Raw genomic sequence first — 217,903 nt, forward strand, 5'->3', positions numbered from 1 at the left:
GTCGCCCGTGCGAGCTCGCCGACGGTCCAGCCGTGCGCCGGGTCCGCGTGCATCAGGGCCACCGCCTGACCGACCACAGGGTCGCGCAGGGCAGCGAGCCATCCGGTGAGGTCGGCGTCGGTGCTCGTGGCCAGGTAGAGCCGCAGCACCTCGGTGAACAGCAGCTCGGGAAGCCGACCGCGCATCAGTGACGGGACCGGACTGGCCGACTGCGAGGCGTGCAGGGCGTAGTCGGCGCTGGCCCGCACCCACGCAGCGGCGGGTCCGTGCGGTGGGCGTACGACGAACAGCGACGGGAGTGCGCGCAGCACCGGGTCGAAGAGCACGGCGTCGCCGCGCAGGTAGCCGCACACCACCTGCGTGCGCTCACCACCGCCGCCGTGGTCGATGAACGGGAACGCGGTCCAGGGGCGTGGCGGCAGCAGCGAGGTGATCGGCACCGGGTCAGCGGCCTCGCGCGAGCCGAACCCGTGGGCATCGCCGTACGGCATCACCACGACGTCGCCGGGGGAGAACTCGTGCCGGCCGCCGTTCTCGAGGGCCACCCACCCGTGCCCCTCGGCGATGATGTGGAACATCACCAGGCTCCCGGCCCCCGGTGGCAGGGCGCCGGCCAGCTCCGTCGTCGGCGGCGACGTGTAGGCCCAGGGCGCCCGGAAGTCGGCGCGGAAGAAGATCGCCCCGGTCAGCCGCACGAGGTCGAGCACGCGAGGGACGACCTCGAACGGATCGCGGATCTCCTTGCGGGAGAGCAGGTCCGGACTCCCGGTCAAGGGCTGCGGCGTCTGGGTCATGGCCTGCTGCATCCCGTCGGCTGACAGTGGGACGAGACCGCCGAAGCGGCGGGTCCTGACGGCTTCACCGCCGTCAGCAACCACGGTAAGGAGCACCAATGCCCAGGTACATGGACATCCACGAGGGGTTCGTCGGGGCCACGCAGGAGCAGTTCGACGAGGCACACCGGCGCGACCTCGAGATCCAGGCGCAGGAAGGAGTGAGCTTCGACCAGGCGTGGCTGGACCCGGTCAGCGGCAAGGCCTTCTGCCTGTCGACCGGGCCGAGCCGGGAGGCCGTGATGCGGATCCACGAGCGGGCCGGCCACCCCACGCCGCAGGTCTACGAGCTGCCCGTCGAGGCCAGCTGAGGCCATCGCGGCCACCCTCGCGGCAGGAGCCCGACCGCCGACGGCGGGCGGGCTCCTGCCGCCCGTCGACGGTGTGCCCTGGTCCCGCGCAGGCGACCGGTCGAATCCGCGGCCACCGACCGCGGATACTCGGTGTGGGGAATCGTTGGGGGACAACGTCATTCGGCCAGGAGCATCCCCAGGGGCCCGAGGTCCAGGTTGAGGTCGGCGGCGGAGAGGCCGTACCGGCCGCGCAGCTCGGTCATCGCCTGCTCGAGGCGCATCAACCCCAACCCGAGGGACTCCACCTGCTCCTCGGTGAGGTCGCCGTCGGCCACCCGCCGCAGCGCCTGGCGCTCCATCAGCTGCCGGACCAGCTCGACCACGGTCAGCACCAGCCGCAGCAGGTCGCGTTCCACGGACCCGGCGTCGGTCTCCAGGCGCTGGGCGATCGTCGCGCGTTCCTGCGTCACGGTTGTTCCGGCAGCATCGCCCCGGCCGACGCCAGGAGGGCGTGCAGCCGGATGTGGACGAGGTCCACGCCGGACAGGGAGATGGTGATGTCGCCGGACAGCATCACGCCGGCCCCGAGCAGCCGGTCGAGCAGGTCCACCAGGGCGACGCGCTGGGTGGTGGACACCGAACCGGCGGGAGCGGGAGGGGCCTGTGTCGCCGCGGTCATGCCGGGTCCAGGGTGACGAAGGAGTACGGCGGCCAGGGTCCGGTCAGCTCGACCTCGACGCCGGGCCACCGTGCCGCCGCCTCGTGGACGAGTCGCGCGAAGTCCTCGAGCGCAACGTCGTCAACGAGGTAGGCACCGTTGAGCAGCATGTCGGGGCGCCCGGTCAGGCGCGGGTCCTGCGGGGGGTGCCGCCGGCTCGCGGCGCTTTGGCCGGCCAGCTCGGTGTGCAGCGTCGCCGCGACCTCGGCCGCGCGCTCGGACAGCGCGCGGCTGCGGTCGGTCTCGGCCTGCCGGCGGCGCAGGTATGCCGCGCCGGCACCTTCGCCGCCCGCGGCGGCAGGTGCCACGCGGGCTGGTTCGTCCGCCGGGAGCGCGGGGGTACCGAAGGCCTTGACACCCACCTCGCTGCGGCCGTGGACGCGCTCCAGGACCTGGTCGACCTCGTCGTGCCAGCGTCGGATCCGTGACCTCACCGAGGCGTCGTCGAAGCACACCGTGGCGAGGCTGACCGGGGCGATCGCTCCGGCGGGGAAGCAGCGCTCGACGACGGCGTTGTGCGCCCTGGCCACCGTCTCCACCCAGCGCAGGTCCTCGAGGTGGCGGCGCAGGCCCTCCTCGCCGAAGTCGCTGAGGGGGACGGTGCTGACCACGCCGGTGAGGCCCTCCTCGTCGAGCAGCCGGACCGGGCTGCCGGCCACGCCCGAGACGTCCGCGAGGACCTCGGGGTCCAGCCCCCGGCCGATGCCGTAGAGGTAGACGCCCGTGCCGGTCACTGCTCCGACTCCAGGGCCTCGAGGCGTCGACGCAGCTCGGCGTTCTCCTGCTGGAGCTCCGAGGCGTGGGAGCTCAGGGTGGGGTCGGTGCGCCACCAGTCGATGCCCATCTCGGCGGCCTTGTCGACCGACACCACCAGCAGCCGGATCTTGACGGTCAGCAGCTCGATGTCGAGCAGGTTCACGCGGATGTCGCCGGCGATGACGATGCCCTTGTCGAGGACGCGCTCGAGGATGTCGGCCAGGTTCGCCGGTTGGGGGGCCGGCGTGGTGCCGCCGTTGGGCGCCGCCCGGCCGATGCCGGCGCCCGTCAGGGGGTAGGCGACGCGGGTGTCATTCATCGCCGGTCCTGCCCCGGGCGTAGCGGCGGATGCGGCGGTAGCCGGTCAGCTCACCGTCCGGGTCCACCTCGACCTCGTACGTGGCGAGGATGTCGGTGGAGTCCGGGATGCGGCGTGACTCGACGACCTCGACCTCGACGGTCCAGCCGTCCTCCGTCTTCGCCACCCCCGTGACGCCTTCCGGCGGCTTCCCGGTCAGCTCGGACAGCTGCTCCATGGCGCGGCGGGCGACCGAGGCGGGGGAGGGGCGGCCGGAGGAGGTGCCGGACGGCTCACGAGGGGTCCGGGTCTCCTCGGACTGCGACCGCCGGACCGAGGCGTCACGGGGGGCGCTGCGGGCGCCGGTACTCCTCGCGGCGGTCTTCTTTGCCGTCGTCCGTTTTGCCGCCGTCTTCTTCGTCGCCGTGCGTGACGAGTCCTGCGAGCTGGTGCGCGGGGCCGCCGCCTTGGTGGTGCGCTTGCTCGGTGTCGGCATGGCTCAGCCCTCCCCGTGCACCTGGCGGTCACGTCCCTCGAGGAGGCGAGCCACCAGCTCGTCCTCGAGGGCGGCCGCTTCGTCCTCGTCGATGACGCCCTCGGCCCGGGCGCGGTCGACTTCGTCCAGCTGTTCGCGGATCCGGCCCGGGTCGTAGTACTCGTGCTCGGCCTGGCGCAGGACCTGCTCGGCCACCCAGATGGTCCCGCGGACCGGGGCGAGGGGGAGGGTGAGCAGCCCCGTCAGCAGACCCATCTCAGCCTGCCGGGACGAAGTCGAAGGGCGCCATCGGGCCGAGCACCTGGAGCGTCACCCGGTGCGCCCACGGGCGCGCCAGCTCGGCGGCAGCTGCCTCGACGGTGGCGCGCTGCCCGGTCGCCACGAGCAGGGACAGGTCGCAGAGGCCCTCGACACCGGAGCCGTCCCGTACCGACCAGTCGACCGCGTGGGGGCGCAAAGCCTCCACCAGCTGCTCGCGGTCCACGACCCGGGTGGCCTCGACCGCCTGCGCCACCAGCTCGCCCAACCGCACGCGATCGTGGTGGGCGGCGTCGCCGGGCAGGTCGCGGGTGCGGGCATTCAGCTCGCGGATCCTCGGGTCCGCAGTCACCACCTCGGCGAGCACCGCGTCCGCCACGTAGCGGGCCTTCACCACCAGCTGGACGTGCCCCACGAGGGCGGCGAGGGTGGCCTCGAGCTCGTCCTGCTGCGGCGCGAGCAGCACCGTACGCACTGCCTCCGGGTCCTCGAGGACGGTGCCGAACCGCAACGGCAGCACCGCCGCATGGCCCGAGACGGCGTTGAGCACGCGGTAGTGGGCCATCAGGCTCCGCCGGGCTCCCGCGGGGGCGCCCTCGTCGAGGAGCTCCACGACCGCCGCCAGACCCAGGTGCTCCACGACGGTGGGGCCGTTGCTCCCGATGCCCTCGACGTCCTTCAGGGCGGCGGGGTCCAGACCGGAACCGGCGACGCCGTAGACGTACCACGGTCCCTCGGGCTCGACGTGCCCGCCCGAGGTGCGTCGGCCCACCGCGGCCCGCGTGGTCACTCAGCCCGCCGCCGGGTGCGGCTGGAGGAGGTCTGCCGAGCTCGCCGGGGCCGCTCCTCCTCGTTGTCTGACTTGCGGCCGGTGATGGCCTTCTTGGCGCCCGAGATCACGCCTTCGGTCTTCGCGCTGGCAGCGCTGGAGCCCATGTCCTCGACGACCTCAGGCAGGGTCTGCCCGCCATGCTGGTAGAGGTCGAGCCGGTTGGTGGCCTCGGCGAACCGCAGGTAGGTGTCGACGCTGGCGATGACGATGCGGGCGTCGACGGTGAGGATCTCGATGCCGACCAGTGACACCCGGACGTAGGCGTCGATGACGATGCCCTTGTCGAGGATGATGTCGAGGACGTCGGCAAGGCCGCTGGGGGAGGGCCGGCTGAGGTAGCCGCCCTGGTTGCGAGGGGTGGTTGCGACGGTCATGGCTGCTCAACGCCTCCTGGTGGCGGTCTGGCTGCGGCGGCGGGACGCGCGGGGCGGGGGCTCCTCCTCGGGCTCCTCGTCCTCGTCGTACTCCTCCTCGGGTTCCTCCTCGTCATACGCGTCCTCAGGCTCCTCGCCCTCGTCCTCGTACTCCTCGGCTTCCTCGCCCTCGTCCTCGTACTCCTCCTCGTCGTACGCGTCCTCGGGCTCCTCGTCCCCCTCGTCCTCGTACTCCTCCTCGCCCTCTTCGGGCTCCTCCTCCTCGTACTCGTCCTCTTCGCCCTCGTACTCCTCCTCGGGCTCCTCCTCTTCCTCTTCGCCCTCCTCGGGCTCCTCTTCCTCTTCGCCCTCCTCGTACTCGTCCTCGGGGCCTTCGTCGCCCTCCTCGCCCTCGTAGCCCTCCTCGCGCTCCTGCTGCTCGCGCTCCTCCTCGAGGGCCTCCTCGTGGGTCTTGACGACCTCGCCGTCGCGGATCTCGCCGCGCCAGCCCTCGACCTCGTCGGGGTGCAGGATGGTCTCGGTCATCGCGTGGCGACGGAAGTGCTTGAACTCCAGTCGAGTCCGGCGGCCGACGGCGCGCCAGATGTTGCCGGTGCGCTCGAACAGTCCCTGCGGGTGGTACTCGAGCACCAGCAGGACGCGGGTCAGCTCGGGAGCCAGCTCGTGGAAGGTGACCGCGCCGTCGGCATACCCCTTCTGGCCGCTGGAGCGCCACACGATCCGGGAGTCGGGGACCTGCTCGAGGATCGTGGACTCCCAGGTCCGGTGGGACCACCAGACCTGGGCCTTCCACTTGATCTTGTCGTCCTCGATCTGCTCGACCGCCTCGACCTTCTTCATGTAGCTGGGGAACTCCTGGAACTCGGTCCACTGGTTGTAGACCACCCGCAGCGGCAGGCCGATGTCGATCTCCTCGATGATGTTGGTGACCTTGGTGCCCTTGCCGCCGCCACCACCTCCGCCGCCGGTGAAGGCCTCCTTGGCCTTGTCGACCATGCCCTTGGCGCCGCCCTTGAGGGCGCCCATCACCGGGGAGTCGCCCTTCGCAGCGGCCTTGGCCCCCTCCTTGACGGCCCGGCTCCTCACGCCGCCGCCCTCGGTGAAGTCGGTCAGCCGGTCGGTGAGGTCGCCGATCCGGTCCTCCGCGGAGGACACGGCCTTGCTGCCGATCGCCTTGACCATGCCCCCGAGCTCGTCGGAGAACCGGTCGATCGGCAGCTTGGAGAGCAGGCCGCCGCCGTTGTCCTGGGCCTTCGTGTCCTGGTCCGCCACCGCGCTCACCTACCCGACCGGCTCGAGCGCGAGGACGCACTGGAGGAGGCCTTGCGGGCCGCGGTCTTGCCGGTGCTGCGCCCGCCGGACGTGGCCTTCTTCGCCGTCTTCTTGGCCGTGCCGGCGCTCGAGGACGCCTTCTTGGCGGCCGCCTTCTTCGCCGGACCGGTCGCCTTGCTTGCCGCCTTCCTGGCGGGGGCCGAAGACGGGGCGGTCTTTGCCGCGGTCTTCTTCGTGGCTGCGGTCTTCTTGGCGGCGGCCTTCTTCGCCGGGCCAGTGGCCTTCTTCGCGGGCGCCGCAGCCCTCTTCGCCGGAGGTGCCGCCTTCTTCGCCGGGCCGGTGGCCTTCTTTGCCGGAGCTGCCGCCTTCTTCGCCGGAGCTGCCGCCTTCTCGGCGGAGCGACGCACGGTGTCGCTGCCCTGCCTGCGGGCGGCGCGGGTCTCGCGCTGGGCGCGGCGGGTGCCGCGACCCAGGCGGAGCCGGCGCCGGCCGGAGACCTCGGGCTGCTCCTCCTCGCCCTCGGGCTCCTCCTCCGGCTCTTCCTCCTCGGGCTCCTCGGCTTCCTCGCCGAGGTCCTCGGCCTCCGGCTCTTCCTCCTCCGGCTCCTCGCCTTCCTCCTCGGGCTCCTCGGCTTCCTCCTCGAGGTCCTCGGGCTCCTCGTACTCCTCCTCGCCCTCGTACTCCTCCTCTTCCTCCTCCGGCTCCTCCAGAGCCTCGGCCAGCGCCAGCAGGCCGTCGGTGCGGTCGCGCATCCGGTCGCTGAGGGAGTTGAGCTGGTGGGAGGCCGCGGCCACCGCGGCACCCTTGGCGGCCTCGAGCAGCTTCCCGCGGACCTGCTCGGTCAGGCGGGCGAGCTCCGGGTTGGCCTTGGCGAGCTCGGACCCCCGTTTCAGCAGCTCGGTGGGGTTGGTGTCGAGCTTCTTGCCCGCCAGCAGGCCGGCGACGGTGATCGCCAGCTTCATCTTCTTCGTCCGGCCGAGCAGGTACCCGCCCGCCAGTGCTGCCGTGGTCTTTGCTGCAGTGTTCACATCGCCTCCCAGGACGGACCGAGGCCCCCTGCGGGCTCCCGGAGCGGTGACGCCGCATGGGTCGTGGGGCCGGTCGACGGCCGGAGCCACGAACTCAAGGTGACCTAGGTTCTCGGCCCTGCAACGGCGGCGCCTCGTCCGAATGGCGCAGGCAGGACAGACGCGCCGGAGCCCCGGCCGCCGTCAGGCGGGCCGGGGCTCCGGGAAGGGGAGTCGGTCAGGCGGAGCGGTGCGCCCCACCCGTGGCTCCGGGGGCGGAACGCAGGTCCAGCGGGGCGTCGGGCTCCTCGTTGCTGCCCAGCTTCTCGCTGACGACCGCCGTGACCTTCGCTGTCGCCTCACTCAGCTTCTGCTGCACGTCCGGGGCCTTCTCCCGGGCGATCTCCTGGGCGTGACCGACCTGCTCCTGCACCTTCGGGTGCTGCCAGAGCTCCTGGCCCTTCGCCTTGAGCGACTCATAGCGCTGGCGCCCGGCCTTGGCGCCGAGCACGTATCCGACTGCTGCACCGACGAGCAGCGCTGCCTTGGCCTTCATGGGGGTTCCTCCCTGTCGTCGTACCCCCCACCGTGCCCGATCGAGCGCGATGCAAACACCTTGGGTCCGGAGGGTGGGCGCCGCGCGACCGCGCCACGGCGGTTGGCGACGCACCTTCAGGCCGGTCGGTGGTCCCCGGTCGCGCCGTCGATGAGCTCGCGCACGATGTCCAGGTGGCCGGCGTGGCGGGCGGTCTCCTCGACCATGTGCACCAGCACCCACCGCAGCGACACGGTCTCGCCGGACCACGCGGTCCCGGTGGCCTCCACGTCGAGCTCGGTGATCACGGCGTCGGCCGCCGCCCGGGCCCGCCGGTAGTAGTCGACGATGTCGGCGGTCGACTCCTGCTCGCTGACCCGCATGTCGGACTCGGGGTCCTCGTCGAGCCGGATCGACGGCAGCAGCTCGGCCGGCCGGCCGAAGGTCTCGCAGAACCAGCCGTACTCCACGGCCGCGAGGTGCTTGACCAGGCCGAGCAGGGAGGTGCCGGACGGGGCCATCGGTCGGCACAGCTGCTCGTGGTCGAGCCCCTCGAGCTTCCACAGCACCGCGTCGCGGTGCCGGTCGAGGCTGGTGCGAAGGGTGTCCTTCTCGCCGCCGGTGAGCGGCCCGGGTCGGGTCATGGTCCGGACGCTAGCGCCGGCCGCCGACACGGACCATCGGCGCTCGGGGTGCCCGTGGCGCGCTCCCGCGCATACCGGCTTTGTATGCCGTGGGGTTGCGTCCGTTTTGCACCGTTCCCCCGAGGGTGGCACGGTCCTGCCCATGACGCGTCTGGACTCGGTGCCCATGTTCGACGAGCTCGCCGAGGACTACGACCAGGTGCTGCCGATGTTCTCCCGCTTCGGCGAGCAGGTGCTCGAGCTGATCGACGACGCCGAGGGCGCCGAGCTGCTCGACGTGGGGGCGGGGCGTGGCGCCGTCGCGCTGGCCGCCGCCTCCCGGGGCTGGCACGTCGTCGCGGTCGACGCCTCGACCGGCATGGTCGACCGGCTGCGCAAGGCCGACCCCGAGATGGAGGTGCGGCTCATGGACGCCCATGCGCTCGCGCTGCCCGACGACAGCGTCGACGTGGCCGTGGCCGCGTTCCTGCTGCACTGCGTCGACGATCCCGCCCAGGTGCTCGCCGAGATGGCGCGGGTGGTGCGCCCTGGGGGGCAGGTGGTCGTCACCGTGCCCGGGCCGGTCGACGACGGCGGCCGGTGGTCCCGGTTCTACGAGGTCGCGCGGGACTTCCACCCGGCGCGCGGGGCCGTCCAGGTGGCCCGGCCGATCGACGTGGATGCGCTGGTGGGCGCCTCCGGCCTGGTCGACCCGTGGGTGGGCAGCCTGGAGGTGCGCCTGCCGGTCCCCTCGCCGCGGGTCATGTGGGAGTTCCAGATGTCGCACGGGTTCGTCGGGTGGTTCCGGTCGCTGGCCGCCGCCGACCAGTCCGAGCTCGAGCGGCGGTGCCTGGACGAGCTGTGGCGCATGTACGACGAGGGCGGCATCGAGCTGCACCGGGGCGCCGACGTGCACATCGCGCGAGTGCCACGCTGACGCCCAGCGCTAGGGACCTTGGTCATTGGTGTGCCCATTCGTGACCTCGGCGTGACAATTCACTGGGCGGTTCGATACGGTTTGCGCGCTCTTTGACCCCCTGCAAGGAGCCCTCTCGCCGGCCCGCCGAATCCTGCCACCGGTGCGAGGCACCCCTGTAAACCCGTACGGCAGGAGCGGGGGACCCACCTTCCGGGGTGCCTCGGCACTCCTTGGGGTGAAGTCCGTGCCCGCCGCTGGCCTCGTCATCGGCAGACCCGGACCGGGTGATCTCTCTCCCACCCGAACCCGACAGCTCACCTCGCAGGCGTCCGGAGGTGTGTTCGTCGTGTCCCAGCCCCATTCCGGGCGCCATCGCGCCCAGTCCTCTCCCAGCAACCCCGTCTCCGCCGTGCTCGGCCAGAACGCCGGCCGCGCGTCGGCCGTCCTGGCCGTTTCCGGCGGCATCGTCGCCTCGCTCGCTGTGCCCGCCTCGGCGGCACAGACCACCGCGCAGGCGCCGGTGATCGAGCCGTCCGCGGCGCCCAGCACCGTCGCGGTCGCCGCGCCGGCCACGGCACCGTCGGTCGTCACCCCGAGCTTCGGGGAGGTGGGCTTCAAGAGCATCGCGCCGAAGCCCGTCGTCGCCCCGAAGCCGAAGCCCGCTCCGGCGCCCGCTCCGGCCCCCGTCAACGCGGCTCCGGTCCAGCGGGCGTCGACCCCGACGATCAGCCGGTCCACCACCCGTCCCGCCCTGTCGGTCAGCGTCCCCGCGCCGGCCACCAGCGTCCTCGCCGTCGCGGCGCAGTACGCCGGTGTGCCGTACGTGTGGGGCGGCACGACGCCCTCGGGCTTCGACTGCTCCGGCTTCACGCAGTACGTCTTCAACAAGATCGGTGTCTCGCTGCCGCGGACCGCCGAGGAGCAGCGGCTGGCGGTGACCCGGGTCAGCACCCCGCAGCCCGGTGACCTGGTCTTCTTCGGCTCCCCGGCCTACCACGTCGGCATCTACGCCGGCGGCGGCATGATGTGGGACGCCCCGCACTCCGGTGCGGTCGTCTCCAAGCGCGCCATCTGGACCACGGCGGTGACCTACGGTCGCCCCTGACCCTTGATGCGCTGAACGGCCCGGATCCGCTTCCCCTGCAGTCGGATTCGGGCCGTTCGCCGTCCCGGGACGCAAAAGCCCCGGTATGCCGTGGGGTCGCCGCCGTAGTCTCCGGCCCATGCGTGCTGTCGTCCTCCGCTCCCGCGGAGCGCCCGAGGTCCTCACCGTGGTCGGCCGGGTGTTCCGTGTCCCCGGTCAGGTGGGCCCGTGAGCCAGGTCCGGCTGGCCACCGCGGCCGACGTCCCGGCGCTGGCGGGGCTGCTCGCCGAGGCGCTCGACGGCTACGTCTGGACGGACTGGGCCTTCCCTCGGGCAGGGCGGTCGCAGCGGCTGCGCGACTCCTTCGCGCTGTACCTCGGCGCCACGGTCAGCCACCTCGGCCAGGTGTGGATGGCTGTGGACGGCACCAGCGCCGCGGCCTGGCTGGCTCCCGGGTGCCCCGAGCTGCCCGAGGAGCTGGCCCGGGGGCTCTCGGAGGATGCTCCGCGCCTGCTCGGCGAACGGGCTGTTCTGGTGGCCGCCGCCGACGAGGCGGTCGCTGCGCGCCACGCCGACGAGCCGCGGTGGTACCTCGCGACCGTGGGGACGGCGCCGGGCGCGCGGGGGCGCGGGCTCGGGTCGGCCGTGCTCACGCCGGTGTTGCAGCGCTGCGACCGCGACGGCACGGCGGCGGCGCTGGAGACCTCGACCGAGGACAACGTGCGCTTCTACGAGCAGCACGGCTTCGTCACCACCGCCGAGGTCGACCCGCCGGGTGGCGCGCCCCACGTCTGGGTGATGCGCCGCGCCCCGCGCCCCTGAGCGCGCCTCCACCCGGCCCTCCCCCGGACATACCGGCAGGGGGACGTATGCCGTGCCGCCGCCTCGGGCGGTGGCAGCCGAGGTCAGCTGCTGACCGGCTCCAGGACGAAGACGGGGATCTCGCGGTCGGTGCGCCGCTGGTAGTCGGCGTAGTCCGGGAAGGCGGCGACGGCGCGCTCCCACCAAGCGGCCTTCTCCTCGCCTGTCACCTCGCGGGCCTTCATGTCCTGCTTGACCGGGCCGTCCTGCAGCTCGACGACCGGGTTGGCCAGCATGTTGAAGTACCAGACGGGGTGCTTCGGGGCGCCACCGAGCGAGGCCACGGCGGCGTAGGCGCCGTCGTGCTCGACCCGCATCAGCGGGATCTTGCGCAGCTTGCCCGACTTGGCGCCGAGCGTGCTCAGGATGACGACGGGCATGCCGCGCAGGGTCGTGCCCTCGGTCCCGCCGGAGCCCTCGTAGAGCTCGACCTGGTCGCGGACCCACTGCTCGGGGCTGGGCTGGTACTCACCGGAAAGAGGCATACCCTGACAACACGGCATACCGGCTGTTTATGTCTCCGGCTCAGTCCTGCTGCTTGGCGAGCGCCTCGAAGTTCTCGTAGAGCTCGGGGACGCCGTACTGCTCGCGGGCCTTCAGTGCGGCGGGCGCAACCCGCCTCCAGAGCCCGGAGACCCAGAGCCAGTCCAGGACCAGGTCGGTGTCGATGAGGGATCGCTTGGTCAGGGTGCCCACCGTCTCGCCGAAGGACAGGATCGTCGCCACCGCGTCGTCCCTCGGCGATACGGCCTCGGGGTCGAAGTCGTCGGCGAAGATCGCCTTGGTCGCGTCCTGCAGGCCGATCTGGCTGCCCCACTGGGCGATCTGGATCAGCAGCGCGGCGTCATCGTGGGCGGACATGACCGGGCACTCCCTTCGACGGCCGGCACGGTGCCGGGCCGATGAGGACAGCCTGTCGCGTGCGGGCGCGGGCCGGCATCGGCCATCTGTCCTGCGTCCACAGGCCGTTCGTCATGTCAGGTTCGTCACGATTTCGCGGCGATGTCGGTGGGCGGTGCCAGCATGCCGGCCATGACCGCGACACCGTCTGCACCCGCTCGCGTCTCCCTGATCACCCTCGGCGTCGACGACGTCGCCCGCGCCACGGAGTTCTACCTCGCCCTGGGCTGGCCGCTCTCGCCCGCCTCCGTCGAGGGTGAGGTCAGCTTCTTCCGCACCTCCGGGGGCCTGCTCGCGCTGTATGCCGCGTCCGCACTGGCCGCCGACACCGGCCTCCAGCAGGCCCCGCCCGGGATGTTCCGTGGCGTGACGACCGCGGTCAACTGCGACGACGAGGGGCAGGTGGACTCCGCCCTCGAGGCGGCCGTGGCGGCCGGCGGCACGCTGGTCAAGGCCGGGCACCGGGCCGACTGGGGCGGATACATCGGCTACTTCAAGGACCTCGACGGCCACGTCTGGGAGGTGGCCCACAACCCCGACTGGCCAATCAGCGAGGACGGGCGCCCGCAGCTGCCCTGACGTCCGCGACCGCCCCTGGACGACAGAACCCGGGACCGGCAGGGGCTGGTCCCGGGTTCGCCGCGTCACGGTGGCACCACTGCCCCAAGAAGGGCGGGCGGGGTGGCGGTGCCACCGTGAGGTGGACCGACCGGCAGAGGGGTGCCGGTCGGGATCTGGTCACCGCCCCGGCGAGGGGGCGGGGAGGTCTGGGTGGGTGAGGGCGGTGGGGTCCGGGGCGGTGGAGCTGCGGTGCCCGGGGGCGGGGTGGATGGGGATGGTCGTGCCGGCCGCTGGGGAGGCCGGGTCGGAGGTGGGGATCGGGTCCGTGGTGGGGGCCGGGTCCGAGGTAGGGGTGGACGGGGCCGGGTGCTTCGACGTCTCCGCGGAGGTGGTGTGGGTGCGGTCCCGCGCGGAGGTGCCGGGCGTCGCGTCCCCGGTCGCCGAGGCGGTCGGGGGCGCCCCGACGTCGTCCTGACCGGAGGAGTGCGGCCGGAGCGAGTCGGTCGCGTCCGTGGTCGACGCGGCGGTCTGACGGTGCTCCGGTGTGTGGCTCCGGGAGTCCCGGGCCGGGCCGGCGTGGGAGTCGGGGCTGTCCGTCGTCGTGGACGGCACCGCGGTCCGCCTGTCAGCAGAGGTGGCGGCCGGGCTCGGGTTCGGTGCCGGCGGCGTGGGGACCTGGGAGGCGAGCCCGGTGGCCGGGGTCGTGGGTGCGGGGCGGTCGGAGCCGGTGCCGGCTCCGATGCCGGTGCCGGTGGTGCGGCGCGGGCCTGCCGTGGGCTGCCGGTCCGGCCCCGGCGCGGCCGGCCTGGCGTGACGGGGCACGCCGGTGACCTGGTGCGCGAGCTCCTGCAGGGGGGCCGGCAGCGTGCCGGTCAGCGCCGCGGCCGTGGTCGCGCCGAGGGTGAGGACCCCGACGAGGGCGCCGACGGCCACCCGTCCGGCCACCACCGTCGGGGCAACCAGCCGTCGGCGGGTCGGGCGGGCGGTGCGGGCCGGGCGGCGGGTGGAGGCGTGCGCGAGGAACGCCTCGATGGCCATCTCCTGGCCGGCCAGCTCCTGCGCCGTCGGCGCAGCCGTCACCGCGTCCACCAGCTTCGCCAGGGCGGGGTCGGGAGCACCGTCGGCTCCCTCGGCCACCCCGTCGGCGCACAGCGACAACGGCCGGCGGGGGGCCGGCCGCTGCGGGTCGTGGCGAGGGTGCTCGGACATCTCACCCAAGGGACGACGGGAGGGCGCCGGGCGTTACAGGCCGCTCGCCAGAGCGTTTGCGACGGGCCGTTCGCGACCGGCCGTTCGCGACCGGCCGCCTGCTACAGGAGGCGGGCGAGCGTCGCGGCTTCGCGGTCGGAGAGCTGGTCGCGCAGCCGCCGGAGCCCGCGGTGGACGGCGACCCGCACCGCTCCGGGGCTGCGCCCGGTCACCTGGGCCACGTCCGCGACGTCGAGCCCCACGACCACCCGCAGCGTGACCATCTCGGCCTGCTCGGGCGGCAGGGTGGCGATGAGCCGCAGGGCCGCACCGGTGGAAAGGTGGTCCAGGGCGAGCTCCGCGGCATCGGCGACGGTCGGCCCGTCGGGGTGGTCCGCCACGAGCTGCTCTGGCCGGCGCGCAGCCTGGCGCTGGTCGTCGATGTGCAGGTTGCGGGCGATCGTCACGAGCCAGCGACGGAAGGCAGGCTCGTCCCCGCGGAAGCCGTCGAGCCGTTCGATGACCCGCAGCCAGGCTCGTGATGCCAGGTCCTCGGCGTGGCCGGGGGCGGTCACCTGCAGGTAGCGCAGGAGCATCGGCTGGGCGTCACGCCAGAGCATGGCGAAGGCATGGGGGTCCCCTGCCTGCGCCTGACGGAGCACCTCGGTGAACCGGTCCCGGAGCATCGCGGCCCATGATGCTGCGCCCGGGGCCACCACGGGGCCAACCCGACGAACTCTTTTCGGTCTCGTTCGCGCGGGTGGGCCTCGCCCGTGCCCAGGGGAGGCTCGCCCCGGGCGAGATCCCGGCCCGGCTCAGGCGGTGGGCCCGAACCGGCCGAGCAGCTCCTCGGTCACCGCGGAGAAGCGCTCGTCGAGGCGCCGCCGCGCCGGGTCGGCGTCGTGCCAGGCGACGACCTCCCGGGCGCCCCGCCAGAACGGCACGGTGGCGGCGAACCCCGGCACGAGCGCCTTGACCTTGCGGTTGTCGAAGACGCCATGGTGCATGCGGTCGCCGAGCAGGGCGTCGCCCACCTCGGGGGCGACGGCGTGGATGGCCTCGGACGGGACGTGGACGAGGCGGGGCTCGGCCACCCCCGCCGCGCGGGCCGTCTGCCGGTAGATCTCGTCCCAGGTCAGGACCTCGTCGGAGGTGATGTGGACGCTCTCGCCCACCGCCGCCGGCAGGCCCAACAGGCCGGCGAAGCCGAGCGCGAAGTCCTCGTGGTGGGTCAGCGTCCACAGGGAGGTGCCGTCACCGTGGACGACGACCGGCAGCCCGCGGCGCATCCGGTCCACCTCGGTCCAGCCACCCAGCAGCGGCACGGAGGTCGCGTCATACGTGTGGGAGGGGCGCACGATGGTGACCGGGAAGGCGCGCTCGCGGTGGGCCGCGGTGAGGACCTCCTCGCAGGCGATCTTGTCGCGGGAGTACTGCAGGAACGGGTTGCGCAGCGGCGTCGACTCGGTGACCGGCAGGCGGGTCGGCGGCTTGGCGTAGGCCGAGGCGCTGCTGATGAAGAGGTACTGGCCGGCGCCGCCGGCGAAGGTGTCGACGGCGGCGCGGGCCTGCTCCGGGGCGAAGGTCATGAAGTCGGCGACGGCGTCGAAGCTGCGACCGGCGAGGGCCACCCGCACCGCCGCCGGGTCGTGGGCGTCGGCGGTGAGCGTCTCCACGCCCTCGGGCAGCGGGCGGGTGGTGCTGCGGCCGCGGTTGAGCACGCTGACGCGCCAGCCGGTCGCGACGGCGCGGCGCACGCAGGCCGAGCTGATGACGCCGGTGCCGCCGATGAACAGGACGTGGGGTGCGCTCATGGCGCCGATCCTGCCCGAGGCCGGCGGTCTTGCGGCGTTCGACCTGCCCGGGCGCCGGCTGCGGGCCATGATGTGGCGCATGACGAGCCGGCTGCAGAACCTCACCGTCGACTGCGCTGATGCCCGGGGGCTGGCGTGGTTCTGGGCCCAGGTGCTGGGGTGGAACGTCTACTACGACGACGACCCCGAGGTCCTCATCGCACCGGCGTTCCCGCCTTCGCCGGGGCAGCGGCCGACGATGCTGTTCATCCCGGTGCCCGAGGGCAAGACCGCCAAGAACCGGGTGCACCCCGACCTCGAGCCGACCGACCGGACCCGCGACGAGGAGGTCGAGCGGGTCGTGGCGCTCGGTGCGCGGATCACCGACGACCGCCGCAACGCCGACGGGACCGGGTGGGTGGTGCTGGCCGATCCCGAGGGCAACGAGTTCTGCATCGAGCGGTCGGCGGCCGAACGGCCCGCAGTGCCGCGGAAGTGGCGCCTCGGCGCCGACTGACCGACTGACCCGCGCCCGCTCAGGCGGGCAGGACGCCGCTGCGGCGCAGCTCCTCCCCGATCGGGTCGGTGCGCCAGCCCTTGTCGTAGAGGCTCACCTGCACGCGCCGGCTGGCCGGGTGCTCGTCGAGCCCGTCGGGCAGCTCGCGCTCGGTGCCGGTGCTGGTGCGGGCGACCAGCTCGCGGTCGGTGAGGAGGAGCTCGTCCACGGGCAGCACCCCGGCCAACCGCCGGTGCTGTATGCCGGTCACGTCCTCCCAGCGCGCGCTCAGTCCGTAGCGGTCGCGCTGGAGGAGCAGGCCGTCGTCGGTGACGGTCAGCGTGCGACGGCGTGCCCGGGCCAGCCTGAGGGCGCCGAACGACGCGGCAAGGGCCACGCCGAGCAGCAGGCCGATCGGCCAAGGGTCGACCACGACGGTGACCAGGAGGCCGCCGAGGCCGGGCACGAGGAACGCCTCGAGCAGAGCCGGCGGCCAGCGCAGCGGGTAAGTCACCAGGGGCGTCGGGTCGGTGGGGTCCGGGCCGGTCGGCGTGGTGGGCACGCCGCGGATCGTAGCCCGGGCCGTGACGTCCCTCGGCGGGTGGGGAATCGCGGGCCGGGGTCTTGCGTTCCGATGGTTTGTAAGCGTGTAATCACGTAAGCAAATCCCTTGAGGAGGCCGTCATGGCACACCAGAAGAGTTCCCCCCGTGGCCGTGGCGGCTACGGACGACCCGGCGGCTGGCAGCAGGCCGAGCTGCCCGATGCCAGCGACGCGGCCGGCTGGTTCGCGGGCCGGCTGCCCGACGAGTGGTTCACCGGCGCCCCCGACGTCACCGTGGACCGCGAGGAGATCACCGTCATCGGTGACCTGCCGGCGCCGGACAGTGACGACCCGGCAGCGGCCGAGGGCCGGATCAGTCGCTGGCGCGAGGACACCCGCGAGCAGCGGATGAAGATCGCCGACCAGGCGCAGGCCCGCTACGGGCGCACGGTCTCCTGGGGCGCCCGCATCGGCGACACCGGCCGGCTGTTCACGCACCTGTCCGTGCCGGCGATGACCCGGCTGCGCCAGAGCGAGCGGCAGGTGCTCGACACCCTCGTCGACGCCGGCGTGGCGCGCTCGCGCTCCGAGGCGCTCGCGTGGTGCGTGCGACTGGTCGGGCAGCACACCGACGAGTGGCTGAGCGGGCTGCGTGAGGCGATGTCGGAGGTCGAGCGCCTGCGCGCCCAGGGCCCCGAGCTCTGAGGTCTGAGCGCCGCGCGGTCGTCACGGAGACGGTGACGGTCGATCCGATCGCGGCGGGTCGACCGTCACGACCTCGGTCACGACCTCCGTCACGACCCCGTTGGGTCGAGGTCTGACGGAGGCGACAGGCCTGGCACAGCCGGGGCACAGGGGTGGCTTCGAGGGTGGACACACCAGCCCAGCCACTCCCGGAGGACCCCATGAACAGCGCACGCGAGCGCGGAGCGCTCCGCATCCGCCAGGCCACCGCCGCGCTCGTCGGCGCCAGCGTCGCCGCCACCGGTGCGGCCGTGGTGCTCGCCCACCAGTCGTCGGCGGCGACCACGACGGCGACCTCTGCCTCGTCGAGCAGCACCGACTCCTCCGGGAGCAGCGCCTCGAGCTCGCCGTGGCAGGTCGGCGTCAGCAGCGGCGCCCCGCAGGCGCAGAGCGGGGGCTCGTGATGGACCTGACCCTGCGCGGGCCGGCCTACGAGTGGGCGCTCTGGTCGACGACGGCGCGCGTCGCCGTCGAGGACCCGCACGCGCTGCCCTCGGCCCGGCGGATCGTCGACCACGAACTGGCGGCGGTCGAGCTGGCGGCGAGCCGGTTCCGCGCCGACTCCGAGATCCGCCGGCTCGCCCGGCGCGGTGGTCGCGTGACCCACATCAGCCCGACCCTGGCCGCACTGCTCGAGGCCGCCCTGAGCGCCGCCGGGGAGACCGACGGCGCCGTGGACCCGACGCTGGGCAGCGCCCTCGCCGACCTCGGCTACGACCGCGACTTCGGTGAGCTCCTCCGGTCGGCCGGCACCGACGGCTTCGCGGTGCGGGTGGTCCGCCGACCCGCCCCCGGCTGGCGGCGGGTCGACCTCGACCTCGACGCGCTGACCGTGCAGGTGCCCGATGGCGTGCAGCTCGACCTCGGCGCCACCGCCAAGGCGTGGGCCGCCGACCGGTGCGCCCAGGTGGTGGCAGAGCAGCTCGACCTCGGCGTCATGGTCAGCCTCGGCGGCGACATCGCCACCGCCGGTCCCGCACCGCGCCGGGGCTGGCAGGTGCTCGTCCAGGACCGCACCGAGGACCCAGCGGCCCTCGTGAGGCTGCCGGCGGGCGCGGCCCTGGCCACCTCGAGCACCCGCTCGCGGCAGTGGCGCGAGGACGGCCGCGAGCTGCACCACGTCCTCGACCCGGCGACCTGTCAGCCGGTCGAGCCGGTGTGGCGCTCGGTGTCGGTGGTCGCCGGCGACTGCGTCACGGCCAACACCTGGTCCACCGCGGCGCTGGTGCTCGGTCGCTCGGCACCCGGATCCCTGGTCGTCCAAGGCCTCCAGGCGCGGCTGGTCGCCGAGGACGGCGAGGTCCACCACCTCGGGGGCTGGCCGTCCGCGGCCGAGGTGCGGCACGGCATACCGGTGTCGGCATGAGCACCGCACTGTGGCTGCTGGGCCGGGGCACGGGGGTCGCGACCCTCATCCTGCTGACGGCCGGCGTCGTGCTCGGGATCCTGACCGGCGGCCGCCTCAGGTCACGCGAGCTGCCGCGGTTCGCGCTCACCGAGATCCACCGTCGCGCCTCGCTGGCGGCGACGCTGCTGCTGGCGGTCCACCTCGGCTCGCTGTGGCTGGACCCGGTGGCCCAGTTGCGCGCCGTCGACCTCGTGGTGCCGTTCCTGTCGAGGCAGCCGCTGTGGTGGGGCCTGGGCACGCTGGCGCTGGACCTGCTGGTGGTCGTGGTCGCGACGAGCCTGCTGCGCAAGCACATCCGGTATGCCGTGTGGCGGGGCCTGCACTGGCTCGGCTACGGCGTGTGGCCGGTCGCCTTCCTGCACGGCCTCGGGTCGGGGACCGACGCCGGGACGTGGTGGCTGCGCGCCGTGGCCATCGCCTGCTTCGGGGCGGTCGCGACGGCGGCCGGGTGGCGGGTCAGCCGGCTGGAGGAGCCTTCGGCGCAGACTCGTCAGCGTCCGTCTTCGACGCCCGTCGGGTGAAGGCCGCCAGGGCGCCCGCGGAGGGCGAGGCAGCGGACTGGTTGGCCTGCTGCAGCTCGAGGTAGACCTCCTCGCGGTGGATGTCGACGTCGCGGGGGGCCTTGATGCCGATCCGCACGTTGTCGCCGTTGACCTCGAGCACCGTGATGACGATGTCGTGGCCGATGACGAAGCTCTGCTGCGGGCGACGGCTGAGCACCAGCACGCGAGAGTCCTTTCTGCAGAAGCGGAACCAGTGACGTCAGCCTATGCGCGCCGACGGCTCACTGCCGTGGCGGGCGGGTCCCTCAGGCGCTGAGGAGCGGCGCGCGCAGCGGCAGGTCCTGCCCGGTGAGCACGACCTGGGCGGCCTGACGCGTGCGGTGGTTGACCACCAGCGGGGCGAGCAGGTTCGCGGAGGCGTCCTCGGGCCGCTCGCGCAGGGTGACCACGAGCAGCAGCAGCGCGTCCTCGGCGGACTGCAGCTCCAGGCGCTCGGCGGTGGCGTCGTCGATGACCGGGGCGTAGTCGGGGAAGAACCCGTGCGGCGCGACGACCACGAAGTCGGGGCCGGCCTCGTCGGCGGACTGCAGCTCGAAGACGCCGTCGCCATCCTCGACGAGGGCGAAGCGCTGCGCCTCGGGGAAGCCGACGATGCCGGAGTGGAAGTACAGCTGCGGGAGGGCGTCTCCGGCGGGGTTCTGCGTCGCCGTCATCTGGCTCACGGTGTCTCTCACTTCAGCGGGGGCGAATCGGCTTGGGGCGTCACGGTTCTGGTGACCTCGAGCTCGGCGGCTCAGGAGGACTGGTCGAAGAGCCGGTGTGCCGGCTGGGCTGCCGGGGACCCGGCTGCGGTGTAGGTCGGGCCCTCCGGGCTCTCGGCGAACCGGCCCATCGCCTCCTGGACCGCGCGGTAGCTGCTGTCGAGCAGGTCGCGGTTGGCGTGGGCGAGCGCGCTGATCTCGGCGGTGGCGGCGACCAGGGTGTTGCGGTGGTCGGTGAGGACGTCGTCCCACGGGCTCGGGGCGGCCTCGGCGACCTCGCGCAGCGAGGCGTTGGCGTCCAGGCCCAGGGCCTCGGTCACCGGGCCGAGCTCGACGGCCCGGCGCAGCTCGGCCTGGCGGATCTCCTCCAGCACGAGCTCGACCTCGTAGGTCGCGCGGCCCAGCCACTTGGCCCGGCCGACGGCCAGCAGCGCCTGCTCCTCCTCGAGCTTGAAAGTCAGCAGGTCGAGCAGCTCGCGGACCCGCCACAGGGCCGAGGAGACATTGGCCAGAGCCGTCTCGGTCTCGGCGTCAAGGCCCGACGGCATCGAGGCGGGGCGGTGGTCGGTCACGGGACCCCCATCGGCTGGGACGGTGAAACGTTGAGGATTATGGGCATCAGTGCAGGTCAGGGGCTAACTAGTCCGAGTGGGTCATGCCCCATGGCCCCATTGAGCCATTTGTAGTTCTTTACCGCTGGTTGACTTCATTCCGCATATTTGACGCATCAGTAACACTTACTTTCGCGGACGTGACATCCCCCGATGCCCCCGCACAGCATGCACCACATGCCGGCGAAGAGGAACTCTGCCGCGCCCACCTCGCGCTCGTGCACATGGAGGTCCGCACGGTGGCGGCCCGCCTGCCCGGACACGTCCACCTCGACGACCTGGTCTCGGCCGGCATGGCCGCACTGGTGACGGCGGCCCGCACCTTCGACGAGTCCTACGGCGTGCCGTTCGCCCGCTTCGCCGCGCGGCGGATCAAGGGTGCCCTGCTGGACGAGCTGCGCTCCGCCGACTGGGCGACGCGTTCCCTGCGGACCCGCGTCCGGGCCCGCGACGTCGCCCAGGACGCGCTGGCCGCCAAGCTCGGCCGGATGCCCTCGACGTCGGAAACCGCTGCCGAGATGGGGATCGAGCTCGCCGAGCTCGAGCGGATGCAGGCCGACCTGCACCAGTCCGTGGTGCTGCGCCTGGACCAGCTCACCGCCGACTCCGCCGCGGATGCCGTGCTGCCCGCGACCTCCGAGACGCCCGAGGCGGCGATCGTCGAGCGGGAGCGCCAGGCGTACCTGCGGGACGCGGTCCACGCGCTGCCCGAGCGGCTGCGGGTCGTCGTCGAGGGCTGCTTCTTCGAGGACCGTCCGTTCAAGGAGATCGCCGAGCAGCTCGGGGTCACGGAGTCGCGCATCTCCCAGATCCGGGCCGAGGCGCTGGCCATGCTGCGCGACGGGATGAACTCTCAGCTCGACCCCGACATGGTCTCGGTGCCGCGGTCCGGGGGTGTCGTGGCGCGGCGCCGGGAGGCGTACTACGCGCACATCGCCGGCCGCTCGTCATACCGCGCGCGGTTGAGCCTGCCTGTGCCGCAACGGGTTCCGGTCGAGCACACGGCTTGACCAACTCTTTGCCTGCCATCGGCGGGCAAGTCCTCAGGTATGCCGGGTGGTCGCCGATGAGGCAGCCGGCGGCACCGGAGGGTGACGCCACGGGGACACCACGGATGGGGTCTCCGGGACCCCATCCAAGGAGGAACCACCATGGGTCTTCAGATCAACACCAACATTGCGGCGATGAACGCCTACCGCAACCTGGCTTCGACCCAGGGTGCGATGTCGACCAGCCTCGAGCGTCTCTCCTCCGGTCTGCGCATCAACCGCGCCGCCGACGACGCTGCCGGTCTGGCCATCTCCGAGAAGCTGCGTGCGCAGGCCAACGGCCTCAACCAGGCCACGGCGAACGCGCAGGACGCGATCAGCCTCATCCAGACCGCTGAAGGCGCCCTGAACGAGTCGCACTCCATCCTGCAGCGCATGCGCCAGCTGGCTGTGCAGTCGGCCAACGACACCAACACCTCGTCCGACCGCACGGCGATCCAGACCGAGGTGACGCAGCTCAACGCGGAGCTGGACCGCATCGCCGGCACCACGCAGTTCAACAAGCAGAACCTGCTCGACGGCACCGGTGGCGACGGTACCGGCAAGTTCACGTTCCAGATCGGCGCCAACACCACGCAGAACATTGGGGTGACCATCGCGAAGGCGGACACCACCACCCTCGGTGTCAACGCGGTGGACGTGACCTCGCAGGCCAACGCGAACACCGCGATCGCGACGATCGACACCGCGATCAACACGGTTTCCAGCGACCGCGCTGACCTGGGTGCCTACCAGAACCGCCTGCAGCACACGATCAACAACCTCAGCGTTGCGGCGGAGAACGCCTCGGCGTCGGAGTCCCGCATCCGCGACACCGACATGGCCAAGGAGATGACGTCCTTCACCCGGGCGCAGATCCTGCAGCAGGCCGGCGTCTCGATGCTGGCGCAGGCCAACTCGGCCCCGCAGTCGGTGCTGAAGCTGCTCGGCTGACCCAGCTGAGATGAACGTGTCCTCCGGGGCGTCCGACACCAGCGGGCGCCCCGGAGGGCCAACCAGCACCACATGACGGAAAGGACTGGATGGCAATGGGATCGAGCGTCGACGGCCTTGTCTCCGGCCTGAACACCACGCAGATCATCCAGCAGCTGATGGCGGTCGAGCGACTGCCGGAGCAGCAGCTCACCCAGGGCAAGTCCGACGCCTCCAACCGGGCCTCCGTCCTCCAGAGCCTCAACAGCCTCGTGAGCGCGTTGCAGACCGCCGCAACCGCCTTCGCGCCGGACTCCGTGCTCACGACCTCAGCCTGGAAGGGCACCGTCGCGACGTCCTCCAACACGTCGCTGGCCACGGCGCTCAGCAGCTCGACGGCGGTCCCCGGATCGGCCACCTTCACCGTCAACGCGGTCGCGACCGCTGCCTCCGTAGTCTTCAACGGGAGCCAGACGTCCGCCACGACGCCCGTCACCAACGGCCCCATCCTGCTGAGCAAGGGAGCAGCCGCGGTTGGCTTCTCCGGCCTCGACTTCGACACCACATCGGGTGCGCACCTCGCTGCAGGCCCCCACATCCTCGTCGTGACGAACCAGGCCGACGGTTACCACGTTGCGCTCGATGGACATGACAACCCTCTGGGAGCCAGCCCGCCCGCGCAGACGGTCCTCACGGGCACGAATGGCGACACCCTGTCGGCCAACATCGCAGGGCTGCAGGTAGGCACCGCGACGGTGACGTCGGTGAGCGGGTCCATGGCCGACATCGCCAGCGCCATCAACGCATCGAGCTCCACCTCGGGCCTGCAGGCAACCGTTGTCGGGGCGAGCGCCTCGTCGTTCCGCCTTCAGGTGTCCTCGACGACGACCGGATCGGCTTCCGTGATCACGCTCAACGCCTCCGCCAGCAGCGCTGCGCCGGCACTGGGCTCTCTGCAACAGCTCAGCGCAGGCACCGACACCGTCCTGCACGTCGGCCCCGCCGGCTCGGGATTCGACGTCACGTCGTCCACCAATGCGGTGAGCACCCTGCTGCCCGGCGTGACGATCACGGCGCTGAAGGCAGACCCGGCCACGGCGGTCACGGTCTCCGTGGCCAGCGACGCGAGCGGCATGGCCGACAAGATGCAGGCCCTCGTGGACGCGGCGAACTCGGCACTGTCGTTCATCGGACGCAACAGCGCCTATGACAGCAACACCAAGACCGCTCAGCCCCTGCTCGGCAACTCGATGGTCTCCGACCTGGCCCAGCGCATCACCGACGGAGTCATCGGCTCGTCGGCCAGCACCCCCGCCTTGAACGGTGTCAGCGTCCAGAAGGACGGCACCATCGCGTTCGACCGGCAGAAGTTCCTGGACGCCTACGCCAAGGACCCCACCGGCGTCCAGACCACGATGACCTCGATGGCGCAGTCCCTGCGGGACCAGGCCAAGCAGGCGTCCGATCCGTTCGACGGCTACCTCACGGCGCAGATCACCAGTGAGCAGGCCAGCATCAAGGACTACACCGACCAGATCGCCGCCTTCGAGGACCGCATGACGCTGCGGCAGCAGACGCTGCAGACGCAGTACGCCGCCCTCGAGACGGCGCTCGGGAAGCTGCAGTCACAGAGCCAGTGGCTCGCCGGGCAGCTCGGCTCGCTGACGACCCCGAGCACCTCGAGCAAGTAGGGGGAACGAGATGACCACCGCAGCCCTGATGCGCAGCCGCTACGCCCGGGACTCCGTGTCCACGGCCTCCCCGGCGCGCCTGGTGACCATGCTCTACGACCGACTGGTGCGCGACCTCGGCGCCGCCGAGCTCGCCCTCGCGGTCCCCGACCTGGAGGCGGCCCACCACGAGCTGGTGCACGCCCAGGCGATCGTTCACGAGCTCGCCTCCAGCCTCGACCTGACCACCTGGCCCGAGGGGGATGGCCTGGCCAACCTCTACGCCTGGCTGCTCGAGCGGCTCATCGCCGCGAACACCGCCAAGAACGCGGCCATCGTCGCGGAGTGCCGCGACATCGTCGAGCCGCTGCGCGAGGCCTGGCACGAGGCGGCGAACGCGCAGACACCGATCGCACCCGTGCAGGTCGCTCACGCATGAGCGGTGACCTGAGCGAGGAGGTGCTGCACCTGGGGCACGTCGCCCGCTGGGACCAGGTCCTCGACGACTTCGAGGCCTGCCTGGCCGAGCAGGAGCGACAGCTCGACGAGGACCCGGCTGCCGAGCTGGCGACGTTCACCCCGCCGGTCGGCATCGGGCCCATGTCCGCCGAGCACGCCGACCGCGCCAGCAGGCTGCTCATCCGGGCCGGGTTTCTCGGCGACCGCGTCGTCGCGCAGCTGGGCACGACCGGCCGCCATCTGGCCCTGGCGCGCAGCATGGCCGGCGACGGGACCGCCCGCACGGCATACCTCGACCGGATGGTCTGACCGCCTCAGGTGACCTGCGTCCGGGCCGATAGGACCGGTGCAGGGGCACAACGTCAGCGGCGACAAGGTAGGTGTGATGTCTGGTTTCTCCAGCCTGGGACTGGGGGCGCGTGCGCTCTCGGCGGCGCAGCGCGGCATGGACGTGACCGGCCAGAACATCAGCAACGCCAACACGGCCGGCTACTCCCGGCAGCGTGTTGAGCAGGTCGCCGCCGGCGGTTCGGTCGTGCCGTCCCTGTGGTCGCGCAGCGCCGCCCCCGCCGACGGGGTGGTCATCACCGGCATCACCCGGATCCGTGACGAGTTCGCCGAGGCCCGGGCGCTGTCCGCGCAGGGGGACCTCTCCCACCTGAGCGCGGCGAAGCAGACCTACGCCGACATCGAGACCACGTTCGGTGAGCCGAGCGACACCGGGCTGCAGGCGCAGCTCTCCTCCTTCTGGAGCTCCTGGCACGACATCGCCAACGACCCGACGAGTGACGCCCCCCGCTCCCAGATGCTGCAGCAGGCCAGTGCCCTGGCGAGCACCTTCAACGGACTGAGCAGCCGGTTGAACCAGCAGTGGCTCGACACTCGCGAGCAGCTCGCGGCAACGGTGTCCGACGTCAATGCCATGGCCGCTGACGTCGCCCGGCTCAACGGCGCGATCCGCTCGGCGGTGACCGCAGGCAACCCGGCCAACGAGCTGTCCGACCAGCGCGACGCGCTCGTGATGAAGCTCGGCCAGGCCATCGGCGCGACCGCGACGGCCGGGGCCGATGGCGTCGTCAACGTGGCCCTCGGTGGCAGCCCGCTCGTTACCGGCGACCGCATCCGGGAGCTCGCGCTCTCGGGCCCGTCGACCCACACGGCCGGCCAGTCCGGTGAGCTGTCGCTGACCTGGGCCGCGGACGGGTCGGCCGCGGTGGGCGGGGGCAGCGTCCAGGGACTCCTCGACGGCGTGAACGCCACCCTCCCGGGATACCTCACCTCTCTGGACGACATCGCAGGGAAGGTCATGACCGCGGTCAACGGGCAGCAGGCCGCCGGCTACGACCGGACCGTCGCGCCCGCTGCGGGCGTCCCGGCGGCGCAGGGCAAGCCGGTCTTCGGTGGCAGCGGTGCCGCAGACATGGCTGTGGTGCTGACCAGCCCGGACGGCGTGGCCGCCTCCGGTTCGCCGCTGTCCACCGAGTCCGACGGCGCCAACGCGATCCTCATGGGGCAGCTCTCCAGCCTGCCCGCCCCCCAAGGGGCGGACGCGGCCTACCGCGGCCTCATGGTCCAGCTGGGGGTGCAGGCGCAGAGCGTCAACCGGCAGGCCGATCTGCAGGGGACGGTCGCCAGCCAGCTCGAGGACGCCCGGACGAGCGCCTCGGGCGTGAGCCTGGACGAGGAGATGACCAACCTCGTGAACTACCAGCACTCCTACGAGGCGGCGGCCAAGTTCATCTCGGCCATCGACTCCACGCTGGACACCCTCATCAACATGACCCGCTGAAGGCAGGACTGACATGTCGTTTCGCGTGACGCAGGGGACCCTGGCCCGCGGCGTGCTCGAGGGGTTGCAGACCAACCTCACCCGGCTGCAGCGCACCCAGGAGCAGCTGTCGTCGGGTCGCCGGCTCAACCGGCCGTCCGACTCCCCGGTCGACACCGTCAACGCCATGCAGCTGCGCGCCGACAAGCAGCGGACCACGCAGTTCTCCCGCAACATCGACGACGGCCTGGCGTGGCTCTCGACCGCGGACAGCACCCTGACCCAGACCACGGCGTACATGGACCGCGTCCGCCAGCTCGTGGTCTCCGGGGCCAACGGCACCAACGGCGTCGAGGAGCGCGGGGCCATGGCCGACGAGGTCGACCAGCTGCGTCAGGGCCTCATCCAGCTCGGCAACACCCAGTACGCTGGCAAGCCGATCTTCGCCGGAACGGTCACCGGGACCGTGGCGTTCGACCAGAACGGCGCATACGTGGGCAACAACGGACAGGTGACCCGTCAGGTCTCGGGCGACCCGAAGTCCGGTGTGCTCGCCGTCAACATCACCGGGAACGCGGCGTTCAGTGACTTGCTCAAGGGCACTGACGGGGTGAGCCCCGGTGTCCTCGAGCGGATCTCGACGGCCCTGCGCGCCGGCAACGTCAGCGACCTCAACACCGCCCTCGGCGACCTGGACAAGGCGGCCGAGACGATGCGTTCAGTGCAGAGCACGGTCGGCGCGAAGTTCAACCGCCTCACCAGCGTCCAGACGCTCGGGGATGCCCACCTCGACACCGTCACCCAGGGCCTCGCCAATGCCGAGAGCATCGACCTGCCCAAGACGATCGTCGACCTGCAGATCCAGCAGAACGCCTACCAGGCGGCGCTCGGCGCCACGGCCAAGATCATCCAGCCGTCGCTCATGGACTTCCTGCGCTGACGACACCCCCTGTATGCCGTGAGGCCGCCTCCCAGCCGGGAGGCGGCCTCCGTCGTCCCCGGCCCGGAAGGGGAGGTGAGCACCCGCCACATTCCGCGTGCTGGGGGAGGCGCGCACACGGCATACCCGGGAACCCGCGCGTAGTGCCGTCGACCCACGGGGCGCCCGCGGGGTTCGCGGAGCGGGTGGAGGGTCGGCGGGCAAAGCGGGGGCTCGATGCCCTCGGGGGAAGGCGCGTGCAGAACCGCCCGGCCTGCGGCTAGGTGGGGAGGACGACGGCGAGGTGGCCGAGGCCGTAGCCATCGATCGCCAGGCGCAGGTCGATCCGGCGGGTGAGCCGTCGCACGACCGGCACGAGGTCCGGCGGCGGCAGCTCGTCCGGCGCGACGACCGACCACAGCTTGAGGTGCGGGGCGTTCGGCACGTTGAACAGCCCGGCGAAGACGTTGACGACCTCGGAGAAGTTGTCGAGCAGGTTCTGCGGGATGTAGCGCCCCTCGATCGCGGCGTCCGCCCCGGCCGGCGGGACCAGCGACAGCGCCGCCCCCGCCCGCGCCGCCAGCTCGAGGTCGGTGCACACCAGCGCGCCCGTCTTCACGTCGTCGGTGACGTAGACCGCGATCGCGCAGGGCCGGATGATCGAGGGCACGACCGGCTCGAGGCACGGGGAGACCTCGACGTCACGGCCGAGCAGGTCGGCGAACAGGTCGCGGATGCGTTTGGGCGCAGGCAGGACGGTCATCGGCAGCAGACCCGGACGCTCAGGCCAGGACCGGCAGCAGCGCGTCGCGGAACGTGTCCGCGTTGAACGGCTTGGCGATGAGGAACAGGGCCCCCGCGGCCTCGGCCCGCTCGCGCATCTCGGGCGAGCCCTCGGAGGTGACGAAGCCGAACGGCGTCTCGTCGCCCGCCCGGCGCAGCGCGTGGATCAGCTCGATGCCGGTCATGTTGGGCATGTTCCAGTCCGAGAGGACCAGGTCGGGCCGGGTCTCGTGGACCGCCTCGAACGCCTCCCGCCCGTCGGCGGCCTCGCTGATCTGGTGTCCCTCGAAGCCGGCCTGGCGCAGGGTGCGGACCACGATCATGCGCATGGCGCGGCTGTCGTCGACGACGAGGATGTGCATCAGGAGAGGATCCGTTCAGGAGCGGTGGCGGCGGACGGGGTCCCGGTCTCGGGGGCGGTCAGGCGGTGCAGGGCGATGAGGACGGGCTCGCCGTCGCAGGTGAGGAAGACCTCGGCGAGGGCGGGGGTGGCCAGGTCGCGCGGGTCCGCGTCGGCGCCGCCCAGGACCACCGGCAGGGAGAGCCGGTTGGAGCCGGGCAGCAGCGTCTTGACGTTGCCACCGACGACGTTGGTCAGCTCGCCCATCGCGTCCGCGACCTCGGCGGGGCCGACCTCGTCGGCACCCATCATGAACATCGCCGCGGCCGCCTCGCGCGCGCCGGCGCCGGAGGTCTGCACCGAGACGGCGCCGGGCGCGTCACCGGCCACGGTGACCACGGCCGTCACGACCTCCTCCGGGCAGGCGACCGGCGCGGCCGCGGCCGTCACGGTCAGCCCGAGCAACGAGCTCCAGACGTCGCGGGCGATCTCCTCGATCTCGGCGATGTCCTTGGGGTCCAGCGTCATGCCGCCGCCTTCCCGTCGAGGCGGTACACGGTCGCGCCGCCCACGGTGATCCGTCTGAACCGCGCGTCGACGTTGATCGTCGTCTCGGCCGCCCCCAGGAAGAGGTAGCCGTCCGGGGCGAGCAGCCGCCGGACGTGGTCGAGCACGCGGACCTTGGTTTCAGGGTCGAAGTAGATGAGGACGTTGCGCAGGAACACCACGTCCATGGTGGGCAGCGGCGGGAAGGGCGCCGCGAGGTTGAGCTGCCGGAAGGTCACCATCGAGCGCAACGTGTCGCTGACCTGCCACGAGTCCTCGACGCGGGTGAAGTGCTGCTCCCGCAGCTCGGGCGGCAGCCCCCGCTTCATCTCGAAGTCGGTGTAGCGCCCGGCCCGCCCCCGCGTGAGCATCTGCTCGGACAGGTCCGTGGCCAGCAGGTCCAGGCGCACGCCGGCGGCGGCGACCCGGTCCGCGACGGCCATCGCGATCGAGTACGGCTCCTGCCCCGAGGAGCACCCGGCGGACCAGACCCGCAGCGACCCCTGGCAGCGGCGGGCCGGCAGCAGCCGGTCCAGCACGTCGCCGGCCAGCGCCTCGAAGGGCGCGCGGTCCCGGAACCACGAGGTCTCGTTGGTGGTCATCGCGTCCACGACCCGGCGGCGCAGCTCGCCGTTGTCGTCCAGCCGCAGCTCCGCGACCAGCGCGGGCAACGACCCCAGACCGGTATCGCGCGCCACGGGCAGGAGCCGTGCCTCCACGAGGTACTCCTTGCCCTTGGGCAGGGAGATGGCTGCCTCCCGCTGGACGAGGTGGGAGACGAAGTCGAAGTCGCCGCTGGCGATGCTCATGGCCGGCCTCCTGCCGCCAGGGGCGGCTCGGGCGAGCGGGCCGGGGGACGGAACTCGGAGCGACCCTCGGCGACGGCCGCGAGCAGGACCTCGGCGATCTGGCCCAAGGGGAGGACCCGGTCGGCGAGGCCCGCGCCCACGACCGCACCCGGCATACCCCAGACGGTCGAGGAGGCCGCGTCCTGGGCGAGGACCCGGCCGTGGCGGCTGTAGACCGCCGCGGAGCCGCGGCGACCGTCGTTGCCCATGCCGGTGAGGACCACGGCGAGGGTGCCGGGGCCGTGGACCTCGGCGGCCGAGCGGAACAGCGGGTCCACGGCGGGGCGGCAGTAGTTCTCCGGCGGGTCGTCGGTGAGCCGCACGTAGACGTGGACCTCGCGCCGGGCGATGGTCAGGTGCTTGTCCCCGGGCGCGATGAGCACCTGGCCGGGCTGGATGACGGCGCCATGCGTGGCCTCGCGCACCTCCAGGGCGCAGCGGCGGTCGAGCCGCTCGGCCATCAGCCGCGTGAACATCGGCGGCATGTGCTGGACCACCAGCACCGGCACCGGCAGGTCGGCGGGCAGCGCGGGGAGCACCTCCTCCAGGGCGCTGGGGCCCCCGGTGGAGGCGCCGATGACGACCACGTCGACCCGGTGGGGTGCCCTGGGGGCGGCCGGAGCGCCGTCGGCGCCGGCGGCGAGCACCCCGCCTGCGACGGTCGTGTCCGTGGCCAGCCGCGGCGTGAACGGGCGCCCGCACAGGGCGATGATCTTCGGGGCGAGCTGGGAGCGCACGACGTCCAGCGCCTCGGGGGCGCTGGAGACGTTCGCCGGCTTGGCCAGGTAGTCGCTGGCGCCCAACGCCAGGGCGTCCAGGGTGGCGCTCGCGCCGCGCTCGGTGAGCTGGCTGAACATCACCACCGGCAGGTGCGGGCGGTTGAGCCGGATCCGGCGCAGCGTCTCCAGACCGTCCATGACCGGCATGTCGATGTCGAGCACGACGCAGTCGGGGGCGAGCTGGTCCAGCTTGGCCAGCGCCACCTGCCCGTTGGCGGCGGTGCCGAGCACCTCCAGCGCCGGGTCGGCCGACAGGGCCTCGGTGACGAGGCGTCGCACGACGACCGAGTCGTCGACGACGAGGACGCCGATGCGGCTCATCGCGGGGCGCCGGCCAGGCCCAGGACGTGCAGCTTGGCGGTGATCGTGTCGGGGGTGAACGGCTTGATGACGTAGTCGTGGGCGCCGGCGGCCAGCGCCCGGACGATCTGGGCGCGCTCGCTCTCGGTGGTGACCATCATCAGCGTGATCCCGCGGTATTCCGCCGTCGAGCGGCACACGGCGACGAAGGCCAGGCCGTCCATGACCGGCATGTTCCAGTCCACCAGCGCGATGTCCGGGCGCACGCCCCCGGCGAGCAGGTCCAGCGCCTCCTGGCCGTCGCCGGCCTCGAGAACCTCGTAGCCCTGGCCGACCATGATGCGGCGCAGGATCATCCGCATCGCGCGCGAGTCGTCCACCACGAGAGCGAGCATCGACCCTCCTGTGCACCGGTTCCGGGGCCACGGGCCCATGCCTTCGGCTGTCCTATCGACCCGACGGCGGCGGACCTGAGCCCCCGGGAGGGACCGGTCCGCCGCCGTCGTCGAGCAGCCGTGCACGGCCGGTATCGCGCGCCCCCAGTCCGGCTCGAGGGCGGCAGGAGGCGCGCGGCACGGGTCAGTAGCGGAAGTGCGAGACCAGCTGGTGCAGGTCGCTGGACAGGTGCGCCAGCTCGGCGGCCGCCTGCTGCGTCTGGGCGACCCCGGCCGTGGTGGTCTCGGCCGCCGTGGCGACACCGTTGATGTTCTGGGCGATCTCGGTGCTGCCGGTGGCGGCTTCGTTGACGTTGCGGTTCATCTCGTTGGTCGTCGCCGTCTGCTCCTCCACCGCCGAGGCGATGGTGGTCTGGAAGTCACTGATCCGGCCGATGATGTCGCCGATCTCGCCGATGGCACGGACCGCCACGTCGGTGTCGCCCTGGATGGCCTGCACCCGGTGGGCGATGTCGTCGGTCGCCCGGGCGGTCTCCCGGGCCAGCTCCTTGACCTCGTTGGCCACGACGACGAAGCCGCGCCCGGCGTCGCCCGCCCGGGCCGCCTCGATCGTGGCGTTGAGCGCCAGCAGGTTGGTCTGCTCGGCGATCTGCGTGATGACCTTGATGACGTTGCCGATCTCCTTGGAGGACTCCCCGAGCCGACCGACCTGGGTGTTGGTCTCGGCGGCGTGCACGACGGCCGAGTGCGCCACCCGCGCCGCCTCCGTGGCGTTCTGGGCGATCTCGTGGATCGAGGCCCCCATCTGCATCGAGCCGGCGGCGACGGTCTGCACGTTGCGGCTGACCTGCTCCGAGGCGGCCGCGACGACGTTGGCCTGGGCCGAGGTCTCCTCCGCGCTGGCGGCGATCTGCTGGCTGGTGGCCGACAGCTCCTCGGAGCTGATCGCCAGGGCCGTGGCGCTGGTGGCCATCGTGGCGATCGCCTCGCGCAGGCTGCCGATCGCGGTGTTGAGGTCGGTGGCCATCTCACCCACCTCGTCGCGGGAGGTGACGTTGGCGGTCTGCGTCAGGTCGCCCTCGGCGACGGCGCGCAGCACCCGGCACACCTTGCGCAGGGGGCTGGTGACCAGCCGGGCCATGAACAGGGCAAGCCCGACGGCCAGGGCGACGCCGACCAGCAGGACCGCGACGATCGCCGCGGTGGCGTTGCTGAACGTCGTGCCGGCCGCGCTGACGGTGCGCCGCGCGTCCGCCTGCTCGGCGGCGGTCATCTGGTCGATGAGCGCGAACGCGCGCGCGGTGGTCGGGGCCAGCTGGCTCTCGCGCAGCGCGCCGTACTTCGCGCGGTCACCGGTCAGGACCAGCGGGATCGCCTTGGAGTTGCGCAGGACGCGGTAGTCCGACCACACCACCTCGAACTGGTTGACCAGGCCCTTGTTCGCGGCGTGGGCCATGTAGGCGCCGACGGCGTTGTCCAGGGCCGTGTCGTCGTCGGGGATCTTGTTCACCCACTGCTGCTGGCTGCTGCTGTCGGTGGCCTCGGCCAGCGCGGCCATGTCGATCCAGCTCTGCTGCGCCAGCTTCTGGGTGGCCGCCAGCTGGGTGATCGGCAGGAGGTTGTCGTGGTAGAGGCTGCCGACCGAGGCGTTGACGGTGGCGAGCTTGGCGACCGACAGGCCGGCGACCCCCACCGAGACGAGGGCGACGACCAGCACCGACAGCAGGATCTTGGTGTTCATCCGCCGGTTGGCGAACCACCCGCGGGCGCGGTCACGCTTGCGGCGCCGCGCCGCCGCAGTCGGGGCCGGCGTCGTGGTCGGCGGTGCCTCGGGGGCGGCGTCGACGGCTTCCTCCGGCGCGGTCTGCCCGTCCGTGGGCGTCGTGTCGGCCATGGCCGTGGTCCTTTCGTTCTTCCATCCGTGGTCTGGGGGTCCGCGCCTGCGGCGCGTCGAGCCGGTATGCCGGGTCAGGCCGGGGTGCCCACCTGCACCGCCTGCTCCACGTCGAGGACGAGCAGCAGCTGGCCGGGCAGCCGGCAGGTGCCGCTGATCAGCCGGGCCGGTGGGCCGGTGAGGGTGTCGGGGCGGGGGTCGTGGTCCTCGTCGGTGACCGCGACGACGTCGCCGGCGGCGTCAGCCACCAGCCCGATGACGTCGTCCTCGTGGCGGACCACGACGGTCACGAGGCCCGGCTCGACCGGGGTCGGCAGCCCGAGCTGGGTGCGCAGGTCGAGCACCGTGACGACCTGGCCGCGCAGGTTGACCAGGCCGCGCACCGCGGGCGGGGCCAGGGGCACCGGGGTGATCGCCGGGGTGCGGAGGACCTCCTGCACGTGGGCGACGTCGATGCCGAAGAGGCCGTCGTCGACGACGAAGGAGGACAGCAGGCGCGCGCTCACGACGGCACCGCCATCCAGTCCAGGACCGCCGGGGCCGCCGGCTCGTAGAACCGCGGGTCGGCGGCGAGCACGGCCCCGCGCACGTCGAGCAGCTCGGCCACGTGTGCGCCGACGACCACGGAGCCGTGCAGGCCCGGGCCGCCGACGTCGCTGCTGACGCCGGCGAAGTCGTCGCTGATGTCGTGGATCGAGCTGACCACCAGGCCCACCGAGCGCCCACCCTCGCTGTAGACCACCACGAGCACCCGGTCGCCGGCGGGCTCGTCGGCGATCCCCATGACGGTCGTCAGCCGCGCCAGCGGCAGGATCGCGTCGCGGTACTGGATCACCTCGCGGCCGCCGACCTGCTCCAGCGTGGCGGTCGAGAGCTCCTCGATCCGGTGCACCGCGTCGAGCGGGATCGCCACCCGGCGTCGCGGGCCGACGCCGACGAGCAGGAAGGACTCCGGCTCGGCGTCCGCGGCCACGGCGTCGGCCTCCTGCGACCGGTCCAGCTCGCGGGTCGCACCCAGCACGCCGGTGCGGCGCCCCAGCGCCGGGATGTCCAGGATCAACGAGATCGCCCCGTCCCCGGTGAGCATGGCCCCGGCATACAGCCCGATCCGGGCGAGCTGGGAGGAGAGCGGTTTGACCACGACCTCCTCGGTGTCGAGGACCCGGTCCACGAGGACGCCGAACTGCCGGCCCTCGCTGGCGACGACGACGATCGAGACGGAGTCCCCGCTGGCGCGGCGCCGGGGGAGGCCGAGCACCTCGTCGAGGTGCACCAACGGCAGCAGCCGCCCGCGCAGCCGGAAGACCGGGGCGCCGGAGACGTCCTCGATCGCGGTGGCCACCTGGTCGGCGGGCACGGCCACGAGCTCGACCACGCTGGTCTGCGCGATGGCCAGCCGCTGCCCCGCACTGGCGACGGTCAGGGCCGGGATGATGGCCAGGGTCAACGGGATCCGCAGGGTGACCGTGCTGCCGAAGCCGGCCACGCTGTGCAGCGCGACGGTGCCGCCGATGTGCTCGATGTTGGTCTTCACCACGTCCATGCCCACTCCGCGGCCGGAGACGCTGCTGACCTGCTCCGCGGTGGAGAAGCCCGGCGCGAACACCAGCGCCGTCGTCTCCTCCACCGACAGCCGGGCCAGCTGCTCGGGGGTGACGAGCCCGCGGTCGACGGCCTTGAGGCCCACCCGCTCGGGGTCGATGCCGCGCCCGTCGTCGGTGATCTCGACGTGGACCTTGCCCGCCTGCTGGTAGGCGCGCAGCCAGATGACGCCCTCGGCGGGCTTGCCCAGCGCGACGCGCTCCTCCGGCGGCTCGATGCCGTGGTCGACCGCGTTGCGCACCAGGTGCGTCAGCGGGTCCTTGATCGCCTCGAGCAGGGACCGGTCGAGCTCGGTCTCGCGTCCCTCCATCTCCACGCGCACCTGACGGCCGCAGGTGACGCCGAGGTCCCGCACGACGCGGGGCAGCTTGCTCCACACGTTGCCGATGGGCTGCATGCGGGTCTTCATGACCCCCTCCTGCAGGCCTGCGGCGATGACGTCGAGGCGGTGTGCGGTGTGCATCAGCGACAGGTCCTGGAGCCGCCCCGCCTGCTGCACGACCTGGTTGCGCGTCAGCACCAGCTCGCCGACCATCTGCATCAGCTCGTCGAGGACGCCGACGTCGACCCGGATGGTGTGCTCGGCGACCGCGCTCCTAGCCTCGAGCGGGAGCTCCTCGGGCGGGGCGGTCACGACCGGTGACGGGTCGCCGGCGTCCGCGGGGTCGGCGGACGGCCCGACCTCGGGGTCGGCCTGCTGCAGCCGCTCGAGCTGCGCCACGAGGGCGGCGACGTCGTGGTCCCCCTCCTGGCCACCGCTCTCGATCGCGGCGAGGATCGTGCGGATCGCGTCGACCATGTCGAGCAGGGCCGCGGCGCGCTCGAAGTCGAGCTCCAGCACCCCGTCGCGCAGCCGGCTGAGCAGGCCCTCGCCGACGTGGGTGACGCGCTCGAGCTGGGTGAAGGCCAGGAAGCCGCTGGTGCCCTTGATGGTGTGGATGGTGCGGAAGATCCCCGCCAGCAGCTCCCGCGAGGCGGGGTCACGCTCCAGCTCGACCAGGTCGCGGTCGAGCTGGTCGAGGTTCTCGTGGGACTCGACCAGGAACTCCTGGACGATCTCCTCCATCTCGGATAGCTCGAACACGATCCCTCCCTCGAGCCCTCGCGCGTCGCGTCCATGCGGTGCGGTCCACCCGCCCTATCGGCGCGCAACGCCCGCAGGTGAGGGGAACGGGTCGGGAGCGGCCCTGTCGGCGACCACCCGGCATACCGGATCAGGTCAGGACTTGGCACAACTCCTCAGATACCCCGGGGGGTCGCCGAAGAGGGGGACGGTCACGGACGACCAGCAGCTGCCACGGACCAGGCGGAACCCCCTCAACCCCTGCTCGCCAGGGGACCGCCCCTGTTGTCCCAAGCTGCTGGAGGACCTGTCTTCATGCCGGAGCCCCTCGGCGACGCCACGATGAGCGCGCTGCACCAGGCCCTGTCCGGGCTCGCGCTGCGCCAGCGCACCATCGCCGACAACGTCGCCAACATCGAGACCCCCGGCTTCCTCGCGGGCAAGGTCGACTTCGAGGACAGCCTGCGCAGCACGCTGGCCACCGGCGGCGACCCGGGCACGGCCGCTCCCACCCTCGCGCGGTCGCTGGAGCCGACGAACACCAACGGCAACAACGTCAACCTCGACGAGGAGACCCTGGCCGGGACGCAGACCAACCTGTCCTACCAGCTGGTCACCGAAGCCATGACCGCGAAGTTCCAGCGGCTGCACATGGCGATCGGGGGCAACGCCTGATGGGCATGTTCGACGCGATCCAGAACGCCGGCAGCGGCCTCGTGGTCTACCGCAAGTGGCTGGATGCGGTCTCCGACAACGTCTCCAACATCAACGACGTCTCGCCGACGAGTGGCCCGGCGTTCCAGGCCCGCTACGTCGTGGCGCAGGCGCGCAGCTACGGCAACGCCGGCGGCGCCGAGGTCGGCGGCATCCAGCTCGGCGACGCGCAGGGCCGCGTGGTGCACCAGCCGGACAGCCCGATGGCCGACGCCAACGGGGACGTGCGCGTGCCCGACATCGACCTGGCCGACCAGATGGGCCAGCTGATCATCGCCCAGCGCGCGTACCAGGCGAACCTGTCCGTGGTGCAGCGCGCGCAGGACGCCTACCAGGCTGCGCTCGAGCTGGGGAAGTGACGTGACGATCCCTCCCATCGCGCCCGTCGGCGCGCTGCCGGTGCCCCAGGGCATCGCCCCGCTCGCGCCTTCCGCCACGCACGGCGTGGACTTCGGCGGCATGGTCGCCCACGGCCTCCAGCAGCTCCAGGACCTGCAGTCCACCAGCGACAACCTCGCGGTCAAGGCGGCTACCGGTGACCTCACCGACATCCACGACTACATGATCGCCTCGAACGAGGCGTCGGTCGCCACCGAGCTCACCGTCGCCGTGCGCAACAAGGCCGTCGAGGCGTTCACCGAGATCATGCGGATGCAGATGTGAGCGGCTTCGACCCCCGCGCGCTGCTCCAGCGCGCCCGGAACCTGTTCTCCGGCTTCACGACCGGGCAGAAGACGATGACCGCGATCGCCGTCGTCGCCGCGATCGTCGGCGGGGCGTTCTTCGTGTCCTGGGTGTCCCAGCCGACCTACGCGCCGCTGTTCACCAGCCTGTCCTCGACCGACGCCGCCGCCATCACGGCCAAGCTCACCGACGCCAAGGAGCCCTACCAGCTCGCGGACGGCGGGACGACGGTGCTCGTGCCCCAGGCCGACGTGTACCAGCAGCGGATCAACCTCAGCGGCCAGGGCCTGCCGGCCGGTGGGGGCAACGGTGACGGCTACTCGCTGCTGGACAAGCAGAGCCTGACCACCTCGGACTTCCAGCAGCGCGTGACCTACCAGCGGGCGCTGGAAGGCGAGCTGCGCAAGACGATCGAGTCGGTCGACGGGGTCCAGGCGGCCGTGGTGCACCTCGCCCTGCCGGAGCAGGACGTCTTCACCACCGACGCCGCCCGGCCGACCGCCTCGGTGCTGGTCAAGACCGCGCCCGGCACCTCCCTGAGCAGCACGCAGGTCGAGGCCGTCGTCCACCTCGTCGCCTCCGCGGTGCCCAAGCTGGACCCGCAGCAGGTGACCGTCGCCGACGGCAGCGGCAAGGTGCTCAGCGCAGCCGGCCAGGACGGCGCCTCCTCGGCCCTCAGTGACGCCCGCGCCCAGCAGAGCCGGACCGCCTCCGACGCCACCGCGGCCGCCGTGCAGACGATGCTGGACAAGGTCGTCGGCCCCGGCCACTCGGTCGTGCGCGTGGACACCAACCTCAGCTACGACCAGCAGACGGTCGACCGTGAGGAGTACCTCGTCGGCAAGAAGCAGGTGCCGCTGCAGACGAGCACGAGCAAGGAGACGTTCAAGGGCAACGGTGCCGCGGTCGGCGGCGTGCTCGGCCCGGACAACATCTCGGTGCCCAGCGGTTCGGGCAACGGCTCCACCTACACCAAGGAGTCCGGCGACCAGACCAACGCCGTCGGCACCCAGAAGACCCACACCACGGCCGCGCCCGGGCAGATCCGGCGGATGACCGTCGCGGTCGTCCTCGACGCCCGCACCGCGGGCTCCGCTGACCCCAACCAGATCAGCGCGCTCGTAGCCTCGGCCGCCGGCCTGGACACCAAGCGCGGCGACGTCGTCACCGTCGACAAGATGCCGTTCGACACCAAGGCAGCCGCCGACGCCGCCAAGGAGCTGGCGCAGGCCGAGTCGGACAAGCGCACCAGCGACCTCATCAACCTCGGCAAGACCGTTGGCCTGGTCCTGCTGCTCGCCCTGGCGCTGTTCATCTTCGCCCGGCGCAGCCGCAAGGTCGAGCGCACCCCGCTCGACCTCGGCGAGCTCGAGGCCTACCGCGACGAGCGGGCCCAGCTCACCCGGCCGCAGACGCTGGCCCTCGACTCCGGCCTGGGCGCGCCCGCCATCCTCGAGGCGCCCAAGCCGCGCTCCCCCGAGGCGGAGATGCGCGCGGCCATGCGCGAGGAGATCAGCACCTTCATCGACGACCAGCCCGACGAGGTCGCCCGGCTGGTCCGCGGCTGGCTCGTCGAACGGAGGCCCTGACGTGACCTCGATCGACCACCTGTCCGGCCTGCGCAAGGCCGCCGTCCTGCTCGTGCAGGTCGGCAAGGAGCAGTCCGCGCAGATCCTCAAGGGCCTGCGCGAGCCCGAGGTGGAGGCCCTGACCGCGGAGATCGCCCGGCTCGAGGAGATCGACGTCGAGACGAGCGACGCCGTGCTGCGCGAGTTCCAGGAGCTGGCAGCAGCCCGCCACTACTACAGCCAGGGCGGCATGGCCTATGCCGAGGAGGTCCTCGTGGCCACGCTCGGCGCCGACAAGGCCAAGGCCGTCATGGCCCGGCTCTCCTCCACGCTGGTGGAGATGCCGTTCGAGTTCCTTCGCCGCATCGACCCGCGGATGGTCCTGTCGTTCCTCCAGGACGAGCACCCGCAGACGATCGCGCTGGTCCTCGCGCACATGGCCGCCGACCAGGCCGCCGTGGTGCTCTCCGGCCTGCCCGAGGACACCCAGGCCGACGTGGCCCACCGGTTGGCCGTCATGGACCGCACCTCCCCGGAGATCGTCAAGCAGGTCGAGGCCCACCTCGAGCGCCGGCTCTCCACCGTGCTGCAGTCCAGCGACTACTCCGCCGTGGGCGGTCTCCAGCCGCTGGTCGAGATCATCAACCACTCCGACCGCGCCACCGAGCGGCTCATCCTGCAGGGCCTCGAGGTCCGCGACAGCGAGCTGGCGGAGAACGTGCGGGCGCAGATGTTCATGTTCGAGGACATCGTCACCCTCGACGACCGGTCCGTGCAGGTGCTGTTGCGCCACGTGGAGACCAAGGACCTCGCGGTCGCGCTCAAGGGCGTCAAGACCGACGTCCGGGACAAGATCGTGCGCAACATGTCCGAGCGGGCGGGCACCGCCCTCGTGGAGGACATGGAGGTCCTCGGCCCGGTGCGCCTCAAGCAGGTCGAGGAGGCGCAGGCGGTCGTGGTCCGCCACATCCGCGAGCTCGAGGAAGCCGGCGAGATCCTCATCTCGCGAGGGGGCACCGATGAGTTCGTGGTCTGAGACGCTGCCGCGCAGCGTCGTGATGCGGGGGAGCGACGCCCCTGCGATGCGTCCGGCCCGCCTCGGCGCCGACCTGCGCTCGACGCCGTGGGTGAGCAGCCACGGGGCCGACCCGCGCCTGTGCGACCCCGCCCTCGAGGCCGTGGTCGCCGAGGCCGCGGCGCTGGCCGCCGACGAGGCGCGCAGCGCCGGCTTCGAGGACGGTCTACGCGCCGGCCTGGAGGAGGGGCGCGAGCGGGCCCGGCGCGAGCTGGAGGCCGAGCTGGCCGCCCGCGCCGACCGCGAGGAGCAGGAGCGCCAGGAGCGCGCGGCGCGGCTGGCCGCCACCCTGGCCACCCTGGCCCAGGCAGCCACGGCGTTCTCCCACCGGGAGCTGCCCGTCGTGGAGGAGCTGCACCGCACCGGTGCGGCGATGGCCGTGGAGATCGCCGAGGTGCTCGTCGGTCACCACCTCGAGGTCGCCGGCTGCCCGGCCCGCGACGCCGTCGAGCGCGCCCTCGCGCACACCGCGCGCGGGGCGGCCGCCGTCGTCCGGCTCCACCCCGAGGACGCCCAGGCGCTGTCCGAGGGGGATGCGGTCGCGCCCGGTCGCACGCTCACCCTCGTCGCCGACCCGGCCGTCGAGCGCGGCGGCTGCGTCGTGGAGTCCGGCGAGCGGCGCATCGACACCCAGATCGGCCCCGCCCTGCAACGCGTCCGGGCGGTGCTCGAGTCATGACCGCCCTGATGGAGGCCATGGTCCGCGCGGCCGCGCCGCAGGTCGCGGGCCACGTCACCCGTGCGGTGGGCCTGAGCATCGACGTCGCCGGCCTCGACCTCGCCGTCGGCGAGGCGGTCACCATCGCCGGTGACGACGGGCCGATCCTCGCCGAGGCCGTGGCCCTGCGCGAGGACGTCGCCACCTGTATGCCGGTGTCGGACCTTCGCGGCGTGCGTCGCGGCGCCGCTGTGGTCACCACGGGCGGCCCGCTGCGCGTGCCCGTCGGCCCCGGGCTGCTGGGCCGGGTCGTCGACGCCCTCGGCCGGCCGATGGACGGCGGCCCGCCGCTGACCGGCGTCACGCTGACCGGTGTCGAGGGGACGGCGCCGCCGGCCATGCGCCGCAGCCGGATCGACACCCAGCTCGGCCTGGGCGTGCGCGCCATGGACACCCTCATCCCCTGCGGCCGCGGACAGCGGATCGGCATCTTCGCCGGCTCCGGCGTCGGCAAGTCGAGCCTGCTGTCGATGATCGTGCGCGGCACCCAGGCGCCGGTCTGCGTGCTGGCCCTGGTGGGCGAACGCGGCCGCGAGGTCCGCGAGTTCGTCGAGCGCGACCTCGGCCCCGAGGGCCTGGCCCGCTCGGTGGTCGTCGTGGCGACCTCCGACGAGCCGGCGCTGGTGCGCCTGCGCGCAGCCTCGACCGCCACCCGCATCGCCGAGTGGTTCCGCGACCAGGGCCAGGACGTGCTGCTGGCGATGGACAGCGTCACCCGCGTGGCCATGGCCCAGCGCGAGGTGGGGCTCGCCGCGGGCGAGCCGCCGGCCACCCGCGGATACCCGCCGTCGGTCTTCGGCCTGCTGCCCCAGCTCATGGAGCGCGCCGGGACGGCCGAGGTCGGCAGCATCACCGGCCTCTACACGGTGCTGGTCGAGGGCGACGACATGAACGACCCCGTCGCCGATGCCGCGCGCTCGATCCTCGACGGCCACGTCGTGCTGGACCGCCGGCTCGCCACCTCCGGGCACTTCCCGAGCATCGACGTGCTCGAGTCGGTCTCCCGCAGCGTCAACGCGATCACGACCCGCGAGCAGCGCGCCGACGCCACGACGCTGCGCCAGCTGCTGGCCGCGCGGCGCGACGCCAAGGACCTCGTGGAGATCGGCGCCTACGTGTCCGGCTCCAACCCGCTGGTCGACCGGGCGCTGCGCCAGGCCGACGCGATCGACGCGTTCCTGCGCCAGGACGTCGAGGAGTCCACGGGCGTCGCCGCGGGCTGGGCCGGCCTGCACACCCTGGTGGGTGCCGCATGAGCCGCCGCCCACGCTCCCGCCTGACGACGCTGATGCGGGTACGCCGCATCGCCGAGGAGACCAGCCGCGCCCGCCTGGCCGAGGCGGCCGCGGCCGAGCTCGCCGCGGTGGAGGAGGTCACCCGCACCCGCCGCGTCTACCTGGACGGGCCCGCGGTCGACGGGGACACCGCCCTGCAGGACTTCATCTGGGGGCGCTCCCGGGTGGCTGCCCGGGCCGAGTCGGTCTACCGCGCCGTGGTCCGTGAGGCCTCCGCCGCCGAGCAGGCCGACGTCGCGCGCTGCCTGTGGAGCGAGGCCGCCCAGCGGGTCACCGCCATCGAGCGGCTCGAGGAGCGGGAGCGCGAGGCGCGCCGTCTGGAGCAGCTCGCCCAGGACCAGCAGGTGGCCGAGGAGATCGCAGCCACCCGGCGGGAGGATCGGCGATGACGGTCGACCTGTCCGGCCTGGCCGCCGTGCAGTCGCGGATGCTCGCGATCCAGGGCCGCTTCGCCCCGCTCAGCGGCGCCGTGGCCGGAGCCGGCGGCGCCACGGGGTCCGCGGGTTCCGCTGGCGCCTCCGCCTCGTCATCGGCTGCGGTGTTCGCCAGCAGCCTCGCCGCGGCCGGCGGCGACGCCGGGTCGGCCACCTCCTCCATCCTCTCCACCTCCTCCCTCGGGCCGTCGACGCCCGCCGGGACCGGGCCGTCGGGGGAGCAGGTCGTCGCCGACGCGAAGCGCTACCTCGGCGTGCCCTACCTCTGGGGCGGCACGGACCCGGCCACCGGCCTGGACTGCTCGGGCCTGGTGCAGCGCGTCTACGCCGACCTCGGCGTCGACCTGCCCCGCGTCGCCGCCGACCAGGCGCGGCAGGGCAGTCCGGTCGCGAGCCTGGCCGACGCCCGCCCCGGCGACCTGCTCGCCTTCGGCTCCCCGGTCGACCACATCGGCATCTACGCCGGCAACGGCCGGATGGTTGTCGCGCCCAAGAAGGGCGACGTCGTCAAGGTCGAGGCCGTCTACCGCACCCCGACCGCGATCCGGCGGATCCTGCCCGACGGGGTCGCGCCCGGCCCGGCCTCCGTGCCCGTCGTCGGCCAGGCCATCGCCGCCGGTGGCGGTGCAGCGGGCCCGGTGCCCGCGGCATACAAGGGGCTGTTCGAGGCCGCCGCGGCGCGGCACGGGGTGCCGGCGAGCCTGCTCGAGGCCGTGGCCCGCGCGGAGAGCGGCTTCGACCCGCGCGCCGTCAGCCGGGCCGGCGCGGTCGGCCTGATGCAGCTGATGCCGGGCACCGCCCGCAGCCTCGGGGTCGACCCGCGCGACCCGGCGCAGGCGATCGACGGCGCCGCCAGGCTGCTGGCCGGGAACCTGCGCACGTTCGGCTCGAGCGAGCTGGCGCTGGCCGCCTACAACGCCGGGCCGGGTGCGGTCCGCAGCTACGGCGGGGTGCCGCCCTACGCCGAGACCCAGAGCTACGTCCAGCGCGTGCTGGCCTATCAGAAGGGGGCACTGGCATGAGCGGAACCGGCCCGATCCCCGGCACGGCGAGCCCCGCCCCCGCCGGGACGACCTCCGCCCGCACCGGCGCCGACGCAGGCAGCGACGCCACGTCCCTCGCGTTCCTCGCGGCCCTGTCGGCGGTGCTGCCCGTCGCCCCTGCGCCGGCGTCCGAGCCGGCAACCGACCCTGCGGCCGGTGTGGCCGGTGTTGGCGCGGCCACGTCGGCGGCTTCCTCGGCTGCTTCTCCCTCGGCGGCTGCCGGCCTGCCGGGCTCACAGCCCGGGGCCCTGCCCGCTCCGGCGATGCCGGCCTTCGTCGCCCCTCCGGCGGCTGCGGTGCCCCAGATCCCCTCTGCCTCAACGCCTTCGGCGGCGACGGCCCCGGCGTCCACGGCGACGGTTCCGCTGACCGCGCCGCCGGTGCAGTGGGCGGCACCCGCGGCCGTCCCGGAGACCCTGCCGGCCGCGCAGACCTCTGCGCTGCCCGGGGTGCCCGGGGGGCAGGCGCCCACCGCTGCCGACCCGTCCGGTGCGCCCCAGGCAGCTGCCACGACGGGCCTGTCGACCGTTCCGGTGGCGCCGTCGCCCTCGGCTCCCGACACGGGCTCTGCTGTGGCACAGGGGGACTCGCCCGCCGCGGTCGCCGTGGCGACCGCCTCCGCGTCCCACGCCGCGACCGGTGGCGAGTCGCGCGATACGGGCACCTCGGCGGACGGCCGGCAGCCGTCCGCGACCGCCCCGACCGGTATGCCGGAGCTCGCGTCCCAGCCCACGCTCCCGGCGGCGTTCGTCCCCGCCCCGGCGGAGGTGGGCCCCGTCGCCCGGGACACCCAGGCCGGGCCCGCGTTGCCGCACCACCAGGTGCTCACAGCGGTGTCGCCGCTGCTGCGCGGGCCGGACGGCACCCACGCGGTGCAGGTGCAGCTGCACCCGCAGGACCTCGGCGCCGTCACGGTGACCGTCGAGGTGCGCCGCGGCGAGGTCGCCATCCACCTGCACGCCGCGGACGACGCCGCCGGCGGCCTGCTGCGCGACCACCTGGCCGACCTGCGCCAGCAGCTCGAGGACCAGGGGCTGCGCGCGGGCGCGCTGCAGGTCGACTCCGGCGGGGCCGGCCCCCGCGACTGGACCAGCTTCCGGCAGCAGCAGCTGCCGCAGGACCGACCCGGGCCGACGCGGCCCGGCGGGAGCGCCGGCGCGCCGGCCACCACCAGCCCACCCACCACCGCACCGGCGGCCGCCGGGGCGCTCGACCTGAGAATGTGAGGCACCCCGGATGACCGACGCCATCGGCGCGACCGGCGCCTACGCCGCCGCGGCCCCGACGGCCGCGAGCACGGCGGCCAGTCCCGCGACGGGCTTCAACGCCATGGGCAGCGACGCGTTCCTCAAGCTGCTCGTGGCCCAGCTGAAGTACCAGGACCCCAGCCACCCCACCGACGGCACGCAGATGCTGGCGCAGACCGCGAACTTCCAGATGGTCGAGAAGCTGCAGCAGATGGCCGACACGACCCAGCAGCTGGTCGCCGAGCAGCAGACGGTCGCGTCCGTCTCGCTCGTCGGCCGCTCGGTCTCCTACTCCGACAACGGCCACGACGCGTCCGGCGTCGTCAGCGCCGTGAAGTTCGGGCCCGGCGGCCCGGTCCTCACGGTCGGCTCCTCCGAGGTGCCGCTCGCCGCGGTCACCGAGGTCCGCTCCGCCGGCTGACCCACCCGCCACGACCCACCAGCTTCCCGCCCACCCACCCGCCGACAGGGACGTTTCCCGGGGTCCAAGACCCTCGAAACCCCGCGAAACGCTCCTCTCGGCGCCAGAAGACAAGGACTTCGACCATGCTTCGCTCGCTCTTCTCGGCCGTCTCCGGCCTGCGCAGCCACCAGACGATGATGGACGTCATCGGCAACAACATCGCCAACATCAACACCGCCGGCTACAAGAGCAGCCAGGTCGTGTTCGAGGACACGCTCAGCCAGGCGCTGAAGTCGGCCGGCTCGCCGCAGGGCGTCAGCGGCGGCACCAACCCGGCCCAGGTCGGCCTCGGCGTCAAGGTCGGCGCCGTGACGACCAACTTCTCCCAGGGTGCGACCCAGATGACCGGCCGCTCGACCGACATCACGCTGCAGGGCGACGGCTTCTTCGTCGTCAAGCAGGACGGCCAGACCCTCTACAGCCGCGCCGGTGCCTTCTCCTTCGACGCGCTCGGCAACCTGGTCAACCCCGACGGCGCGATCGTGCAGGGCTGGCAGGCCGACGCCAGCGGCAACATCAACACCAACGCCTCGATCAGCGGCCTGAAGCTGCCCATCGGCCAGGCCAAGGCGCCGACGCAGACCGGCTCGGTCAACGTGGGCGGCAACCTCCCCTCGGACGCCAAGGCCGGCGACAAGCTGGTCAGCTCGATCGACATCTTCGACGCGCAGGGCAAGGCCATCCCGGCGACGTTCACCTACACCAAGGGCGCCGCGGCGAACCAGTGGACGCTCACGGTGACGGTGCCCAACCCGGCCGGTGGCACCCCCCTGACCGTCGGCAGCCAGGCGCTGACCTGGGACCCGGTGGCCAAGAACTTCGGCGCCACCACGACGGCGACCCTGGCCAAGGGCGGGTTCACCGGCTACCAGTTCGACACCGACGTGACCGTCAACCTCGGCACCGCGACGAACCCGCTGACCCAGTACGCCTCCGCCAACACCGTCTCGGCGCTCGACCAGGACGGCTCGGCTCTCGGCAGCCTGCAGACGTTCACCCTCTCGCCCGACGGCACGCTGCTCGGCATCTTCTCCAACGGCCAGAAGCAGGCCCTCGGCCAGGTCGCCGTGGCCAACTTCAACAACCCGCCCGGCCTGGAGAAGGTCGGCGGCAGCCTCTACCGCGACACCTCCAACTCCGGCACCCCCGCCGTCGGCACCGCCGGCACCGGCGGCCGCGGCACCCTCGCCAGCGGCGCCCTGGAGATGAGCAACGTCGACCTCGCCCAGGAGTTCACCAACCTCGTGGTCGCCCAGCGCGGCTTCCAGGCCAACTCCCGCGTCGTCACCGCCTCCGACGAGATCCTGCAGGACCTCGTCAACATGAAGCACTGACGCGCGACGCGCTGACGGTGCGCGCGGCCCGCGGGTGACCACCCGCGGGCCGCGCGTGCGTCATACCGGCGGCGCAGGTATGCCGGGTGCTCCCGGCCGTGCCTGCGCCGTCGCCATGTGCCGGGTCGGCTCAGAAACCGCAGGTCGGTGCCGATAGAAGGAGTGCGGGACCACGGATGGCCCCGCTGTCACTGCCCACGGATGGACGACGCCATGATCATGGTCACCCGGCGCAACGGGAGCGCCTTCGCCCTCAACCCCGACCTCATCGAGCGGGTCGAGGCGACGCCGGACACCGTCATCACGCTGGTCGGCGGCACGAAGTACGTCGTGGCCGAGCCGGTCCAGGAGATCATCGAGCAGGTCCGCGCGTTCCGTGCCGCTGTCCTCGCCGAGGCCGGCGCCCAGTCCGTCGAACCGCACCGACCGCCGCACCTGCGGCCGGTCACGGACCTGGAGCACTGAGGTGGAGCTCGCCACCGTCGGCGGGATCGTGGGGATCTTCGCCGCGGTCATCGGCTCGATGGTCATGGAGGGCGGCAGCCCCGGCTCGCTGCTGCTCGTGCCGCCCATGCTGCTCGTCTTCGTCGGCACGTTCGGCGCGGCCCTGGCCGGGGGCACGATGAAGGACCTGGGCACCATCGTCGCGCAGACGAAGAAGGCGTTCCTGGGCTCCGTCCCCGACGGCCAGGACGTCGTCGCGGTCATCGTGAGCATGGCCGACCGGGCCCGCCGCGAGGGCCTGCTGGCGCTGGAGGACATGGTCCGCGACGTCGAGGACCCGCTGCTCAAGCGCGGCATCGAGCTGACCGTCGACGGCACCGACGCCGACGAGATCGCCGACATCCTCGAGGCCGAGGTCGCCACCAAGCGCGCCGCCGACAAGGTGGGCATCAAGTTCTTCGCCGACATGGGCGGTTACGCCCCGACCCTGGGCATCATCGGCACCGTCATCGGCCTGATCCACGTGCTGGGCAACCTCAGCAGCCCCGACAAGCTCGGCGAGCTCATCGCCGGCGCGTTCGTGGCCACCCTGTGGGGTGTGCTCAGCGCCAACGCCCTGTGGCTGCCGCTGTCCAACAAGCTCAAGCGGCTCAGCGAGCTCGAGGCCGCCCACATGGAGATGCTCGTCGAGGGCGTCCTCGCGGTGCAGTCCGGGACGAACCCGCGCCTGGTCGAGAAGAAGCTGCGCTCGATCCTGCCGCCGGCGCCGGTCAAGGCCGCCAAGGGGTCCCCGGCCGGTGCGTCGAAGGAGGCGGCCTGATGGCCCGCCGCCGCAAGGGACACGGGGCTGGTCACGAGGAGGGCCACGAGAACTCCGAGCGCTGGCTGCTCACCTACGCCGACATGATCACCCTGCTCATGGTGCTGTTCATCGTGCTGTTCGCGATCGGCGAGACCAACAAGGACAAGTTCAACAAGCTCCACGACGGCCTGGCCCAGTCCTTCGGCACCGCGGCCGTCGTCGACGGCGGGCAGGGGATCCTCCAGGGCAGCCAGAAGCAGTCGCCGACCCCGGACGAGTCCCGCGAGGCCGAGATGGCCCTGTCCCGGCAGCGCCAGCTCCAGCAGTCCGCCCTGCTGGAGAAGCAGCAGATGGACCAGATCCGTGCCCGCATCACCGCCGCCCTGGCCAGGAAGGGCCTGGCCGACGCGGTGCAGTTCACCAGCGACGAGCGCGGCCTGACCGTCAACGTCGTCACCGACCGGGTGCTGTTCAACCTCGGCCAGGCGGACCTGCGCGTCGAGGGGCGCGCAGTGCTGGACGCCATCGCGCCGGCCCTCAAGGGCCTGCCCAACCACGTGACGGTCGAGGGGCACACCGACAACGCCCCGATCCACAGCGACCGGTTCGCCTCCAACTGGGAGCTGTCCACCGAGCGCGCCACGACCGTGCTGCGCTACCTGCTCGGCCACGGCCTCGGTGCGGCGCACTCCTCGGCCGCCGGCTACGCCGACCAGCGCCCGCTGGCCCCCAACGACACCACCGCCCACCGCGCCCGCAACCGACGCGTGGCGATCGTGGTGATGTCGCTGTCCTCGTCCATGCCGGGCAGCGACCCCCTGCAGCCCCTGACCGCCGCCCCGGGAGCCTGACGTGCCGACCACCTCCGCCGCCCTGCACGAGAACCACGGCGCGAAGACCGCCACCGTCGAGGTCGACGCCCCGCGCGGGTCCCGGCGACGCACCGTCCTCCTGGTGCTCCTCGCTGTGGTGGTCCTCGCGGCCGGTGCCGTTGTCGCCATGAAGCTGCTCGCCGGCCCGGCCGCCAAGGAGCCGGACCCCGCGACGGTCCCGGGCGCGATCGAGAAGATCGACTCGATGACGGTCAACCTCGCCGACGGCCGCTACCTCAAGGTCGGCGTCGCCGTGCAGCTGAGCAAGAAGGCCTCGCCGTCGGCGCTCGTCGCGGACGGCTCGGGCGCGGCGGCGGTGACGTTCGACCCGGCCAAGGCCCAGGACGCGACCATCGCGGTCTTCGGCACCCGCACCTACCAGCAGCTCCTCGCCGGGGGCGGCCGGCAGAAGGCCCAGCAGGCGCTCAAGGCCGAGCTCGAGAAGCGTTACGACCATGGGGTGCTGGGGGTGTACTTCACGGAGTTCCTCATGCAGTGACCCGGTGGCGGGTCGGCCGGCAGCACTGCCCGCCGCAGAGTCCTCAGGTCGTGCCGGTTTCGGCCGATCTGTGACTTTGTGATGCCCTCGCCCGACGCGTACGACTTCCGCCGACCCAACCGGTTCAGTCGCGAGCACGTGCGGGCGCTGCAGATCGTCAACGAGACCTTCGCCCGGCAGGTCGCCACGGTGCTGTCGACCACCCTGCGGGTGGTCTCCCAGGCCAGCGTCGCCTCGGTGGGCCAGACCACGTACGACGAGTACGTCGCCCGGGTGCCCAACCCCTCCCTGCTCGCCGTGCTGTCCTTCGACGAGCTGCCCGGGTCCGGGGTCTTCCAGCTCCCGATGGACATCGTCATGGGCGTCGTCGACCGGCTGCTCGGCGGTCCCGGTGGGGGCAACCAGCCGTCCCGGGCGCTGTCCGACATCGAGACCGGCCTGGTCCGCCGGCTCATCCAGCGCATCGTCCTGGAGCTGACCTACTCCTTCGAGTCCCTCGACCTGATCGTCCACCCCAAGGTGGTCAACCTGGAGTCCGACGCCCAGTTCATGCAGCTGGCGCCGCCCTCCGAGCCGGTCATCGTCTCCCGCTTCGACCTGCGGATCGGCGACCAGTCGGCCACGGCCACGCTGTGCCTGCCGTTCGCCACCCTCCAGCCGGCCCTGGACAAGGTCGGGAACCGCCCGGCCACCGCGCGGGTCGGCGCCGACGCGGTCACCGCCCGCGCCGTCGAGCAGCGCATCTACGCCGTGCCGGTCGAGGTCACGGTCGCCTTCCGCGAGGTCAGCCTCACCTCCTCGGAGGTCCTCGCCCTCACCGTCGGCGACGTCCTGCCGCTGCGCCACCCGGTCGCCGAGCCGCTCAACGTGGCCGCCGACGGGGTCCGCGTGGCCGCCGCCGTCCCGGGCAGCCAGGGCCAACGCCTGGCCTGCCAGGTCGTCTCCGCCTGAGCTCCACCGCCTGACCTCCCCTCCTGCCCCGAAGGACTCCCGATGACCGTCACCGCCTCGTCCGTGGACGCCACCGCCCTGCAGACCGCGGCCAAGAGCGTCGCCACCCGCATCCCCTCGGCAGGGCCGCTGGAGGCCCGCGTGCTCAACGCCCTCGAGCGCGGCACGTTCACCCAGGGGACCGGCGCGGTCGCCCTCGCGGTGCGGGTCACCGGGGCGCTCGCCGGTGACGTGGCCCTGGTCGTCGGCCCCGAGGCCGCCGCCGTGCTGGCCGACGGCCCGGGGGGCGCCACCGGCACCCTCGCCGTCTGGGAGTCCGTCCTGGAGGACGTCGTCGCCGCGCTCGGCAGCCAGGTCGGCCCGCTGCAGAAGGAGGCCGTCCGCGAGGTCGAGGCCGGCACCGTGGTCCGGGTCGGCGTGGGGGAGCTGCAGCAGGTCGCCGGCCTGTTCGACGGCACCACCCTGGCCGCGGCGCTGGTCGTCACTGTCGACGCCGGAGCGACCCAGGCCGCCACCCCGGCCCAGCCGGCACCGGTGCAGGCCGCGACCTTCCAGCCGCTGGCCGGCCCGGCCGCGCCGGTCGTCGACCCGCGGCGCCTGCAGCTGCTGCGCGACGTGGTCATGGGCGTCAGCGTCGAGCTGGGCCGCACCCGGATGACGGTGCGCGAGCTGCTCTCGCTCGCGCCGGGCGCCATCGTCGAGCTGGATCGCGCCGCGGGTAGCCCGGTGGACCTGCTCGTCAACGGCACCCTGATGGCCCGCGGCGAGGTCGTCGTGGTCGACGAGGAGTTCGCCGTGCGCGTCACCGAGATCGTCGCCCCTGACCTGGACGGCCGGCTGGGGGCATGAGCGACGGCTCGGCGGTGGCCACCCTGGTCCGGCTGGCGTTCTCGCTGGCGCTGGTCCTGGGCCTGATGGTCCTCGCGGCCCGGCTGCTGCGCTCCCGCCAGCTCGGGCTCGGCGGCGGCCGACCGCGCCAGCAGGTGCCGCTCCAGGTCCTCGCCCGCCACGGCCTCAGCCGCACCGCGTCGCTGTCGGTCGTGCAGGTCGGCGAGCACGTGCTCGTGCTCGGGGTCACCGAGTCCTCGGTGGAAGTGCTGCGCGAGCTGGACCCCGCCGAGGTCGCGTATGCCGCGCCGTCACCGGCCGAGCCCGGCCGCGCCACCGTGGGTGGCGCCCTCGAGCGTGCCCGCAACCAGTGGTCGGCCCCCGGCCTGGACTTCGGCGTGCTGCTGGAGTCGTTGCGCGAGAAGACCACCCGTCGTGGCTGAGCGCATGACCCGGCTGCACGGCATACCTCGTCCGACCGACCCGACCCGGATGCGCGGGGCCCGCCCCCTGCTGGTGCTGGTGCTCCTGCTCGGCGCGCTCCTCGTGCCGGTGAGCGCCCTGGCCCAGGCCGCCCCCGCCGGGGGCGCCGCCGCCACCACCGCTGCTGCCCACGCCCCGGTCGTGTCCGCGCTGGCCGCCCTCCCTCGGGTGCCGACGCCGACCCCGTCCACCACCAAGGGGGCGGGCACGGTCTCGGTGAAGGTCGACCCCGTCGGCGGCAAGCCCAGCCAGACCATCAGCATCATCCTGCTGCTCACCGTGCTGTCCGTCGCGCCGGCGCTGCTGGTCCTGACGACCTCGTTCACCAAGATCATCGTGGTGCTCTCGCTGACGCGAAACGCGTTGGGAACGCCCACGATCCCGCCCAACCAGGTGCTCGCGGGGCTGGCGCTCTTCCTGAGCCTGTTCATCATGTCGCCGGTGCTCTCGCAGATGAACGACAAGGGCGTGCAGCCCTACCTGCAGGGGAAGATCACGCAGCAGCAGGCCTACCAGCGGGCGTCGGCGCCGCTGCACAACTTCATGCTCAAGCAGACCCGCAAGGCCGAGCTGCAGACCATGGTGACGCTGAGCAAGGAGAAGCCGCCGGCCACGCCCGCCGACGTGCCGATGACCACGCTCATCCCGGCCTTCGTGCTCTCGGAGCTGAAGTCGGCGTTCATCATCGGCTTCGTCATCTTCATCCCGTTCCTGATCATCGACCTCGTCGTGAGCTCCTCGCTGATGTCGATGGGCATGATGATGCTGCCGCCGGTGCTGATCTCGTTGCCGTTCAAGCTGTTGCTCTTCGTCATGGTCGACGGGTGGGACATGGTCGCCAAGTCCCTCGTCACGAGCTACCACTAGGCATGGGGGACCGGTCATGACCGACAGCGCCGTGGTGCACCTGGCCGTGCAGTCGATGATCCTCGCGATGAAGCTGGCCGCGCCGATCCTGCTGGTGAGCCTGGCGATCGGCTTCGCCATCTCGCTGATGCAGTCGGTGACGCAGATCCAGGAGGTGACCCTCAGCTTCGTGCCGAAGCTGCTCGGCGTCGCGATCGTCATCCTCGTCAGCGGGCACTGGATGCTCGGGGAGGTCGTCGACTTCACCCGCCAGCTCTTCGAGGCGCTGCCCAAGCTGCTGGCCGGCTGATGGACCTGCACCTCCCGACGGCGACGCTGCTGGCGGTCCTGCTCGCCACGGTGCGCGCCAGCGCCTGGCTGGCGGTGGCGCCGCCGTTCAACACCCGGGCCATCCCCGGGACGGTCAAGGTCGCGCTCGCCCTGGCCCTCGCCCTGCCGGTCGGGCCCCGGCTGGCGGCACAGGCGCCCCCGGCCGAGCTCCTGCCGCTGGTCGGGGCGGTGCTCTTCCAGGTGGCGGTCGGGCTGACCCTGGGGTTCCTGGCGCAGCTGCTGTTCTCGGCGGTCCAGGCCGCCGGCGAGCTGATCGACCTCGCCAGCGGGTTCACCCTGGCGACCCTCTACGACCCCCTCTCCAACGTCAGCAGCAGCATGTTCGGCCGGGTGCAGCAGCTGCTCGCGGTGACCCTGCTGTTCGCCCTGAACGGCCACCTCGTGCTGATCCGCGGGTTCCTCACGTCCTTCGAGGTGCTGCCGCTGCGGGTGGTCGACCTCGGGGCGCTGGCCCGGTCGGTGACCGTGGACCTGGGCCGGTTCCTCGTCGCCGCCCTGGAGATCGCCGCCCCGGTGGTCGTCGTCCTCTTCCTCGCCGAGCTGTCCCTCGGCGTGGTGAGCCGGGCGGTGCCCTCGCTCAACGTGCTGGCGATGAGCTTCCCGCTGAAGATCCTGCTCACCCTGTCCCTGGCCGGCGTCGCCATCGGCCTGCTGCCGGGGGCACTCAACGCCCTGCTCGAGCACATCACCGGCGACGTGGCTGCGGCGCTGCGCGCCCTGGGGGCGGCGTGAGCGACAAGTCGCAGAAGACCGAGAAGCCCACCCCGCAACGCAAGCGGGAGGCGGTGCGGGAGGGGCGGATCGCGCGATCGGCCGATGTGTCCGCGTGGCTCACCGTGCTCGCGGTGAGCTACCTGCTGCCGGTGACCGTCCGGCATACCCGCGAGCTGTTCGACACCCTCATGGGCCAGCTGCAGGACGTCATCGTGCACCCTGACCCGGAGGTGGCCACCGGGATGCTCGGCAGCGCCGTGGTGGGGATGCTCGGTGCCCTTGCCCCGCTGCTGCTGACATCGGTGGTCGTGGCGCTCATCGGCAACATCGCCCAGGGCGGACTTCGCGTGTCCAGCAAGCGGTTCAAGCCCAAGTGGGAGCACCTCAACATCGTCAAGGGCGTCAAGCGGATGGTCGGTGCGCAGGCCGCGTGGTCGCTGGCCAAGTCGCTGCTCAAGCTCGGCGCCCTCGGGCTGGTCGCGTGGGTCGTCCTCAAGGGCGTGGTCGCGCAGTTCACCGGCACCGCGTGGTCGGTCACGACCGCGATGGGAGGCGCCGCCGCCGCGGCCCTGCAGATGCTGCGGGTCGTCGCGGTCGTCGGCCTCGTCATCGCCGCCGCGGACTACCTCGTCGAGCGCCGCCGGCTCGGCAAGTCGCTGATGATGAGCCGCGAGGAGGTCAAGCGGGAGGCCCGCCAGTCCGAGGGCGACCCGCACCAGAAGGGGGCGCGGCTGTCCCGGCAGCGGGAGATGAGCCGCAACCGGATGATCGGCAACGTCCGCGACGCCGACGTCGTCATGGTGAACCCGACGCACGTGGCGGTGGCGCTGAAGTACGAGAGCGGGCGCGGCGCCCCGCGGGTGGTGGCCAAGGGCGCCGGCGCGGTGGCGACGCGGATCCGCGAGGAGGCCGCCGCGCACCGGCTGCCGATGGTCGAGGACGTGCCGCTGGCGCGGGCCCTGTATGCCGCGTGCGAGGTGGGGGAGGAGATCCCCCTGTCGCTCTTCGACGCAGTGGCCCGGGTGCTGGCGTTCGTGATGTCGCTGCGGCTGCGCGGCTCCGTGGCCGGGGTGCACCGCAGCCCGGTGCCGAAGGGGCTCGTGCCGACGCCCTGATGCTCAGGTCCGCGCTCCTGCTGCCGATAGGTCGACGCCAGGACGGCACCCGGAGCAGCCACGGATGGTTGGCCCCCATCCCGTGAGGTCCCGTGAAGTCCAGCCGCGTCGGTCAGATCGGCATCCCGGCAGCGATCATCTCCATCGTCGTCATGATGGTGGTCCCGCTGCCCACGATGCTGCTCGACCTGCTCCTCGCCGTGAACATCACCGGCGCCGTGCTCATCCTGCTCGTCAGCCTCTACGTGACCCGGCCGCTGGACTTCGCGGTCTTCCCGTCGCTGCTGCTCATCATGACGATGTTCCGGCTGGCGCTGAACGTCAGCGCGACCCGCCTCGTCCTGCTCAACGGCTTCGCCGGCAAGGTGATCGAGGCGTTCGGCCACTTCGTCGTCGGCGGATCGATCGTCGTCGGCCTGGTCATCTTCGTCATCCTCATCGTCATCCAGTTCGTCGTCATCACGAACGGTGCGGGGCGCGTGGCCGAGGTCGCGGCCCGGTTCACCCTCGACGCCATGCCCGGCAAGCAGATGGCGATCGACGCCGACCTCAACTCCGGCCTGATCGACGAGGACGAGGCGCGCCGGCGCCGGGCCGAGGTCTCCCAGGAGGCCGACTTCTACGGCGCGATGGACGGTGCCTCCAAGTTCGTCAAGGGCGATGCGATCGCGGCCATCGTCATCACGGTGGTCAACCTGCTCGGCGGCTTCATCGTCGGCGTGGTGCAGCGCCACGAGTCGATGACCGACGCGATCCAGAACTACAGCCTGCTCTCCGTCGGCGACGGCCTGGTCTCCCAGATCCCGGCCCTGCTGATCTCGATCTCCACCGGCCTGATCGTCACCCGCGCCACGACCGAGCGGGACATGGGCAGCGACCTGCTGCACCAGTTCGGCCAGCAGCGTCGGGCCCTGCAGGTCGCCGGCTCGGCGATCCTCTTCCTCGCGGTGATCCCCGGCCTGCCCAAGCTGCCGTTCCTGCTCGTCGGCGGCTCGGTGCTGGTCATCGCCCAGCGGCTGCCCAAGACGGCGGCCGAGGGTGGGACGGCCGGAGGGCCCGGCGCCTCCGGGGGCGACGACGCCGCCACCGAGGCGCCCGGCCCGGACACCCCGGAGGCGATCGCCCGCGACATGCGGGTCGAGCCCCTGGAGCTCGAGCTGGCCTACGACCTCATCGACCTCGTCGACGCATCGGTCGGCGGTGACCTGCTGGACCGGGTCAAGGCCCTGCGACGCAAGCTCGCCCTCGAGCTCGGCATCGTCATCCCGCTCGTGCGCACCCGCGACAACCTCGACCTGCCGCCGCGCACCTACGCCATCCGGCTGCACGGCGTCGAGGTCGCCCGCGGCGAGGCGCCGGCCGGCATGGTGCTGGCCATCGGCGACGACCTGGCCAGCCTGCCGGGGACGGTCACCAAGGAGCCGGTCTTCGGCCTGGACGCCAAGTGGGTGCCGGCCGAGCTGCGCCGCCACCCCGGGCTGACCACCGCCACCGTCGTGGACCGCTCGTCGGTGGTGACCACCCACCTGGCCGAGATCGTGCGCACCCACGCCCACCAGCTGCTCGGCCGCGAGGACGTCAAGGCCCTGGTCGACATGGTCAAGGCCACGCACCCGGTCGTCGTCGAGGAGCTCACGCCGACGCCGCTGACGCTGGGGCAGGTGCAGGCTGCCCTGCAGGCGCTGCTCGCCGAGCGGATCTGCATCCGCGACCTCGTCCGGATCTTCGAGGCGCTCTCGGCCCGCGGCCGGGTCAGCACCGACCCCGACGGCCTGGCCGAGGCCGCCCGGACCGCGCTCGGCCCGGCCATCTCCGCCGCCCACGCCGTCGACGGCCGCCTGCCGGTCCTCACCCTGGAGCCGCTGCTCGAGCAGAACCTGCTGGAGTCGTTGCGCGCGGGCGAGAACGGCGGCTTCCTCATGCTCGACCCGATGTATGCCGAGCGGCTGGTCCTCGAGGCGGTTCGCCTCGCCGAGGCGGCCGAGCAGCGCGGTGAGGCGCCGGTCCTCGTCTGTGCCGCGCCACTGCGCCTGCCGGTGCGCCGGCTGATCGAGGCGGCCGCGCCGCGGCTGCCGGTGCTGTCCTACCCCGAGCTGGGCGGACAGCTGACCCTGACCACGGTGGGAGTCGTCGATGTCGCCCATGCGCCGGCAGCTTGAGGGCTCGGACCTGCCCACCCTGGTGGAGCAGGTCCGGGCGGAGTACGGCGACAGTGCCCGGATCGTCTCGGCCGAGCGGGTCCGGCGCGGTGGCGTCGGCGGGTTCTTCGCCCGCGAGCGCTTCCACCTGGTGATCGAGGTGCAGCCCCGGACCGGGCGTGCGGAGGTCCGCTCCGGCGTGGCGCCGGACGGCACGGTCTCCGGCCCGGTGCTGGCCCCGGCGACGTCCCTGCTCGAGCTCGCCGACCGGGTCAACGCCCAGGAGGAGGCGCTGCACGGCGTCGTCTCGACCCCGGAGGTCTCGACCGAGTCGGCGACCTTCGCTGACGTGCTGGCGCGCCTGCAGGAGACGGTGGCGGACGAGCCGCCCGCACCCCGGGCTCCGGCTGTCCTCCCCGGGCGACGCGTCCTCCCCGAGCTGAGCGGCCGGGCCGAGGCCCTGGGGATCCCGCCGGCGGTCCTGGTCGGCGTAGGGGACCCCGAGGCCCGCTACCGCCGGCTGGTCACGTGGCTGGAGTCCTTCCCCGTGCCACCGCGCCCGGCGCATGCGCCCGGGCAGGTGCTGGCACTGGCCGGTGACGTGCCCACAGCGCTGCGCGTCGCGGCGGGCCTGGCCCGCGAGGTCGGGGCCGCCTCCCACGACGTGCTCGTGGTCACCCAGTCCCCGTCGGCGGTGCGCGGCGTCCCGCTCGCGCAGGTGTTCGGCGACGCCGCCGCGGTGGCCGCCGTGCGGCGGGGCTGGGGTCGGGGCCGGCCGAGCCGCCTCGTCGTCGTGGACGCCCCGCTCCAGCCCGACCTGCACGGCTGGGCCGCCGGGGTGCTCGCCGCGCTGGCGCCGACCTGGACGTGGGGGGTCGTCCACGCCGCCACCAAGGTCGCCGACGTCGGGCAGTGGACCACGCGGCTCGGCCAGGTCGACGCGCTGGCGCTGGAGCACGTGGCCGCGACCGCCGACCCCGCCTCGATCCTGACCGGGTGCCCGGTGCCGGTCGGCCTGCTCGACGGCCGTCGCGCCACGGTCGAGGTGTGGGCGGACCTGCTCACCGCCCGGCTGGAGGCCGCACGATGAGCCGCCGGAGTCGGCCTGCCGCGGATACGGCTGAGGCCTCCCTGACGGCCGGGGGTGCGGAGGCCGCACCGCAGGCTGTCGCGCGGGCCGGCGCCGCGCCGCCCCGCCCGGCGGTCACCGTGGCCGTGCTCATGGTGGTGCCGGCCGTCGTGCTGCTGATGGACGGCAACCTGTCGGTGCAGTCCGTGCTCTGGCGCTTTGTCGGTGCCCTCGCGCTGACCTGGCTGGCCGCGTCGCTGATCGGGTCGACCGTGCGCTCGGCCCGCCGCTCGCTGGCCCAGGCGCGGGCCGAGGCCGCCGCCGAGGCGGCCGCCGAGGAGGCCCGGCAGAAGAAGGCCGCGCGCAAGGCCGCCAAGGCCGCGGCCGAAGCAGGGGCCTCTGCCGAGGCGGGCGACCCGCTGGCGGTGGGGCTCCCCGCGGCCGGCGGGCCCGCTGCCCCGGCAGGCCTGGGCGACGCGATCGACCCGCTGCCCCGCTGACCCACTGCCTTGCTGACGGGCTGATCGGGCGCGTTCCCGGGTCCGGGACGTCTTAGCGCCGCCACCGGGAGGGCCCGCCCTGTAGCGTCGGCGCGTGCTCTCCGACACCGACCTCCTGGCCCTGGGTGACGAGCGCTTCGTCTCCCTCACGACGTTCCGCCGGTCGGGGGAGGCGGTGCCGACCCCGGTGTGGGTCGTGCGTGACGGCGACGCCCTGCTCGTCACCACCCCGGAGGGCAGCGGCAAGGTGAAGCGGCTGCGCCACAACCCGCGCGTCGAGCTGCGCCCGTGCAGCCGCCGAGGGGAGGTCGCCGAGGGGGCGCCCGTCCTGTCGGCGGTCGTCGAGGTGGTCGCCGACGAGCCGGCTCACGCCCGGCTGGCCGGCCTGCTGAAGGCCAAGTTCGGGATGGAGTTCCGTCTCGTCATGGCGATCGAGCGGGTCGTGCGCCGTGGCCCGGCGCGGCGGGTCGTGCTGCGCATCACCGCCGACTGACCCGGCCCGCCATTCCCGTGAGGTCGAGCGCACACCTCCCGGGTCGGGACGTGTGAGCTTCGTCGACCGCGGTGCGACCGTGCCGGCGGCGGAATGAGTTGACCCGGTGACACGTTGCAGGGGATAGTTGAAACAGAAACTATCTGAGGGAGCTGTTCACATGCCCGCCGTGAGCGTGTCCGACCTGACCGTCCTGCCCCGCGTGCCCGCGGTGTCGCCGGTCGCGACCCAGCGGCCCGTGGTGTCGATCACCAGCGCGCCGTCGGCGTACGAGGGCGAGGGCTTCCCGGTGAAGCGCGCCTTCGCCGGCGTCGACCTGCGCCTGCTCGACCCGTTCATCCACATGGACGAGATGGGCGAGGTGGACTACGCCCCGGGCGAGCCCAAGGGCACCCCGTGGCACCCGCACCGCGGCTTCGAGACGGTCACCTACATCATCGACGGGATCTTCGACCATCAGGACTCCTTCGGTGGCGGCGGCACGATCACCAACGGCGACACCCAGTGGATGACCGCCGGCTCGGGGATCCTGCACATCGAGGCCCCGCCGGAGCACCTCGTCGTCAGCGGCGGCCTGTTCCACGGCTTCCAGCTCTGGGTGAACCTGCCGAAGTCCGACAAGCTCCAGGCCCCGCGCTACCAGGACCTTCGCTCCGGCGAGGTCGCGCTGGTCAGCTCGGCCGACGGCGGCGCCCTGCTGCGGGTCATCGCCGGTGACGTCGCCGGTCACGCCGGCCCGGGCGCCACGCACACGCCGATGACGATGATCCACACCACGATCCACCCCGGCGCCGAGCTCGAGCTCCCGTGGCGCGAGGACTTCAACGCCCTCGTCTACGTCATGGGCGGCAACGGCTTCGTCGGGCCCGGCCAGTCGCCGATCGGCACCGGCCAGCTCGCCGTCATGGGCAAGGGCTCGGCCCTGCGTCTCTCCGCGGCGCAGACCCAGGAGGCCCGCCACGCCGGCGGCCTCGAGGCGCTGATCCTCGGCGGTGCGCCGATCCGCGAGCCCATCGCGTGGGCCGGCCCGTTCGTCATGAACACCCGCGCCGAGCTCGTCCAGGCCTTCGAGGACCACCAGGCCGGCCGTCTCGGCCAGCCCGTCCCGCACGGCGACGTGGGCGGCACCGCCTGACCCAGCCGCCCGGCATACCGGCGCGCATCCTGCTGGTCCGAACGCACGAAACGGCCCGTTCCACCGCCTCACAGGGCGGGAAACGGGCCGTTTCGTGCGTTCGGTGGGGCTCTCAGGGGTATGCCGGTTGCTCGCCTCAGTCGGCGAGGCTCGCCTCCCAGCGCTGCTCGATCCGGCCGAAACGCCACACGGCCAGGGCCACGACCCACGTAGCGACGAACAGCCCGACGATCCAGAACCCCACGCTGTTGAGGTCGATCGCGGCGACGGCGGCCAGTGGGCCGGTGGTGATGTCGAGCTTGGTGGCGAGCAGGCCGACCAGCTCGATCAGGCCGATGCCGAGGGCGACGGCGACCGACAGGGCCGTGACGGTGAAGTTGTAGTAGACCTTGCGCACCGGCCGGGAGAACGCCCAGCCGTAGGCGAAGTTCATGAACGAGCCGTCGATGGTGTCCAGCAGCGACATGCCGGCGGCGAAGAGCACCGGCAGCGTGAGGATCGCCCACCACGGCAGGCTCGCGGCCGCCGCGCCGCCGGCGGCGACGAGCAGGCCGACCTCGGTGACCGTGTCGAAGCCGAGGCCGAACAGGAAGCCGGTGGGGTACATGTGCCACGGCTTGCTGACGGTGCGGGTGACCCGACCGAGGATGCGGTTGAGGAACCCGCGGCTGTTGAGGTGCTGCTCCAGCGCGGCCTCGTCGAGCTCGCCCTGGCGCATCCGGCGGAACACCTTGACGATGCCGACGAGCGCGCCGAGGTTGACCAGGCCGATGGCGATGAGGAAGACCCCGGAGACCGACGTGCCCCACACCCCGGTCGCGCGCTGCAGTGTGGACTGGTCGTTGCCCAGCTGCCCGGCGAGTGTGCGGATGCCGAAGGCCAGCAGCGACACCATGATGAAGACGACCGAGCTGTGCCCGAGGCTGAACCAGAAGCCCACGCTCAGCGGCCGCTTGCCCTCGCCCATGAGCTTGCGGGTGGTGTTGTCGATCGCCGCGATGTGGTCGGCGTCGAAGGCGTGGCGCATGCCCAGGGTGTAGGCCGTGACGCCGAGGCCCACGCCGAACAGCTGGCCGCCGACGCGGTAGTGCTCCGGGCTGACCAGGCCGATGAGCACGCCCCAGCCGACCACGTGCAGCGCCGCGATGAACAGCCCCATCCCCCAGAGGCTGCGCCGCTCCTGCCGTCCCAGCCCCCAGCGGCCCCGGCCCCGGTATGCCGTGTCGCTGGCCGGGGAGGGGGGAGCGGCGGTCGCGGTCATGGGCCGAGCGTAGAGAGATGGGGCGACTTGTTGCAAGTCACTCGCAATAAGGACGGGGGTTGGCTCGATAGCATTTGCGATACGCTCCGTATCGAATCTATATTGGGCAGCGTCCCCTCCGGACGTCGCCGTACCCCCTGGCGACGCCGGCCCCCCAACTCCCCACCAGGAGGCGTCCCATGACGACGCGAGTCCTCCGCCGCCACCACGCCCAGGGCTACCCCTACGACGCCGAGCACCGCCCCGAGTCCTACGAGCAGGTCCAGCGCGACGTCGGCTCCAGCCTGTTCCTCGGCGCGGTCGTGCTGCTGGGCCTGATGACGCTGATCGTCCTCGGCCTGGTCTGACCGCTGGGCCCGGCGGTCCCCGGCGACACCGCCCGGGACCGCCGGGACCCGGCCACGTGATCGGGCGACGTGACCGACGGCACGACCAGAATGTGAGCCGGAAGTCTGCCCACCGGACGCCCGCAGGCCCTAGGTTCGGGTCATGTTGGTGGCCGTTCCCGCAGAGACCCGACCCGGCGAGCGCCGGGTCGCCCTCACTCCTGACGCCGTCGCCACCCTGACCGCACAGGGGCACGCCGTCCACGTCGAGTCCGGAGCCGGTGCTGCCGCGCTCTCCACCGACGAGGCCTACCGCGACGCCGGGGCCGAGGTCGTCGACGGCGACGTGCTCGCCCACGCCGACGTCGTCGCCCACGTCAGACCCCTGCTGCCCGACCAGGTCTCGCGCCTGCGCCGGGGCGCCACCACGGTGGGCTTCGTGACCGGCTCCGGTGAGCTGCCCGGCATACAGGCGTTGCGGGACAACGGGATCAGCGCGCTGGCCATGGAGCTGGTGCCGCGCATCTCGCGCGCGCAGTCCATGGACGCGCTGACCTCCCAGGCGCTCGTCGCCGGCTACCGCTGCGCGCTGGAGGCGGCGATGCGCCTGCCGCGGTTCTTCCCGCTGTTCATGACCGCCGCCGGCACCGTGCCGCCGGCCAAGGTCCTCGTCCTCGGCGCCGGCGTCGCCGGGCTCCAGGCCATCGCGACCGCGCGCCGGCTCGGGGCGGTCGTCGAGGCCTACGACGTGCGGCCCTCCTCCGCCGACGAGGTGAAGTCGATGGGCGCCACCTTCCTCGACATCGGCCTCGATGCGATCGAGGGCACCGGCGGCTACGCCCGCGAGCTCACCGAGGACCGCGCCCGGCGCCAGCAGGAGGCGCTGACGCCGTTCATCAGCAAGTCCGACGTCCTCATCACCACGGCCGCCGTGCCCGGCCGCCCCGCGCCGCGGCTGGTCACCAAGGACATGCTCGCCGGTATGCCGGCCGGCTCGGTCGTCATCGACCTCGCCGCCGAGAGCGGCGGCAACGTCGAGGGATCCGTTGCGGGAGAAGAGGTCCAGGTCGGCGGCGTGCAGGTCTACGGCATGGCAGACGCTGCGTCCGCGATGCCCGTGGACGCCTCGCGGCTCTACGCCCGCAACGTCATCAACCTGCTCGCGCTGGGCCTGAGCGACGAGGGGTTCACCCTCGACCTGGACGACGAGGTCCTCGCCGGCGCCTGCATCGTGCACGACGGCGTGGTGCGCCACGCCCCGACCGCCGCGCTCCTGGAGGCCTGATGGACGGCATCACCCTGCTGACGATCTTCGTGCTGGCGGTGTTCGTCGGCTTCGAGGTGGTCTCCAAGGTGTCGACGACGCTGCACACCCCGCTGATGAGCGGCGCCAACGCGATCCATGGCGTCATCCTCGTCGGCGCGATCATCGTGACCGGGCAGACCACGTCGACCGTGGGGCTGGTGCTCGGCCTGCTCGCGGTGGTCCTCGCCACGGTCAACATGGTCGGCGGCTTCGTCGTCACCGACCGGATGCTGGAGATGTTCAAGGGACGCGGGCAGCGCCCCGCCACCCGGGAGGACGCCCGATGAGCCTGCTGCCCACGACGTGGACCTCGCTGGGCTACCTCGTCGCCGCCGTCTGCTTCATCCTCGCGCTCAAGGGGCTCTCGTCGCCGGCCTCGGCCCGGCGCGGCAACCTCATCGGCGCCGCCGGGGCGGTGCTCGCGGTGCTCGTGGCGTTCCTGTCCACCGACCTCAAGCACGTGCTGCTGATCCTGCTTGCCATCGCGGTCGGCACGGCGCTGGGCGTGCCCGCCGCGCGCCGGGTCGCGATGACCCAGATGCCGCAGCTGGTGGCGCTGTTCAACGGCGTCGGCGGTGCCGCGGCCGCCCTGGTCGCCGGGCTCGAGCTGACCCGCACCGTGACCATGAACGTCGGCGCCGGCCGCACCGCGCACCTGTCGGCGCTGGTCGTCCCCGAGGGTGGCTGGTTCGCCTTCGCGCCCTTGTCCGGGCAGCCGTTCCTCCCGGTCACCGGCACGGCCTACGTCGCGGCCGCGGCAGGGGCGTTCACCGTCCTCGTCGGTGCGGTGTCCTTCGCCGGCTCGGTGGTCACCTTCGCCAAGCTCCAGGAGATCATGACCACCCGGCCGGTGACCTTCGCCGGTGGTCCGGTCGTCTTCGGCGGCAGCCTCGCCGTGGCGGTGGCGCTCGCCGTCGCGATCGTCGTCGACCTGCGCAACGGCGGGGTCAACGGCCTGCTCGTCATCGCGCTGGCGCTGGTGTCCCTCGTGGTCGGCGTGCTGTTCGTGCTGCCGGTCGGTGGCGCCGACGTGCCGATCGTCATCTCGCTGCTCAATGCCTTCACCGGCCTGACCGTCGCCGCCAGCGGCTACGTCCTCGACAACGTCCTGCTCCTGGTCGCCGGCACCCTCGTCGGCGCCAGCGGCACGATCCTGACCCGGCTGATGGCCGCGGCGATGGGCCGCAGCCTGGCCTCGATCCTGTTCGGGGCGTTCCGCGCCAAGGCTGCCGGCCCCACCGGTCCGGGGGAGGAGCGCCCGGTCCGTTCGGGCTCGCCCGAGGACGTCGCGATCCTGCTCGGCTACGCCCGCAAGGTCGTCATCGTCCCCGGCTACGGCCTGGCCGTCGCGCAGGCGCAGCACACCATCCGCGAGCTGGCCGAGCTGCTCGAGGGCCGCGGGGTCGAGGTCCTCTACGGCATCCACCCGGTGGCGGGCCGGATGCCCGGCCACATGAACGTCCTGCTCGCCGAGGCCAACGTGCCCTACGAGGCGCTCAAGGAGATGGACGAGGTCAACCCCGAGCTCGCCACCACCGACGTCGCGCTCGTCGTCGGCGCCAACGACGTGGTCAACCCGGCGGCCAAGACCACCCCCGGCGCCCCGATCTACGGCATGCCGATCCTCGAGGTGGCCCAGGCCAAGCAGGTCGTCTTCCTCAAGCGCTCGATGCGCCCCGGCTTCGCCGGGATCGAGAACGAGCTGCTCTACGACCCGAAGACGACGCTGCTCTTCGGCGACGCCAAGGAGTCGCTGACCAAGGTCGTCGCGGCCGTGAAGGGCCTCTGACCCACCGCAAGACCTTCAGTCAGGTCGACGAGGGCGACATGTCAGGTCAGCTGACCTGTCGCTCTCGTCGACCTCGGAGCTAGGACGCCGGCTTCTCCTGCACGGTCCAGCTGTTGCCGTCGGGGTCGTCGAAGAAGCAGAAGCTGTTCCACGGCCCGCCGTGGCCGTCCACCCACTGCCCGGAGTCCATGTGCCGCACCGGGCTGACCTCCACCCCGCGCCCGGCCAGCTCGGCCCGCGCGGCGGCGACGTCGGAGACCACCAGCTGCAGCCCCTTGATCGAGCCGGGCTCGCCGCCGCCGACGCCGACCCCGAAGGTGACCGAGCAGGCCGACCCCGGCGGGGTCAGCTGCACCACCCGGAAGTCCCCGTCCCGGTGGTCGACGTCCAGGTGGAACCCGACTCTGTCCCGGTAGAACTCCAGCGCCCGGTCGGCGTCTGCCACCGGCAGCACCACCACTTCCAGCTTCCAGTCCATGCCCGGCTCCCCGTCCTCGGCCCGACCGAGAGGCGGCCGGTCCGTGCATCATCGCGCCCGAACCGCTCCAGGCACAGGTATGCCGCGCCGGGAGTCCCGGCGCGGCATACCTGTGGGTGCCTGTGAGGGCTGGGGTCAGAGCTTGCTCTCGCCCACCCCGGCGCTGACCTCCATCGCGTCCACGCCGCGGTCCTCGGCCACCTGCAGGCGGCTGTTGCGGCGGGAGTAGAGGAAGTAGACGCCGAACCCGATGACCATCCAGACCAGGAACCGGATCCAGGTCTCCACGCTGAGGTTGAGCATCAGGTAGAAGCAGACCAGCGCCGCGACGATCGGCACGACCGGGTTGCCGGGGACCTTGAACGCCCGCTTGAGGTCGGGGCGGCGCTTGCGCAGCAGCGGGATCGCGATGGACACGAGGGTGAACGCCGCGAGCGTGCCGATGTTGACCATCTCCTCGAGCTTGCCGATCGGCGTGATCGAGGCGATCAGCGCCACGGCGGTGCCGATGGAGATGGTGATGATCAACGGCGTGCCGGTCTTGGGGTTGACCTTGCCCAGGCCCTTGGGGAGCAGCCAGTCGCGGCTCATGGCGAAGACGACGCGGGTGGCGCCGATCATCAGCGTCATGACGACGGTGGTCAGGCCGGCGACGGCGCCGGCGGCGATGATCGTTGCGTAGCCGCCCTTGCCGACCGAGGCGAACGCGCTGGCCAGCGCGGCCTTGGGGTCGATGTGGTTGTAGGGGACCATCCCGGTGATGACCAGGGCGACGGCGATGTACAGCACCGTGCAGATCGCCAGCGAGGCGATGATGCCCCGGGGCAGGTCGCGCTGCGGGTTCTTCGCCTCCTCCGCGGTGGTGGCCACCACGTCGAAGCCGATGTAGGCGAAGAAGACGATCGAGGCGCCGGCGACGATTCCGAGGACGCCGAAGGTGGCCGGCTGGATGCCGAACAGCAGCTGGATCAGCGGGGCGCCCAGGCCGCTGGAGGACGCGCCCTTGACCGACGGCGGGATGAACGGTGTGTAGTTCGAGGTGTTGACGAAGCCGATGCCGGCGATGATCACGAACAGCACGATGAACAGCTTCAGGCCGACCAGGACGAGGTTGACCCGCATCGACTCCTTGATGCCGATCGCGATCAGCGTGGTCAGGGCCGCGACGAGCAGGAACGCCAGCAGGTCGAAGTGCGACCCGGGCGCCAGCGACGCCGGCCACGTGATGCCGAGCTTGCCGAGGAACAGCTCGGCGTACTCCGACCAGCCCTGGGAGACCACGCTCGCGCCGAGCATCAGCTCCAGCAGGAGGTCCCAGCCGATGATCCACGCGACGAGCTCGCCCAGGGAGGCGTAGGAGAACGTGTAGGCCGAGCCGGAGACCGGCACGGTCGAGGCGAACTCGGCGTAGCAGAGCGCCGCCAGGCCGCAGCAGACGGCGCCGATGATGAACGAGATGACGATGGCGGGGCCGGCGTACTGCGCGGCCGCCTTGCCGGTGACGGTGAAGATGCCGGCGCCGATGATGACGCCGATGCCGAAGACCGTCAGGTCCAGGGCGCTGAGGCGCTTCTTGAGCTGGAAGCCCTCTTCGTCGGTCTCGGCGATCGACTGCTCGATCGTCTTGGTGCGCAACACACTCATACTGGCTGCTCTCCTTGTGGGTGACCTGTGCGTGCCCTGTACAGCGCTCGACACCATAAACCCGGCGCACAGGGGTCGCCCATAGTGACGAACCCGAATTCGTCCTTTTCGCGTAGACCACATGCCGGACGGCGGTCTCGGCTTGCGGACACGCCGGCCACCAGGGCCTCGGGCCACGGACACGCCCTGCCGACGGGGTGCCCTGACCTGCGGTTGACAGGCGGGTGGGGTAGACCTGACCGCGCGGTGCCGTCACCGACCGGTGAGGCACCGTCCCGTGCCCGCGACAGAGAGTCAGGTCCGATGCTGCGGTTCATCCTCGGCGCTGTGGTGCTGGTCGCCGGCGCCCTCGTCACCCTTGCGGCCGTCCTCGGCGGTCCCGGCTGGTGGGCGCTGCTCGCCCTGATCCTCGTCCTGGCCCTGCTCGGGCTCTGGGACGTCTTCCAGCGCCGGCACTCGATCCTGCGCAACTACCCGGTGCTGGGGCACATGCGCTACCTGCTCGAGGGCATCCGGCCCGAGCTGCAGCAGTACTTCATCGAGCGCAACTTCGACGGCCGCCCCTACGACCGGGACACCCGATCGATCATCTACGAGCGGGCCAAGGGCATCCACGGCGAGCAGGCGTTCGGCACCGAGCGCGACGTCAACGCGATCGGCTACGAGTACCTCGTCCACTCCAGCCACCCGGTCGACCAGCCCAAGGACCCGCACCGCGTGCGCATCGGCGGGCCGGACTGCACCAAGCCCTACGACATGTCGCTGCTCAACGTCTCGGCGATGAGCTTCGGGGCGCTGTCGGCCAACGCGATCCTGGCGATGAACGCCGGCGCGGCGATGGGGGGCTTCGCCCACGACACCGGCGAGGGCGGCCTGACGAAGTACCACCTCGAGCACGGCGGCGACCTCGTCTGGGAGATCGGCAGCGGCTACTTCGGTGCACGCACGAAGGAGGGCGACTTCGACCCGGACATGTTCGCCGACAAGGCCTCCCACGACAGCGTGAAGATGGTGTCGCTCAAGCTGAGCCAGGGCGCCAAGCCCGGCATCGGCGGCGTGCTGCCGGCGGCCAAGGTCAGCCAGGAGATCGCCGAGGCCCGCAACGTCCCGCAGGGCGAGAAGTGCGTGTCCCCGCCCTACCACCGGGTGTTCACCACCCCGCGCGAGCTGGTGCACTTCATCGCCCGGATGCGCGAGCTCTCCGGTGGCAAGCCGGCCGGCTTCAAGCTGTGCGTCGGGTCCCGCACCGACGTCCTCGCGATCTGCAAGGCGATGGTGCAGGAGCAGATCACCCCCGACTTCATCATCGTCGACGGGGCCGAGGGCGGCACCGGCGCGGCGCCGCTGGAGTACGAGGACCACGTCGGCACGCCGCTGACCGAGGGGCTGATCACGGTCCACAACGCCCTGGTCGGTGCCGGGCTGCGCGACCGGGTCCGGGTCGGGGCCAGCGGCAAGGTCTCCACCGGCGTGGACATCGTCAAGCGCCTGATCCAGGGCGCGGACTACACCAACGCCGCCCGCGCGATGATGATGGCCACCGGCTGCATCCAGGCCCAGCGCTGCCACACCAACACCTGCCCCGTGGGCGTCACCACGCAGGACCCGCGGCGGATGCGCGCGCTGGACGTGGGCGACAAGAGCCAGAGGGTCCACCGCTACCACCAGGCCACCGTCGAGTCGGCCACCCAGGTGATCGCCTCCATGGGCCTGCACGGCCCGCACGAGCTGCGCCCGCACATGCTGCGGCGGCGGATCGACCACACGACGACGCTCGGCTACGACGAGCTGTTCGAGTTCCTCGCCCCCGGGCAGCTGCTGCACGAGCCGCCGCAGTCCTGGGTCGCCGACTGGGAGCGCGCCGACCCCGACCGCTTCCGACCCTGACCGCCGTCGGGCCGCCGGACGCGGCCCGGCCAGTCCGTCCTGACCGCTGAGCCCCCTCGAAGGAGACGTGATGACCACCGTTGCCGAGCTGCTCGTGCAGGCCCTCGCCGACCACGGCGTGAAGACCATCTGGGGCGTCGTGGGTGACGCCCTCAACCCGGTCACCGACGCGATCCGCCGGGAGGAGCGGCTGGAGTGGGTCGGGGTGCGCCACGAGGAGGCCGGCGCCTTCGCCGCCGCCGCCCAGGCGCAGCTGACCGGCCGGCTCGGGGTCTGCATGGGCACGGTCGGGCCGGGCTCGGTCCACCTGCTCAACGGCCTGTATGACGCGAAGAAGTCCCACGCGCCGGTCCTGGCGATCTGTGGCCAGGTCCCGCTGGCCGAGCTGGGCAGCGACTTCTTCCAGGAGGTCGACAACGACACGCTGTTCCGCGACGTCGCCGCCTTCTCGCGGACGGTCACCAGCGCCGAGCAGATCCCCGCCATGGTCGAGCAGGCGGTCAACGCCGCACTGAGCCGGCAGGGCGTGGCGGTGCTGACCCTGCCCGGGGACGTGGGGGGCCTGGACCTGCCCCGGCACACCCCGGTGCCGAGGTTCCTCGACGAGCACCCGCAGACGGTGCCCGCCCCCGACGCCCTCGACCGCGCGGCCCGGCTGCTCGACGAGGCCGGCACGGTGACGCTGCTGGTGGGCCAGGGCGCCCGCGGGGCCCGCGATGAGGTCCTGGCGCTGGCCGAGCGACTCGCCGCGCCGATGGTGCTCACGCTCAAGGCCAAGGAGGGCCTGGAGGAGGACAACCCCTACGAGGTGGGCCAGTCCGGCCTCATCGGCAACCCGGCCGCCGCCCAGGCCCTCGACGGCGGCGACGTCCTGCTCATGGTCGGCACGGACTTCCCGTACCGGGAGTTCTACCCCGAGGGCAAGACCGTCATCCAGCTCGAGGTCCGCCCCGAGCACGTCGGGCGCCGGGTCCCGGTCGACCTCGCCCTGGTCGGCCACAGCGCCCCCACCCTGCGCCTGCTCACCGAGCGGGTCGCCGCCAAGGCCGAGCGCGGCCACCTCGACGGCGCCCGCAAGACCTATGCCGCCTGGCAGGAGCGGCAGGCGCGGCTGACCGACCCGGCATACGACCGCAGTCCCAAGGGGCTGCTGCGCCGCAAGCTGGACAACCCCGAGGAGCGGGTGCGCCCGGAGGTGCTGGCCGCGGCGATCGACCGGCACGCCGCCGACGACGCGGTCTTCACCTCCGACACCGGGATGGCGACGGTGTGGCTGAGCCGGTTCGTGCGGATGCGCGGGCAGCGGCGGCTGCTCGGCTCGTTCAACCTGGGGTCGATGGCCAACGCGATGCCGCAGGCCCTCGGCGCCGCGGCGCTGGACCGCGACCGGCAGGTCGTGGCGTTCTGCGGCGACGGCGGCCTGTCCATGCTCATGGGCGACCTCATCACGGCCGTCAGCTACGACCTGCCGGTCAAGCTGGTCGTCTTCGACAACGGCCGGCTCGGCATGGTCAAGCTCGAGCAGGAGCAGGGTGGGCTGCCGGAGTTCGGGACGGTGCTGGACAACCCCGACTTCGCGGCGGTCGCCCGGGCGATCGGCCTGACCGGCATCCGGGTGAGCGAGGCGGGCGAGGTCGACGAGGCCGTGCGGACCGCCCTGGCCACCCCGGGGCCGGTGCTGCTGGACGTGCTGACCAACCCCGAGGAGATCGCGGTGCCGCCCAAGCCCAAGCTCTCCCAGGGCTGGGGGTTCGCGGTGGCCAAGCTGAAGGAGACGGTGGTCAGCGCCGGCGACGACTGAGCGCGGCCCGCGCCGTCAGGGGCTGGGCCGCCCCTGACGGCCGGGAGGGGGCGTCAGCCCCGGCGCCAGTGCGACAGCAGGTTGATCGGCCCGGTGTCGTCGGCGGCGGGGGTCTCGCGGACCTGCCGCGCGGGGGCGTGCACCGGGATCTCCCGGGACCAGTCGTCACCGGCCGGCTCCGTCCCGCGGTTGGCCTGACGGTGGATCGGCCGGTGCAGCGGGACGTCGGGGTCCAGCACCTCGACCAGCTCGACGTCCTGCTCCACCGCGGCCTCCTGCACGCCGAACAGCTCGGCGCAGATCGCCCGGTAGGTGCGGTCGGGGTGCGGCACGTAGCTGACCCGCTTGAGCGCCTGGTCCTGCCCGGCGCTCTCCATGATGAACTGCCCGAAGCCCATGACCCGGCCGATGAGCGGCCGGCTGTAGGACATGTCGGTGACCTTGGCCAGCGGCATCATGGCGACCTTGCTGGTGAAGAGCCCGTAGGTCAGCAGCAGCCGCTTGTCCGTGGCGATGAACCAGTCGTGGCGCCAGTTCGCCAGCCGCCAGAGCGTGCGCCCGAGCACCGCGAACCACGCCCACCAGACGAGGTCGGCGAACACGCCGGCCCCGCGGGGCAGCTCCGTGTCGATCCAGGCCACGACCACCAGCGCGACGACGGCGGAGGCCACCGGCTCGGCGACCTTGGCCCAGTGCTGGTGCATGGCCACGACGATGCGCTCACCGTCGAGCAGGTAGCGCTCCAGCCCGCGGTGGCTGCTCCGCGCCATCGCCGGCTACTTGCGCTGGAGCAGGGCGTCGAAGAAGTGCCCGAGGTTGGTGAACCCCTGCAGGAGCAGGTTCCACACCTGGTGCACGATGTCGGCCGCCTGCGTCGGGGAGGTGATGATCGCGTAGACCGCGAACGCGACGAGGACCCAGATGAGTGCCTTCTTCGCGCGAACCATGAGGGACTCCTTGTTCGGCGGCAATCGGGGGCAAATCGGGGAAAGCGCCCCTATCCTGCCAAACCGGCACGCTTCGCGCCTCCCGCCGCGCCGCGCGACCCCTCCCCGGTATGCCGTGGCCTCCCTCGCGTCGGTCCTCCCGTCGCGTCAGTTGCTCCCGTCGCGTCAGTGCCCGGCGGGAGCGGGGACGGTGGCCTGGGCCTCGGTCGGCAGCGGCTGCTTCGGGCAGGTGCCCAGGATCGTGGCCATCGCGTCACGCTCGGCCGGGGTGACCCACAGCCCGTAGCGCGCCTTCACCGCCACCTGCCGGGCGACGTAGCTGCACCGGAACGCCTTGCGCGGCACCATCCAGGTCGCCGCGTCGCCGTCCCCCTTGGCGCTGTTGAGGTTGCCCTGCACCGCCATGAGGTTGAGCGGGTCGTTGGCCAGCTGTGTCCGCCGGGTCACCGTCCACGCGCCGGCGCCGGTCTGCCAAGCGTTGGACAGCGCCACGACGTGGTCGATCTGCACCAGCGTGCTCGTGGCGTTGCCCCGGTGGAAGGCGATGGTCGCCCCGCCATACGGGTCGTGCAGCGTCCCGGCCAGCACGATGCAGCCGCGGGTCCGCGCCTTGATGGTCTCCCCGGTGAGGTCGCGGCGCAGCACGTCGTTGCGGGTGTCGCAGCCGTTGTGCCCGCCCGGGACGTCGACGCCGTCGCTCCACGCCTGGCCGAAGCGCTCGCGGGTGTAGCCGGTCTTGGGCGCCCGGCCCTTGACCTTCAGCGTCCGCAGCACCGCCAGGGCGCTGCCGTGCGGGGAGGCCGGGCCCGGTGCCGGGGCGGACGCCGCCGTGGAGGAGGAGCCTGACGCCAGGTCGCCCGGGCCCGGCAGGGCGCGGGCGTCACCGAGGCACCCGGTGAGGCTGAGCGCGATACCGGTGGCGGCGAGCAGGGACGCGGGCAGGCGGAAGCGGCGCGAACGCAACGGGGACCGTCTCTCGAGGGGGAGGGGGTGGGAGCCGGAGGGCTCAGACGACGCCGTAGAGGCGGTCGCCGGCGTCGCCGAGGCCCGGGACGATGTAGCCGTGCTCGTTGAGCCGCTCGTCCATGGCGCCGGTGACGATGGTGACCGGCACGGACAGGTCCTTGATCTGCTCCTCGAGCTTGGCCGTGCCCTCCGGGGCGGCCAGCAGGGTGATCGCGGTGATGTCGTCGGCGCCGAGGTCGACGAGGTAGCGGATCGCCGCGGCCAGGGTGCCGCCGGTGGCCAGCATCGGGTCCAGGACGTAGCACTGGCGGCCGGACAGGTCGTCGGGCAGGCGGTTGGCGTAGGTCGTCGCCTCGAGCGTCTCCTCGTTGCGCACCATGCCGAGGAAGCCCACCTCGGCCGTCGGCAGCAGGCGCACCATGCCGTCGAGCATGCCCAGCCCGGCGCGCAGGATGGGCACCACGAGTGGCTTGGGCGAGGCGAGCTTGATGCCGCGGGTCGGCGCGACCGGGGTCTCGATGTCGACCGGCTCCACGCGCACGTCGCGGGTCGCCTCGTAGGCCAGCAGCGTCACCAGCTCGTCCGCCAGCCGACGGAAGGTCGGGCTGTCGGTGTGCTTGTCCCGCAGAGCCGTGAGCTTGTGGGCGATGAGCGGGTGGTCGGCAACGTGGACGCGCATGGGCGAAACTTACCGTGTGAGTCACCGAGGAGGTCCAGCGCACGACCCCCTGTATGCCGCGTGGATGGGGGAGGCGCTCGCGGTCGCCGCCGGGGCGCTCGCCTCGGGTGATGTGCCCGTGGGGGCGGTCGTCGTCGACCCGGCCGGGGAGGTCATCGGGCGCGGGTGCAACCTGCGCGAGGCCGACCACGACCCGACCGCGCACGCCGAGGTCGTGGCGATGCGGCAGGCCGCGGCCAAGCTCGGCACCTGGCGGCTGGAGGGCTGCACCCTGGTCGTGACGCTGGAGCCGTGCGCGATGTGCGCCGGGGCCCTCATGCTGGCCCGGGTCTCGCGGCTCGTGCTCGGCGCCTGGGACCCCAAGGCCGGCGCGTGCGGGTCGGTGTGGGACCTGGTTCGCGACCGCCGGGCCACCCACCGGGTCGAGGTGGTCGGCGGGGTGAGGGAGGCCGAGTGCTCCCAGGTGCTGCTCGATTTCTTTGCGGCGCACCGTCTCTAGTACCCTTCCCGGCGGTGGCGTGTCCGAGCGGCCTAAGGAGCACGCCTCGAAAGCGTGTGAGGGGGCAACTCCTCCGTGGGTTCAAATCCCACCGCCACCGCCAGCCAACGAGAAGAGGTCCCGCCCGAAGGGCGGGACCTCTTCTCGTTGTTGGATGCTGCGGGATTTGGGAGGAGCCGAGCGGAGCGAGGCGACGGCTCCCACCGCCACCGCCAACTGGAACCCCGGGAGCTCTGCGACCGGGGGTTTCCTGTTGGTGGCCGCGCGGCATACGGCTTGGGTGAAGGGTTGACCACGTCGGGGTGTGGTGAACCCTTCACCGTGGGCCGCAGGGTCGGGGCGAGCTCAGCTCACCACGAGCGCAAAGGCGTTCGACTTCCCCGCGGCGTAGAGCGCGTCGCCGGAGTACGTCGCCACGATGGAGTGTGTGCCCTTGGCAAGGGTCACCTTGATGTGGGCCTGCATCACGCCGTTCACCTGCGGCGCCAGGGCTGCGCAGCCCAAGGTCGTCAGCAGCCCACCGTCGTAGAAGCAGACCCGCCCGCTGGGCGACGTGGTCGCCGAGGTGGGCTTGACCCTGCCGTAGAGGGCGACCGGTGAGGTCGAGGTGGCGGGGTCCGGACGGGCCGCCACGACGACCTTGGCCTGACCGGTGCCGACCGGCTGCGGGCGACTCTCGGTGACCGCCGGCACCGCGACACGGGTGGTGTGCGTCGGGCGCGGACGGCGCTGCTGCTGCCTGACCGGACGGGCCTGCCGTTGGCTCACGGCTCGCGCGGGGCTGCTGCCCCCGCCCACCCAGATGACGGGCGCCGGCGCTGCCACCGGGGTGATGGCCGCCGCGTGGCTCCGTGCGGTGCTCGGGAACCCCGTGACGCACACGGCGACCGCCAGACGCGGGCGCCGGTGCGGATGCGCCCGATGACGTCGAGGACCGACGTGGCGGCCCTTGCTCGTCGGGCAGCTGCGCCCACCGCGCGCCACGGCGGGTCGCTCGGCGGTTCCTGTGGTCCCGGTGCGGGCCTGCGCGCTGGCAGCAACCTGCGCAGGCACATTGCCCGCGTCGAGGGCTGCGGTCAGTCTCCCGAATCCACTGGCGCCCAGCTCGGTGGTCAACACTCCCGTGACGCACACACCGGCCCACCAGCGCGACTTCCCGGACAGCCGGAGAAGCGAGTGAAGAGAACGGGTCTTGCTCATGACGTACCCCCTGCTCGATGCCGGTCCGCCGTGATGGCCCCCGGCACCTTTCACGGTGAACCCGCACGTGGACGCGCCATCAAGCAATTTGCCGAATCCTTAACCGACTCAGCCGACACAAATCGACACACTCGGGATCAAGTGCACGATGCGACGGCTCGAATGCTCCCTCAGCACGTCCACGCGCCACCCGGCGCGTCAGGGGGTGAGCGGTCAGGTGCACGCCTCGGGGGCCAGCTCCGCCAGGTGGCTCAGCGCCGAGGGACCCCACCCGGTCGGGTCGCCGCCGGGTGGCACCATCGCCAGGGCTTGCCAGAGCAGGAGGATGTCCCACCAGCGGGCCTCGACCGGGGTCAGCCGGCGGACGGACTGGTAGCCGGCCAGGAACTGCGCGTGGACCTCGGCCGGGACCGGCCCCCAGTCCCGGTAGCGGGTCCCGAGCAGGACGGCCGACCGGGCCAGCTCGACGACTCGATGGTCGAGCCGGACGTCCTCGAAGTCGATGACCGCCGCGACCTCGGCGCCGGCGCACAGGATGTTGGCAGAGCGGAAGTCGTGGTGGCCGAGCTGGGTGGGGAGCCCGTCGGGTGGTGTGTCGGAGACCAGCCGGCGGAGGGTGTCGCGGGCCGTTGCGGGGACGTGCCCGGCCCAGGAGTCGAGCCAGTCGGTCACGCGGGCCGCCAACGTCTCGGTCCTGCCGCCCAGCGCGGCGACCCGGTCGGCGTGGGGGTACGCCGCCAGCGCGTCCTGCAACCGCGCCAGGGTCGCCCCGGCGGCTCGCACCTGGGCGGGGTCGTCGGTGTCGAGGAGGTCGCCCTCGACCTCGCGCTGGAGACCCAGGGAGACACCGTCGACCTCGACCTGGAGACGGCCGTCCAGCGCGGGAACCGGAGCGGAGACGGGCAGCCCCTGGCTGTCCAGCCAGTGCGTGAGTCGTGCCATCTCCGACAGGCGCGGGAAGCGCCCGGGCACGACGGACCACTTCGCGAGGAGCCGGCCCGACGGCGTGCCCACCCAGGCCAACGCGTTGTGGTCGCTGATCACGATCCGCTCGCACGAGCGGATCCGGAGGCCCCAGTGCTGCTCGAGCGTGGCGGCCACCCAGCGGCCGGCCGACTCGCCGTCGGTGAAACCGAACCGCGCGTCGAGCGCGGTGAGCGGGTCGTGTGCCTCCCACAACATCTCCAGCACCGGGGCACGTGATTCGGGCATGCCCGGCATCCCATCACGGCAACCGCGGACTCAGCGGCTGACCCGCCCCGGGGTGCCGAACCCGTCCGGGTCCTTCGGGGTCAGCGCGGCAGCCAGCGCGCCCGCTTGACCCTCAGCACGGCCAGCCAGCCGAGCAGGACGGCAGGGACGGACATGCAGATGCCGAACAGCACCAGGTACACCGCGCCGATGTCGGAGGTGGCGCAGTCGCTGCCCGGCTGGCTGGTGTGGCACTTCGCGGCGAGCGTGACGGCGCCGACGAAGAACGACGCGGCGGCGTAACCGAACACCAGCGCGGCGAGCCCGGCCAGGGCACCCAGCACCAAGGGCCCGCGGCGCAGGGGTGCGCGCTGAGGGGCCTCAGCGCCGGAGGGCCCCGGCTGCAGCGGGGTGGACGGGATGATGTTCATGGCACCTTCCGTGGAGCATCGTGCGAGTGCGTGACAGCCCGGAGGGGGACGCCGCAGCGACGTGCTGGTGGTCCCCGGGCAGCTGGCACGGCCTCCCGTGCACCCCCACCAGTCAGCCCCAACACGCCCACACGGATGAGCCCCCGGCACACGAGGCTAGGGCTCGCGGCGTCACGAGGTGCCCCGAACGGGGAAGATGCCAACGCCAGGGCGGAGGCGTCTAGCGCTTGTCCACCGCCGGCGCGGTCGCCCTGGGCAGGGTGCTCGTCCCGACCGAGGCTCCGGACGCTGTCCCGGAGGCCGGGCGCGGCGGGTTGAACCCTTTGACCAGCAGCCACACCGCAAGGACCAGCTCCTGGAGGAAGACCGGCAGGATCAGGACCTTGTAGCCGGTCACGTCGCTGTTGCCGAACAGCGCCAGGAGGCAGGCGGTCAGCATCAGGAGCGCCGCGACAACGCCCCAGCCGGACAGCCACCGCGGGACGAGGCGGGCCCGGTAGAACACGACGTAGTACATGAGCGCGGCCAGGCTGAAGGCGAAGACCGCGACGAGACTGGAGTGTTCACGAAAGCCCCGCGCATACGAGGCCATCACCTGGATCGGCGCCCGACCGGCAGCCGGGACCGTGGCGAACTGCTGGCCGAGGGTCAGGATGGACAGCAGGCTCACGACCGAGACCGTGTAGAACACCGCCTCGATGGTCCGGAAGACCACGGACCCCAGCGCCAGGGCCGGGTGGGTCTGCCTCAGCAGCGGGTAGAGGGCAATGGCGATGCCGACGTTCGTGCCTGCCGCGACCAGGTACAGGAGGGCACTGCCGGCCACTCGGGACGGATGGTTGGCGACCCCCAGCAGGTAGCCCGTCCCCGTGAGGGCGGGCAGGAGCGTGGCTGCTGCGAGCGCCGCGACGGTCGCCACGACGAGCAGCGTGCCCGTCACGAGTGAGGTCCGCCGCAACGGGGCCATGGGGATCTCCTTGTCGAGCCCGTCCGAGCGCATCGGCGCCACCTCGTTTCCTCACCCCGATGGTCACCGGCGCTCCCGGGGACAGGCAGAGCCGATCGTCCCCACCCCGCGGGCCGGGGCGTCCCGCCGCACGGCATCAGCCGCCGGGAGAGCGTGGACGGCCAAGGGGTCTCCCGCTTCTGCCCAAGGGGGGTGGCGCTGGACAGTTCAACCACGCACGATGGAAATGCGGTCGTCGTCGCGGTCCGCTACGCGGAGCACGCTGGGCCAGCGGCGAACCTCGGGTCCTAGTACCCGAGGCGCTCACGGCCGGCACGAGGAGGCTCGAGAGATGCACGTCAGCGGCGACCGTCGAGGTCAGCTGATCGGCACCGGTCTCGCGGTGTTGTGGCTCGTCACGATCCTCCTCATCGACCTGCTCACGCACCAGGCCGCGTTCGCCCCCGCCATCCTGTTCGCGGTCTCCGCCCTCATCGCGAGCGCGGTGCTGCCCCCGGTCCCCACGTCGCTCTTCGGGGTCGCGGCGGTCGGGCTGACGCTCTCGTCCAACGCGTGGAACCACACGTGGGGCACGCCGCAGGTCTGGGTCCGCGCCGCGGACGCCACCCTGGTGAGCGCCGCGGCCGTGGCCCTCTCCGCCGTGCGCGTCCGGCGCGAGGCGCAGGTGGCCCGGCTGGTGCGTATCGCGGAGGTCGCCCAGAAGGCGATGCTGCCGCGGCTGCCGGCCCACATCGGACCGGTGGCGGCCGGCGCGCGATACCTCTCTGCGGCCGAGGACGCCCTCGTGGGCGGTGACCTCTACGACTGGTTCCACTCCGACCGGCGGATCTGCTTCGTCATCGGCGACGTCCGGGGCAAGGGCGTCGGCGCGGTCGAGCAGGCGGCCCGCGTGATCCGTGCCTTCCGTCAGAGCGCCGCCGGCGGAGGGGACCTCGCCACCGCCGCGTCCCAGATGAGTGCCTACCTCGAGCCGTTCCTCGACGACGAGGAGTTCGTCACCGCCTCGCTGGTGCAGGTCGCGGGCCCGGACTGCATGACGCTGGTCAGCTGTGGGCACCCGCAGCCGCTGCTGATCACCCGCCGTGGTGAGGCGCGGCTCGTGGACCTGCCGGCCGGGCTCCCGCTCGGGCTGGGCAGCCACTACGAGTCGGTGACCGTGCCGTGGTCCCCCGGGGACCGGTTGCTGCTCTACACCGACGGGCTGAGCGAGGCCCGCGACGCGCGCGGTGAGTTCCTTCCGGTCCTCCCGCTGGCGCCCTTGCTCCGCCGGGCCGACGTCGACGAAGCGCTGGACGGCGTTCTCAGGCAGGTGCGTGAGCACGTGCCGGGCGGGCGGTTCACCGACGACCTCGCCGTCCTGCTCCTGGAGAACGCGGACGGCCAGGACGGGCACGCCATCGACCCCAGGGACACCCTGGTCCGCGAGGCGGTCCAGATCCCGACGCTGCTCGACGCCGTACCCGAGACGGTGCCCGCCGGCCTGGCCGACGCGTTGCCGGACGGCAGGAGCGACAGCACGACCGGTACCACGAACGGCACGCCGAACGGCACCGCGAACGGCGCCACGAACGGCGCCGCGCACGAGGCCGTGGACCGGCCGGAGGGTGCCCTCGGAGGCTGAGCGACGTCCGCCGCCCCGACCCTGCGGCCCGAACCCGCGCGCCGGTGGCGAACAGGTGAGAGGCTGGCGCCCATGTCGCAGCCATCGGGGGGTGGTCCTGGAGCGGTGTGCCCGGACCAGGAGCGTCCGCACGTCGCGGAGGAGCCACGGCGCGCCCGTTCCCTCCTGCGCGAGATGGTCATCGTCGTGGTCACCGCGATGGTGCTGTCCCTGCTCGTCAAGACCTTCCTCGTCCAGGCCTTCTTCGTCCCGTCGGGGTCGATGGAGCCGACGCTGCACGGCTGCACGGGCTGTGTCGGCGATCGCGTTCTCGTGGACAAGGTCACGCCGCGCTTCAGCGGCATCCACCGCGGCGACGTGGTCGTCTTCCGGGACAGCGAGGGCTGGCTGGCGCCCCAGCCCTCGCCGACGGACCTGCCCGGCCGGCTCCACGAGGCCCTGGCGTTCATCGGGCTGGCGGCCTCGGACTCCGAGAGCGACCTGGTCAAGCGCGTGATCGGCGTCGGCGGGGACACCGTCGAGGGGCGCGGTGGGACGGTCTACGTCAACGGGACCGCCCTCGTCGAGCCCTACGTCCTGCCCGGCAACAGCCCCAGCAGCACGGACTTCAGGGTGACCGTCCCCGCGGGCAAGCTGTGGGTGATGGGCGACCACCGCGACGGGTCCGCGGACAGCCGGGCCCACCGGCAGGGCCCCGGCCACGGCTTCGTCTCCGCGGGCGACGTGGTGGGCCGAGCCTTCGTCATCGTCTGGCCGCTGGGCCGCGAGGCCACCCTCGCCCGGCCGGCGACCTTCGACCGCATCCCGGCGCCCCGGGCCGCGAACATTACCGTCCGGTAGGGTCCCCGACCGGGAACGCGGCTCGCGGCACCCGGCCGCGGGCACCCGACGAAGGAGCACCGGATGGGTATCGGCCTGGGCATCTTCCTGCTGGTCGTTGGAGCAATCGTGGGGTTCGTCGTGCCGAGGGACTCCCTCTACGGCGTGAACCTCGACCTGGTCGGCTGGATCTTCATGGGGGCCGGCGTGCTCTCCATCATCCTGGCGCTGGTCATGAACCAGCAGCGGGCCAACACCTCGCACACGGCTGTGGTCGAGCACCGCGACGCCGGTGTCCCGCCCGAGCGGCGCTGACGCCACGATCGACTGACAGGGGCCGGCTTCCGCGTGGAAGCCGGCCCCTTTGTCGTCGGTCCCCACGCCCGGCCGGGCGGTGTTGCGCCGGCCCACCCGGGCGGCGTCGCCCATCATGGTGCGTGTGCGCGACCAGCCCCCGGCATACCCCGACCTCGATGCCCTGGTGCGCCGCGCCCGCGGCCTGGCCGCGGACGGAGGTCGCGCCCTGCTCGGTATCGCGGGTGCGCCGGGCAGCGGGAAGTCCACCCTCGCGCTGTGGCTGGCTCGCGCGCTCGGGGAGCCGGCCGTCGTGGTCCCCATGGACGGGTTCCACCTCACCGACGACGAGCTGCACCGGCTCGGCCTGCGGCAGCGCAAGGGGGCCCCGGAGACCTTCGACGTCTGGGGCTACCTCGCGCTGCTGCGGCGCCTGCGGCAGGAGGCCGACCGGACCGTGTTCGCCCCCGCGTTCGACCGCGTGCGGGAGGCCTCGGTCGCCGGGGCGATCCCGGTGCGGCCGGGGCACCGCATCGTCATCACCGAGGGCAACTACCTGCTGCACGAGGCCGAGGGCTGGCGCGAGGTGCGGCCGCTCCTGGACGACGTCTGGTTCCTCGAGGCCGACGAGCAGTCGCGGCTGACCCGGCTGGTGCAGCGGCATGTCGATCATGGCAAGGACCGCGTGGCCGCCGAGCGGTGGGTGCAGTCCTCCGACCAGCCGAACGCCGAGCTGGTGGCCGGCACGCGCTCGCGGGCGGACCTGGTCGTCCCGGTGGGGTGAGGCCGGGCTTGTCCGTCGCCCTGCGCGGGCCGCCGCCGGCTGCCAAGATCGGGCTCGTGACGGAGGCGACCCTGAGGAGCACGGCCCGTGGTGTGGTGGAGGTCGTCGAGCTGGTCGCGGCGGCCGACCCGGCGACCTTCGACCCGCACCTGCTGCGGTTCCTGGACAAGGTCGGCCTCGGTCGTCGCCAGCCGGCCGGAGCCGGTCGGTGAGCCTCGACCTCGGCGCGCTGACCGACGAGCTCGACGCGCGGCTCGCGGACGCGGACTCCGCTCTGGCGCAAGGCTTCCCGGGGGAGCGGGCCGACCGCCAGCCGGTCCACACCGTCTACGTCCCCGCGGACCGCTACGACGCCGACCTCGTCCCGCGCTGGCGCGACGCAGCGCTCACGGTGATGGCCGAGCACGGCGGCGGGGCGGCGGAGCTGGCCGATGTCGTCGGCCTGCCGCCGGGCCTCGCCGACGACGTGCACGGCCGGGTGCTCGCCAAGCTCGGGGACGAGCCGGTCGAGGACCTGCGCATCGACTTCGAGGACGGCTACGGCCCGCGCGCCGACGCCGAGGAGGACGCGGCTGTCGACGCGGCCGCCGCCTCCCTGCTGCGCGCGATCGACGACGGTCGCGGGACGGCGTTCAGCGGCATCCGGTTCAAGAGCTTCGAGGCCCCCACCCGGGCGCGCGGCCTGCGGACGCTGGCCCGGTTCGCCGAGGCGGTCACCCGCGGCGGGCGGCTGCCCGAGGGGTTCGTCGTCACGCTGCCCAAGGTGACCTCGGTCGAGCAGGTCGAGGCGATGGTCCTGGCCTGCGGGCGCATCGAGGGGGGCCTGGGCCTGCCCGCAGGCGACCTGCGGTTCGAGATCCAGGTCGAGACGCCGCAGGCGGTCCTCGGCCCGGACGGCACCGCCACGGTCGCGCGGATGGTCCACGCCGCCGGCGGACGCTGCACCGGGCTGCACTACGGGACCTACGACTACTCCGCGTCGCTGGGCATCGCCGCGGCCTGCCAGAGCATGGAGCACCCGGTCGCCGACCACGCCAAGGCGGTCATGCAGGTGGCCGCGGCCGGCACCGGCGTGCGCCTCTCGGACGGCTCCACCAACATCCTGCCGGTCGGCGGGGGCGAGCAGGTCCGGGCCGCGTGGCGCCTGCACGCCCGGCTGGTGCGCCGCAGCCTGGAGCGGGGCTTCTACCAGGGCTGGGACCTGCACCCGGCGCAGCTGCCGAGCCGCTACCTGGCCACCTACGCCTTCTTCCGCGAGGGCCTGCCGGCCGCCGCCGAGCGGCTGCGCCACTACGTCGAGGGCACCGGCTCCGGCGTGCTGGACGAGCCCGCGACGGCGCGCGCCCTGTCCGACTTCGTCGTCCGCGGCCTCGACTGCGGGGCGACCGACTCCGGCGAGGCCCTCGCCCTGACCGGCCTGGACCGCGCCGCGATCAACCGGCTCGCCCGACGCCGGACCGGTCCCGTCGGCCCCGCCAACCCCGGCCCCGCCCAATCCGGGGCCACGCAAGGAGCGCCGTCATGAGCTACGTCCTCGGACCCAACCAGTACGGCAAGGCGGAGAACCGCGTCGTGCGCATCTACCGCGACACGGCGCGCCACGAGATCCGCGACCTCAACGTCTCCACGGCGCTGCGCGGCGACTTCCGGGACGCGCACGAGCGGGGCGACCAGGCCCACGTCCTGCCGACGGACACCCAGAAGAACACCGCGTTCGCCTACGCCAAGGAGCACGGGGTCTCCTCGCCGGAGGACTACGCGCTCGTCCTCGGCGCCCGCCTGCTCGAGGCGACCCCGGCGGCCACGGCCTCGCGCGTGCAGGTCGAGGAGTACGCCTGGGACCGCATCGACGTCGACGGCCGGGGACACGACCACGCCTTCGTCCGGCGCGGCGGCGCGGTGCGCACCACGACCGTCACCCGTGTGCACGCCGCCGACGGGACCAAGGCCACGGACGGGACCCGCCCCACCGTCGTGTCCGGGGTCAGGGACCTCGTCGTGCTCAAGTCGACCGGCTCGGAGTTCAAGGGCTTCCTGAAGGACCGATACACGACCCTGCAGGAGGCCGACGACCGGATCCTCGCGACCTCGCTGGTCGCCCGCTGGCGCTACTCCTCGACCGACGTCGACTGGAACACCTGCTTCGAGGACGTCCAGCGGATCCTGCTGGAGACGTTCGCGAGCACCTACAGCCACGCGCTCCAGGAGACGCTCTACCGGATGGGCTCGGCGGTCCTCGAAGCCCGCCCCGAGGTGGCCGAGATCAGCTTCGCCGCGCCCAACAAGCATCACTTCCTGGTCGACCTCTCGCCGTTCGGACTGGACAACGACGGCGAGGTCTTCATCGCCGCCGACCGGCCCTACGGGCTCATCGAGGCCACGGTGCAGCGCGAGGGCGCCGGCGAGGACCCGCACGCCCTCACCGACGGGGCCTGGTGACCATGGCGCCCGACGACGTCACCGCCTTCGACGCCCTGCCGGAGGACGAGGCGCGGCAGCGGCTCACCGCCTGCCTGCCCGTGCGCCGTTGGGTGGAGGAGGTGCTCCAGGGGCGGCCGTATGCCGTGTGGCCGGCCCTGGAGGCCCGCGCCACCCAGGCGGCGGACCACCTCGACGACGACGAGCTGGCCGCCGCGCTGGCCGCTCACCCACGCATCGGTGAGCGGGCCTCCCGCCCCGGCCACCAGGCCGAGCTCTCCCGCCGCGAGCAGTCCGGGGTCGACCCGGCCGACGCGGAGGTGGCCCGGGCGCTGGCCGAGGGCAACGCCGCCTACGAGGACCGCTTCGACCGGGTCTTCCTCATCCGGGCGGCCGGGCGCAGCGCCGCCGAGATCCTGGCCGAGCTGCACCGCCGGCTCGGCAACGACGGCGCGGCCGAGCGCGAGGAGACCGTGACCCAGCTGCGCGAGATCGCGCTGCTCCGACTGAGGCAGGTGGCCACCTGATGGGGACCCTGAGCACGCACGTCCTGGACACCAGCGCCGGCCGCCCCGCGGCCGGGATCGAGGTGCGGCTCGAGACCGCCGACGGGACGCCGCTGGCCGTCGGCACGACCGACACCGACGGCCGGGTCGCCGCGATCGGGCCGGAGGTGCTGGACCCGGGCGACTACCGGCTCCGGTTCGCCTCCGGGGCGTACTTCGCGGCGGCCGGCGTCTCCGGGTTCTACCCCGAGGTCGTCGTGGCGTTCACGGTCGCCGACGCCGCCCAGCACTACCACGTGCCGGTGCTGCTCAGCCCGTTCGGCTACTCGACCTACCGCGGCAGCTGACCGGTGCCGCCGACCCGCCCCGGTGTCGCAGCGACGGCGCGCCGCGCGCACGGCATACGGTCTGGGGACATGGCCTGGAGGGAGGGCACGCGTGGGCGCTGAGGTGGTGGTCCGCGCACGGCGCGCGGTCATCGACGGCCGCGAGCGCAGCGCGAGCGTCGGGGTCGCGGGCGGCCGGGTCGTCTCGGTCGGGCCGCTGGACGCCCCCGCCGACGGTGCCGCCGTGGTCGAGCTCGCCGCCGACGAGGTGCTGCTGCCGGGGCTGGTGGACTCCCACGTCCACGTCAACGAGCCGGGGCGCACCGAGTGGGAGGGCTTCGCCAGCGCCACCCGTGCCGCCGCCGCCGGGGGCGTCACGACGATCATCGACATGCCGCTCAACAGCATCCCGCCGACGACGGACCTCGCCGCGCTGGAGCTGAAGCGGTCCGTCGCGCGTGGTCAGGCGTGGGTCGACGTCGGCTTCTGGGGCGGTGCGGTGCCGGGCAACCTCGCCGACCTCGGACCCCTGCACGAGGCCGGGGTCTTCGGCTTCAAGTGCTTCCTGCTGCACTCGGGGGTCGAGGAGTTCGCACCCCTCGCAACGGAGGGTCTGGAGGCCGCGCTGCGCGAGACGGCCGGGCTCGACGCGCTGATGATCGTGCACGCCGAGGACCCCGCGACGATCGAGCACGCGCCGCCGCCCGACGGCGGGGACTACGACGGCTTCCTGCGCTCGCGGCCGCGCGTCGCCGAGGACCGCGCCATCGCCACGGTCATCGAGCTCGCGCGCCGGACCGGCGCGCGGGCGCACATCCTGCACCTGAGCAGCTCCGACGCCCTGCCGATGATCCGTGCGGCGAGGGCCGAGGGGTTGCGCCTGGCCGTGGAGACCTGCCCGCACTACCTGACCTTCGCCGCCGAGGAGATCCCTGACGGCGCAACGCAGTTCAAGTGCTGCCCGCCGATCCGCGAGGCGGCCAACCGCGAGCTGCTCTGGCAGGGGCTGGCCGACGGCAGCATCGACGTCGTCGTGACCGACCACTCCCCGTGCACCGCCGACCTCAAGCGGCTCGACACCGGCGACTTCGGCCAGGCGTGGGGCGGGATCGCCTCGCTGCAGCTGAGCCTGGCCGCGGTCTGGACCGGCGCCCGCGCCCGCGGCCACGACCTCGCCGACGTCGTGCGGTGGATGGCCGAGGGCCCCGCCCGCCAGGTGGGGCTCGCCGACAAGGGCCGCATCGAGGTCGGCGCCTCCGCCGACTTCGCCGTGCTCGCGCCGGACGAGGCCTTCGTCGTCGACGTGGCCCACCTGCACCACAAGAACCCCGTGTCCGCGTATGCCGGCCGCACGCTCACCGGCACGGTGCGCCAGACCTGGCTGCACGGCATACCGGTGGAGCTCGCGGCCGCGCCCCGCGGCCGGCTCCTGAGGAGAGGACGGCCATGACCACCCCCCGCTACTACGCGCCGACGGGCGGGCTCCCCGCGCAGAGCGACCTCACCACCGACAGGGCCACCTTCACCCAGGCGTATGCCGTGCTGCCGCGCGGCACGATGCGCGACATCGTCACCAGTGCGCTGCCGTTCTGGGAGCGGACCCGGCTGTGGGTGATCGCGCGGCCGCTGTCGGGGTTCGCCGAGACGTTCTCGCAGTACATCGTCGAGGTCTCGCCCGGCGGGGGCAGCGAGAGGCCCGAGCCCGACCCCGGCGCCGAGGGGGTGCTGTTCGTCGTCGACGGCACGGTGGTGGTCACGATCCTCGGCGAGACCCACGAGATGGGACCGGGCGGCTACGCGTTCCTGCCGCCGGGCACCGACTGGACCCTGCGCAACGACGCGGATGCGGCGGCGCGGTTCCACTGGATCCGCAAGGCGTACGCGCGGGTCGAGGGGATCGAGGCGCCCGAGCCGTTCGTGACCCGCGAGACCGACGTCGAGGCCGTCGAGATGCCGGGGACCGACGGGCGGTGGAGCACCCAGCGTTTCGTCGACCCCCTGGACGTGCGCCACGACATGCACGTCAACATCGTCAACTTCGAGCCCGGTGGGGTGATCCCGTTCCCCGAGACCCACGTGATGGAGCACGGCCTCTACGTCCTGGAGGGCAAGGCGGTCTACCTGCTCAACAACGACTGGGTCGAGGTGCAGGAGGGGGACTTCATGTGGCTTCGGGCGTTCTGCCCCCAGGCCTGCTACGCCGGCGGCCCGGGACGGTTCCGCTACCTGCTCTACAAGGACGTCAACCGCCACGCCACGCTGAGCCGGCAGCTCCTGTAGCGGCCGTCCGGGGTCCTTCCCTCGGGCGGTGCGGCGTCCTACAGTGACCGGGACGCTCGGCCGCTGTTCTGCATGGACAACCAGCGGACCCGACCCTGTTCCGCAACCATGCCCCAGGCCGCCGTGGCCGGGTGGATGATGGCCCCGAGGACGGGGCGACAGGAGTTGGGCGATGGGGACACCGCTTCCGCACCACGTCACGGTCAACGGCACCCCGCGCGCGCTCGAGGGCACCGACCCGGGCACCACGGCCCTGGACTGGCTGCGTGACCGTGGCCTGACCGGCGCGAAGGAGGGCTGCGCCGAGGGGGAGTGCGGCGCCTGCTCGGTGCTGGTCGCCCGGCCGGACGGCGACACCCGGACCCGGTGGGCCGCGGTCAACGCGTGCCTCGTCCCGGTCGCTGCCCTGGACGGGCAGGAGGTCGTCACCGCCGAGGGGCTGGGCACGCCGCAGGACCTGCACCCGGTGCAGCGGGAGATGGCGCTGCGCGGTGGCTCGCAGTGCGGCTACTGCACGCCGGGCTTCGTGTGCAGCATGGCGGCGGAGTTCTACCGGGCCGGCCGGGAGGGAGCCTCCGGTGCGGCCGGTGATGGCGCCCCCGAGGCCGAGCACGGACCCAACGGCTTCGACCTGCACGCCCTCAGCGGCAACCTGTGCCGCTGCACCGGCTACCGGCCGATCCGCGACGCGGCGTTCGCCCTCGGGCCACCCGACGCCGATGACCCGCTGGTGGAGCGGCTCGGACGGCCGGCGCCTCCCGCCGTGCGCACCCGGCTCGAGGGGCGCAGCGGTGTGTTCGCCCGCCCCGCCGACCTGGCCGAGACCCTGGACCTGCTGCGCGAGCACCCCGACGCGGTGCTCGTGGCCGGCTCCACCGACTGGGGCGTGGAGGTCAACCTCCGCGGGGCCAGGGCGTCCTTCGCGATCGGCATCGACCGCGTGCCCGAGCTGCGACAGGTCGCCGTCGGTGCCGAGGCCATCGAGATCGGCGCCGGCCTGAGCCTCAGCGAGGTCGAGTCCGCGCTGGATGGCCGGATCCCGTTGCTGGCGGAGGTCTTCCCGCAGTTCGCGTCCCGGCTGATCCGCAACGGCGCCACCATCGGCGGCAACCTCGGCACCGGCTCGCCGATCGGCGACCTGCCTCCGGCGCTGCTGGCCCTGGAGGCCGTCGTGGTCCTGACCTCGGCCGGTGGCGACCGGGACGTCCCGCTGGCCGACTACTTCACCGGCTACCGGCAGAGCGTCAGGCGGCCCGACGAGGTCATCCGCGCCGTCCGGATCCCGTTGCCGCTCAGCGGGACCACGGCCTTCCACAAGGTCGCCAAGCGCCGGTTCGACGACATCTCCAGCGTCGCCGTCGGCTTCGCCCTCGACCTCCGCGACGGCGTCGTGGCCAGGGCGCGTATCGGCCTCGGCGGCGTGGCCGCCACCCCGATCCGCGCGCTGGCGACCGAGGCGGCCCTCGAAGGCCGGCCCTGGAGCGCCGAGGTGGTGCGGGAGGCCGCCGCGGTCATGCGCACCGAGGGGACGCCGCTGGACGACCACCGGGCCAGCGCGGCCTACCGCAGGAGCATGCTCGGCACGGCGCTGCTCAAGCTCCACGCCGGGCACGTCGGCCGGCAGGAGGTGGGGGCGTGAGCACGCTGTCGGAGCGACCGGCCGATTCCGTTGTCGGACAGCAGATCCCGCACGAGAGCGCGGTCCTGCACGTCACGGGTGCGGCGCTCTACACCGACGACCTCGTCGGTCGCACGCCCGGCGTGCTCCATGCCTGGCCGGTGCAGGCACCGCACGCCCACGCCCTCGTGACCGGGCTGCGCACCGGCCCGGCGCTCGAGGTCCCCGGGGTGGTCCGGGTGCTCACCGCGCAGGACGTCCCTGGCGTCAACGACGCCGGAGTCAAGCACGACGAGCCGCTGTTCCCCAGCGAGGTCATGTTCCACGGCCACGCCGTCTGCTGGGTGCTGGCCGAGAGCCTCGAGGCGGCCCGCCTGGGCGCCCTGGCCGTCGAGGTCGACTACGAGCCGTTGCCGTCCATCGTCACGGTGCGCGAGGCGATCGCGGCCGGCAGCTTCCAGGGCGGGCAGCCCACGGTCGAGCGCGGCGACATCGAGGCGGGCTTTGCCGGGGCCGCCCACGTCTTCAGCGGTGAGCTCGACCTGGCCGGGCAGGAGCACTTCTACCTCGAGACGCACTGCTCGCTGGCGCAGGTCGACGAGAGCGGCCAGGTCTTCCTCCAGAGCAGCACGCAGCACCCCTCGGAGACCCAGGAGATCGTGGCGCACGTCCTGGGGCTGCGCAGCCACGAGGTGACCGTCCAGTGCCTGCGCATGGGCGGGGCCTTCGGCGGCAAGGAGATGCAACCGCACGGGTATGCCGCGATCGCGGCCCTGGGGGCGACCCTCACCGGCCGCCCGGTGCGGCTGCGGCTCAACCGCACCCAGGACATCACCATGACCGGCAAACGGCACGGCTTCCACGCGCAGTGGCGCGTGGCCTTCGACGGCGACGGACGGCTGCAGGCGCTCGACGCGACGCTGACGTCCGACGGCGGCTGGAGCCTGGACCTCTCGGAGCCGGTGCTGGCCCGCGCCCTGTGCCACGTCGACAACGCCTACTGGATCCCGCGGGTGCGGCTGAACGGCCGGATCGCGAGGACGCACAAGACCTCGCAGACCGCATTCCGCGGCTTCGGCGGCCCGCAGGGCATGCTCGTCATCGAGGACCTGCTCGGCCGGTGCGCGCCGCTGCTCGGCATCGACCCGATCGAGCTGCGCAGCCGCAACTTCTACACCGAGGGCCAGAGCACGCCCTACGGGCAGCTCGTGCGGCACCCGGAGCGGGCCGCCACCTGCTGGGACCAGGTGCTGGAGGGCGGCGACGTCGCTGGTCGACTCGCCGCGATCGAGCGGTTCAACGCCGCCCACGAGCACACCAAGCGCGGTCTGGCGATGACGCCGGTGAAGTTCGGGATCTCGTTCAACTTCACGGCCTTCAACCAGGCCGGCGCCCTCGTGCACGTCTACAAGGACGGGTCCGTCCTCATCAACCACGGCGGCACCGAGATGGGGCAGGGGCTGCACACCAAGATGCTCCAGGTCGCGGCGACCTGCCTCGGCGTCCCGCTGGGGTCCGTGCGCCTGGCCCCCACCCGCACCGACAAGGTGCCCAACACCTCGGCGACCGCTGCCAGCTCCGGGGCGGACCTCAACGGCGGCGCGGTGAAGAACGCGTGCGAGCAGATCCTCGGGCGGCTGCGCGCGGTGGCCGCGACGCGGCTCGGGGTCGAGGAGGCGGACGTGCGCTTCGCCGACGGCCAGGTGCTCCCGGCCGGTGGTGGCGAGGGGATGACCTGGGAAGACCTGGTCAGCCAGGCCTACTTCCAGCGCGTGCAGCTCTGGGCGGCGGGCTTCTACCGCACCGAGGGCCTGCACTGGGACTCCACCGTGATGCGCGGCTCGCCGTTCAAGTACTTCGCCTACGGGGTGGCCGCCTCTGAGGTGGAGGTCGACGGCTTCACCGGGGCCTACCGCCTGCGGCGGGTCGACATCGTCCACGACGTCGGCGACAGCCTCTCCCCGCTGGTCGACCTCGGCCAGGTCGAGGGCGGGTTCGTCCAGGGCGCCGGCTGGCTGACCCTGGAGGACCTGCGCTGGGACGAGGGCGAGGGCCCGACCCGGGGCCGGCTGGCCACCCACGCGGCCAGCACCTACAAGCTGCCCAGCTTCTCGGAGATGCCGGAGCAGTTCCACGTCACGCTGCTCGAGCACGCCCACGAGGACGGCGCCGTCTACGGCTCCAAGGCCGTCGGCGAGCCGCCGCTGATGCTGGCGTTCTCCGTCCGCGAGGCGCTGCGCCAGGCGGCGGCGGCCTTCGGCCCGGCCGGGGTCAGCGTCGACCTCGCCTCGCCGGCCACCCCGGAGGCCGTCTACTGGGCTGTGGAGCAGGCGCGCCGCAGCGGCGAGCACGGCCACGTCCTCGAGGCAGACGTCGAGCCGGAGCAGCCCGGCCCGGACGCCCACCCCCTGGCGCCCCGGTCCGAGCAGGCCCGGCCTGCGGCCCACACCGTCCACACGGGAGCCTGAGGTGGACTGGGTCAGCGCGGTCGAGCGGCTCCGCAGTGAGCGACGGCCCGGGGTGCTGGTCACCCTCGTCACCGTCCGTGGGCACTCCCCGCGGGAGGCCGGCGCCAAGATGGTGGTGGCGGCAGACGGCAGCTGGGGCAGCATCGGTGGCGGCAACCTGGAGGCGACCGCTGTCGCGCGGGCACGCGCGATGCTCACCCGGCCCACCGGCATACCGGAGCTGTTCGAGCTGTCCCTCAACGAGCGCGCCCCGGCCGAGCACGGCCAGCAGTGCTGCGGCGGGGAGGTGAGCATCCTGCTCGAGCCGCTCGCCGTCGCGCCGGCGGTCGCCGTCTTCGGGGTGGGCCACGTCGGGCTGGAGCTGGCCCGGATCCTGGCCCGGCACGACCTCGAGCTGCACCTCGTCGACTCCCGCGCCGGGCAGCTGAGCGACGAGCGGCTGGCGGTCCTCGCCGACGCGGTCGCCCGGGTTCACGTCCACCACGCGCCGGTCCCCGAGCTCGTCCTGGGGCAGGTGCCTGCGGGCACCCACGTCCTGGTCATGACCCACGACCACGCCGAGGACGCGGCCCTGTGCGACGCCGCCCTGCGCTGTGCTCACCTCGGGTCGATCGGGCTCATCGGCTCGTCGGCGAAGTGGCGGCGCTTCGAGCAACGCCTTGCCGCGGAAGGACATTCGGCCGCCGACCTGGCACGCATCCAGATCCCCATCGGGCTGCCCGGGATCACCGGCAAGGACCCGGCCACCGTCGCGGTCAGCGTGGCCGCGCATCTGGTCCGGGTGTTCGAGGCGGCGGCCGCCGGCCAGGAGGCGCACCGATGACGCTGTTCCGGGCGACCGTCCTCGACACCCCGGTCAGCCCGTTCGCCGGCGGGGCGCTGCGGTCCGAGCAGGACGGCGCGATCCTGGTGCGGCAGGGGCGGATCGCGGCCCGCGGGGCGTGGGCCGACGTGCGGGCGCAGCACCCGGATGAGGACGTCGTCGACCTGCGCGAGGGGGTCCTGCTGCCCGGCTTCGTCGACACCCATGTGCACTTCCCGCAGGTGCGCGTCATCGGCGGGCTGGGCATGCCGCTGCTGGACTGGCTGGACCGGTGCGCGCTCCCGGAGGAGGCGCGCCTGGCGGATGCGGCGGTGGCGCACGGCGTCGCGCGCGACTTCGCCACCGGCCTCGTCGGCGCCGGCACCACGAGCGCCCTCGTCTTCGGCTCCCACTTCGCCGGTGCCGTGGACACGATGTTCGCCACGGCCGAGGCGTGCGGGCTGCGGGTCACCACCGGCCTCGTCGTCTCCGACCGGGGCCTGCGCCCCGAGCTGCTCACCACCCCCGAGCGCGCCTACGAGGAGGCGCGCGGGCTGATCGCCCGCTGGCACGGCCGCGGCCGCCTCCGGTATGCCGTGACGCCCCGCTTCTCCTTCTCCGCCAGCGACGCCCTGCTCGAGTCCTGCGCGGCCACGTTCAAGGAGGCGAGTGGGGCGTGGTTCACCTCCCACGTCAACGAGAACCTCGCCGAGATCGCCGAGGTGGCAAGGCTTTTCGACGGTTGCGACTACGTCGGCACCTACGACCGGCACGGTCTGGTCGGCCGGCGTTCGGTGCTCGCGCACAACGTCCACCCCTCCGACGGCGAGCTCGCCCTGCTCGCCTCGCAGGACGCCTCGGTCGCGCACTGCCCGACGAGCAACGCGGCGCTGGGCAGCGGGCTGTTCCCGCTGCGCCGCCATGTGGAGAGCGGGGTCCGCGTGGCCCTCGGCTCGGACGTCGGGGGCGGCACCGGCTTCTCGTTGCTGAAGGAGGGGCTGCAGGCCTACTTCATGCAACAGCTCCTGGGGGCGCAGGGGCTGCCGCTCTCGCCGGCGCACCTGCTGCACCTCGTCACCGCCGCCGGCGCGCAGGCGCTCGGGCTCGGCGACGAGGTCGGCGACCTCAGCATCGGCAAGGAGTTCGACGCCGTGTGGCTGCGGCCGACCCACGGTGACCCGCTCGCGGTGGGGCTGGAGCACGCGCGCTCGCCCGAGGACGCCCTGGCCAAGGTGTTCGCGCTCGGCACCAACGCCGACGTCGCCGGGGTCTGGGTCGGCGGGGACCCGGTCACCCGCCCTCCCCGGTCCTGACGCGTCGTCAGGCCTGGCGCGCCTCCAGACCTGCTGGCTGCGGCAGGTTGCCGGCCGTCAGCCATTCGTCGTGGCCCGGCATGGGCCCTCTGGGGGATCCCCTCACGGCCGGTCGCGGGCACAGTCGGCGCCAGCAGGGTGTTGGCTCGTGCGCTTCGTGACCGCGCCCGGGCGGGAGGCTGCGCTGTGAGTGATGTGGATGTGGTGCGCAGGGCCTATGCGGCGCTGGCCGCCCGGGACATGGACACGCTGGAGACGCTCTTCGCCTGGGACGCCGTCTGGGTGCTGCCGGGGTCGAGCGCCATCTCGGGCACCCACCGGGGCTGGCCCGCGATCCGGGACGAGTTCGTCGCCCTCCTCGGGCCGCTCTCCGGGGGGTCCTTCTGCGCCGAGCTCCTCGACGTGGCCGTCGGGGAGCACTACCTCGTGGCCATCCAGCGCACCAGCGGCGACTTCAAGGGACGGACGCTCGACGTGACCAGCTGCCAGCTGGTGCGGATGGAGCGCGGACTGATCTGTCAGGTCAGCGGCCTCTACTCCGCCGAGTCCGTCGCCCAGGTCGATGCGTTCTGGGTCTGACCACCTAGCCCGTCCCGTACAGCTCCTCGAAGTTGCCGTGGAGGACGCGGTCCTTGAGCTCTTGGGCGACGTCCGCGCCGGCGATCTTCCAGTACTCCCCCCAGAAGTCGCTCCACGGTTCGTCAGAGGCGAACAGCACCCGTTCACCATCGCGGGCACGCGCTTCGAGCTCGGCCCGGGCGACTCGCTGCACCTCATCGGCGAGCAGCCGCACCAATGGGCCAACGAGACCTCTGAGCCAGCGGTCGCCGTCTGGTTCGCCTTGCGCGACAGCTGGAGCGGAAGCCGCCGAGGTCAGGCCCGGTTCCGCTCCTGGCGCAGCACCTCGGCATAGGCGGGCAGGGTCAGGAAGTCGGGGAAGTCGGGGTCCATCGCGCACTCGACGAACAACCGGCGCGCCGCCTCCCAGGCCCCCGACGCGAAGGCGTCCTCGCCCACGGCCGCCCGCAGCGCGGCATACTCCTGCTCCACCACGTGCTCGACGAGCTCGCGGGTGACCTTCTCACCCGAGGCGAGCTGCGCCCCGGAGCTGAGCCACTGCCAGATCTGGGAGCGCGAGATCTCGGCGGTCGCGGCGTCCTCCATGAGGTTGTTGATGCCGACCGCGCCGTTGCCGCGCAGCCAGGCCTGGAGGTACTGGATGCCGACGGAGACGTTGGCGCGCAGGCCCTCCATCGTGCGCTCCCCGGGGGTGGCGGCGACGTCGAGCAGGTCCGCCGCCGAGACGGAGACGTCCTCGCGTTGTCGGTCGAGCTGGTTGGGCCGGTCGCCCAGGATGCCGGTGAAGATCTCCGCGCAGAGGCCGACCAGGTCGGGGTGGGCGACCCAGGAGCCGTCGAAGCCGGCGGTGGCCTCGCGGGTCTTGTCCTCGCGGACCTTGGCGAACGCACGCTCGTTGGCCTCGGTGTCGCGCCGGCTCGGGATGAACGCCGCCATCCCGCCGATCGCGAACGCGCCCCGCTTGTGGCAGGTCCGGACGAGCAGGTCGCTGTAGGCCTTCATCATCGGGGCGTTCATCGTGACGGCGCCGCGGTCGGGCAGGGTGAACTCCGGGCCGGCGTCGCGGAAGTACTTGATGATGCTGAACAGGTAGTCCCAGCGGCCCGCGTTGAGCCCGGCCATGTGGTCGCACAGCTCGTAGAGGATCTCCTCCATCTCGAACGCCGCCGGGATCGTCTCGATGAGGACCGTCGCGCGGATCGTGCCCTGCGGCACGCCGAGGCGCTCCTGGCTGAAGCGGAAGACGTCGTTCCACAGCCGCGCCTCGAGGTGGGACTCCATCTTCGGCAGGTAGAAGTAGGGGCCGCTGCCGCGGGCGATGAGCTCGTGCGCGTTGTGGAAGAAGTAGAGCCCGAAGTCCACGAGAGCCGCGACGACCGGTACGCCGTCGACCGTGAGGTGTTCCTCGTCGAAGTGCCAGCCGCGCGGCCGCGGCAGGATCACCGGTATGCCGTCCGGGTCGGTCAGCGCGTAGTCCTTGCCCTCCGGGGAGGTGAACGTGATGGTCCGGCGGACCGCGTCGTGGAGGGTGACCTGGCCGCCGATGACGTTGGCCCAGTGCGGGGTGTTGGCGTCCTCGAGGTCGGCGAGCCACACCCTGGCGCCGGAGTTGAGAGCGTTGATGGCCATCTTGCGCTCGGTCGGGCCGGTGATCTCCACCCGCCGGTCGCGCAGGTCGGCCGGGGCCGGGGCGACCTGCCAGTCACCCTCGCGGATGGCCGCGGTCTCCGGCAGGAAGTCGAGCCGGCCGGTCCGGGACACCTCGGCGCGGCGGGCGGCGCGGGCCCGCAGCAGCTCGTCGCGGCGGGGGCCGAACCGGGTCTGCAGCTCGGCGAGGAACTCCAGCGCCTCCGGGGTCAGGATCGTCTCGCTGCGCTCGACCGGGCCCCCGGTCACGGTGATCTCAGGCATGGGCGGCTCGTCCTGGAGGGTCTCGGCGGGTTCTCGGTGGCACCTCGGTGGTGCGCTGCGGCGGACGCTAGCAGGGCGCGGGGGCCGTGTGGGCCGGGCTGAGGGGCGCCGGCAGGTCGTGACCTTCGGGCCGTTGCCGGCGCCGGCGGCACCCGCGAAGGTGAGGGCATGAGCTACGACATCGAGCTGCAGGAGCTGCCGGAGCAGACGGCGGCGGTGGTGCGCGCCCACGTGGGCCACCAGGGGATCGGCGACTTCCTCGGCCAGGCGTTCGGCGAGGTCATGGGGGCGGTCGGCCACCAGGGCCTGCACCCGGCCGGCCCACCGTTCGGTCGCTACCGTCCCGCCGAGGACGGCGGCTGGGACATCGAGGCCGGTTTCCCCGTCTCGGCGGCGGCCGCCCCCGAGGGCCGGGTCGAGCCGATGACCCTGCCGGGCGGCCAGGTCGCGCACACGACCCACGTCGGGGACTACGGCAGCCTCAGCGCGGCCTACGAAGCGGTCACCGCCTGGCTGGCCGGGCAGGGCTACGTCCCCGCCGGTGACCCGTGGGAGTCCTACCTCGACGAGCCGGAGGTGGCCAACCCCCGCACCAACGTCTACTTCCCCTGCGTGCCGGCCGCGGCACAGCAGAGCTGAGCAGCCTGTCCGCGGCGGAGCCCGCCCCCGCGCAGGGACCGGCCGGGCGGCCTCCCGCAGAGACGCGCGCCGCCGGGCCACAATCCGGTCATGGAGTCCCCGTGACCCGGTGGGTGCTGCACGTCGACCTCGACCAGTTCATCGCGGCCGTGGAGGTGCTGCGCCGCCCCGAGCTGCGCGGCCGCCCCGTCGTGGTCGGCGGCGACGGGGACCCCACCAAGCGCGGGGTGGTGAGCACGGCCTCCTACGAGGCCCGCGCCTTCGGCGTGCACTCCGGTATGCCGTTGCGCACCGCCGCGCGCAAGTGCCCGGAGGCCGTGTTCCTCCCGGTGGACCGGGAGACCTACGAGGCGGCCTCCACCACGGTGATGGAGACGTTGCGATCGTTCGACGCGGTGGTGGAGGTGCTCGGCTGGGACGAGGCGTTCCTCGGCGTCAGCACCGAGGACCCGGAGGCGCTGGCCGGTGAGGTCCGGCGGCGCGTCCACGAGGCGACCGGCCTCGACTGCAGCGTGGGCATCGGCCAGAACCTGCTCCAGGCCAAGCTCGCGACCGGCTTCGGCAAGCCGGCCGGCACGTTCCGGATCACCCACGACAGCTGGTTCGGGCTGCTCGGGGACCGGCCCACCGACGTCCTGTGGGGGATCGGGGCCAAGACGGCCAAACGGTTGTCCGGCCTGGGGATCCACACGGTCCGGGAGCTCGCGGACACCGATCCGGACGACCTGGCCAAGCAGGTCGGGCCCAAGACCGGCCCGTGGCTGGTCAACCTCGGCCGCGGCCTGAGCCGGGCGCGGGTCACCGGAACCCCGTGGGTCGCCCGCTCCCGCAGCCGCGAGGTGACGTTCCAGGCCAACCTCGAGGACTGGGAGCTCGTGCAGCAGGAGGTGGCCCGGGTGGCGCGGCAGGTCGCCGCCGACGTGGCGGCCGACCAGCGCCCGGTGGACCGGGTCACCGTCAAGGTGCGCTTCGCGCCGTTCGTGACGCACACCCACGGGCACCCGCTGCCCGGCCCGACGCTGGACCCGGGCGTCATCGAGGAGGGCGCCCGGGCCGCGCTGGGGAAGTTCCCCGAGCGGCGCCCGGTGCGCCTCGTCGGCGTCCGCGCCGAGTTCGCCGAGCCCACCGCTGACTCCAGCGGTGCGTCCACCGGCTGACGGTGCCGACCGACGATCACGGCGAGGGGTTGGGGGCGGCCAGGGGCGCTTGGGCGCGCCCGTGATCGTCGCTCGGAGGTGAGCCGGACGCGTGTCGAGGTGAGGTGGGTCGACACCTTGGGGGGCTGATGGGGTCGGGGGACCGGGCGGCACCGTTACCGGTGACAGCACCCGCTCCGTCCGCCCGAAGGGAGACCCGCCATGACCGTTCACCTGCGGGCGTTCGCCGCCTCGACCGCCGCCGGCGCCATGGGCCTGACCCTGGGCCTGGTCATCCGCGACTGGCCCGGCTTCATCGACTGGCTCATGACCCGGCGGGCGCCGGTGACCTGACCGGCTGGGCGTGCACGCTCGACCGACGTCGCGGGCCTTTCGGCGCGACAACCGGGCGAAACAGCCGCGACGTCGGTCGAGCGGACACGCGACCTCGACCGAGGGCCCGGCGCGGGCCGCCGTGAGCAGAGGCCGTCAGCGGGTGCGGACGATCGCCACCGGGCACATCGCGTGGTGCAGCACGCCGTGGCTGACCGACCCGAGCAGCAGGCCGGCAAAGCCACCGCGACCGCGGCTGCCGACCACGAGGAGGTCGGCGCCGGCCGACTCCTCGACCAGCAGCTCGACGGGGTGCCCGCGCAGGATGTGGATCGCGACCTCGACGTCGGGGTACTTCTCGCGCCACCCCGCGATCGACTCGGCCACGACGACCTCCTCGCCGCTGCGGATCTCCTCCCAGTTCCCGGCCCACGGCGACTCGGCGAGGATGCCCTCGACGTACTCCCACCACCACGCGTGCACCACGGTGAGCCCGGCGTCGCTGATCGAGGCGTGCTCGAAGGCGTAGCCGATCGCCGCCGCCGAGGCCTCGGACCCGTCGACGGCGACGACCACCCGGCCCGCGCCCGCGCCGTCCTGGGCCGCGTGCTCGCGGGTCACGACGACGGGGCACCGGGCGTGCATGGCGACCTGCTGGGAGACCGAGCCGAGCACCGCCGAGCGGCCGGCCCCCCGACCCCGGGCGCCGAGCACCACGGTGTCGGCCACCCCGGATGCCTCGACCAGCAGCGCGGCCGCGGCACCCCGGGGCGTCTGCGCGCTGACCCGGACGTCGGGAGCGGCCAGGCGCGCGCGGCTGATGCTGCCCTGGGCGACGACGTCACCCTCGGCGCGCCGGGAGTCGGGGTCCCCGGCCGGGCTCGAGTTCTCGCCATGGTGGTCGGGCAGGGCGTGGATGAGGTGCAGCGGCAGGTTGCGGCGGGCCGCCTCGACCGCGCCCCAGACGATGGCGTCGTGGCTGTGCGGCGAGCCGTCGACACCGACCACGATGCTGCCGCGCGGCACGGACTCCAGGCTCATCTCGACTCCCGTGAGGTACGCCGTGCACGTCGTGCGCGGTCCATGCCCACCATCGCCGCGTGGCGCCGCCAGGGGCCAGAGTCCTAGGTCCCCGGCGCGGTGCGCGCCGGTCGCGGTCCGGTCCGGGGCAGATGAGCCCCCCCAACCCAGCGGCGTCCGATGGGAGGCGTGATGACCCGGGTCCTGACCGCCGTGGTGGTGCTGCTCCTGGCCGTGCCCACCGCCGTGCGGCTCCTCGGCGACCACGGCCAGGTGCCGCTGGTCGCCGTCGTGTCGCTCACCCCGTATGCCGTGCCCCTCCTCGCGCTGGCCCTCGCCCTGCTGCTGTGGCGGCGTCGGTGGTGGGCGGCTGCCGCCGCCGGGGTCCTGCTGACCACGAACCTCGTCTGGCTGGTGCCGCTGTGGGTGCCCGACCGGGCGCCGGTGTCCGGCGCCACCGGGCTGACGGTCATGACGGCGAACCTGCGCCTGGGGGAGGCGGACCCGGCTGCCGTCGTCGCGGCGGTCCGTGCCCGCCACGTCGACGTCCTCGCACTCGAGGAGCTGACGCCCGAGGCCGTCGTGGGGCTGCGCCGGGCCGGCCTGGAGCGCGAGCTCGGCCACCACGTGCTGGAGCCGTTGCCCGGGTCCTCCGGCGCCGGGCTGTGGTCCCGCCTGCCGCTGACCTCCGCGGCCGCCTGGGACGCGACCTCGGCCATGCCGTCGGCGACCCTCGCGGTCGGGGGGCGGCGGGTGGCCGTCCACGTGCTGCACCCCTACCCGACCCTGCTGTCCGGCTCCGCCCACTTCCGCGCCGACTACGCCACCCTGACCGGGCGGGTCGCCGCGCTCGACCCCGCGACCCCGACCGTCCTGCTCGGCGACCTCAACGCCACCGTCGACCACAGCGAGCTGCGGGCGCTGATGGGACAGCGGTTCCGCGACGCCCCCGAGCTCGCGGGCAGCGGCCTGCTGCGCACCTTCACACCCTCCCGCCGACTGCCCCCGCTGCTCCAGCTCGACCACGTCCTCGTCGACCCTTGGTTCGGGGTGACCGACACCGCCGTCGTCGACCTGCCGGGCAGTGACCACCGGGCCGTCGTGGCCCGGCTGGGACTGGCTCCGCGCTCCTGACGCGAGCACCCGGCATACGTGCAAAAGCGCAGGTCAGCGGGACGTTGGGCATGTTGACCGCGCGGTCAGGGCGACGCACGATGGTGGTGTCCGGTCCGCCTCGGAACGACGGACCATCAGTTGCAGGAAAGGTGGTTGGTCCGCATGAGGAAGTGGACTCATCCACAGGATTTCGCCGCGCTCATCGCTGGTGTCTACGCGGCGCTGTCCCCGATCTGGACGACGACCACGACGAAGGCCACATGGACGATGGTCGTCCTGGGCGTGCTCACTGCCGGACTGGCGCTCGTGTCGCTGGCCAGGCCGGACATGATGTCGTCCGAGGGCGCCCTGGCCGTGCTCGGCATCGCGTTCATCGTGGCGCCGTGGGTCATGTCGTTCAGTGGCACGTCGTACCGGGCCCTGGCCTGGACGTCGTGGATCGTCGGGATCGTCACCCTCGCCGTCGGCGCGCGTGACATGCAGATGACCCGCACCGCACACCGCGGTGGCGGCGTGGCCGCTGCTCACTAGCAGGGTCACCATGGTGCGGGCTCGCGCGGCAGCATCCGGGCGGGCCCGTCACCGCGTCCGCCCGGGCGGCGGGAGCGGTGACGGGCCGGCGACGCAGACCCGCGACCGGATCCTCGACGCCGCCGAGGAGCTCTTCGCGCACGAGGGCTTCGAGGCCACGCCGACCTCCCGGATCGCAGAGGAGGCCGGCGTCGCCAAGGGGCTGCTCTTCTACTACTTCCCCCGCAAGGCCGACCTGCTGCAGGCGCTGCTCGAGGAGCGCCTGCCCGAGCCGCCGACCTGCGGCGTGGCCACCGTCGCCCGGCGCGGCGACCTCGTCGGCTCGCTCGTGCGGCTGGCCCGGGCGCTCGACCTCGGCGGCCGGCACCCCCGGTTCCTGCGGGCCATCCTGTTCCGCGAGGTGGGGCTGCACCCCGAGATCGGTGAGCACCTGCGGCGGCTGCGGGCCGGCCTGGTCGAGCTGACCGAGCAGGTGCTCGACGCGGCCAGCCCGCACACGCTGAACCGGCACCGTCGCCGGGAGGCGGCCGACACCTACGTCTCGTTGATGCTCTACGAGGCCGACGCCCGGCACCGGGGCGGCGTCGTGCCCGACCTCGCGGCGGCCGCCGCCGTGGTGGCGCGGGCGCTCGCCGGCCCGGCCTTCGCCTGACCCCGTGCTCAGCTCAGGCCGGTTTGCTCAGCTCAGACCGCTTTCCAAGCGCCGGAGGGGGCCTCAAAGCGGCCTGGGCTGAGCAAAGCTGTCTGGCCGGCCTTCGCCTGACCCATGCGTCAGCAGTTGGGCGTCGCCGTGGCCTCGGGTGCGGGCGGGGCGATGGTGCGGAACCTCGCGCCGAGGACCAGGTCCACCGAGGAGTCCGGGCGACCGTCGCGCTGCAGCGCCGCACCGGGGACGAGCGTCGCCGCCAGCTTCGCGGCCGCCGCGCCGCTGGTGCCGTAACGGATCTCGGCGACGCCCGGCACGGTGCGGTGCATGGGGTCGTTGCTCACCGTCGCGATGAGGTAGCCCTGGTCACGCAGGGCGTCCGCGGTCGAGCGGGCCAGGCCCTGGCGGCCGGTGGTGTTGTAGATGTTGACCGTCACGTCGGCGGGGGACAGCGTGTGCGGCGGCGGGGTGGGGGCGAGGGTGTCGGTCGGTGTCGGGCACGGCACGGCCGCCGCCCGGGGTGACGCACCGACCCAGCCCTTCACGTAGGCGGCCGCGTAGAGGAAGACCGCGAGCAGGAGCAGCGCGACCAGGGTGAGGGTGAGCGCGGCGCGGATCTTGCGCCGGCGGCGGGACACGTCACTCTCGTCGAGGTACGCCACCGCCACCTCCCCAGGGTCCTGGTGCTACCCCGTGATCATGCCGCGGCTGGGCCGCCAGTCAAGGACCGACAGGGCTCAGTCGAGGACCAGCACCCGCGCGTGCAGCGCGGGCCGCTGGTGCAGCGCGGCGCGCAGCGCCCGGTGCAGGCCGTCCTCGAGGTAGAGGGTGTCGCGCCACTGCACCACGTGGGCGAACAGGTCGCCGTAGAACGTGGAGTCCTCGGCGAGCAGCAGCCCGAGGTCGAGGACCTTCTTGGTCGTCACGAGCTCGTCGAGTCGGACCATCCGTGGGGCCACGTCGGACCAGTCCTTGGCGGACTCCAGTCCGTGGTCGGGGTACGGCCGGCCTTCACCGACGGCTTTGAAGATCACCGCGCCAGTGTAGGCAGGGGTGGCTACAGTCCGAGAATGAGCGATGCCACGCCGGCGCAGAGCCAGCTCGAGTCGATCCGCTCCGGCTACGCCTTCACCGGCGCGGCGCTGGACCTCGGGGCCGCGGTCGAGGGCGGCACCGCCCACCCCGACGTCCCGGTGCGCATCCCGCTCGGGGTCCTCAACCGCCACGGCCTGGTGGCCGGGGCGACCGGCACCGGCAAGACCAAGACGCTGCAGCTCATGGCCGAGCAGCTCTCCGCGGTCGGCGTGCCCGTCTTCCTCGCCGACATCAAGGGCGACCTGTCCGGTATGGCGAGTGCCGGGGTCGCGAACGACAGGGTCACCTCCCGAGCGGGTGAGGTGGGGCAGGAATGGGTGGGCACGGCATACCCGGTGGAGTTCCTGTCCCTGGGCGGCCAGGGGCGCGGGGTGCCGGTGCGGGCGACGGTCACCTCCTTCGGGCCGACGCTGCTGGCGAAGGTGCTCGGGCTCAACGACACCCAGGAGTCGAGCCTGGGGCTGGTCTTCCACTTCGCGGACAAGCACGGCCTGCCGCTGCTGGACATCAAGGACCTGCGTGCGGTGATCAGCTACCTGACCTCCGATGAGGGCAAGGCCGACCTCAAGGAGCTCGGCGGGCTGTCCGCGGCCACGGCCGGGGTGATCCTGCGCGACCTGATCGCCTTCTCGGACCAGGGCGCCGAGGTCTTCTTCGGTGAGGCCGAGTTCGACACGGCCGACCTGATGCGGGTCGCGGCGGACGGCCGGGGGGTGGTCACCTGCCTGGAGCTGCCGTCGCTGCAGGACCGGCCGGCGCTGTTCTCGACCTTCCTCATGTGGCTGCTGGCCGACCTGTTCCACGACCTGCCCGAGGTCGGCGACCCCGACAAGCCCAAGCTGGTGTTCTTCTTCGACGAGGCGCACCTGCTCTTCGAGGACGCGAGCAAGGCCTTCCTGTCGGCGATCGAGCAGACGGTGCGGCTGATCCGGTCCAAGGGGGTCGGGGTGTTCTTCGTGACGCAGACGCCCAAGGACGTGCCGCCGGGCGTGCTGGCCCAGCTGGGCAACCGGGTGCAGCACGCGCTGCGAGCCTTCACCCCCGACGACGCCAAGGCGCTCAAGGCGACGGTGTCGACGTTCCCGCGCAGCGGCTACGACCTCGAGGAGCTGCTCACCCAGCTCGGCACGGGCGAGGCCGTGGTCACGGTGCTCTCCGAGCGGGGGGCGCCGACGCCGGTCGCGTGGACCCGGATGCGCGCCCCGCTGTCGCTGATGGCGCCGTCGGCGGACGATGTGGTGCAGCAGGCCGTCGCCGCCTCGCCGTTGCAGGCCCGGTATGCCGTGGCCCTCGATCGCGAGTCGGCCTACGAGAAGCTCCAGGCCAGGCTGGCATCGGCGCCCGGGCCGGGGCAGGAGCCAGCTGTTCCTGCTCCCTCGGTACCGGCACCGGTGCCGGCGCCGGTGCCCAAGCCCGCACCCGCCCCACGGTCGGCGGAGAAGCCGCAGGAGTCGGTGGTGGAGCAGGTCGTGGAGTCCCCGGTGTTCAAGTCGATGCTCCGCTCGGCCGGCACGGTGATCGGCCGGGAGATCACCCGCAGCCTCTTCGGCACAGCCCGTCGCCGCCGCTGACGGCCCCGCCACCGCCGGCGCGCCCGCTGACCCGCCGCCGGCGCGCCCGCTGACCCGCCGCCGGCACGCCCGCTGACCGACGCAGGCGCGCCCGCTGACTGCCGCCGGCGCTGACCTCGGCGCGCGGGTTCGTCACACCTGCGCAGGTCTGTCCCTGCGCATCGGTGACGAACCTGCGCGAGCGCGCCCGGGTAAAGGGTTGGTCAGGGCTGGTCGCCGACCGTTGACCCCCGAAACGTGACGTGAGTAACTTCCGCAACGTAGACATAGTGCGTGAATCGTTCACACCACGGAGGCGTCATGCCGCAGTCCTTCCCGTCCCGACGGCTCGTCTCCGCGGCGCTCGCGGGCGGCCTCGGGCTCGCCCTCGCGGCCGCCTGGGTGGCCCCCGCCCAGGCCCATGAGGAGCACGGGCCTCGCGGCGCGCTGGAGCAGGCGCTGCAGCGGATGTCGTTGGAGGAGAAGGTCGGCCAGCTCTTCGTCCAGAACGTCTACGGTTCGGACGCGACCACGCCCGACTCGCGCAACATCCCGCTCTACGGCGTGGCCAGCCCGGCCGAGGTCGTGAAGAAGTACCACCTCGGCGGCGTCATCTACTTCGCCTGGACCGACAGCGTGAAGAACCCCGACCAGATCACCGGCCTGTCCAACGGGCTCCAGCAGGCGGCGCGCGAGAGCGGCGCCCACATCCCGCTGCTCGTCGGGGTGGACCAGGAGCAGGGTGTGGTCACCCGGATCGGGCCGCCGGCCACGCAGTTCCCCGGCTCGATGGCCCTGGGTGCCGGGCGGTCCACCGCCGATGCGCGCACCGCCGCGGCCATCACCGGCCAGGAGCTCAAGGCGATGGGCATCACCACCGACTACGCCCCGGACGCCGACGTCAACATCAACCCGCTCAACCCCGTCATCGGCACCCGCTCGTTCTCCTCGCACACCGACCTGGTCTCCGACATGGTTACGGCCCAGGTTCAGGGCTACCAGCAGGACGGGCGGATCTCGGCCACGGCCAAGCACTTCCCGGGCCACGGCGACACCGCCACCGACAGCCACACCGGCCTGCCCGTCATCACCCACAGCCGCGAGCAGTGGGAGGCGATCGACGCCCCGCCGTTCAAGGCGGCGATCAAGGCCGGGGTCGACGAGATCATGACCGCCCACCTGCTCGTGCCGGCGCTGGACCCGTCGGGCGACCCGGCGACGCTGAGCAAGCCGATCCTCACCGGCATCCTGCGCGACCAGCTCCACTACAAGGGCGTCATCACGACGGACTCCCTTGCCATGCAGGGAGTTCGTGACAAGTACGGCGACGCCGAGGTTGCCGTACGCGCGGTCCTCGCCGGCGCCGACCAGCTGCTGATGGCACCGGCGATGGACGACGCCTACAACGCGGTCCTGGACGCGGTGCGCTCCGGCCGGATCAGCCAGAAGCGGCTCGACGAGAGCGTCGGCCGGATCCTCACCCTGAAGTGGAAGCGTGGCGTGATCGCCCACTCCTGGACCGACCCGACCAAGGTCTCCGGTGTCGTCGGCACCCCCGACCACCTCGCCGCGGCGAACGCCGTCACGGACCGCACCGGCACGCTGGTCGCCAACGACGACAAGACCCTGCCGTATGCACCGGCGGGCAAGAAGGTGCTCGTCACCGGCTACGGCGTGGGCACCACCCAGACCCTGGCCGACGGCCTCGCCAAGCGCGGCGCGACGACGCAGGTCGTGCAGACCGGCAGCGCCCCCAGCGACGCCGCCATCGCCTCGGCCGTGGGAGCCGCAGCCGACAAGGATGCTGTCGTCGTCACCACGATGAAGGCCTGGGACACCAAGGCCACCGACCCCAAGGCCGGGCAGCAGCGGCTCGTGCAGCAGCTGCTCGCCACCGGCAAGCCGGTCATCGTCGTCGCGGTCCGCGACCCCTACGACATCGCCTACCTGCCGGGCGTGAAGACCTACCTGGCGACCTACTCCTACAGCCCGGTGGCCATCGAGTCGGCGGTCCGCCTCATCACCGGCGAGGTGGCTCCGAGCGGCAAGCTCCCGGTCGACATCCCGGCCAAGGACGACCCGCAGAGCGTCCTGTTCCCGTTCGGCCACGGCCTCACCTACTGATTCCGGACCACCGACGCGAGCGGAGCACCGACATGAGCGACATCAACCGCCGCCGGGTCCTCGGCGCCGCCGGGCTGGGCCTCGCGGCCCTGCCCCTGACCGCAGCCACGGCCCGGGCCGCCCAGCGGGCCGACCCGGGCACCGGGGTCGCCGAGGGTGGCGAGGACGGCCGCGAGGGCGTCGGCCGGGGCCGGGTCACCACCGGCGCCGAGCGGCTCTCGCTCACCGGGTGGTCGGAGCTGCGCGGCCAGCGGGTCGGCGTCATCACCAACCCCACGGGGATCCTGCGCAACCGGCACAGCATCGTCGACGAGATGGTGGCGTCGGGGAGCGTCGACGTCGTCGCGGTGTTCGGCCCCGAGCACGGCTTCCGCGGCACGGCGCAGGCCGGCTCCAGCGAGGGCACCAGCACCGACCCGCGCACCGGCGTCACGGTCTACGACGCCTACGGCGCCAACGCCGACAAGCTCACCACGATGTTCCGCCAGGCCGGTGTCGAGACGGTGGTCTTCGACATCCAGGACGTCGGCGCCCGCTTCTACACCTACATCTGGACGATGTACACGGCGATGCGGGCCGCCGTCGCCACGGGCTCGCGCTTCGTCGTACTCGACCGGCCCAACCCGGTCGGTGGCACGGCGCGCGGCCCGATGATGACCAAGCCGTGGGAGAGCGGCATCGGCCTGAAGGAGATCGTCCAGGCCCACGGCATGTCCGTCGGCGAGCTGGCGAAGTTCTTCGACGGTGAGTTCCTCGAGGGCGACGCAGGCGGTCGCCTCCAGGAGCTCACCGTCGTGCCCGTGAGCGGCTGGCGCCGCGACGTGCCGTATGCCGGGACCGGGCTCCCGTGGGTCATCCCCAGCCCCAACATGCCCACGCCCGACACGGCGCTGGTCTACCCGGGCACGGGCATGTTCGAGGGCACGCTGCTCTCCGAGGGGCGAGGCACGACAAGGCCGTTCGAGCTCATCGGCGCCCCCTTCGTCGACTACCGCTGGGCGGAGCGGCTCAGTGGGCTCGACCTGCCCGGCACGGCGTTCCGCGAGGCCTACTTCACGCCGACCTTCAGCAAGCACGTCAACAAGGTCTGCGGCGGGGTGCAGGTCGAGGTCACCGACGCCCACCTGTTCGACCCGATGCGCACCGCAGTGGAGATGATCGTGGCGGCCAAGGCGCTCTTCCCCGAGTTCGGCTGGCGCTACGACAGCTACGACCCCGTCCGGCCGTACTGGATCGACAAGGTCACCGGCTCGACCCGGCTGCGCGAGATGGTCGACGCGGGAGCCTCGGCTGCCGAGGTCACCGGCGCGTGGGCCGAGGAACTGAGGGCCTTCGAGCGCGCCCGCCGTCCCTACCTGCTCTACCCGGGGGCGTGAGCGGCGATGACCTCCCGACGCGCCCTGGGTGCCGGACTGCTCGCGGTCGTGGTTGGCTGCTCGGTCATGGCGTCCACTCCTGCCTCGGCCGAGGGCTCCGCCGCACACCGCGACGAGCGACGCAGTGGCCGGTTCGACTCTCCCTTCACGGGATTCGCCCCTGCCGGCACCGTGCTGCGTGACCGCTCGCCCGAGCAGCTCGGCATGGACCCGGCCCCGCTGGACGCCAGCTTCGCCCGGATCAAGGCGTGGGAGGAGCCGAGCGGCACGACCCACCCGATGTATGGCGGGGCGGTCGCCCTCGTGGGCCACGACGGTGCCGTCGTGCGCACCCAGGCGAGCGGGTGGGCGCTGCGCTATGCCGACGCGGCCGGCACCGAGCTGCCGCGCGACCAGTGGCAGCCGATGCGCGAGGACACCCTCTTCGACATGGCCTCGGTCTCCAAGCTGTTCACCTCGATCCTGGTGATGCAGCAGGTCGAGCGGGGCGCGATCGACCTCGACGCGCCCGTGGCGACCTACCTGCCCGCGTTCGGCGTCAACGGCAAGGACTCCATCACCGTCCGCCAGCTGCTGACCCACACCTCCGGCCTGCCGGCGTGGTTGCCGCTGTGGAGCGCCCGGCCGGACAAGGCCTCGCGGATCCAGATGGTCATGGACGCCAAGCCGTCCAGCACCCCGGGCACGAAGTACCTCTACTCCGACCTCAACCTGATCACCCTCGGCGTGCTCGTCGAGAAGCAGACGGGCCAGGGGCTGGACCAGGTGCTGCGCGAGCGGGTCACCGGGCCGCTCGGGATGACCGACACGGGCTACAACCCGACCGAAAAGGAGCGTGCCGCCGCAACGGAGTTCGAGGCCAGCCCGCCCCGCGGGATGGTCCAGGGCGAGGTGCACGACGAGAACGCGTGGTCCCTCGGCGGCGTCGCCGGCCACGCCGGGGTCTTCTCCACCGCCCGCGACATGGCCGTGCTGGCGCAGACGATGCTCAACGGCGGCACCTACCGCGGCCACCGGGTCCTCAGCAGCGACAGCGTGCGCCAGATGATCACCAACCTCAACCAGGCCTTCCCCGGCAACGCGCACGGCCTGGGCTTCGAGCTCGACCAGCGCTGGTACATGTCCGGCCTGTCCAGCCCGATGACCGCCGGGCACACCGGCTTCACCGGCACCTCGGTCGTCATCGACTTCATGTCGCGCTCCTTCGCCATCCTGCTGACCAACCGGGTCCACCCCAGCCGGGCGTGGGGCAGCAACAACCCCTCCCGGCGCGAGATCGCCCAGGGCCTGGCCCTCTCCCTCGGCGTGCAGCCGCGGCACGGGCGCACCGAGTGGTTCAGCGGGACGCAGGACGCCACGACGGCCACGCTGACCACGCCGGTCCTGGACTCCGCGGACCCCTCCCGGCTCGGCTTCGACCTGTTCGTCGACACCGAGGAGAGCGACCCGCTGACGCTGGAGTCCAGCCGCGACGGCGGGCGGACGTGGCAGCCGGTGCCGTTCACGATGCGTGACCGGGGCCAGGTCGAGCCCACGGCCGGCTCGGTCGCGACGAGTGGCACCCGCCGCTGGGTCCAGGCCGACGCAGACCTCCCGGCGGGACCGGTGCAGGTCCGGTGGCGCTACACCACCGATGCCCTGTATGCCGGTCGCGGCGTCTTCGTCGACGGTGTCCGGGTCGTGGGCGCCAGGGGAGTGCTGCTCGACGCGGAGCGCCAGCCCGACGCCCTTGTTGGGCAAGGCTGGTCCGTGGTGAGTCGCTAGGTCGTAGGGTCAAGCCGTGAGCTCTTCACCCGATCCCCAGCCAGCGTCCCCGACGAGCGGGGCGTCGTCCCTGCTGGTGCGCCTGCGCGCCGTGCGGCCGACCCTCTCGCCCGCCGAGGACCGGGTCGCCGAGCGGGTGCTCGCGGACGCCCGGGGCGCGGCGGCGCTGACCATCAGCGAGCTGGCCGCCGCGGCGAGCACGTCCGAGACGACGGTGCTGCGGTTCTGCAAGCGCCTCGGCCTGCCCGGCTACCCCCAGCTGCGGCTGGCCCTGGCCGAGGAGTCGGCGCAGCCGCGCACGGCCGCCGCCCCCAAGACCGACATCAGCGCCGAGGACAGCATCGACGACGTCATCCGCAAGATCGCGTTCGCCGACGCCAGCGCCGTCGAGGAGACCGCTGACCAGCTCGACCGGGCCACCCTCGAGGCGGCCGCCAAGGCCATCGCCGGTGCCCGCAGGGTCGACGTCTGCGGCTCCGGAGCCAGCGGCGTGGTCGCGGCCGACCTGCAGCAGAAGCTGCACCGCATCGGCGTCGTGGCGTTCGCCTGGATCGACCCGCACATCGCGCTCACGAGCGCCGCGCTGCTCCAGGACGGCGACGTGGCCGTCGGGGTCTCGCACAGCGGCACGACGCGGGAGACGCTCGAGGCGCTGCAGCTGGCCAAGTCCCGCGGGGCGACCACCGTCGCGGTGACCAACTTCCCCTACTCCCCGCTGGCGCGGGCCGCCGACCTGGTCCTGACCACGGCTGCCCGGGAGACCTCGTTGCGCTCCGGGGCGACGGCCAGCCGCATCGCGGCGCTGACCGTCGTGGACTGCCTCTACATCGCGGTGGCCCAGCGCAACCTGCCCGCCGCGCTCCAGGCCGTGCGCTCCACCCGCAGCGCCGTCTCGGGCCACCATCTCGAAACTCATTGACATCATTGACTAGGGGTTGGTGAGAAACTAACCTCCGGGGGGTGATCGATGACGCAGTGGTCGGAGCGCCCGAGGCCTCGGTGACGGCTCCGACCGAGGAGCGTCACCCGGACACCCACACGATCGACGCGATGGGCACCCTCGACCTGCTGCGCACGATCAACTCCGAGGACGCCCGCGTGGCTCCCGCGGTGGCGGCGGTCCTGCCCGAGCTGGCCGCGACGGTCGATGCTGCCGTCGAGCGGCTGCGCGCCGGGGGATCGGTGCACTACTTCGGCGCCGGCACCTCCGGCCGGCTCGCGGTCCTCGACGCCGCCGAGCTGCTGCCCACCTTCAACGCCCCCGAGGGGCTCTTCGTCGCGCACCACGCCGGAGGGGCGGAGGCGCTGCTCCGGGCCGTGGAGAACGTCGAGGACGACGCCGTCCTGGGCGCCGCCGAGGCCGCCGGGCTGACCGACGCCGACGTCGCCGTGGGCCTCACCGCCTCGGGGCGCACGCCATACGTCGCCGGGGCCTTGGAGGCCGCGCGCGCCGCGGGCGCTCTGACCGTCCTCGTCACCGCCAACCCGCAGGCGGAGCTGGCGCCCCTCGCCGACCACGTGCTCGCGCCGGACACCGGCCCGGAGGTCATCACCGGCTCCACCCGGCTCAAGGCCGGCACCGCGCAGAAGCTGGTGCTCAACAGCTTCTCGACCGCGGTGATGGTCCGGCTCGGGCGCACCTGGTCCAACCTCATGGTCGACGTCGTCGCCACCAACGCCAAGCTGCGCGGGCGGGTCATCCGCATCCTGCGCGAGGCCAGCGGCGCCGACGAGACCTCCGCCCGCGCCGCGCTCTCCGCGGCCGACGGCGAGCTGAAACCCGCCCTCGTGACGCTGCTGGCCGGCATACCGGCCGACGCCGCGCGCGAGGCGATCGAGACACACCACGGATCGGTGGCCGCAGTCCTGCGCGCCATCCAGCACACTGCGCAGGCACACGAACAGGAGACAGGGCAATGGCATTGACGAACCGACGTGGCTGGGCCGCGGTCGCGATGGTTGCGGGCGCGGTCGCGCTCTCGGCGTGCGCGCCCTCGACCTCCTCGGCCGGCGGGTCCGGGTCCGACGGCAAGACCACGATCTCGGTCTGGTCCTGGCGCACCGAGGACGTGGCGGCGTACAACGACATCTTCGCCGTCTACGAGAAGTCCCACCCCGGCGTGAAGGTGGACTTCAAGGCCTTCAAGAACACCGAGTACAACCAGATCCTCACCACCGGCCTCGCCGGCTCCAGCGGCCCCGACGTGGCGCAGGTGCGCTCCTACGGCCAGCTCCAGCCGACTGTCGCCGCCGGCAGCCTGGTGCCGCTGGACGGCAAGGTCGACCTGTCCGGCTGGGACGCCAACGTCGTCAAGAGCGCGCAGGGCAAGGACGGCAAGACGTATGCCGTGCCGCTCGCCAAGCAGACGCTGCAGATGTTCTACAACCAGGACGTCTTCGCCAAGGCCGGCGTCAAGCCGCCGACCACGTGGGCGGAGTTCCTGGACCTGAACAAGAAGCTCAAGGCCGCCGGTGTCACGCCGATGGCGGTCGGCGCCAAGGACTCCTGGACGCTGCCGATCATCCACGAGGTCGTCGGCGCCTCCACCTTCGGCGGCAGCAGCTTCGAGAAGGCCGTGATGAGTGGCCAGAAGACCTTCGCCGACCCGGCCTGGGTCGCCTCCGTCAAGGAGCTGAGCGACCTCAAGGCCTACATGCCGGACAGCGTCGTGGGCGTGGCCTACACCGACGCCCAGATCCTGTTCACCTCCGGCAAGGCCGCGATGTACCCCGGCGGCTCCTTCGAGCTCGGCTTCTTCCAGAAGCAGAACCCGGCGCTGAAGCTGGGCGTCTTCCAGGTCCCCGGCCCCGCGGAGTCGGCGCCGAGCACGCCGGGCTACGCCGACGGCTCGTTCGGCGTCTCGGCGAAGTCCGACGCGCAGAAGGCCAGCCTGGACCTGGTGAAGTGGATGGCCACCAAGGAGTTCGGCCAGCTGGTCGCCGACAAGATCAAGCAGCTCTCGGCCGTGCCGGGCGTGACCTACAACGACCCGCTGCTGAAGCAGATGGCCGACAGCTACGCCAAGAACCCCTCGCCGTACCTGCTGCTGACCGACTTCCGCTACGGCACCCCGACCGGCACCGACCTGCTCGGCACCGGCGTGCAGGAGCTGCTGCTCGGCAAGAAGAATGCGGTCGCGGTCAACAAGGACCTGCAGACCGGCGTCTCCCAGTGGTTCAAGCCCCAGGCCTGAAAGTGAGCGCATGACCCGCCGCAGCGGCCTGTTCTTCGTCGCCCCCGCGCTGATCCTCTTCGGGATCTTCGTGCTCTACCCGATGGCGTCCGCCCTCAGCTACGCGTTCTTCTCGTGGCAGGGCACGGCGCGCGGGGGCTTCGCGGGCCTGGACAACTTCCACGCGCTCTTCACGCAGGAGCCGTTCAGGAGCCAGCTGCCGCGGGCGTTCGACCACAACCTGGCGTTCTTCGCCGGGACCATGCTCATCCAGAACACCCTCGGCCTGGGCATCGCGGTGCTGCTGCACCGCCGGCCCCGGACCCGGCGGGCGCTGCAGACGCTCTACGCGATGCCCTACCTGGTCAGCCCGATCGTCATCGGCTACCTGTGGACGTTGCTGCTCTCGCCGACGTTCGGCCCGGTCAACGCGCTGCTGCGCGAGGTCGGGCTCGGCTCGCTCGCGGTGCCGTGGCTGGGCGACCCCGGCACCGCGCTGTGGGTGGTCATCCTCGTCAGCGCATGGCAGTGGGTCGGCTTCCCGGTCCTGCTCTACGGCGCCGCGCTCGGCGGGGTCCCCGAGGAGCTGTCCGAGGCCGCGCGGGTCGACGGGGCCAGCCACTGGCAGACGTTCCGCTCGATCGTCTTCCCGCTGCTCGTCCCGGCGATCGGCACGGTCAGCGTGCTGACCTTCATCTTCGCGATGGAGGCCTTCGCACTGCCCTACGCGCTCGGCGGCTCCACCGGAAACCCCGCCGGCGCAACGGACTTCATGTCGCTGCTGTTCTACCGGACGGCCTTCGAGAACGGCTCGACCAACGCGATCGGGGTCTCCTCCGCGATGGCGACGCTGCTGTTCGCCGTGATCTTCGGCGGTGCCGTCCTCGCCACCCGCGTCCTGCGACGCGCCGAGGGACGGATCGCCGGATGACCACCACCCTCGTCCCGGACACCGACCGCGCGAGCCGGCCCACCGGCATACCGGCCCGGGGCCCGCGCAGGCGCACGCCGCGCCCGGTCGGCGGCCTCGTCGGCAGCGTCGCGCTGTGGACCTACGCGGTCGGCGCCCTCGTGCCGCTCGTGCTCATGGTGGCCAACTCGCTGCGCACCACGGCCGACCTCTACAACAACCCGCTGTCCATGCCGTGGCCGCCGTCGTTCGACAGCTACCGCGTCGCGTGGACCGACGGACACTTCGGCGACTACTTCGTCAACTCGCTGCTGGTCACCATCGGCGCGGTCGCGCTCTCGACGGCGGTCTCGACGATGGCCGCCTACGCGCTGGCGCGGACCCGCTCGCGGATCTTCTCGGTCCTGGAGTCGGTGTTCGTCAGCGGACTGATGCTGCCGATCCACCTGGCGATCCTGCCGGTCTTCTACCTGCTGGACGGCATGCGGCTGGTCGACTCGCGCTTCGGCCTGATGCTCGTCTACGCCGCGGCCGGCGTGCCGTTCTCGGTCTTCGTCCTGACGACGTTCTTCCGCCAGCTGCCGCCCGAGCTGGAGGAGGCCGCCACGATCGACGGCGCCAGCACGTGGCAGACGTTCGTGCGGATCATGGTGCCGCTGGTGCGCCCCGCCGTGGCGACCGTGGTCGTCTTCCGCTTCGTGCCGATCTGGAACGACTTCCTGTTTCCGTTGGTACTGCTGCGTTCCCGCGAGAAGTACACCGTCCCGGTCGGCCTGACGAGCTTCTTCGGGGAGTACTCCACGAACTGGTCCGCGCTGTTCGCCGGGCTGGTCATCGCGACGGTGCCGCTCGTCGTGCTCTTCCTCGTGGCCACCAAGCAGATCGTCGCGGGGCTCACCGCCGGCATGAGCAAGTGAGCGCGTGAGCCTCGTCCTCGGCGTCGACATCGGCGGCTCCGGCATGCGCGCCGCGTGGTCCAACGGATCCGCCCATGGCGCAACGGTGCTCGCCGACGGTGCCGCCATCGGCCCGGACGGCATCGACGTCGCCGCGCTGCTCACCGCCCTCCAGCCGTATGCCGTGCAGCTCCCCTCCCAGCCCGACGTCGTGGTCTGGTCCATGCGCGGCCTGACCACCCTGGCCGACCCGCAGGACGTCATGGGCCGGGTGGGGTCGGTGACCGGGGCGCGGCGCACGGTCGTGGTCAGCGACGCCCTCGCCAGCCTCGTCGGAGCGATCGGCGGGGTGCGCCCGGGCGCGGTGCTGGCCGCCGGCACGGGTGCGGTCATGCTCGCCACCGACTTCGACACGGTGTGGCACCGCGGCGACGGCTGGGGGCACGTGCTCGGCGACCGCGGCTCGGGGGCGTGGATCGGGCTGCAGGCGGTCCAGGCGGCGCTGCGTCACCGCGACGGGCTCGACGACGGCTCCGCCGACCTGCTGGTCACGATCACCGACCTGTGGGGCGACCCCTACACGTGGCCGCGGGCGGTGATGACCGGCCGGAGTGCGCCGGCGGCCCTGGCGGCGCTGGCGCCGGTGGTCGGTGAGCTGGCCGGCTCCGACCCGGCGGCTGCGGCGATCTGCCGCGAGGCGGGGCACGAGCTGGCCCGCACCCTGGCCACGGGTGCCTTGAAGGTGCCCGGGGCGAGGTTGTGCGCCGTCGGCGGGCTGCTGCGGATCCCGGCGGTCTGCCAGTCGTTCCACGACGCGGTCGGGCTCCTCGGGCTGGCACTGGCGCCGGCGCAGGGCACGGCGCTGGACGGCGCCCTGCTGCTCGGCCGGCACGTCGGCGAGGGGCGCGCCCTGGCCGCGCACCCGCCATACCTCCTGCTGTCCTGAGCCCCTGCCGCTTCCGGGTGGTCGAGCCCGGAACGGTCGGGCTACCCGGCGGCCCGGATCACCACGACGGGGCACGTCGCGTGGTGCACGCAGTGCTGGCTGACCGAGCCGAGCATGGCGCTCGAGAAGGTGCCGTGACCGCGGCTGCCGACGACGAGCAGGTCCGCGCCCTCGCTCGCGTCGACGAGCGCAGCGGCCGCATGACCGCGCACGACCTGCCGGACCACCGGCACGCCCTCGGCGAGGCGGGACACCTGCTCCAGGGCCGCGTCCTGCTGCTTGCGGGCATCGCCCTCGAGGTCGACGTCGCCGTACATCGGGATGTAGCCGTAGGCGGTCGAGACCTCCCACGCCGTGACGGCGTGCAGCTCCGCGCCCGTCGCACGGGCCTGGCCCAGGGCCCAGCGCAGGGCGGCCTGCCCGCACTCCGACCCGTCGACCCCGACGACCACGACCGGTGACTTCTGCTCGCTCATGCCCGCAGCATCGCTCCCGGCCGCCTCCGGCCACAGGGACCTCGGGCCCGACGCCCGGGGTCGTCCCTTTGACGGACAGAAGCTGGCACCGTCGAGGAGACACTGGGCGCCGGTGCGCCGCCGGCGGCGGGGTCGGCGGCCGCCGCGAGCCGGAGGGACGCCGCCACGATGCTGACCGCCCTGGCCCGGGAACAGCACCACGACCCGGCCCTGGACACCGGCCAGCTGTGGTTCGCCGCGCCGGCGCTGGTGCTGCTCGTGCTCGTCACGGTGTGGGCGTGGCGCCGCGGACGCGGACCCGGGGCGGCGCTGGCACTGGTCGCGGTGTCAGGCCTGTGGCTGCTCGCGGACCCGGTGCACGCGCCGAGCCTGTGGACGTTCCAGGAGTCGCATGCGATCACCCCGGGGGACCTGCTCGTGCTGCCGACGCTCGCCGTGGCGGTCGCGGTCCTGCGCCGCGGCCTGCGGTCGAGGGAGCCGGCCAGGCGTTGAAGCCGGGGGGAGCCGTCGGGCTTCGCCCTCCTCCCAGATCCCGCGCCCGCAAACGAGAACGGTCCCCGACGCAGGCGCCGAGGACCGTTCGTTGTGGCGGAGGATGGGGGAGCCGTCGCTGCGCTCCTCTCAAATCCCGAGAGGCCTCTCGCCACATGGCAAAGCCCCTCGTCGCGATGCTCCGAGGGGCTTGCCATCTGGCGGAGGATGGGGGATTTGAACCCCCGAGGGTTTTATCCCAACACGATTTCCAATCGTGCGCACTAGGCCACTATGCGAATCCTCCGCGGAGGAGGCTACCGGACACCTGCCCGATGTCCCCAATCGGGTCGGGACCGACCGGACGACCCCTTGGCGTGGCCGATTTCGGCGGCACGGACCCGCTGCTCTAGAGTGGGCGCAGACCCCCCGTGTGGTGGTACCTCACTGAACTCCCCCAGGGCCGGAAGGCAGCAAGGGCAGGTGAGCTCTTCCAGGTACGCGGGGGGTCCTCTCATGCCCCGATGCAGGTGATGGCCGGACCAAGTGGAGACTTCTTGGGGCCCTGACCCCAACAACCCTCCACGCAGGGCGGGAAGTGCTGTGGGTCGTCGCCAAACACGCGGCGACCCCGGGTCCGACGAGCGGGCCCGGGGTCGCGACAGAGCGTCGGGGACTCAGATGACGAGGCCCAGCAGCAGGACCAGGACGATCCCGACGACGGAGATGAGCGTCTCCATCACCGACCACGTCTTGAGGTTCTGCACGACGTCGACCTTGAAGTACTCCTTCACCAGCCAGAAGCCGGCGTCGTTGACGTGGCTGAAGAACAGCGACCCGGCGCCGATCGCCAGCACCAGCAACGACGTGTGCGTCGGCGACAGGCCGGCCGCCACCGGGGCGAGGATGCCCGAGGCGGTGATCGTGGCGACGGTGGCCGAGCCGGTCGCGAGGCGGATCAGCACCGCGACGACCCAGGCGAGCAGCAGCGGCGAGGCGCCGTTGCCGGCGACGGCCTTGGCGATGATGTCGCCGATGCCGGTGTCCACCAGCACCTGCTTGAAGCCACCACCGGCGGCGACGATGAGCAGGATGCCGGCGATCGGCGGGAACGACTGCTCCACCGATGTGGCGATCTGCGCGCGGGACAGCCCGGCCCCACGACCCAGGGTCACCATGGCGACGAGGACGGCCAGCAGCAGGGCGACCAGCGGGGTGCCGAAGAAGTCGAGCACCGTGCGGGTCGCGTCGCCCTTGGGCAGGAAGATGTCCACGAGCGCCTTGCCCAGCATGAGCACGACCGGCAGCAGCACGGTGAAGAGGGTCGCGCCGAAGCTCGGCCGACGCGTGGCCGTCGCCGCCTCCGCGGCCAGCGTGCCGGGGCCGTCGCTGACGCGGTGGCCGGTGCCGGACGCCGAGGCCTCCGAGCGCGACACGAACAGGTCGGGAGCCTGGACCGGGACCCAGCGCGCGGCATACCGGGAGAAGAGCGGACCGGCGATGATGACCGTCGGGATCGCGATGAGGACGCCCAGGCCGAGGGTGATGCCGAGGTCGGCCTTGAGGGCGGCGACCGCGACCAGCGGGCCGGGGTGCGGCGGCACGAGGCCGTGCATCACCGACAGGCCGGCCAGCGCGGGGATGCCCACGCGCATGAGCGGCAGCCCGGAGCGCCGGGACACCAGCAGGATCACCGGGATCAGCAGGACGAGGCCGATCTCGAAGAACATCGGCAGCCCGATCAGCGCCCCGACGAGTGCCATCGCCCACGGCAGCGCCCGCGCGCTGGCCCGGCCGACGATGGTGTCGACGATCTGGTCGGCGCCGCCGGAGTCGGCCAGCAGCCGTCCGAGCACCGCGCCGAGCGCGATCAGCGTGCCGACGCTGGCGACGGTGGCGCCGACGCCCTTGCCGTAGCTGTCGAGGGTGTCGGCCAGCGGCAGGCCGGCGATGGCGCCGACGGCGATGGCGCCGAGGGTCAGGCTGAGGAAGGGGTGCAGCTTGACCTTGGTGATCAGCAGCACGATCAGCGCGATGCCGATCAGCGCGGCTGCGATCAGCCGCGGGTCGCTGACGGCCGGGGCCGCCGCGGCGACGAGGGCGGTGGTGCTCACGTCTACTCCTGGGTGGAAGGGATGGGTGGGTCAGGCCGGGACCGGGTGGTCCGACAGGTATGCCGTGAAGGTCGCCACGACGGCGGGGACGGGCTCGGCGAGGTCGGCGACCATCCCCTCCTCATCGGCCTGGAGCGGCTCGAGGTCGGCGAACTGGGACGCGACCAGCGAGGCGGGCATGAAGTGGCCCGGCCGCTGGGCGACCCGCTGCTCGACGACCTCGGGGGAGCCGTGCAGGTGCAGGAAGGGGAGGTGGCCGACGGGCGCGCGGAGGATGTCGCGATACCGGCGCTTGAGGGCCGAGCAGCTGACGACGGCACCGGTGCCGCGGTGCTCGGCGAGCCAGCCGGCGATCGCGGCGAGCCACGGGGCGCGGTCGGTGTCGTCGAGCGGGATGCCGGCCGACATCTTGGCGATGTTGGCCGGCGGGTGGAACTCGTCGGCGTCGGCGTAGGGGACCCCGAGCCGGGTGGCGAGCTCGCGGCCGACCGTGGTCTTGCCGGAGCCGGAGACGCCCATGACCACCGCGAGGGGGTGCGGTGCGGAGGGCGGGGTGAGGGTCATGCGTGCTGCTCCCGGGGTTGGTGGCTTCGGACCACTGTCGGGTGTTGGTGTCACGAAATCAAGAGTTAACCGGAAATTGATATGATCAATCTCCGACTAGAGTGAGCCCATGTCGACGCCGGGCCTGCACGAGCGGGTCCTCTCACGTCTCGGCCCGGCCATCGTCGCCGGGGAGCCGGCTCCGGGCGAGGTGCTGCGCCTCGAGCAGCTCGAGGCGCGCTACGGCGTCTCGCGCACGGTCGTGCGCGAGGTGGTCAAGGTCCTCGAGTCGATGCACGTGGTGACCAGCCGCCGCCGGGTCGGGGTGACGGTCCGCCCGCGCGAGGACTGGAACCTCTTCGACCCCCGGATGATCCGCTGGCGTCTGGCCGGCGCCGACCGCATGGAGCAGCTGTCCTCGCTGAGCCAGCTGCGCTCGGCGGTCGAGCCCGTGGCGGCCGCCCTGGCCGCCCGCAACGCGACGCCGGAGCACTGCGGGATGCTCACGGCGGCCGTGATCGGCATGTCGGTCTCGGCGCGCAAGGGCGACCTCGAGACCTACCTGCGGCACGACATCGCGTTCCACCAGGCGGTGCTGCAGGGCTCGGGCAACGAGATGTTCGCCGGGCTCACCCAGGTCGTGGCAGAGGTCCTCGCCGGCCGCACCCACCACCACCTGATGCCCCCGCACCCCGAGCCCGAGGCGATCCGGCTGCACGCCGAGGTCGCCGACGGCATCCAGGCGGGCGACGCCGCCCGGGCCGAGACGGCCATGCGGGGGATCGTGCAGGAGGCGATCGAGGCGATGGAGGCCATGGCCGCCGAGCCGGAGGCTCCGGCGGCCGGCCGCGGGGCCCGATCGCGTCCTGGGGCGAGCCCTGGTGCCCGTCCGGCCACGGGGTCGCAGACGCGCACGACGGCCACCGGGGCCCGGCGCAGGTCTGGGGACGCGGGCCCGGATGTCGCCGGTCGCCGTTAGGGTTCCCTCGTGTCCACCGCCCTGTACCGCCGCTACCGGCCCGAGTCCTTCGCCGACGTCATCGGCCAGGAGCACGTGACCGAGCCCCTCATGCAGGCGCTGCGCACCGGGCGGGTCAACCACGCCTACCTGTTCAGCGGCCCGCGTGGCTGTGGCAAGACCACGAGCGCCCGCATCCTGGCCCGCTGCCTCAACTGCGAGCAGGGACCCACGCCCATCCCGTGCGGCACCTGCCACTCGTGCGTGGCGCTGGCCCGCGGCGGCTCCGGCTCGGTCGACGTCATCGAGATCGACGCCGCCAGCCACGGTGGTGTCGACGACGCCCGTGACCTGCGGGAGCGTGCCTCCTACGGCCCGGCCCAGAGCCGCTACAAGATCTACATCATCGACGAGGCGCACATGGTGACGCCGCAGGGCTTCAACGCCCTGCTCAAGATCGTCGAGGAGCCGCCGGAGCACGTGAAGTTCGTCTTCGCGACGACCGAGCCCGAGAAGGTCATCGGCACGATCCGCTCCCGCACCCACCACTACCCGTTCCGCCTGGTCCCCCCGCAGGTGCTGGCCGACTACCTCGGCCAGCTCTGCGAGTCCGAGGGCGTGGCCGTCGCGCCGGGCGTGCTGTCCTTCGTCGTGCGCGCCGGCGGCGGCTCGGTGCGTGACTCCCTGTCGGTGCTCGACCAGCTCATCGCCGGGTCCGGGTCGGAGGGCCTGACCTACGAGGGCGCCGCGGCGCTGCTCGGCTTCACCGAGGGCGAGCTGCTCGACGCGACGATCGACGGCCTCGCCGCCCGTGACGCCGCCTCGGTCTTCCGCCAGGTCGACAAGGTCATCGAGACCGGCCACGACCCGCGGCGCTTCGTCGAGGACCTGCTCGAGCGGCTGCGCGACCTCATCGTCGTCGCGGCCGTGCCCGACGGCGGCTCGGCCGTGCTGCGCGGCCTGCCCGAGGACCAGCTCGAGCGGATGCGCCAGCAGGCCGCGGCGTTCGGCAGCGGCGCGCTCTCCCGCGCCGCCGACATCGTCAACGCCGGCCTGACCGAGATGAGCGGCGCCACCGCGCCGCGGCTCCAGCTCGAGCTGATCTGCGCGCGGGTCCTGCTCCCCGGCGCCTCCGGCGAGAGCGGGTATGCCGCGCGCCTGGACCGCCTCGAGCGTCGCCTCGAGCTCGGCACCGGTGCGCCCGCCGGGTCGGCGCCCGCCGCGCCGCCGGTGCAGTTCAGCCGGCCCGCGCCGTCGCCGGCTGCCTCGGCGGCCCCTGCCCCGGCCTCTCCGGCCCCTTCCGCTCCCGCGCCGTCGGCTGCGCGCCCCGAGCCGGCGGCAGCGCCGGAGCCGTCACCGGCGGAGCAGCCGGCCGAGCCCGTGCGCGAGCCTGCTGCGTCTTCAGCGGCAGCCGAGCCGGCCCATCGGGGCAACGACGACTCCCGAACCGCGGATGAGCCTCAGCGCACGACCGCGCCCGAGCAACGGCGTCCGGACGAGCCTGAGCACCAGCCCCGCACCGAGTCCCGGCCCCAGCCGCAGCAGGCGGCCCCGCCCGAGCCCACCGAGCCCGAGCCCACCGAGCCGCCCGCCGCGACGCCGGTCGCCTCGATGCCGGTTCCGGGGGGCATCGACACCGACGCGATCCGGCGCGCCTGGCCCGACGTGCTGGCCAAGATCTTCTCGATCAAGCGGTCCACGTGGACGTTCCTGTCCGAGCACGCGCAGGTGCTCGACTACGACGGCCAGCGGCTGCTGCTCGGCATCTCCACGATCGGCCTGGCCAACACCTTCCGCCGCGGCCAGCACGCCGAGCTGGTCCGCCAGGCCCTCATCGAGGTGCTCGGGGTCGACGCCGTCGTCGAGGGCATCCCGACCCCCGAAGGTTCCGGCGCCCCGGCCTCCGGCGGCGGTGCCCCGGCGCAGGCCCCGGCGACGACCGCTCCCGCCGCGTCGGACGACAACCCGTCGGGTGGGCGAAATGGCGGCTGGGACGAGCCCGCCAGCACACCGCCCCCGGCGGCCGCCCAGGGCGGTCCCGACCGCTCCGCCTCGCCGGGCGTCTCCGGCGCCGGCGAGGACACCGCGGGCCGCCGCGGTGGCCGCCCCGGCGACGGCTGGGGCGAAGGCTCCGACCGATCCCGCGACGGTGACGGTGGCTGGGACACCAGCGCCCCGCCACCGGACTGGGCGAGCGTGCCGTCGGCCGCCGGTGGCTCCGCCCCGCCCGACCCGCAGGACGCGCCGGAGACGGCACTGAGCCCCATGCAGCGCGCGCGCCAGGCCGTGGCGCGCGAGGCGGGCACCCGGCAGACCGCCGTGGTCGAGCCGGCCGACGACAGCGTGGACCCCACTGACGACGAGGACATCCTCGACGTGGGCGGGGTCGGGCTGCCGGTGATCCAGAGCGTGCTCGGCGGCACGGTGATCGGGGAGTTCGACCAGTAGCCTGCTGCCTCAGGTCCGTGTCGACGGCTGCGTGCCGCGACGAGAAGAGGTTGCATGCTCTACCCGGTGAGCCGGTTCGTGCTCGTGCCGTTGGCCCGTGCCATCTACCGACCGCGCGTGGAGGGGCGTGACAACGTGCCGCGTCATGGCGCGGTGATCCTCGCGAGCAACCACCTGTCCTTCATCGACAGCGTGGTCATCCCGCTGACCGCCCCGCGCAAGGTGGTGTTCCTCGCCAAGGCCGAGTACTTCACCGGCACCGGGATCCGCGGCGCGCTGAGCCGGCTGTGGTTCACGTCGCTGGGCATGATCCCGGTCAAGCGCGACGACCACCGGGCGGCGCAGGACTCTCTTGACGCCGCGCTCGAGGTCCTCAAGCGGGGCGAGGCGTTCGGCATCTACCCCGAGGGCACCCGGTCCCGCGACGGCCGGCTCTACCGCGGGCGCACCGGGGTCGCGTGGCTGGCGCTGACCGCCGGCGTGCCGGTCGTGCCGGTGGCGCTGGAGGACACCCAGCGCCTCCAGCCGGTCGGTTCGCGGCTGCCCCGTCCGGTGCGGGTGACGGTGCGCTTCGGTGAGCCGCTCCACTTCGCCGACCGCTACGCCGGCGTGCCCCAGGGGCGGGCCCGCCGCGAGGTGACCGACGAGATCATGGCCGCGATCCACGCCCTGTCCGGTCAGGAGCTCGCCGGCGTCTACAACGAGCGCCCGGCCACCCCACCCGCCTGACCTGCCACCTTCCGGAGGCCGAGCGGCTCCGCCGTCCGGCCCGGGTGTCCGTGACCCCACTGTCACGTGGAAGGCATAGGCTCACGGTGTGTACGAAGGCGTGGTCCAGGACCTGATCGACGAGCTCGGCCGGCTGCCCGGCGTGGGCCCCAAGAGCGCGCAGCGCATCGCCTTCCACCTGCTCACGGCCGACCCGGCCGACGTCAGCCGGCTGGTCAGCGCCCTGACCGAGGTCAAGGCCAAGGTGCGCTTCTGCGTCACCTGCGGCAACGTCGCCCAGGCCGAGCAGTGCCGCATCTGCGCCGACCAGCGCCGCGACCCCGCGCTGATCTGCGTGGTCGAGGAGCCCAAGGACGTCGTCGCGATCGAGCGCACCCGCGAGTTCCGGGGGCGCTACCACGTGCTCGGCGGCGCCATCAGCCCGATCGAGGGCGTCGGCCCGGACGACCTGCGGATCAAGGAGCTGCTGACCCGCCTGGCCAGCGACGAGGTCACCGAGATCATCATCGCCACCGACCCCAACCTCGAGGGCGAGGCCACGGCGACCTACCTCGCCCGCCTGCTGCGCCCGATGGGGCTCAGGGTCACCCGGCTCGCCTCGGGCCTGCCGGTCGGTGGCGACCTGGAGTACGCCGACGAAGTCACGCTGGGGCGTGCGTTTGAGGGCAGGAGGCTGCTGGATGTCTGACGAGCTGACCATGCTGAGCGAGGAGACGGCGCGCGAGGCGCGCGGCTACCTCTCGACGGTCACCGAGGTGGCCTCGGGTGCGTCGCCCGACACCGCGATCCCCGTGCTGCTGCTCGCGGTCTCCCAGGTGCTGGTGGCGGGAGCACGGCTCGGCGCCATCACCGACGTGGTGCCCGAGGAGCGGTTCGAGGCCGACCCGGGTCCCGAGGCCGACGTCGACCCGCTCCGGCAGGGGCTGGCCAACCTCTTCGAGGGGCTCGACGCCTACGCCCACGTGGTCGACCCGCTGCTCGGCATCGAGGTCGCCACCGGCTCGCTGAGCGACGACCTGGCCGAGGTCGCATCCGCCCTGGCCCACGGCCTGCAGCACCTCGAGGCCGGCCGGGTCACCGAGGCGCTGTGGTGGTGGCAGTTCAGCTACCTGTCCTCCTGGGGCGACAGCGCCTGCCGCGCGCTCCGGCTGCTCCAGGCGGTGCTGCGCCACGTCCGCCTCGACGCCGACGACGAGGTCGTCGCCGACGCGGAGTTCGACGCGCTCCACCCCTGAGTCCAGGCACCACGCCGTATGCCGTGTGGCTGGGTCCCAGCCGCACGGCATACCGCTGTCGGCCCCGTGCCCGTTGTGCGCGTCCGGGGTCAGGCGATGCGGGTGCCGCGCGGGAGACGGCGGACCGGCGTGCGCAGCCGGCGCACCCCGAGCACCGTCGCGCCCGCCCCGACGGCGAGCAGGAAGGCGAAGCCCCACGGCCACACCGGGTGCACCGCTGCCAGCCGGGCCCGCTGGACGGCGTTGCTGGGGTCGTCCGGGTTCTGCCCGCTCTGCTGGAACTCCGGCCAGCACTCGTTGCGCACCGTCGACGCCGGCACGGGCCCCAGCCGGGCCATCCGCGCGCCGTCGCTGATCTGCTGCAGCGGCTCGAAGCCCATGGCCGTCATCGGCTTGCGCACCGGGGCTGCGTCGGCGACGACCACGAACGGGTTCAGCGCCAGCAGCCACCAGGTCCGCTCGCTGTGGAAGACGCGCTCGTTGCGGTGCCCCACCACGCAGTCCGCGGCGGTCGGCTCCTGCGGCTGGACGGGGTTGCCCTGCGGGTCGACCTTGACGGCCAGGGCGCTCTCGGGCACCCCGCGGTAGCGCACCGACTCCACCGTCGACACCATCGGGATGGACAGGGCGAAGGCGATGAGCGTGCCGAACACCAGCGCCGCGACGGTGAGGTAGGTCAGCACCACCGACGTCACGGTCCGCGCGGTGAGGCTGGAGAACAGCAGCCCCAGCCCGCACACCACGCCCAGCACCACCACCATGACGAGGACGGCGAGCAGCAGCCGGCCGATGGGCACGCCCCCGGCGATCCACGCCCACACGAGGAACGGCCCGGCGGCCACGAGGAACGCCAGCGCCATGACCAGCGCGGCGACGAGCTTGCCCAGCACGATGTCGGCCGGGGTGAGCAGCGTCGTCTGCAGCGTCGCCAGCACCCCGTGCTCCCGGTCGCCGTTGACCGACGTCGCCGTCAGCGACGGGACGACCAGCAGGCCGAGGCCGAGGACGAAGAACAGCACGACGTCGTAGAGCGTGCTGCCCCGGTCGCGCGGCAGGTCGTGGACGGCATACCAGGTCAGCGCCGAGACCAGCCCGATCAGCAGCACCCACAACGCCATGACGATCGGCCAGCGCGACGTGCGCACGCGCTGCCGCAGCTCCAGCGACGCGACGGTCCTGATCCCCTGGGCGCTCATCGCCGCTCCTCCGTCACTGCCAGGTAGGCGCTCTCGAGGCTGCCGTGGGTGGGGGCGAAGGACACGACCGGTATGCCGTCCCTCACCAGTGCGGCCAGCAGCCCGGCCGCCGCGGCCTCGCCGGCGACCTCGACCTCCACCCCGTCCGTGGCCGGCCGGTGCGTCACCTGCTGGCGCTGCAGGGCCGCGACCAGCGCCCCTGGGTCGAGGGCGGTGACCCGCCAGCGGCGCGGGGGAGCGCCGGTGCTGTCGCCCTCGCCGTCGACGTCCTCGACGGCGATGCTGCGGCCGCCGGCGACGATGACGGCGCGGTCGGCAACCTCCTGCAGCTCGGTGAGGATGTGGCTGGAGACCAGCACGGTCGCGCCCTGCCCGGCGAGGTCGCGCAGGATGTCGCGCAGCTCGATCCGGCTGCGCGGGTCCAGCCCGGAGGCGGGCTCGTCCAGCAGCAGGACGCCGGGGCGGTGCACGAGCGCGCGGGCCAGGCCGAGCCGCTGCTTCTGCCCGCGGGAGAGCACCCGCGCGGGGCGCTCGGCCAGGTCGGCCAGGTGCACCAGCTCGAGCACCTCCCGGACGCGGGTCCGTGCCGCGGCGCGGTCGATGCCGTAGGCCGCGGCGACGGTCTCCAGCACCTCGCGGACCGTGAGGGCGTCCCACGTGCCGAACCCGTCCGGCATCCAGCCCATCACCCGGCGGACCTCCCGGGGCGAGGCCACCGGGTCCAGCCCGGCGATGCGGATCGTCCCGGCGTCCGGCACGAGCAGGGTCGCCAGCATGAGCAGCAGGGTGGTCTTGCCGGCACCGTTGGGCCCGATCAGCGCGGTCACCTCGCCGGGCGCCGCCACCAGGTCGATGTGCTCGACCGCCTGCACCGACCCGAAGGCGCGACGCACCCCCTGGACCTCGATCCCGCCCGCCATCTGCCACCCCTCCGGTCACCGGTGTCGCCGAACGTTATCGGGCGCCGGGGCGTGCTCGCCGCAGGCTTTCCCGCGTGGCGGTCAGGTGGGCGGAGGACCCGTCCACCCGGCATACCGGGCAGTCTCGGCATCCGGCCACCGGGTGGTCCAGGACACGGGACGGATAAACTGGCCCTTCCGCCAGAGCGACCAACCGGAGCATTCCTTGAGCTTGATCGTCCAGAAGTACGGCGGTTCGTCCCTGGCCGATGCCGAGAGCATCAAGCGCGTCGCGCGGCGGATCGTCGAGACCCGCCGCGCCGGCAACGAGGTCTGCGTCGTGGTGTCCGCGATGGGTGACACCACCGACGAGCTGCTCGACCTCGCCGAGGAGGTCAGCCCGCTGCCGCCCGGCCGTGAGATGGACATGCTCCTGACCGCGGGTGAGCGCATCTCGATGGCCCTCGTCGCCATGGCGATCGCCAACCTCGGCCACGAGGCGCGCTCCTTCACCGGCTCCCAGGCCGGCGTCATCACCGACAGCAGCCACGGCAAGGCGCGCATCATCGATGTCACCCCGGGTCGGATCCGCGACGCCCTCGCCGAGGGCCACGTGGCGATCGTGGCGGGCTTCCAGGGCGTCAGCCAGGACAGCAAGGACATCACCACGCTGGGCCGCGGCGGCTCCGACACGACCGCCGTCGCGCTCGCGGCCGCGCTCGAGGCCGACGTCTGCGAGATCTACAGCGACGTCGACGGCGTCTTCACCGCCGACCCGCGCATCGTGCCCACCGCCCGCAAGATCCACCGGCTCTCCAACGAGGAGATGCTGGAGATGGCGGCGTCGGGCTCCAAGATCCTGCACCTGCGCTGCGTGGAGTACGCCCGCAGGTTCGGCATGCCGATCCACGTCCGGTCCTCGTTCTCCTACCGGGAGGGCACGTGGATCGTGGACCCAGAAGAAGGAGAGTCCGTGGAAGCCCCGATCATCGCCGGCGTCGCGCACGACCGCAGCGAGGCCAAGATCACCGTCGTCGGGGTGCCGGACCACCCGGGCAAGGCCGCCGAGATCTTCCAGGCGTGCGCCAAGGCCGGCATCAACATCGACATGATCGTGCAGAACGTCTCCGCGGTGGAGACCGGTCTGACCGACATCTCCTTCACGCTGCCCAAGACCGACGGCCAGGTCGGCATCTCCGCGCTCAAGCAGGTGCAGGAGTCGGTCGGCTTCGCCTCGCTGCAGTACGACGACCACATCGGCAAGCTCTCGCTCGTGGGGGCCGGCATGCGCTCCCACCCCGGTGTGTCCGCCACGTTCTTCCAGGCGCTCGCCGACTCCGGCGTCAACATCGAGATGATCTCCACCTCGGAGATCCGCATCTCGGTCGTCACCCGCGACGACCAGCTCGACGATGCCGTGCGCGCCGTGCACACGGCGTTCGGCCTCGACACCGCCGAGGGTGAGGCCGTGGTCTACGGAGGTACCGGACGATGAACACCCGCAAGCCCACTCTGGCCGTCGTCGGCGCCACCGGTGCCGTCGGCACGGTGATGCTGCAGATCCTGTCCCAGCGAGAGGACGTCTGGGGCGAGATCCGCCTCGTCGCCTCGGCCCGCTCGGCCGGCAAGGTCCTGCGGGTCCGCGGCGAGGACATCGTCGTCCAGGAGCTCACCCCCGAGGTGTTCGACGGCGTCGACGTCGCGATGTTCGACGTGCCCGACGAGGTGTCGGCGCAGTGGGCGCCGATCGCGGTCGAGCGCGGCGCCGTGGCCGTCGACAACTCCGGTGCGTTCCGGATGGACCCCGAGGTGCCGCTGGTCGTCCCCGAGGTCAACCCCGCCCAGGTCCGCAACCGGCCCAAGGGAATCATCAGCAACCCCAACTGCACGACGCTGACGATGATGGACGCCCTCGGTGCGCTCCACGCCGGCTGGGAGCTCAAGGAGCTCGTCGTCTCCTCCTACCAAGCGGCCTCCGGTGCCGGGCAGCCCGGCGTCGACCGGCTCTACGACGAGCTCGAGGTCGTCGCCGGTCACCGCGAGGTGGGCCAGCACACCGGCGACGTGCGCGCCGCCATCGCCGACAAGCTCGGCGAGGACAGCCCGTTCCCCGCGCCGCTGGCGCTCAACGTCGTGCCGTGGGCGGGCTCGCTCAAGGACGACGGCTGGAGCTCGGAGGAGCTCAAGGTCCGCAACGAGTCCCGCAAGATCCTGGGCATCCCCGACCTGAAGGTCTCCGCGACCTGCGTGCGGGTGCCGGTCGTCACGACGCACTCCCTCGCGGTGCACGCCGTCTTCGACAAGGCGCTCACCGTCGACCAGGCCCGCCAGGCCCTCATCGAGGCGCCCAGCGTCGTCGTGCTCGACGACCCCGAGGCGGGCGAGTGGCCGACCCCGGCCGACGTCGTGGGCACCGACCCGACGTGGGTGGGGCGCATCCGCCAGGCGCTGGACTTCCCGAACACCATCGACCTGTTCGTCTGCGGCGACAACCTGCGCAAGGGCGCGGCGCTCAACACCGCGCAGATCGCCGAGCTGGTCGCCGCCGAGCTCACCGCCGGCTGAGGCCCGGTCCCCCTCCTCGACCGGACGCACCAAACGGCCCAAATCGGCCGCCTCAGGGCGGTGGTTCGGGCCGTTTGGTGCGTCCGGTGTCAGAAGGTGGCGGAGGAAGCCGATGGCGCTAGATGCTGCCCAGGCTGAGCACGCTCAGGGCGAACGATGACGCCACGGCGATGACGAGCCCGAGGACGCCGCGCTGCCGCCTGACCGGTGGGGTTCCCGGTGGCCACAGCTGCTCGGCCAGCAACCAGGCGACCAGGCCGAAGCCCCCGTTGATGCCCAGGATCCAGAACCAGAACCACTTCGTCCCGCGCTGTGGGCGTGGCCCGAACAGCAGCCCGACGAGGCCGAGCACCGCGACCAGCACGCCGAGCACCGGCACGAGCTCCCAGTTGCGCAGGCCCTCCGTCGCCCCGTGGGCGCGCATCGCGGCGATCAGGTCGGTGGTCGGCTGCAGCATCACGGTGGTCGGTGCGTTGCCGTCGTCGGTGACGTGCGGCGGCGGTGACCCCTCGCCGACGGTGGCACCGAACGACGTGTAGCGCGTCCGCCCGTCGCCCAGGTCCCAGGCCAGGCCCTCACCCTGGTCGGAGGTGTTGAAGCCCATCCGGCGCAGGCCCCAGACCTCCTCCATCCCCGCGAGGGCGTAGACCTGCAGGTAGCCGTCGACCCGGCCCGCGGCGATGTCGGCGCGCAGCTGCGCCTCGCTGCTCTCCCGCGGCAGGGTCCAGAGGTGCAGGGCCACGAACGCCGCCCATCCGGCGAGCAGCACGACGGCGACCGCCCTCCGCCACCGCGCCACCGCCGACGTCCGCTCGAGGAGCGGCTCGGCCCCCATCGTCGTCTCCCCCGTCATGCGCGGATCGTATGCGCGGACGCCGCCCCTTCACGGTGAAACGGGTGCGCCCCTTCCCGTCCGACCCCGCCTCCTCGACCGAACGCACCAGTTCCGTCGAATCCGGCCCTGACGGGTCGCGGTTCGACGGATCTCGTGCGTTCGGTGGGTTACAGGAAGCTCAGGACGAAGCTCATCGCCGCGCCCGCCCCGAGGCTGAGGACGAAACCGGTGAGGCCGGTCAGGCGACCGTCTGCCCTGAACCACACCTCGCGACGGGGAAACGGCGGCCCCAGCACCGGGACCCGGGGCTTCGGCGGGTGCAGGTGCTCGAGCACCACCCACGCCGCGATGCCGACTCCCGAGATCGCGGTGGAGATCCAGAACCAGAACCACTTGCTCCCGCGCTGGGGAGGTGGGCCGGCCAGCAGCAGGACCAGCGCCGTCAGGCCGATGACCGAGACCGCCACCTGCAGGCGGTCCTCCCACGGCAGCAGCCCGCCCGGCTGCCGGGTGGCCCCGGCCTCCTCGAGCGCGGTGACCAGCGCCGCCACCGCCGGGGCCGGCTTCGGCGGGACCTCGGTGCCGTCCGGGTTCAGGGTGGTGGTGTCCTGCGGCGGCTGAGCGTCGAGGTCGATCGGCGCGCCGGTGACGCTCGCCCAGCGGGTGCGCCCGTCGTGCAGCGACCAGGCGATCCCGGGACCGGCAGGGGCGGTGTCGAACCCGGTCGCGGTGAGGTTCCACGGGCCCTTCCGGTGGTTCAGGCCGTAGACGACCCGGTAGCCCGTCACCCGCCCGGCCGTGACGTCGGCGCGCAGCTGCTGCGGCGTGCTCTCCCGCGGCTGGGTCCAGAGCGTCAGCCCCAACGTCGCTGCCCAGCCGAGCAGCAGCAGCCCCGCGAGGACCCTCACCACCACCCGCGCCGTCGGGTACGTCGTCGTCCCGGCCGGCCCGGCCGTCCCCCCATCCATGCGCGGATCGTATGCCGTGCCCCTCGCCTCAGCGGGGGAGGCCCACCTCGGCGCGCAGGCCCGGCGCCGGGTCGGCGTCCGTGAGCCGGATCGTCCCGCCGGCCCGGCGCACCAGCTCCCGGGCGATGGCGAGGCCGAGGCCGGTGCCGCCGGCGTCCCGGTCGCGGGCGTCGTCGAGCCGGGTGAACCGCTCAAAGACGTTCTCCCGCAACGCTGCCGGGATGCCGGGGCCGTCATCCACCACGCTCAGGACCACCCCGTCGGCCGAGCGCTCCGCCGCCAGCTGAACCCGCGTGCCGGCGTGGCGGACGGCGTTGTCGACCAGGTTGGTCAGGGCCCGGCCCAGCTCGTCCGGGTCGGCCCGCACCTCCAGCCCACCCACCGCAGGGGTGACCGTCACCGGGACCCGCGACCCGGCATACCGGTGGGCGATGTCGGTGAGCAGCGTTGTTGCGTCGAGGACCTGGCGCTCGGGTGGCGTCTGGGCGGCGTCGGAGCGGGCCAGCAGCAGCAGGTCCTCCACGAGCCGGGTGAGCCGGGCGACGTCGAGGAGCAGCTCGGCCGGCAGGTCGCCGCCCTCGCCGAGGCGCTGGGCGACCTCGAGCTGGGTGCGCATCGACGCGAGCGGGCTGCGCAGCTCGTGGGCGGCGTCGGCGACGAAGCCGCGCTGGCGCTCGCGGGCGGCGGCGAGGCGGTCGAGCATCCCGTTGAGGGTCACCGCCAGGGCGTGCACCTCGTCGGCGGAGGCCGGGACCGGCAGGCGCTCGTCGCGGCCGGTGCCGCTGATCCGCTCGGCGCCGGAGCGCAGCTCCTCGACCGGGCGCAGGGCCGAGCCGATGACCCGCCACGCGATCGCCGCGAGCACCGCCAGGAGCAGCGGATAGGTCGCCACCAGCAGCCGCAGCAGCACGCGTTGGCTCTCCGCGACGTCGCCGACCTGGAGGGCGACGAGCACGGTCACCGGGGCGGTGGCCGGCCCGGCCCGCGAGCCGACGACCCGCAGCGGGCCGCTCATGCCCGCACGGGCGCCGGGAACCTCCACCGACTCGCCCGCGGCGGCGCGCGCCAGCTCGGCGGGCCGGAGCAGCGGGGTGAGCCGGTCGGCGTTGACCGACGCGCTGATGACGCGGCCGGACCTGTCGACGACCTGCACCACCTGCGCCCCGGAGACCGGGATCGGGCTGGGCAGCCGCCCCCGGTCGACCAGGGCCACGACGTCGGCGGCGCTGCCCCGCACCTCGGCGTCGATGGTGTGGTTCACCGTCACGACGAGGACGCCATAGAGGGCGGCGCTGCCGAGGGCGAGGGCCAGCGCCAGGCCGGCCACGCCGATGACCAGCAGCCGGGCCCGCAGGCTCATCCGCCGCAGGCTGACCTGTCGCGGGCTGAGCAGCCGCAGCCTCATGACGCCAGGCGGTAGCCCGCGCCGCGCACCGTCTGCAGCGACTCCCGGCCGATCTTGCGCCGCAGGTAGCCGACGTAGACCTCCACGACGTTGGGGTCGGTCAGGTCCCCCGAGTCCCAGACGTGGTCGAGCAGCTCGGTCTTGCTCACCACCCGGTCGGGGTGGCGCATGAGGTACTCCAGCAGCGTGAACTCGCGCAGCGTCAGCTGGACCGGGGTGTCGCGCACGGTCACCTCCCGCGTCGCCGGGTCGAGGCGCAGCGGCCCGACGGCCAGGACGGCCGGGCGCGCCTTGACCTCCCGGCGCAGCAGCGCCCGCAGGCGGGCCAGCAGCACGACGTAGGAGAACGGCTTGGTGAGGTAGTCGTCGGCGCCGTAGTCGAGGGCGTCGGCCTCGTCGTACTCCCCGTCCTTGGCGGTGAGCATCAGCACCGGGACCCAGTTGCCTTCTGCCCGAAGGGTTCTCACCACGTCGTAGCCGGACTTGCCGGGCAGCATGATGTCGAGCACGACGGCGTCGAAGTCGCCGTGGCGGGCGGCCTCCAGGCCCGCCGGGCCGGTGTGCGCCACCTCCACGACGAAGCCCTCGGCCGTCAGCCCCCGGCGCAGGGCAGTGGCCAGCCGGACCTCGTCCTCCACCACGAGCAGTCGCACGGCATACAGCCTGTCATGCGGCCCGGCCGGCCGCGCCGCTTCCCGGCAGCCGCCGCGAGTCCCGGCCGCGCCGCTTCTCAGGTGCCTCACAGCGCCCCGCCGCCACGATGTGCCCATGAGCATCTTCAGCCAGAGGCCCGCCCTGCGCTGGGCCGTGCCAGGGGTGGCCGCCGTGACGTTCGTCGGGGGCGGCGCACTGGTCAGCACGATCTCCACCAGCGCCAGCGCAGGCTCCGGCCTGCCGCCGCGCACCGCCGCCCAGCTGCTCGTCGACGTGCAGAAGGCCCGGCTCGACGGGCTCTCCGGCACCGTCGTGCAGCGCGCCGACCTCGGCCTCCCGAGCCTGCCCGGCACCGGCGGGCAGGGCAGCTCCGACCTCACCTCGCTCGTCTCCGGCACGCACACGCTGCGCGTCTGGTACGCCGGGCCCGACAAGGCGCGCATCGCGCTGCTCGGGGAGCTCGGTGAGTCCGACGTGATCGCCAACGGCACCGACCTGTGGACCTGGTCCAGCCGCGACAACACGGCCACGCACCGCACGCTGAGCAAGGACATGGCCTCGGGCCACAAGGCGCCCGACGCGGCGAACCTGCCGAAGACCCCGCAGGAGGCCGCCAACCAGGCGCTCGCCGCGCTCGACCCGACCACCACGGTCACCACGAGCGGCACCGCCACCGTCGCCGGCCGCTCCGCCTACGAGCTGGTGCTCGCGCCCAAGGACTCCCGCTCGCTGGTCTCCCAGGTGCGCATCGCGGTCGACGGCGTCAAGCACGTGCCGCTGCGGGTGCAGGTGTTCGCCAAGGGCAGCCCGGACCCGGCGTTCGAGGTCGGCTTCACTGCGGTCGACTTCTCCCGGCCCGACGCCACGCAGTTCGCCTTCAACCCGCCGCCCGGCGCCAAGGTGACCCAGGCCGGCCCTCTCGACGGCCAGAAGCCCGCCTCCAAGCCGGGGGCCACCAACGGCTCCACCGCCAACCGGCCCAAGGTCGTCGGCACCGGCTGGACCACCGTCGTCGTCGCCAAGCTCCCCGCCAACGCGCTGAGCGGTGGCTCCGACAAGGGCACGGCCAACGGGTCCGGCTCGTCCGGCTCCGGCTCGGCCCAGCTCGGCGCGCTGCTCGGCGCCCTGCCCAAGGCCTCCGGGCCGTGGGGATCGGGCCACGTGCTCGCCGGCAAGCTGTTCTCCGTGGTGCTCACCGACGACGGCCGCGTCGCCGTCGGGGCGGTCACCCCGCAGACCCTGTATGCCGCGCTGGCGGCGAAGTGAGTGACCTCGCCGTCGCGACCCCCGCGACAGGTGCCGAGGCCCGGGGCGGTGTCGCCCCGGGCCTCGACGCCGCGATCCGCACCCAGGGCCTGACGAAGCGGTTCCACCACCAGACCGCCGTCGACGGCATCGACCTGCTGGTGCCGCGTGGTGCGGTCTACGGCTTCCTCGGGCCCAACGGGTCGGGCAAGACGACGACGATCCGGATGCTGCTCGGCCTGATCCAGCCCACCTCGGGCCGGCACGAGGTGCTCGGCCAGCCGATGCCGGCCCGGGCCGCCGACGTGCTGCCCCGGGTCGGCTCGCTGGTGGAGGGGCCGGCGTTCCACCCCTACCTGTCCGGCCGCGCCAACCTCGCCCGCCTCGACGCCGCCGACCGCTGCGCCGACCCGGCGACCGCGACGGCCCGCATCGACGCCGCCCTGGACCGCGTGGGCCTGCTGCCCGCCGCCTCCAAGCGCTACCGCGCCTACTCGCTGGGCATGCGGCAGCGCCTGGCCATCGCCGGCGCGTTGCTGGCCCCGCGCGAGCTGCTGGTGCTCGACGAGCCCACCAACGGCCTGGACCCGCAAGGGACCCGCGAGGTCCGGTCGCTGGTGGCCTCCCTGGCGGAGGAGGGAGCGACGGTGCTCGTCTCCAGCCACCTGCTCTCGGAGGTCGAGCAGATGTGCAGCCACATCGGGGTCATGCATGTCGGGCGCCTCGTCGCCCAGGGCACGGTGACCGAGGTACGGGGAGGCACCCAGGCCCGGGCCCGGGTCGACACCGACCACGTCGAGGAGGCCGCTGCCGTGCTGCGCGGGCTGGGCCTGACCGAGGTGGGCGTCGACCACGGGCACGCCCGTGGGGTCATCGGCTCGGTGGCGCCCGAGCGGGTCGTCACCGAGCTCGTGCGCGCCGGGGTTCCGGTGCGCGGTTTCGTCGTCGAGGCGACCAGCCTCGAGGACCTGTTCGTCTCGCTCACGGGGGAGGGCTTCGATGTCAGTGGCTGAGCAGGCCGTCACGTCACTCGGCGGTGCCACCGTCGCCCGGCCGCGACGGGGGGCCTCGCTGCGGTTCCTGCGCTCCGAGCTGCACCTGATCTTCGGCCGCCGGCGCAACCAGGCCGGCATGGCGGTGCTGGCCTCGGTCCCGCTGCTGCTGGCCATCGCGGTCAAGGTCTCCACGCCCCGCGGCGACAGTCGCGGCCCGGACTTCCTCTCCGCGATCACCGGCAACGGCCTGTTCGTCGCCCTCGCCGCGCTCGGCATCGAGCTGGGCCTGTTCCTGCCGCTGGCGATCGCGATGATCTCCGCCGACGCCGTCGCAGGCGAGGCCAACGTCGGCACCCTGCGATACCTGCTGACCATCCCGGTGGAGCGGACCCGGCTGCTGGCGGTGAAGTACGCCGCGATCGTCATCTTCGCCGTGGTCGCCACGCTGTGGGTCAGCCTCGTCGGCGTGGTCATCGGCCTGGCGCTCTTCGGCGGTGGCCCGATGACCTTGCTGTCCGGCACGCAGATCGGCTTCGGCGCCGCGCTGGTGCGGGTGCTGCTGGCCACGCTCTACCTCGCCGCCGGCTTCGCCTCGCTCGGTGCGGTCGGGCTGTTCATCTCGACGTTGACCGAGCAGCCGATCGGGGCGGCCGTCGCGGTCGTCATCCTCAACGTCGCGAGCTTCATCCTCGACACCATCCCGCAGCTGGGCTGGCTGCACCCGTGGCTGATCACGCACTGGTGGATGTCGTTCGGAGACTTCCTGCGCGACCCGATCTCCTGGGACGGCCCGCTGCGCGGCCTGGCCATCGCCCCCGGGTATGCCGTGGTGTTCTGGCTCGCGGCCTGGGCCCGGTTCGCGGGCAAGGACGTCACCAGCTGATCCCTGCCGGTCGGTCGGCTCGTCACGACGCGATGTTGGCGGCGATGGTGGTGCTCAGGAGCGGCGGCTGGCCCGGCCGGTCGCGCCGCCGATCGAGGCGCCGACGCCGATGCCCAGGACGTAGCCGAAGTCGTACCAGGCCCCGTTGTTGTGCACCTCGTAGATCCCGACGTGGTGGTTGAACAGCGAGACGATGAAGGCGATCGGGACGATGATGCCCTGCCACAGGCCGAGCCAGAACCCGGCGGCGTGGGGGTTCCCGGAGCTCGCGGCAGGGTTGGCAGTCGCCGCGCAGGAGGCGAGCACGAGGGTGCCGGCGACCAGGGCCAGCGCCATGACGACGGCGCGGCCGCGGCGCCGGGGGATGAGTGCCTTCATGGTGACCTCCGCTGCCAGCACAGCCGATCGGCACCATCCCGACCCGGTCCGAAGGTCCCCCTGACGTCCGGGGCGCCGATCATGCATGATCGGACCCCGTGACGACTCTGCGACGCAGCATGACCCGCAGCCTCTGGGAGGCGGTCCACGCCGAAAGCGTTGTGCCAGCGGCGATTCCGCCGATCAGTGTGCATGTCGCCGATCGGCCGGAGGGGCTCCCGTCCCGGCTGCCGGTCCGCGAGGCAGCGTTGGCGACGGTCTCGACCGCCCTGCTCGCGGCGCTGGAGCTGCACCACCAGCGCGGCGGCCCGCTCGCCCACGGGATCGAGCTCGACGCCGGCCATGTCGCGGCCGCGGTCCGCAGCGAGCGCTACGTGCGTCTCGGCGGGCGGCCTGCCTCGTCGGGCTCCTTCGCCCCGCTGTCCCGCTTCTGGCGCACCGCCGACGGCTGGCTGCGCACCCATGCCAACTACGCCTGGCACCGGGACGCCCTGGTGGGCGCGCTGGGAGCCGGCGACGAGCCCGCGACGGTGGGGCGCGCGATACAGGAGCTGGCGGGCGAGGAGGCCGAGGCCCGCATCGTCGGGGCCGGCGGCATCGCCGCCGTCGTGCGCACCGAGCAGCAGTGGCGCGAGCACCCGCAGGCGGTCGCCGTCGCCGGACGTGGCCTCGTCGAGCGCACCAGCCTGCCGGGGGCAGCGCCCCGGGTGCGGGCCGCCGGTGACCGACCGGCGAGCGGGCTGCGCGTGCTCGACCTGACCCGGGTCATCGCGGGGCCGATCTGCACGCGTTACCTGGGCGCGCTGGGCGCGGACGTGCTGCGGCTGGACCCGCCGCACCGGCCGGAGCCGGAGGACACGTGGGACACGCTGCTGGGCAAGCGCAGCGCCGTCCTCGATGCCCGCACCCGTGAGGGCCTCGACCGGCTCCACGCGCTGCTCGACGAGGCCGGCGTGCTGGTCCACGGCTACCGCCCCGGAGCGCTCGCGGCGTTCGGGCTCACCGCCGAGCAGCTGGCCGAGCGCCACCCGGGGCTCGTCGTCGTCGGCCTGTCCGCATGGGGCCCGGTGGGACCGTGGGGCCGACGCCGGGGCTTCGACTCGATCGTCCAGGCGGCGACCGGCATCTCCTGGGTCGAGGCGCGCGACGATGCGCCCGGGGCCATGCCGTGCCAGCTGCTCGACCACGGCACGGGCTACCTCGCGGTCGCCGCCGTCTGCGAGGCGCTGATGGCGCAGGCCGTCGAGGGCGGCACGCAGGTCCGTGACCTCGCCCTGGAGCGGACCGCCGCCTGGTTGCTCGGTCAGCCCCGGCCCGACCCCGAGCCGACGCTGCCTGCGGACGTCGAGGACGTCGCCGCGTGGCTGCGCCCGGTGGAGTCCGTCGCCGGGCAGCTCGACGTCATCGCCCCGGCCGGCACCGTCGACGGGCGGGCGCTGTCGTGGCCGCACCGGGTCGGCGACTACGCCGCCGCCGAGCCGGTCTGGTGACCTCGAGGGCGCCGGGCGCCTACGCCACGCGCCCCGGCTGACCGTGAGGTCGCACACCTGTGCCTGACCTGTGAGAGCCGGCCAATCGCCTGAGCGACGGTCGCGGCCGGTGTTACGTTCGCGCTCTGAGCCCAACGGAGTCCAGGGGTGGGACGGCTTCGTCACGGAGGTTGTCATGGGTCATGAGCACGAGGTCACCGAGCTCGTCGGCGCGATGTACGACGCGATGCGCCGCGGTGATGCCGACCTGATCAGCGAGCTGCTGTCCAGGGACGTGTCCGTCGTCATCGGTGTCAACGACGCCATCCTCTGGGAGGGCCACGCGGAGGCCAGCGCCGGCTTCGCCGCGCGGTTCGCCGGGGGGCTCGGCCTGGACGTCCAGGCGAGCGACCTGCTCCGGGTCCACCGGCACGGCGACGTCTGCTGGTTCGAGGACCGTCCGCTGCTCGGCGCCGGCAGCGACGCCTGGGTCATGGGCCGCTTCACCGGCGTCGTCCGCCTCGAGGGCGACGGGCGGTGGCGCGTCGTGCAGTGGCACGCCTCGCTGGGCACGCCCCCGCAGGACGTCGACGTGGCGCTTCCCCTGCGCAAGCAGGTCTCCCCGCAGGTCCCCACCCAGACCTCGCCTGCCTGAGCCGCGCCCACGGCGCCACGCTCGACCGACCTCGCGGCACTCTGGACAGGTGGACGGGCCTGGCTGCGCGCGAGGACGGTCGCGTGTGCGCAGCCGTCCCGGGCCGTCGGCGTTGCCGGCGGTCCGGGACGCGTCGAGCCGTGCCTCAGCCGCCGGGCGGGACGTAGCCGACCTTCAGGTGTGAGGCCTCGTCGACCTCCTCGGGGGAGATCAGCACGACGGTGCGGGCGCGGGTCGCACCGGAGCTGTTGACCGCCATGGCCACCGCCACCGCAGTCTTCTCGTCGGGCAGCTCGACCCGCACGTAGGCGTCGTCGTCGCCGAAGGCGAAGTCGAAGGACTCGACCCGGCCGCCGAGGTCGGCGGTCATCTTCTCGATCGCAGTGCGCCGCGCGACCCCACCGGCCGCGGCGACTCCTCTGACGCCTTCGGTCTGGTAGTTCGCGATGATCATGTAGCGGGGCATGAGGACCTCCTCGGCTCCTCGGCGTGCAGGGGGACGCGCGCCACGCTCGTCGCCCGGGGTCGGCGCCTCAACCCTCATCGGGGTGAGCCGGCCTGCGTCGCCGCCACCTGCCGCGAGCCGGGGACGGGAGGCGACCGGCGCGGCATACTGGCTGGTCATGGTGGCTGTCCCTCCCGTCCGGCACCTGGTCCGTGCCAGGGACCTGGCCGACGCGCGCTACGTCGAGCCGATCACCGTCGAGGACATGGCGCGGGCCGCGGGCCTGTCACGGGCGCACTTCAGCCGCGAGTTCCGCAAGGCGTTCGGGGAGTCGCCGCACCAGTACCTGCTGACCCGGCGGCTCGAGCGCGCGGCGGCGATGCTGCGCAGCACCGACCGCTCGGTCGCCGACATCTGCATGCTCGTCGGCCTGGAGAGCGTCGGGTCGTTCACGTCGAGCTTCACCCGGACCTTCGGGGAGTCGCCGACCGCCTACCGGCGGCGTTTCCCCGATCCGCTGGTCTATGCGCGCATGCCGGCCTGCGTCCTGCGCGTCTACAGCCGACCGCAACGCAGCACGTTTGGAGAAGACGCGGCGCCGACTGCGGACCTAGCGTCGTGATCATCCAGCAGGGAACACCTACATGAATGAAGGATGGGGACGACGATGATCAAGCTCAGCACCTGCCAGCTGTGGGTCCACGACCAGGACGTGGCGCTCGACTTCTGGACGCGCAAGATCGGCTTCGAGGTCCGTGAGGACGTCACCGTGCCGGAGATGGGCAACTTCCGCTGGCTCACCGTCGGGCCGGCCGGCCAGCCGGACATCGCCGTCGTGCTGATGGCGATCCCCGGGCCGCCGATGATCGACGCCGGCACCCAGGGCGAGATCGCGGCGCTCATGGGCAAGGGCTTCGCCGGCACGCTGTTCCTCACCACCGAGGACTGCCAGGCCTCCTACGACGACCTCAGCGCCCGCGGCGTGGAGTTCACCGAGAAGCCGGAGGAGCGGCCCTACGGCATCGACTGCGGCTTCCGCGACCCCTCGGGCAACTCGGTCCGGCTCACGCAGGTCCGCGAGCTGGCCAGCGTCTGAGTCGCGCGGCAGACGATGGGGGCCGTCCACAGGACGGCCCTCATCGCGGCCGTATGCCGTGTGGTCGCGTCCGCCGGCACGGGCCGCGGCCGTGGCGTCGAGGAGGCGTCAGCCGCGGCCGGGGAGCAGCCGCGAGTGGGCGTCAGCCGCGGCTGCGGCGCTGGTGGCGCAGGTGGCCGACGACCATCATCAGGCCGAGCACCGTGCCGAAGGCGAGCACGAGCAGGCCGAAGCCCTCGGCGACGCCGATGGCGTGGTGCGGTCCGGTGTCACCCAGGCCGGGCAGGGGCTGCTGGGGAAGGACGCGGTGCAGGATCGTGATGCTGTGAGGCATCGGGCCATGGTGCGCGCCCGACCTGTGAACGATGGCGCCCACCTCCGCGGACGTCCGCGTCACCGGGGCGCGGCCGGCGCGGATGGCGCCGCCGGCACGGATGGCGCGCTGCACGGCATACCGGCGCGGTCAGCCCTTCAGTCGAGGAAGGCCGCCAGGATCGGCAGCAGCAGGTCGGCCCGCCGGGTGACCGTCATGTGCGTCGTGGCCGGCAGCACGGCCAGGTGCGCGCCCGGGATCAGCTGCTGCATCAGGGCGGCGTGCTCGATCGTGACGAAGTCGTGGTCGCCCTGCACGATCAGGGTCGGGGCGGTGATCCCGGCGAGCTGCTCGTCCGACCAGCCGTGCAGGTCCGCCGCCGAGCGCGACAGCGACGCGAGGAAGTCCTCGAAGTGCTCCGGGTGCGGCGAGAGACGCAGGTAGGCGTCGCGGAAGTCGGCGAAGTCCTGCTGGGTCGGCATCCGGGTCGAGGTGGCAAACCGCGACGGGTCGCTGAGGTCCTCGTGCATCCCCTCCGGGCGGACGCTGGCCGAGACCGGCACGACCGAGCGCACCCGCGTCGGGTGGTTGACCGCGAGCTCCAGCGTCACGGCCCCGCCCAGGCTGTGCCCGAGGACGTGGGCGCGCTCGATGCCGAGGTGGTCCAGCAGCGCGACGACGTCGCCGGCGAGGGCGGCCGGGGTGATCTCGCGGTCGATGTCGGCGGTGCGGCCGTGCCCCTGCATCTCGACGCCGATGACCTCGTGCCGTTGCGCCAGCGTGGGGATCAGCCCGGCGAAGTTGAGGTCGATCGTCAGCATCCCGCCGTGCAACAGCACCAGCGGCGTGCCGGCTCCGTGCCGCTCGTAGTACAGGTGCAGGCCGTTGACGTCGGCGTACCCGCTGTCGGTGAGGGTCATGGTCAGGATCCTTCCCCAGCCTCGTCGGTATCGCGTGGCGCCGCCGCCTCCCGGCGCGCCTCACCTTCACGTCGTTCGAGCAGGCGAGATCTCGACAGGGGCGTGTCAACGGTTCGTCCGGTGTGTTACCCGGTGCCTGTCGATGGCCTCCCGGCGCCGCTGGCGCCAGCGCTCCCGCAGCGGGATGGTGAGGGCATGGCCGGGGCTGCCGGGGACTACGTCAGGCACGAGCGCGTCGACGCCTACCTCGCCGGGCTGCCGCCCTGGCAGCAGGCGGTGTGCGCGGAGCTGCGCGACATCGTCCATGCCGCCGACCCCGAGGTGGAGGAGACGATCAAGCGCACCGTGCAGCCGTACTTCGTCCTCCAGGGCAACGTCTGCGCACTGCTCGCCGCGAGGGACCACGTGAACCTGTTCCTCTACGACGGGGCGATCGTCCCCGACCCGGACGGCATCATCACCAGCGGCCACGACAACGCGACGGCGCGGTGCATCGCGTTCCGGGAGGGGGAGTGCGTGCCGCGCGGGCCGCTCACGACGATGCTGCGGCAGATCATCGCCAACAACCGCGCCGGCGGCTGGCGGGCGATCAAGAAGCGCAGCGGCGGGGTCTGACCCGTCTCACTTCGTTCGGCGATCTGACCGGCCCGCCCTCCCGCGGGACGCCGTCGCACCGCGAGAGGATGCCGGCACGACGCGCGCCTGGACCTGGGCCGGCTACCAGGTCGAGGTTGACCGGAGCTGGACCGGCACCGATGAGGGCCCCGACGAGAGGAAGCACCTGTGAAGAAGCGCTTGGTTGTCGAGCCGATCAAGATCTCCTCGTGGCCGCGTGACGACGTGCGCTACCCCAAGGACGTCGAGACCCACGGCGTGGCTCATGTCCGTGACGCGGGGGTCCCGCAGCCCCGGGACGTGCAGCTCGAGCTCGGCGACTACGACGTCTCGCTCCTGGACTTCCCCGTCGGCACGCCCTTCAGCGTCCACGTCACCGCCCGCTACGCCGGCACGGACTACGCGCAAACCTTCCGGTTCCGGACCACCGGCGATGACGACGACGTCGACCACTACACCGTGGGACCCGGCCTGGTGACCGAGCGCGGCCGCTGGGGTCGCACGAAGCACTCCGGCTTCGAGTTCGGCGTGCTCATCATGGGCGCGGTGCTCGACGGGGTCTGACCCGCCGGTCCGCCGCCGACCTCCGTGGACGTCAGCCTGTCCGCGGAGCGTGGGTCAGCCGCCGACGCCACCGCCGCCGGAGGTGCCGGTCCAGCTCGGCCCACCCGAGAGCTTGAAGTCCTCGGTCTGGTCGCCGTGCTCGTCGGCCCACCGCTCCAGCTTGGTGCGCGGGTGCCGGTGACGGTGGATCGCCCCCCTGATGGTGAGCGTCAGCACCAGAGCGACGGCGAGGACGAACACGCCGATGAAGAACGAAGCGATGATGACGTTGACCATGTGGCCACTTCTCCAGATCCCCCTGCCGGTGCGGTACCGACGTCAATGAATGTACGCCGGGGATCGCGTGCGCGCCTCGTCTTCCGTTCACTCCGGCAGGCGCAGCGCCCACCAGGTGTCCATGCGCGGCACGGGGGCGGCCTCCGGCCCGTCCTGGAGGGTGCGGCTGACGCGGAAGAGGAAGGCCGCGATACCGGCTGCTCCCTGCATCCACCCGACGGCCGGCGGCAGCAGCGGGTCCGGCTTGCGGTGCTCGATGAACCGCCAGTAGGCGTGCGGTCCCTCGCTGACCGCGCGCTCGACCAGGGTGTCGGCCAGGTGCAGGGCGAAGTCGAGGTCGTCGTCGTGGCCCGCCCGCTGCCAGGAGTCGAGGAAGGCCTCGCCGACCCCCGTCGTGCCGCAGCACCGGCCGTCGTTGTCCCAGAAGCCGGGGTGCAGGCGGGCGGGCAGGCCGGAGGTGCGGACCCCGTGCAGGAACCGACGGTGCCACGTCAGGGGCGCCTCGCCGGCGACACCCTCGACTCCGGCGTGGTCGAGGGCGAGGAAGAGCAGCGAGGTGCCGGTGCCGCCGTGACACCACGTGAACGTGAACTCGTCCTCGTCGTTGGTGTCGGTGGGGAGGTAGCGCGGGACGACGAAGCCCTCACCGCGCCGCTCGCCGAGCGTCACCAGGTGCTCGGCGCCACGGAGAGCCGCGGCGGTCAGGTCCGGGCGGTCGAGCTCGGCACCGGCGAGAGCCAGCGCGGACGCGATGCCCGCGACGCCATGGGAGAAGTTGGGCATCTGGGCGTAGTCGGGGCGGAAGCGCGGCGCCACGAACCGCCAGTTGCCGCCGGTCGGCAGGTGCTCCTCCTCGGCCAGGATCACCGCGGCGGCCCGCTCGGCGAGCGACGCGGCGTCGGGCGAGCCCAGCCGTCGGGCCCACAAGGAGCCGAGGAGGACTCCTGCGGTGCCCAGGGTGGCGTCGTGCAGGCGGGTGTCGGGCGCGAAGCGCGGCGGGCCGAGCATCGTCTGGGGCCAGCCGTCCGGCGTCAGGAGCTCGTCGAGCCGGGCCAGCGCGTCCTCGGTGCCGGGGACCCCGAGGGCGGTGAGCGCCCCGATGTCACTGACCAGCCCGTCGAAGAAGGTCGCGTCGGTCGAGGTGGGGATGCCGTCGCGGATGCGGGCGACGATGGCCCCGGCCAGGTGCTCCTCCTCGGCGGTCCACGGCCGCGAGAGGCGGATCTCGGCCAGCGCGTGAGCCAGTCCGCCGGTACCGCTGTGCATGCCGTCGCGGTGGTCGGGGATGTCACCGGTGTCCTCACCGGACACGGACTCGGGTATCCACGGGCCGTCCTCCCAGCGGACCTGGTCCAGCACCCAGCGCCAGGCGGCGTCGGCGGTGCTGCGGTAGGTCTCCGGGGAGCGCTCGGTCACGCGTCGATCATGGCACCGCGCGTCGTCGATGAGTGGCGCCCGGCGCTGCCCCCGCGCGGTGGGGTGGTCGGGCCGGCCGACCACCCCACGCACGCGGGCTGCTTCCGCGGCGCCTTACTTGGAGGGCTGCGGGACCACGCAGGTGACCTTGGGGTTGGTGCCCGTGTAGTTCAGGGGCCCGGCGACCACGGTGGCCGCGACCGTGCTGGCCTTGGCGCAGTTCTCGGGGCGGCTGTCGAAGTACCCGCGCTGGTAGGTGGCGGCGACTCCGATCAGGAGCCAGAGGACGACGAGGGCGGTTACGCCGCCGGAGATTGCCATACCGCGGATCATGGTGTGTGCCTTTCAGGGGGAGGCGGGTCGGTGAGGAGTCAACGTGTCCCCGGCCGGGAAGTCACGCCCGGGCCGGTCTCGTTTCGGACGACCCCTGCGGTGGCGTGTCCCCGGAGCGGAGGGCCCTGCGGTGCCGTGCAGTGTGCGCGATATGTCCGCATTTGGGCAAGGTTGCGCACAGTCACCGCGACCAGTTCCGTCGCGGGCTGTCGAAAACGCGCCGGCCGTCCGACGTGGTGGTGTAGGACTTCCTGACACTGGAACGGAGAGCATCGACATGGCTCAGTACGCAGTCCTGATCTACGCCTCGGACTCGGCCCACGGCGCGGACGCCACCCCGGACGACCTCGAGGTGCACGACCGTTACGCCCGGGAGCTCATCGAGGCGGGGCGCATGGTGGCGGCGTTCGCGCTGGAGCCGAGGGAGATGTCGACGTCGATCCGCGGGGACGTCGTCACCGACGGGCCCTTCGTGGAGGCCAAGGAGGTCGTGGCGGGCTTCTACGTGATCGAGGCGCCTGACCTCGACGCGGCGCTGGACATCGCTGCCCGCAACCCGGCCACGCAGCTGGGCGGCGGCGTCGAGGTGCGCCCCGTCGCGGGCGGGTTCGTCCGTCCGTCCGAGGGGTGATGGGCACCCCACCCCCCACCGACGTCGAGGCGGCCGTCGCCGACGCGCACCGTCACGGATGGGCCGTCGTGCTCTCCGCGACGGCGCGCGTCGCGCGCGACCTGGACCTGGCCGAGGACTGCGTCCAGGAGGCGTATGCCGCGGCACTGGTGGGCTGGGCCCGGGACGGGATCCCGGACAACCCGATCGCCTGGGTCACCACGACGGCCCGACGCCGGGCGATCGACGCCCTGCGGCGCGAGCACGTCTTCCGCTCCAGGCTCCCGCTGCTGGTGGAGCCCGAGGAGATGGTCGACGATGTGGCGCCGGCGGAGCCCGAGGCGCTGACGCCGGCGGACCCGGTTCCGGACGAACGGCTGCGCCTGGTCTTCCTGTGCTGCCACCCGGCGTTGGCGCAGGAGGCGCAGCTGGGTCTGACGCTCCGCCTCGTGTGCGGCCTGCCGACCCGGGACATCGCCCGGGCGCTGCTGGTGTCGGAGCCGACCATGGCGGCCCGCCTCACCCGGGCGAAGAAGAAGATCGTGACCGCGCGGATCCCCTTCCGTGTCCCGCGCCCCGAGGAGCTGCCCGACCGCCTGCGCGGGGTCCTCGGCGTGATCCACCTGCTCCTCACCGCGGGGCACACGGCTCCCGAGGGCGAGTCCCTCACCCGCGTCGACCTCGCGGACCAGGCCCTGCACCTGGCCCGGATGCTGCGCGAGCTGATGCCCGACGAGCGTGAGGTCTGGGGGCTGCTCGCCCTGCTGCTCGTCACGAACGCCCGGCGCAGCACCCGGGTCGATTCCCGCGGGAGGTTGCTGCGGCTCCAGGACCAGGACCGCACTCAGTGGGACCGGACCGCCATCGCCGAGGCCGACCGGCTCATCGTGGACGGCCTGCGCGGCGGGCGACCGGGCCGATACGTCCTCCAGGCCGCGATCGCGGCGCTGCACGCGCAGGCCCCGTCATACAGGGAGACGGACTGGGCACAGATCCTCACCCTGTATGACGCGTTGCTGGCTGTGTGGCCCTCACCGGTTGTCGCGCTGAACCGGGCCGTGGCCGTGGCGGAGGTGGCCGGTGCCGCCCGCGCGCTGGCCGAGGTCGACGAGCTGGAGCGCGACGGCCGGCTCGCCGGCTACCAGTACCTCCCCGCGGTCAAGGCGGAGCTGTTGCAGCGCCTCGGTCGGGCCGCCGAGGCCGGCGCCTCGTACGAGCAGGCGCTGGGGCTGACCGTGAACGAGGCCGAGCGCGAGTTCCTGACGCGGCGCCTGGCCGAGACCCGGAGCGCCTGAGTCCGCCTGGCCCGCGGCCCGCGACGATCGACCGGCTGCGTGACTGTGGACCCCGCGCTCGGGCTGCGCCTATGATCCGTCGGCAATCGGGGGAAGTGCATCAGGGGGGATGTCATGAGATCACGACGCGCTGTCGCTGCCGGGCTGCTGGCGTTGGCCGGTGCCGTTCCGCTGGGATCGCCGGCGCAGGCCGCTCCGATCCAGGAGGCCAACGTGACCAGGTGCGGCGCCTGGCGCGGGGCCTTCTACTCCGCGTACCAGTACCGGGAGTGCCTCAACGTCGCGACCTACAGCAACGGCCAGTCGAGGCTGACCGCACGCACCTACGGCCGTCGGGTCGGCGACGCTCACGGCGACTGGATCCGCGGCCAAGCGGTGGTCCGTCGCGGCAGTGGCACGCGGTACGCCTCGTCCTGGAAGTACCTGACCGGGTCCGCGAAGGTGAACCAGCAGGTGATGCTGGGCGCGGTGACCCACTGGTACTCCAGCGCCCACGGCACGGCTGTCGCCACCGCCAGGATCCACGGGAAGTTCCTGGCGTCGACGAGCGACCCGATCGTCTTCGACACCAGCCACTCCACGTCGAAGGCCTACTGAGCCGGTCGAGTCGGCGCTTCGGCGGCCCTTCAGCCGGAGGGGGTGAGGTCGGCTGTCCTGTGACATGGCGTGTCGAGCGCGTTGGGTCGTGGTGCCCGGGAACACTGACGTGCGGGCGGATGGCCCTTCCCGGTTCGCGGGGGGGGGTGGGGGGCAGTCTGCGTGAGCCACCGCGCCGACGGCGCAGTCAGGGGGATGAGCATGACGCGGAACTGGTGGATTGCCCTTGCTGGCGCAGTCCTCTTCGTCGGACTGGTCTTCGCAGGCCTGTGGTCGCTGGTGGACAGCCTGGGAGGTTGCTTCCCGGACTGCTGGTGACCGGTGACCGGTGACCGGTGACCGGTGACCGGTGACCGGTCACCTGTGACCCCGGGCCCGGCACAGGTGACGACGGGTGGGGCCGCCGCGGTGGTCGCCGACCTGTCGCGCGCGCCTGCAGGGTCGCGGATCAGCTGTCGGATCGCACCGGGACCGGCAGGTCCGGCACGACGTCCTGCTGGTGCCGAACGCGTTGGGACAGGCCGAGAGCGCTGACCGCAGCGGGCCGGAAGCCCCGCACGATCAGATAGACGCCGAGCGAGAACTCGAACACTGCGACCGGGAGCGCGGCGAGGGCTGACAGCGGGGACACCTGGGGGTAGAGGCCGAAGAAGACCGCGAGGTCGGAGGCGAGGAGCAGGGGAGCGCCCACGAAGGCGATGAGGGGCAGGATTCGGGGCACGAGGCCGGACCGGTAGAGCACGTAACCGAGGAACAGGTCGCAGGCGACGGGCATGAGGCTCTGCGAGAGCAGGAACGTCCAGTTGTAGACCGCGACCAGGCTGTGACCGACGGTGACCAGCGCGGCCGAGTCCGCGCCGGGGGTTCCGGCGTCGTTGCGCAACGTCATGATCGTCAGCAGGCTGACGACACTGACGATGATCAGGCTGGACTCCAGGATCCGGGCCGCAACGAAGCCCAGGGCGGCCGTCTGGCTCTGCCGCTTGGCCACCGCGTAGAGCACCACCGCAGTGCCGATGCCGGCCAGCGCGACGATGATCTCGGACAGGGCGCCCCACAGCACGCCGGTGGAGCTGCCGGCGCCGAGGACGAAGTCCGCGTGGTCCTTGACCGGCTTGTACAGCACGAGAGTCGGGATCGACACGAACGTCAGCAGATACAGCACGCCCGCGGCGCGTGCGGTCCTCCTCGTCGGGTCCGCGGTGCGTCGTGTCGTTGGGGAAGACTGCGTGGTGGCGGCGGCCATGTCGGGCTCTCCTTCGGTGCGACTGGCGGATGACGCGGGGGCGCGCCCCCTGCGGCCGCGTCGGGTCCCTCGTCCCCGGCGCGCGGGTTCCTAGCGGTCACCGCGTTCTCAGCCGAGGCTCATGTCGCCGAACTCAAGCCTGAAGTCCCAAGTTCCGGTATGCGTGAACATAGCCCTCATCGAGGTCAAACGTCAGGACGTACTACCCCCTGCATGCTCACTGAAGTCGCGCGGCGGGGTTCCGCTCGCGGAGGGGCGACCGACTCACCCGCGAAGCCGTCGCCACCAAGGTCGTGGGGGCGGTGACCCCAGCTCCGGGGTCGTCCTGGCTCACGCATCTCGAGTCGCGGGTCTGCGCATTGACCCAGACCTGGAGCGCTGGGTGTTGGCCCGCAGCGATGCGGGTACGGAGGGTGAGTCGGCGGGGTTGAGCAGCCAGCTCCGTCGGCTGGGTGCGGCTGGGGCCTCGGGTAGCCGGCCACGAGCGGCCCTCCCTCGTCGCCAGCGCGCCGAGGGCGAGTGGCCGCTTTGTGAGGTCCGGTTGCGGACTATCGCGGTGCCGAACCCGTTCTTCTCAGCTGCCGAGGGTGTGGTTGGGCTGTGCCACGAGCACCTTGGGGTCGACACCGTGGGCGGCCAGGAATGCCAGGGCCGTCCGCGCTTCATCCGATGTGAGCTGGAAGTGGGCGTCGGCTCCGGCGTCGTACGTGCTGAACGGAATGTTGGGCTCGTGGGCCATGCCGAGCATGAGTTCGGCGTATGGGGCCAAGGTGACGGCTGCCTCGAACTCGGTGTCGTCGCGCGGCCACAGGTCGGTGGACAGGTGTGCTGGGGCGTGTTTGCTCGGAAGGGGTCGTCGTCGCTGTGGCGGGACGAGGGCGGCGATGGTGCTGGATACCTGAGGTGGCAGGTCGGGGTGGTCGTCGATCTGGACGCTGATCATCTCCAGCCTGTCGCGCATGGCGATGAGGGCGGCACGGTGCGCGGCGTCGGTGGCAGCCCGCGAAGCTGCTGGGTCGACCGTGTAGGCCCTGACGCGGTCGGGGGTCGTCACGTGTTGATGATTCCGTAGCAGTCAGGCGTGGTGGTGACTTTCCGTCGGTGACGGCGGGAGGGCGGTCACGATGGAGATCTACGCCAAGGCCAGGTCGGAGGCGACGCGAGAGGCGCTGCGGCGGTTGGGTGAGCCTCAAATGAGCGTCACTGCTGCACTTCGCTGCTGTACGGGGCATGAAGAAAGCCCCCGCCTGAGCTGGCGAGGACCTCTGAACCGTGGACGTGTCGCGGGCATGGCATGCCCTCGGCGCGCGGAGTCAGTCCCCGCGGCGGTGTCGATTTGGCCAGTGGCTGTTCGTGTAGCAGGTGACAGTCCGCCTCGGGCGGTCCGCAGCACGGAAGGAACAGGTTCATGCGTTCTATCTCTGTCACGATGAGCGTCACTCTTGACGGCGTCATCCAAGGCCTCGGCCGGCCGGACGAAGATCCCCGCGGAGGCTTCCAGCACGGTGGCTGGGGCCCGCGCTACACCGACGAGGTCATGGGCCGCGAGATGGCCAAGGGCATGGCCAACCCGGGGGACATGCTGTTTGGCCGCCGTACCTGGCAGGACTTCATCGGGGCATGGAAAGGGTTGACCGACGGCAACCCGTTCACCGCGTACATGAACGCGGCCACCAAATACGTTGTCTCGAGAAGTCTGGACGACGCGGGCGCCTGGCAGAACTCGATCCTGCTGCGGGGCGACGCTGCCCAGACGGTGGCCGAGCTGAAGGCCCAGTCGGGCAGAGATCTCTCGATCATCGGAAGCGGGTCGCTGGTTCGGTGTCTGCACGCCGCTGGACTGATCGACCGCTACACGCTTCTGATCTATCCGCTGACGTTGGGAAACGGCACCCGGCTGTTCGAGGGCCCGGCGCCACTGACCGAGCTCGACCTCATCAGCAGCGTCACGACCACCATGGGCGTGATCATCGCGCACTACCTCCGCAGTGACCGTGCCGCAGCCGTGTATTCGTGACGACGCGGTCTGCGCATCGACCGAAACCTGCGCGACTGGTGGGTGACCCGCTGCGGTGCGGGTAGGGGAGGCAGGTCCACGGGGTTGAGCAGCCAGCCCGTCGTCTCGGTGCAGCAGGGGGTGCGAGAGGACGGCGCGACGCGCCGCCCGAAGTGCGGGGTCCCACCGGCGAAGCGCGGAGGGCGCGGCCGGGCCGGGTTCGCGCGGCGGAGCCGCGCGCTTGGGCGAGAGTGGAGTCGTAACCGATCGCCCGATTGCAGAATGTCGTCGTGCTCGCCGGTCCAAGAGGCTTGAGAATGCTCCCGTCGAGCGGAGGCCTGAGGACTGCGGCTCGGGCCCATGCGGCACGATCGTCCCACTCTGCACGTCACAACACGGGGTTGCGCCATGTCCATCAGCACCAGCGAGTGGTACGACGGCTTCGCGGTACGCGAAGCAGCCGGCAACTCACCCACCTACGAGCGGCTGGCCCGAGCCGTCGCCGCGAGCGACGACGTCATCGACCGCCTCGACATGTTGCCCGAAGACAAGCGCCAGCCGAACCTTCTGTTCGCCTCCACGCGAGCCATGGGCGGTCCCGTCGACGCCCCCGAGCCCTTTATCGAGTGGGTGCTGGGGAACTGGAGCGCACTCGCCGCCACGATGCGAACCAGGCTCACCCAGACCAACGAGCCGCGGCGCTCTGCCACCCTGCTGCCCTTCCTCTCCTCGATCGAGGGGCCGCTCGCGCTGCTTGAGGTCGGCGCCTCGGCGGGCCTCTGCCTCTACCCCGACCGCTGGCAGTACCGCTACGACGACTCCGTCGTCGGCGACCCGGACGCACCGCTGCTGACCTGTGAGCCGGTCGGCCCGTTCACGGCACCCGTTCGGCTTCCGGAGGTCACCTGGCGCGCGGGCATCGACCTGAACCCGCTCGACGTCACGGACGCCGATGACGTGGGCTGGCTCGAGGCGCTGATCTGGCCCGAGCAGACCGAGCGCCGTGACCGGCTCCGCGACGCCATCGCGATCGCCCAGGACGACCCCGCCCTCCTGGTGGCCGGCGATCTCAACGACGACCTGGCGACCCTCGCGGCCAAGGCACCCAGCGACGCCACCCTGGTGGTCTTCCACACCGCGGTCCTGACCTACGTCACCCCCGAGGAGCGACAGCGGTTCGTCGACCAGGTCTCGGCCCTGCCCGGCCACTGGATCTCCAACGAGGGGCCCGGCGTGCTGCCCGCATTGACCGCTCAGGTCCCGGCCGGGCGCGAGGACACCCAACATCGGTTCCTCACCGCCTTCGACGGCCGGCCGGTCGCGTGGTCCGGCGCCCACGGCCAGAGCGTCGAGCGGCTTTGACCACATGACGACCACTGCAGCGACGTGAAGAGTGCTCGGTGGGCACAATGAAGAGCAATTCGACCTGACCGCTGACCCGCAGTCAGACTCAGTACCGGCGGTCTACAAGTTCCGGAGCGTCGGGTGGGCATCTCCAAAGACGCCCAACGGCAAGGCGTGGCGGGCGTTCCGGAGTACCGGGGCCACCGCGCGACCCTGGCCAGCACTGTTGGCGGCGGCAGATCCCGACGTCCGGGATGTCAGCCGCTGGGGACCGAAGCCGTCTGCGGGATGACAAAGGTGTACACGTGCGAACCGGCGTCGAGGCGGCCGACGTCTTGAGCCGTGATGAGATCCACGATGCGGCAGCCAGAAGCCGCAGGTCCAGTCCCGCTCCCCGCCTCCGGCAACGGGCAGGCCGTCGGGTCCCAGGTCACGACGTACATGAGGGTGTGCTCGAGCATGTGATGGCCGCCGAAGGGAGCCGTCCCGGCATTGCCCGGGCCGGTGACGCTTGCCAGCGTCACACAGCGTCGCCGTTCGCCACGCACTGCACCGGACCAGCGAAGCACGAGCCCCGGTCGGAGGAACGTGGGGCACGGTTCGCTATGGGTGCCACGGTGTGGGGACACGGGCTCGTGCGCGTCCGGCCGAGGACGGCACGAAGCGCCGCCCAGAGGCCGCGGGCCTGCGAAGCCGGCCTCGTGGGAACGCGGCCAGAGCCGAGGCTAGCTCTCCGCGACGTGGACCAGGGCGTCGCCGTTATTGACCAAGGGGGCGGTCGTGTGGCCGATGACGATGCCAGCCCGATCCGCACGCGCGAGCGCGAGCCGCTTGCCGAACGAGTCGTGTAGGGCGCCCAGACGGTCGCCCACCTGTACGCGCTGACCCAGGGCGGTCTCGAGTTCGAGGATCCCGCTGCGCCGGGCGCGGACCCAGCCGCTCTGTCGGCAGACGAGCGCCGGCTCGGCGGGTCCGTCGTCGACCGGCTCGGTCATGCCCAGGGTGGCCAGCACCCGCCGCACGCCGATGACCCCTGCCCTGATTGCCCACTCGTCGAACCGCCAGGCCTCGCCCGCCTCGAACAGCAGCACGGTTGCGCGGTCCTGCGCGGCGGACCGCAGCGAACCGTCGCGGACCCTGGCGTGGAACAGGACCGGGGCGCCGAAGGCCTCCGCCAGAGCTCGGGTCTTCGGGTCGTCAAGGTCGGCGCGGATCTGCGGGAGGTTGGTGCGCCGGTCGGACCCGGTGTGCAGGTCGATGCCGACCTCGCACTTGGCCACCACCTCGGTCATCATCAGGTGCGCGATGCGGGCCGCGAGTGAGCCGCGCGGGCTGCCCGGGAACGACCGGTTGAGGTCCCGTCGGTCGGGCAGGTAGCGGTCGCCGGCCATGAATCCGTGGACGTTGACGATCGGCACGGCGATGAGCGTTCCCCGGAAAGTCTTCGGCCGCAGGCCTGCGAGCACGCGACGGATGACCTCGATACCCACCACTTCGTCGCCGTGGGTCGCGGCGTTAACCCACACAGTGGGGCCGTCCTCGCGGCCATGGACGACCCGCACCGGCAGGCTCACGTCGGCGCCGGTGACGAGTCGGGTGATCGGCAACCCCAGCTCCTGCATCGAGCCGGCGCGCACGCGGACGGGCCCGATGGCGAACGAAGCCCGTGGCATCAGCGTCCTCGGTTCCGGCGACGGACCGCCAGGGTGGGCCGCCCGCCAAGGTAGGAGCGGCCCGAGTCCACCACGAACCCCTGGCGCAACGCCTCACGGCCGACCAGCATCCGGAAGCCCATTTCGTCACGCCGGGACAGGGTCACCTCGGCAGAGACCTTGCGCCCGACCAGTTCGAGGTCCATGAGCACCACGATGCGCTCCTCGGCGTGCCCGGAGGAGCTGCGCACGGCGCGGCGGTCGTGCACAGGGCAATCCACGGTGACGGCGTCCTCGCCGGACCGCTGCCACGGGTGGATCGAGAACCGCACCCAGGCCTCGCCACCGCGGTCCAGCTCGTGCAGGTCGAACGCATGCAGGGTCGAGGTGCGGGCCCCGGTGTCGAGCTTGGCCTTGATCCATGGCACGTCGAGCCCGGGCAGGCTCACCCACTCCCGCCATCCTGTCGTGCTGCTTGAATGGTTCGGCTCGGACACACGACCATCTTGGCAGGCAACCCCATGAAGCTGGCGATTCTCTCGCGCGCGCCCAGGACGTACTCCACCCGACGGCTGCGCACCGCGGCACTCGACCGGGGCCACCAGGTCAAGGTGCTCAACACGCTGCGGTTCGCAATCGACCTCACCGGCCCCGAGCCGGACCTGCAGTTCCGCGGGCGCCGTCTGTCCGACTACGACGCGATCCTGCCGCGGATCGGCAACTCCATCACCTACTTCGGCACGGCAGTGGTGCGCCAGTTTGAGCAGATGGACGTCTACACGCCGAACACTGCCAACGGCATCAGCAACTCACGCGACAAGTTGCGCGCCACCCAGATCCTGTCCCGCCACAACATCGGTATGCCGGCGACCACGTTCGTGCGCAACCGCGCCGACGTGCGCCCGGCCATCGAGCGCGTCGGCGGCGCACCGGTGGTCATCAAGCTGCTCGAGGGCACCCAGGGCATCGGCGTGATCCTGGCTCCGGGCGCCAAGGTCGCCGAGGCGATCATCGAGACCCTGCACAGCACCAAGCAGAACGTTCTGATCCAGAGCTTCGTCACCGAGAGCAAGGGCCGCGACATCCGTGCCCTCGTCGTCGGTGACAGGGTGGTGGCGGCGATGCGCCGGACAGCCCAAGGCGATGAGTTCCGGTCCAACGTCCACCGCGGTGGCTCGGTCGAGGCGGTCACGCTCGACCCTGCCTACGAGCAGACGGCCGTGCGCGCCGCCCAGATCATGGGCCTGCGCGTCGCCGGCGTCGACATGCTTGAGGGCAACGACGGACCGCTCGTCCTGGAGGTCAACTCCTCCCCCGGTCTGCAGGGCATCGAGACCGCGACCAACCTCGACGTCGCGGGCGCGATCATCGATCACGTCGCGAACCAGGTCGCCTTCCCCGAGATCGACGTCCGCCAACGGCTCACGGTCTCGACCGGCTACGGGGTCGCCGAGCTCGTCGTCCACGCCGGATCCGACTTGGTCGGCAAGCCGCTGCGCGAGTCCGGGTTGGGCGACCGCGACATCACGGTGCTCACGCTTCACCGCGGCACCACAGTCCTCCCCAACCCGCGCCCCGGCCAGGTCCTCGAGGCCGAAGACCGGCTGCTGTGCTTCGGAAAACTCGACGAGATGCGCTCGATGGTGCCCGAGCGACGCCGCCGCGCGAAGGTGCGCAGGCTTCCCAAGGAGCCGATCCACCAGGCCTGACACTCGTATCCCGAGTGCCCCTACGACCCGGGCACCCCGTGCGGCTCGTGCGGTCGCTTGCCCAGGTGAGGACCTCGTCCGCATCGGCCTCGGTGATGAGGGGCTTAACCTCCCAGGCGTCCTCGGGGCCAGCCCAGGTCGGGCGCCAGAAGTCGACGCGGTAACCCGGCCAGGAATCCTCCCCCCGCGTCAGCTGCTCAAGCGTCGGCTCAATTCGCACGTCAGCGACTGTAGGTATGCCGGTCGCCGCGAGGAGGGTTCGCGGCGTCGACCTAATCGCCAACCCGACTCAGCCGGCAACGACGCGCCCACCGTGCTCGGTGGTGGGACGCGTCGTCGCCGTGCTGTGCTGCGAGGTCAGGGGGTGATGTTGGCCTGGTAGGTGAAGAGCTCGGTGCCGTTACCCTCGTCGCCGTTGTCGGGTGCGGCCCAGAGGGTGAGCTGGTTGCCGGTGGCGGACATCTTGACCGGGTTGCGAGTGACGACGTGGCCGGCGGTGGACCACTTCTGGAAGGGCACCTCACGCAGGATGTTGTGGCTGCGCAGGTCGATCATGGTCAGGCCGCCGAGCTCATAGGTGGCGTTGGACCCGCCGGCAGTGGGGGTCTGAGGCAGGTTGGTGATGCCGCCGCAGATCATCTTGGCCGAGGGGACGTACTGGCAGTCCTGGTAGTCGGTGAAGAAGCTGGGGTTGTCCCAGGTGCGGACTTGCTTGCCTTGCAGCGTCCAGTCGTAGAAGCGCCGCGAGCCCCAGGTGTTGCCGACGAGGTGCCCGGTGGTCTGGTCGAGGACGATGCCGCCGATGTGGTCCTTGACCTCGAACTGCTTCGCGACCGCGAGGGTCTTGGCGTTGACGCGGTAGATGATGGCGCTGGAGTTCGGGCGGTACTGGGCGACGGGGACCCAGACGTTGGTGCCGTCGTAGGAGATGCCGCCGGGGTGGTACATGTCGCCCTCGCCGAGGGTGATGTCCTTTTGCAGGTGGCCCTGACGGTCCATGACGAACAGGTGGCCGATGCCCTTGCCGGGGGTGCGGTCGTAGCCACCGACCGGGCTGGGGTACTTCTGGGTGGGCTCGATGATCTGGACCGCGGACAGGAACAGGTGATCGGGAGTGATCGCCAGGCCCTCGGTGTGGTAGGTCGGGAAGTTGAGTTTGAGCTGGTCGACCTGGCTCCACGCGGTGTTGCGGTCTACCGCGTTGAAGTCGTGTGCGAGGGCGCCGTCGGTGCCCGCGCTCGTGACGGCGTGGGTGGCGGCGTTGGCGCTGGCCGCTCCTCCGATCAGCAGGGCCAGTGCGGCGGTTCCGGCGATTGTGCGCAGGGTGGGGCGCTTCATGAGTTCGTCTCTTTCGTCGGGGTTCCCGGCTGGCTGCCGACCCTAGGGAGGGCAGGTGAACGTTCGACGGCTCTGAATGAACGGGGAGCAACGACGGGAAGGTCCGACCAGGGGCGCGGCGGGTTACGAAGGCACGTGGGTTACTGCGGCTGCCTGCCGCCATCGGGCTGCCACGCGGGTCTGCGCATTGACCGCGGCCTTCGTGGCTGGGTGTTGGCCCGCTGCGATTCGTTCAGCACGCCAAAGGCCCCCGCCGTGTGGCGAGGGCCTTCGTGAGCCGTGGTCGGGGTGACAGGATTTGAACCTGCGGCCTCTTCGTCCCGAACGCGCCCCGGCGTTTCGGTGATTTTCGATTCCGTTGCAGCACAGTGCATTTCGAGTAGGGCACTACGAGCCCTGACCTGGGTTCTGCGGGTCTGCGGGCTCGCGGAGGGCTCGCGAATCCTGGGCCGTCCAGCTGTCGGTCCGGGCCTGTTGAATGGCACGTCGACGCGACCCATCGGGCTCAGCGCGTATCGCCTCAAGAAGCTCTTCGTGACGATCCGATTCAAGCTGCTCCCGCTGTTTGTCCATCCGCCCCTGCACGAACCAAGCGGCCAGGGCGAAGGGGACCAGGAGGAGGAGGATCTGCATTTGCATGCTCGGGTCGGAGCCGTACACACCGGCGAGCAAGCCGATCAAGGCAATGACTGCGCCAACAAGGCGGCGAATGGCCGTCAGGTGTCGACGTCCCGCGCGGTGCGAGATCACCGCCATCACCGCGAAGAAGATGGCGATCGAAGCGGACTGGCAGCCCATTGCCGCCGCACGATCATGGAACGCAAGTGCCGTCTTAACCGTGAAGCCCAGTGTCATAGTCGACCAGAACGTCAGCGGAACCCACGCAGGCTCGCGGAACTCGTCCCACTCACGCCGGACCCGCGTCCATGCTCTGTGCATCTCAGTCCCCCTTCTGTCCTCGCCGCGTCGGACGGGGGCAATGTGGCACAAGTTCCGTGCTGCGTCGTGAAACCTGCCCTTCGACCTCACCAAGCGGGTCTGCGCATTGACCGCGACTTCGCTGGCTGGGTGTCGGCCCGCTGCGATGCGGGTACGGAGGCCGGGTCGACGGGGTTGAGCAGCCAGCCCCGTCGACTGGCCGCAGCTGGGGCTACGGGTAGCCGGCCACGTGCGGGCCTCCCTCGTCGCCAGCGTCTGAAGAGGGTGGCGACGCCGGGTGCCACATGTCGGTTTCCCAAGGTTTCGCAAAGTCTTCGTATAGGTCCGGCCAACCCCCGAACCGGGCGCTTCACTTGCCTCGTTGGTCAGTGCGGTTGCGTACCGACATCCATCGCCAGGGAGATATAGCTATGCGCAGGATGATCCGAGTCAGGCTGAACCTGAAGACGGTCGGCGGCGCCGCTGTTGCCGCAGTGCTGGTGGCCGGCGGGACGGGGGCGGCCATGGCTGCATCCGGGCCGGTGTCGTCGAGCACCACTGCCCCGACGGCGGTCACCAACGATGTGACGGCAAGCGCCACTGAGACCGCCGAGCCGAGTGAAACCGCGGAATCGAGTGAGACTCACACCGCAGAGCCGAGTGAGTCCGAGACGGCCGAGCCGAGCGAGACCGCGGAAGCGAGCGAGACTCACACTGCTGAGCCGAGCGAGACTGCGGAGCCCAGCGAGTCCGAGTCTCCGGAGCCGAGCCACACCGAGAAGGCGGAACACAGCGAGACCGCAGAGCCGCAGGACTCGGAGACCGCAGAGCCGAGCGAGAACGAGGACGGCGATCACCAGGGTTCGTCCGAGCAGCAGACCCAGGACCAGGAGCATCACTCGGGCGACGGTCAGCAGTCGGGTGATGGCCAGCAGTCGGGCGGCGACGACGGTGGCGATGGCGGCCACGGGGACTGACGTGCTGGACAGCCAGAGCTAAGCCAAAGGCGCGGGCCCGCCTCGAATCTGTTCGGGGCGGGCTTTGTCATGCCTTGGCCCGGCTCAGCCCGTGAGCGCGTAGCGGTGGGGTGCGCGAGGACGGCGCGAAGCGCCGCCCGCAGTGCGGGGCCCCACCGCCGAAGCGCGGAGGGCGTGGCCGGGCCAGGGTGCGCGGCGGAGCCGCGCCTTGAGCCAGTACGGAAAGTCGTAACCGGCTGAGAGCGACAGCGCTGCTTCGCATGTCAGGTGGGAACTGCAACCATCAAAGTTGGCAATCTCGGCTTTTCCTACTTGCCGCGATGCTCGTTGTACAGCTGGTCCATGTGATCGTCATGGTCGATATGCGCCTTGATGAAGAACTCTCTTAGGAGTTCGACGCCAGGGCTCAGTGCGGTGTCCACCGTTGACACGAATTGCTCAGCAAGTCGGAGGAATCGCGCCACCTGGTCCTTGCGCTTATCGATTTCCCGGTCGAGTTTGATGAGCAGGGCCAACGTGTTGAGGGTCCGCCAAGATTCTTGGATTGTCGCCTCATCCACCCCACCGAGGCGCGCAAGCTCGGCGACGGCGTCTTCAGTAGTGGAAGCCGAACCTCCGAAGAGTTCGGACATGGAGAGCAGCCACTTCTGGATGTCCGTCAATGCAGAAGTTGCGCCCACTTTGGGTTGATCGGGATCCCAATACCAAGCCAACCGTGGTGGCGACGTATCCGGGAACTGGGAGGTTTCGCGGGCCAGGGCCTCTCCTCGCTTCTTGAGCGGGGCTAGCATGACCGGATGTCGCCAACGCATTCGAGCGCTCTGGTAGCGGCCCAGAACCTCCGGCGTCCATCGGCCGGGTTCGGCCCCATTGGTTTCGGATGTCTCGCTGATTGGGGCTGAGCCCGAAGGCGCCCCTTCGATCCCTTCCCGCGTCACGACATCTAGTTCGGATTGCATCTTGTCCGCGGCGCGATCAAAGACGGCTTCCTTGTCGCCCCACTTGGCGGACTTGAGACGCCCGATCAGGGCCGTCACAGGATGCTTGAAGATCACCAGAATCACGACAACGGTGACCGGCCAAACAAGAGAGCCAGTCATCTTGGTGATGAAATCCAGCACGCCCAACGTTCTTCCCCGTTCTTGGGTTGCTCCGGCGCGATAGCCGACGCCCAAGCGGGTCAACTTACCCGATCCAGCGCTTGCGCAGGGTTGTTACCCCTTAGGGGCCCCAGCCCTCCCGGGCGTAGGGTGCGCATCGGCGCTGAAGAGTGCGCAGGTGTCGATCACGCTGAGCCAGGTACAGGTCGGTGGATGGCATGTGCTTCTGCAACCGCGGGGCGCGTGGGATTGAGGAGCGGCGGGACGAGAGTAGCCACGACCCCAGGGGCTGAAGGCAGCGCCTTGCTTGGCGGTCTCCGAGATGAGGGAGCCAACATCTGTCCTGGGCGCGTCGGGCTCCGTGCCCCAGAGTTGCACTGGGGCGCGTCGTGCTGGCTGAGCCCGTCCCGCCCACTAAAGTTCCCTCGGCAAGAGGGCTCGACGTTGAACGAGGAGTTGGCAATGACGGCCGGAGTGGTTCACGACGAGGTGTCCTGGCTCGAGGACGGGGAGGTGGCCGAGGAGCGTGAAGGTCAGATCGATGAGTACGACCTGACGTCGTCACCTAACGACTTCAACATCTTGACGATTCACAACTTCATCGAATCGGGGGCCGTCAAGATCCCGGGCTTCCAGAGGAACTACGTCTGGGACATCCGCCGAGCAAGCAAACTCATCGAAAGCCTGATCATGGGCCTTCCTGTGCCGCAGGTGTTCCTCTACGAGGAGGGGCGCAACAGCTTTCTCGTCATCGATGGACAGCAGCGCCTCATGACGATCTACTACTTCATCAAGCAGCGATTTCCTCGTAAGGATCGGCGCGCTGAAATTCGGCGGATATTCAATGAGCAGGGGTCAATCCCTGAATCTGTCCTCTTTGACGACGAGTACTTTGAGCACTTCAGCCTCAGGCTTCCGAATGTCGCGGACGGCAAGGCGAACAAGTTCAATCGCCTTAACTACGCCACTCTGGGCGACTACCGCACCCAGTTTGACCTGCGGACCATTAGAAACATTATCGTGAAGCAAATCAAGCCGAGTGGGGACGACTCGAGCATCTATGAGATGTTCAATCGGCTAAACACCGGCGGAATCCTCTTGACGCCTCAGGAAATTCGGTCAAGTCTTTATCACTCGCGATTCTATGACACTCTATTCAAGCTCAACATGGATCCGCGCTGGCGTGAACTGATTGGGCAACCGCAACCGGACATGCATATGCGCGATATCGAAGTACTGCTGCGTGGGTTGGCCATGGCTATCATGGGAGACTCCTACGCCCCATCGATGGTCAACTTCTTGAACCGCTTTTCAAAGGCGGCGCAGAAATATGGCGAACTGCAAGTCCAGGAGTTGGAGGACTTGGTCGAGTGGTTCTTGGACGCAGTTCGCGACGTTCCTCGGAAGGACTTTCTCACCAGGCAAGGCAAATTCAGCCTTCCTCTGTTTGAGTCGGTCATCGCCGCCGCGGCAAGGCATCGACAGGTCGACGCCGACTGGCAGATTCCCGCAGACGCGGTAGGGGTCTTGGCAAGTCATCCTGAGTTTCTGGAGCACTCTCAAGAACAGACAACGAATACGACGAACGTGAAGGGCCGTTTGAACGCGGCAGCGTCAGTTCTCCTTAGCCAATGATTGAGGTCGATGACAGTGGCCTGATCGCCGGGATAAAGGAGGATCACAGCCAGTTGATGGCACTACTGCTCCAGTCCGAGCCGTCTCTGGCGATCTCGATGGAATCCACGCTTTCGAAGACGCTTCTCGTCTCGGGTGCCAGCCATATCGAAATGGTCTTCCAAGAGTTGATAGCCGAGTACATCAAAACTGCGACGCGTGGCAATGAAACGGCTGTTGAGTTCGTGCGGAACAAGGCAATCTCGCGACAATATCACACTTATTTCCAATGGGATCGACGCAACGCAAATTCCTTTTTTGGCCTTTTTGGTCAGTCATTCAAGGCAAAGGCGGAAGCCGCGGTGCGTGGCGATTCTGAGTTTGCCGACGCCGTGTCCGCCTTCCTGGAGTTAGGATCCCTGCGGAATCAGTTGGTCCATGGAAATTTCGCGACGTTTGCGCTAACGAAGACTGCGGACGAAATAGCGGATCTCTACGAGGGTGCGATCAAATTCCTGAAGGCAGTGGCTCCGCTATTGGATGCAGCCGCGCAAGCTGAGGTTTAGGCGCAGGGCGGGCTCACTAGCGGCTTGGCTCCCGCTCTCGTCAAGGTGATCGCTGTGATGTCGTCGTGGGGCTTGCTGCGTGGCCACCGCTGGCCCAGCGCGTCGGACTGCTCAGCCCCTCGGATGAGGTCCACGAATGCCGAGGGACCGCATTCAATCGCCTCCGCAAAGCCACGCCAGTGAGGCAGTACGCGGTACTTCGCGACCGCGGCGGCTGCTCCGTCGCTGGCCAGGATCACCGTTTCGGGCAGGGAAGAGACCCGACTCGAGAGGGCTTGTCCAGCCGCGGCCGGGAGATCAGCCGCGATCCAGTAGCCCTCATCATGGTTGCGGGCAGCGAGTTCGGCCGCTCGAAGATCGCTCAAGAACGCCTCGTGGGGCGGGCCGTAGCCGTGGCCGGCACGAAGAGCCTCCTTATATTGCTGCCTCAGTTCGCTCCTAACACCGCCTATCCGGTCGTCGCGCAGCACGGTTTCGGATCCTTCGCTGAATACGACCACGGTGACGTCACCGAGTACGCATGCCTCGATGTTGCCGGTGTCTATCCGGACAAGCCCGACCGCAGCCGACGGCTGGCTCGGCTTGGGCAGGTCGAGACGCTGGATGGTGCGGGCTATGGCAGGGCCCAGGACTTCTTGCGGAGAGGCGTTCGGCGCTGAATCCACTGCGGCAAGGAGGGCCGAACGAAGGGCCTCGGCGTAGTCACCTCCGGTCGGAGGCTCGGCTGTGGTTGACGACGCACCGTCGATGACGGCCGCCCAGGTGCTCCCGTCAAGTGCCTCGTGGAACAGCCATCGGTCCTCGCCCTGGGCCTCGCCGGCCGGCTGTTCCGCGACCGAGAGTTGCCACCTACTGGACATGCGCCCGCGGGGGAAGGACTGCCTCGGTATCGGTGATGGTCAGTCCTTCGTGCCGGCCGGAGATGACGGTGGTGAAGTCGCGGTCGCGCATGCTGTGCCAGAGGTCGGCCGCGTTCTGGTCGAGCCACTCGACGGCGGCCAGAGAGCCGATGGCGTGGATGCCGGCAATGTGGATCCGGACGCGGCCCTGGTCGTCTGTGACCTTGGAGAGGTAGGCGAGGTCCCGATCCTGTCCATCGGCCATCGGCGAGGGCAGATCGCGCTCCTCGGATCGGATCTTGATGCGCCACAAATCATCCCGCTCGACGAATGTCGCGATCGGGTCAGCGTCCAACCACTGCTTCACGGTGGGCGAGGTCTTGGGTCCGCAAATGACGACCGCGTCGGCTTGGGGTGCCCAGTTCGGGGCGCCGGCGGGGACGTGGCGCAGTGTGGCGGTGAACTGCAGTCGGTCCAGAATCTGGCGGACCCGTTCCCCAGCGTCCTGGTCTTCGGTGGCAACGACCGGGAGGTGGCGGCTCTCGAGCTTTCGCTCCGGGATCCAGATCTCGACCGGCCCGACACCGAAGAGTGCGCGCTCTGCGGTCGGGGCGGACTTGCGGATCTGCGCGATGCGGCCCTTGGACAGCCCCAGCTCCTCAGCGAGGACTGAATAGCTGACCGCCCCATCCTTGACGGCCTCGTCGATGGCTTCGCGTCGCAACCGTGCGAGCTCGACGCTCCGCTGCTGGTACACGCCAATGAGTCGCCCAGCCATGCGAGCACGCTCCGCGGGGTCACTCTCCCGGCGGATGGCTTCGAACTGAGCATCGGACACGCCCGGAAGTTTAGGGGGCCTTGACGACATCAACCAAGGTGCTATTGTCTGTTTAGACCCCATAAACGCCGAATGTCTGGGTGTTCACTCAGCCGTTTAGGGGGTATATACGCGGAGGTGTTGTGGCATGGCGATTCAGCAGCGGATCCCGGTGGCGTTCGAGGGTGTGTTCCCGGCCGGGGCGTACATGGTCGGCGAGGTCGAGGCCCTCGAAGACTTCGATGCGTTGATGGCGGCGAAGAACGCGGGCAAGGAGCCCGGGGACGTGCAGCTGCGGGACAAGGTGACCGGGATGCGGGTCTGGCAGGTCCGGGTGGTCGACGCGGACCCGGATGCGCGCAAGGGTGAGACCGAGCTGGTGGTGAAGATCGCCGCCGATGTCCAGCCGGTGCCGCCGCCGGTGATGGAGGGGTTGCCGTTCCGGCCGATCACCTTCGAGGGGCTGACGCTGACGGCGTGGATCGATGACTCCCGGAGCCGGTCCAAGGTGGCGTGGTCGATCCGGGCCACGGGCCTCGCGGCGCCCAAGGGCAAGGGCCAGACCCAGCCCAACACCGCCAACAGTGGTGCGAAGGCTGCGGCCTGATGTTCCCCGTCTCGGCGGCTCGGGTGTCCCACGTGGATGCTCGGGCCGCCGCTGCGCTGCTGGCCTGGACGGCTCGCTTCGCCTGGGCTTTGCTGCGGGCGTCGTTGGCATGGCTGCGCGGACACCTGCGCTGGGCACTTGCCTTCTTCGCGGCCTCGGCGGTCCTGCGCCTGCTGGGCAACGTCACTGGCTTCCGTGAGGCGCTGGCCCTGGCCTTTGGTCCGGCCCTCGCCTCGGCGGTGTGGGTGACCGGCTGGCCCACGTCGTACGAGCGGCTCTGCGCTAGTCCTGCTCGTCGGGTGCGGTGGCGTCGCTGGGTCCGGAAGAACTGGGCTCACCTGTCCCGGGAGTGCGGCCTGTCGGTCTCCCGCACCACCAAGTCCCGCAGCTTCGGGCTCGTGCCCAAGGAGGGGTCGCGGTTCGTCGCCTCTCAGTCGCAGACGGTCACCGTGTGGTCGCACCCGCGGCTGATGGACGTGACGACGGCGGGATCGCTGCTGCGGCTCATGATCCGCACCCGCACCGGGCAGACCGTCCAGGACCTCGAGGCGGCTGCCGCACCACTCGCCGCAGCCGCGGGTGCCCACGCGTTCCGGTGCGTGCAGCTGTCGCCCTCGGTGGTCGAGGTCGTCCTCGTCATGCGGGACTCGCTCACCGACGCCCGTCCGGCCGAACTGCCCGAGGCGGTCTACCTCAACGCTGTGACGCTGGGTCGACGTCAGGACGGGACCCCGTGGCACCTGAGCGTGACCGGGCGGCACACCCTCGTCGTCGGCTGCTCCGGGTCGGGCAAGGGCTCGATCTTCTGGGGCGTGTGCGCCGGCCTTGCTCCCGCCGTCCGCGCGGGGCTGGTCCGGCTCTGGGGTGTGGACCTCAAGCGCGGCGTCGAGGTCGGCATGGGGCGAGGCATGTTCTCTGCCGTGGCCACCGACCCCAACGAAGCGGTGGCCCTGCTGACGCGCCTGCTGGCCATCCTTGAGGAGCGCGGGCATCGGATGGCCGGACATACCCGGCTCCACCGCCCCACGCAGGAAGACCCGCTGCACGCCCTCGCGATCGACGAGCTGGCCGTGCTGACTGCTTACACCGACCCGGAGACCAAGAAGGAGGCCTCCCGGCTGCTGGCCGAGATCCTGACCCAAGGCCGCGCCCTCGGCGTCGTCGTCCTGGCCTGCGTGCAGGACCCCCGCAAGGAGGTCGTCGGCCTCCGAGGCCTCTTCACCCAGACCATCGCCCTCCGCCTGCGCTCGGCCGAGGAAACCCGGATGGTCCTCGGCGACGGCGCGGCTTCCGTGGCTCCCGCGCATCGGATCAGCCCCGCGATGCCTGGCACCGCCTGGGTGGTCGACGAGGACGGCAGTACCGACCGAGTCCGGGCCGACTGGTGGTCCGATCTGCTGGTGCGACAGGTCGCGGCCCGACACCGCGCCCCGGCCACTGAGGACCTCCTCGCCGCGCGTGGAGGACAGGGGTTGACCCACACGTGCGACGTTCCTGCGGGGGACTCGGTTGGGGTGCGGGCCGCGCCTGCGCCGGGGAAGCGTACGTCACGAAAGCCACAAAGGGAACGGCTACCCCGGGCGTCTCGTGCGCCTCGCACGTCACAGACCCCCACCTCCGACAGCGGCGGTGGCGCGGCATGACCAACACGGGCCGCTCCAGTCTGACCTCCTCGCCCTCCTCGTTTCCGGGGTTCGGCGAGGAGGCCGGGCTGGACCTGTCCGTGCCCTCGGCCCGCGTCGCCGGAGAGATCGCGGCCCGGCTGGTGTCGCGGGACTTCCGGGAGTGGTCCGAGCAACTGGCGCGGGTCGGGAACTGCGTGAACCCGGTCCGGCTGCGGGGTCGGTCCCTGACCGTCGACACCAGGACCGGGGAGGTCGTCGGGACCTACTCCAGCGAGCATGAGCACAACGGCATCACCCTCATCCGGTGCGGCAACCGCCGCGCCTCGGAGTGCCCCGCCTGCTCCCGGATCTACGCGGCCGACATGTTCCACCTGATCCGCACCGGCGTCACCGGCGGCAAGGGCGTCCCCGACACGGTGAGCGAGAACCCGCTGGTGTTCGCCACGGTCACCGCCCCCTCGTTCGGGCTTGTGCACGGGCTGCGGGAGAACGGCCGCCGCTGCCGCGCCCGCTTCGGCAATCCGCGGTGCGAGCACGGCCGTCCCCTGAGCTGCATGGCCAACCACGAGGAGGGCGACCCCGCCCTGGGCCAGCCGCTGTGCCCGGACTGCTACGACTACGAGTCCCACATCGTGTGGCAGTGGTGGGCGCCCGAGCTCTGGCGGCGGTTCACCATCGCGCTGCGCCGACTGATCGCGCACGCCTTGGGCGTCCCCGCGACGCGGGTCGGTGATCACGCGACGTTGCAGTACGCCAAGGTCGCCGAGTACCAGCTGCGCGGGCTCATCCACTTCCATGCCCTCGCCCGCCTCGATGGTCCGAAGACCGACGAAGGCTTCGCCCCCGCGCCGGACCTCATCGGCGCGGCCCGGCTGTCCGAACTCATCGCCGAGGCTGCTGCCTCGGTCCGGTTCACCGCGCCGCCGATGTTCGACGGCGATCGTTCTCGGGTGCTTGCGTTCGGTGCTCAGGTCGACTCTCGGGCGGTCCGGACCTCCCGGCGCACCGACGACCCCGACCAGGCCCTGAGTGCGGAGCAGGTCGCCGGCTACCTCGCGAAGTACTCGACCAAGTCGGCCACGGACACGGCCGCGACCGGCAACGCCCACCTGCGCCACATTCGAGCGACCGCCCGAGAAGTGGCCGACGCCGCAAACGTCCACGCGGCGGAGGTCACCGGTGGCGACGTCGACGCGATGAGTGAGGCCCCGTACGCGCTGCTCGGCAAGTGGGTGCACATGCTCGGCTTCCGGGGCCACTTCGCGTCCAAGTCCCGCCGCTACTCGGTCACCCTTGGCGGCCTGCGACGCGCCCGCCGCCGCGCCCAAGCCCTGATTCAGGACGCCAAGGCAGAGGGCCGGCCCCTCGACCTCACCCAGCTCGAGGCCGACCTCATGGCCGACGACGCCGAGGAGACCACCCTCGTCCTCGGTCAGTGGGAGTTCCTGGGCACCGGCTGGGCCACCGAAGGCGAGACCGTGCTCGCCATGGCTGCAGCTGCCCGCGCTCGTGAGTACGACCAGTACAAGGCGCAGGTCCGCAGGAACGGCAAGAACCGATGACAGGAGCAGTGATGGACAGCGAGTGGAATGTGCGGGAGCCCCTGCTGAACGTGCAGCAGGTGGCCGACTACCTGGGCGTCTGCAAGCGGACGGTCTACAACCTGCGCAACGAGGGCAACTTCGCGCCGGGGACCAAGATCGGCCGGAAGGTCATGTGGCGCGAGTCGGTGCTCAAGGCGTGGCTCGAGGAAGCCACTGAGGCGCCGGGGGAGTCGGCGGTCTACAAGTTCCGGAGTGCCGGGTGAGCATCTACAAGACGCCGAACGGCAAGGCGTGGCGGGCCTTCCTGAAGTATCGGGGACACCGCGACTCCCGGACCTTCACCCGCCGTCAGGACGCCGTGCGCTGGCTGACGGAGCAGAAGTCGGAGATCGACCGTGGCTCGTGGCTCGACCCGGCGCGCGGTCAGATTCCGACCAGCGACCTGTTCGAGAAGTGGCTGGCCACGCGGGATGTGGAGGGCTCGACCCGGCGCAACGACCGGGCGCTCTGGCACTCCTACGTCGATGGCCGCTTCGGCCGGGTCCCGGTGGCCTCGATCTCGGCGCCGATGGTCCGGGAGTGGGTCGCGGGCCTGACCACGAAGAAGGGCCCCGCGGCGCCTCGGACGAAGCGGGATGCGCTGCGGGTGCTGCGGGGTGTCCTGGGCTATGCGGTCGAGGACGGCCGGGTCCCTCGAAACCCTGCCGTGGGCATCAAGATCGCGGGCACCAAGGGCACGCCCGGTCAGGCGCTCTCACTGGCCGAGCTGCGGGTCTTCGTCGCGGCGTTGAAGCCGCCACACCACGAGGTCGCCTTGGTGCTGGCCCTCGCGGGTCTGCGCTGGTCGGAGATCGCCGCCCTCGACGAGCGCGACGTGGTCCGCGACGACGACGGCCGGCTGTTCCTGGCGATCCGCCGCCGTCACGTCCTCGACGAGGAGGGCAAGCGGGTCACCCTCCCCGGGACCAAGGGCGGCCGCTCGGTCACGCGCATGGTCCCGGTCCTCCCAGAGCTGGTCCCGATCATCGAGCGTCACCAGACCGGCCACCCACACCGGCCGCTGTTCCCCTCGCCGCGCGGTGCCCGGCTCGACTCGCGGCACTGGCGACGAGACGGCGGGTGGAAGGAGGCGTGCGAGCTCGTGGACCGCGTGGGCCTGCGTCCGCACGACCTGCGGCACACCGCCGCCACCGCGTGGCTACGGATGACCGGCGACCTCAAAGCCGTCCAAAGCCTGATGGGGCACAGCACCGCGAGCATGACGCTCGACCTCTACGCGCACGTCCTCAACGACACCCTCACCCGGGCCGCGGACGTGATGGCCAAGGGGCTGGCGGACGCGGCCGAGATCGATGGCCAGGGTACGCGCGAGCCCGGCCAGAACAGCCAGGGCTCGTAATGGGCTCGCGAGTGGCTCGAATCGTTCCGAGCGATGAGGTCGCAGGGAGCCTCAATCCGGCTCTGACCTGCGGAAACAAAATGGTCGGGGTGACAGGATTTGAACCTGCGGCCTCTTCGTCCCGAACGAAGCGCGCTACCAAGCTGCGCCACACCCCGTGGCTGTCGTGCACCACCCGAGGGCAGCGAGAAGAGAGAATAGCCGAGCCCCCGCCGCATCACCGAATCGGGGTCCCCGAAGCGGCGCCACGAGGCTCACGACCCCTTGGCCACCAGGGTCAGCAGGGTCGCCTCGGGCCGGCAGGCGAACCGCACCGGCGCGTACGGCGAGGTCCCCAGACCGGCCGACACCTCCAGCCACGCCGCGTCCGCGGGGGCCTGTGAGGACGGAGCGCCAGCCGCCCCCGGCCACCACCGCGAGACCCCCTTGGCGCGCTTGCGGTCCAGGTCGCAGTTGGTGACCAGCGCGCCATACAGGGGCAGGCACAGCTGCCCACCGTGCGTGTGCCCGGCAATGACGAGACCGGCGCCGTCGCCGGTCATCTGGTCCAGGACCCGCGTGTATGGCGCGTGGGTCACCCCGATGGTCAGCTCGCCGGAGCTGCCGCCCGGGGTGGTGCGCTCGGGGTAGCGGTCGTAGTTCAGGTGGGGGTCGTCGACACCGACGAAGTCGAGGTCCTGCCCGGCCACGGTCAGTGCAGCCCGCGTGTTGGTCAGGTCCACCCAGCCGCCCTTGCCGAACGCGTCGACCAGGTCGGAGGTCGGCAGCGGCTGCCCGCCCAGGCCCTTGCGGTAGCCCTTGGTGAGGTAGCGCGCCGGGTTCTTGGGCCGGGGTCCGAAGTAGTCGTTGGAGCCCAGGACGAAGACGCCCGGCCGCTCCATCAGCGGCTCCATGGCGCGCACCACGGCGGGCACGGCGTCAACGTCGGCCAGGTTGTCCCCGGTGTTGACGACGAGGTCCGGCTCGAGGGCGGCCAGCCCGCGAACCCACTCGATCTTGCGGCGCTGCCGGGGCACAAGGTGCAGGTCGGAGACGTGCAGCACCCGCAGCGGCGCGGCGCCGTGGGGCAGCACGGGCACGCGGAACCGGCGCAGGGTGAAGGCGTTGCGCTCGATGAGCGAGGCGTAGGCCAGGCCCGCCGCGCCGGCGGCGACGGTCCCGAGGGCGGTGCGGGTGAGTGCGTTCATCGGCCCCATCCTCGCAAACGCCGGGCCCGCGCGGGGTGGGAGACTGCGACCCATGACCCAGACCTCGCTCAAGACCACCCTCCAGGCCGAGCTGCAGACCGCCATCCGTGAGCGGGACCAGGTGCGCGCCGGCACCCTGCGCATGGCCCTGACCGCGGTCACCAACGAGGAGGTCGCGGGCAAGGAGGCGCGCGAGCTCTCCGACGACGAGGTCCTCAAGGTCATCACCAAGGAGGCCAAGAAGCGGCGCGAGGCGGCCACGGCATACACGGACGCGAAGCGGCCCGAGCTCGCGGAGCGCGAGCTCGCCGAGCTCGCCGTGCTGGAGGCCTACCTGCCGCAGCAGCTCAGCGACGCCGAGCTCGACGCGATGGTCGCCGAGGCGGTCACCGAGTCCGGCGCGACCGGTATGCCGCAGATGGGCCTGGTCATGAAGGCTGTCCAGCCGCGGGTGGCCGGCCGCGCCGAGGGTGGGCGCATCGCCGCCGCCGTGAAGAAGGCCCTCGCCGGCTGACCACCGGTCGCCGGGGCTGCCCCGCCCCGCCCCGCGCTCGTGCGCGCCGCGCAGCCGATCGCGCAGGAACGTCACACCTGACCGCGAACGAAGTCGGCAGAGTGTGACGAACCTGCGCGCCGCCCCGAGAGCGTCGGATAACGGGCCCAAGAAGAGGACTCGGCCGGCACGTCGGGCAGACAGCACAGCACCCGCCACCTGGACCCAGGTGGCGGGCGCTGTCAGGTCACCCGTGGTGCTTCTTCTTATGGCTTGGGGGGTGTGGTGGGTTTGGGACTTTTGGAGGGTGTGGGTTTCGTCGGCTTCGGCGTGGGCGTCTTGGTCTTCGTCGGGGTCGGCTGGGGTGCCTTGCCGGTCGAGACCGTCACGGCCACCGAGGACCCGCGCAACGCCCGGCTCCCGGCTGCCGGCGAGGTGAAGACCACCGTGCCGGCCGGCTGACCGGAGTCGACCGACCCGCCCTTCACGCCATTGAAGCCCGCCGCGTCCAGCCGGGCGATCGCCTCGTCGACGGGCAGCCCGCCCACGAACGGGACCACGATCTGGTCGCCGAACTTGATCTTGTCGCTGGTGTCGCCGAACTGCTCGATCGGCATGCCCGCAGAGGCCCGGTCCATGATCGCCTTCCAGATCGGGGCGGCGATGGTGGCACCGAAGATCTGGCCGGCGTAGAAGTGGTTGCCGATCTTCATGTTGCGCAGGTGGGTCTTGTTGTCCAGCGGCGTCCCCACCCAGACGGTCGTGGCCAGCTGCGGGGTGTAGCCCGCGAACCACGTCTCGTTGCTGTTGTCGGTGGTGCCGGTCTTGCCCGACGCCGGCCGCCCTCCGGCCAGCTCGTTGCCGGCGGCGGTGCCCTTGATGAGCACCGGCTTGAGCACCTGGGTCACGCCGTTCGCGACGTCGGCCGACAGCGCCCGGCGGCACGGGTTCGCCGGCAGCTTGATCGACTTGTGGTTGCTGGTGGTGATCGAGACGACCGGCACCGGCGGGCAGTAGATGCCGCCGGAGGCGACCGTCGCGTAGGCCGAGGCCAGGGTCAGAGGTGACACGGGGTCCGAGCCCAGGGTGACCGGCGAGGGATAGGTCTGGATCTCCGCGCCGGAGGACTGGTGCAGGCCCATCTTGGTCATGACCTTCTGGACCTTGCAGACGCCCAGCTTGGCGACCAGCCCGGCGAACGCCGTGTTGACCGAGTAGGCGGCGGCGTCGGAGAGGCTGATGTTGCCGTTGCGGGTGCCTTCGTCGTTGCGCACGGCGAAGGCGACGCCGGAGCGGCACCGGTCGGCGTACTCGCCCGGGGAGAAGTACGCGGCCTTGTGGGCGTCGGCGGGCTTGGCGTAGATCGACGAGTTCACCGACATGCCGTTCTCGAGGGCCGTGGCCACGGCGAACATCTTGGCCGTCGAGCCGTACTGGAAGCCGCCGCTGCTGCCGTACTTCTGGTCGACCGACCAGTTGACCTCGTTGTTGCCCAGCCCCTTCTTCGTCGAGAAGTTGGTGTTCTGCCCGATCGCCAGGACCTTGCCGGTGCCGGGCTCGATGACGGCGGCGGCGGCCCCGATCCGGGCCGAGTTGCCGACCGGCACCCGCTTGCGGATCTCCTCGTCGACGGCCTTGACCGTCTTGGGGTCGAGCGTGGTCTGGACGGTCAGGCCGCCGGTGTAGAGCAGGCTCTTGCGCTCCTTGACGGTCCGGCCGAGGGCGGGCTGCTGCATGAGCCAGGCCAGGGTGTACTCGCAGAAGTACGGGTAGGGGGAGGCCTGGCAGGTGCTCTGCCCGGGCGTCACGTGCAGCTTGAGCTTGCTGGCGCGGGCGGTCTGCCACTGCGCGTCGGTGACCATCCCGAGCTCGTGCATCCGGTCGAGCACGACGTTGCGCCGCGCCAGGGCCTTGTCCGGGAAGTGGACCGGGTCGGTGGAGGACGGCAGCTGGACCAGGCCGGCCAGCGTGGCGGCCTGCGGCAGGTTGAGCTTGCTGGCCGGGACGCCGAAGTAGTGCCGGGCGGCCGCCTCGACGCCGTAGGCCAGGTCGCCGTAGTAGACGAGGTTGAAGTAGCCCTCGAGGATCTGGTCCTTGCTCATCTGCTTCTCGAGGCTGACCGCGAGCTTGAGCTCCTGGAGCTTGCGGGCGTAGTTCTTCGCCGTCGCCGCCTGCGCCGCCTCCTTGTCGTTGGCGCGCAGGGCGTTCTCCTGCAGCGTGATCTTCACGAACTGCTGGGTCAGGGTGGACGCGCCCTGGGTGTTGCCGCCGTTGGCGTTGGAGATGAACGCCCGGGCGATGCCGTGCAGGTCGACGCCACCGTGCTCGTAGAACCGGCTGTCCTCGATCGCGACCTGCGCCTGGCGCATCACCGGCGCCACCTGCGACAACGGCACGATGATGCGGTTCTCGTCGTAGGGGGTCGCGATCAGCGAGCCGTCGGAGGCGACGATGCGGGACTGCTGCGACAGCGCCGAGCGCTGGAGGTCGCCTGGCAGGGAGTCGAAGGCCTGGACCCCCGCCCGCGCGGCGGCCCCGGAGGCGCCGGCCAGCGGCATGACGAGGCCGGCTCCGAGCACCCCCAGGACGACCGACGTGGCGACGAGGGCGCCGAGCAGACTGGCGATGCTGGCGAAGTTGGTGGCGCGTCCCTGCATGCTGGCCAGCATACGTGCGGACCCCCTCCGGGCCGGTGACTAGTCACTTTGGGGGTGTCCCGAACTATCCCTCCTAGTCATGGTCCCCAGGTGTGCTCCCTCCCTATCGTCGAAACATCGCAGCCGGGCGCGTTCTGTCCGGTTTTGAGAGCAGGGAGGCCAACCGTGACCGTCATGACTTCGCGCACCACCAGTGCAGGAGGCGGGCGTCGCGTGTGGGTCGAGGAATGGGCTCAGCAGGGGGCTTGCGGCAAGGCCGATCCGGACGCGTTGTTCGTCCAGGGCGCCGCACAGCAGATCGCCAAGCAGATCTGCATGGGTTGCCCTGTCATCGCCGAGTGCCTCGCCGACGCGCTGGACAACCGCACCGAGTTCGGCGTCTGGGGAGGGATGACCGAGCGCGAGCGTCGTGCCCTGCTCAAGCGTCGCCCCCACGTCCCGTCCTGGCGGGCCGTCCTCGAGACCGCCCGGCTCAACGCCGACCGACCGGCCTCCTGATCTGCTGACCCTGCGCCGCCCGTCCTCACCGGGGACGGGCGGCGCCGTCACGTATCGCGCGCCCCTCGCCTGAGGCTGGGGTCGGGATGGGCCTCGGGGCTAGTGCCCGGCGAGCGAGTCGCCGACGGCCCGCAGGCCCTCGAGGTCGTGGATGTCCTCGGCCGCCGCGGCCACCTGCACCACCGGGATCCCGGGGTGGCCGGCCGTGAACCGTCGGGCCAGCTCCTGGTGGCGGGAGGCGACCTCGGCCTGGGCCGCGTGCACCCGCAGCAGCCCCTCGGCCACGCGGGCGGACGCCGAGCCGTCCTCGGCGAGCTGCTCGGCGGCCGCGAGCGCGCGGCCGCTGGAGAGCCCGCGGGCCTGCACGGCATACATCCGGTTGACGACCACCCCGGCGAGCGGCATCTGCTCCTCGGCGAGCCGGTCGACGAAGAAGGACGCCTCGCGCAGGGCGTCGCGCTCGGGCGCGGCGACCACGAGGAACGCGGTGCCGCCCTCCTGGAGCAGGGAGTAGGTGGCCTCGGCACGCTCGCGGAAGCCGCCGAACATCGTGTCCAGCGCGGCGACGAAGGTCTGCACGTCGGTGAGCACCTGGGCGCCGAGGATGCGGTTCATCGCCTGGGTCGCCACGCCGACACCGGCGCTGAAGACCTTCAGGTAGGCCCGGCCGCCGGCCTTGGCGGGGGCGGTGAGCAGCCGGATGAACCGGCCGTCGAGGAACGAGCCGAGCCGCTTGGGGGCGTCCAGGAAGTCCAGGGCGGAGCGCGACGGCGGGGTGTCCACGATGATCAGGTCCCAGCTGCCGTCCTTGTCGGCCTGGGCCCGCAGCTGCCCCAGCTTCTCCATCGCCATGTACTCCTGCGTGCCCGCGAAGGAGCTGGAGACTGCCTGGTAGAAGGGGTTGGCCAGGATCTGCTCGGCCTTCTCGGCGGTGGAGTGCTGCTGCACCACCTCGTCGAAGGTGCGCTTCATGTCGAGCATCATCGCGTCGAGGGACCCGCCGGCGCCCTCGTCGACGCCCTTGACCGGCCGCGGGGTGTTGTCCAGCGAGGTCAGCCCCAGCGACTGCGCGAGCCGGCGGGCCGGGTCGATGGTGAGCACCACGACGTGCCGGCCCTGCTCGGCGGCCCGCAGCCCCAGCGCCGCGGCGGTGGTGGTCTTGCCGACCCCGCCGGCGCCGCAGCAGACCACGATCCGGGTCGCGGGGTCGGAGAGCATGGCGTCCACGTCGAGCGGCACGGCGGCGTCCTTGCGGGCGGTCATCAGGCCATCCCCTGCTCGGCCAAGGCCTGGGCCAGCACCCGCACCCCGTCGGGGGCGATGCCCTCGGGCAGGGCAGGCAGCCGGTAGGTCGGGCGGCCGAGCTCGAGCACGGTCTGCGCCTCCTGCCTCTCGAGGGCGACCCGGGCGGCGTGGTCGGCCGCCTCGGCGAGCAGCCCGTCGACGAGGGCGTCGGTGACCTTGACCCCGGCCCGGTCGAGCTCAGTGACCACCTCGTCCCGCGGCAGGTCCCCGTTGGCGGCCGGCACGAGGGCCTTCTCCGGCAGCGCCTCGTCGCGGACCTGGTTGATCACCACGCCGCCGACCGGCAGCCGGGCCTCGCGCAGGTCGTGCACCGCGTCGACGGTCTCCTGCACGGGCATCTCCTCCAGCAGGGTGACCACGTGGACCACGGTCTGCGGGGAGCGCAGCAGGGTGGTGATCGAGTCGGCCTGGGAGCGGATCGGGCCCACCCGGGCCAGGTCGGCCACCTCGTGGTTGACGTTGAGGAAGCGCACCACCCGTCCGGTCGGCGGGGCATCCAGGACGACCGCGTCGTAGTGCGGCGGGGCCTTGGGGCCCTTGGCCCGCGGGTCGCGCCGGCGGCGGACGGCCTCGTAGACCTTGCCGATGAGCAGCACGTCGCGCACGCCCGGGGCGATGGTCGTGGCGAAGTCGATGGCGCCGAACTTCTCCAGCACGCTGCCGGCCCGGCCGAGCTTGTAGAAGATCTGGAGGTACTCCAGGAGCGCCGCCTTGGCGTCGACGGCCAGGCCGTAGACCTCACCGCCGTTCTCGGCGTGGGCGATCCGGGCCTCGGTGGACGCCAGTGGCGCCACGTCGAAGGTCTGGCTGATGCCCTGGCGCCCCTCGACCTCGGCCAGCAGCACCCGCCGGCCCTGGTCGGCCAGGGCCAGGGCGAGGGCCGCGGCCACGGTGGTCTTGCCGGTGCCGCCCTTGCCGGTGACGATGTGCAGCCGCACACCCTCCCAGTCGGGGTCCCGTCCGGACGCGTTGCCAGCCATGCCCGCGAGCCTATCCAGCGTCCGCGAGGCCGCGGACGGCGTCCCGCACCGTGGAGAACGCGGGGTGCGCCGGGTCGATCAGCCCGAAGTGCTCACAGCCCGGTATGACGGTCAGCCTCACCTGCGCGTGCTCCCGCACGGCGCCGGCCGGCTGGCGCATCCGCTCCTCGTAGGACAGCGACACCGCGACCGGCACGGTCACGTCGTCGGCGCCGTGCAGCAGCACCACCGGCACGGCCGGGCTCTGCCGGGCCGGGTCGGCGGCAGCCCAGGCGGCGTCGCTCCCCGCGCCGGGCTCGCCGCCCATCAGGCTCTGCGCGGCGTCCTCGCCCAGGTGCAGCCTCGCCGTGAGGGCCAGGTCGACGCACCCGGCCAGGGACACCACGCCGCGCAGGCCGTGCGCCCACGACTGCCCGGCCGCCCACGCCACGAGGTGGCCGCCGGCGGAGTGCCCGACCAGCACCAGTGGGGTGGGCAGGCCCGGGTCGGCCCGGACCGCGGCGACGGCGGCCGCGACGTCCTCGAGGGTGCCGGGGAACCCGCCACCGGGCATGCCGACCCGGCGGTACTCCAGCACCGCGACCGGGAAGCCGTCGTCGGCGAACGCCTGCGCCTCGCTGGCCGCGTGGGCGCGGTCGTACTCCGCCTGCCAGAACCCGCCGTGGACCACCACCACGGTCGTGCCGCGCGGGGTCCCTGAAGGCAACCGGACGTCATACACCTGGGCGGGGTCGGGGCCGTAGGCCTCGGTGCGGGAGGGCGGGGGAGCCGGCCGCGTCATCACCGCGCGGGGGTCGTTGGTCACGGAAGGCATCGTGCCAGTGGCCGCTAGAGTGCGCCCATGCGCAAATGGGAGTACGCCACCGTGCCGCTGATCGTGCACGCCACCAAGCAGATCCTCGACCAGTGGGGCGAGGACGGCTGGGAGCTGGTGCAGGTCCTGACCGGTCCGGACGGCAACGGCCTGGTGGCCTACCTGAAGCGGGAGAAGGCCTGATCATGAGCGAAGTCGAGAAGCGCCTGGCCGACCTGGGCCTCGAGCTGCCGGAGACCCCCAAGCCGGTCGCGGCCTACGTGCCCGCCGTGCGCGACGGCAGCTACATCTACACCTCGGGCCAGCTGCCGATGGTCTCCGGCCAGCTGGTGCAGACCGGCAAGGTCGGCGACGGCCACGGGCTCGTCCCCGCCGACGACGCCAAGAAGCTCGCCGAGACCTGCGCGCTCAACGCCATCGCCGCGGTGAAGTCCCAGGTCGGCGACCTGGACAAGGTCACCCGCGTGGTCAAGGTCGTCGGCTTCGTGGCCAGTGACCCCTCCTTCACCGGCCAGCCGGGCGTCATCAACGGGGCCAGCGAGCTGCTCGGCAAGGCCTTCGGCGACGCCGGCGTCCACGCCCGCTCCGCCGTCGGTGTCGCGGTGCTCCCCCTCGACGCCCCCGTCGAGGTCGAGATCACCGTCGCAGTGCGTGACTGAGCGCCTCGCGGAACACTGACGTCGCCAGCTCGACGAGCAGCCGGCGTGCGTCCTCATCCCTGAGGTCCACGACCGGCTGCTCGTGCTGGTCGTCGGCGAAGGTGTGCGCCAGCCGGCCGGCGTGGATGCCCAGGGCGCCCAGGCTGCCCGCCTTGGCGTCGTGCAGGTAGAGCGCGTTGACCAGCGCGACCAGGACCGCGTCCGCGTGGACGTTGCCGTCGTCGTCGCGCAGCATCACCCCGAGGGTGACCAGCTCGTCCAGGCTGCCCGGACGCTGCCGGTCCATCACCGAGACCATCATCGGGTCGACCACGACCATCGTGTCGGAGGACCGGTGCTTGCCCGGGGCGATCATCGCCCGCAGCAGCCGGGCGATCTCGACCTGCACGGCGTCCCGGCTGGCCAGCGAGGAGATCAGCGCCAGCGGGAAGCCGTGGTCGACGAAGGCCTTGACCATGCGCAGCTGGGCCATGTGCCGCTGGTCGTAGTAGCCGGTGCGGCCCCGGACGGTGGGCGGGTCCAGCAGCCCCTTGGTGCGGTAGAGCCGCAGGGTGCGCTCGGTCAGGCCGCTGGCCTGCGCCAGCTCCTCGATCGTGTACTCCCGCCCCATGCTGCGATCCTGCCACCGGGGCGACCCTGCCGGATGGCGTTTGCGCCCCTAGGATCGAGGACGTGAGGCGAGACTTCCCGCTCGGGTCGGCACCGGCGCTGGTCGAGCGCGCCCAGGAATGGCTCGACCGGTCAGCGGACGCACCCGCCGACGCGGTGGCCCCCCGGGCGGCGGCCACCGTGCTGCTGGTGCGGGACGGCCAGCACGGCGTCGAGGTGTTCATGCTGCGGCGGGTCGCAACGATGGAGTTCGCCCCGCGGATGATGGTCTTCCCCGGCGGGGGTGTCGACCCGCGCGACGCCGACCCGTCGCTGCCCTGGGCCGGCCCGACCCCGGCGGACTGGGGCCGGGCGCTCGGCGCCGACGAGACCACGGCCCGCGAGCTCGTGGTCGCCGCCGTGCGCGAGGTCTTCGAGGAGTGCGGGGTGCTGCTGGCCGGCCCCGACGCCGAGAGCGTGGTCGGGGACGTCAGCGGCGCGGACTGGCAGGCCGAGCGGCAGGCGCTGCTGTCCCGGGAGCGCTCCCTGGCCGAGGTGCTCATCGCGCGCGGCCTCGTGCTGCGCTCGGACCTGCTGCGGGCCCGCGCCCACTGGATCACCCCCGAGTTCGAGAGCCGGCGCTACGACACCCGCTTCTTCGCGGCGCTGCTGCCCGAGGGGCAGGTGCCCGACGACGCGACGACCGAGGCCGACCACGCCGCCTGGGTCGACCCGGCCGAGCTGCTGCGCGACTACCACCGCGGCGAGGCGCTGATGCTGCCGCCGACGGTGGTCAGCGTCGAGGAGGTCGCCGCCGCCCGCTCGGCCGACGAGTTCCTGCACGAGGAGACGCCGATCGAGCCGGTGCTGCCGGTCCTGACCCCGACCGACGACGGGGTCGTCATCCGCTGCGAGCTGCCGGTATGACGGGGGGCTGGGCCGGCGGGGCCGTCACCCCGCGCGCGGCGTGCGTGCTCGCCGGCAACCCGGGCCCGATGACGCTGGACGGCACCAACACGTGGGTGCTGTCCGAGCCCGGCTCCAACGGCTGCGCGGTCGTCGACCCGGGCCCTCTCGACGAGCGGCACCTGCGCCGCGTGCTCGACACTGTCGCCTCCCGCGGCGCCAGGGTCGAGCTGGTGCTGCTCACCCACCACCACCACGACCACGCCGAGTCGGCGGAGCACTTCAGCGAGCTGACCGGAGCGCCGGTGCGCGCCCTCGGCGACGGCTCCGGTGCCTCCGACGGGCTCAGCGACGGGGAGCGGCTCCAGGTCGGCGGCCTCCAGCTGCAGGTCGTCGCCACCCCCGGGCACACCGCCGACTCGCTGTCGTTGCTGCTGCCCGCCGACAACGCGCTGCTGACCGGCGACACCGTCCTCGGCCGGGGGACCACGGTGGTGAGCTACCCCGAGGGGCGACTCGCGGCATACCTGGACTCCCTGGAGCGGATCGCAGCGATGACCAACTCGGGTGAGGTCGAGACGATCCTGCCCGGGCACGGCCCGACGGTGCAGCACGCGGCGCAGGCGGTCTGGTACTACCTCGAGCACCGTCGCGAGCGACTGGGGCAGGTGCGCGCGGCGCTGGCCGACGGCGCGACCGACGCCGACGCCGTGGTGGCGCGGGTCTACGCCGACGTGCCGCAGGAGCTGCGGCCGGCAGCCCGGCTCAGCGTGCTGGCCCAGCTGGAGTACCTCCGGGCCAGGGGCGTCGGCGGGCGCGGCGCCTGAGTCTCCGCGGAGGGTTACCTCGCCGGCCGCGTCAGCGACGCGACCGGCGCGCGATACGGCTCAGCGGGCGCGGCGCTTGAGCCGCTCGACGTCGATCAGGATGACGGCGCGGGCCTCGAGCTTGATCCAGCCACGGGTGGCGAAGTCGGCCAGGGCCTTGTTGACCGTCTCGCGGGAGGCGCCGACGAGCTGCGCGAGCTCCTCCTGGGTGAGGTCGTGGGCGACGAGGATGCCCTCCTCGGCCGGGCGGCCGAAGCGGCTGGACAGGTCCAGCAGGGCCTTGGCCACGCGGCCGGGGACGTCGGTGAAGACCAGGTCGGCGAGGGTCTCGTTGGTGCGGCGGAGCCGGCGGGCCAGGGCCGCGAGCAGCGTGGCCGCGACCTCGGGGCGGTCGCTGAGGAAGGACTGGAGGTTGTCGTGGCCCAGGCCGATCAGCTGGGTCTCGGCCACCGCCGTGGCGGTCGCGGTGCGCGCGCCCGGGTCGAACAGGCTCAGCTCGCCGAACATCTCGCCCGGGCCGAGGATCGCGAGCAGGTTCTCGCGGCCGTCGCTGCTGGTGCGGCCGAGCTTGATCTTGCCCTCGCGGATCACGTAGAGCCGGTCACCCTGGTCGCCCTCGTGGAACAGGATGTCGCCCCGCTCGAGGTGGGTGGAGGTCATCGACTGCTGCAGGGCTGTCGCCGCCTCGTCATCGAGGGCAGCGAACAGGGGCGCCTTCTTCACGACATCGTTGTCCACGGCGGACAGTGTGCCATGCGCCCGACCGCGGGGGCGTCGCCCTCGCCTGCGCCCTCTAGGCTTGGTGCGTGTCCGTGAACGCCCGTGCCGAGACCCCGGTGGCCCTGACCCGGCGGGCACGCAAGATGTACCGCGCCCTGCTGGAGCGCTACCCCTACGCCCACTGCGAGCTGGACTTCACCGACCCGCTGGAGCTGCTGGTCGCCACCGTGCTGTCTGCGCAGACCACGGACGTGAGGGTCAACCTGGTCACCCCGACCCTGTTCGCGAAGTACCGGACCGCCGCGGACTATGCCGGGGCGGACCGCGCCGAGCTGGAGTCGATCATCCAGTCGACCGGCTTCTACCGGGCCAAGACCGACGCGCTGATCAAGCTGGGCACGGCCCTGGTCGAGCGCTTCGACGGCGAGGTCCCCGGCAAGCTCGAGTCCCTGGTGACCCTGCCCGGGGTGGGGCGCAAGACCGCCAACGTGGTGCTGGGCAACGCCTTCGGGGTGCCGGGCATCACCGTCGACACCCACTTCGCGCGGCTGTCGCGCCGGTTCGGTTGGACGAGCGAGGACGACCCCGTCAAGATCGAGCACGCTGTCGGTGCGCTGATCCCGCGCAAGGACTGGACCATGCTGTCCCACGTCGTGATCTTCCACGGCCGACGCACCTGCCATGCCCGAAAGCCAGCGTGCGGCGCCTGCCCGGTCGCGCGGTGGTGCCCCTCCTACGGAGAGGGCGAGACCGACCCCGACAAGGCCGTGAAGCTGTTGAAGTACGAGCTCGCCCCGGACGCCTCGTGAGCGGACCCGTGTCCGGTGTGCCGGGCCCCGGTGCTCCCCGCCCGGCCTGGATGCACGACCTGGAGCGCGCCCTCGGCCAGGTCTCCGGCGACTTCTTCAGCCGCTTCCTCCCTCCGGACGAGGGGGGACGGCAGTCGGCCGTCCTGATGCTCTTCGGGCCCTCGGAGGAAGGCGGTGAGGACGTGGTCCTCACCGAGCGCTCCCACGACATGCGCTCCCACGCCGGTCAGGTGTCCTTCCCCGGCGGCTCGCTGGATCCCGACGACGCCGGGCCGGTGCACGCCGCCCTGCGCGAGGCGCGGGAGGAGGTCGGGCTCGACCCCTCCGGCGTCGACGTGGTCGCCGAGCTCCCGGCGCTCTACCTGCCGCCGAGCGACTTCGTCGTGACCCCTGTCCTCGCCTGGTGGGCCGACCCGCACCGCATCGACGTGGTCGACGACCGCGAGGTGGCCCGCGTCGTGCGCGCCCCGCTGGCCGAGCTGACCGACCCGGCCCGGCGGTTCACCGTCACCCACCCCAGCGGCTTCATCGGGCCGGCCTTCGACGTCGACGGCCTGCTCGTGTGGGGGTTCACGGCCGGGCTGCTGGCCAAGGTGCTCGAGCTGGCCGGCCTGGAGCGGGAGTGGGACCGCGGCGAGCGGCGCCCGCTGCCGGACCGCTTCACGCAGGAGTGGCAGCGCCGGGCCGATCGGGGGAGTGCACAGTGATGGGGTTCCTGCCCGTCGTCGACATCCTGCTGGCCATCGTCCTGGTCAGCTACGCCGTGACCGGCTACCGCCAGGGCTTCGTCGTCAGCGTGATGTCGCTGGTCGGCTTCCTCGGCGGCGGTGCCGTCGGCATGTGGCTGCTGCCGCTGCTGTTGCAGCAGTGGGACGCCGTGAACGGCCTCGCCGTGGTGCGCACCGGCCTGCTCGTCTTCGGCGTGTTCGTCCTCGCCTCGGTCGGGCAGGCCCTCGCCGTCAACCTCGCGGCCCGCGTGCGTTCCCAGGTCCGGGCGCCGCAGGCCCGCAACGTGGACGCCGTGCTGGGCTCGGTGACCGTGCTGGTCGCCGTCTCCGTGCTCGTCTGGTTCATCGCCGGCGCCGTCCGCGGCGGCGCCCCCGCACCGATCGCCCGCGCCATCGGCGAGTCCCGCATCCTGCGGGTCATCGACGACGTCGTCCCGCCGCAGACCTCCCGGCTGTTCGCCGGGTTCCGCGGGGTGCTCGACAGCGAGGGCTTCCCGCGGGTGTTCGAGGGGGTCGGCGCCGAGCCGATCATCCCGATCTCCCCGCCGGACAACTCGATCTCCACGGACAAGCGGTTCCTGAGCACCTCCACCTCGGTCGTCAAGATCACCGGGGTGGCCCAGGCCTGCAACCGCGGCCAGGAGGGCAGCGGGTTCGTCTACGCCCCCGAGCACGTCGTCACGAACGCCCACGTCGTGGCGGGCGTCGACGAGCCGCACGTGCGCATCGGCGGGTCCGGGCGCTCGCTGGCGGCCCGGATCGTCGTCCTCGACCCCAAGCGCGACCTGGCCGTCCTCGACGTGCCGGGGCTGACCGCGCCGGCGCTGAAGCCGGGCGAGGTCCTCGGCCGGGGCGACAGCGCCGCCGTGGTCGGGTTCCCGCTGGACGGGCCCTTCCGCGTCGACGCCGCCCGTATCCGCGAGACCATCAGCGCCCGGGGCTCCGACATCTACGGCGACCCCGGCACCGTCCGCGAGGTCTACTCGCTCTACTCCCGGGTCGAGCCCGGCAACTCCGGTGGCCCGCTGCTGGACCCCCTGGGCCGGGTCGCCGGCGTGGTGTTCGCCAAGTCCCTCGACGACGACGTCACCGGCTACGCCCTGACGCTCGCGGAGGCCAAGCCGGTCCTCGACGCCGGCCGCCAGGCGACGCGGACCGTGCCGAGCGGAGCCTGCGCCGCCGGCTGACCCCTCCGGAGGGGCACCACCACTTCGCCCAGGCGGACGAAGGCACACCTCCCGCGCCGGGAGGTGTGCCTGTCGTCGACCTCAGCGGGTGGGGGCGGGCACGGCGGTGTCGGCCAGCCAGCGCAGCAGCAGCCGGTTGACCTGCTCGGGGGCCTCCTCCGGCAGGAAGTGCCCGACCCCGGCCAGGAAGTGCTCCTCGAACGGGCCGCTCACCGTGGCCCGGGACCCGGTGGCGGCCGAGGCCACGACCGCGCCGTCGTCCACGCCGTGCACGTGCAGGACCGGCACCTCGACCGGCTGGCCGAGCCGCGCCGCGAAGCGACGGCCGTCGAGGCGCAGCTGGGAGCGCACCACCCAGCGGTAGTACTCCGCCGCGGAGTGGGCCACGAACGGGATGGACATCGCCTCGGTGTAGCGCCGGACCTCCTCCTCGTCCGGCCAGGCGTTCTCCGGCGAGGACCACTGCTGCAGCAGGCGCTCGACATACCGGGGTCCCTGGACCATCTGGCGCTCGGGGACGAACGGGCGCTGAAGCCCGCCGAGGTAGCGGTTCGCGCGGAACTGGTGCGGGTCGGTGAACGACGCGCGGCGCAGGACCAGCGGGTGCGGCATGGCCAGCGCGGCGACCGCGCGGGTGACGGCCGGCTGCATCGCGGGCATGGACCAGGCGATCCAGCCGCCCCAGCCGTGGCCGACCACCACCGCGTCGGTCTCGCCGAGGGAGCGGATCACGCTGGCGGCGTCGGCGGCCAGGGTGAAGGTGTCATAGCCGCGCGGGGGCTTGTCGGACCCGCCGTAGCCACGCAGGTCCATCGCGGCGGCGCGGTAGCCCGCTTCCGCCAGCGCCGTCATCTGGTGCCGCCACGCCCACCAGAACTGCGGGAAGCCGTGCAGCAGCAGGACCAGCGGGCCCTCACCGACCTCGGCGACGTGGAACCGGGCTCCGTTGGCGGAGACGAACCGGTGCTCCCACGGCCCGTCGACGAGCACGGAGGAGGCGTCGTTGCTCATGGTTGGTGCGGGCCCTCGGTGCTCGGCGGACGGGTCTGGGGGTGCGGTCGCGGCGGTGCGCCTCGGCTCAGGAGCCGGGCTTGATCGCCGCGATCGTGTCCTGGGTGGTCTTGATGGTGCGCTCGGGCTTGCCCTTGATCTTGCCGAAGGCCGACCTTGCGACGAGGACGCAGATCGCCCCGATCACCAGCAGTGCGACGGCGACGATGAGGAACGCCAGCCACGGCGACAGGCCCGCGGCGACCAGGCCGTAGGCGGCCGAGATGAGCAGCAGGATCAGGGCGAGGAAGGAGAAGACACCGGCGATGGAGACCAGCGCCGCACCCTCGCCGGCCTTCTTGGCGTCGGCGGTGATCTCGGCCTTGGCCAGGTTGATCTCGCTGCGCATGATCGCCGACAGGTCCTGCGTCGCGGACGCGACGAGCTGCCCCAGCGTGCGCTCGGTGGCGCCGTTGTCGGTGGCCGTCATCGATGTCACCTCCGTGGTCGGTGCCGCGGGGGGTCCTCCGGCACGGGACGACCCTATCGGCCCGGCTCCGGCTCGGCGCGGTCCGCCGAGCCCCCGAAGACGTCGGGGACGCCGTCGTGGTCGGCGTCGACCTCCTCGGCCTCGACCAGGCGGCGGTAGTGCCGGTTGCGCAGCCGGAGCGCGACGGCGGCCGCCGCGGCCGCCACGACGGAACCGGTGAGCACGGCCAGCTTGACGTGCTCGTCGCGCGGGGAGCCGGTGCCGTAGGCCAGCTCGCCGATGAGCAGCGAGACCGTGAACCCGACCCCGGCCAGGACGGACAGCCCGAGCACGTCGGCCCACGCGAGGTCGCTGTCCAGCTCGGCCCGGGTGAACCGGGCGAACGCCCACGTGCCGCCGAAGACCCCGACCATCTTGCCCAGCACCAGCCCGGTGACGACGCCGATCGCCGCCGGGTCGCGCAGCGCGTCGGCCAGCCCGCCGCCCACGACCGTCACCCCCGCGGCCATGAACGCGAACACGGGGACGGCGAACCCTGCCGAGAACGGCCGCAGCCGGTGCTCGAACCGGTCCGCGAGGGTATGCCGGCCGCCCCGGTCCCGCGGTCCGGACCGGACCGGGACGAGCAGTCCCAGGGCGACCCCGGCGACGGTGGCATGGATCCCGCTCGCATGAACCAGCGCCCACGCGAGCACCGCCACGGGCAGCAGCAGCCACCACCGGTCCACCCGGCGCTGGACGAGGAAGCCGAACAACCCCAACGGGATCAGCGCCAGCAACAGCGCCCGGACGTCGAGGTGGTCGGTGTAGAAGAGCGCGATGATCGTGATCGCCACCAGGTCGTCGACCACGGCGAGGGTGAGCAGGAACGAGCGCAGTGCCGACGGCAGGTGCGTGTTGATCACCGCGAGCACAGCCAGGGCGAAGGCGATGTCGGTGGCCGTCGGCACCGCCCAGCCGCGCAGCACGTCGCCGCCGGAGGGGCCGACCAGGCGGGAGGTGACGACGAAGAGCACGGCCGGCAGGGCCACTCCGCACAGCGCCGCCGCGATGGGCAGGGCGGCCCGGGCCGGCTCGGACAGGTCGCCGACGACGAACTCGCGCTTGAGCTCCAGCCCGGCGACGAAGAAGAAGACCGCGAGCAGGCCGTCGGAGGCCCACTGGGCCAGGCTCAGGTCGAGGTGCAGGGCGGCCGGCCCGACATGGAGGTCCCGCAGGGCGGTGTAGGCATCGGACCACGGGCTGTTGGCCCAGGCGATGGCGAGGACGGCGGCCACCAGCAGGAGCACCCCGCCGACCGTCTCGGTGCGCAGCGCGGCGGTGATGCGCTGCACCTCCGGCCAGGTCGAACGGCGGAAGAGCCGCGGGCGAAGCGGTGGCGTGGTCACGGTGCGGCCTCCAGGCGGGGTCGGCAAGGCGATGCCGACCAGACTTCCCGGCGCACCGGGGCCAGTTTATCGACGCCGGGCTTACCGTGAACCATGAGCAACGTGGCCACCGCCGACCTGTATGCCGGGTGCCCGGACCGGGAGTCCAGCCCCGGTCACGTGCTGCAGCGCTACGACGCGATCCACGCCATGATCAGCCCGCGCAACGAGGTGCTGCGGCTGCTGCCGCACAAGGAGCGCCGCATGGTCGGGGCGTGGTGCTTCGCCGACGTCTACGGGCCCACCGACGTGCGTGGCCAGGAGGGCATGGGCGTCGCCCCGCACCCGCACATGGGTCTGCAGACGGTCAGCTGGCTGGTCCGCGGCACGGTGGTGCACCGCGACAGCCTCGGCAGCACCGCCCTGGTCGAGCCGGGCCGGGTCGCGGTCATGACGGCGGGCCACGGCATCGCCCACTCCGAGAACTCCCCGCCCGACCACGGACCGGTGCTGCACGGGGCACAGCTGTGGGTGGCCCTGCCCGAGCACGCCCGGCACGACGGGCGCGCCTTCGAGCTGCACGACCCCGCGCCGGTGCTCGAGGTGGACGGGCTGCGCGCCCAGGTCTTCATGGGCGAGCTGGGCGGCGTCGTCGCCTCCGCGCAGGGCGTGACCCCACTGGTCGGGGCGGAGCTGTCCCCGGCCGGCCCGGGGAGGCGGGCCGGCCGACTGCCGCTGGACGCGGCATACGAACACGTCCTCATCCCGCTCGCGGGGGAGGTGCGGGTGGGCCGCCTCGGGGTCGAGGCCGGCCAGGCGCTCTACGTCGGGCTGCAGCGCGACGAGCTCGACCTCGCGCTCTCGGCCGACGCCCGGGTGCTGCTCCTCGGTGGCGTGCCGTTCGAGGAGGAGATCGTCATGTGGTGGAACTTCGTCGGCCGGACCCACGAGGAGATCGCGGAGGCCCGCCGGCAGTGGAACGGCAAGGAGGGCCGCTTCGGCGAGGTCGAGCACTACCCCGGCCCCGAACGGCTCGCGGCGCCCGAGCTGCCGCACGTGCGGCTGCGGCCCCGCGGGCGCGTGTCCTGACGTCACCGCGCCGGTGGCCGGCGACTGAAGAGTCGGTGAATCCCGCACGCCCGCAACCCCGCTGACGCCTCCACGTCATCTCGCCGGGTCATGGTGGGGGCATGTCCTACGGCGCTGAGACGGGCCCGCTGGCGATCGCGCACCGCGGGGGAGCGGGGCTGGCCCCGGAGAACACCCTGGCGGCCTTCGCCCGGGCGACGGCCCTCGGGCTGCGCTACCTGGAGACCGACCTGCGCCCGACCTCCGACGGCGAGCTGGTCTGCTTCCACGACGAGACCGTGGACCGGGTGACGGCGGCGCGGGGGCGGGTCGCGGTGCGGCCGTTGCGCGGGCTGAAGACGTTGCCGGTCAACGGGATCGAGCCGATCCCGTCACTGGTCGAGGCGCTGGAGGCGTTCCCCGACGCCCGCTTCACCGTGGACCTCAAGGACGAGTCGGCCATCACGCCCCTGGTGCGGGTGCTGCGCCGCCCCGGGGTCGCCGAGCGGGTCTGTGTCGCCGGGGCGTGGGACGGGTGGCTGGGCCACGTCCAGCGCGAGGTGCCGGCGACGACGACCGCGCTGGGCTGGCGCTCGCTGTCGGCCCTGGTCGCCTGTGCCCGCGCGGGGGTGCGCCCGCCCCGGGCCCTGGCGACCGGCCGCTTCGTCCACGTCCCGCTGCGGTTCTGGCGGATGCCGGTCTTCGGCGCGCGGCTCGTGGACATGGCCCACGACCTCGGCGTGGGGGTCGTCGTCTGGACCGTCGACGACCCGGCCGTGATGCACCGGCTGCTCGACCTCGGCGTCGGCGGCGTGATCACCGACCGCCCGGACCTGCTGCGCGAGGTCCTCATCGCCCGCGGCCAGTGGACCCCAATGCCCATGGCGACAAGCGCTTCCGCGGCGCCAGGGCCCGTCGCACCTGTCGCGGGCTGACCCCGCACAGCGGTATGCCGGGTGCGGACGTCCGCACCCGGCATACCGGTGGTGGGTGGCTCAGTCCTCGGAGGAGCCGGACAGGCCGGCCTTGATGAGGTTCATGACCGAGGAGTCGGCCAGCGTGGTGACGTCGCCGACCTCGCGGTTCTCGGCGACGTCGCGCAGCAGGCGGCGCATGATCTTGCCCGAGCGCGTCTTGGGCAGCTCGGCCACGACCATGATCTGGCGCGGCTTGGCGATCGGGCCGATCTCCTTGGCCACGTGGTTGCGCAGCTCCTGCACGGTCTCGTCGCCGTTGTCGGCGAAGCCGCCGCGCAGGATGACGAAGGCGCACACGGCCTGGCCGGTGGTCTCGTCGGTGGCGCCGACGACGGCGGCCTCGGCCACGCTCGGGTGGGACACCAGCGCGGACTCGATCTCGGCCGTGGACAGGCGGTGGCCCGAGACGTTCATGACGTCGTCGACCCGGCCGAGCAGCCAGATGTTGCCGTCGGCGTCGTACTTCGCGCCGTCACCGGCGAAGTAGTACTTCTCCCCGAACCGGCTCCAGTAGGTCTCCTTGTATCGCTCCTGGTCGCCCCAGATGCCGCGCAGCATCGCCGGCCACGGCTTGGTGAGCACGAGGTAGCCGACCGACTCGGGGTCGTGCAGCGGCTTGCCCTCGTCGTCGAGGATCTCGGCGCTGATGCCGGGGATCGGGCGCTGCGCCGAGCCGGGCTCGAGGTCGGTGACGCCCGGCAGCGGGCTGATCATGATCGCGCCGGTCTCGGTCTGCCACCACGTGTCGACGATCGGCGCGCGGTCGCCGCCGATGTGCTTGCGGTACCAGAGCCACGCCTCGGGGTTGATCGGCTCGCCGACCGACCCGAGGACCCGCAGCGAGGACAGGTCGTACTGCGCGGGGATGTCGTCGCCCCACTTCATGAACGTCCGGATCGCGGTGGGAGCGGTGTAGAGGATGGTGACGCCGTACTTCTGCACGAGCTCCCACCACCGGCCCTGGTGCGGGGTGTCCGGGGTGCCCTCGTAGAGGACCTGCGTCGCGCCGTTGGCCAGCGGGCCGTAGACGATGTAGGAGTGGCCGGTCACCCAGCCCACGTCGGCGGTGCACCAGTAGACGTCGGTCTCCGGGTGCACGTCGTGGACGACCGCGTTGGTGTAGGCCGTCTGGGTCAGGTAGCCACCGGTGGTGTGGAAGATGCCCTTGGGCTTCCCGGTGGTGCCGCTCGTGTAGAGGATGAACAGCGGGTGCTCGCTGTCGTGCGGCTGGGCCTCGTGCTGGTCGCTGGCGCTGTCGACGACGTCGTGCCACCAGACGTCGCGGCTGTCGTCCCAGGCCACCTCGGTCTTGGTGCGCTGGACGACGAGGACCTTCTCCACGGGGGAGTCGGCGCCGGTGACGGCCTCGTCGACGGCCGGCTTGAGCGGGGCCGGCTTGCCGCGGCGGAACTGCCCGTCGGTCGTGACGACGACGCGGGCCTCGGCGTCGGCGATGCGGGTGCGCAGGGCGTCGGCGGAGAAGCCGCCGAAGACCACCGAGTGCGGGGCGCCGATGCGGGCGCAGGCCAGCATGGTGAAGACGGTCTCGGGGAGCATCGGCATGTAGATCGCCACGCGGTCGCCCTTGCGCACGCCGAGGGACTCCAGGGCGTTGGCGGTCTTGCACACCTCGCGCTGGAGGTCGGCGTAGGTGACGGTGCGGGTGTCGCCGCCCTCGCCCTCGAAGTGGATGGCCACGCGGTCGCCGTTGCCGGCCTCGACGTGGCGGTCCACGCAGTTGCGAGCGACGTTGAGCTCGCCGCCGACGAACCACTTGGCGAACGGCGCACCGCTCCAGTCCAGCGTGGTGTCGAAGTCCTTGTCCCAGGTGACGTAGCGCCGGGCCTGCTCGGCCCAGAACGCCTCGTGGTCGGCACCGGCCGCGTCGTAGAGGGAGGCGTCACCGTTGGCCTGAGCCGCGAAGTCCGGGTCCGGGGTGAAGGTGCGGGTCTCGGTCGATGACGTCTGGTCGGTCACGGGTCCTCCTGGGGATCTCGGCGCGCGTACGACGACACTCAACCCCGTTGCGGGTGAGGCTTCAACCGTAGGGTGACCGCCCGCCGGTGGGTGGGGATCGCGGCGTCCTCACCGGCCGGCGGGCGGGCGGTACCCTCCCGCCATGACAGAGCGGACAAAGGGGACGGCCGCGTCGGCGATGGCGCAGGTCCGCGAGCAGTTCTCGTGGCTGCCGAAGATGCTCCTGGCGGTGGCCGTCGTGGTGCTGGCCTGGGGCTGGTGGGCGCTGGCGTTCGCGCCCTGGACCCGGTCGGGCGTCACCGGCGACGCCGTCCTGTGGCCGCCGCACCTGCCGGTGCTGCTGACGCAGTTCGAGCCGGCGGTGTTCGGCTCCCTGGGCGCGGCGCTCGTGGTGATCGTCGTGCTGCGCCGCGCCGGCCTGGCGCTGCTGTCGGTCCTGCTCGGCTACGCGGCAGCCGTGTGGTTCACCCTGCACCCCACGCTGCCGGCCGCGGCCACGCCCGACCCGACCGAGCAGAAGATCATGTTCGTCACCACCGGGCTGGCCGCCGTCGTCGGCCTCGCGCTCGGTGTCGTCGCGACCCGCGGCCCGCAGCGGCTGGGCTTCCTCGGGCTCCTGGGCGTCGGGCCGGTCGTCGGGCTGGTGCTGACGCTGCTCCACGTCGACGGCCCGGGCATCGTCCTCAGCCGCCTGCTGCTGGCCGGTCTCCTGGTGCTGCTCGCCTGGCGCCGCTGGACCGGCGTCCTGCTCTGGCCGGTGTTCTTCCTCTGGCTCTGGCTGCTGTCCCTGGTGGAGAACACGCTGCGCTACGGCACCGAGACGCTGCGCCACCCCGGCGGCAGCCGGGCCAGCGTCTCCACCGTGCTGGACGCCATGCGCGACTTCGTGCCCAACGCCTGGTCGGTGCTGCTGTCCAACGCCTGGCACTCCCTCTGGCCCGCGCTGCTCCTGGCTGCTGTGGTCCTCGCCTGGCGCGCCGCGTGGCCGAGCCTGAAGCAGCGCCTCGGCACGTTGCCGCTGCCGGCCCGCAAGTCCGCCGGCGCCAAGGCCGAGCCCGCCCCCGAAGGCGACTGACCGCGCATACCCGTCCCTGGACGCACTGCGGGCCGCGCCCCCTGAGGGGACGCGGCCCGCAGCCGTATGCCGGGTGGTTCAGCCCGCGGCCGTCACCGCGTCGAGCGCGTCGGCGATGCCCTCGCCGTAGAACGCGTTGTCCTGCACCGTCCCCGTGCACCGCGCGTCCGTCGGGCAGGCGTGGTCGTCGGCCTCGCCGCGCAGCATCGCGATGAGCTGGGCCGGGGTGGCCGAGGGGTGCGTGGACTTCAGCAGCGCGAGGACGCCCGCGACGTGCGGGGAGGCCATCGAGGTGCCGCTGAGCAGGGCATAGCCGCCACCGGGCCAGGTCGACAGGATCCGCGAGCCGGGGGCGGCGGCGTCGATGACGCCCTCACCGAAGTTGGAGTAGCTCGCCTTGTCCGTCGTCGAGGTCAGCGCCGAGACCGTGGCGACGCCCGGCAGCTCGGTCGGGATGTCGTGGCAGCCGTTGTTGATCGTCCGCACGACCGGCGTGCTGTCGTCGGGGCTGGTCTTGTCGGTCGTCTTGTGCGCCAGGTCGTAGTTGCTGTTGCCGGCCGCCGCCGCGCTGACCACGCCCTCCTTCTCCGACCACGCCACGGCCCGGCGGAGCGACTCCATCGCGGCGGCCTGGTCGGGCTGGTCGTCGCAGTAGAACTGGAACGGGTCGACGTAGTAGCTGTTGTTGGTCACGTCCATGTGCTTCAGGCCGGCCCACATGAAGCCGCACACGGCGTACTCGGGGTAGATGTAGCCGTCGTCGCTGACCACCTTGACCGAGGCGAGGCGCACGTTCGGTGCGACGCCGACGATGCCGATCCCGTTGCGGGCCGCGGCGATCGTGCCGGCGACGTGGGTGCCGTGACCGCTCGTCGTGGGCAGCCAGCTGCTCGGGGTGGTGTCCGGCTTGCCGGCGCCGATGCAGCTCGCCGAGTCGGCGGCGTCGATGTTCGGCTTGAGGTCGGGGTGGCTGGCGTCGATGCCGCTGTCGAGCACGCCGACGAGGACGCTGCGGGAGCCGTCGGTGACCTGGTGGGCCTGGTCGGCCTTGATCATCGCCATGTCCCACTGCTCGGACTCGCGCGGGTCGGCCACCGGCCCGGCGTCCTGGGCGTCGCCGGCGCTCATCTGGCCGGCCGACGCGTGCTGGGTCGCCGCGGTGCTGCTGCCCGGGGTGCCCTCCTTGACCGCGACGGTCCGGGTGGCGCCGACCGACTCCACGGCGTGGCCCTCGGCCAGCCGCACGACGTCGGCGCGGAAGGCCGAGCGCGTGGAGTGGGCGACGACGACGCCGATCTCCGGCCAGGACTGCACGACGGTGCCACCGGCCGCGCGGACGGCGCGCTCGACGAGGAGCGTCTGCCCGGGGTTGGCGTCCTTGGCGTTGAGCAGGTAGCTCATGAGCATGCCGTCGGGGGTCGCGATCGGCACCGGCGTGGAGGTGGGCTGGTCCGCGGCCGGCGAGGCCTGGGCGAGACCGGAGCCGAGCAGCGAGGTCGCGAGGACGGTCGCCGCCGCGGCGACCAGCGTCGCGCGGCGACGGGTTGGACGAAGGGGCATGGGCACTCCCGGTGGTGAGGGGGTTGCGGGCGTCCGTGCGGAGCGGTTTGTCGCGCATGGACCGTTTCGGACCCTAGGTCGGGGTTTGTCCGGGTGGGGCGGAGTAGCGGTTCCTTGACCAAGTCTTTGAACTCGCTGTGCGCCGGCGGCCCGCCGTTGCGCGGGTCACCCGCCGGTCCCTGCCCGTCTGACAGCGGTATTCCGCGGTCGGTCACCCCGCGCGCGGTGCCACCACGCGCTGCAGCCGGGTCCGTGAGGGGGCGTCGACGGTGGCTCTCTAGGCTCGGGGCGTGCCTGGACCTGCCGAACAGCTCGCCGCGCTCGCCGCCCTGCCCGGGGTCGCCGAGGCCACCACCGCCGCCCGGGAGGCCTGCACCGAGCTGCGCTGGCACCAGGCGCTGCGTCGCCGGATCCCCGAGGCGGCCGCCGAGTCCCGGGTGCGCGGTGCCCGGGCCAGCGCGGCCCTCGAGGGCGCCGAGGTCGACGTGGCGGTGATCCGCGACCTCATGCGCGGCGCCCTCGCGTGGCCCGAGCAGCCCGACCCGGTGGAGCAGGTGCTGCGCGGCGTCGTCCAGGCCACGGCCGAGACCGAGCACGTGCGCGGACTCGTGGCCGGGGCGCCGCTGCAGGCCCTGGCCCGGCTGCACGTCGCCGCCGCGGCCGATCTGGTCGAGCCTGCTCAGCTGGGGCGCCCCCGGACCGCGGGGGAGACCTGCGCCGAGTTCGTCGACCTCGGGCCGGCCCCGGACGCCACCGCCGTGGCGCAACGGCTCGCCGGACTGGTGGAGCTGCTGACGTCCCTGGAGGGTGCGCCTGCCGTCATCGTCGCCGCGGTCGTCCACGCCGAGATCGCCGTGGTCCGACCGTTCGTGCGCGGCAACGGCGCCGTCGCGCGGGCCATGGAGCGCGCCGTCGTCCAGGCCAGTGGCCTGGACCCGACCGGTGTGGCGGTGCCCGAGCTCGGGCACGGCAGCCAGGGCGGGCCGGCCTACCTCGGCGCGCTCACGGCATACAGCACCGGCACCCGCGAAGGGGTGGCGTTGTGGCTGACCCACTGCGCGCAGGCCGTGGTGGCCGGAGCGGCGGAGGGCCAGCGCATCGCCGACGCCGTGCTCGCCGGCCGGCTGGGCTGAGACCCGTTGTGGGAGAAGGTCACCCACCCGGTGGGCTCCAAAGTCAAGACTTTCCTTTGCCAGTGGGGGCGAGTAGACAAGTGGTGAGCCGACGGGCGTGAGCCCGACGACCACCGCGAAAGGCGCGGGCACCCACGCGCGGGCAGTCCACTGATGGACCGATCGTGCCGGGCTTGTCCCGTTGCGACTTCTGAAGATGCACGCCTGGTAACCCGCAACGCTCGCGGTAGATGGCACCTCGTCCGCGAGGTGCCATCGCCTTTTTGCTGTGACTTTTTGGGGCGAGAGTTTGCGCTCTACGTCCCGGTACCCCACTATGGATGTGCGCGCTCCCTTTCGAGGTCGAGCGCGCCAGCGCACCAGCTCCTCCCCCCCGGAGCTTGGCGCGTTGACGGCCCCCGTTGTCCCCCCGACGGGGGCCGTCCCCTTTCTCCATCCGGTTCAGCCGGTTCGGATGCGCGACGGGCCGTCGACGGCGCCCTGCTGCTTCTCCCCCCGACGGGGGCCGTCCCCTTTCTCCATCCAGCTGCATTTCGCACGAATGCGCGACGGGCCGTCGACGGCGCCCTGCTGCTTCTCCCCCCGACGGGGGCCGTCCCCTTTCTCCCTCCGGTTCAGCCAGTTCGGATGCGCGGCAGCCGTTGACGGCGCCCTGCTCCTTCTCCCCCCGACGGGGGCCGTCCCCTTTCTCCATCCGGTTCGGATGCTCGGATGCGGTTGTCCACATGGGTCCCGGCGTTCGTCCCACCATCCACAGGCCCGGCGTCGGCCCTGTCCTGCCGGCGCGTGTCGGCCGAGGCTGGCCGCCATGACCTCAGCACTCGTGATCGGTGTGGTTGCCGGCTCCGGCGGCGTCGGAGCCTCCGTGCTGTCCGCCGCCCTGGCCGTGCGCGCGGCCGCCGCTGGACGGCGCACGGCATGCGTCGATGGCGACCGCCACGGCGGCGGACTGGACGTCACCTTCGGCCTCGAGCAGGAGCCCGGGCTGCGATGGCCCGACCTCGCCGACGCCCGGGGGCGGGTCGACGGACCGCAGCTGGTGCGCCGGCTGCCGACCGTCGACGACGTGGCCGTGGTCTCCTTCGACCGCACCCGCGCGTGCAGCCCGACCGGGGAGGCCTGGACCCAGGTCGTCACCGCCCTGCGGTCCTGTTGCGACCTCGTGGTCCTGGACCTGCCCCGGCCCGGTGACGCGCTGTCCGGTGCCCTGACCCCGCTGGTGGACGCGCTCGTGCTGCTTGCCGGCGACGGGGTGAGGCCGCTTGCGGCTGCCTCCACGGCTGCCGCCGCGCTCGCGGCCGAGCATGAGCACCTCTGGCTTGCCCTGCGCTCCGGTCCCCGCACCGGCGGCCTGGCCGAGTCCGTCGGCGCGGCCCTCGACCTTCCGGTCATCGCGGAGGTGCGCCACGACCCCGGTCTGGACGCGGACCTGCTGCACGGCATACCTCCTGGGTCCCGCGCCCGCGGTGCCCTGGCCCGTGCCGCCGACCACGCGCTGGCCGGGCTGCTGATGCCGGCCGGGAGCAGGCGGGCGTCATGAGGCTCGACGACCCGGTGTGGGAGCAGATCCGTCACGGTCGGCCTCCATCGGCAGCGCTCGTCTCCGACGTGGTGGCCGAGCAGGGGGTGGGGCTCGGTGAGCAGGGGCTGGCGAGCGCCCGCGCCAGCCTCACAGCGCGGGTGCTCGGCGCCGGACCGCTCGAGCCGCTGCTGGCCGACCCCGACGTCACCGACGTCCTCGTCAACGCCTCCTCCGGGGTCTGGGCCGAGCGCGACGGGGAGCTCATGAGGGTGGGCGTGGAGGTCGGTGGCGAGGAGGAGGTGCGGCGCCTCGCCGTGCGCCTGGCCGGGCTGGCGGGTCGCCGCCTGGACGAGACCAGCCCCTGGGTCGACGGCCTGCTCCCCGACGGGGTCCGCCTGCACGCGGTGCTGCCCCCGCTGGCCGTGGATGGCACGCACATCAGCCTGCGCGTGCCCCGCCGGGCGACCCCCACCCTCGCCGAGCTCGGCCGGTGGGGTGCCTTCGATGCGGGCTGGCTGCCGGTGCTGCGGGCGCTGATCCGGACACGGCGCGCGTTCGTCATCAGCGGTGGCACGGGCAGCGGCAAGACGACCCTGCTCGGCGCCCTGCTGGCCGAGGTGCCTGCCCAGGAGCGACTCGTGCTGGTCGAGGACGTGCGCGAGCTGTGCGTCGACCACCCCCACGTGGTGCGGCTGCAGTCCCGCGCCCCCAACGTCGAGGGCCGCGGCGAGGTCACCATGACCACGCTGGTGCGGCAGTCGTTGCGGATGCGCCCGGACCGGGTGGTCGTCGGCGAGGTGCGTGGCGCCGAGGTGCGCGAGCTGCTGACCGCGCTCAACACCGGCCACGAGGGCGGGTGCGGCACGCTGCATGCCAACACCAGCGCCGACGTCGTTGCCCGCTTCGAGGCGCTGGGGGCGCTGGCCGGGATGAGCCCGGCTGCGGTGCACGCCCAGCTGTCCAGTGCGATCGACGTCGTCCTTCACGTGGCGCGGCCTGACAGTGTCCGCCGGCTGCAGACCATCGGCGTGCTCGCGCGCGAGCCGGGGCAGGAGCCGGTGGTGGTCCCCGCCCTCAGCCGGGCCGACGACGGGTCGCCGCGCCCCGAGCGGGGCTGGTCACGGTTGGCCAACCTGTGCGGTCTTGACCCCTCCCGCATTCGCGGCGTCGGTTGCCGGGGTGAGGTGCCTGCGGCGGTTGCGGAGGCCTCGGGGTGGTCGGCATGAGCGTCCTCGTCCCGCTGCTCCTGGCCGCGGCGGTCCTGACGGCGTCGGCGCCAGCCGCGGGTGACCGGCTGTCGGCGCTCTCCGGCCCGGCAGCACAAGCCCGACACACCGTGCGGCGCCTGCGGATCGGTCGTCCAGGGCGTGGTGGCGGCTCCGAGGTGGCGCTCGCCCTCGCGGAGGCGGTCGCCCCGGCGCTGCAGGCCGGGCTGTCTCCGGGGGCGGCGTTGGCGCATGCCGCGCAGGAGCTCGTCTCCGGGCACCTGGCAGCGGGGAGGGCCATCACCGCTGAGCCTGGAGGCGGGCTGAGCCGGCGCGCAGCCCAGGCGGAGGGGGCGTTCGCGCTGTGGGCGGTGGAGGTCCAGGAGGCGGTCCGGGCCGGCGAGCCCGTGTCGTCGCTGCTCCTCCGTGGTGCCAGGAGGCTGGGATCGCCCGAGCTCGCCCTCCTGGCCGAGGCATGGTCTCTGACCGAGGCGACCGGTGGTCCGCTCGCGGACGCGGCGCGCACGACCGCCGGGCTCATCCGCGGTGCCACAGCGCAGCGCCGCCGCCTCACCGCTGCCGTCGCCGGCGCCCGCTCCACGATGAACATCCTGACGGTGCTCCCGCTGGGCGGGCCCCTGCTCGCGATGGCCCTCGGCGTCGACCCGCGGACGCTCTACCTCGGTTCACCGTTGTGCACCGCCTGCCTCGTGCTCGGGGTCCTGCTGGCGTTGGCCGGACGTGCGTGGGTGCGCCGCCTCGTCGCCCAGGCCGTCGAGGGGCCGGTGGTCGCGTGAGCGCGCTCGTGGCGGTCGCCGTGGGTGTGGCCGTGGGGATGTCCGTTCTCATCGCCCCCGGACGCCCTCACCCGTGGCCGCTGCCGCCCACTCCGCCGGGGGCCACTCGGCCCGGGACGCCCTCGCCCAGGCCGGTGACGCTGCCCGTCGTGGCGGACGCGGTCGACCTGCTCGCGCTCGCCCTGCGCGGGGGCGTCGGCGTTGTCCAGGCGCTCGATGCCGTGGCGGATCGTTCGGTCGCCCCGATCGCCCGCCAGCTCCAGACCGTGTCGGCGGCCCTGAGGTGGGGTGTGGACGACCGACAGGCCTGGGCGGTGCTCCCGGGCGCCTGGCAGCCGGCGGCCCGGGCGCTGCGGATGGCCGCCAGCACCGGTGCTGCGCCCGCCGACCTGCTCCACCGGGCCGCCGACGACCTGCGGCGGGCGGAGGAACAGCGCCTCGAGGTCGCCGCCTCCCGGCTGGGGGTCCGGGTCGTCCTGCCCCTGGGCCTGGCGTTTCTGCCTGCCTTTGCGCTCACGACGGTCGTCCCCGTGGTGCTTGCCCTGACCCACCAGATCCTGGGCCGCTGATGGCCCGGTCCACGCCGGACTCCGGCACTCACCGAAGGAGAACGCACATGACATCTTCCGTGGCACGCACGCTCCGGACGCTCCGGACGCTCCGGACGCTCCGGACGCTCCGGCGTCGGAGGCAGCTGGTCGGCCAGGCCGGGATGACCACGGCCGAGTACGCCGTCGGCACCCTGGCCGCCTGCGCCTTCGCGGCCGTCCTCATCGCCGTGGTGCGCTCCGGCGCGATCAAGACGGCCCTGGAGCACCTGATCACCACCGCGCTGGCGATCGCCTCGTGAGCCGGCGGCAGCGACGGCAGGCGGGAATGGTCACGGCCGAGCTGGCCGTGGCGCTTCCTGCCGTCGTTGCCGTCCTGGCCGTGTGCCTCTGGGCCTTCGGGGCCGCCGTGGACCAGGTCCGCTGCGTCGACGCCGCCCGGGCCGCAGCCCGCGCGGCCGCCCGGGGTGAGGCCGGCGGCAGCGTCGACGCCCTGGTCCGCCGCGAGGCACCCACCGGGTCCTCGAGCTCGGTCACCGTCAGTGGCACCGACCTGACCGTGGTCGTCCTCGCGCCGGAGCGGCGGCTCGCCGGCCTCGTGCCGTTGGGCTTCCGGGCCAAGGCCTCGGCGACGGCGGCGCGGGAGCAGACGGGGCAGGAGCCGTGAACCGTGGTGAGCACAGTGGTCGCGTGATGGCGGAGAGAGTGAGGGGCGCTGCGGCGCCCGCACCGGCCCGCACCGACGTCGCCCGGCGACCTCAGGGGGAGCGTGGGTCAGGCACGGTCCTGGCCCTCGCGATGGTGATGGTCCTGTGCCTGCTCGCCACGTCGGCGGCGGTGCTCTCGTCGGCCGTCGTGGCCAGTCACCGCGCCCGCTCCGCGGCCGACCTCGCCGCCCTCGCGGCCGCGACCTCGTGGCTCGACGGGATCAGCGCGGGGAGCACGTGCGCCACGGCGGCGCGGGTTGCCGCAGCCAACGGCGCCGCGCTGTCCGGCTGCGCCCCGGCCGGGGAGTCCGTGACCGTCGTCGTAAGGGTGCGGCCCGGCCTGGGCCCGATACCTGCCGCGGCCGCGCGCGCCCGGGCCGGGCCCGCGCCCGACGAGGACGCGGTCAGCCCGTGACGGGCGCGACTGCCGGAGCCGCCCGTGCCGGGCGGCCGTGCGGGGGTCGGACTACTCGACGCGGTGGTCGGCGGGACGCTCCGCCGTGCGGGGGTCGGACTACTCGACGCGGTGGTCGGCGGGACGCTCCGCCGTGAGGGTGTCGTCTGCGATGGGGCGGGTCTCGTCCGTGACCCCGTCACGGGCCCGGTCGTGGTGCGCCGAGCGGATGGGCGTGGCCGTGGCGCCCTGGTCGGCGCGGGCCCGCGCCGCTGCCGCCTCCTCCTCCGCGGCGGCCTGGTCCCTGCGGAGCTGGCGCAGCTCAATGCGGCGCGCGGCCTTGCGGCGCAGGCTCGAGGAGACCATCCACAGCCCGAGGACGAGCAGGAGCAGGGCTGCGGAGCCGGCGAGGAACATCGCCAGCGGCGTGACCTCGACGCTCACCCCGGCGGCGCTGAGGTGGATGCTGGCCGAGCTCGACCCGGTGGCGGCCGTGGCGAAGGCGACCGCGCCGACGGCGATGACGATGAGGATCAGGCCGATGAGGATCATGGGGTGGGCCTCCAGGGGTCAGGGTCCGTGGCAGTGACCCTAGCCCTCCCGGGCCGCTCAGGCCCGTCAGCGGTCGGTCGAGCTGTCCAGGACCGCCTCGAGCAGCGCCACCGCACGGGCCTTGTCGAGGGGCTCGTTGCCGTTGCCGCACTTGGGCGACTGCACGCACGACGGGCACCCCGTGGCGCACTCGCACGCCGCGATGGCGTCCCGGGTCGCCGCCAGCCAGGTGCGCACCGCCTCGAACCCACGCTCGGCGAAGCCCGCCCCACCCGGGTGGCCGTCGTAGACCAGGATCGTCGGCAGGCCGGTGTCCGGGTGCAGGGCCGTGGACACCCCGCCGATGTCCCACCGGTCCGAGGTCGCCACCAGCGGCAGCATGCCGATCGCAGCGTGCTCGGCGGCGTGCGCTGCCCCGGGGATGTCGACCTCCGCGATGCCCACGGCCTCCAGCACGTCCTCGGGCACCGTCCACCACACCGCCTTGGTGCGCAGGGTGCGCTCGGGCAGGTCCAGCGGGTGCTCGCCCAGCACCTCACCGGAGGGCAGCCGGCGCAGGAACGACGTCACCTGGGTGCGGACCTCGACCGAGCCGAAGCACACCTGCACCGCGCCCCATTCGGTGCGGCGCTCGACCTCGCCGATGTCGAACGCGCTGACCGACCGCGCCTGCGTCGACCACCCCGGGTCGCCCTCGACCACCAGGGCCACCGACTCCGCGAGGTCGAGGGAGGTGACGACGAACGTCCGGCCCTGGTGCACGTAGACCGCGCCGGTGTGCACGCTGGAGTGGGCCGCCGTCCCGTCGACGGTGCCCAGCACCCGCCCGCTGCCGCGCTCCACGATCCGGACCACCGGCTCGCCGGTCCCGCGCAGGGACACGTGGTCTCCGGCGCGGTCCGGGCGCGCCCAGAACCACCCCGTGGGCCGCCGCCGCAGGATCCCGCGGGCCACCAGGGTGTCCAGCAGCGGGCCCATGGTCGCGCCGAACCACACCTCGTCCTCCGGCGTCAGCGGCAGCTCCGCCGCGGCCGCCGCGAGGTGTGGCGCCAGGACGTAGGGGTTCTCGGGGTCGAGCACGGCGGCCTCGACAGGCCGCTCGAACAACGCCTCCGGATGGTGCACGAGGTAGGTGTCCAACGGGTCGTCGCCGGCGACCATGACCGCCAGCGAGGAGGAGCCCGACCGCCCGGCGCGCCCCGCCTGCTGCCACAGCGACGCCCGCGTCCCGGGCCAGCCCGCGAGCAGCACGGCGTCCAGCCCGCTCACGTCGATGCCGAGCTCGAGGGCGTTGGTCGCCGCCAGCCCCATGACGTCCCCCCGGCGAAGGGCGCGCTCCAGGGCCCGCCGTTCCTCGGGCAGATAGCCCCCGCGGTATGCCGCGACGGCACCCTCCAGCCCCGCGTCCACCTCCGCCAGGGAGCGGCGCGCGCTCGCGGCCACGGTCTCGACGCCGACCCGCGACCGGGCGAACGCCACCGTCTGCACGCCCGCGCTGACCAGGTCGGCGAGGAGGTCGGCGGTCTCGGCGACGGCGCTGCGCCGGTGCGGGGCGTCGTGCTCCCCGCCGCCGGGCACCAGGCCCGGCTCCCAGAGCCCGAAGGTCATCGCCTCCCGGGGTGAGCCGTCGCGCACGACCGGCCGGACCGGCATACCGACCAGGCGCGTGGCCTGACCGGCCGGGTCGGCGACGGTCGCGGACGCGAGGATGAACGTCGGGTCGGCGCCGTAGCGGGCCGCGACGCGGCGCAGCCGGCGCAGCAGCGCCGCCAGGTGCGAGCCGAAGATCCCCCGGTAGACGTGGCACTCGTCGATCACGACGTAGCGCAGGGCGCGCAGGAAGGGCGCCCAGCGCTGGTGCCCGGGCAGCAGCGAGTGGTGGATGAGGTCGGGGTTGGTCAGGACGTACTGCGCGTGGTCCCGGATCCAGCGCCGCTCGTCCGGCGGGGTGTCCCCGTCGTAGGTCGCCGCCCGGACACCCGGCACGGCCAGGGCGTTCAGCCGGGCCAGCTGGTCGGCCGCCAGCGCCTTGGTGGGGGAGAGGTAGAGCGCGGTCGCCCCGCGGCCGCTGGCGGCGGTGGAGCCGTCCACGACGTCGGAGAGCACCGGCAGCAGGTAGCCCAGGCTCTTGCCCGAGGCGGTACCGGTGGAGATGACGACGTGCTCGCCGTCGTGGGCGGCGTCGGCGGCCTCACGCTGGTGCGCCCACAACCCCGTGATCCCCCCTGAGGCGAAGGCCGAGTAGACCGCCGGGTGCGCCCACTCGGGCCAGTCGGCCCGCACCTCGGGGCGCGCCGGGACGGTGTGGACGTGCACCAACCGCTCGCTGCGGCGGCCCGCGGAGAGCCGCTGGAGCGTCCCGACCGGGTCGAAGCCCGCGGGGACGGCACGGGAGAGGGCGGGCTCGGACATCGCTCCTACGGTATGCCGCGGCAGTGGCCCGGCACCGCCCCGAGGTATGACAAACCGGATCTTCGTGTCCCCGTGATTGTCACAACGCTAGTCTTGGCGCACCTCTGGGCCGCAGAATCATGTGGTCACTACCGCGCAGTGAGGAGCACGCTCGTGGACTTGTCGATCTCCAGTGCCGAACGCGGGGCGGTCACCGTGGTGCATGTGGGCGGCGAGATCGACGTCTACACCGCGCCGACCTTGCGTGAGCGCCTCGACGAGCAGATCAAGTCGGGGCACACCCATCTCGTCGTCGACCTCAGCGGCGTGACCTTCATGGACTCCACCGGTCTGGGCGTCCTCGTCGGCCGCCTGAAGTCGGTGCGTGCCCAGGACGGCTCGCTGCGCCTGGTCTGCTCCGCGGACCGCATCCTCAAGGTCTTCGCGATCACCGGCCTGGACAAGGTGTTCCAGATCTTCGGCTCGGTCGACGACGCCGTCGGCGCCCACGCCTGAGCCGCGACCGACCCCGGCACTGCTTCCCGTCAGCCCGGGATCCCTTGCGAACGCAGGGATCCCGGGCTGACTGCTGCCCGGTCCGGCCGACTGCGTCCCACGCCGCGCGGACCTTGGTCCCCACCTTTGGCGGGGTCGCCGCATACCCTGACCGGGCACGTGACGCCGGTCACAGCTTTCTCCGGTTGGGTGTGATGTGGGTCACGGGTACGCTCACGCGCGTCGCCCCACGGGTTTGGGTGGGCTGACGCCGCACGCAGGCGAGTTCCGCTGTTCCCTGACAAGGAGGATGGAATGCCCGGCCTCATCCGAGCCGCCGACGCGACAACGCTGTCGCTCTCCGGCACGAACCTCACACTGGTCATCGTCGTGGCCGCGATCGCGGTCGTGGCGCTGGTCATGGGGGTCACCTTCCGGCAACAGGTGCTCGCCGCTGATCCCGGCACCGAGAGCATGCAGACCATCGGCGACGCCGTGGAGGAGGGGGCGCAGGCCTACCTCGCGCGGCAGTTCAAGACGCTGAGCGTCTTCGTCGTCGTGGTCTTCGTCCTGCTCCTGGCGTTGCCCGCCGACAGCGCCGGCGTGCGATGGGGCCGCTCCGGCTTCTTCGTCCTCGGCGCGGTGTTCTCGGCGGCGATCGGCTACCTGGGCATGAGCCTGGCCGTGAAGGCCAACGTCCGGGTGGCCTCGGCCGCCCGCGGTGGCGACCGTGACGAGGGCATGCGCATCGCCTTCCGCACCGGCGGCGTCGTCGGCATGGCCACGGTCGGCCTGGGCCTGATCGGGGCCGCCACCGTCGTCCTGGTCTACAAGGGTGACGCGCCCAAGGTGCTCGAGGGCTTCGGCTTCGGTGCCGCGCTGCTCGCGATGTTCATGCGTGTCGGTGGCGGCATCTTCACCAAGGCCGCCGACGTCGGCGCCGACCTGGTCGGCAAGGTCGAGGCCGGCATCCCCGAGGACGACCCGCGCAACGCCGCGACGATCGCCGACAACGTCGGCGACAACGTCGGTGACTGCGCCGGCATGGCCGCGGACCTGTTCGAGTCGTATGCCGTGACGCTGGTCGCCGCGCTCATCCTCGGCAAGGCCGCCTTCGGCGCCCACGGCCTGGTGTTCCCGCTCATCGTCCCCGCGATCGGGGCCCTGACCGCGGTCCTGGGTGTCTTCATCACCCGCACCCGCGCCGGCGAGAGCGGCCTGGTCGCCATCAACCGGGGCTTCTACATCTCGGCGTTCGTCTCGGCCGTGCTCTCGGCCATCGCCGCGTTCCTCTACCTGCCGTCGTCCTTCTCCGACCTGCAGGGCCTGCCCACGGGGGCCAACGGCGCGCCCAACGAGATCCTGGCCCACGGCGGCGACCCGCGCCTCGTCGCCACACTGGCGGTCTGGCTCGGCATCGTGCTGGCCGCGGTCATCCTCTGGCTCACCGGCCACTTCACCGGCACCGACAAGCGCCCCACCCAGGACGTCGCCCGCACCTCGCTGACCGGCGCGGCCACCGTGGTGCTCTCGGGTATCGGCCTCGGCCTGGAGTCCGCGGTCTACGCCGCGGTCATCATCGGCGCCGCGGTCTACCTGGCCTTCCTGCTCGGTGGCGGTGCCATCGCCCTGTCGCTGTTCCTCATCGCCCTGGCCGGCTGCGGCCTGCTGACCACCGTCGGCGTCATCGTGGCCATGGACACCTTCGGCCCGGTCAGCGACAACGCCCAGGGCATCGCCGAGATGTCCGGTGACGTCGACGGCGAGGGCGCCCAGATCCTCACCGAGCTCGACGCCGTGGGCAACACCACCAAGGCGATCACCAAGGGCATCGCCATCGCCACGGCCGTGCTGGCCGCCACGGCCCTGTTCGGGTCCTACAGCGACGCCTGGCAGACCGAGCTGACGCGGATGATCACGGCGCGCGAGATCACCCAGACGCCGAGCAAGGCCGTCCAGCTGATGTTCGACCTGCAGGTCGTCACCCCGAGCACCCTGGTCGGCCTGATCATCGGCGCCGCCGTCGTGTTCATGTTCTCCGGCCTGGCGATCAACGCCGTGACCCGCGCCGCCGGCGCCATCGTCTTCGAGGTGCGCCGCCAGTTCCGCGAGCACCCCGGGATCATGGCCGGCACCGAGAAGCCGGAGTACGGCCGCGTCGTCGACATCTGCACCAAGGACTCCCTGCGCGAGCTGGCCACCCCCGGCCTGCTGGCGGCGATGGCACCGGTGGCGGTCGGCTTCGGCCTGGGCATCGGCCCGCTCGCCGGCTACCTCGCCGGCGCCATCGGCGCGGGCGTGCTCATGGCGGTGTTCCTGGCCAACTCCGGTGGCGCGTGGGACAACGCGAAGAAGATCGTCGAGGACGGCAACTACGGCGGCAAGGGCAGCGACGCCCACGCGGCGACCGTCATCGGCGACACCGTCGGCGACCCGTTCAAGGACACGGCCGGCCCGGCGATCAACCCGCTGATCAAGGTGATGAACCTCGTGTCGGTCCTCATCGCGCCGGCCATCGTGCAGCTGACGATCGGCTCCAGCGCCAACCCGGCGATCCGCTACGGCATCGCCGGGGTCGCGGCGCTCGTCGCCATCGGCGCCATCATGGTGTCCAAGCGCCGCGACATCTCGATCGCGGGCGGGGACGACACCGGTGGCACGCCGACGGTGGAGCAGCCGCCCGCCACGGTCTCAGCCACCGCGGACTGAGCCACACGGCATACCAGCCAGTCGTATTCGCGGCCGGTCACCCGGGAGGGTGGCTGGCCGCGGTGCGTGGGGCGAGGGGGTGTCAGGGGCGGGTCCGGTCGCGGGCCAGGACCGCGACGGGCACGACGAACCAGCTGATGAGGAAGACGACCAGCACGGCGGTGGCGACGGCGACGGCCACGCCCCGACCGAGCACGACGTCGAAGACCAGCAGGATGACGGCACCCACCGTGAGGGCGAGCGCGACCAGGCCGGCCTTGGCGAAGCGGTTCGCGGTCTCCACGAGGACCTGCTTGCGGTGCTTGTGGAACAGCAGGCGGTGCGAGCTGACGGGGGCGATCAGCAGCGCGATGGCGGTCACGCCGAGGATCACCGCGGTGAGGTAGATGCCCTTCTCCACGGCGTCGAGGCGCGCGAAGCGCTGCTGGAAGGGGAGCGTGAGCAGGAAGCCGGTCAGGATCTGGACACCGGTCTGGGTGACCCGCAGCTCCTGCAGCAGCTCGTCCCAGTTGCGGTCGGCGCGCTGGGTCGGGGTCTCGCCGGGCCGGGCGTCGTCGGAGGAGTCGGTGGCGCTGCTCATGCGCCGCAGCCTGCCACGACCTCGGGTTGTTTAGGCCGCTTGCGAGCGGGGTAACGACCTCCAGCCGGGGTGCCGAGCGACTGGGCACGGTACCCCGGACCAAGGCGGGGGTTGTCCGACGTGCCCCGGTTTTGGCGGGGTTGTGCCCGGTACCCCATCCGTGTTCTAGTGACCGAACGACAGGTCCAGAAGCGGTGCCATGTCTCCACGTTCGGATGAACGGGCGTCATATGACATCGCAGGCCGCTTCACCCTCCTCCGCAGCAGACATCGGCCCGCCGGTCGCCGGTTCGGCCGCCCCCGAGCTGGAGCAGCCGGAGCTCGTCGTTCCGGACCCGGCCGGGTCCGAGCTCGCCGAAGCCGCGGTCGACGCGGCGATCGAGGCCGCGGTCGAGGCGGCGCCGACCCGCAACGACCAGACCCTGCAGCTGCTCCTGGACGCCTCGCAGGCGGTCTGCCCCGAGGAGCGCACCCGCCTGCTGGACGAGGCGTTCCTGCTCAACATCGGCACCGCCGAGGGCATCGCCTCGCGCTACCGCGGGCGCGGCGTGGACTGGGAGGACCTGCTCCAGGTCGCCTACGTGGGCCTGGTCAAGGCGGTCCGGGGCTTCCGCGCCGAGGAGGGGGCCAGCTTCCTGGCCTATGCCAACCCGACGATCTCGGGGGAGATCAAGCGCCACTTCCGTGACTTCGCCTGGACGGTCCGCCCGCCGCGGCGGATCCAGGAGCTGCAGGGGGCCGTCCAGGGGGTCGAGCCCGAGCTGGTGCAGTCGCTGGGTCGTCCTGCCACTGCCTCCGAGCTGGCTCATGCCCTGGCTGTCGACCTGCTGGAGCTGCGCGAGGCCCTGACCGTCGAGGGGTGCTTCGCGCCGCTGTCCCTGGACGCCCCCGCCCACGCCGAGGCGGGCGCCACCCTGGGCGACCTCGTGCCGGACGTCACCGACGAGTTCGAGCGGATCGACCGGCTGCAGACCCTGGTGCCGGTGATCACCGCGCTCACCCCGCGCGAGCGGCAGATCCTGGTCATGCGGTTCGTCCGCGGGCTCACGCAGGCCGAGATCGGGGCCGAGCTCGGGGTCAGCCAGATGCAGGTCTCCCGGCTGCTGCGTGACCTGCTGCGGCGGTTGCGCGACGCGCTGGTGACGGTCGAGGACGTCGACGCCGAGGGCCCGGAGGCCCTTTCCGCCCTGGACTGAACCGGGCATACCGGACAGGTCGGGCGCGGCGCTGGCGCGCGGCGCGCCTGCTGGTGCATCTTGTTCCCACCCCCTGCCCTTCCAGGATTCGAGGAGGACGTCGCGTGGACGCGTCGTTCGCGGCGGATTTCGCCGAGATGGCCCGCCGTATGCACCAGGAGAAGGACGTCGACGAGACGGTCGAGAAGGTGGCGCAGTTCGCCAAGGAGGCCCTGGCCTGCGACTGCGCCGGCGTGATGCTGGTCCACGGTGGCAAGGACATCGAGACCTCCGCCACGACCGACCCGTTGGTGGACAAAGCCGACCAGCTGCAGATGCAGTGCGGCGAGGGTCCGTGCCTGGAGGCCATCTGGGACCACGACACCTTCGTCATCCACGACACCACCACCGAGGAGCGCTGGCACGACTGGTGCCGGCAGGTCGCCGGTCTCGGCGTGCGCAGCGTGCTCAGCCTGCGGCTGTTCACCCACAACAACACCATGGGTGCGCTCAACCTGTATGCCGTGGAGCCGGGTCGCTTCGACGAGGAGGACGTCGCGGTCGCGACGATCTTCGCCGGGCACGCGTCCGTGGCGCTGGCGTCGGCCCGCAACGAGTCGAGCCTGCGCAAGGCCGTCGACGCGCGGCACCTCATCGGCCAGGCCCAGGGCATCCTCATGGAGCGCTTCAACCTCAACGCCGACCAGGCGTTCTCGATCCTGCGGCGCTACTCCCAGGACCGGAACATGAAGCTGCGGGCGGTCGCCGAGCAGATGGTGGAGCTGCGCCAGCTCCCCACCTGAGCCGCGGCACCGGCCGCGCGAGGGTGGGGACCCCGGAGGGGCCGTCCCTGCGTGGCCGGCCCCGCACGGCATACCCGTGCGGGGTGGCGACGTGCACGAGAGGGCCGTCCGGGGTACCAACCCCTCATGCGCCTGCGTCGTAGCAAGCCCGACGGACCCGGCCTGCGCCGCCTCCGTCGGGGTCGGGGGTTCTCCTACGTGGACGTCGCCGGGCAGCCGGTGGTCCGCGAGGTGCGCGAGCGGATCTCGGGCCTAGCGATCCCGCCGGCCTGGCGGGACGTGTGGATCTGCCCGTGGCCCAACGGCCACATCCAGGCGGTGGGCGTCGACGACGCCGGGCGGCGCCAGTACCTGTACCACGAGGCCTGGCACGCCAGCCGCAACCAGGCCAAGCACCTGCGCGTGCTGACCCTGGCGCAGGGGATCCACCGGGTGCGCGAGGCCGTCGAGGCCGACCTGACGGCCCGGGCGCTGGGCCGCGAGCGGGTGCTCGGCGTAGCGCTGCGGATGCTCGACTACGGCGTCTTTCGCACCGGCGGGGAGACCTATGCCACGGAGAACGGCACCCACGGGGTGGCGACCCTGCTGCGCGAGCACGTCGTCCTGCGCCGCGGCGAGGTCGTCTTCGAGTACGTCGCCAAGGGCGGGCTGCAGCGGTCGGTGAGTCTGCGCGACGAGCCGCTGGCCGCGGCGATCCGGTCCCTGCGGCGGGCAGCCTGCGACAGCGACCGGCTGCTCGTCTACCGCGAGGGCCGCACCTGGCGCGAGGTCCACGCCGAGGACATCAACGCCCGGTTCAAGGAGCTCGCCGGGGAGGACTACACGGTCAAGGACCTGCGCACCTGGCGGGCCACCGTCGTCGCCGCGGTCGCCCTGGCCCGGGCCGAGGCGCCCAGCTCCAAGGCCGCGCGGACCCGGGCCGAGCGGGCGGCGATGGAGGTCGTCGCGGAGGAGCTGGGCAACACCCCGGCGGTGGCCCGCCGCTCCTACGTCGACCCGCGGGTGATCGAGCACTTCGGCGCGGGGCGCACCATCGCCGCCGCGCTGGAGCGGCTCGAGGACGACGACCTCATGGACCCCGCCGTGCGTCGCCGCGTGGAGCGGGCCGTCATCGCCCTGCTGGAGGCCCAGGCGGGCGGCTGAGGAGGGGGCGCCGCCGGGCGGGGCACCGTTTGTCTCGCGGCGGCTCGGGTACCTGTGGCGTGGGCGAGGTGGCCGCCGCGCCCTTTCCCTGGCGACGGAGGTAGTCCCATGTCGACGGACGCGATCGTGCTGCTCAAGGAGGACCACAAGGAGGTCCGCAAGCTCTTCCGGGAGTTCGAGAAGGCCGGTGACGGCGCGACCGTCCGCAAGGGTGAGGTCGTCACGAAGATCATCGAGCTGCTGACGATCCACACCTACCTCGAGAACGAGGTGATGTACCCCGAGGTCCGAAAGCTGCTGCCAGGGCTCGAGGACGACGTCCTGGAGTCCTATGAGGAGCACCACGTGGCCGACGTCCTGTGCATGGAGCTGTGGTCGATGAAGCCCGAGGACGAGCGCTTCGACGCCAAGACCACGGTGCTGATCGAGTCCGTCACCCACCACATGGACGAGGAGGAGCAGGACTGGTTCCCCAAGGTCCGCGAAGGCCTCGGGCGCAAGCAGCTGCAGGAGCTCGGGGCGACGATGCTCGAGAAGAAGAAGAGCGCCCCGACCAAGCCCACCTCACCGAAGGCGCTGAAGAAGGCGATGGACGCCGTCATGGCGTGAGCCTGGCGAACCGGTCATGCCGGCCCGCCGCCTAGGCTGGCCGGCATGACCGCGAGCCCGCCGCCCCGCCCGCTGCCCGACCTGGTGCCGTCGCTGCGGGCGGACCTCGAGGCGGCCGGCTTCACGGTCGACGGCATCGCCGAGGCCCTGGGGCCGGTCGCCAACGACGCGCTCGGCCGTGAGCAGATGCTGCCCGCGGACCTGGCCACCCGCGACGCCGGCAGCCCGGTGGCCACGCTGGTGCGGCTGTTCTCCCTGGGCCGGCCCGTTGCGCCAGAGGCGGTCTCGCGGGTCTTCGCGCGGACGGGGCTGGACGGCCTCGAGCGGATCGGGCTCGTCAGCGTCGCCGACGGGGCGGTCCGCGCGACCTGCGACCTGCACCCCCACGCCGACGAGACCCATGCGTGGTGGCTGGCCTCCGACCTGTCCGAGATGGCCACCGGCACCACGCTGTCGCCCGACCACGTCCTCGGCATCGGCGGCGCGTCGACGACCCTCGCGGCCTGGACGCCCCGGCCGCAGGTCGACCGGGCCCTCGACATGGGCACCGGCTGCGGGGTCCAGGCGCTGCACCTGTCCGCCCATGCGGGCTCGATCGTGGCCACCGACCTGTCGGAGCGGGCGCTCGCCTTCGCCCGGTTCAACGCCGCGCTGAACGGGCTCGACCTCGACCTGCGGGCCGGCAGCCTCTTCGAGCCGGTGGCGGGCGAACGCTTCGGGCTGATCGTGAGCAACCCGCCCTTCGTCATCACCCCCCGCGTCGCCGACGTGCCGCTGTTCGAGTACCGCGACGGCGGGATGGCCGGCGACGCCCTCGTCGAGGCCGTGGTGCGCGGCATCGGCGAGCACCTCGAGCCCGGCGGCATCGGGCAGTTTCTCGGCAACTGGGAGGTCCCCGCGGGCGCCGACTGGCGCGAGCGGGTGCGCGGCTGGCTGGAGGGCACCGGCCTGGACGCGTGGGTCATCCAGCGCGACGTGCAGGACCCCGCGCAGTACGCCGAGCTCTGGGCCCGCGACGGCGGCCACGTGCCGGGCATGCCCGGCTACGAGGCCCTGTATGCCGCGTGGCTGGCCGACTTCGCGGCCCGCGGCGTCGCGTCCGTGGGCTTCGGGGTGGTGACGGTGCAGCGGCCGGCGACCGACCGCGATACCTGGGTGGAGCTGGTGGAGGAGGCCGGGCCGGTGTCCTCCCCGATGGGCCCGGCGATCCTGGCCGGCGTGCGGGCACGCACCTGGCTGGCCGACCACGGTGACTACGGGGTGCTGACCTCCGCGTGGCGCTGCGCCGAGGACGTCACCGAGGAGCGGCACTCCCGGCCCGGCGCCGAGGACCCGAGTGTCATCGTCGTCCGGCAGGGCAGCGGCCTGCGCCGGGCCGTGCGGGTGGACACCGTCATGGCGGCCTTCGTCAGTGTGTGTGACGGCGAGCTGACCGCCGGGCAGGCACTCGGCGCGATCGCCGCGCTGCTCGACCTCGACGCCGCCGAGGTGCAGCGGGAGGCGCTGCCGGCGATCCGCGAGCTCGTCGCCGACGGCTTCCTGCTCCTGGCCTGACCGCCCTGACCGGCCCGATCCGGGCCGGCCGCCCCGGGGCGCTCAGCGCTCGTGGGGGAGGACCGCCTCGGGTGAGGCCAGCGCGTCGCGCCAGACGAGCCACTTGCGCTCGACCTCGGCCTCGATGTCGATGCCGTGGTGCCGGGCCAGGAGCAGCGTCTGGCACAGCACGTCGGCCACCTCGGAGCGGAACGCCGCGTCGAGCTCGTCCGGCGTCAGGCCCTTGGTGCGGGCCTGGCCGTCGCGCATGAGCTGGGCCTGGGTGAGCTCACCGACCTCCTCCTGCAGCTTGAGCAGGAACCACGTGGCGTCCCGGTCGATGCCGAAGCGTTGGGCGTAGACGTGGGAGATCTGCTCGACCTGGTCGGTCAGCGCGTCGAGGTCCATGGCGCGCCACTGTGCCATGGACCTCGCGTCGACCCCGGGTCTGCCCGCCGACCCGGGGTGTGTGACTCGAGCCCGCCGGGCGCCCACGGGGTCGCGGGGGCAAATCCCGGGATCGTGGGCAGGTCCCGGGGCGAGCGAGGTGGGGCGAGGGTCGGGCGGCGCGCGGCGGGGCTCAGTTGAGCTGCCAGGAGCGCTTGGACAGGCCGTACCAGAAGCCGTCGATGACGGACTGGTTGTCGGGCGTGCCGGTCTCGAACGCGGCGCCCAACGACACGAACAGCGGCGCGAAGTGCTCGGTCCGCGGGTGGGCGCGCCGCGCCGCCGGGGCCTTGTGCAGGAAGTCCATCAGCGCGTCGACGTCGCCGGCAGCCATGACCTCCCGGGCCCACGCGTCGAACTCGGTCGACCAGCCCGGCGCGGGGGAGTCGGCCGGCAGCCGGGGGTTGAACTCCGAGAGGTTGTGCGTGGTGAACCCCGACCCGAGGATCAGCGTCCCCTGCTCGCGCAGCGGCGCCAGGGTGCGGCCGATCTCGAAGAGCCGCTGCGGGTCCAGCGTCGGCATCGACATCTGGAGCACGGGGATGTCGGCCTCGGGGTACATCTCGACCAGCGGCACGTAGGCGCCGTGGTCCAGCCCGCGCCGGGTGTCCTGGTGCACCGGCGTGGCGGGGGAGTGCAGCAGCTTTGTGACGTCGGCGGCGAGCTCGGGTGCGCCGGGCGCGTCATACGTCACCTCGTAGTAGCGCTGCGGGAAGCCCCAGAAGTCATAGACGAGCGGCACTGCCGTCGTCGCGGACAGCGCGAGCGGCGCCTCCTCCCAGTGGGCGGAGACCACGAGGATGTTGGTGGGGCGCGCCATCCCGGCCGACCACTGCGCGAGCTCGCGCGTCCAGGTCTGGTCGTCCGCCAGCGGCGGCGCTCCGTGGCTGAGGTAGAGCACCGGCATACGGCTGTCAGGGGTGGCTTCGGTCACCTGACCAGCATACGCGCAGGTCGGTTTAATATTCAACTACATGTCCGTTCCGTGCGTGACGCAGATCCCGGTATGTCGGGACACAAGTCCCCTTTCCGGCCTGCCGCGGTTCGTGGTGCCCGATTCCATGCCTTACCGTCTGAGACGCATGACCCCGTCCGAGCAGCGACGAATCCGCTGCACGAGGTCCTGTGAACCGAAAGTGGGGTACCCATGAGCAGCACCACAGGCCGTCGCCTGGTCATCGTCGAGTCGCCCGCCAAGGCCAAGACGATCGCCGGCTACCTGGGCAAGGACTACGACGTCGAGGCCTCGGTCGGCCACATCCGCGACCTGCCCAACCCCAGCGAGCTGCCGGCGGACATGAAGAAGGGGCCCTACGGCCGGTTCGCCGTGGACGTCGACAACGGCTTCGACGCCTACTACGTGGTCGACCCCGACAAGAAGAAGAAGGTCGCCGAGCTCAAGCGGCTGCTCAAGGACGCCGACGAGCTCCTGCTCGCCACTGATGAGGACCGCGAGGGCGAGGCCATCGCGTGGCACCTGCTCGAGGTCCTCAAGCCCAAGGTGCCGGTCAAGCGCATGGTGTTCCACGAGATCACCAAGGAGGCGATCCAGCGCGCCGCCAACGAGACCCGCGAGCTCGACACCCGCCTCGTCGACGCCCAGGAGACCCGGCGCATCCTCGACCGCCTCTACGGCTACGAGGTCTCCCCGGTGCTGTGGCGCAAGGTCCGCCAGGGCCTGTCGGCCGGCCGCGTGCAGTCCGTGGCCACCCGCATGGTCGTCGAGCGGGAGCGCGAGCGGATGGCGTTCCGCAAGGCGTCCTACTGGGACGTCGAGGGCGACTTCGCACCTCAGGGCTCGGCCGGTCAGGCCTTCACCGCGCGGCTGACCACGGTCGACGCCAAGCGCGTCGCGACCGGCCGCGACTTCGGTGACGACGGCCGGCTCAAGGGTGCCAACGTCGTCCACCTCGACGAGGCCACCGCCCACGCGATCGCCGAGGGCGTGCGGGCCGCCGCCGTCGCCGTCACCGACGTGCAGGAGAAGCCCTACACCCGCCGTCCGTCGGCGCCGTTCACCACCTCCACGCTGCAGCAGGAGGCCAGCCGCAAGCTGCGCCTGTCCAGCAAGAACGCCATGCGCGTGGCCCAGCGGCTCTACGAGAACGGCTACATCACCTACATGCGTACGGACAGCACCACGCTGTCCGAGGCCGCGACCACCGCGGCCCGCAGCCAGGCCCGCGACCTGTATGGCGCGGAGTACGTCCCCGACGCGCCCCGCCGCTACGAGGGCAAGGTCAAGAACGCCCAGGAGGCGCACGAGGCGATCCGCCCCGCGGGTGACCGCTTCCGCACCCCGGCCCAGGTCGCCGGCGAGCTGCGCGGCGAGGAGTTCGCGCTCTACGAGCTGATCTGGAAGCGCACCGTCGCCTCGCAGATGGCCGATGCCCGCGGCTCGACCGCCACGGTCAAGCTCGGCGCCACCCTGGCAGACGGCCGGGTGGTCGAGTTCTCCGCCAGCGGCACCGTCATCACCTTCCGCGGCTTCTTGGCTGCCTACGAGGAGGGTCGCGACGACGAGGCCGTGGCCAAGGCCGAGCGCGCCGACGAGGAGCGTCGCCTGCCCAAGCTCAGCGTGGGTGTCGCGCTCGAGGTGCTGCGTGCGGAGGCCGACGGCCACGAGACCAGCCCGCCCGCGCGATACACCGAGGCGACCCTCGTGAAGGCCATGGAGGAGAAGGGGATCGGGCGACCGTCGACCTACGCGGCGACGGTCGGCACGATCCAGGACCGCGGCTACGTGCGCAACCGTGGCTCGGCGCTGATCCCGACCTGGCTGGCGTTCGCGGTGACCCGCCTGCTGGAGGAGCACTTCCCCAAGCTGGTCGACTACGACTTCACCGCGGCCATGGAGGAGGACCTCGACCGCATCGCCGGCGGCCAGGAGGGCCGGGTCGACTGGCTCAAGCGCTTCTACTTCGGTGACGAGGCCACCTCCGCGGAGGGGCTGCGCCACCTGGTCGACGACCTCGGGGAGATCGACGCCCGCGAGATCTCCACGATCGAGATCGGCGACGGCATGGTCGTGCGCGTCGGGCGCTACGGCCCCTACGTCGAGGAGGTCGTGCCCTCCGGGGTCGACGCCACGACCGGCGAGGTCGCCGAGGGTGCCGCGACGGAGACCCGTCGCGCCACGATCAACGACGAGGTCGCCCCGGACGAGATGACCCCGGAGAAGGCCCGCGAGCTGCTCGAGGCCGCGGCCGACGACGGCCGGGTCCTCGGCCAGGACCCCGAGACCGGCCGCGACATCGTCGCCAAGGCCGGCCGCTACGGCCCCTACGTCACCGAGGTGCTGCCGGAGGAGCTGGCGGCCCTCAAGGGCAAGAGCAAGATCAAGCCGCGCACGGCCAGCCTGTTCAAGGACATGGACCTCGCCACGATCGAGCTCGACACGGCGCTGCAGCTGCTCAGCCTGCCCCGGGTCGTCGGCAAGGACCCCGAGAACGGCGAGGAGATCACCGCCCAGAACGGTCGCTACGGCCCCTACCTGAAGAAGGGGACCGACTCGCGCTCGCTGACCTCCGAGGCGCAGCTCTTCACGATCACCGAGGAGGAGGCGCTCGCGATCTACGCCCAGCCCAAGCAGCGCGGCCGGGCGGCGACGGCGCCGCTGAAGGAGCTCGGGAACGACCCCGTGTCGGGCAAGCCGATGGTGGTCAAGGACGGCCGCTTCGGCCCCTACGTCACCGACGGCGAGACCAACGCGACCCTGCGCAAGGACGACGACCCCGAGTCGATCACCCCCGAGCGCGGCGCCGAGCTGCTGGCCGAGAAGCGGGCCAAGGGCCCGGCGACCCGCAAGCGGGCGGCCAAGAAGACGACCGCGAAGAAGACGACGGCGAAGAAGACGACGGCCCGCAAGACCGCCGCGAAGAAGACCGCGGCCAAGAAGGCCTGACCCTGCTGTCGGTGGCCGGCCCTAGCGTCGGCCACCATTAGGACACCAGTTCGACAGCAGGAGTGGGCGATGGACCTCGACGACGCGCGGCGGATGGGCCGGGCACTGATGGACCGGCACGGCCTCGGGCACTGGCAGCTCGTGTTCGACAACGCCAAGACCCGGGCCGGGGTGTGCCGCCCGGCCCGGCGCCAGATCGGGCTGAGCCGGGCCATCACCGCACTGCACAGCGAGGACGAGGTCCGCGACACCGTGCTGCACGAGGTCGCCCACGCCCTCGTCGGGGCCGAGCACGGCCACGACGCTGTGTGGCGGGCCAAGGCCCTGGAGATCGGCTGCTCCGGCCAGCGGTGCGTGTCCCCGGACGCCGCCCGGCCCCCGGCGCCGTGGACCGGCACGTGCCCGGCCGGGCACACGACGAGCCGGCACCGCCGACCCACCCGGGTCGTCACCTGCGGGCGCTGCTCGCGCACGTTCGACCCCCGCCACGTCGTGGAGTGGCGGCTGCGGGGCCAGGTCGTGCCGATGGACCCCGGCTACGACCGCGAGCTGGCCCGGCTGCGGCGGCGGGCAGCCGCTCCCGCCGAGCCCGTGGCCGCCCGCGGTGCCGGTCCGGCGGGCTCGCACGCACCGGCCGAGGCGGTGGCGCTGCCGGTCGGCGCGACGGTGCGGGTGGGTGGCTCCGGCCGCTACGCCGGGCTGACGGGGGTCATCGAGAAACGGGCCCGCACGCGCTACCACGTGCGCACGCGGCTGGGCCTGCTGACGGTGCCGTTCCCCATGGCCGAGCCGATCTGAGCCACCCGCCACCCCGATGAGCCGGCAACACGGCATACCGGGAAAGGGTGTTGACCCTCACGCGACGTGAGGGCCCATAGTCGAGCCATGACCGGGACGACGCGGGTGGGTGAGGCCCTGACGGTGGGGCAGGTGGCCGAGCGGTTCGGCGTGACGGTGCGGACACTGCACCACTACGACGAGATCGGGCTTCTGACGCCGAGCGGACGCACGGCGGCGGGCTACCGGCTCTACACCGGGGGCGACGTCACGCGCCTGCAGCACGTGGTGGTCTACCGCCGGCTCGGGTTCGCCCTGGAGGACATCGCCCTCCTGCTCGAGCACCCCGACTCGGTGGAGTCCCACCTGCGTCGTCAACGCGCAGCGGTCATGTCCCGGCTCGACGAGATGCGCGATCTCGTGACGGCCATCGACCGAGCACTGGAGCGAGAGATGAACAACCAGCCAGCCACGCACGACGACATGTTGGAGCTCTTCGGGGAGGGCTTCTACGACAGCCAGGCCGAGGCGGAGGAGCGCTGGGGCGAGACCGACGCCTGGAAGCAGTCGCAGCAGCGCACGAAGCACTACACCAAGGCCGACTGGGCCGAGGTCAAGGAGGAGAGCGACGCGCTGCACGCGGCGTTCATCGCGGCGATGGACGCCGGGGAGCCTCCGACCAGCACGGCCGCGATGGACGCGGCCGAGGCGCACCGGCTGCACATCGACCGCCGGTTCTACGCGTGCTCGCCCGAGATGCACCAGGGCCTGGCCGACCTCTACGTCAGCGACCCGCGGTTCACGGCGACCTACGACGAGATCCGTCCCGGCATGGCGCACTACGTCCACGACGCGATGTACGCCAACGCCGCGCGCGCCACGGGGTCGGCGAGCTAGGCCTCCTCGGGGGCGCTCTGGCCTAGGCTCACGGTGTGAGCCAGCCAGAGCACTCCCCGACGGCGGGTTTCGCCGGCGACGTGCGCGGTGTGCTCGCCATCACCTCGTTCCGCCGGCTCTGGGCCACCTTCGCGCTGTCCAGCTTCGGGGACTGGCTGGGCATCCTCGCCACCACCTCCCTGGCCGGCACGCTGGCCACCAGCCCTGCCACGGAGTACCTCGCCGTCTCCGGCATCTTCATCCTGCGGCTCGCGCCGGCCATCATCTTCGGCCCGCTCGCCGGGGCCCTGGCCGACCGGTTCAGCCGACGGACCGTGATGATCGTCGGCGACGCGCTGCGGTTCGTGCTGATCGCCACGATCCCCCTCGTCGGGACCCTGTGGTGGCTCTACGTCGCGACGCTGCTCATCGAGTGCGTCGGCCTCTTCTGGGCGCCCGCCAAGGAGGCGGCGATGCCCAACTTCGTGCCCCGCGACAAGCTGGAGACCGCCAACCAGCTCAGCCTCGTCGCCGACTACGGGACCGCACCCGTGGCCGCGCTGCTGTTCTCCGGCCTGGCCCTGGTCAACGCCCCGCTGCACGCGGTCATCCCCGGGCTCGACGCCTCCGGGGACTACCTCGCGCTCTGGGTCGACGCCCTGACCTTCCTCGTGAGCGCGGTCGTCGTCTGGACGATCACCTTCCCGCCGGTGGCCCACGAGGTCAGCGCCCGAGCCGAGACGCTGTGGCGCACGATCGTCGACGGCTGGGAGTTCGTCGTGCGCACCCCGCTCGTGCGCGGCCTGGTCGCCGGGATGCTCGGCGCCTTCGCGGCCGGTGGCCTGGTCATCGGCCTGGCCCAGCGCTTCGTCAAGGACCTCGGCGCGGGCGCCGCCGGCTACGGCGTGCTCTTCGCCATGGTCTTCCTCGGGATGGCGCTGGGCATGGCGCTCGGGCCGAGGTTCCTGGCCGGATTCTCCCGGCGGCGACTGTTCGGCCTGTCCCTGACCGTCGCCGGAGCGGTGATGGTCGTGCTGTCGCTGATCCCCAACATCGTCATCGTCGCCCTCGTGACCGTGGTCCTCGGCGCCGCCGGTGGCGTCTCGTGGGTCTGCGGCTACACCCTGCTCGGGCTGGAGGTCGAGGACGAGGTCCGCGGCCGCACCTTCGCCTTCGTCCAGTCCCTCGTGCGGGTCGTCCTCGTCGGAGTCCTGGCGGCGGCGCCGCTGCTTGCCGCGGGCTTCGACAGCCTGCTCAACCTGCCGTTCACCATCAACATCGGCACCGTCAGCCTCACCTACACCGGCGCCATGGTCACGTTCTTCGTGGCCGGCATCGCCACGATCATCACCGGCGTCCTCGCCTACCGGCAGATGGACGACCGCAAGGGAGTCCCGCTCTTGAGCGACCTCAGCGACGCGCTGCGCACCAACACCAACCACCACGCACGACCCCACCACACGGGCGCCGCCGCGAGCACCGGAACGCCCACCGCCGCGGAGGTGCACGCCGCGTCCCCGGCTGCCCTGCCCGATGGCGACCACCCGGCATACGGGGAGCTGCCCGGGCTGTTCATCGCACTGGAGGGGGGCGACGGCGCCGGCAAGTCCACCCAGGGCGCGTTGCTGCGCGAGTGGCTGGAGTCGCTCGGGCGCACCGTGGTCGTCACCCGCGAGCCGGGCGGAACGCCTGCGGGACAACGGATCCGGGAGATCGTGCTGCACGGCACGCACATTGCGCCGCGCGCCGAGGCGCTGCTCTATGCCGCCGACCGGGCGCACCACGTCGAGACGGTGGTCGTGCCGGCGCTGCGTCGCGGCGACGTGGTCATCACCGACCGCTACGTCGACTCCTCGGTGGCCTACCAGGGGGCCGGGCGGGACCTGGGCGCGCAGGAGGTGCTGCAGCTGTCGCGGTGGGCCACGTGCGGACTTCGCCCGGCGCTGACGGTGCTGCTGGACGTCACCCCCGAGGTGGGGCGGGCCCGGCGCGGCGACGTCCACGACCGGCTGGAGTCCGAGCCGGACGCGTTCCACGCGCGGGTGCGCGAGCACTACCTCGAGCTGGCGGCGGCCGAACCCGAGCGCTACCTCGTGGTGGACGCCGCCCTCCCGCCGGAGGAGATCCACCGCCGGGTGAGGGAGCGTCTGGGCTCACTGGTAGAAGTGCACCCATGAGCGTCTGGGAGCAGGTCGTCGGCCAGGACAGCGCCGTCGACACGCTGAGCCGTGCGATCCGCGAGCCCGGCTCCATGACGCACGCCTGGCTGCTGACCGGTCCACCCGGCTCCGGGCGGTCCGTCGCCGCCCGGGCGTTCGCCGCCGCGCTGCAGTGCCCCGAGGGTGGCTGCGGCACCTGCCGGGAGTGCCGCACGGCGGTCGACGGCACCCACTCCGACGTCACCGTGCTGTCCACCGAGGGCCTGTCGATCAAGGTCGAGCAGGCCCGCGACCTCGTCGCGCTCGCAGCCCACCGGCCCTCGGTGGGGCCGTGGCGGGTCATCATCATCGAGGACGCCGACCGGCTCACCGAGCGCGCCGCCGACGCCCTGCTCAAGGCCCTGGAAGAGCCGGTCGCACGCACCGTCTGGGTCCTGTGCGCGCCCTCGCTGGAGGACGTCATCATCACCATCCGCAGCCGGTCCCGGCACGTGCGGCTGCGCACCCCTCCGGTG

The 217,903-nt window shown here is 72.4% G+C and carries 237 protein-coding genes, 3 tRNA genes, 1 other RNA gene and 1 riboswitch (2 of these 242 running past the window's edge); of the genes, 149 read left to right on the forward strand and 92 right to left on the reverse strand.

All coding sequences use genetic code 11. The features are described 5' to 3' along the window. On the reverse strand, positions 1-794 hold the 5' portion of the coding sequence (locus AC3ANM_RS12245) for a cupin domain-containing protein (RefSeq protein ID WP_488284691.1). It extends 235 nt beyond the left edge of the window; the window shows 794 of its 1,029 coding nt (coding positions 1-794); the start codon lies at positions 792-794; its stop codon lies beyond the left edge, outside the window. Positions 795-892: 98 nt separating this feature from the next. Between AC3ANM_RS12245 and AC3ANM_RS12250 the strand changes: the two genes are divergently transcribed. Beyond that, positions 893-1,144 carry an SCO4226 family nickel-binding protein gene (locus AC3ANM_RS12250; RefSeq protein WP_488284692.1) on the forward strand — a complete coding sequence of 84 codons (252 nt, stop codon included), beginning with the start codon at positions 893-895 and terminating at the stop codon, positions 1,142-1,144. Between the two features lie 158 nt (positions 1,145-1,302). Here AC3ANM_RS12250 and AC3ANM_RS12255 read toward each other — a convergent pair whose 3' ends face one another. From AC3ANM_RS12255 to AC3ANM_RS12310, 12 genes are all read right to left on the reverse strand, one after another. Beyond that, positions 1,303-1,596 (reverse strand): gas vesicle protein K, encoded by a 294-nt coding sequence (locus AC3ANM_RS12255; protein WP_488284693.1) that lies wholly within the window; start codon positions 1,594-1,596, stop codon positions 1,303-1,305. Next, positions 1,593-1,805 (reverse strand): gas vesicle protein, encoded by a 213-nt coding sequence (locus AC3ANM_RS12260; RefSeq protein ID WP_488284694.1) that lies wholly within the window; start codon positions 1,803-1,805, stop codon positions 1,593-1,595. Before AC3ANM_RS12260 ends, AC3ANM_RS12255 begins: the two co-directional genes overlap by 4 nt. Beyond that, the gene (locus tag AC3ANM_RS12265; RefSeq protein ID WP_488284695.1) at positions 1,802-2,578 is read right to left on the reverse strand and encodes a GvpL/GvpF family gas vesicle protein; all 777 of its coding nucleotides are present in this window, start codon (positions 2,576-2,578) and stop codon (positions 1,802-1,804) included. The genes AC3ANM_RS12260 and AC3ANM_RS12265 overlap by 4 nt, the downstream gene beginning before the upstream one ends. Further along, on the reverse strand, positions 2,575-2,919 hold the full coding sequence (locus tag AC3ANM_RS12270) for a gas vesicle protein (protein WP_488284696.1): 345 nt from the start codon (positions 2,917-2,919) through the stop codon (positions 2,575-2,577). The genes AC3ANM_RS12265 and AC3ANM_RS12270 overlap by 4 nt, the downstream gene beginning before the upstream one ends. Then, entirely contained in the window at positions 2,912-3,394 is a 483-nt protein-coding gene (locus AC3ANM_RS12275; protein ID WP_488284697.1) for a gas vesicle protein GvpO, read from the reverse strand. Before AC3ANM_RS12275 ends, AC3ANM_RS12270 begins: the two co-directional genes overlap by 8 nt. A gap of 3 nt (positions 3,395-3,397) precedes the next feature. Continuing rightward, positions 3,398-3,649: a gas vesicle protein GvpG gene (locus AC3ANM_RS12280; protein ID WP_488284698.1), complete on the reverse strand. Its 252-nt coding sequence runs from the start codon at positions 3,647-3,649 to the stop codon at positions 3,398-3,400. 1 nt (position 3,650) lies between these two features. After that, positions 3,651-4,424, reverse strand: a complete 774-nt coding sequence (locus AC3ANM_RS12285) for a GvpL/GvpF family gas vesicle protein (protein WP_488284699.1) — start codon at positions 4,422-4,424, stop codon at positions 3,651-3,653. A gap of 14 nt (positions 4,425-4,438) precedes the next feature. After that, on the reverse strand, positions 4,439-4,858 hold the full coding sequence (gene gvpJ, locus AC3ANM_RS12290) for a gas vesicle protein GvpJ (RefSeq protein WP_488284700.1): 420 nt from the start codon (positions 4,856-4,858) through the stop codon (positions 4,439-4,441). Positions 4,859-4,864: 6 nt separating this feature from the next. Beyond that, positions 4,865-6,130 (reverse strand): SRPBCC family protein, encoded by a 1,266-nt coding sequence (locus tag AC3ANM_RS12295; RefSeq protein ID WP_488284701.1) that lies wholly within the window; start codon positions 6,128-6,130, stop codon positions 4,865-4,867. Positions 6,131-6,135: 5 nt separating this feature from the next. Further along, a complete protein-coding gene (locus tag AC3ANM_RS12300; protein ID WP_488284702.1) occupies positions 6,136-7,158 on the reverse strand; it encodes a hypothetical protein in 1,023 nt (340 codons plus the stop codon). A 217-nt stretch (positions 7,159-7,375) separates the two neighbouring features. Next, a complete protein-coding gene (locus AC3ANM_RS12305) occupies positions 7,376-7,693 on the reverse strand; it encodes a YtxH domain-containing protein (RefSeq protein ID WP_488284703.1) in 318 nt (105 codons plus the stop codon). Between the two features lie 116 nt (positions 7,694-7,809). Further along, positions 7,810-8,316 (reverse strand): DinB family protein, encoded by a 507-nt coding sequence (locus AC3ANM_RS12310; protein ID WP_488284704.1) that lies wholly within the window; start codon positions 8,314-8,316, stop codon positions 7,810-7,812. A gap of 142 nt (positions 8,317-8,458) precedes the next feature. Here AC3ANM_RS12310 and AC3ANM_RS12315 point away from each other — a divergent pair, with 142 nt between their 5' ends. The 3 genes from AC3ANM_RS12315 to AC3ANM_RS12325 all read left to right on the forward strand — a co-directional run bounded on the left by AC3ANM_RS12315 (position 8,459) and on the right by AC3ANM_RS12325 (position 11,120). Then, entirely contained in the window at positions 8,459-9,232 is a 774-nt protein-coding gene (locus tag AC3ANM_RS12315; protein ID WP_488284705.1) for a class I SAM-dependent methyltransferase, read from the forward strand. A gap of 143 nt (positions 9,233-9,375) precedes the next feature. Next, positions 9,376-9,557: riboswitch (cyclic di-AMP (ydaO/yuaA leader) on the forward strand. A gap of 3 nt (positions 9,558-9,560) precedes the next feature. Then, positions 9,561-10,319 (forward strand): C40 family peptidase, encoded by a 759-nt coding sequence (locus AC3ANM_RS12320; protein WP_488284706.1) that lies wholly within the window; start codon positions 9,561-9,563, stop codon positions 10,317-10,319. 207 nt (positions 10,320-10,526) lie between these two features. Further along, the gene (locus tag AC3ANM_RS12325) at positions 10,527-11,120 is read left to right on the forward strand and encodes a GNAT family N-acetyltransferase (RefSeq protein ID WP_488284707.1); all 594 of its coding nucleotides are present in this window, start codon (positions 10,527-10,529) and stop codon (positions 11,118-11,120) included. Positions 11,121-11,203: 83 nt separating this feature from the next. Here the strand turns inward: AC3ANM_RS12325 and AC3ANM_RS12330 are convergent, their stop codons facing one another. Both AC3ANM_RS12330 and AC3ANM_RS12335 read right to left on the reverse strand, forming a co-directional pair. Next, positions 11,204-11,644: a nitroreductase family deazaflavin-dependent oxidoreductase gene (locus AC3ANM_RS12330; protein ID WP_488284708.1), complete on the reverse strand. Its 441-nt coding sequence runs from the start codon at positions 11,642-11,644 to the stop codon at positions 11,204-11,206. A gap of 40 nt (positions 11,645-11,684) precedes the next feature. Further along, positions 11,685-12,020, reverse strand: a complete 336-nt coding sequence (locus AC3ANM_RS12335; RefSeq protein WP_488284709.1) for a DUF4760 domain-containing protein — start codon at positions 12,018-12,020, stop codon at positions 11,685-11,687. Positions 12,021-12,191: 171 nt separating this feature from the next. Between AC3ANM_RS12335 and AC3ANM_RS12340 the strand changes: the two genes are divergently transcribed. Next, on the forward strand, positions 12,192-12,638 hold the full coding sequence (locus tag AC3ANM_RS12340; protein ID WP_488284710.1) for a VOC family protein: 447 nt from the start codon (positions 12,192-12,194) through the stop codon (positions 12,636-12,638). Positions 12,639-12,797: 159 nt separating this feature from the next. Here AC3ANM_RS12340 and AC3ANM_RS12345 read toward each other — a convergent pair whose 3' ends face one another. The 3 genes from AC3ANM_RS12345 to AC3ANM_RS12355 all read right to left on the reverse strand — a co-directional run bounded on the left by AC3ANM_RS12345 (position 12,798) and on the right by AC3ANM_RS12355 (position 15,622). After that, positions 12,798-13,829 (reverse strand): hypothetical protein, encoded by a 1,032-nt coding sequence (locus AC3ANM_RS12345; RefSeq protein WP_488284711.1) that lies wholly within the window; start codon positions 13,827-13,829, stop codon positions 12,798-12,800. Positions 13,830-13,930: 101 nt separating this feature from the next. Beyond that, positions 13,931-14,494, reverse strand: coding sequence for an RNA polymerase sigma factor (locus AC3ANM_RS12350; RefSeq protein WP_488284712.1), 564 nt, complete (start codon positions 14,492-14,494; stop codon positions 13,931-13,933). Positions 14,495-14,623: 129 nt separating this feature from the next. Then, positions 14,624-15,622 (reverse strand): NAD-dependent epimerase/dehydratase family protein, encoded by a 999-nt coding sequence (locus AC3ANM_RS12355; RefSeq protein ID WP_488284713.1) that lies wholly within the window; start codon positions 15,620-15,622, stop codon positions 14,624-14,626. On the opposite strand from AC3ANM_RS12355, the gene AC3ANM_RS12360 reads away from it, so the two are divergent. Beyond that, positions 15,621-16,118, forward strand: a complete 498-nt coding sequence (locus tag AC3ANM_RS12360) for a VOC family protein (RefSeq protein WP_488284714.1) — start codon at positions 15,621-15,623, stop codon at positions 16,116-16,118. The genes AC3ANM_RS12355 and AC3ANM_RS12360 overlap by 2 nt on opposite strands. A 19-nt stretch (positions 16,119-16,137) precedes the next feature. Here the strand turns inward: AC3ANM_RS12360 and AC3ANM_RS12365 are convergent, their stop codons facing one another. Next, positions 16,138-16,659, reverse strand: a complete 522-nt coding sequence (locus AC3ANM_RS12365; protein ID WP_488284715.1) for a hypothetical protein — start codon at positions 16,657-16,659, stop codon at positions 16,138-16,140. A gap of 122 nt (positions 16,660-16,781) precedes the next feature. Here AC3ANM_RS12365 and AC3ANM_RS12370 point away from each other — a divergent pair, with 122 nt between their 5' ends. The 4 genes from AC3ANM_RS12370 to AC3ANM_RS12385 all read left to right on the forward strand — a co-directional run bounded on the left by AC3ANM_RS12370 (position 16,782) and on the right by AC3ANM_RS12385 (position 19,313). Next, a complete protein-coding gene (locus AC3ANM_RS12370; RefSeq protein ID WP_488284716.1) occupies positions 16,782-17,345 on the forward strand; it encodes a hypothetical protein in 564 nt (187 codons plus the stop codon). A 200-nt stretch (positions 17,346-17,545) separates the two neighbouring features. After that, positions 17,546-17,788: a hypothetical protein gene (locus tag AC3ANM_RS12375; protein ID WP_488284717.1), complete on the forward strand. Its 243-nt coding sequence runs from the start codon at positions 17,546-17,548 to the stop codon at positions 17,786-17,788. After that, positions 17,788-18,750 carry an FAD:protein FMN transferase gene (locus AC3ANM_RS12380; protein ID WP_488284718.1) on the forward strand — a complete coding sequence of 321 codons (963 nt, stop codon included), beginning with the start codon at positions 17,788-17,790 and terminating at the stop codon, positions 18,748-18,750. The genes AC3ANM_RS12375 and AC3ANM_RS12380 overlap by 1 nt, the downstream gene beginning before the upstream one ends. Next, positions 18,747-19,313, forward strand: coding sequence for a ferric reductase-like transmembrane domain-containing protein (locus tag AC3ANM_RS12385; protein WP_488284719.1), 567 nt, complete (start codon positions 18,747-18,749; stop codon positions 19,311-19,313). The genes AC3ANM_RS12380 and AC3ANM_RS12385 overlap by 4 nt, the downstream gene beginning before the upstream one ends. Here AC3ANM_RS12385 and csrA read toward each other — a convergent pair. The 3 genes from csrA to AC3ANM_RS12400 form a co-directional block, all read right to left on the reverse strand. Continuing rightward, positions 19,249-19,518 carry a carbon storage regulator CsrA gene (gene csrA, locus AC3ANM_RS12390; RefSeq protein WP_488284720.1) on the reverse strand — a complete coding sequence of 90 codons (270 nt, stop codon included), beginning with the start codon at positions 19,516-19,518 and terminating at the stop codon, positions 19,249-19,251. The two genes, AC3ANM_RS12385 and csrA, sit on opposite strands and share 65 nt — an antisense overlap. An 82-nt stretch (positions 19,519-19,600) precedes the next feature. Beyond that, positions 19,601-20,008, reverse strand: coding sequence for a flagellar assembly protein FliW (gene fliW, locus AC3ANM_RS12395; RefSeq protein WP_488287950.1), 408 nt, complete (start codon positions 20,006-20,008; stop codon positions 19,601-19,603). Positions 20,009-20,088: 80 nt separating this feature from the next. Continuing rightward, positions 20,089-20,628 (reverse strand): flagellar protein FlgN, encoded by a 540-nt coding sequence (locus AC3ANM_RS12400; RefSeq protein ID WP_488284721.1) that lies wholly within the window; start codon positions 20,626-20,628, stop codon positions 20,089-20,091. Positions 20,629-20,711: 83 nt separating this feature from the next. Here AC3ANM_RS12400 and AC3ANM_RS12405 point away from each other — a divergent pair, with 83 nt between their 5' ends. The 7 genes from AC3ANM_RS12405 to flgL all read left to right on the forward strand — a co-directional run bounded on the left by AC3ANM_RS12405 (position 20,712) and on the right by flgL (position 27,465). Continuing rightward, on the forward strand, positions 20,712-21,677 hold the full coding sequence (locus AC3ANM_RS12405; protein WP_488284722.1) for a sigma-70 family RNA polymerase sigma factor: 966 nt from the start codon (positions 20,712-20,714) through the stop codon (positions 21,675-21,677). A 141-nt stretch (positions 21,678-21,818) separates the two neighbouring features. Continuing rightward, positions 21,819-22,649, forward strand: coding sequence for a flagellin N-terminal helical domain-containing protein (locus AC3ANM_RS12410; RefSeq protein WP_488284723.1), 831 nt, complete (start codon positions 21,819-21,821; stop codon positions 22,647-22,649). 89 nt (positions 22,650-22,738) lie between these two features. Then, positions 22,739-24,319: a flagellar filament capping protein FliD gene (gene fliD, locus AC3ANM_RS12415; protein WP_488284724.1), complete on the forward strand. Its 1,581-nt coding sequence runs from the start codon at positions 22,739-22,741 to the stop codon at positions 24,317-24,319. Between the two features lie 10 nt (positions 24,320-24,329). After that, positions 24,330-24,737: a flagellar export chaperone FliS gene (gene fliS / locus AC3ANM_RS12420; RefSeq protein WP_488284725.1), complete on the forward strand. Its 408-nt coding sequence runs from the start codon at positions 24,330-24,332 to the stop codon at positions 24,735-24,737. Continuing rightward, positions 24,734-25,066, forward strand: coding sequence for a hypothetical protein (locus AC3ANM_RS12425; protein ID WP_488284726.1), 333 nt, complete (start codon positions 24,734-24,736; stop codon positions 25,064-25,066). The genes fliS and AC3ANM_RS12425 overlap by 4 nt, the downstream gene beginning before the upstream one ends. A 76-nt stretch (positions 25,067-25,142) precedes the next feature. Then, positions 25,143-26,546 carry a flagellar hook-associated protein FlgK gene (flgK, locus tag AC3ANM_RS12430; protein ID WP_488284727.1) on the forward strand — a complete coding sequence of 468 codons (1,404 nt, stop codon included), beginning with the start codon at positions 25,143-25,145 and terminating at the stop codon, positions 26,544-26,546. 13 nt (positions 26,547-26,559) lie between these two features. Beyond that, a complete protein-coding gene (gene flgL / locus AC3ANM_RS12435) occupies positions 26,560-27,465 on the forward strand; it encodes a flagellar hook-associated protein FlgL (RefSeq protein ID WP_488284728.1) in 906 nt (301 codons plus the stop codon). A 259-nt stretch (positions 27,466-27,724) separates the two neighbouring features. Here flgL and AC3ANM_RS12440 read toward each other — a convergent pair whose 3' ends face one another. The 9 genes from AC3ANM_RS12440 to AC3ANM_RS12480 all read right to left on the reverse strand — a co-directional run bounded on the left by AC3ANM_RS12440 (position 27,725) and on the right by AC3ANM_RS12480 (position 36,015). After that, a complete protein-coding gene (locus AC3ANM_RS12440; RefSeq protein ID WP_488284729.1) occupies positions 27,725-28,207 on the reverse strand; it encodes a hypothetical protein in 483 nt (160 codons plus the stop codon). Positions 28,208-28,226: 19 nt separating this feature from the next. Further along, the gene (locus tag AC3ANM_RS12445; protein WP_488284730.1) at positions 28,227-28,589 is read right to left on the reverse strand and encodes a response regulator; all 363 of its coding nucleotides are present in this window, start codon (positions 28,587-28,589) and stop codon (positions 28,227-28,229) included. Then, entirely contained in the window at positions 28,589-29,095 is a 507-nt protein-coding gene (locus tag AC3ANM_RS12450; protein WP_488284731.1) for a chemotaxis protein CheX, read from the reverse strand. Before AC3ANM_RS12450 ends, AC3ANM_RS12445 begins: the two co-directional genes overlap by 1 nt. Next, the gene (locus AC3ANM_RS12455; RefSeq protein ID WP_488284732.1) at positions 29,092-29,922 is read right to left on the reverse strand and encodes a CheR family methyltransferase; all 831 of its coding nucleotides are present in this window, start codon (positions 29,920-29,922) and stop codon (positions 29,092-29,094) included. Before AC3ANM_RS12455 ends, AC3ANM_RS12450 begins: the two co-directional genes overlap by 4 nt. Further along, a complete protein-coding gene (locus tag AC3ANM_RS12460; protein WP_488284733.1) occupies positions 29,919-31,061 on the reverse strand; it encodes a protein-glutamate methylesterase/protein-glutamine glutaminase in 1,143 nt (380 codons plus the stop codon). Before AC3ANM_RS12460 ends, AC3ANM_RS12455 begins: the two co-directional genes overlap by 4 nt. Continuing rightward, positions 31,058-31,435, reverse strand: a complete 378-nt coding sequence (locus tag AC3ANM_RS12465) for a response regulator (RefSeq protein ID WP_488284734.1) — start codon at positions 31,433-31,435, stop codon at positions 31,058-31,060. The genes AC3ANM_RS12460 and AC3ANM_RS12465 overlap by 4 nt, the downstream gene beginning before the upstream one ends. A 184-nt stretch (positions 31,436-31,619) precedes the next feature. Next, a complete protein-coding gene (locus tag AC3ANM_RS12470) occupies positions 31,620-33,329 on the reverse strand; it encodes a methyl-accepting chemotaxis protein (protein ID WP_488284735.1) in 1,710 nt (569 codons plus the stop codon). 74 nt (positions 33,330-33,403) lie between these two features. Further along, positions 33,404-33,835, reverse strand: coding sequence for a chemotaxis protein CheW (locus AC3ANM_RS12475; protein WP_488284736.1), 432 nt, complete (start codon positions 33,833-33,835; stop codon positions 33,404-33,406). Next, a complete protein-coding gene (locus AC3ANM_RS12480) occupies positions 33,832-36,015 on the reverse strand; it encodes a chemotaxis protein CheA (protein ID WP_488284737.1) in 2,184 nt (727 codons plus the stop codon). The genes AC3ANM_RS12475 and AC3ANM_RS12480 overlap by 4 nt, the downstream gene beginning before the upstream one ends. A gap of 294 nt (positions 36,016-36,309) precedes the next feature. On the opposite strand from AC3ANM_RS12480, the gene AC3ANM_RS12485 reads away from it, so the two are divergent. The 28 genes from AC3ANM_RS12485 (at position 36,310) to AC3ANM_RS12620 (ending at position 59,809) form a co-directional block, all read left to right on the forward strand. Then, positions 36,310-36,669 (forward strand): flagellar basal body rod protein FlgB, encoded by a 360-nt coding sequence (locus tag AC3ANM_RS12485; protein WP_488284738.1) that lies wholly within the window; start codon positions 36,310-36,312, stop codon positions 36,667-36,669. Next, positions 36,669-37,067, forward strand: coding sequence for a flagellar basal body rod protein FlgC (locus AC3ANM_RS12490; RefSeq protein ID WP_488284739.1), 399 nt, complete (start codon positions 36,669-36,671; stop codon positions 37,065-37,067). Before AC3ANM_RS12485 ends, AC3ANM_RS12490 begins: the two co-directional genes overlap by 1 nt. Before the next feature lies 1 nt (position 37,068). Continuing rightward, positions 37,069-37,371, forward strand: coding sequence for a flagellar hook-basal body complex protein FliE (gene fliE, locus AC3ANM_RS12495; RefSeq protein ID WP_488284740.1), 303 nt, complete (start codon positions 37,069-37,071; stop codon positions 37,369-37,371). Next, on the forward strand, positions 37,368-38,981 hold the full coding sequence (gene fliF / locus AC3ANM_RS12500) for a flagellar basal-body MS-ring/collar protein FliF (protein ID WP_488284741.1): 1,614 nt from the start codon (positions 37,368-37,370) through the stop codon (positions 38,979-38,981). The genes fliE and fliF overlap by 4 nt, the downstream gene beginning before the upstream one ends. Position 38,982: 1 nt before the next feature. Then, positions 38,983-39,996 carry a flagellar motor switch protein FliG gene (gene fliG / locus AC3ANM_RS12505; RefSeq protein WP_488284742.1) on the forward strand — a complete coding sequence of 338 codons (1,014 nt, stop codon included), beginning with the start codon at positions 38,983-38,985 and terminating at the stop codon, positions 39,994-39,996. Then, complete coding sequence (locus AC3ANM_RS12510) at positions 39,980-40,714, forward strand: FliH/SctL family protein (protein WP_488284743.1); 735 nt, start codon at positions 39,980-39,982, stop codon at positions 40,712-40,714. Before fliG ends, AC3ANM_RS12510 begins: the two co-directional genes overlap by 17 nt. Continuing rightward, positions 40,711-42,009 (forward strand): FliI/YscN family ATPase, encoded by a 1,299-nt coding sequence (locus tag AC3ANM_RS12515; protein ID WP_488284744.1) that lies wholly within the window; start codon positions 40,711-40,713, stop codon positions 42,007-42,009. The genes AC3ANM_RS12510 and AC3ANM_RS12515 overlap by 4 nt, the downstream gene beginning before the upstream one ends. Further along, on the forward strand, positions 42,006-42,437 hold the full coding sequence (locus tag AC3ANM_RS12520; RefSeq protein ID WP_488284745.1) for a hypothetical protein: 432 nt from the start codon (positions 42,006-42,008) through the stop codon (positions 42,435-42,437). Before AC3ANM_RS12515 ends, AC3ANM_RS12520 begins: the two co-directional genes overlap by 4 nt. Then, positions 42,434-43,504 carry a transglycosylase SLT domain-containing protein gene (locus AC3ANM_RS12525; RefSeq protein ID WP_488284746.1) on the forward strand — a complete coding sequence of 357 codons (1,071 nt, stop codon included), beginning with the start codon at positions 42,434-42,436 and terminating at the stop codon, positions 43,502-43,504. The genes AC3ANM_RS12520 and AC3ANM_RS12525 overlap by 4 nt, the downstream gene beginning before the upstream one ends. Continuing rightward, the gene (locus AC3ANM_RS12530; protein WP_488284747.1) at positions 43,501-44,751 is read left to right on the forward strand and encodes a flagellar hook-length control protein FliK; all 1,251 of its coding nucleotides are present in this window, start codon (positions 43,501-43,503) and stop codon (positions 44,749-44,751) included. Before AC3ANM_RS12525 ends, AC3ANM_RS12530 begins: the two co-directional genes overlap by 4 nt. 10 nt (positions 44,752-44,761) lie before the next feature. Further along, positions 44,762-45,193 carry a flagellar hook assembly protein FlgD gene (locus AC3ANM_RS12535; protein ID WP_488284748.1) on the forward strand — a complete coding sequence of 144 codons (432 nt, stop codon included), beginning with the start codon at positions 44,762-44,764 and terminating at the stop codon, positions 45,191-45,193. 125 nt (positions 45,194-45,318) lie between these two features. After that, positions 45,319-46,569, forward strand: coding sequence for a flagellar hook protein FlgE (locus AC3ANM_RS12540; protein ID WP_488284749.1), 1,251 nt, complete (start codon positions 45,319-45,321; stop codon positions 46,567-46,569). Between the two features lie 201 nt (positions 46,570-46,770). Then, positions 46,771-47,034 (forward strand): flagellar FlbD family protein, encoded by a 264-nt coding sequence (locus AC3ANM_RS12545; RefSeq protein WP_488284750.1) that lies wholly within the window; start codon positions 46,771-46,773, stop codon positions 47,032-47,034. Between the two features lies 1 nt (position 47,035). Continuing rightward, positions 47,036-47,833: a motility protein A gene (locus AC3ANM_RS12550; protein WP_488284751.1), complete on the forward strand. Its 798-nt coding sequence runs from the start codon at positions 47,036-47,038 to the stop codon at positions 47,831-47,833. After that, a complete protein-coding gene (locus AC3ANM_RS12555) occupies positions 47,833-48,666 on the forward strand; it encodes a flagellar motor protein MotB (RefSeq protein WP_488284752.1) in 834 nt (277 codons plus the stop codon). The genes AC3ANM_RS12550 and AC3ANM_RS12555 overlap by 1 nt, the downstream gene beginning before the upstream one ends. A 1-nt stretch (position 48,667) precedes the next feature. Next, positions 48,668-49,186 (forward strand): flagellar basal body-associated FliL family protein, encoded by a 519-nt coding sequence (locus AC3ANM_RS12560; RefSeq protein WP_488284753.1) that lies wholly within the window; start codon positions 48,668-48,670, stop codon positions 49,184-49,186. Between the two features lie 81 nt (positions 49,187-49,267). Next, the gene (fliM, locus tag AC3ANM_RS12565; RefSeq protein ID WP_488284754.1) at positions 49,268-50,137 is read left to right on the forward strand and encodes a flagellar motor switch protein FliM; all 870 of its coding nucleotides are present in this window, start codon (positions 49,268-49,270) and stop codon (positions 50,135-50,137) included. A gap of 42 nt (positions 50,138-50,179) precedes the next feature. After that, complete coding sequence (gene fliN, locus AC3ANM_RS12570; RefSeq protein WP_488284755.1) at positions 50,180-50,986, forward strand: flagellar motor switch protein FliN; 807 nt, start codon at positions 50,180-50,182, stop codon at positions 50,984-50,986. Continuing rightward, positions 50,983-51,408, forward strand: a complete 426-nt coding sequence (locus AC3ANM_RS12575) for a FliO/MopB family protein (protein WP_488284756.1) — start codon at positions 50,983-50,985, stop codon at positions 51,406-51,408. Before fliN ends, AC3ANM_RS12575 begins: the two co-directional genes overlap by 4 nt. Then, positions 51,401-52,315, forward strand: coding sequence for a flagellar type III secretion system pore protein FliP (gene fliP, locus AC3ANM_RS12580; protein WP_488284757.1), 915 nt, complete (start codon positions 51,401-51,403; stop codon positions 52,313-52,315). The genes AC3ANM_RS12575 and fliP overlap by 8 nt, the downstream gene beginning before the upstream one ends. A 16-nt stretch (positions 52,316-52,331) precedes the next feature. Then, on the forward strand, positions 52,332-52,604 hold the full coding sequence (gene fliQ / locus AC3ANM_RS12585; RefSeq protein WP_488284758.1) for a flagellar biosynthesis protein FliQ: 273 nt from the start codon (positions 52,332-52,334) through the stop codon (positions 52,602-52,604). Further along, the gene (locus AC3ANM_RS12590) at positions 52,604-53,377 is read left to right on the forward strand and encodes a flagellar biosynthetic protein FliR (protein ID WP_488284759.1); all 774 of its coding nucleotides are present in this window, start codon (positions 52,604-52,606) and stop codon (positions 53,375-53,377) included. Before fliQ ends, AC3ANM_RS12590 begins: the two co-directional genes overlap by 1 nt. Further along, complete coding sequence (locus AC3ANM_RS12595) at positions 53,374-54,474, forward strand: EscU/YscU/HrcU family type III secretion system export apparatus switch protein (protein WP_488284760.1); 1,101 nt, start codon at positions 53,374-53,376, stop codon at positions 54,472-54,474. Before AC3ANM_RS12590 ends, AC3ANM_RS12595 begins: the two co-directional genes overlap by 4 nt. Before the next feature lie 92 nt (positions 54,475-54,566). After that, complete coding sequence (flhA, locus tag AC3ANM_RS12600; RefSeq protein ID WP_488284761.1) at positions 54,567-56,633, forward strand: flagellar biosynthesis protein FlhA; 2,067 nt, start codon at positions 54,567-54,569, stop codon at positions 56,631-56,633. After that, positions 56,617-57,702, forward strand: coding sequence for a hypothetical protein (locus AC3ANM_RS12605; RefSeq protein WP_488284762.1), 1,086 nt, complete (start codon positions 56,617-56,619; stop codon positions 57,700-57,702). Before flhA ends, AC3ANM_RS12605 begins: the two co-directional genes overlap by 17 nt. After that, a complete protein-coding gene (locus AC3ANM_RS12610; protein ID WP_488284763.1) occupies positions 57,699-58,181 on the forward strand; it encodes a hypothetical protein in 483 nt (160 codons plus the stop codon). The genes AC3ANM_RS12605 and AC3ANM_RS12610 overlap by 4 nt, the downstream gene beginning before the upstream one ends. A 94-nt stretch (positions 58,182-58,275) precedes the next feature. Continuing rightward, positions 58,276-58,674 (forward strand): PPOX class F420-dependent oxidoreductase, encoded by a 399-nt coding sequence (locus AC3ANM_RS12615; RefSeq protein WP_488284764.1) that lies wholly within the window; start codon positions 58,276-58,278, stop codon positions 58,672-58,674. 160 nt (positions 58,675-58,834) lie between these two features. Then, complete coding sequence (locus tag AC3ANM_RS12620; RefSeq protein WP_488284765.1) at positions 58,835-59,809, forward strand: pirin family protein; 975 nt, start codon at positions 58,835-58,837, stop codon at positions 59,807-59,809. 136 nt (positions 59,810-59,945) lie between these two features. Here the strand turns inward: AC3ANM_RS12620 and nicT are convergent, their stop codons facing one another. After that, positions 59,946-61,070, reverse strand: a complete 1,125-nt coding sequence (nicT, locus tag AC3ANM_RS12625) for a Nickel transporter NicT (protein WP_488284766.1) — start codon at positions 61,068-61,070, stop codon at positions 59,946-59,948. Between the two features lie 179 nt (positions 61,071-61,249). On the opposite strand from nicT, the gene AC3ANM_RS12630 reads away from it, so the two are divergent. The 4 genes from AC3ANM_RS12630 to AC3ANM_RS12645 all read left to right on the forward strand — a co-directional run bounded on the left by AC3ANM_RS12630 (position 61,250) and on the right by AC3ANM_RS12645 (position 64,491). Continuing rightward, the gene (locus tag AC3ANM_RS12630) at positions 61,250-61,417 is read left to right on the forward strand and encodes a hypothetical protein (protein ID WP_488284767.1); all 168 of its coding nucleotides are present in this window, start codon (positions 61,250-61,252) and stop codon (positions 61,415-61,417) included. A gap of 142 nt (positions 61,418-61,559) precedes the next feature. After that, positions 61,560-62,681, forward strand: coding sequence for a Re/Si-specific NAD(P)(+) transhydrogenase subunit alpha (locus AC3ANM_RS12635; protein WP_488284768.1), 1,122 nt, complete (start codon positions 61,560-61,562; stop codon positions 62,679-62,681). Next, positions 62,681-62,989 carry an NAD(P) transhydrogenase subunit alpha part 2 gene (locus AC3ANM_RS12640; RefSeq protein ID WP_488284769.1) on the forward strand — a complete coding sequence of 103 codons (309 nt, stop codon included), beginning with the start codon at positions 62,681-62,683 and terminating at the stop codon, positions 62,987-62,989. The genes AC3ANM_RS12635 and AC3ANM_RS12640 overlap by 1 nt, the downstream gene beginning before the upstream one ends. After that, entirely contained in the window at positions 62,986-64,491 is a 1,506-nt protein-coding gene (locus tag AC3ANM_RS12645; protein WP_488284770.1) for an NAD(P)(+) transhydrogenase (Re/Si-specific) subunit beta, read from the forward strand. The genes AC3ANM_RS12640 and AC3ANM_RS12645 overlap by 4 nt, the downstream gene beginning before the upstream one ends. A 79-nt stretch (positions 64,492-64,570) precedes the next feature. Here the strand turns inward: AC3ANM_RS12645 and AC3ANM_RS12650 are convergent, their stop codons facing one another. Together AC3ANM_RS12650 and AC3ANM_RS12655 are read right to left on the reverse strand one after the other, a co-directional pair. Further along, positions 64,571-64,969 carry a VOC family protein gene (locus AC3ANM_RS12650; protein ID WP_488284771.1) on the reverse strand — a complete coding sequence of 133 codons (399 nt, stop codon included), beginning with the start codon at positions 64,967-64,969 and terminating at the stop codon, positions 64,571-64,573. A 135-nt stretch (positions 64,970-65,104) separates the two neighbouring features. Continuing rightward, positions 65,105-66,613: an amino acid permease gene (locus AC3ANM_RS12655; RefSeq protein ID WP_488284772.1), complete on the reverse strand. Its 1,509-nt coding sequence runs from the start codon at positions 66,611-66,613 to the stop codon at positions 65,105-65,107. Between the two features lie 303 nt (positions 66,614-66,916). Here AC3ANM_RS12655 and AC3ANM_RS12660 point away from each other — a divergent pair, with 303 nt between their 5' ends. Both AC3ANM_RS12660 and AC3ANM_RS12665 read left to right on the forward strand, forming a co-directional pair. Continuing rightward, positions 66,917-68,500, forward strand: a complete 1,584-nt coding sequence (locus tag AC3ANM_RS12660; RefSeq protein WP_488284773.1) for an FMN-binding glutamate synthase family protein — start codon at positions 66,917-66,919, stop codon at positions 68,498-68,500. 70 nt (positions 68,501-68,570) lie between these two features. Next, positions 68,571-70,301, forward strand: a complete 1,731-nt coding sequence (locus AC3ANM_RS12665; protein WP_488284774.1) for a thiamine pyrophosphate-dependent enzyme — start codon at positions 68,571-68,573, stop codon at positions 70,299-70,301. Between the two features lie 53 nt (positions 70,302-70,354). Here the strand turns inward: AC3ANM_RS12665 and AC3ANM_RS12670 are convergent, their stop codons facing one another. From AC3ANM_RS12670 to upp, 4 genes are all read right to left on the reverse strand, one after another. Further along, a complete protein-coding gene (locus tag AC3ANM_RS12670; RefSeq protein WP_488284775.1) occupies positions 70,355-71,071 on the reverse strand; it encodes a PH domain-containing protein in 717 nt (238 codons plus the stop codon). A 6-nt stretch (positions 71,072-71,077) separates the two neighbouring features. Next, positions 71,078-71,248, reverse strand: coding sequence for a hypothetical protein (locus AC3ANM_RS12675; protein WP_488284776.1), 171 nt, complete (start codon positions 71,246-71,248; stop codon positions 71,078-71,080). A 165-nt stretch (positions 71,249-71,413) separates the two neighbouring features. Further along, a complete protein-coding gene (locus AC3ANM_RS12680) occupies positions 71,414-72,211 on the reverse strand; it encodes an HNH endonuclease family protein (protein WP_488284777.1) in 798 nt (265 codons plus the stop codon). A gap of 43 nt (positions 72,212-72,254) precedes the next feature. Then, entirely contained in the window at positions 72,255-72,893 is a 639-nt protein-coding gene (upp, locus tag AC3ANM_RS12685) for a uracil phosphoribosyltransferase (protein ID WP_488284778.1), read from the reverse strand. A 64-nt stretch (positions 72,894-72,957) separates the two neighbouring features. On the opposite strand from upp, the gene AC3ANM_RS12690 reads away from it, so the two are divergent. Both AC3ANM_RS12690 and AC3ANM_RS12695 read left to right on the forward strand, forming a co-directional pair. Beyond that, positions 72,958-73,392, forward strand: coding sequence for a nucleoside deaminase (locus AC3ANM_RS12690; protein ID WP_488287951.1), 435 nt, complete (start codon positions 72,958-72,960; stop codon positions 73,390-73,392). Positions 73,393-73,405: 13 nt separating this feature from the next. After that, positions 73,406-73,495, forward strand: a tRNA-Ser gene (locus tag AC3ANM_RS12695). Positions 73,496-73,737: 242 nt separating this feature from the next. Here AC3ANM_RS12695 and AC3ANM_RS12700 read toward each other — a convergent pair. The 4 genes from AC3ANM_RS12700 to AC3ANM_RS12715 all read right to left on the reverse strand — a co-directional run bounded on the left by AC3ANM_RS12700 (position 73,738) and on the right by AC3ANM_RS12715 (position 77,214). Next, complete coding sequence (locus tag AC3ANM_RS12700) at positions 73,738-74,160, reverse strand: Ig-like domain-containing protein (protein ID WP_488284779.1); 423 nt, start codon at positions 74,158-74,160, stop codon at positions 73,738-73,740. Between the two features lie 645 nt (positions 74,161-74,805). Then, positions 74,806-75,804, reverse strand: coding sequence for a phosphotransferase (locus AC3ANM_RS12705; RefSeq protein WP_488284780.1), 999 nt, complete (start codon positions 75,802-75,804; stop codon positions 74,806-74,808). Positions 75,805-75,884: 80 nt separating this feature from the next. After that, the gene (locus tag AC3ANM_RS12710) at positions 75,885-76,214 is read right to left on the reverse strand and encodes a hypothetical protein (RefSeq protein ID WP_488284781.1); all 330 of its coding nucleotides are present in this window, start codon (positions 76,212-76,214) and stop codon (positions 75,885-75,887) included. A 220-nt stretch (positions 76,215-76,434) separates the two neighbouring features. Next, positions 76,435-77,214, reverse strand: coding sequence for a DUF4386 domain-containing protein (locus AC3ANM_RS12715; RefSeq protein WP_488284782.1), 780 nt, complete (start codon positions 77,212-77,214; stop codon positions 76,435-76,437). Between the two features lie 298 nt (positions 77,215-77,512). On the opposite strand from AC3ANM_RS12715, the gene AC3ANM_RS12720 reads away from it, so the two are divergent. The 16 genes from AC3ANM_RS12720 (at position 77,513) to AC3ANM_RS12795 (ending at position 93,009) form a co-directional block, all read left to right on the forward strand. Further along, positions 77,513-78,802 (forward strand): PP2C family protein-serine/threonine phosphatase, encoded by a 1,290-nt coding sequence (locus AC3ANM_RS12720; protein WP_488284783.1) that lies wholly within the window; start codon positions 77,513-77,515, stop codon positions 78,800-78,802. A gap of 72 nt (positions 78,803-78,874) precedes the next feature. After that, positions 78,875-79,642 carry a signal peptidase I gene (lepB, locus tag AC3ANM_RS12725; RefSeq protein WP_488284784.1) on the forward strand — a complete coding sequence of 256 codons (768 nt, stop codon included), beginning with the start codon at positions 78,875-78,877 and terminating at the stop codon, positions 79,640-79,642. A 63-nt stretch (positions 79,643-79,705) separates the two neighbouring features. Further along, entirely contained in the window at positions 79,706-79,936 is a 231-nt protein-coding gene (locus AC3ANM_RS12730) for a DUF6458 family protein (protein WP_488284785.1), read from the forward strand. Positions 79,937-80,051: 115 nt separating this feature from the next. After that, positions 80,052-80,699, forward strand: coding sequence for a nucleoside/nucleotide kinase family protein (locus AC3ANM_RS12735; RefSeq protein ID WP_488284786.1), 648 nt, complete (start codon positions 80,052-80,054; stop codon positions 80,697-80,699). A gap of 56 nt (positions 80,700-80,755) precedes the next feature. Further along, positions 80,756-80,911, forward strand: a complete 156-nt coding sequence (locus AC3ANM_RS12740) for a hypothetical protein (RefSeq protein WP_488284787.1) — start codon at positions 80,756-80,758, stop codon at positions 80,909-80,911. Continuing rightward, complete coding sequence (locus tag AC3ANM_RS12745; RefSeq protein ID WP_488284788.1) at positions 80,908-82,224, forward strand: DUF6986 family protein; 1,317 nt, start codon at positions 80,908-80,910, stop codon at positions 82,222-82,224. Before AC3ANM_RS12740 ends, AC3ANM_RS12745 begins: the two co-directional genes overlap by 4 nt. Continuing rightward, on the forward strand, positions 82,221-83,138 hold the full coding sequence (pucL, locus tag AC3ANM_RS12750; protein WP_488284789.1) for a factor-independent urate hydroxylase: 918 nt from the start codon (positions 82,221-82,223) through the stop codon (positions 83,136-83,138). The genes AC3ANM_RS12745 and pucL overlap by 4 nt, the downstream gene beginning before the upstream one ends. Before the next feature lie 2 nt (positions 83,139-83,140). Next, positions 83,141-83,644: a 2-oxo-4-hydroxy-4-carboxy-5-ureidoimidazoline decarboxylase gene (uraD, locus tag AC3ANM_RS12755; protein WP_488284790.1), complete on the forward strand. Its 504-nt coding sequence runs from the start codon at positions 83,141-83,143 to the stop codon at positions 83,642-83,644. After that, entirely contained in the window at positions 83,644-83,970 is a 327-nt protein-coding gene (uraH, locus tag AC3ANM_RS12760; RefSeq protein ID WP_488284791.1) for a hydroxyisourate hydrolase, read from the forward strand. Before uraD ends, uraH begins: the two co-directional genes overlap by 1 nt. A gap of 91 nt (positions 83,971-84,061) precedes the next feature. Then, a complete protein-coding gene (gene allB, locus AC3ANM_RS12765) occupies positions 84,062-85,399 on the forward strand; it encodes an allantoinase AllB (RefSeq protein WP_488284792.1) in 1,338 nt (445 codons plus the stop codon). Further along, positions 85,396-86,229 (forward strand): bifunctional allantoicase/(S)-ureidoglycine aminohydrolase, encoded by an 834-nt coding sequence (locus tag AC3ANM_RS12770; protein ID WP_488284793.1) that lies wholly within the window; start codon positions 85,396-85,398, stop codon positions 86,227-86,229. Before allB ends, AC3ANM_RS12770 begins: the two co-directional genes overlap by 4 nt. Positions 86,230-86,401: 172 nt before the next feature. After that, entirely contained in the window at positions 86,402-87,868 is a 1,467-nt protein-coding gene (locus tag AC3ANM_RS12775) for a xanthine dehydrogenase small subunit (protein WP_488284794.1), read from the forward strand. Continuing rightward, a complete protein-coding gene (xdhB, locus tag AC3ANM_RS12780; RefSeq protein ID WP_488284795.1) occupies positions 87,865-90,315 on the forward strand; it encodes a xanthine dehydrogenase molybdopterin binding subunit in 2,451 nt (816 codons plus the stop codon). The genes AC3ANM_RS12775 and xdhB overlap by 4 nt, the downstream gene beginning before the upstream one ends. A 1-nt stretch (position 90,316) precedes the next feature. Beyond that, complete coding sequence (gene xdhC / locus AC3ANM_RS12785; RefSeq protein WP_488284796.1) at positions 90,317-91,138, forward strand: xanthine dehydrogenase accessory protein XdhC; 822 nt, start codon at positions 90,317-90,319, stop codon at positions 91,136-91,138. Then, positions 91,135-92,430, forward strand: coding sequence for a guanine deaminase (locus AC3ANM_RS12790; RefSeq protein WP_488284797.1), 1,296 nt, complete (start codon positions 91,135-91,137; stop codon positions 92,428-92,430). The genes xdhC and AC3ANM_RS12790 overlap by 4 nt, the downstream gene beginning before the upstream one ends. A 186-nt stretch (positions 92,431-92,616) precedes the next feature. Continuing rightward, the gene (locus AC3ANM_RS12795) at positions 92,617-93,009 is read left to right on the forward strand and encodes a nuclear transport factor 2 family protein (protein ID WP_488284798.1); all 393 of its coding nucleotides are present in this window, start codon (positions 92,617-92,619) and stop codon (positions 93,007-93,009) included. Positions 93,010-93,013: 4 nt separating this feature from the next. On the opposite strand, the gene AC3ANM_RS12800 is transcribed toward AC3ANM_RS12795, so the two are convergent. Together AC3ANM_RS12800 and aceB are read right to left on the reverse strand one after the other, a co-directional pair. Beyond that, complete coding sequence (locus tag AC3ANM_RS12800; protein WP_488284799.1) at positions 93,014-93,148, reverse strand: hypothetical protein; 135 nt, start codon at positions 93,146-93,148, stop codon at positions 93,014-93,016. Positions 93,149-93,303: 155 nt separating this feature from the next. Then, positions 93,304-94,920 (reverse strand): malate synthase A, encoded by a 1,617-nt coding sequence (aceB, locus tag AC3ANM_RS12805; protein ID WP_488284800.1) that lies wholly within the window; start codon positions 94,918-94,920, stop codon positions 93,304-93,306. 168 nt (positions 94,921-95,088) lie between these two features. Here aceB and AC3ANM_RS12810 point away from each other — a divergent pair, with 168 nt between their 5' ends. The 3 genes from AC3ANM_RS12810 (at position 95,089) to AC3ANM_RS12820 (ending at position 97,049) form a co-directional block, all read left to right on the forward strand. Beyond that, positions 95,089-95,559 (forward strand): GyrI-like domain-containing protein, encoded by a 471-nt coding sequence (locus AC3ANM_RS12810; protein ID WP_488284801.1) that lies wholly within the window; start codon positions 95,089-95,091, stop codon positions 95,557-95,559. Positions 95,560-95,660: 101 nt separating this feature from the next. Continuing rightward, positions 95,661-96,716, forward strand: coding sequence for a DNA polymerase IV (locus AC3ANM_RS12815; protein ID WP_488284802.1), 1,056 nt, complete (start codon positions 95,661-95,663; stop codon positions 96,714-96,716). Positions 96,717-96,917: 201 nt separating this feature from the next. Then, entirely contained in the window at positions 96,918-97,049 is a 132-nt protein-coding gene (locus AC3ANM_RS12820; RefSeq protein WP_488284803.1) for a hypothetical protein, read from the forward strand. A 135-nt stretch (positions 97,050-97,184) separates the two neighbouring features. Here AC3ANM_RS12820 and AC3ANM_RS12825 read toward each other — a convergent pair whose 3' ends face one another. After that, the gene (locus tag AC3ANM_RS12825; RefSeq protein WP_488284804.1) at positions 97,185-98,069 is read right to left on the reverse strand and encodes a universal stress protein; all 885 of its coding nucleotides are present in this window, start codon (positions 98,067-98,069) and stop codon (positions 97,185-97,187) included. 171 nt (positions 98,070-98,240) lie between these two features. Here AC3ANM_RS12825 and AC3ANM_RS12830 point away from each other — a divergent pair, with 171 nt between their 5' ends. From AC3ANM_RS12830 to AC3ANM_RS12840, 3 genes are all read left to right on the forward strand, one after another. After that, positions 98,241-99,182, forward strand: coding sequence for an endonuclease/exonuclease/phosphatase family protein (locus AC3ANM_RS12830; RefSeq protein ID WP_488284805.1), 942 nt, complete (start codon positions 98,241-98,243; stop codon positions 99,180-99,182). Positions 99,183-99,326: 144 nt separating this feature from the next. Further along, positions 99,327-99,695: an SPW repeat protein gene (locus AC3ANM_RS12835; protein WP_488284806.1), complete on the forward strand. Its 369-nt coding sequence runs from the start codon at positions 99,327-99,329 to the stop codon at positions 99,693-99,695. Between the two features lie 10 nt (positions 99,696-99,705). Further along, on the forward strand, positions 99,706-100,347 hold the full coding sequence (locus tag AC3ANM_RS12840; protein ID WP_488284807.1) for a TetR/AcrR family transcriptional regulator: 642 nt from the start codon (positions 99,706-99,708) through the stop codon (positions 100,345-100,347). A gap of 119 nt (positions 100,348-100,466) precedes the next feature. Here AC3ANM_RS12840 and AC3ANM_RS12845 read toward each other — a convergent pair whose 3' ends face one another. Both AC3ANM_RS12845 and AC3ANM_RS12850 read right to left on the reverse strand, forming a co-directional pair. Continuing rightward, the gene (locus tag AC3ANM_RS12845) at positions 100,467-101,003 is read right to left on the reverse strand and encodes a LytR C-terminal domain-containing protein (RefSeq protein WP_488284808.1); all 537 of its coding nucleotides are present in this window, start codon (positions 101,001-101,003) and stop codon (positions 100,467-100,469) included. Positions 101,004-101,078: 75 nt separating this feature from the next. After that, positions 101,079-101,375: a type II toxin-antitoxin system VapB family antitoxin gene (locus AC3ANM_RS12850; protein WP_488284809.1), complete on the reverse strand. Its 297-nt coding sequence runs from the start codon at positions 101,373-101,375 to the stop codon at positions 101,079-101,081. A gap of 36 nt (positions 101,376-101,411) precedes the next feature. On the opposite strand from AC3ANM_RS12850, the gene AC3ANM_RS12855 reads away from it, so the two are divergent. The 10 genes from AC3ANM_RS12855 to AC3ANM_RS12900 all read left to right on the forward strand — a co-directional run bounded on the left by AC3ANM_RS12855 (position 101,412) and on the right by AC3ANM_RS12900 (position 114,175). After that, entirely contained in the window at positions 101,412-103,007 is a 1,596-nt protein-coding gene (locus AC3ANM_RS12855; RefSeq protein WP_488284810.1) for a helicase HerA-like domain-containing protein, read from the forward strand. Positions 103,008-103,307: 300 nt separating this feature from the next. Next, positions 103,308-105,110 carry a glycoside hydrolase family 3 protein gene (locus AC3ANM_RS12860; RefSeq protein WP_488284811.1) on the forward strand — a complete coding sequence of 601 codons (1,803 nt, stop codon included), beginning with the start codon at positions 103,308-103,310 and terminating at the stop codon, positions 105,108-105,110. Between the two features lie 32 nt (positions 105,111-105,142). Beyond that, a complete protein-coding gene (locus tag AC3ANM_RS12865) occupies positions 105,143-106,486 on the forward strand; it encodes an exo-beta-N-acetylmuramidase NamZ family protein (RefSeq protein ID WP_488284812.1) in 1,344 nt (447 codons plus the stop codon). 6 nt (positions 106,487-106,492) lie between these two features. Beyond that, positions 106,493-108,250, forward strand: coding sequence for a serine hydrolase domain-containing protein (locus AC3ANM_RS12870; protein WP_488284813.1), 1,758 nt, complete (start codon positions 106,493-106,495; stop codon positions 108,248-108,250). A 16-nt stretch (positions 108,251-108,266) separates the two neighbouring features. Beyond that, positions 108,267-109,169, forward strand: a complete 903-nt coding sequence (locus AC3ANM_RS12875) for a MurR/RpiR family transcriptional regulator (protein WP_488284814.1) — start codon at positions 108,267-108,269, stop codon at positions 109,167-109,169. Positions 109,170-109,210: 41 nt separating this feature from the next. Further along, a complete protein-coding gene (locus tag AC3ANM_RS12880; RefSeq protein ID WP_488284815.1) occupies positions 109,211-110,176 on the forward strand; it encodes an N-acetylmuramic acid 6-phosphate etherase in 966 nt (321 codons plus the stop codon). Then, positions 110,167-111,444: an extracellular solute-binding protein gene (locus tag AC3ANM_RS12885; protein WP_488284816.1), complete on the forward strand. Its 1,278-nt coding sequence runs from the start codon at positions 110,167-110,169 to the stop codon at positions 111,442-111,444. Before AC3ANM_RS12880 ends, AC3ANM_RS12885 begins: the two co-directional genes overlap by 10 nt. Positions 111,445-111,454: 10 nt before the next feature. Next, entirely contained in the window at positions 111,455-112,354 is a 900-nt protein-coding gene (locus tag AC3ANM_RS12890; RefSeq protein WP_488284817.1) for a carbohydrate ABC transporter permease, read from the forward strand. Continuing rightward, positions 112,351-113,250 (forward strand): carbohydrate ABC transporter permease, encoded by a 900-nt coding sequence (locus AC3ANM_RS12895; protein ID WP_488284818.1) that lies wholly within the window; start codon positions 112,351-112,353, stop codon positions 113,248-113,250. Before AC3ANM_RS12890 ends, AC3ANM_RS12895 begins: the two co-directional genes overlap by 4 nt. A 4-nt stretch (positions 113,251-113,254) precedes the next feature. Beyond that, a complete protein-coding gene (locus AC3ANM_RS12900) occupies positions 113,255-114,175 on the forward strand; it encodes a BadF/BadG/BcrA/BcrD ATPase family protein (protein WP_488284819.1) in 921 nt (306 codons plus the stop codon). 41 nt (positions 114,176-114,216) lie between these two features. Here AC3ANM_RS12900 and AC3ANM_RS12905 read toward each other — a convergent pair whose 3' ends face one another. Further along, on the reverse strand, positions 114,217-114,651 hold the full coding sequence (locus tag AC3ANM_RS12905) for a universal stress protein (protein WP_488284820.1): 435 nt from the start codon (positions 114,649-114,651) through the stop codon (positions 114,217-114,219). 168 nt (positions 114,652-114,819) lie between these two features. Between AC3ANM_RS12905 and AC3ANM_RS12910 the strand changes: the two genes are divergently transcribed. Then, on the forward strand, positions 114,820-115,143 hold the full coding sequence (locus AC3ANM_RS12910; RefSeq protein ID WP_488284821.1) for a hypothetical protein: 324 nt from the start codon (positions 114,820-114,822) through the stop codon (positions 115,141-115,143). 198 nt (positions 115,144-115,341) lie between these two features. Here the strand turns inward: AC3ANM_RS12910 and AC3ANM_RS12915 are convergent. Continuing rightward, positions 115,342-115,429 (reverse strand) — tRNA-Ser (locus AC3ANM_RS12915). Between the two features lie 113 nt (positions 115,430-115,542). On the opposite strand from AC3ANM_RS12915, the gene ffs reads away from it, so the two are divergent. Beyond that, positions 115,543-115,639: signal recognition particle sRNA small type (gene ffs, locus AC3ANM_RS12920), an RNA gene on the forward strand. A gap of 160 nt (positions 115,640-115,799) precedes the next feature. On the opposite strand, the gene AC3ANM_RS12925 is transcribed toward ffs, so the two are convergent. Next, positions 115,800-117,236 carry a GntT/GntP/DsdX family permease gene (locus tag AC3ANM_RS12925; RefSeq protein WP_488284822.1) on the reverse strand — a complete coding sequence of 479 codons (1,437 nt, stop codon included), beginning with the start codon at positions 117,234-117,236 and terminating at the stop codon, positions 115,800-115,802. Between the two features lie 30 nt (positions 117,237-117,266). Beyond that, on the reverse strand, positions 117,267-117,800 hold the full coding sequence (locus tag AC3ANM_RS12930; RefSeq protein ID WP_488284823.1) for a gluconokinase: 534 nt from the start codon (positions 117,798-117,800) through the stop codon (positions 117,267-117,269). Positions 117,801-117,909: 109 nt separating this feature from the next. On the opposite strand from AC3ANM_RS12930, the gene AC3ANM_RS12935 reads away from it, so the two are divergent. The 5 genes from AC3ANM_RS12935 to AC3ANM_RS12955 all read left to right on the forward strand — a co-directional run bounded on the left by AC3ANM_RS12935 (position 117,910) and on the right by AC3ANM_RS12955 (position 123,149). Further along, positions 117,910-118,758, forward strand: coding sequence for a FadR/GntR family transcriptional regulator (locus AC3ANM_RS12935; protein WP_488284824.1), 849 nt, complete (start codon positions 117,910-117,912; stop codon positions 118,756-118,758). Positions 118,759-118,767: 9 nt separating this feature from the next. Next, positions 118,768-121,185 carry a DNA polymerase III subunit gamma and tau gene (locus AC3ANM_RS12940; RefSeq protein ID WP_488284825.1) on the forward strand — a complete coding sequence of 806 codons (2,418 nt, stop codon included), beginning with the start codon at positions 118,768-118,770 and terminating at the stop codon, positions 121,183-121,185. 54 nt (positions 121,186-121,239) lie between these two features. Further along, positions 121,240-121,914 (forward strand): lysophospholipid acyltransferase family protein, encoded by a 675-nt coding sequence (locus AC3ANM_RS12945; protein WP_488284826.1) that lies wholly within the window; start codon positions 121,240-121,242, stop codon positions 121,912-121,914. Positions 121,915-122,002: 88 nt separating this feature from the next. Beyond that, positions 122,003-122,602, forward strand: coding sequence for a recombination mediator RecR (gene recR, locus AC3ANM_RS12950; RefSeq protein WP_488284827.1), 600 nt, complete (start codon positions 122,003-122,005; stop codon positions 122,600-122,602). Beyond that, complete coding sequence (locus AC3ANM_RS12955) at positions 122,595-123,149, forward strand: DUF5063 domain-containing protein (RefSeq protein ID WP_488284828.1); 555 nt, start codon at positions 122,595-122,597, stop codon at positions 123,147-123,149. Before recR ends, AC3ANM_RS12955 begins: the two co-directional genes overlap by 8 nt. Positions 123,150-123,238: 89 nt before the next feature. On the opposite strand, the gene AC3ANM_RS12960 is transcribed toward AC3ANM_RS12955, so the two are convergent. Together AC3ANM_RS12960 and AC3ANM_RS12965 are read right to left on the reverse strand one after the other, a co-directional pair. Continuing rightward, positions 123,239-124,345 (reverse strand): ABC transporter permease, encoded by a 1,107-nt coding sequence (locus AC3ANM_RS12960; protein WP_488284829.1) that lies wholly within the window; start codon positions 124,343-124,345, stop codon positions 123,239-123,241. Continuing rightward, positions 124,342-125,265, reverse strand: coding sequence for an ABC transporter ATP-binding protein (locus AC3ANM_RS12965; protein ID WP_488284830.1), 924 nt, complete (start codon positions 125,263-125,265; stop codon positions 124,342-124,344). Before AC3ANM_RS12965 ends, AC3ANM_RS12960 begins: the two co-directional genes overlap by 4 nt. A 205-nt stretch (positions 125,266-125,470) precedes the next feature. On the opposite strand from AC3ANM_RS12965, the gene AC3ANM_RS12970 reads away from it, so the two are divergent. Next, positions 125,471-126,739, forward strand: coding sequence for an aspartate kinase (locus AC3ANM_RS12970; RefSeq protein WP_488284831.1), 1,269 nt, complete (start codon positions 125,471-125,473; stop codon positions 126,737-126,739). Then, positions 126,736-127,809, forward strand: coding sequence for an aspartate-semialdehyde dehydrogenase (locus AC3ANM_RS12975; protein ID WP_488284832.1), 1,074 nt, complete (start codon positions 126,736-126,738; stop codon positions 127,807-127,809). Before AC3ANM_RS12970 ends, AC3ANM_RS12975 begins: the two co-directional genes overlap by 4 nt. A gap of 118 nt (positions 127,810-127,927) precedes the next feature. On the opposite strand, the gene AC3ANM_RS12980 is transcribed toward AC3ANM_RS12975, so the two are convergent. The 4 genes from AC3ANM_RS12980 to AC3ANM_RS12995 form a co-directional block, all read right to left on the reverse strand. Further along, complete coding sequence (locus tag AC3ANM_RS12980; protein ID WP_488284833.1) at positions 127,928-128,662, reverse strand: hypothetical protein; 735 nt, start codon at positions 128,660-128,662, stop codon at positions 127,928-127,930. Between the two features lie 149 nt (positions 128,663-128,811). After that, positions 128,812-129,612 (reverse strand): hypothetical protein, encoded by an 801-nt coding sequence (locus AC3ANM_RS12985; protein ID WP_488284834.1) that lies wholly within the window; start codon positions 129,610-129,612, stop codon positions 128,812-128,814. 28 nt (positions 129,613-129,640) lie between these two features. After that, positions 129,641-131,017 (reverse strand): sensor histidine kinase, encoded by a 1,377-nt coding sequence (locus AC3ANM_RS12990; RefSeq protein ID WP_488284835.1) that lies wholly within the window; start codon positions 131,015-131,017, stop codon positions 129,641-129,643. Then, positions 131,014-131,670 (reverse strand): response regulator transcription factor, encoded by a 657-nt coding sequence (locus AC3ANM_RS12995; RefSeq protein WP_488284836.1) that lies wholly within the window; start codon positions 131,668-131,670, stop codon positions 131,014-131,016. Before AC3ANM_RS12995 ends, AC3ANM_RS12990 begins: the two co-directional genes overlap by 4 nt. A 115-nt stretch (positions 131,671-131,785) precedes the next feature. On the opposite strand from AC3ANM_RS12995, the gene AC3ANM_RS13000 reads away from it, so the two are divergent. Genes AC3ANM_RS13000 through AC3ANM_RS13010 form a run of 3 tightly spaced genes read left to right on the forward strand, consistent with a single transcriptional unit; the run spans position 131,786 to position 134,794 of the window. Next, on the forward strand, positions 131,786-132,937 hold the full coding sequence (locus AC3ANM_RS13000; RefSeq protein ID WP_488284837.1) for a LolA family protein: 1,152 nt from the start codon (positions 131,786-131,788) through the stop codon (positions 132,935-132,937). Then, the gene (locus AC3ANM_RS13005; RefSeq protein ID WP_488284838.1) at positions 132,934-133,929 is read left to right on the forward strand and encodes an ABC transporter ATP-binding protein; all 996 of its coding nucleotides are present in this window, start codon (positions 132,934-132,936) and stop codon (positions 133,927-133,929) included. The genes AC3ANM_RS13000 and AC3ANM_RS13005 overlap by 4 nt, the downstream gene beginning before the upstream one ends. Further along, positions 133,916-134,794, forward strand: a complete 879-nt coding sequence (locus AC3ANM_RS13010) for an ABC transporter permease (protein ID WP_488284839.1) — start codon at positions 133,916-133,918, stop codon at positions 134,792-134,794. Before AC3ANM_RS13005 ends, AC3ANM_RS13010 begins: the two co-directional genes overlap by 14 nt. Before the next feature lie 54 nt (positions 134,795-134,848). On the opposite strand, the gene AC3ANM_RS13015 is transcribed toward AC3ANM_RS13010, so the two are convergent. Beyond that, positions 134,849-135,172, reverse strand: a complete 324-nt coding sequence (locus tag AC3ANM_RS13015; RefSeq protein WP_488284840.1) for a hypothetical protein — start codon at positions 135,170-135,172, stop codon at positions 134,849-134,851. Positions 135,173-135,270: 98 nt separating this feature from the next. Here AC3ANM_RS13015 and AC3ANM_RS13020 point away from each other — a divergent pair, with 98 nt between their 5' ends. Continuing rightward, on the forward strand, positions 135,271-136,662 hold the full coding sequence (locus AC3ANM_RS13020) for a CoA transferase (RefSeq protein ID WP_488284841.1): 1,392 nt from the start codon (positions 135,271-135,273) through the stop codon (positions 136,660-136,662). Between the two features lie 175 nt (positions 136,663-136,837). Further along, a complete protein-coding gene (locus tag AC3ANM_RS13025; protein WP_488284842.1) occupies positions 136,838-137,296 on the forward strand; it encodes a nuclear transport factor 2 family protein in 459 nt (152 codons plus the stop codon). Between the two features lie 145 nt (positions 137,297-137,441). Here AC3ANM_RS13025 and AC3ANM_RS13030 read toward each other — a convergent pair whose 3' ends face one another. Continuing rightward, positions 137,442-137,921: a GYD domain-containing protein gene (locus AC3ANM_RS13030; protein WP_488284843.1), complete on the reverse strand. Its 480-nt coding sequence runs from the start codon at positions 137,919-137,921 to the stop codon at positions 137,442-137,444. Between AC3ANM_RS13030 and AC3ANM_RS13035 the strand changes: the two genes are divergently transcribed. After that, positions 137,920-138,363, forward strand: a complete 444-nt coding sequence (locus tag AC3ANM_RS13035) for a helix-turn-helix domain-containing protein (RefSeq protein WP_488284844.1) — start codon at positions 137,920-137,922, stop codon at positions 138,361-138,363. The two genes, AC3ANM_RS13030 and AC3ANM_RS13035, sit on opposite strands and share 2 nt — an antisense overlap. Before the next feature lie 33 nt (positions 138,364-138,396). Then, positions 138,397-138,837, forward strand: coding sequence for a VOC family protein (locus AC3ANM_RS13040; RefSeq protein ID WP_488284845.1), 441 nt, complete (start codon positions 138,397-138,399; stop codon positions 138,835-138,837). A 142-nt stretch (positions 138,838-138,979) separates the two neighbouring features. On the opposite strand, the gene AC3ANM_RS13045 is transcribed toward AC3ANM_RS13040, so the two are convergent. Both AC3ANM_RS13045 and AC3ANM_RS13050 read right to left on the reverse strand, forming a co-directional pair. After that, positions 138,980-139,171 (reverse strand): hypothetical protein, encoded by a 192-nt coding sequence (locus AC3ANM_RS13045; protein ID WP_488284846.1) that lies wholly within the window; start codon positions 139,169-139,171, stop codon positions 138,980-138,982. A gap of 137 nt (positions 139,172-139,308) precedes the next feature. Then, positions 139,309-140,070 (reverse strand): alpha/beta fold hydrolase, encoded by a 762-nt coding sequence (locus AC3ANM_RS13050; protein ID WP_488284847.1) that lies wholly within the window; start codon positions 140,068-140,070, stop codon positions 139,309-139,311. A 195-nt stretch (positions 140,071-140,265) separates the two neighbouring features. Here AC3ANM_RS13050 and AC3ANM_RS13055 point away from each other — a divergent pair, with 195 nt between their 5' ends. Next, positions 140,266-140,685, forward strand: coding sequence for a DUF1801 domain-containing protein (locus AC3ANM_RS13055; protein ID WP_488284848.1), 420 nt, complete (start codon positions 140,266-140,268; stop codon positions 140,683-140,685). Between the two features lie 168 nt (positions 140,686-140,853). Continuing rightward, positions 140,854-141,249 (forward strand): hypothetical protein, encoded by a 396-nt coding sequence (locus AC3ANM_RS13060; protein ID WP_488284849.1) that lies wholly within the window; start codon positions 140,854-140,856, stop codon positions 141,247-141,249. A gap of 54 nt (positions 141,250-141,303) precedes the next feature. On the opposite strand, the gene AC3ANM_RS13065 is transcribed toward AC3ANM_RS13060, so the two are convergent. The 3 genes from AC3ANM_RS13065 to AC3ANM_RS13075 all read right to left on the reverse strand — a co-directional run bounded on the left by AC3ANM_RS13065 (position 141,304) and on the right by AC3ANM_RS13075 (position 143,262). After that, the gene (locus AC3ANM_RS13065; RefSeq protein ID WP_488284850.1) at positions 141,304-141,525 is read right to left on the reverse strand and encodes a hypothetical protein; all 222 of its coding nucleotides are present in this window, start codon (positions 141,523-141,525) and stop codon (positions 141,304-141,306) included. 87 nt (positions 141,526-141,612) lie between these two features. Further along, a complete protein-coding gene (locus AC3ANM_RS13070) occupies positions 141,613-142,941 on the reverse strand; it encodes a lanthionine synthetase LanC family protein (protein ID WP_488284851.1) in 1,329 nt (442 codons plus the stop codon). A gap of 114 nt (positions 142,942-143,055) precedes the next feature. After that, entirely contained in the window at positions 143,056-143,262 is a 207-nt protein-coding gene (locus AC3ANM_RS13075; protein WP_488284852.1) for a hypothetical protein, read from the reverse strand. Positions 143,263-143,551: 289 nt separating this feature from the next. Between AC3ANM_RS13075 and AC3ANM_RS13080 the strand changes: the two genes are divergently transcribed. From AC3ANM_RS13080 to AC3ANM_RS13090, 3 genes are all read left to right on the forward strand, one after another. Then, positions 143,552-143,905, forward strand: coding sequence for a YciI family protein (locus AC3ANM_RS13080; RefSeq protein ID WP_488284853.1), 354 nt, complete (start codon positions 143,552-143,554; stop codon positions 143,903-143,905). After that, complete coding sequence (locus tag AC3ANM_RS13085; RefSeq protein WP_488284854.1) at positions 143,905-145,179, forward strand: RNA polymerase sigma factor; 1,275 nt, start codon at positions 143,905-143,907, stop codon at positions 145,177-145,179. The genes AC3ANM_RS13080 and AC3ANM_RS13085 overlap by 1 nt, the downstream gene beginning before the upstream one ends. 114 nt (positions 145,180-145,293) lie before the next feature. After that, on the forward strand, positions 145,294-145,776 hold the full coding sequence (locus AC3ANM_RS13090; RefSeq protein ID WP_488284855.1) for a hypothetical protein: 483 nt from the start codon (positions 145,294-145,296) through the stop codon (positions 145,774-145,776). Between the two features lie 448 nt (positions 145,777-146,224). On the opposite strand, the gene AC3ANM_RS13095 is transcribed toward AC3ANM_RS13090, so the two are convergent. Continuing rightward, a complete protein-coding gene (locus AC3ANM_RS13095) occupies positions 146,225-147,022 on the reverse strand; it encodes a DUF4386 domain-containing protein (protein WP_488284856.1) in 798 nt (265 codons plus the stop codon). Positions 147,023-147,596: 574 nt separating this feature from the next. Continuing rightward, complete coding sequence (locus AC3ANM_RS13100; protein ID WP_488284857.1) at positions 147,597-148,076, reverse strand: hypothetical protein; 480 nt, start codon at positions 148,074-148,076, stop codon at positions 147,597-147,599. 354 nt (positions 148,077-148,430) lie between these two features. On the opposite strand from AC3ANM_RS13100, the gene AC3ANM_RS13105 reads away from it, so the two are divergent. Together AC3ANM_RS13105 and AC3ANM_RS13110 are read left to right on the forward strand one after the other, a co-directional pair. Beyond that, positions 148,431-149,039 (forward strand): dihydrofolate reductase family protein, encoded by a 609-nt coding sequence (locus AC3ANM_RS13105; RefSeq protein WP_488284858.1) that lies wholly within the window; start codon positions 148,431-148,433, stop codon positions 149,037-149,039. 387 nt (positions 149,040-149,426) lie between these two features. Continuing rightward, complete coding sequence (locus AC3ANM_RS13110) at positions 149,427-150,380, forward strand: DUF2332 domain-containing protein (RefSeq protein ID WP_488284859.1); 954 nt, start codon at positions 149,427-149,429, stop codon at positions 150,378-150,380. 239 nt (positions 150,381-150,619) lie between these two features. Here the strand turns inward: AC3ANM_RS13110 and AC3ANM_RS13115 are convergent, their stop codons facing one another. From AC3ANM_RS13115 to AC3ANM_RS13125, 3 genes are all read right to left on the reverse strand, one after another. Continuing rightward, on the reverse strand, positions 150,620-150,886 hold the full coding sequence (locus AC3ANM_RS13115) for a hypothetical protein (protein WP_488284860.1): 267 nt from the start codon (positions 150,884-150,886) through the stop codon (positions 150,620-150,622). Between the two features lie 201 nt (positions 150,887-151,087). Continuing rightward, positions 151,088-152,035 carry a succinylglutamate desuccinylase/aspartoacylase family protein gene (locus tag AC3ANM_RS13120; protein WP_488284861.1) on the reverse strand — a complete coding sequence of 316 codons (948 nt, stop codon included), beginning with the start codon at positions 152,033-152,035 and terminating at the stop codon, positions 151,088-151,090. Further along, a complete protein-coding gene (locus AC3ANM_RS13125; RefSeq protein WP_488284862.1) occupies positions 152,035-152,511 on the reverse strand; it encodes an ATP-dependent zinc protease family protein in 477 nt (158 codons plus the stop codon). The genes AC3ANM_RS13120 and AC3ANM_RS13125 overlap by 1 nt, the downstream gene beginning before the upstream one ends. 24 nt (positions 152,512-152,535) lie before the next feature. On the opposite strand from AC3ANM_RS13125, the gene AC3ANM_RS13130 reads away from it, so the two are divergent. Next, positions 152,536-153,723, forward strand: a complete 1,188-nt coding sequence (locus tag AC3ANM_RS13130; protein WP_488284863.1) for a RimK family alpha-L-glutamate ligase — start codon at positions 152,536-152,538, stop codon at positions 153,721-153,723. 357 nt (positions 153,724-154,080) lie between these two features. Here the strand turns inward: AC3ANM_RS13130 and AC3ANM_RS13135 are convergent, their stop codons facing one another. Beyond that, positions 154,081-155,061 carry a DUF6454 family protein gene (locus AC3ANM_RS13135; RefSeq protein WP_488284864.1) on the reverse strand — a complete coding sequence of 327 codons (981 nt, stop codon included), beginning with the start codon at positions 155,059-155,061 and terminating at the stop codon, positions 154,081-154,083. Between the two features lie 387 nt (positions 155,062-155,448). Next, positions 155,449-155,916, reverse strand: a complete 468-nt coding sequence (locus AC3ANM_RS13140; RefSeq protein ID WP_488284865.1) for a hypothetical protein — start codon at positions 155,914-155,916, stop codon at positions 155,449-155,451. Positions 155,917-156,410: 494 nt separating this feature from the next. On the opposite strand from AC3ANM_RS13140, the gene AC3ANM_RS13145 reads away from it, so the two are divergent. Beyond that, entirely contained in the window at positions 156,411-156,956 is a 546-nt protein-coding gene (locus tag AC3ANM_RS13145) for a hypothetical protein (protein ID WP_488284866.1), read from the forward strand. Between the two features lie 308 nt (positions 156,957-157,264). Here the strand turns inward: AC3ANM_RS13145 and AC3ANM_RS13150 are convergent, their stop codons facing one another. Next, positions 157,265-158,131 (reverse strand): hypothetical protein, encoded by an 867-nt coding sequence (locus AC3ANM_RS13150; protein ID WP_488284867.1) that lies wholly within the window; start codon positions 158,129-158,131, stop codon positions 157,265-157,267. A gap of 387 nt (positions 158,132-158,518) precedes the next feature. Between AC3ANM_RS13150 and AC3ANM_RS13155 the strand changes: the two genes are divergently transcribed. Both AC3ANM_RS13155 and AC3ANM_RS13160 read left to right on the forward strand, forming a co-directional pair. After that, entirely contained in the window at positions 158,519-159,691 is a 1,173-nt protein-coding gene (locus tag AC3ANM_RS13155; RefSeq protein WP_488284868.1) for a GmrSD restriction endonuclease domain-containing protein, read from the forward strand. Then, a complete protein-coding gene (locus AC3ANM_RS13160; RefSeq protein WP_488284869.1) occupies positions 159,688-160,236 on the forward strand; it encodes a HEPN domain-containing protein in 549 nt (182 codons plus the stop codon). Before AC3ANM_RS13155 ends, AC3ANM_RS13160 begins: the two co-directional genes overlap by 4 nt. On the opposite strand, the gene AC3ANM_RS13165 is transcribed toward AC3ANM_RS13160, so the two are convergent. Then, positions 160,233-161,096: a hypothetical protein gene (locus AC3ANM_RS13165; RefSeq protein WP_488284870.1), complete on the reverse strand. Its 864-nt coding sequence runs from the start codon at positions 161,094-161,096 to the stop codon at positions 160,233-160,235. The genes AC3ANM_RS13160 and AC3ANM_RS13165 overlap by 4 nt on opposite strands. Further along, complete coding sequence (locus AC3ANM_RS13170) at positions 161,086-161,913, reverse strand: hypothetical protein (protein ID WP_488284871.1); 828 nt, start codon at positions 161,911-161,913, stop codon at positions 161,086-161,088. Before AC3ANM_RS13170 ends, AC3ANM_RS13165 begins: the two co-directional genes overlap by 11 nt. 127 nt (positions 161,914-162,040) lie before the next feature. On the opposite strand from AC3ANM_RS13170, the gene AC3ANM_RS13175 reads away from it, so the two are divergent. The 5 genes from AC3ANM_RS13175 to AC3ANM_RS13195 are packed head-to-tail and all read left to right on the forward strand — an operon-like array spanning position 162,041 to position 167,067. Then, positions 162,041-162,499 carry a plasmid replication, integration and excision activator gene (locus AC3ANM_RS13175; RefSeq protein WP_488284872.1) on the forward strand — a complete coding sequence of 153 codons (459 nt, stop codon included), beginning with the start codon at positions 162,041-162,043 and terminating at the stop codon, positions 162,497-162,499. A 32-nt stretch (positions 162,500-162,531) separates the two neighbouring features. Further along, positions 162,532-164,142 (forward strand): FtsK/SpoIIIE domain-containing protein, encoded by a 1,611-nt coding sequence (locus tag AC3ANM_RS13180; protein ID WP_488284873.1) that lies wholly within the window; start codon positions 162,532-162,534, stop codon positions 164,140-164,142. Next, positions 164,139-165,686: a replication initiator gene (locus AC3ANM_RS13185; protein ID WP_488284874.1), complete on the forward strand. Its 1,548-nt coding sequence runs from the start codon at positions 164,139-164,141 to the stop codon at positions 165,684-165,686. The genes AC3ANM_RS13180 and AC3ANM_RS13185 overlap by 4 nt, the downstream gene beginning before the upstream one ends. 11 nt (positions 165,687-165,697) lie before the next feature. Further along, entirely contained in the window at positions 165,698-165,931 is a 234-nt protein-coding gene (locus AC3ANM_RS13190; RefSeq protein WP_185746272.1) for a helix-turn-helix transcriptional regulator, read from the forward strand. Further along, a complete protein-coding gene (locus AC3ANM_RS13195; RefSeq protein WP_488284875.1) occupies positions 165,928-167,067 on the forward strand; it encodes a tyrosine-type recombinase/integrase in 1,140 nt (379 codons plus the stop codon). Before AC3ANM_RS13190 ends, AC3ANM_RS13195 begins: the two co-directional genes overlap by 4 nt. Positions 167,068-167,148: 81 nt before the next feature. Here the strand turns inward: AC3ANM_RS13195 and AC3ANM_RS13200 are convergent. Next, a tRNA-Pro gene (locus tag AC3ANM_RS13200) sits at positions 167,149-167,225 on the reverse strand. 96 nt (positions 167,226-167,321) lie between these two features. Then, positions 167,322-168,254, reverse strand: a complete 933-nt coding sequence (locus AC3ANM_RS13205; RefSeq protein ID WP_488284876.1) for a metallophosphoesterase — start codon at positions 168,252-168,254, stop codon at positions 167,322-167,324. A 52-nt stretch (positions 168,255-168,306) separates the two neighbouring features. On the opposite strand from AC3ANM_RS13205, the gene AC3ANM_RS13210 reads away from it, so the two are divergent. After that, positions 168,307-168,768: a GatB/YqeY domain-containing protein gene (locus AC3ANM_RS13210; RefSeq protein ID WP_488284877.1), complete on the forward strand. Its 462-nt coding sequence runs from the start codon at positions 168,307-168,309 to the stop codon at positions 168,766-168,768. A 245-nt stretch (positions 168,769-169,013) separates the two neighbouring features. On the opposite strand, the gene AC3ANM_RS13215 is transcribed toward AC3ANM_RS13210, so the two are convergent. Beyond that, positions 169,014-171,404, reverse strand: a complete 2,391-nt coding sequence (locus tag AC3ANM_RS13215) for a penicillin-binding protein (protein ID WP_488284878.1) — start codon at positions 171,402-171,404, stop codon at positions 169,014-169,016. Positions 171,405-171,578: 174 nt separating this feature from the next. Here AC3ANM_RS13215 and AC3ANM_RS13220 point away from each other — a divergent pair, with 174 nt between their 5' ends. Continuing rightward, positions 171,579-171,902, forward strand: a complete 324-nt coding sequence (locus tag AC3ANM_RS13220) for a WhiB family transcriptional regulator (RefSeq protein ID WP_488284879.1) — start codon at positions 171,579-171,581, stop codon at positions 171,900-171,902. 99 nt (positions 171,903-172,001) lie between these two features. Here the strand turns inward: AC3ANM_RS13220 and bagB are convergent, their stop codons facing one another. From bagB to AC3ANM_RS13235, 3 genes are read right to left on the reverse strand one after another with little or no spacing between them, the layout of a single operon-like run. Continuing rightward, positions 172,002-173,165 (reverse strand): ATPase BagB, encoded by a 1,164-nt coding sequence (gene bagB, locus AC3ANM_RS13225; protein ID WP_488284880.1) that lies wholly within the window; start codon positions 173,163-173,165, stop codon positions 172,002-172,004. Next, positions 173,165-174,187, reverse strand: a complete 1,023-nt coding sequence (bagA, locus tag AC3ANM_RS13230) for an ATPase BagA (protein ID WP_488284881.1) — start codon at positions 174,185-174,187, stop codon at positions 173,165-173,167. Before bagA ends, bagB begins: the two co-directional genes overlap by 1 nt. A 10-nt stretch (positions 174,188-174,197) precedes the next feature. After that, positions 174,198-174,992, reverse strand: coding sequence for an alpha/beta hydrolase family protein (locus AC3ANM_RS13235; RefSeq protein ID WP_488284882.1), 795 nt, complete (start codon positions 174,990-174,992; stop codon positions 174,198-174,200). A 36-nt stretch (positions 174,993-175,028) separates the two neighbouring features. On the opposite strand from AC3ANM_RS13235, the gene sp36 reads away from it, so the two are divergent. Beyond that, positions 175,029-175,184, forward strand: coding sequence for a Sp36 family protein (gene sp36, locus AC3ANM_RS13240; protein WP_141790440.1), 156 nt, complete (start codon positions 175,029-175,031; stop codon positions 175,182-175,184). Between the two features lie 2 nt (positions 175,185-175,186). Then, positions 175,187-175,660: a RidA family protein gene (locus AC3ANM_RS13245; RefSeq protein WP_488284883.1), complete on the forward strand. Its 474-nt coding sequence runs from the start codon at positions 175,187-175,189 to the stop codon at positions 175,658-175,660. On the opposite strand, the gene AC3ANM_RS13250 is transcribed toward AC3ANM_RS13245, so the two are convergent. Beyond that, complete coding sequence (locus tag AC3ANM_RS13250) at positions 175,638-176,270, reverse strand: MerR family transcriptional regulator (RefSeq protein ID WP_488284884.1); 633 nt, start codon at positions 176,268-176,270, stop codon at positions 175,638-175,640. The two genes, AC3ANM_RS13245 and AC3ANM_RS13250, sit on opposite strands and share 23 nt — an antisense overlap. A 62-nt stretch (positions 176,271-176,332) precedes the next feature. On the opposite strand from AC3ANM_RS13250, the gene AC3ANM_RS13255 reads away from it, so the two are divergent. Next, positions 176,333-177,175 (forward strand): NUDIX hydrolase, encoded by an 843-nt coding sequence (locus tag AC3ANM_RS13255; protein ID WP_488284885.1) that lies wholly within the window; start codon positions 176,333-176,335, stop codon positions 177,173-177,175. Further along, positions 177,172-177,981, forward strand: a complete 810-nt coding sequence (locus AC3ANM_RS13260) for an MBL fold metallo-hydrolase (RefSeq protein WP_488284886.1) — start codon at positions 177,172-177,174, stop codon at positions 177,979-177,981. Before AC3ANM_RS13255 ends, AC3ANM_RS13260 begins: the two co-directional genes overlap by 4 nt. Positions 177,982-178,041: 60 nt before the next feature. On the opposite strand, the gene AC3ANM_RS13265 is transcribed toward AC3ANM_RS13260, so the two are convergent. Next, entirely contained in the window at positions 178,042-178,719 is a 678-nt protein-coding gene (locus AC3ANM_RS13265) for a Crp/Fnr family transcriptional regulator (RefSeq protein WP_488284887.1), read from the reverse strand. 125 nt (positions 178,720-178,844) lie between these two features. On the opposite strand from AC3ANM_RS13265, the gene nth reads away from it, so the two are divergent. Genes nth through AC3ANM_RS13280 form a run of 3 tightly spaced genes read left to right on the forward strand, consistent with a single transcriptional unit; the run spans position 178,845 to position 181,425 of the window. Then, positions 178,845-179,510: an endonuclease III gene (gene nth, locus AC3ANM_RS13270; protein ID WP_488287952.1), complete on the forward strand. Its 666-nt coding sequence runs from the start codon at positions 178,845-178,847 to the stop codon at positions 179,508-179,510. Continuing rightward, on the forward strand, positions 179,507-180,217 hold the full coding sequence (locus AC3ANM_RS13275) for an NUDIX hydrolase (protein ID WP_488284888.1): 711 nt from the start codon (positions 179,507-179,509) through the stop codon (positions 180,215-180,217). Before nth ends, AC3ANM_RS13275 begins: the two co-directional genes overlap by 4 nt. Then, positions 180,217-181,425 (forward strand): MarP family serine protease, encoded by a 1,209-nt coding sequence (locus tag AC3ANM_RS13280; RefSeq protein ID WP_488284889.1) that lies wholly within the window; start codon positions 180,217-180,219, stop codon positions 181,423-181,425. Before AC3ANM_RS13275 ends, AC3ANM_RS13280 begins: the two co-directional genes overlap by 1 nt. A gap of 81 nt (positions 181,426-181,506) precedes the next feature. Here the strand turns inward: AC3ANM_RS13280 and AC3ANM_RS13285 are convergent, their stop codons facing one another. The 3 genes from AC3ANM_RS13285 to nhaA all read right to left on the reverse strand — a co-directional run bounded on the left by AC3ANM_RS13285 (position 181,507) and on the right by nhaA (position 184,293). Beyond that, a complete protein-coding gene (locus AC3ANM_RS13285; protein ID WP_488284890.1) occupies positions 181,507-182,436 on the reverse strand; it encodes an alpha/beta fold hydrolase in 930 nt (309 codons plus the stop codon). 67 nt (positions 182,437-182,503) lie between these two features. Continuing rightward, positions 182,504-182,905 carry a phage holin family protein gene (locus tag AC3ANM_RS13290; RefSeq protein WP_488284891.1) on the reverse strand — a complete coding sequence of 134 codons (402 nt, stop codon included), beginning with the start codon at positions 182,903-182,905 and terminating at the stop codon, positions 182,504-182,506. A 53-nt stretch (positions 182,906-182,958) separates the two neighbouring features. Beyond that, positions 182,959-184,293 (reverse strand): Na+/H+ antiporter NhaA, encoded by a 1,335-nt coding sequence (gene nhaA, locus AC3ANM_RS13295; protein ID WP_488284892.1) that lies wholly within the window; start codon positions 184,291-184,293, stop codon positions 182,959-182,961. A 93-nt stretch (positions 184,294-184,386) separates the two neighbouring features. Here nhaA and AC3ANM_RS13300 point away from each other — a divergent pair, with 93 nt between their 5' ends. Together AC3ANM_RS13300 and AC3ANM_RS13305 are read left to right on the forward strand one after the other, a co-directional pair. Beyond that, entirely contained in the window at positions 184,387-185,361 is a 975-nt protein-coding gene (locus AC3ANM_RS13300; protein ID WP_488284893.1) for a pirin family protein, read from the forward strand. Between the two features lie 101 nt (positions 185,362-185,462). Next, positions 185,463-186,275, forward strand: coding sequence for a glycerophosphodiester phosphodiesterase family protein (locus tag AC3ANM_RS13305; protein WP_488284894.1), 813 nt, complete (start codon positions 185,463-185,465; stop codon positions 186,273-186,275). A 60-nt stretch (positions 186,276-186,335) separates the two neighbouring features. Here the strand turns inward: AC3ANM_RS13305 and acs are convergent, their stop codons facing one another. Then, on the reverse strand, positions 186,336-188,294 hold the full coding sequence (gene acs, locus AC3ANM_RS13310) for an acetate--CoA ligase (protein ID WP_488284895.1): 1,959 nt from the start codon (positions 188,292-188,294) through the stop codon (positions 186,336-186,338). Between the two features lie 142 nt (positions 188,295-188,436). Between acs and AC3ANM_RS13315 the strand changes: the two genes are divergently transcribed. Continuing rightward, the gene (locus AC3ANM_RS13315) at positions 188,437-189,369 is read left to right on the forward strand and encodes a hypothetical protein (protein ID WP_488284896.1); all 933 of its coding nucleotides are present in this window, start codon (positions 188,437-188,439) and stop codon (positions 189,367-189,369) included. 78 nt (positions 189,370-189,447) lie between these two features. Here AC3ANM_RS13315 and AC3ANM_RS13320 read toward each other — a convergent pair whose 3' ends face one another. Further along, positions 189,448-190,929, reverse strand: coding sequence for a S8 family peptidase (locus AC3ANM_RS13320; protein ID WP_488284897.1), 1,482 nt, complete (start codon positions 190,927-190,929; stop codon positions 189,448-189,450). Positions 190,930-191,219: 290 nt separating this feature from the next. Between AC3ANM_RS13320 and AC3ANM_RS13325 the strand changes: the two genes are divergently transcribed. From AC3ANM_RS13325 to AC3ANM_RS13360, 8 genes are all read left to right on the forward strand, one after another. Next, positions 191,220-192,062 carry a Fic family protein gene (locus AC3ANM_RS13325; protein WP_488284898.1) on the forward strand — a complete coding sequence of 281 codons (843 nt, stop codon included), beginning with the start codon at positions 191,220-191,222 and terminating at the stop codon, positions 192,060-192,062. Positions 192,063-192,870: 808 nt separating this feature from the next. Continuing rightward, the gene (gene ssd / locus AC3ANM_RS13330) at positions 192,871-193,602 is read left to right on the forward strand and encodes a septum site-determining protein Ssd (RefSeq protein ID WP_488284899.1); all 732 of its coding nucleotides are present in this window, start codon (positions 192,871-192,873) and stop codon (positions 193,600-193,602) included. Further along, complete coding sequence (locus tag AC3ANM_RS13335) at positions 193,599-194,810, forward strand: TadA family conjugal transfer-associated ATPase (protein WP_488284900.1); 1,212 nt, start codon at positions 193,599-193,601, stop codon at positions 194,808-194,810. Before ssd ends, AC3ANM_RS13335 begins: the two co-directional genes overlap by 4 nt. After that, positions 194,807-195,586 carry a type II secretion system F family protein gene (locus AC3ANM_RS13340; RefSeq protein WP_488284901.1) on the forward strand — a complete coding sequence of 260 codons (780 nt, stop codon included), beginning with the start codon at positions 194,807-194,809 and terminating at the stop codon, positions 195,584-195,586. Before AC3ANM_RS13335 ends, AC3ANM_RS13340 begins: the two co-directional genes overlap by 4 nt. A gap of 134 nt (positions 195,587-195,720) precedes the next feature. Then, the gene (locus AC3ANM_RS13345) at positions 195,721-196,155 is read left to right on the forward strand and encodes a type II secretion system F family protein (RefSeq protein WP_488284902.1); all 435 of its coding nucleotides are present in this window, start codon (positions 195,721-195,723) and stop codon (positions 196,153-196,155) included. 47 nt (positions 196,156-196,202) lie between these two features. Continuing rightward, entirely contained in the window at positions 196,203-196,436 is a 234-nt protein-coding gene (locus AC3ANM_RS13350) for a DUF4244 domain-containing protein (protein ID WP_488284903.1), read from the forward strand. A gap of 26 nt (positions 196,437-196,462) precedes the next feature. Beyond that, on the forward strand, positions 196,463-196,801 hold the full coding sequence (locus AC3ANM_RS13355) for a TadE family type IV pilus minor pilin (protein ID WP_488284904.1): 339 nt from the start codon (positions 196,463-196,465) through the stop codon (positions 196,799-196,801). Positions 196,802-196,827: 26 nt separating this feature from the next. After that, positions 196,828-197,256, forward strand: coding sequence for an Rv3654c family TadE-like protein (locus AC3ANM_RS13360; protein ID WP_488284905.1), 429 nt, complete (start codon positions 196,828-196,830; stop codon positions 197,254-197,256). 99 nt (positions 197,257-197,355) lie between these two features. On the opposite strand, the gene AC3ANM_RS13365 is transcribed toward AC3ANM_RS13360, so the two are convergent. Next, on the reverse strand, positions 197,356-197,787 hold the full coding sequence (locus tag AC3ANM_RS13365; protein WP_488284906.1) for a hypothetical protein: 432 nt from the start codon (positions 197,785-197,787) through the stop codon (positions 197,356-197,358). Between the two features lie 66 nt (positions 197,788-197,853). After that, positions 197,854-200,199, reverse strand: coding sequence for a DEAD/DEAH box helicase (locus AC3ANM_RS13370; protein ID WP_488284907.1), 2,346 nt, complete (start codon positions 200,197-200,199; stop codon positions 197,854-197,856). Between the two features lie 153 nt (positions 200,200-200,352). Here AC3ANM_RS13370 and AC3ANM_RS13375 point away from each other — a divergent pair, with 153 nt between their 5' ends. Next, a complete protein-coding gene (locus AC3ANM_RS13375; protein ID WP_488284908.1) occupies positions 200,353-200,694 on the forward strand; it encodes an STAS domain-containing protein in 342 nt (113 codons plus the stop codon). 294 nt (positions 200,695-200,988) lie between these two features. After that, positions 200,989-203,382, forward strand: coding sequence for a sodium-translocating pyrophosphatase (locus AC3ANM_RS13380; RefSeq protein WP_488284909.1), 2,394 nt, complete (start codon positions 200,989-200,991; stop codon positions 203,380-203,382). Between the two features lie 82 nt (positions 203,383-203,464). Here the strand turns inward: AC3ANM_RS13380 and AC3ANM_RS13385 are convergent, their stop codons facing one another. After that, positions 203,465-203,962, reverse strand: a complete 498-nt coding sequence (locus tag AC3ANM_RS13385) for a DUF6328 family protein (protein ID WP_488284910.1) — start codon at positions 203,960-203,962, stop codon at positions 203,465-203,467. Between the two features lie 230 nt (positions 203,963-204,192). On the opposite strand from AC3ANM_RS13385, the gene AC3ANM_RS13390 reads away from it, so the two are divergent. From AC3ANM_RS13390 to AC3ANM_RS13410, 5 genes are all read left to right on the forward strand, one after another. Then, positions 204,193-205,158 carry a sigma-70 family RNA polymerase sigma factor gene (locus AC3ANM_RS13390; protein ID WP_488284911.1) on the forward strand — a complete coding sequence of 322 codons (966 nt, stop codon included), beginning with the start codon at positions 204,193-204,195 and terminating at the stop codon, positions 205,156-205,158. A 104-nt stretch (positions 205,159-205,262) separates the two neighbouring features. Then, positions 205,263-205,940, forward strand: coding sequence for an ANTAR domain-containing protein (locus AC3ANM_RS13395; protein WP_488284912.1), 678 nt, complete (start codon positions 205,263-205,265; stop codon positions 205,938-205,940). Between the two features lie 126 nt (positions 205,941-206,066). Then, complete coding sequence (locus AC3ANM_RS13400) at positions 206,067-207,083, forward strand: DNA topoisomerase IB (RefSeq protein WP_488284913.1); 1,017 nt, start codon at positions 206,067-206,069, stop codon at positions 207,081-207,083. A 108-nt stretch (positions 207,084-207,191) separates the two neighbouring features. Further along, entirely contained in the window at positions 207,192-207,692 is a 501-nt protein-coding gene (locus AC3ANM_RS13405; protein WP_488284914.1) for a hemerythrin domain-containing protein, read from the forward strand. A 45-nt stretch (positions 207,693-207,737) separates the two neighbouring features. Then, entirely contained in the window at positions 207,738-209,246 is a 1,509-nt protein-coding gene (locus AC3ANM_RS13410; RefSeq protein WP_488284915.1) for a DUF7059 domain-containing protein, read from the forward strand. A gap of 42 nt (positions 209,247-209,288) precedes the next feature. On the opposite strand, the gene AC3ANM_RS13415 is transcribed toward AC3ANM_RS13410, so the two are convergent. Together AC3ANM_RS13415 and AC3ANM_RS13420 are read right to left on the reverse strand one after the other, a co-directional pair. Continuing rightward, a complete protein-coding gene (locus AC3ANM_RS13415) occupies positions 209,289-209,651 on the reverse strand; it encodes a pyrophosphatase (RefSeq protein WP_488284916.1) in 363 nt (120 codons plus the stop codon). A gap of 154 nt (positions 209,652-209,805) precedes the next feature. Further along, positions 209,806-210,579: a dioxygenase family protein gene (locus AC3ANM_RS13420; protein WP_488287953.1), complete on the reverse strand. Its 774-nt coding sequence runs from the start codon at positions 210,577-210,579 to the stop codon at positions 209,806-209,808. A gap of 240 nt (positions 210,580-210,819) precedes the next feature. Between AC3ANM_RS13420 and topA the strand changes: the two genes are divergently transcribed. The 5 genes from topA to AC3ANM_RS13445 form a co-directional block, all read left to right on the forward strand. Next, positions 210,820-213,576 (forward strand): type I DNA topoisomerase, encoded by a 2,757-nt coding sequence (gene topA, locus AC3ANM_RS13425; protein ID WP_488284917.1) that lies wholly within the window; start codon positions 210,820-210,822, stop codon positions 213,574-213,576. Positions 213,577-213,645: 69 nt separating this feature from the next. Beyond that, positions 213,646-214,374 (forward strand): SprT family zinc-dependent metalloprotease, encoded by a 729-nt coding sequence (locus AC3ANM_RS13430; RefSeq protein WP_488284918.1) that lies wholly within the window; start codon positions 213,646-213,648, stop codon positions 214,372-214,374. Positions 214,375-214,461: 87 nt separating this feature from the next. Next, positions 214,462-215,250, forward strand: coding sequence for a MerR family transcriptional regulator (locus tag AC3ANM_RS13435; protein WP_488284919.1), 789 nt, complete (start codon positions 214,462-214,464; stop codon positions 215,248-215,250). A gap of 35 nt (positions 215,251-215,285) precedes the next feature. Then, a complete protein-coding gene (gene tmk, locus AC3ANM_RS13440; RefSeq protein WP_488284920.1) occupies positions 215,286-217,406 on the forward strand; it encodes a dTMP kinase in 2,121 nt (706 codons plus the stop codon). After that, positions 217,403-217,903, forward strand: the beginning of a protein-coding gene (locus tag AC3ANM_RS13445; protein WP_488284921.1) for a DNA polymerase III subunit delta'. 639 nt of this gene lie beyond the right edge of the window; the window shows 501 of its 1,140 coding nt (coding positions 1-501); the start codon lies at positions 217,403-217,405; its stop codon lies beyond the right edge, outside the window. Before tmk ends, AC3ANM_RS13445 begins: the two co-directional genes overlap by 4 nt.

This window comes from Oryzihumus sp. JJN4-3R, assembly GCF_057747915.1.

Bases quoted from the DNA above. Each gene is read 5' to 3' on its own strand.
- AC3ANM_RS12250 (WP_488284692.1), top strand. From the start codon at position 893: ATGCCCAGGTACATGGACATCCACGAGGGGTTCGTCGGGGCCACGCAG.
- AC3ANM_RS12260 (WP_488284694.1), bottom strand. From the start codon at position 1,805: ATGACCGCGGCGACACAGGCCCCTCCCGCTCCCGCCGGTTCGGTGTCC.
- AC3ANM_RS12270 (WP_488284696.1), bottom strand. From the start codon at position 2,919: ATGAATGACACCCGCGTCGCCTACCCCCTGACGGGCGCCGGCATCGGC.
- AC3ANM_RS12275 (WP_488284697.1), bottom strand. From the start codon at position 3,394: ATGCCGACACCGAGCAAGCGCACCACCAAGGCGGCGGCCCCGCGCACC.
- AC3ANM_RS12280 (WP_488284698.1), bottom strand. From the start codon at position 3,649: ATGGGTCTGCTGACGGGGCTGCTCACCCTCCCCCTCGCCCCGGTCCGC.
- gvpJ (WP_488284700.1), bottom strand. From the start codon at position 4,858: ATGACCGTCGCAACCACCCCTCGCAACCAGGGCGGCTACCTCAGCCGG.
- AC3ANM_RS12305 (WP_488284703.1), bottom strand. From the start codon at position 7,693: ATGAAGGCCAAGGCAGCGCTGCTCGTCGGTGCAGCAGTCGGATACGTG.
- AC3ANM_RS12310 (WP_488284704.1), bottom strand. From the start codon at position 8,316: ATGACCCGACCCGGGCCGCTCACCGGCGGCGAGAAGGACACCCTTCGC.
- AC3ANM_RS12315 (WP_488284705.1), top strand. From the start codon at position 8,459: ATGACGCGTCTGGACTCGGTGCCCATGTTCGACGAGCTCGCCGAGGAC.
- AC3ANM_RS12330 (WP_488284708.1), bottom strand. From the start codon at position 11,644: ATGCCTCTTTCCGGTGAGTACCAGCCCAGCCCCGAGCAGTGGGTCCGC.
- AC3ANM_RS12335 (WP_488284709.1), bottom strand. From the start codon at position 12,020: ATGTCCGCCCACGATGACGCCGCGCTGCTGATCCAGATCGCCCAGTGG.
- AC3ANM_RS12340 (WP_488284710.1), top strand. From the start codon at position 12,192: ATGACCGCGACACCGTCTGCACCCGCTCGCGTCTCCCTGATCACCCTC.
- AC3ANM_RS12345 (WP_488284711.1), bottom strand. From the start codon at position 13,829: ATGTCCGAGCACCCTCGCCACGACCCGCAGCGGCCGGCCCCCCGCCGG.
- AC3ANM_RS12350 (WP_488284712.1), bottom strand. From the start codon at position 14,494: ATGCTCCGGGACCGGTTCACCGAGGTGCTCCGTCAGGCGCAGGCAGGG.
- AC3ANM_RS12360 (WP_488284714.1), top strand. From the start codon at position 15,621: ATGGCGCCGATCCTGCCCGAGGCCGGCGGTCTTGCGGCGTTCGACCTG.
- AC3ANM_RS12355 (WP_488284713.1), bottom strand. From the start codon at position 15,622: ATGAGCGCACCCCACGTCCTGTTCATCGGCGGCACCGGCGTCATCAGC.
- AC3ANM_RS12370 (WP_488284716.1), top strand. From the start codon at position 16,782: ATGGCACACCAGAAGAGTTCCCCCCGTGGCCGTGGCGGCTACGGACGA.
- AC3ANM_RS12375 (WP_488284717.1), top strand. From the start codon at position 17,546: ATGAACAGCGCACGCGAGCGCGGAGCGCTCCGCATCCGCCAGGCCACC.
- AC3ANM_RS12380 (WP_488284718.1), top strand. From the start codon at position 17,788: ATGGACCTGACCCTGCGCGGGCCGGCCTACGAGTGGGCGCTCTGGTCG.
- AC3ANM_RS12385 (WP_488284719.1), top strand. From the start codon at position 18,747: ATGAGCACCGCACTGTGGCTGCTGGGCCGGGGCACGGGGGTCGCGACC.
- fliW (WP_488287950.1), bottom strand. From the start codon at position 20,008: ATGACGGCGACGCAGAACCCCGCCGGAGACGCCCTCCCGCAGCTGTAC.
- AC3ANM_RS12405 (WP_488284722.1), top strand. From the start codon at position 20,712: ATGCCCCATGGCCCCATTGAGCCATTTGTAGTTCTTTACCGCTGGTTG.
- AC3ANM_RS12410 (WP_488284723.1), top strand. From the start codon at position 21,819: ATGGGTCTTCAGATCAACACCAACATTGCGGCGATGAACGCCTACCGC.
- fliD (WP_488284724.1), top strand. From the start codon at position 22,739: ATGGCAATGGGATCGAGCGTCGACGGCCTTGTCTCCGGCCTGAACACC.
- fliS (WP_488284725.1), top strand. From the start codon at position 24,330: ATGACCACCGCAGCCCTGATGCGCAGCCGCTACGCCCGGGACTCCGTG.
- AC3ANM_RS12425 (WP_488284726.1), top strand. From the start codon at position 24,734: ATGAGCGGTGACCTGAGCGAGGAGGTGCTGCACCTGGGGCACGTCGCC.
- flgK (WP_488284727.1), top strand. From the start codon at position 25,143: ATGTCTGGTTTCTCCAGCCTGGGACTGGGGGCGCGTGCGCTCTCGGCG.
- flgL (WP_488284728.1), top strand. From the start codon at position 26,560: ATGTCGTTTCGCGTGACGCAGGGGACCCTGGCCCGCGGCGTGCTCGAG.
- AC3ANM_RS12440 (WP_488284729.1), bottom strand. From the start codon at position 28,207: ATGACCGTCCTGCCTGCGCCCAAACGCATCCGCGACCTGTTCGCCGAC.
- AC3ANM_RS12445 (WP_488284730.1), bottom strand. From the start codon at position 28,589: ATGCACATCCTCGTCGTCGACGACAGCCGCGCCATGCGCATGATCGTG.
- AC3ANM_RS12450 (WP_488284731.1), bottom strand. From the start codon at position 29,095: ATGACGCTGGACCCCAAGGACATCGCCGAGATCGAGGAGATCGCCCGC.
- AC3ANM_RS12455 (WP_488284732.1), bottom strand. From the start codon at position 29,922: ATGAGCATCGCCAGCGGCGACTTCGACTTCGTCTCCCACCTCGTCCAG.
- AC3ANM_RS12460 (WP_488284733.1), bottom strand. From the start codon at position 31,061: ATGAGCCGCATCGGCGTCCTCGTCGTCGACGACTCGGTCGTCGTGCGA.
- AC3ANM_RS12465 (WP_488284734.1), bottom strand. From the start codon at position 31,435: ATGCTCGCTCTCGTGGTGGACGACTCGCGCGCGATGCGGATGATCCTG.
- AC3ANM_RS12470 (WP_488284735.1), bottom strand. From the start codon at position 33,329: ATGGCCGACACGACGCCCACGGACGGGCAGACCGCGCCGGAGGAAGCC.
- AC3ANM_RS12485 (WP_488284738.1), top strand. From the start codon at position 36,310: ATGCCGGAGCCCCTCGGCGACGCCACGATGAGCGCGCTGCACCAGGCC.
- AC3ANM_RS12490 (WP_488284739.1), top strand. From the start codon at position 36,669: ATGGGCATGTTCGACGCGATCCAGAACGCCGGCAGCGGCCTCGTGGTC.
- AC3ANM_RS12510 (WP_488284743.1), top strand. From the start codon at position 39,980: ATGAGTTCGTGGTCTGAGACGCTGCCGCGCAGCGTCGTGATGCGGGGG.
- AC3ANM_RS12515 (WP_488284744.1), top strand. From the start codon at position 40,711: ATGACCGCCCTGATGGAGGCCATGGTCCGCGCGGCCGCGCCGCAGGTC.
- AC3ANM_RS12520 (WP_488284745.1), top strand. From the start codon at position 42,006: ATGAGCCGCCGCCCACGCTCCCGCCTGACGACGCTGATGCGGGTACGC.
- AC3ANM_RS12525 (WP_488284746.1), top strand. From the start codon at position 42,434: ATGACGGTCGACCTGTCCGGCCTGGCCGCCGTGCAGTCGCGGATGCTC.
- AC3ANM_RS12530 (WP_488284747.1), top strand. From the start codon at position 43,501: ATGAGCGGAACCGGCCCGATCCCCGGCACGGCGAGCCCCGCCCCCGCC.
- AC3ANM_RS12535 (WP_488284748.1), top strand. From the start codon at position 44,762: ATGACCGACGCCATCGGCGCGACCGGCGCCTACGCCGCCGCGGCCCCG.
- AC3ANM_RS12540 (WP_488284749.1), top strand. From the start codon at position 45,319: ATGCTTCGCTCGCTCTTCTCGGCCGTCTCCGGCCTGCGCAGCCACCAG.
- AC3ANM_RS12545 (WP_488284750.1), top strand. From the start codon at position 46,771: ATGGACGACGCCATGATCATGGTCACCCGGCGCAACGGGAGCGCCTTC.
- AC3ANM_RS12555 (WP_488284752.1), top strand. From the start codon at position 47,833: ATGGCCCGCCGCCGCAAGGGACACGGGGCTGGTCACGAGGAGGGCCAC.
- fliM (WP_488284754.1), top strand. From the start codon at position 49,268: ATGCCCTCGCCCGACGCGTACGACTTCCGCCGACCCAACCGGTTCAGT.
- fliN (WP_488284755.1), top strand. From the start codon at position 50,180: ATGACCGTCACCGCCTCGTCCGTGGACGCCACCGCCCTGCAGACCGCG.
- AC3ANM_RS12575 (WP_488284756.1), top strand. From the start codon at position 50,983: ATGAGCGACGGCTCGGCGGTGGCCACCCTGGTCCGGCTGGCGTTCTCG.
- fliQ (WP_488284758.1), top strand. From the start codon at position 52,332: ATGACCGACAGCGCCGTGGTGCACCTGGCCGTGCAGTCGATGATCCTC.
- AC3ANM_RS12590 (WP_488284759.1), top strand. From the start codon at position 52,604: ATGGACCTGCACCTCCCGACGGCGACGCTGCTGGCGGTCCTGCTCGCC.
- AC3ANM_RS12605 (WP_488284762.1), top strand. From the start codon at position 56,617: ATGCGCCGGCAGCTTGAGGGCTCGGACCTGCCCACCCTGGTGGAGCAG.
- AC3ANM_RS12610 (WP_488284763.1), top strand. From the start codon at position 57,699: ATGAGCCGCCGGAGTCGGCCTGCCGCGGATACGGCTGAGGCCTCCCTG.
- AC3ANM_RS12620 (WP_488284765.1), top strand. From the start codon at position 58,835: ATGCCCGCCGTGAGCGTGTCCGACCTGACCGTCCTGCCCCGCGTGCCC.
- nicT (WP_488284766.1), bottom strand. From the start codon at position 61,070: ATGACCGCGACCGCCGCTCCCCCCTCCCCGGCCAGCGACACGGCATAC.
- AC3ANM_RS12630 (WP_488284767.1), top strand. From the start codon at position 61,250: ATGACGACGCGAGTCCTCCGCCGCCACCACGCCCAGGGCTACCCCTAC.
- AC3ANM_RS12635 (WP_488284768.1), top strand. From the start codon at position 61,560: ATGTTGGTGGCCGTTCCCGCAGAGACCCGACCCGGCGAGCGCCGGGTC.
- AC3ANM_RS12640 (WP_488284769.1), top strand. From the start codon at position 62,681: ATGGACGGCATCACCCTGCTGACGATCTTCGTGCTGGCGGTGTTCGTC.
- AC3ANM_RS12645 (WP_488284770.1), top strand. From the start codon at position 62,986: ATGAGCCTGCTGCCCACGACGTGGACCTCGCTGGGCTACCTCGTCGCC.
- AC3ANM_RS12650 (WP_488284771.1), bottom strand. From the start codon at position 64,969: ATGGACTGGAAGCTGGAAGTGGTGGTGCTGCCGGTGGCAGACGCCGAC.
- AC3ANM_RS12655 (WP_488284772.1), bottom strand. From the start codon at position 66,613: ATGAGTGTGTTGCGCACCAAGACGATCGAGCAGTCGATCGCCGAGACC.
- AC3ANM_RS12660 (WP_488284773.1), top strand. From the start codon at position 66,917: ATGCTGCGGTTCATCCTCGGCGCTGTGGTGCTGGTCGCCGGCGCCCTC.
- AC3ANM_RS12665 (WP_488284774.1), top strand. From the start codon at position 68,571: ATGACCACCGTTGCCGAGCTGCTCGTGCAGGCCCTCGCCGACCACGGC.
- AC3ANM_RS12670 (WP_488284775.1), bottom strand. From the start codon at position 71,071: ATGGCGCGGAGCAGCCACCGCGGGCTGGAGCGCTACCTGCTCGACGGT.
- AC3ANM_RS12675 (WP_488284776.1), bottom strand. From the start codon at position 71,248: ATGGTTCGCGCGAAGAAGGCACTCATCTGGGTCCTCGTCGCGTTCGCG.
- upp (WP_488284778.1), bottom strand. From the start codon at position 72,893: ATGCGCGTCCACGTTGCCGACCACCCGCTCATCGCCCACAAGCTCACG.
- AC3ANM_RS12690 (WP_488287951.1), top strand. From the start codon at position 72,958: ATGGGGGAGGCGCTCGCGGTCGCCGCCGGGGCGCTCGCCTCGGGTGAT.
- AC3ANM_RS12705 (WP_488284780.1), bottom strand. From the start codon at position 75,804: ATGCCCGAATCACGTGCCCCGGTGCTGGAGATGTTGTGGGAGGCACAC.
- AC3ANM_RS12710 (WP_488284781.1), bottom strand. From the start codon at position 76,214: ATGAACATCATCCCGTCCACCCCGCTGCAGCCGGGGCCCTCCGGCGCT.
- AC3ANM_RS12715 (WP_488284782.1), bottom strand. From the start codon at position 77,214: ATGCGCTCGGACGGGCTCGACAAGGAGATCCCCATGGCCCCGTTGCGG.
- AC3ANM_RS12720 (WP_488284783.1), top strand. From the start codon at position 77,513: ATGCACGTCAGCGGCGACCGTCGAGGTCAGCTGATCGGCACCGGTCTC.
- lepB (WP_488284784.1), top strand. From the start codon at position 78,875: ATGTCGCAGCCATCGGGGGGTGGTCCTGGAGCGGTGTGCCCGGACCAG.
- AC3ANM_RS12730 (WP_488284785.1), top strand. From the start codon at position 79,706: ATGGGTATCGGCCTGGGCATCTTCCTGCTGGTCGTTGGAGCAATCGTG.
- AC3ANM_RS12735 (WP_488284786.1), top strand. From the start codon at position 80,052: ATGGTGCGTGTGCGCGACCAGCCCCCGGCATACCCCGACCTCGATGCC.
- pucL (WP_488284789.1), top strand. From the start codon at position 82,221: ATGAGCTACGTCCTCGGACCCAACCAGTACGGCAAGGCGGAGAACCGC.
- uraD (WP_488284790.1), top strand. From the start codon at position 83,141: ATGGCGCCCGACGACGTCACCGCCTTCGACGCCCTGCCGGAGGACGAG.
- uraH (WP_488284791.1), top strand. From the start codon at position 83,644: ATGGGGACCCTGAGCACGCACGTCCTGGACACCAGCGCCGGCCGCCCC.
- AC3ANM_RS12770 (WP_488284793.1), top strand. From the start codon at position 85,396: ATGACCACCCCCCGCTACTACGCGCCGACGGGCGGGCTCCCCGCGCAG.
- AC3ANM_RS12775 (WP_488284794.1), top strand. From the start codon at position 86,402: ATGGGGACACCGCTTCCGCACCACGTCACGGTCAACGGCACCCCGCGC.
- AC3ANM_RS12790 (WP_488284797.1), top strand. From the start codon at position 91,135: ATGACGCTGTTCCGGGCGACCGTCCTCGACACCCCGGTCAGCCCGTTC.
- aceB (WP_488284800.1), bottom strand. From the start codon at position 94,920: ATGCCTGAGATCACCGTGACCGGGGGCCCGGTCGAGCGCAGCGAGACG.
- AC3ANM_RS12810 (WP_488284801.1), top strand. From the start codon at position 95,089: ATGAGCTACGACATCGAGCTGCAGGAGCTGCCGGAGCAGACGGCGGCG.
- AC3ANM_RS12820 (WP_488284803.1), top strand. From the start codon at position 96,918: ATGACCGTTCACCTGCGGGCGTTCGCCGCCTCGACCGCCGCCGGCGCC.
- AC3ANM_RS12825 (WP_488284804.1), bottom strand. From the start codon at position 98,069: ATGAGCCTGGAGTCCGTGCCGCGCGGCAGCATCGTGGTCGGTGTCGAC.
- AC3ANM_RS12830 (WP_488284805.1), top strand. From the start codon at position 98,241: ATGACCCGGGTCCTGACCGCCGTGGTGGTGCTGCTCCTGGCCGTGCCC.
- AC3ANM_RS12835 (WP_488284806.1), top strand. From the start codon at position 99,327: ATGAGGAAGTGGACTCATCCACAGGATTTCGCCGCGCTCATCGCTGGT.
- AC3ANM_RS12840 (WP_488284807.1), top strand. From the start codon at position 99,706: ATGGTGCGGGCTCGCGCGGCAGCATCCGGGCGGGCCCGTCACCGCGTC.
- AC3ANM_RS12855 (WP_488284810.1), top strand. From the start codon at position 101,412: ATGAGCGATGCCACGCCGGCGCAGAGCCAGCTCGAGTCGATCCGCTCC.
- AC3ANM_RS12860 (WP_488284811.1), top strand. From the start codon at position 103,308: ATGCCGCAGTCCTTCCCGTCCCGACGGCTCGTCTCCGCGGCGCTCGCG.
- AC3ANM_RS12865 (WP_488284812.1), top strand. From the start codon at position 105,143: ATGAGCGACATCAACCGCCGCCGGGTCCTCGGCGCCGCCGGGCTGGGC.
- AC3ANM_RS12870 (WP_488284813.1), top strand. From the start codon at position 106,493: ATGACCTCCCGACGCGCCCTGGGTGCCGGACTGCTCGCGGTCGTGGTT.
- AC3ANM_RS12885 (WP_488284816.1), top strand. From the start codon at position 110,167: ATGGCATTGACGAACCGACGTGGCTGGGCCGCGGTCGCGATGGTTGCG.
- AC3ANM_RS12890 (WP_488284817.1), top strand. From the start codon at position 111,455: ATGACCCGCCGCAGCGGCCTGTTCTTCGTCGCCCCCGCGCTGATCCTC.
- AC3ANM_RS12895 (WP_488284818.1), top strand. From the start codon at position 112,351: ATGACCACCACCCTCGTCCCGGACACCGACCGCGCGAGCCGGCCCACC.
- AC3ANM_RS12905 (WP_488284820.1), bottom strand. From the start codon at position 114,651: ATGAGCGAGCAGAAGTCACCGGTCGTGGTCGTCGGGGTCGACGGGTCG.
- AC3ANM_RS12910 (WP_488284821.1), top strand. From the start codon at position 114,820: ATGCTGACCGCCCTGGCCCGGGAACAGCACCACGACCCGGCCCTGGAC.
- AC3ANM_RS12930 (WP_488284823.1), bottom strand. From the start codon at position 117,800: ATGACCCTCACCCCGCCCTCCGCACCGCACCCCCTCGCGGTGGTCATG.
- AC3ANM_RS12935 (WP_488284824.1), top strand. From the start codon at position 117,910: ATGTCGACGCCGGGCCTGCACGAGCGGGTCCTCTCACGTCTCGGCCCG.
- AC3ANM_RS12945 (WP_488284826.1), top strand. From the start codon at position 121,240: ATGCTCTACCCGGTGAGCCGGTTCGTGCTCGTGCCGTTGGCCCGTGCC.
- AC3ANM_RS12955 (WP_488284828.1), top strand. From the start codon at position 122,595: ATGTCTGACGAGCTGACCATGCTGAGCGAGGAGACGGCGCGCGAGGCG.
- AC3ANM_RS12960 (WP_488284829.1), bottom strand. From the start codon at position 124,345: ATGAGCGCCCAGGGGATCAGGACCGTCGCGTCGCTGGAGCTGCGGCAG.
- AC3ANM_RS12965 (WP_488284830.1), bottom strand. From the start codon at position 125,265: ATGGCGGGCGGGATCGAGGTCCAGGGGGTGCGTCGCGCCTTCGGGTCG.
- AC3ANM_RS12975 (WP_488284832.1), top strand. From the start codon at position 126,736: ATGAACACCCGCAAGCCCACTCTGGCCGTCGTCGGCGCCACCGGTGCC.
- AC3ANM_RS12980 (WP_488284833.1), bottom strand. From the start codon at position 128,662: ATGACGGGGGAGACGACGATGGGGGCCGAGCCGCTCCTCGAGCGGACG.
- AC3ANM_RS12985 (WP_488284834.1), bottom strand. From the start codon at position 129,612: ATGGATGGGGGGACGGCCGGGCCGGCCGGGACGACGACGTACCCGACG.
- AC3ANM_RS12990 (WP_488284835.1), bottom strand. From the start codon at position 131,017: ATGAGGCTGCGGCTGCTCAGCCCGCGACAGGTCAGCCTGCGGCGGATG.
- AC3ANM_RS13000 (WP_488284837.1), top strand. From the start codon at position 131,786: ATGAGCATCTTCAGCCAGAGGCCCGCCCTGCGCTGGGCCGTGCCAGGG.
- AC3ANM_RS13010 (WP_488284839.1), top strand. From the start codon at position 133,916: ATGTCAGTGGCTGAGCAGGCCGTCACGTCACTCGGCGGTGCCACCGTC.
- AC3ANM_RS13015 (WP_488284840.1), bottom strand. From the start codon at position 135,172: ATGAAGGCACTCATCCCCCGGCGCCGCGGCCGCGCCGTCGTCATGGCG.
- AC3ANM_RS13025 (WP_488284842.1), top strand. From the start codon at position 136,838: ATGGGTCATGAGCACGAGGTCACCGAGCTCGTCGGCGCGATGTACGAC.
- AC3ANM_RS13035 (WP_488284844.1), top strand. From the start codon at position 137,920: ATGGTGGCTGTCCCTCCCGTCCGGCACCTGGTCCGTGCCAGGGACCTG.
- AC3ANM_RS13030 (WP_488284843.1), bottom strand. From the start codon at position 137,921: ATGACCAGCCAGTATGCCGCGCCGGTCGCCTCCCGTCCCCGGCTCGCG.
- AC3ANM_RS13040 (WP_488284845.1), top strand. From the start codon at position 138,397: ATGGGGACGACGATGATCAAGCTCAGCACCTGCCAGCTGTGGGTCCAC.
- AC3ANM_RS13045 (WP_488284846.1), bottom strand. From the start codon at position 139,171: ATGCCTCACAGCATCACGATCCTGCACCGCGTCCTTCCCCAGCAGCCC.
- AC3ANM_RS13050 (WP_488284847.1), bottom strand. From the start codon at position 140,070: ATGACCCTCACCGACAGCGGGTACGCCGACGTCAACGGCCTGCACCTG.
- AC3ANM_RS13055 (WP_488284848.1), top strand. From the start codon at position 140,266: ATGGCCGGGGCTGCCGGGGACTACGTCAGGCACGAGCGCGTCGACGCC.
- AC3ANM_RS13065 (WP_488284850.1), bottom strand. From the start codon at position 141,525: ATGGTCAACGTCATCATCGCTTCGTTCTTCATCGGCGTGTTCGTCCTC.
- AC3ANM_RS13075 (WP_488284852.1), bottom strand. From the start codon at position 143,262: ATGGCAATCTCCGGCGGCGTAACCGCCCTCGTCGTCCTCTGGCTCCTG.
- AC3ANM_RS13080 (WP_488284853.1), top strand. From the start codon at position 143,552: ATGGCTCAGTACGCAGTCCTGATCTACGCCTCGGACTCGGCCCACGGC.
- AC3ANM_RS13085 (WP_488284854.1), top strand. From the start codon at position 143,905: ATGGGCACCCCACCCCCCACCGACGTCGAGGCGGCCGTCGCCGACGCG.
- AC3ANM_RS13090 (WP_488284855.1), top strand. From the start codon at position 145,294: ATGAGATCACGACGCGCTGTCGCTGCCGGGCTGCTGGCGTTGGCCGGT.
- AC3ANM_RS13095 (WP_488284856.1), bottom strand. From the start codon at position 147,022: ATGGCCGCCGCCACCACGCAGTCTTCCCCAACGACACGACGCACCGCG.
- AC3ANM_RS13105 (WP_488284858.1), top strand. From the start codon at position 148,431: ATGCGTTCTATCTCTGTCACGATGAGCGTCACTCTTGACGGCGTCATC.
- AC3ANM_RS13110 (WP_488284859.1), top strand. From the start codon at position 149,427: ATGTCCATCAGCACCAGCGAGTGGTACGACGGCTTCGCGGTACGCGAA.
- AC3ANM_RS13120 (WP_488284861.1), bottom strand. From the start codon at position 152,035: ATGCCACGGGCTTCGTTCGCCATCGGGCCCGTCCGCGTGCGCGCCGGC.
- AC3ANM_RS13130 (WP_488284863.1), top strand. From the start codon at position 152,536: ATGAAGCTGGCGATTCTCTCGCGCGCGCCCAGGACGTACTCCACCCGA.
- AC3ANM_RS13135 (WP_488284864.1), bottom strand. From the start codon at position 155,061: ATGAAGCGCCCCACCCTGCGCACAATCGCCGGAACCGCCGCACTGGCC.
- AC3ANM_RS13140 (WP_488284865.1), bottom strand. From the start codon at position 155,916: ATGACACTGGGCTTCACGGTTAAGACGGCACTTGCGTTCCATGATCGT.
- AC3ANM_RS13145 (WP_488284866.1), top strand. From the start codon at position 156,411: ATGCGCAGGATGATCCGAGTCAGGCTGAACCTGAAGACGGTCGGCGGC.
- AC3ANM_RS13155 (WP_488284868.1), top strand. From the start codon at position 158,519: ATGACGGCCGGAGTGGTTCACGACGAGGTGTCCTGGCTCGAGGACGGG.
- AC3ANM_RS13160 (WP_488284869.1), top strand. From the start codon at position 159,688: ATGATTGAGGTCGATGACAGTGGCCTGATCGCCGGGATAAAGGAGGAT.
- AC3ANM_RS13165 (WP_488284870.1), bottom strand. From the start codon at position 161,096: ATGTCCAGTAGGTGGCAACTCTCGGTCGCGGAACAGCCGGCCGGCGAG.
- AC3ANM_RS13175 (WP_488284872.1), top strand. From the start codon at position 162,041: ATGGCGATTCAGCAGCGGATCCCGGTGGCGTTCGAGGGTGTGTTCCCG.
- AC3ANM_RS13185 (WP_488284874.1), top strand. From the start codon at position 164,139: ATGACCAACACGGGCCGCTCCAGTCTGACCTCCTCGCCCTCCTCGTTT.
- AC3ANM_RS13190 (WP_185746272.1), top strand. From the start codon at position 165,698: ATGGACAGCGAGTGGAATGTGCGGGAGCCCCTGCTGAACGTGCAGCAG.
- AC3ANM_RS13205 (WP_488284876.1), bottom strand. From the start codon at position 168,254: ATGAACGCACTCACCCGCACCGCCCTCGGGACCGTCGCCGCCGGCGCG.
- AC3ANM_RS13210 (WP_488284877.1), top strand. From the start codon at position 168,307: ATGACCCAGACCTCGCTCAAGACCACCCTCCAGGCCGAGCTGCAGACC.
- AC3ANM_RS13215 (WP_488284878.1), bottom strand. From the start codon at position 171,404: ATGCAGGGACGCGCCACCAACTTCGCCAGCATCGCCAGTCTGCTCGGC.
- AC3ANM_RS13220 (WP_488284879.1), top strand. From the start codon at position 171,579: ATGACTTCGCGCACCACCAGTGCAGGAGGCGGGCGTCGCGTGTGGGTC.
- bagB (WP_488284880.1), bottom strand. From the start codon at position 173,165: ATGACCGCCCGCAAGGACGCCGCCGTGCCGCTCGACGTGGACGCCATG.
- bagA (WP_488284881.1), bottom strand. From the start codon at position 174,187: ATGGCTGGCAACGCGTCCGGACGGGACCCCGACTGGGAGGGTGTGCGG.
- sp36 (WP_141790440.1), top strand. From the start codon at position 175,029: ATGCGCAAATGGGAGTACGCCACCGTGCCGCTGATCGTGCACGCCACC.
- AC3ANM_RS13245 (WP_488284883.1), top strand. From the start codon at position 175,187: ATGAGCGAAGTCGAGAAGCGCCTGGCCGACCTGGGCCTCGAGCTGCCG.
- AC3ANM_RS13250 (WP_488284884.1), bottom strand. From the start codon at position 176,270: ATGGGGCGGGAGTACACGATCGAGGAGCTGGCGCAGGCCAGCGGCCTG.
- AC3ANM_RS13260 (WP_488284886.1), top strand. From the start codon at position 177,172: ATGACGGGGGGCTGGGCCGGCGGGGCCGTCACCCCGCGCGCGGCGTGC.
- nth (WP_488287952.1), top strand. From the start codon at position 178,845: ATGTACCGCGCCCTGCTGGAGCGCTACCCCTACGCCCACTGCGAGCTG.
- AC3ANM_RS13280 (WP_488284889.1), top strand. From the start codon at position 180,217: ATGGGGTTCCTGCCCGTCGTCGACATCCTGCTGGCCATCGTCCTGGTC.
- AC3ANM_RS13285 (WP_488284890.1), bottom strand. From the start codon at position 182,436: ATGAGCAACGACGCCTCCTCCGTGCTCGTCGACGGGCCGTGGGAGCAC.
- AC3ANM_RS13290 (WP_488284891.1), bottom strand. From the start codon at position 182,905: ATGACGGCCACCGACAACGGCGCCACCGAGCGCACGCTGGGGCAGCTC.
- AC3ANM_RS13300 (WP_488284893.1), top strand. From the start codon at position 184,387: ATGAGCAACGTGGCCACCGCCGACCTGTATGCCGGGTGCCCGGACCGG.
- AC3ANM_RS13305 (WP_488284894.1), top strand. From the start codon at position 185,463: ATGTCCTACGGCGCTGAGACGGGCCCGCTGGCGATCGCGCACCGCGGG.
- AC3ANM_RS13315 (WP_488284896.1), top strand. From the start codon at position 188,437: ATGACAGAGCGGACAAAGGGGACGGCCGCGTCGGCGATGGCGCAGGTC.
- AC3ANM_RS13320 (WP_488284897.1), bottom strand. From the start codon at position 190,929: ATGCCCCTTCGTCCAACCCGTCGCCGCGCGACGCTGGTCGCCGCGGCG.
- ssd (WP_488284899.1), top strand. From the start codon at position 192,871: ATGACCTCAGCACTCGTGATCGGTGTGGTTGCCGGCTCCGGCGGCGTC.
- AC3ANM_RS13335 (WP_488284900.1), top strand. From the start codon at position 193,599: ATGAGGCTCGACGACCCGGTGTGGGAGCAGATCCGTCACGGTCGGCCT.
- AC3ANM_RS13340 (WP_488284901.1), top strand. From the start codon at position 194,807: ATGAGCGTCCTCGTCCCGCTGCTCCTGGCCGCGGCGGTCCTGACGGCG.
- AC3ANM_RS13350 (WP_488284903.1), top strand. From the start codon at position 196,203: ATGACATCTTCCGTGGCACGCACGCTCCGGACGCTCCGGACGCTCCGG.
- AC3ANM_RS13355 (WP_488284904.1), top strand. From the start codon at position 196,463: ATGGTCACGGCCGAGCTGGCCGTGGCGCTTCCTGCCGTCGTTGCCGTC.
- AC3ANM_RS13360 (WP_488284905.1), top strand. From the start codon at position 196,828: ATGGCGGAGAGAGTGAGGGGCGCTGCGGCGCCCGCACCGGCCCGCACC.
- AC3ANM_RS13365 (WP_488284906.1), bottom strand. From the start codon at position 197,787: ATGATCCTCATCGGCCTGATCCTCATCGTCATCGCCGTCGGCGCGGTC.
- AC3ANM_RS13370 (WP_488284907.1), bottom strand. From the start codon at position 200,199: ATGTCCGAGCCCGCCCTCTCCCGTGCCGTCCCCGCGGGCTTCGACCCG.
- AC3ANM_RS13380 (WP_488284909.1), top strand. From the start codon at position 200,989: ATGCCCGGCCTCATCCGAGCCGCCGACGCGACAACGCTGTCGCTCTCC.
- AC3ANM_RS13385 (WP_488284910.1), bottom strand. From the start codon at position 203,962: ATGAGCAGCGCCACCGACTCCTCCGACGACGCCCGGCCCGGCGAGACC.
- AC3ANM_RS13390 (WP_488284911.1), top strand. From the start codon at position 204,193: ATGACATCGCAGGCCGCTTCACCCTCCTCCGCAGCAGACATCGGCCCG.
- AC3ANM_RS13400 (WP_488284913.1), top strand. From the start codon at position 206,067: ATGCGCCTGCGTCGTAGCAAGCCCGACGGACCCGGCCTGCGCCGCCTC.
- AC3ANM_RS13405 (WP_488284914.1), top strand. From the start codon at position 207,192: ATGTCGACGGACGCGATCGTGCTGCTCAAGGAGGACCACAAGGAGGTC.
- AC3ANM_RS13410 (WP_488284915.1), top strand. From the start codon at position 207,738: ATGACCGCGAGCCCGCCGCCCCGCCCGCTGCCCGACCTGGTGCCGTCG.
- AC3ANM_RS13415 (WP_488284916.1), bottom strand. From the start codon at position 209,651: ATGGCACAGTGGCGCGCCATGGACCTCGACGCGCTGACCGACCAGGTC.
- AC3ANM_RS13420 (WP_488287953.1), bottom strand. From the start codon at position 210,579: ATGCCGGTGCTCTACCTCAGCCACGGAGCGCCGCCGCTGGCGGACGAC.
- topA (WP_488284917.1), top strand. From the start codon at position 210,820: ATGAGCAGCACCACAGGCCGTCGCCTGGTCATCGTCGAGTCGCCCGCC.
- AC3ANM_RS13430 (WP_488284918.1), top strand. From the start codon at position 213,646: ATGGACCTCGACGACGCGCGGCGGATGGGCCGGGCACTGATGGACCGG.
- AC3ANM_RS13435 (WP_488284919.1), top strand. From the start codon at position 214,462: ATGACCGGGACGACGCGGGTGGGTGAGGCCCTGACGGTGGGGCAGGTG.